Raw genomic sequence first — 230,686 nt, forward strand, 5'->3', positions numbered from 1 at the left:
GTTCGACCTCAATGTGCCGGTGGTCTACCGCGAATCCACCTACCAGTCAGGCGGCGCGAACAACGGTGCGGCCGGGGTCACCAGCGAAGAAACCGTGACCCGCGACCCGACCATCGGCGACGTCAATTTCGGCATCGCCTACAAGTTCATGGATGAGTCGATCAACTCTCCGGACGCGGTGGTCACCCTGCGGGTCAAGGCCCCCACCGGCAAGGATCCGTTTGGTATCAAGCTGCGCCAATCCCAGGCCAACACCAACCTTTTCGTGCCTGACGACTTGCCCACCGGCAACGGCGTCTGGTCGATCACGCCCGGGCTCTCGCTGGTCAAGACCTTCGACCCGGCCGTCTTGTTCGGCAGCCTTTCCTATACCCATAACCTCGAAGAGTCATTCGACGACATCAGCTCCACGGTCAACCAGAAGACCCCGGGCAAGGTGCGGATCGGCGACAGCTTCCAGATCGGCGCAGGCGTTGCCTTTGCGTTGAACGAGAAGATGAGCATGTCGTTCTCCGTCTCCGACCTGATCCAGAAGAAAAGCAAGCTCAAGCAGGACGGCGGCGACTGGGAATCGGTGACCTCCAGCGACGCCAACGCCGGTTACTTCAATATCGGCATGACCGTCGCCGCGTCCGACAACCTGACCATCGTGCCCAACCTGTCCATCGGGCTGACCGACGATGCGCCGGACTTCACCTTTAGCCTGAAGTTGCCGTATTACTTCTGATGTCCTGAGGGATATGTGATCGGCACATAGCCCAAAGACACTGCAAAACCACTGTGGGAGCGGGCTTGCTCGCGAAGGCGGAGTGTCAGGTTAATCAATATCACTGACACACCGCCTTCGCGAGCAAGCCCGCTCCCACAATGAGTTGTGTGTAGGCAGTTCTAGCGAATCTGGTGTTTGTGCAGCAGACGATAGAACGTCGGCCGCGACACGCCCAATACCCGCGCCGCCACGCTCAAGTTGTCGCTGTGACGGTTGAGCACATCGCTCAGGGCCTGGCGCTCGGCGCGGGTCTTGTAATCTTCCAGCGTACCCATCGGCGCCGCGATACCCTGCTGGCTGGCCAGGCCGAGGTCCCGGGCTTCGATCTGGCGCCCTTCGGCCAGCACCAACCCGCGACGGACGCGATTGGCCAACTCCCGCACGTTGCCGGGCCAGTCGTGCATACCCATCGCCACCAGAGCATCGTCACTGAAGCTACGGGGACGACGGCCGGTCTCCCGGCTGTAGAAATGGGAAAAGTGACTGGCCAACATCGCCAGGTCGCCATGGCGTTCGCGCAAGGGTGCCATGACCACTTGCAACACATTCAAGCGGTAATACAAGTCCTCGCGAAATCGCTTGTGCTCGATGGCCGCCTCAAGGTCCACGTGGGTGGCCGCCAAGACCCGCACATCGACGGCGATCGGCTGGCTGCCGCCAACCCGCTCAATGTGTTTTTCCTGAAGGAAACGCAGCAAGTTGGCCTGCAACTCCAACGGCAGGTCGCCAATCTCATCGAGAAACAACGTACCCCCGTGGGCCGCCTCGATCCGTCCGATCTTGCGTTGGTGAGCGCCGGTAAATGCGCCCTTCTCATGACCGAACAATTCGGACTGGATCAAGTGCTCCGGAATGGCGCCGCAGTTGATGGCGATGAACGGCTTGTTGCGCCGATGCGACTGGCAATGCAGGGTGCGCGCCACCAGTTCCTTGCCGGTGCCGCTCTCACCGCGAATCAACACGGGCGACTCGGCCGGCGCCAACTTGCTCAACAATTTGCGCAGTTCGCGAATCGGCTTGCTGTCGCCCAGCAGTTCATGTTCGGGCTGGTCGATGTGAATCGAGCCCTGGCCACGCAAACGCGCCATGCCAAACGCCCGGCCCAGGGTCACCTGAACCCTGGACACGTCAAAGGGCAAGGTATGGAAGTCAAAAAACCATTCGCAGACAAAGTCACCGACGTTTTGCAGGCGCAAGACTTCCTGGCTGAGCACGGCGATCCACTCCGTGCCGCTACGGCTGATCAATTCCTTGACCGCTTCCGGGCGCTCCAGGTGAAACGGTTGCAAGCGCAGCAGACCGACGTCACAGGTCCGATCGCCGGCGTGTTCAAGGGCGCAACTGTCCACATCCCACCCAATGCTGCGCAGCCCCGGCAACAGGCGATGACAATCGTCGCAGGGATCAACCACGAGCAGACGACGTGACGTACTGGCTTCGATCATGACTGATCCTTGGCGCCAAAATAAGGAAATATGATTAGAAACAGTCGTTTGGCAAACCTGCATGTAACAGTAGCAAGAAGTTGACGCGCCCTTGTATCAATTGATTATCGAGATCACGTTAAAGTGGTTATAAGCGAGCGTTTCGTTAGTTGTCACAGGCGTTTTTCTTTCAGGGTGCTTTCAAACAAAAGAGCAAAAGCCTGGTCTGAAAGAAAATCGAAATTTATTTAAATAATGTGTGACCCGCCTACGGGTTCGGGACATCAGTACAAGTAACCAGCCGCACGGTACGCCCAACCGACGGCACATCATTTGTTTGGGCACACTGAAGAGAAAACGCCATGAACGCCCCGCTCCGTATCAACGAAGCTCTTTTGATTGCCGACCGCGCATTCCGTCCATTCCAATGCGTGGCCTGGGCTCCACAAGACGGTAACGGTGAACTTAGCCTGACCGTCATCGACCGCACCAATACCCATATTGGCCGCACTCAGATTCCAAGCAGCGCCTATACCGACCCGGTCCAACTGGCCGATCTGTTGAAACAGGCCCGTGCCGAATTAAGCCAGGAAGGCTACACCTTGCAATCCTGGTCGATGCCGGAATAAACCTCGATACAGCCTGCTATCGATTGCAGGCTTGGCATTGGGTTGTAAAGCCATTGTTATGGCACGCATCACCCCTGTAACTGTAGAACCTGACAGTTGTGCATTGGCCCGTTCAGGGATTGAATGTTGCCCTCATGCAGTCATCGCCCTTTCGGGCCGGTCGACACGCAAGGAGAGGCAGGCATGCTCAACCAGTTCGCGTTCGTGCTCCCCAAGGCCATGGCCCACCCCGGGCAACTTGATCCAGGCTTTGCCGTCAACGGCAAAGCCTGGGTTCATTTCGAAGACAGCACCTCGAGCCTGATCACCGGATTGACCCTCGACCGAGCCGGACGAATCCTGGTGGCAGCCAGGATCGAGACGGCCCACGGCAGCCGATTCGGGCTGGCGCGACTCAACCCTGACGGTTCGACCGACCCGGTTTTCGGCACCCGCGGCTGCGTGATCGACGCGTTTGACCACGGCTTCGAAGCGACGGCAGGCAAAGTGATCGAGCTGCCCGACGGGCATATCCTGCTGTCGGGCCTGCACTACGAAAACAACGAGCACACCCTGCCCGCCCTGGCGCTGTTCGATCCGCAAGGCCGTGCTGTCCAGAGCTTCGGCAACGCCGGCCGGCACATCATCCGGCTCTGCGGCAATCTCTCCCAAGGCCTGCGCGATCCCTGGCTGCCGCCCGGCGTGCCAGGTCTCGAGGCCTGCGACATGCAAGTGCAGGCCGATGGCCGGATCCTTTTGCTCGCCAACCATCATTACCAATTGTCCGACCATGTCGGCGTACTGATCCGACTCCTGCCGGACGGGTCCCTGGACACCTCATTCAACGGTCGCGGTTTCGTGATGGTCCGACGCTTGTTGAAAAATACCTGGCTCGGCTGCCTGACGCTCCAGGCTGACGGCCATATTGTCGTCGGTGGCGCCATCGACCTGCCCCAGCATGGCTTGATAGCCCGCTATGACAGCAGCGGCAGGCTCGATGACAGCTTCGGCGAAGAGGGCTTCCTGTCCATCCTGGCCCAGGGTCACAGCGCGATGATCAGCCAGATCGTCGAGGATGCGAACGGTGATCTGCAGGCGTTCGGCAGCAGTCGCGATCCGATGCATAGCCTGTCCCTGAAAGTGCGTCCAGACGGCAAGCCGGACCGTCATTGCAATCAGGGCCAGTGCCGGCTCATGGCGATCGGGCGCAACGCCAGCCAGTGGACCGCCGCCCAGCTTCAAGCGGACGGAAAGCTGGTCACCGCCGGCGCCACCATCGGCGGTATCGAGGCCGACTTCGTGCTTGCCCGGCATTTGCCGGATGCGAGCCTCGACCCGGATTTCGGCCACGGCAAAGGCTGGGTACGCACGCGACTCGGCTACAGTCTGGACACCGCCACCGCCGTGGCGGTGCAGGCCGACGGCAAAATCCTGGTGGGCGGCTACTCACTCCAGGGTCATTATCGAGCGGTGGTTGCGCGTTATTGGGCCTGAGTCAGATTGTCGCGGGCGAACGGTATTCATCCTACGCTTGATATTCCTCATTTCTTACGGCAAGTTGCGCGCTTCTAATTAAAAGGAGCAGCCAATGTCCGGTCCAATGGCTAAGGCTTTCGCGCATAACTTTCTGGGGAATTCCCCGCGTTGGTACAAGGCGTGCATCATCACCTTCCTGGTCCTCAATGCCGTCGTGCTGTGGACACTGGGCCCAGTCGTTGCAGGCTGGATGATCGTGCTGGAGTTCATCTTCACCCTGGCCATGGCCCTTAAATGCTACCCGCTGATGCCCGGCGGCCTGCTGATGGTCGAAGCCCTGGCGCTGGGCATGACCACTCCCAAGGCACTTTACGACGAATTGCTGCATAACTTCCCGGTCATCCTGCTGCTGATGTTCATGGTGGCGGGGATCTATTTCATGAAGGACTTGCTGCTGTTCCTGTTCTCGCGCCTGCTCCTGGGTGTGCGCTCCAAGGCCATCCTGGCCTTGATGTTCTGCTTTCTCTCGGCGTTCCTGTCGGCCTTCCTCGATGCCTTGACCGTCACGGCAGTGATCATCAGCGCCGCCGTGGGCTTTTTTTCGGTGTACCACCGCGTGGCGTCGGGTAACGACCCGCGCCAGGACAGCAGCGTCGACGAAGACCACGATTTGCCTTCGCTGCACCAAGGCGACCTGGAGCAGTTCCGAGCCTTCCTGCGCAGTCTGCTGATGCATGGCGCCGTCGGCACCGCGCTGGGCGGCGTCTGCACCTTGGTGGGCGAACCGCAGAACCTGCTGATCGGCCATGAGATGGGCTGGCATTTCGCCGAATTTTTCTTGCAAGTCGCGCCGGTGTCGCTGCCAGTACTGGTGGCCGGGCTGGTGACCTGTGTGGCGCTGGAAAAGCTGCGCTGGTTCGGTTATGGCACGCTGTTGCCGGACAATGTGCGCGCCGTGCTCGCCGATTATGCCGAGCAGGACAATCTGGAGCGCACGGCTCGTCAACGCGCGGCCCTGATCGTCCAGGGCCTTGCCGCACTGCTCCTGATCGTCTGCCTGGCCCTGCACATTGCCGAAGTCGGCCTGATCGGCCTGATGATCATCGTGTTGATTACTGCCTTCACCGGCATCACCGACGAACATCGGCTGGGCAATGCGTTCAAGGACGCGATGCCGTTCACGTCGCTGCTGGTGGTGTTCTTTGCGGTGGTGGCGGTCATTCACGACCAGCAACTGTTCACGCCGCTGATCCAATGGGTCCTGGCCCTGCCCGCCGACCAGCAGCCTGGCATGCTGTTCATTGCCAACGGCCTGCTCTCGGCCATCAGCGACAACGTGTTCGTGGCGACCATCTACATCACCGAGGTCAAGCAGGCCTTCGTCTCCGGTCACATGAGCCGCGAACAGTTCGAGACCCTGGCGGTGGCTATCAACACCGGCACCAACCTGCCGAGCGTCGCCACACCCAACGGCCAGGCGGCTTTCCTGTTCCTGCTGACCTCGGCGATTGCGCCGCTGATTCGCCTGTCCTATGGCCGGATGGTCTGGATGGCCCTGCCCTACACCGTGGTGATGGGTGGCTTGGGGTGGTATGGGGTGACGTACTGGTTGTAGAAATACTGCTGAGCAGAAGGAAAACCTGTGGTGAGCCCCTGTGGGAGCAAGGCTTGCCCGCGATGAAGGCGATGCGGTCTCTCAAGAACCGAGGCGCCTGTTTCGCGAGCAAGCTTTGCTCCCACAGTGGGAATAAATTCCCCTTCTACCCAAAGGCCTGGGCGGTCTATCGCGGCAGGATGTAGCGCTCGATCGCCAAGGCCGCGCCGTCTTCGGTCACGGCGGCGGTCACGACATCGGCCTGGCGCCTGATCGCCTCTTCCGCCTGCCCCATGGCAATCGACAATCCCGCCCGGTGAAACATCGCCGGGTCATTGCCACCGTCGCCCATGGCGGCGGTCTGCTCCAGCGGCACACCCAGGAACTCGGCCAGCGTCGACAACGCCTCACCTTTATTTGCCTTCATCGCCGTCACGTCCAGGTAGATCGGTTGCGAACGCGACACCTCGGCCTGGCCCTTGAGCAGCGGGTGCAGCCGAGCCTCCAGTTCCACCAGCAGGTCGGTGTTGGCGCTGGTGGCGACGATCTTGTCGATCCGCTCCAGATACGGCTCGAAACTTTCGACCTCTACCGGCGGATAGCCCAGGCCCCGGGTCTCCACCGGCACCATCGGGCCGTTGGCGTCGCGCACCAGCCAATCACCATCGGCGAAGACCCAGACTTCGATGCCCGGCTGATCGGCGTACAGCGCCAGCGTGGCCAGCGCAGCCTCGGGCGGCAGGTAATGAACCGCAAGGAAGCTGCCGTCGGGATGAACCAGCGTGCCGCCATTGAACGCCGCCGTAGGCAGGTCGACGCCCAGGGCCTCGATCTGCTGCAACATGGCCCGCGGCGGTCGCCCGGTGGCGAGGCTGAACAGCACACCGGCCTCACGCAACGAGCGAACCGCTTCAATGGTGCGCTGGTTGAGACTGTGATCAGGCAGCAGCAGCGTGCCGTCCATGTCGCTGAGTAAAAATCGGATGGGATGCTTCACCAGATCACTCATCCGAGGCCATGCCAGACGCGACTGTCGCGGGTCAGCAAATCATCGGCGGCCGCCGGGCCATCTTCCCCGGCCTTGTAGGGCTGGACCGTCGCGTCCTGCTGCCAGGCATCGAGGAACGGCTGCACGGCGCGCCAGCCGTTCTCGATGTTGTCGGCGCGCTGGAACAGGGTCTGGTCGCCAGTCAGGCAATCGTAGATCAGGGTCTCATAACCCGTGGATGGCTGCATTTCGAAGAAATCCTTGTAGGCAAAGCCCAATTCGATATTGGCCATGTCGAGGGCCGGCCCCGGCCGCTTGGCCAGCAGGTCGAACCACATGCCTTCATTGGGCTGAATCTGGATTCTCAAGTACGTCGGTTGCAGTTCGTCGACTTCGGTGTCGCGAAACTGCGCGTAAGGCGCCGGCTTGAAGCAGATGACGATCTCCGTGTCCCGCACGCTCATGCGCTTGCCGGTGCGCAGGTAAAACGGCACGCCCACCCAGCGCCAGTTATCGATCATGACCTTGAGGGCGACGTAGGTCTCGGTGTTGCTGTCGGCAGCGACGTTGGCTTCCTGGCGATAACCGGTCACAGCCTTGCCGCCGATTTCACCAGCGGTGTACTGGCCGCGGATCGAGTTGGCGCGGGCCTGTTCCACCGACCAGGGCCGGATCGCCCCGACGACCTTGGCCTTTTCCCCACGTACCGCGTCAGCACCAAACGCCGCTGGCGGCTCCATGGCCACCATCGCCAGCAATTGGAAAAGATGGTTCGGCACCATGTCCCGCAGGGCGCCGGTGTGTTCATAAAAACTGCCACGGGTTTCCACGCCGACGGTTTCGGCGGCGGTGATTTGTACGTGGTCAATGTAGTGATTGTTCCAGAACGCCTCGAACAGGCTGTTGGAAAAGCGGCTGACCAGAATGTTCTGCACCGTCTCCTTGCCCAGGTAATGGTCGATGCGATAGATCTGTTTCTCGCTCATGACCTTGAGCAGGCAGGCGTTCAGCGCTTCGGCCGTTTGCAAGTCGGAACCGAAGGGTTTTTCGATCACCACCCGCCGGAAAGCCCCCTCCTGCTCCTGAAGCAGCCCGGCCGCACCGAGGCGGCTGACCACTTCACTGAAAAAGCGCGGCGCGGTCGCCAGGTAGAAGACCGCGTTGCCGGTACCGCTGGCGGCGATTTTTGCCGCCAGCGCCTGGTAGGTACCGTCATCGAGGAAATCACCCTGGACGTAGCTGATGCCCTGGGCCAACTTGGCCCACAGCACCGGGTCGAGCGCGCGGGCGGCATCACCGCCCTTGCTCGCCGCTTCGTTGCGGATGAAATCCTCGAGTTTCTTGGCAAAATCCACATCGCTGATGGCGTTGTGGTCAACCCCGATGATGCGCAGCCCATCGCCCAGCAGACCGTCGCGACTGAGGTGGTAGAGCGCCGGCATCAGCAGGCGCTTGACCAGATCACCATGGGCGCCGAACAAAAACAACGTGGTCGGCGGCGCGGGTTCTGCCTTGGATTTGCTGGCGATCGAGGTCATTTTTTCGGCGTCTCCACGTGGCCGCCAAAGCCGAAGCGCATCGCCGAGAGCATTTTGTCGCCGTAGGTGCTTTGCTGGCGCGAGCGGAAACGGGCGAACAGCGAACTGGACAGGACCGGCACCGGCACCGCTTGCTCGATGGCGGCCTCGATGGTCCACCGCCCTTCACCGCTGTCGGCGACTTCACCGGAAAAACCCTCCAGTTTCGGATCGCTGGCCAAGGCGTCGGCGGTCAAGTCCAGCAGCCAGGACGAGACCACGCTGCCACGGCGCCAGACTTCGGCGATATCGGCCACGTTCAGGTCAAAACGCTGCTCCGGTGGCAGGCTTTCGCTGGATTTGGTCTTGAGGATGTCGAAGCCTTCGGCGAAGGCCTGCATCATGCCGTACTCGATGCCATTGTGGATCATCTTCACGAAATGCCCTGCACCGGCCGGGCCTGCGTGGATGTAGCCGCGTTCGGCGCGGTCATCGTCGGATGTGCGGTCACGGGTGCGCGGAATGTCGCCCATGCCCGGTGCCAGGCTGTCGAACAGCGGGTCCAGGCGCTTCACCACCTCGGCCTCACCGCCAATCATCATGCAGTAGCCGCGCTCCAGGCCCCAGACACCGCCGGAAGTACCGACATCGATGTAGCTCAGGCCTTTTACCGACAGGGCCTGGGCGCGACGGATGTCGTCCTTGTAGTACGTGTTGCCACCATCAATGATCACGTCGCCCGGCTCGAGCAGCTCGCTGAGGACGTTGATGGTGTCTTCGGTGGGTGCGCCGGCCGGCAGCATGACCCAGACCGCTCGTGGCTTGTCCAGGCCGGCGACCAGTGCCGGCAGGTCCGCGACGCCCGTTGCGCCTTCCTGGCTCAGGTTTTCGACAAAAGCGGTATTGCGGTCATAGACGACGGTGGTGTGCCCATTGAGCATCAGGCGCCGCGCAATATTGCCGCCCATGCGGCCCAGTCCAATGATCCCGAGTTGCATGTGCTGATGCTCCCTACTACAAATAAAGGTGTGTCAAAGGTTTAGCTCAAGGGGACTTGTGGAGGTTAGTCCAGAGCATTGCTGCATAGTTTCCGGGTAAATCGCCCGATCACAAAGGATAACGTTCAAAAACCGGCCGAAGACACGGCGACCATGAAAAATAAAAAAGTTCCATTCACGAGCAAAAGTATTCAGAATCGGCGCCGATAAAGAGGTGTCGACCAAAAAAACTGGCGACATCTCTCTAGTTGATGTACGCCATTTGCGAGGTGAGCAATGGGCCCAGTCGTTACCGCACGTCCTCCCCAAACCCTTTATGTGACCATTCGTCGCGATGAATTGCGCCTACTCAAGGAAGAACGCGATCTACTGCTTGATGAAGTGACGCAACTGCGCATGCAGCTGCAACACGCACAGCTGTCCCACCAGAGCCAGTCCCTGGCTCGGTAATCGCCACAGAGGCATAACGTCGGGAAAGTGGCACCAGCCCCAAGCCGGTGTCACCCATACACCCTCTATATAACGGCGCTAGCTGTGGCGGGGGAGCATGCTCCCGCTCGGTTGTGCAGCAACCGCCGAACCTTTGGGGTCGCTACGCGACCCAGCGGGAGCAAGCTCCCTCGCCACAGGATGGGGCGCCTCTCGCCTGTCTTGATTGCCTGATTCACTCCCACCTGCGTTTTGTAACCGAAAAACTAACAAAGTTTTCACAACCGGCTCGTAATACTCCCCGCCTTTAAGATTGCTCGGCGTATGCCTGCGGCCACCAGTCCGGTGCCAGCAGCTTCGTCGACAGAGGCTGGAGCGCTTGATGAGCTTGTTCAAACGCAGCAAAACGACTGCGAAAGGTTTCGACTGGGCCGGATTCGGCTGGCTGTTTCTGTTCTTCTGGTACTTCTCGGGTATCACCCAACTACTCATTCTGCTCAGTGACACCTCGGGTTTCGCCGGCTTTCGCCAAGCGTTCGTGATGAGTGCGGTGTGGCTGGCGCCCCTGCTGCTTTTCCCTGCCCGTACGCGCTTACTGGCGGCATTGATCGGCGTGGTGCTGTGGGCTTGCTCCATGGCCAGCCTGGGCTACTTCTTCATTTACCAACAAGAATTTTCCCAAAGCGTCATCTTCATCATGTTCGAATCGAACGTGTCTGAAGCCGGCGAGTACATGACCCAGTATTTTGCCTGGTGGATGGTGGCGGCGTTCCTGGCCCATACCGCCGTGGGCTATTGGCTCTGGACCCGCCTGCGCCCGGTGTACCTGCCCCGGGGCCAGGCCGTCGTTGTCGCAACCGTCATCGTGCTCGCCGTGGTCGGTTATCCGCTGGTCAAGCAGACCCTGCGCACCGGCAGCTTCGCCCGTGGCCTGGAGAAGTTCGAAAACCGGATCGAGCCGGCGGTGCCCTGGCAGATGCTGGTGGCCTACCGTCGCTATGGTGAGCAGTTGGAGAACATGCAAGGCATGCTCCACAGCGCCAGCAAGATCCCTCCCCTGAGCAACCTCAAGGACGGCATGGCAGAACAGCCGGCCACCCTGGTGCTGGTGATCGGGGAATCCACCAACCGCCAGCGCATGAGCCTCTACGGTTACCCGCGGGAAACCACACCGGAGCTGGATAAGCTCAAGGACCAGCTGTCGGTGTTCGATAATGTCATCACCCCGCGCCCCTATACCATCGAAGCGCTGCAACAGGTGCTGACCTTCGCCGACGAACAGAACCCGGACCTGTACCTCAGCACGCCTTCGCTGGTGAGCATGATGAAGCAGGCCGGCTACAAGACTTTCTGGATCACCAATCAGCAGACAATGACCAAGCGCAACACCATGCTCACGACCTTTTCCCAACAGGCCGATGAACAGGTGTACCTGAACAACAACCGCAACCAGAACTCCGCGCAGTACGATGGCGACGTGATCGAGCCGTTCAACAAGGCCCTGGCCGACAGCGCCCCGCGCAAGCTGATCGTGGTGCACTTGCTCGGCACCCACATGAGTTATCAATACCGGTATCCGCCGACGTTCAACAAGTTCACTGATCGCCAGGGCGTACCGGCGAGCCTGCGTGATGATCAGGTCCCGACCTACAACAGCTACGATAACGCGGTGTTGTACAACGACTTCGTCGTCTCCAGCCTGATCAAGGATTACGCCAGGACCGACCCCAACGGTTTCCTGCTGTACCTCTCGGACCATGGTGAAGACGTGTTCGATTCGCAGGGTCACGGCACGCTGGGCCGTAACGAAGCCAAGCCGACAGCGCCGATGTATACCATTCCCTTCATGGCCTGGGCTTCGCCCAAGTGGCGCGAAAACCATGACTGGAACTTTGCCGGCGATCTGTCACGGCCCTACAGCAGCTCGCACCTGATTCACACCTGGGCAGACCTGGCCGGCCTGAGCTTCGATGAACTTGACCGCAGCAAGAGTCTGGTCAGCGATGACTTCAAGGCCCGTCCGCTGCTGATCGGCAATCCATATGAAGCCCCGCGCAGGGCTCTGATCGACTTCAGCCTGATGCAGCCCAAGGCGCCCTTGGCTGAAGTGGTGCAAAAATAATCGCACCCCACCAGAAGCCCGCTTTTACAGGGGCTTGATCCAGAACTGCATAATGCCGTGGGCCGGGTCGAACATGCCGGCGGCAAAGCCGAACTTGGCGTAGCTGCCCTGGGCGACGGCATTGCCTTCAAGCACTTCCAGGGTGATCTTGCAGCAACCGCGCTGACGGGCAATGTCCTCGACCTTCTGCAGCATCTTCTGGCTCAACCCGAGGCCGCGAAATTCCGGCATGACCGCCACGTCGTGGATATTCACCAGAGGCCGGCAGGCAAAGGTTGAAAAACCTTCGAAGCAATTGACCAGCCCCGCCGGTTCTCCATTGACGAACGCCAGCACGCTGAAGGCATGGGGCCGCTTGGCCAGTTCCTCCGGCAAGTGCAGCAGTACCTCGGCCGGCAACGGATGCCCCCCACCCATCGGATCCTGCGCATAACCGTTGAGCACATGACAGATCGCTTCGGCGTGGACCGGGTTGGTGTAGCTGGCTTGCAGAACAAGGATGTCCTTGGCTTCTTCCATGACCTTCCATCTCACTTCAGTAGTACCGCGGCACAATGCCGTCGGCGGGATACAGGTCAGGCGTACTGACCAAAACGTTGCATTTGCATTTCCTGGAGGCGACTGAGCGTACGGCGAAACGGGAATTGCAGATAGCCCTCGGTGTACAACTCATCCATCGGCACCGCGGCCGAAAGACACAGCGGCACCTTGCGGTCATAACATTCATCGACCAGGGCGATGAATCGCCGCACGCCGTCGTCGTGGACCGACAACTGCGGCAACTCACGATCACCGGCCACGACCCGTTCGACGCCGTCCTCGGTGCCACGAGCAATACGCCCTTCGCGCTGTTCAGCGCTCAGACAGGGCACGTCACTGAGCAGGATGACATTGAAGCGGTCGCACAGCGCCATGAAATCCAACGCTGAAAACGGTTGCTCGCACAAGTCGGCGTAACGGCTCCACAGCACGGCATCGCTGGCCTGGACCGGTTCCAGCAGACGATGGCCCACTTCAATCGGCGCTCGGCTCGACACCTGCCCGGCGGTCAACAGGTCGAAGACATCGCCCAGCGGGTCGGGTTGCCCTGGATCGCGCAACCAGTAACGCTGCTGCAATTGGCCTGGGTGTTGGCGATGGTCTTGCCAGCCGTTCACCGGCACGATCTGCATGTGCTGCTTGATCGCGGTGATGGTCGGCAGGAAGCGCTCGCGGTTGTGGCCGTTGGCATAAAGCTCTTGCGGCGGCAGGTTGGAGGTACTCACCATCACCATGCCCAGCTCGAACATCACCTGGAACAAACGCCCGAGGATGATCGCGTCACCAATGTCGTTGACGAACAGCTCGTCAAAACACAGCACCCGTACTTCCGCGCTCAACTCCCTGGCCAGCGCTTGCAAAGGGTCCGGCGTGCCGGTGAGCTGGAACGAACGCTGGTGCACCCACGCCATGAAATGATGGAAGTGCTGACGGCGTGCCGGCACCTTGAGGCTTTCATAAAAGCGGTCCATCAGCCAGGTCTTGCCACGCCCCACCGGCCCCCAGAGATAAACGCCCTGGATCGACTTGCGCCCTTCGTGCAACGCCTGGTGGCATTGCTCCAGTGCCATGATGGCCAATTCCTGGGCCTCATCCTGGACGAAACCGCGGTGTTCGATGGCGTGCTGCCAAGCACTCAGGGGGGAGTCGAAAGTCATACGGCCCGGGTCCGAAAAACGAAGGTGGGGAGTATGCCATGACAGCATGGGGTGATGAGTCATTCACCTGCTTGTGGACTCAACGCGAACCCCTGTGGCGAGGGAGCTTGCTCCCGCTCGGTTGCGCAGCAACCGCAAAAACTTGGGGCCGCTGCGCAGCCCAGCGGGAGCAAGCTCCCTCGCCACAACAGCGTTCACCTCCTGGCACAACAGCAATCATTTCAGGGGGCAGGACGCTAGATTGAAATATCCAACCGACTGATCTTGCCCTGCTCATCGAGCCGGAAGGTATAGCGCAGCTCCAACGGGCTGCCGGGGAATGTGCCGGAGATCAGGTTGTGCACCAGCACCTTGCCTGTGCGTTGCTGCACATCGAGAACCTCGACTCGCGGCTGGAAGCGCTGGGCGGTGTCTTCCATCCATTGGGCGATGGCCTGGGTGCCGACACGGTGCTGGCCTTCATCGAACACATTGGCGTCCTCGGCGAAGAAACGCGTCACCGCCGAACTGTCACGGGCATTGGCAGCCGCGATGTAGCCGGCGATGGCCGGGGCCAGGGAAGAGACGGGGTTGGACATGGCATGGCTCCTTGTTTTATCGATCTGGCACCATGCTAGAACAACGCTGTGTCAGTTTTTGTCAGGAGTGAAACGCCCGGTTTCGTCCAGCTTCATCAACGCAAACCAGTCCCGCAGCAAATCGCTGCGCCGGCCTGGATAGCGCTCGCCCTGCTCGGTGGCCGAGGCAATCCGGTCGGTGCGAAAGGTCCGATAGGCGCCGCGCAATTCGCACCAGGCCACCACTACCCGCGCCTCATTGAAAAAGCCCAGGGCCAGCGGCCAGATCAGCCGTTGGCTCGGGGTCTTGTTCACGTCGGCGTAGTCGATGTGCAGCTTGGCCTGGGCGCGAATGGCCTGGCGGTAGACATTCAGTTCCACGGTGTTCTGCGGATAGCCATAACCCGGCGGGCCAGGCAGCACTGTGGGGTTGCGCAACGCGTCCCGCACATCCGGGGCCAGCACCGCGGCGACCTTTGCCAACGCGTCGGCGGCCGCCTTGCCCAATACTTCGTCGGCACGCTGATCCACGTAGCGCAAGCCCAGCACAATGGCCTCGATTTCATCGGCGGTGAACATCAGTGGCGGCAGGAACAGGCCGCTGCGCAATACATAACCTATGCCCGCCTCGCCCTGGATCGGCGCGCCAAGGGCCGTGAGTTCGGCAATGTCGCGGTACAAGGTGCGCTCGGAGACGTTCAGTTCCCTCGCCAATGTCGCGGCGGTGACGGGGCAACGCTTGCCCCGCAGGACTTGCAACAAAGTGAGCAGCCGAGTGGTACGCGACACGATGGACTGTCCGCAAAGAAAAGATGACGCAGATTAGCAGAGGCTGGTGTCAGAAACTGTCAGGAGCCCTTTGACGGATGAGTCAGTGTGGTATGAATCTGTGGAATGAGTCTTTGTGGTGTGTGAGCTTTTGTGGCGAGGGAGCTTGCTCCCGCTGGGCTGCGCAGCGGCCCAAGCTGTTGCGGTTGCTGCGCAACCGAGCGGGAGCAAGCTCCCTCGCCACAAAAGCGCTCTCGCCAGGGTATCGTGCTCAATCGCTTCCGAGTTTTTTCATTCACTGAGAGTCTATCCATGCGCAGAATCCTCGGCCTTTCCGTATTCCTGATCACGCTCAGCTTGAGCGCCTGCGCCCTCTTCCCGCACCGTGACCCGTTGAACATCAACGTGGTGGGCATCGAGCCATTGCCCAACCAGGGCTTGGAAGTGCGGTTCGCGGTGAAACTGCGTGTGCAAAACCCCAACGAAACCGCCATCGACTACAACGGCATGGCCTTGGACCTGGAGGTCAATGGTCGTACGCTGGCGACCGGGGTCAGTGACCAGGCCGGTTCGATCCCGCGCTTTTCCGAAGCGATCCTGAGTGTGCCGGTGAGCATTTCGGCGTTTTCCGTGCTGCGCCAGACCCTGGGCCTGAGCCAGACCCAAAGCCTGGACAACCTGCCCTATGTACTCAAGGGCAAGCTCGCCGGCGGCGTGTTCGGCACGATGCGCTTCGTCGACCGCGGGAACCTCGAGCTGCCGGGTTCCGCGGCGACGTGGTGAATCACCCTGTGAAGCGCACGCCGGGCTTGGCGCGTTCGTCCACCACCAGTTCGAACACGTCCGGCCTGGCGTAGTGTCCGACCACATCATAGTCATAGCGCGCCCGCACCAGATCATCGGTGTCGATTTCGGCGGTCAATAACCCTGCGGTGTCTTTCAGCGGCCCGGCGAGCACATCCCCCATGGGCCCGACTATCACACTGCCACCGGCGATCAGCGGCCGTTCGGCCGGCCAGTGCGCGACGTCAATGCCCAGGGACTGCGGCGACGCCTGGACCTGACAGGCACTGACCACAAAACAGCGCCCTTCGTGAGCAATATGGCGCATGGTCACCTGCCACATCTCCCGCTCGTCAACCGTTGGCGCACACCAGACTTCCACGCCCTTGGCGTACATCGCGGTGCGCAGCAGCGGCATCATGTTCTCCCAGCACACCGCGGCGCCGACCCGGCCGACCTGGCTGTCGATCACCGGCAAGGTCGAACCATCGCCCTTGCCCCAGATCAGTCGCTCGGTGCCGGTGGGCATCAACTTGCGGTGCCGGGCCACGAGGCCTGCATCGGGTTCGAAATACAGTGCGGTGCAGTACAGGGTGCTACCGACGCGCTCGATGACGCCCAGCACCAGGCTCGCCCCGGTGCGCGCCGACAGCCCGGCCAGCGCTTCGGTTTCCACGCCGGGCACGTCGATGGCGTTGGCAAAGTAGCGGGCAAACGCCTCGCGCCCCTCCGGCAATCGGTAACCCAGTTGCGTCCCGAACCCCTCGCCCTTGGGATAGCCACCCAACAGCGCTTCAGGCATGACTACCAGGCGTGCACCGGCTTGGCGAATGGCGTCTTCGTAGGAAAGGATCTGCGCCAGGGTCTCGCCCTTGCCACCCGGCAAAGAACCGATCTGCAGGGCAGCCACAATGGATTTGGGCATGGTTTTTCAACTCCTTGATCATCAGGTGTTGCTGATTCTCAAGCAGCGGCCGATCATGAATAAAGCCCCGAATGCTGCTAAATGATATGAACCTCATGAATATCGCCGACATCGACCTCAACCTGCTCAAGACCTTCGAAGCCCTGCATGACGAATCCAGCGCCAGCCGCGCCGCCGTGCGCCTGGGCGTGACGCAATCGGCCATCAGCGCCGCATTGCGCAGGCTTCGCGATGTGTATGGCGATCAGTTGTTCGTGCGTACGGGACGGGGGTTGGCGCCGACGTTGCGGGCCAATCAATTGAAACCGGTGATCAGCGAAGCCCTGGACAAATGTCGCCAGAGCCTGGCGATGATCGACCCGGACGCCAGTCATTATGACGGTCGTTCGGTCATCGTCGGCCTATCGGACGATTTCGAGATTGCCCATGGACGCCGCCTGATCGAGGAAGTGGCCCGCCGCGCGCCGGGCCTGCGCTTGATTTTCCGCCAGACCCACAGCCAGATCGTCGGCCGGGCCTTGATGGAGCGCGACTTTGACCTGGCGATCACGGCGGGCGGTTTCGCCCAACGGTTGCTCAGCCGCCAGGTGTTGGGCGAAGGCGACTACGCCTGCCTCCTGGACGCGGCGAGCCTGGCCCAAGGCCAACGAACCCTCAGCCTGGAGGCGTTCGTGGCCCGTGAACATCTGCTGGTGTCTTCGGGGGGCTTCATCGGCATCACCGACGAAGGGCTGGCCGGGCTTGGCCTGAGTCGGCGGGTCTGTGCCTCGACCACGCATTTTGCCGGGTTGCCGTTCCTGCTCAAGGGCAGCCAGGCCGTGGCGACGATTCCGACCCACGCCGCCCGGGCCATCGCCGACCTCAGCGGCCTGGCCTTGCTGCCCTGCCCCCTGGCCTTGCCCCGCTACCCCATCGAACTGGGCTGGCGAACCCACACGCAAATGGACCCAGCGGTGATCACGGTGCGCGAGGCCATTACCGCGACGTTCGCCTGAGGCTTACTTGTTGGCGGCCATCAGGCGATTGACTTCACTGCGCACCATATTGGCGTACTCCGGCGGCGACATGCCGTCCAGCTCAGCACGCACCCACTCGGCCCACTTGCCCTTGCGCTTGGAGCGCTCGCCGAACAGGCGGGCGGCATCGCCCTTGGCCTTGCCCAAATTGTTTTGCCACAGTTCAAAGAGTCGGGATTTTTCGTCTTCCAGCGCGGCGCGCTCGGCCAGGGGCTTGTCAGCCAGATTGAAGCTCATGGGAATTACCTGTTGCGTAAATAGGCGCCATCTTACACCTTGCAGGGAAACGTCTTAACCACGATTTGCGATGGAATGCCCTGCCAGGGCCGCGCGCTGCAACTTTTGTGCAAGCGCAACACTCCATTGTTCAATGCCATCATCCACAAGGAGCATTTCCATGGCCCGTAAAGGCACCGTGCAAACGAACGGAGAGCAAATCAAGGATCAAGCCTTCAGCGAACTGAAGGCATTGATTGAAGAATCGGAGAAGCTGCTCAAAAGCAGTGCCTCGCTGGTGGGCGAAGAAGCCGAAAACCTGCGCGGCCAGGTCTCCCAGAAACTGCAACAGGCCCTCGATTCGGTCGCCAGCGCCCGGGAGCGCACCCGTCCGATGGTCGATGCCACCGAGGTCTACATTGGCGGCCACCCCTGGCAGACCGTGGCGATTTCCGCTGGGTTCGGGCTGGTGGTGGGCTTGCTGTTGGGGCGGCGTTAAACATCACCACCTGTGTGCGGGCAAGCCCGGCTCCCTCAGGGACCGGTGGCGCACACAAATATTGCCTACACCACAGAGCCACTGTGGGAGCGGGCTTGCTCGCGAAGGCGGTGTGTCAGTTAAAGATAATGTTTACTGACACACCGCCTTCGCGAGCAAGCCCGCTCCCACATAGTTTTGTGTTTAGCCCACCGCACCGGCCCGCAGGATCGACGCATCCTCCCCGCGATACAACGCCTCCACCTTCCCTGCCCGCCACTGCAACACCGCCCGCTGGTTGATCGAGCCCTTGTCGGTGATTTCACCGCGGTCGATGGAGGCCGGCTCATCGAGCAAGGCAATCCACTCCACTCGACTGGCGTTGCCACTGGCCTCGCGGTTCAGGCGTTGCAGCCACTCGGCGAACCATCGGCGTACCGGCGGGCTGCCAAGGACCTGGGCATCGCTGGCCGCAGCCCCCAGGCCTGACAGGCGTCGGCATTCCGCAAGGCGTGGAAACACCAGTGCGCCCAGGCACTCGCGATCCGGCGCGGTGATCACCAGGTCCTGGACATAGGGCGTGCCTTCCAGCACCGCTCGGTTGCGCAACGGGCCGACGCTGACGAATACCCCGGAGGACAATTTGAAATCCTCGGCGATCCGTCCATCGAACATCAGCCCCAGTTGCGGATTGCTGGCATCGGCCAGCTTGATCGCATCCCCGGAACAATAAAAACCGTCCTCGTCGAACACGTCAGCGGTCTGCTGCGGCGAGCGCCAGTAGCCAGGCATGATGTGCGGCCCGCGAAAGCGCCCTTCGAACTTGCCGTCCACCGGCACCAGCCGGACTTCGCAACCAGGCGCCGGTAGGCCAATGTAGCCGGCCATGGACAAGGGCCCGGTGGTGAAGGTGCAGGACGGCGACGCCTCGGTCATGCCCAGGCCGGCCATCATGCGGATACGTTCGCCGCAATGCTGCTCGGCGACCTTGTCGAGCCGGTCCCAGGTCGTTTGCGACAGGCCCGCCGCGGCAAAGAAGAACAGGCTGATACGCTTGAAGAAACGCTCGCGCAATTCACCGTCCTGCTCCAGGGCGCTGACCAATTCCTCCCAGCCCTTGGGCACGGTCAGGTAGGCCGTCGGCGAGATTTCCTTGAGGTTGCGCAGGGTCTCGGCGAAGCCTTGGGCGGTGGGTTTACCGTCGTCCAGGTAGAACGTGCCGCCGTTGTACAGCACGATGCCGAGGTTGTGGCTGCCACCGAATGTGTGGTTCCACGGCAGCCAGTCCACCAGCACCGGCGGCGTCTCGCCGAATACTGGAAAGGTCTGCAGCAGCATCTGCTGATTGGCGCAAAGCATGCGTTGGGTGGTGATCACCGCCTTGGGCAGCTTGGTGGAGCCCGAGGTAAACAGGAACTTGGCAATGCTGTGCGGCCCGGTGGCGGCGAACGCCTGCTCGGCTTCGATACCACCAGGTTGGGCCAGCAGGCTGGCGAAACGGGCCCCAGGCCGGCCCGCCATCTCGCCACGCACGGTGATCAAGGGGACGTCCGCCGGCAATACGGCATTGATCGCCCGTTCGAAAGGTGCGGCTTCGCTGACAAACACCAGACCCGGCTGCAACAGATCGCAGACGTGGCGCAGCTTGGCGAAATCCTGGGACAGCAATGAATAGGCCGGTGAAACCGGGCAATAGGGAATGCCGGCGTACATCGCGCCGAGGGCCATTTGCAGGTGCTCGATGTCGTTGCCGGAGAGCAACGCCAGGGGTTTTTCCGCCGACAATCCGTAACTCAGCAGGCTTTGGGCGATGGCCCGGACGCTGTCGAGCATCTGCGCATAGCTGACTCGACGCCAGTCGCCACCCGCTTCACGGGCCGCGATAAATGTCTGCTGTGGGCGCACCTCGGCCCAGTGCACCAGGCGCTCGAGCAAACGCGCCGGCAAGGGGGCCAGGGGTTCCAGGGAACGCATGTGCAAGATGCCACGCTCTTCCCGGACTTCGACGGCAGGGTGACCAATCGACACCTGGCGATAACGCCCGGCCTCGGGTCGGGAGGACGATCTGGACTCGGAACTCACGTACATTTCCTCCACCAAGGCACACTCGGGTCGCGATGCGAGCGGAGCGTGGCAACACAGGGCTGCGGCCTTGTCATTATTATTCTGGCCTGCATCCGGGCGGCGGCCTTCATGGCCGGGCCGCCCGCGATGCGGCGGGTTTCAGATCGGGTAATGCCGCGGACCGTTCTGCAAGGTCACCCAACGCAACTGGGTGAAATGCTCGATGGACGCCTTGCCGCCAAAGCTGCCGTAACCGCTGGATTTGACCCCACCAAAAGGCATTTGCGCCTCGTCGTGCACGGTCGGGCCGTTGATGTGGCAAATGCCCGACTCGACCCGCTGGGCCAAGGCCAGCGCGCGGCTGGTGTCGCGACTGAAGATGGCGGCCGACAGGCCGAACTCGGAATCGTTGGCCAGGCGCAGCAGTTCTTCATCGCCGTCACCGCGCAGCAGCACCGCCACCGGCCCGAAGGACTCTTCGCGGTACAGGCGCATGTGTGCGGTGACGCCGTCGAGCAAGGTCGGCTGCAGGATGCTGCCTTCCAACTGCCCACCGCTGACCAGCGTCGCGCCTTTGGCCAAGGCATCGTCGATCAGCCCCTTGATGCGCTGGCCGGCACTGGCATCGACCAACGAGCCCAGCACCGAATCGCCAGCCGCCGGATCGCCGGCACGCAAGGTGGCGATCTTGGCGGTCAACTTGGCGACGAACGCATCCGCCACGCGGGCATCGACGATCAATCGCTCGGTGGACATGCAGATCTGGCCCTGGTTGAAGTAGGCCCCGAAGGCAGCCGCTTGCACCGCTGCATCCAGGTCAGCGTCGTCCAACACCAGCAGCGGCGCCTTGCCGCCGAGTTCCAGCAACGCTGGCTTGAGATGGCGCGCCGACAGTTCGCCGACGATGCGCCCGACATGGGTCGAGCCGGTGAAGTTCACTCGGCGCACCGCCGGGTTGGCGATCAACCGTTCAACAATGGCTGGCGCATCCGCCGGGGCATTGCAGATCACGTTGACCACACCGTCGCCCAGCCCGGCGTCTTGGAGCACCTGGCCAATCAAGCGGTGCACCGCCGGGCTGATCTCGGAAGCCTTGAGTACCACGGTGTTACCGCAGGCCAGGGGCATGGCGATGGCGCGGGTCGCAAGAATCACCGGGGCGTTCCAGGGGGCGATGCCCAGCACCACGCCACAAGGCTGACGCAGGGCCATGGCGAAACTGCCGGGCACGTCCGAAGGAATGATTTCGCCGTTGATCTGGGTGGTCATGGACGCGGCTTCGCGCAGCATGTTCGCCGCCAGGTGCACATTGAAGCCGTACCAGTTGGCCATGGCGCCGGTCTCGCCGGCGGCGGCGATAAACTCGCCACTGCGGGCCTGCAATTGCTCGGCCGCACGCAACAGACGTGTACGGCGCTCGTTGGGCGCCAGCGCGGCCCAGGCGGGAAACGCCGCTTGGGCGGCGGCCACGGCGGCATCGGCGTCTTCCAGGGTGGCGGCAGCCACGCGAGACACCACCTCACCCGTCACCGGGTTGCAGCGTTCGAAGGTCCGGCCATCGCGGGCCGGGCACGACTGGCCGCCAATCAACAGGGGCACGTCCAGCATGGTGATTCCTCTTTAATTGTCTTTATCGGGAACACATTGCAGCGATGTAACAGTAGCGTCAGGGCGATGCAGCGAACAGCGGGATGCGGCCCACCGCTCGCCGGTCGACTCAGCGCTTATAGGTTTGCAGGCCCGGCTTGATGCTCTTGTCGTCCAGGAACTGTTTCATGCCCTGCTCGCGGCCACCCTCGGTGTCGAGCAGGCGCGACTGGTCGAGCTTGGCGTACAGGTAATCCTCGTTCTGCTCCCAGGTCAGTTCGCGGCAGCGCTTGAAGCCATGCTTGGCAGCGCGCAGCACCACCGGGTTTTTCTCCAGCAGGTTGCGCGCCAGTTCCACGGTGACTTCGCGCAGTTGCGCCAGGGGCACGCTTTCATTGACCAAGCCCATCTCGGCGGCTTTCTGCCCGCCGAAGGTCTTGCCGGTCATGATGTAGTACAGCGATTGGCGATGGCCCACCGTATCGGCCATGGCCTTGCTGACCAGGTTGCCCGGCGGGATACCCCAGTTGATTTCCGAGAGACCGAAGGTCGCTTCGTCGGCGCAGATCGCCAGGTCGCACGCCACCAGCGGGCTGAAACCGCCACCGAAGCACCAGCCATTGACCATGGCGATGGTCGGCTTGGCGTACATGCGCAGCAGTTTCCATTGCCACTGCGACGCTTCGCGACGGATCTTCTCCTGGAGGATTTCCGGCCCGGCATCCACTTCGCGGAAGTATTCCTTGAGGTCCATGCCAGCAGTCCACGCATCACCGGCCCCAGTCAGCACCAATACGCCGGCGGCGGGGTCCTGCTCCAGGGTCTCGAGCACGTCGATCATCTCGCGATTGAGGGTCGGGCTCATGGCGTTGCGTTTTTCCGGGCGGTTGAGGGTGACCCAAGCGATGCCCTCTTCGATATCGACCTTGACCGTTGTCCAGCGACCTTCGTAATTGCTCATGATGCGGGCTCTCTTGTTCTTGGCTGAAGATGATCAAAAACTAAACCGGAAAAATAGTTATGTCAATTAACTATTAATCGATTTACCTGTATTTTTCAGAGGCTGGGTTGAAGATTTAAAAAACTGAATGTACCCAAGCCCATAGCCAGCGCGCCGCAACCTCGGCAAACTGGATAGCCTTATTAATCACTTACTTTGAGGAAGCTCATTTCGATGGCCAAGTCTTCCAAGCTTGCCGAACCCGCCGAGCCCCTGGTCGCCGGTACCGACGCGCAGGCACCGCTGGACTCCGCGCTGGACGACCTGATCGGCTATGCCCTGCGTCGCGCCCAGTTGAAACTGTTCCAGAACCTGATCGGCCGGCTCGCCGTCCACGACCTGCGCCCCGCCCAGTTCTCCGCCCTGGCGATCATCGACCAGAATCCCGGCCTGATGCAGGCCGACCTAGCCAAGGCCCTGGCGATCGAACCGCCGCAGGTGGTGCCACTGCTGAACAAGCTGGAAAGCCGCGCCCTGGCCGTGCGTGTGCGCTGCAAACCGGACAAGCGCTCCTATGGCATTTTCCTGAGCAAGACCGGCGAAACCCTGCTCAAGGAACTCAAGCACATCGCCGTCCAGAGCGACCTTGATTCCACCACGGCCCTCTCAGCGGCTGAGCGTGAGGAATTGCTGCGGTTGTTGAAGAAGGTTTATCAATAAGGAACACCGCTCCCCCTGTGGCGAGGGAGCAAGCTCGCGCAGGGTCGCGTCCGCAGGAGCGGTGTAGGAGCTGTCGAGTGCAACGAGGCTGCGATCTTTCCCCACACACTTGAATCTCAAGCGAAAGTCAAAAGATCGCAGGCTTCGCCAGCTCCTACAGAGCCCAGCGGGAGCAAGCTCCCTCGCCACGAAAGCACTGCGTCGCACCTCAATGCATCACCAGATCGGCACGCTGTACGTCACCAGGAATCGGGTCTGGTTTTCATCGCGAAACGCCGCCGTACCCGGGAAGTCGTTGCGGTAGATCGATTTGCGCGCCAGCAGCCCGACGTTTTTCAGTGGGCCGCTCTGGACCACATACCCCAGCTCCATCTGGAACTCGCGCTCCTTGCGATCCTCGGCATTGAGGGCCGCCAGCTCGATGTGGTCACCACGCACATAACGCAATCGGCTCCTCAGGCCCGGCACGCCCACGGCAGCGAAATCGTAGTCATGAATGGCCTGCCAGGTGCGTTCCTTGGCATTGAGGAAATCCGAGCTCATGGTCATTTCGCTCAAGCCCATCAGCTCGGTGCCGGACACATACGGCGTGGCCGTATCGCCACTGGCGTGCATGTAGCCCAGGCTGACGCGATGCCCCCACAGGCGATAACCGACCAGCGCCGAAACGTTGCGGTTATCCACCTTGCCTGCCTTGGCCGCGCCGTCTTCATCACTGAAAAAGCTGCGCAGGTCGGTGGTTAGCACACCGTCGCCCAATGGCAGGTTGTGCAGCAATGCCAGGGTATTCTGTTGGTACAGATCCGCGACTTCGGCGTGGTAGGCCCGCAAGCTGAGGTCTTTGTTGACCTGGTAGTCGCCGCCCACATAGGCCATATGGGATGAAGTCGCCGCACCGTTGAAACGGCGATTGGGCGAGGCGATGCTCATGGGCTGGTAATCGGTGGAATCGCGCCGGGCGATGCGGTCGATGTAACCCGTGTTCAACACCAAACCGTCGAAATCCTTGGAGCTGAGGGTCGTACCGCGAAAGGTCTGAGGCAACAGCCGCGACGGGCTGGCGAAGGCAAACGGCAGGAAAATCGACACGTCGCCGGTCTTCACTGTGGTTTGCGCGAAACGCAGCTTGCCGGTCACGCCCAGGCGCGAATATTCATCCGCCGCGCGCTTGTCGCTGCTCGACACAGGCAGTAGTTCAGTCCCGCTTCGGTCCGGCGACGAGTCGAGCTTGATGCCCAGCAATCCCCTCACGTCGAGGCCGAACCCGACGGTGCCTGGGGTAAATCCCGACTCGACGTTCATGAACACGCCTTGGGCCCATTCCCTGGCTGCGGTCTTGGCGCCGTCGTCCTTGTAGTCGCGGTCCATGTAGTAGTTGCGCAAGGTCAGGGTGCCGTGGCTGTCGTCGATGACGCCTTCCGCCCACGAGACCGGAGAACCCAGGCTCAATCCGAGACAGGCCAGCAGAGGGACAAGGGATGAAACAGGGCGCGCCTTCAGCGCATCCCGGGCAAGGTTTGGCATGTTTGGTGTCCATTTATTGTTGTTGTTTTGATCGGCCCAACCTTGGCGATGGGGGCCGCGCGAACAAAGAATGGAAACGGTACGGGCGCTTCGTCAATCCAGAATGTCCGATAATCGAACATTAATGTAATTAACTAATTTACTATCTCGCTCGAGGATTCTGCCCAAGCCTCTGATTTACATCATGAACTGGTCGATTGTTGACGTCCTGTCCGCACCCTTCATTTTTTAGTTAGCTTTGTTAATCTTAAATGCACCCACCGGTTTTCCTTCGAGCCGGTGTTCCCTCACAAAAACAATAAGAGGATTTGCCATGGACCGTCCGGCGCGTCGTGCGACGCTGACCATCGCCTTGTGTTTCATCGTTGCGTTGATCGAGGGTTTCGACCTGCAGTCAGCCGGCACCGCCGCCGCAGGGTTGCGACAGACGTTTGCCCTCGACCCGAAAATGATGGGCTGGGTGTTCAGCGCCGGCATCATCGGGTTGTTGCCGGGAGCTTTCTTCGGTGGCTGGATCGCTGACCGCATCGGTCGCAAGAAAATCCTCATCGCGGCAGTCTTGCTGTTCGGCGTGTTTTCCCTCAGCACCGCTTATGTCGAACATTTCTCCAGCCTGTTGCTGGTGCGCTTCATGACCGGCCTGGGTCTTGGGGCCGCCCTGCCCAACCTCATTGCCCTGTGCGCCGAAGCCGTGGGCGAGCAGCGCCGGGGCACGGCCATCAGCGTGATGTACGCGGGGGTGCCGTTGGGTGGTGCGTTGGCCGCCGTGGTCGCCATGCTGTTTGGCGAGCACTGGCAGATGACGTTTTTTATCGGTGGGTTGGCACCCTTGCTAGTGGTCCCGTTGATGCTCCTGTGGCTTCCCGAATCCAGCGCCTTTCGCCAGGCACAGGGTGACAGCGGCTCCTCGCGCGGTTCCACCGCACAGGCGCTGTTCGGTGAAGGTCGCGGTCGTACTACCTTGGCGCTGTGGCTGAGCTACTTCTTCACCCTGACGGTGATGTACATGTTGCTCAACTGGCTGCCATCGTTGTTGCTGGAACAAGGCTTCAGCAAACCCCAGGCCGGCCTGGTGCAGATGCTCTTCAACATTGGCGGAGCCCTTGGCTCGTTGCTGGGCGGCCTGTTGCTGGACCGTTGCAATGGGGTCAAGGTGGTGCTGTTTGTCTACGCTGGTCTGCTGAGCGCCCTGGCCGGGGTCGGGTTGTCCGTTGGTATCGTGCCTATGGCCATCGCCGGGTTTGCCGCCGGGTTGTTTGTCATGGCTGCGCAGTTGGTTCTCTATGCGTTGGCACCGCCCTCCTATCCTACGGCGGTGCGTGCGACGGGGGTGGGTGCCGCGGTGGCCATCGGGCGCCTGGGGTCGGTGGCTGGGCCGCTAGCCGCTGGGCAGATCCTGGCGGCCGGGGGTGGGACCACGGCTGTATTACTGGCGACTTCGCCTGGGTTGGTGGTTGCGACGTTGGCTGTTCTTGGTGTGATTCGTTATTCGGCTGGGCCGGGGTTGAGGGCTAGGAATCCGATGCCGGAGAACTCCTGACTGGGTGTGAGTATCCGTTATTTTGGCTGAACCACCGCCTTCGCGAGCAAGCCCGCTCCCACATTAATCTCCGCCGGGCGCAAAATTTACATCCAACACAGAAACCACTGTGGGAGCGAGCCTGCTCGCGAAGAGGCCAGCCAGCACAACATTCATGTGACTGAACCACCGCTATCGCGAGCAAGCTTTGCTCCCACAGATCTGATGGGTGTACGAGCGGGAGAGCCAGGTCGGCTTTAAGGCCGCCTCGGCTTGGCTTTTGATCTTGAGGCCCCGTTAACCACGCTGGCCGAGCGCAGGTATTGCGCAGTGGGCATCCCGGCATGGATGCCGGGATAGCCGCGCTGGGCCATGGCATGGTCAGATCCTCGAAAACCGACCCTGCCAGTTAAAAACTGTTACCTATGTGCGTGAACTGATTTGTAACCTATGTGGGTGAGTCATACCGGCGGAACCCTAAGTAGCCGTTACCCAAATAACGGATATTCACCCTGAGAAAACATCACCCCCGAACCCACCGCTCCCGCCGACTAAGCACAGGCTTTTTTACAAACACCCTCTGCGGCAACAGTAACCAAGCCAAGGCCGGCAGCAGAATCAAGGCCCCAAGCATGTTCACCAGGAACATAAAGGCCAGCAACACCCCCATGTCAGCCTGAAACTTGATCGGTGAAAACGCCCAGGTCGACACCGCCACCGCCAATGTCATGCCCGTCAGCAACACCACTTTTCCGGTAAACAGCAGCGCCTGGTAATACGCCTGGGCCAAGGTGTCGCCAGCACGCATCCGCGCCAGGATCACGCTCAACACATAGAGCGCATAATCGACGCCAATGCCCACGCCCAAGGCAATGACCGGCAATGTCGCGACTTTCACCCCCATGCCCAGCCCCACCATCAGCGCCTCGCACAGGATCGAGGTGAGCATCAGCGGCAGCATCGCGCACAGGGTCGCCCGCCAGCTGCGGAAGGTCAGCAAACACAGCAGGCTGACCGCACCGTAGACCCAGAACAGCATCTCGCGCATGGACTTCTTCACCACGATATTGGTCGCCGCTTCGATCCCCGCGCTGCCGGCCGCCAGCATGAACTTGACCTCCGGCATCTGATGCCCGGCAATGAATCGCTCGCTGGCCTCCACCACCCGGTTCAAGGTGTCTGCCTTGTGGTCGGCCAGGTAGACGTACAACGACAGCATCGAACACCCCTGGTTGAACAACTCCCGCGGTGCGCGGGTTTGCACGGCACCCAGCGCGCCGTCGTTGGGGATCAGTTCATACCATTTGAAGTTGCCTTCGTTATAACCGGCTGTGGCGATCTTGCTCAGTGCCGCCATCGAGGTGGTCGACTCCACACCGGGCAATTGCTCCAGTTGCCAGGCCAGCGCGTCTACCGCGGACAGGCTGGCGTAACGGGTGCACTGATCCTCCGGCGTCTTGATCATGACCACGAAGATGTCCGAGCTGGCCGCGTAGTTTTGCGTCATGAACAGCGCATCGCGGTTGTAGCGCGAGTCGGCCCGCAGCTCCGGAGCGCCGGGGTCCAGGTCGCCGATTTTCAGGTGCAGGCTCACGGCAAAACCAAACGCGGCCAACAGCAAGCCAACCAGCATGGCGCCCATGGCCCAGCGCCGTTGGGTGAACAGATCGAGCACGCGCCACAGCGGATGCTTGATCTGCGCCTGTTGCTCATGGGTTTCCGCACTCAAGCTGCGTTGCGCCGCTGCCGGGCTGACGCCGATGTAGCTGAGCAGGATCGGCAGCAGAATAAGGTTGGTGAAAATCAGCACCGCCACACCGAGGCTGGCGGTGATCGCCAGGTCCTGGATCACCCGGATGTTGATCAGCAGCAACACCGCAAAACCGACCGCATCACAGAGCAACGCGGTGATCCCGGCAGCGAACAGCCGGCGGAAGGTATAACGCGCGGCGACCACCCGGTGAGTGCCACGGCCGATGTCCTGCATGATGCCGTTCATCTTCTGCGCGCCATGGCTCATGCCGATGGCGAAGACCAGGAACGGCACCAGTGCCGAGTACGGGTCCAACTCATAACCGAGCAAGGCAAGCAGTCCCAGTTGCCAAAGCACCGCGGCCAGTGAACACGTCACCACCACCAGGGTGCTGCGCGCGCAACGGGTGTAGCCGAACAGCACCAGCACCGTCACCAGGACCGCCACCACGAAGAACAGCAGGACTTGGGTCATCCCCTCGATCAGGTCGCCGACGATTTTGGTAAAGCCGGTGATGTGAATCCGCAGGTCGTCGGTCTGGTACTTGTCCCGTAGCGCCTCCAGTTGCCGGGAGAATTCGCCGTAATCCAGCGCCTTGCCCGTCTGCGGATTGATTTCCAGCAACGGCACGAAGATCACGCTGGACTTGAAGTTGCCCGCGACCAATTGCCCGACTTCCCCGGAGCGGCCCACGTTGGTCCGCACCTGCTCGATGCTGGCGGCCGAGCCGTCGTAGTCGTCGGGGATCACCGTGCCGCCGTCCAGACCTTCTTCGGTCACGGCGGTCCAGCGCGTGGTCGGGGTCCATAGCGACTTCATGTAGGGACGGTCGACGCCCGGCAACAGATAAAGCTCGTCGTTGAGCTTGGCCAGGGTGTCGAGATAGTCCTTGGTGAAAATACTCCCCTGCTTGACCTCCACCGCAATGCGCAGCGAGTTGCCCAGGCCGCTCAACTCGCTGCGGTTCTCGAGGAAATTGGCGACATAGGGATGCCCGGTGGGAATGGTCTTCTCGTAGCTGGCATTGATGCCGATGCGGGTGGCTTGCCAACCAAGCACCAAGGTCACCAGCAGGCACAGCAGGACCACCACCGGACGATGGTTGAAGATCGCCCGCTCGGCGAAGTTGCCCGACGCCCGGTCGAAGTCTTCCTGGCGGCCGATCACGGTTTGGGTTCTGTCGTCTTTCAAGTTTGACTCCTGTTGCACGAGCCGTGGCCCGATAGCGCTACACCGTGAAGTTTCAAGGTTTACCCGAGGCGCGCGGATCCTGGTCAGCGGCCACGCCGCTCAAGCCGACGCTGGCCAGGCTGCCATCGACCGCCTGTTGCACGGCAGCGACGGTCCCGCCACTGCGACTCTGACGTTTGTCGAAGCTGCGTCCCTGGTCATGACTGAAGAGAAGCTCGCCACTCTGGCTGGCCAACAGCAGGCCGCCGTCGCGCAGTTCGAGGGCGCTTGCCAAGGTTGATTCGATGCCGGTTTCCAGACGTCGCCAACTGCCGCCACGGTCATCGGACCACCAGGCGTTGCCGCGCAAGCCATAGACAATCAGGGCCCCATCGCGGGTGCCGAGCAGGCCGAAAAAGCTGCCTTCATAAGGCGACTTCAAGGCCTGGAATGACTGCCCGGCATCGGTCGAACGCAACAACAGGCCGCGCTCCCCCACCAGCAGCAAATCCTTGCCCAAGGCACGGATGCCATACAGGTTCAAGCCCTGGGGATTGTCCACATGCTGCATCCACGGTTGCCAGCTTCGCCCGCCATCGTCGGTGCGGTAGATCTGGTTGTAGGCGCCCACGACGTAGCCGTGCAGACGGTCGCTGAAGTACAGGTCAAGAAACGGCTTGTCCGGCCCGTCATCGAGCATGTGCCGTGCCTGCGCCAAGTGGCTGGCACCGCCAGGTTGGTTGGCATCGCGCTCAGCGACTTGCACCGCCAGGGCGATGGCACGCTCGCCGTCGAGTTGTTTTTGCCAGGTTTCGCCGCCGTCCTGGGTGTGCAGCACCACGCCCAGATGACCGACCGCCCAGCCCTGCTCGGCATCGACGAACTGCACTGCCGTCAGGCTGACGCTGACCGGCACCTTGGCCTGGCGCCAACTCACGCCTGCGTCATCGGAAAGCAGCACGATCCCGCGCTCGCCCACTGCCACCAGGCGTTCGCCGGCCCGGCCCAGCCCGAGCAAGACCGCGCGCGGCGCCTTGGCCGTCGGCAGTGCCGGTTGCTGCAGCACCGCCAGGGTCGTGGCCTGTACGACCCAGGGCACGCTCGCCAACAGGCATCCGAACAAGGCGCAAGCCCCCCATAACGGACCGCGGCGCGCAAAGATTTTTTCAACGTTCATATCGTTATTCCGCCTGGAAAATCGTAAGCGACCGCGACGAACCGCCTCCTCGCCACGGCCGCCACCGGTTCAACGCATGTTTTCGTTGGCCATGGCATCCGGGGTGAAATAGGACGCCGAAGGCTTCGCGACTTTCTGGTACTGAACCGTCAGGTCGTTGCTTGATGAGTTGAGGAAGTAGGCCCCCGTGTCGAGGTTGTAGCTGCCCCACATGACCTGGGCGGTCAGGGCCGGGAGGTCCGGTGCCAGCAGCGTCAGCGAATACATCTGCCGGCCGAGCTTGCCCTGGGCGTCATAACCGTCGGCCATCAGGATCTGCCAGGAGTCCTCATCGACGTAGTAAGTGCGATGTGGCACGACATGGCGCTTACCAGATTTGAGCGTGGCCTCGACCACCCAGACCCGATGTTTCTCCCAACGCACCAGATCGGGGTTGAGGAAGTTCGCCTTGACCAGGTCGTCGCTCTTGGCCAGCGCAGCGCGGTTATTGTTGTAGGCGACGATCAGCTCTTTCTTGCCCACCAGCTTGAGGTCATAACGATCGGTCGGCCCGAACAGCATGAATGCTTCGTCGAACAAGCCGACGCCGGAGGTCACGAAGTCCGGCGTGTCATAGGCAATGTTCGGCGCCCGACGAACCCGGCGCTGACCAACCAGGTACTGCCAGGCCGCCCGATTGGCCGGGTCCAGGTCCCAATGGGTCATCAGGCCTTCGCCGGCCTTGGACGACGGCAGCTCGGTGAACAGCTTGCCCAGCAGGTACTTGCCCGAATAGTTTTCCAGGCTGCCGCCTTCGACGTAGTAGGGAAACTGGTAGGTGTATTGGGCCCGGGTCGCCTGGACTTTCTTGCCACCGGCGGTCATCAGCCAGGTATCGAATGGCGAGCTGATGGTGTCACCGCCCTGCCAGGACAGCCGATAATTCCACAGCACCTGCGCACCGTTTTCCGGGATCGGGAACGGGATGCCGCCGTACGCACTGGAGACCTTCTCACTGTCCACGTCCAGCGTGGCGCGGGTGGCGTTCTTGCTGGTGTTGTCATAGACCCATTGCGGCGCGGCAGCCGAGCGATGGGTCGGGTACACGTCCAGGCGGTAGTCCGGGTACTTTTTCAGCAGCAACTTGGTGCCTTCGGCCAATTCGCCGGCGTACTGCTCCATGTTCGCGGCCTTGATCGAATACAGCGGTTTCTCGCTGGCGAACGGATCGGCGCGCTTGTCGCCCGGTTTATAGCCGGGCGTGACCTGGGTGTAACCGCCCTGCCATGCCGGGATGCTGCCATCGGCGTTGCCGGCACGCTCGCCGCCCAGGGGGGTCAGATCGGTTTTCAAACGGGCGGCCTGTTCAGGCGATACCGCCGCCTGCGCCAGCCCCATGCCGGCGAGGGCCAGGGTCAGGACGCAGGTGTTCAGGAAAGCTGTGTTCTGCATGGCGAATCCACCTTATTAGAATGAGGTTTTCACGTAGAGCGAGACGAAGTCGCGGTCGGCCAACGACTGTCCGTAACTGAAATTGCCGTCCTCGCGCAGCCCGGCTTTCGGGGCACCGAAGAAGTTCACGTAATTGAGGCCGACGTCCCAGCGTTGCAGGTAGGTGGCTTTGAGCCCGACACTCCAGTCACCGGAATGGGTGTTGCCGAAGCCGGATTTGTTGACGGCCGATGAGCGCCCATCGAGCACGATCCCCATGCCGATCGGCACCGTCAGGTCGATCCCGTCGATAATCTGAAAGTACGCGGGCTCCAGCAGCACGCGCAGCGCCGTGGCATCGCGAGTGGTGTTGGAATCCAGGGCGGCCGGGTTCTTGGTCACGCTCAGGGTGCGGTTCCAGGCCAGTTCGGCCAGGGCCGAGCCGCCGTCCCAGAACGCATTGGGCGATAACAGGTAAATCGCCGACAGGTTGGCGTGGGCGGTCTTGCCCCTGGCGAACAGCTCATTGTCGCCACCATCGGCTTCCACGCCGGGGGCCACCACTTGCAGGTTGCTCACCAACGGCGCGTTCCAGCGCAACGACGTTTCACCGGCAAAGTTGAACGGGCCATAGGCGGTGGAGAAACTGACGCCGGCCGTCTTGATGTCTTCGGCGTAGACCTGACGATAGGAACCCAGGATCGGCAACCCGCTGGCCGCTGCCGCCGGACCGTCCAGGTAGGCATACAACCCGATCGGCGCTTTATCGTGATACTGGGCCGCGTAGAAACCCAGCTCCAGCTCAGTGCCGCTCGGTTTGAAGCGGATCTGCATGCCGCCCTGCCCTGAATTGCGCGGTTTCAGGTCGCCGCCATTCACCGTGTCATTGCCAAAGACTTCGCGCAGCGGACCGCTGCCATAACCGATGGCATCGACGTCGCTCAGGTAGCTGCCGGCACCGGGCAGGTTGGAACGCTCCCACTCGAACTGATAGTAAGCGCCCACGGACAATTGCGGGTTGATCTGCAACTGCCCGGAGATCTGATTGACCGGGCGCAGGATCTCCTTGAACTGCGTACCCGGCACGCTGAGCAACTTGACGACGTCGGTCGGCCCCTGGGCATTGGCGATGCCGTTGCCACCGTAGAATAGGCTTTCGCCGTAGATCAGGCTGTGGCGGCCCAGGCGCGCCACGCCCTGGGAGTCTTCACCCAGATCACCGCGCACGAACACGAAGGCATCGAGAATTTCCGCGTCGCGACCGTGGAGCTCGCGGGTTTCGCTGAGAAAATGCGGTTGCTCGCTGCTGTCGGTGTCCTGGTTGTAGATATCGTCGTACCAGGCCGCGCCGCTCACCCGCAGGCCATAGTTTTGCCGGCTGAGGTCCATTTCGGAGAACAGGTCCAGGCGGTTGGAGACCAGGCCGCGACTGAAGTTCTTGTCACCCTGGCTCTGGATCGAGGGGTACAGGCCGTTGGCGGTCGGCGCGTTGACCAAGCGGCTGTCCTGCCCTTGCAGGCGCCAGGCCTGGCTGTACTTGATGGTATTGTCCCAGCGCAGTTTCCAGTCGGAGTCACCCAGGTCCATTTGCATGGCTTCGACCCGATCGACCATCACACCGGTGCTGCATAACGCCAGGAACAGCGCGCAATGCTTGAAACGAAAGCTCTCTTTGACGTTATCCATGGACGCTTCTCATTATTGTTATTTTTGGGCATGGCTTTGGCAGCCAACACGCTCAGGTCGCGGCTTGCGCCGCTTTCCACAGGTGCGCATTTCAGATGTAGGTAGAGGCCAATCCCCCATCGACCGGCAGGTTCACACCGTTGATCCAGCGCGACTCGTCGGCACACAGGAACGCGATCACCGCCGCCACCTCATCGGCGTAGGCGGGACGTTTCATGCGGTGGGCATCGGCCTGGGTCCGCGCCTCGCCGAGCATGCTCACGAAGTCGTCGAGGATGGGCGTGAACACCGGGCCTGGGGCGACACTGTTCATGCGCACCGAATGCTCGAGGAACCAGGGCTGGGCCTGCAGGTAGTTCCAGACGATCAAGGCTTCCTTGAAGTACTGGTAGCAGGTCTGGTCCGGCACCGGGTGGTCGGCCAGCCAGGCTTGCGCGGCGGCGAAATCCTCGATGCGCGCCAGCGCCTTGTGCTGTTCCAGACGCAGCGGCCATTCGGCGCCAAGGATCGAGGCGATATTGACGATGCTGCCGCCCGCACTGATGCGCGGCAGCAGCGCACGGCTCAGGTGGCGCAGCCCAAGGTAGTTGACCCGCGCCAGCAGTCGCGGATTGGCGGTGCCCGGCACACCGGCAATGTTGCACAGGCTGTCGAGCCGTGCGGGCAGCTGTGGCAGCAGGCGGTCGATGTTCTCGGCGCTGCTCAAGTCGCCCTGTACAAAACCGTCCAGGGTCATGTGCGGCGCCTTGAGGTCCACGCCAATCACCTGGGCGCCGTGGGCACGCAGCAAGCTCGCCGTGGCAGCACCGATACCCGACGAGACACCCGTCACCAGCACAATCTTGTTGTCGAGTTTCATGTTGAGTCCTCTTCTTATTGTTGTGTACTCGCCGGGCCCAGCTCATCGGGCCCGGTAAAAACGGCCGGTCAGAACGGGTAGACCGGCGCCGTGTCCTTGATCGTGACCCACTGCCATTGGGTGTATTCGTCCCAGTCCGCCGGGCCGCCGACACTGCCGCCATTGCCCGAGGCGCCGCGTCCGCCGAACGGGTTGACGCACTCATCGGCGACGGTCTGGTCATTGATGTGCAACATGCCGCACTGCAACCGCTCACCGATGGCCATGGCCCGGCCCACCGACGGTGAAATGATCGCTGCGGCCAAGCCGTACTCGGTGCGATTGGCCAACTCGATGGCTTCGTCGTCGGTGGCGAAGCTGACCACCGTGGCCACGGGCCCGAAGATCTCTTCGTCGAAAGCACGCATGCCCGGCTTCACGCCGCTGAGCACAGTGGCCTCGTAGAACAGCCGATCGTGGTCGCCGCCCGCTTCCAGCCGAGCCCCGGCAAGCACGGTGTCGCTGACGATGTCGTGGACCCGTTGCAACTGCCGCTGATTGATCAGCGGCCCCATCGCGGCTTCTTCCCGGGCAGCGTTGCCAGTCGTCATGGCCTGGGCCTTTTCCACCAGTTTGCGGGTCAGCTCGGCGGCGATGGATTCATGGGCGAGGATCAAGCCGGTGGCCATGCAAATCTGCCCTTGGTGCAGCCAGGCGCCCCAGGCCGCGTTCCGGGCCGCGAGGTCGAGGTCGGCATCTTCGAGAATGATCAGCGGGTTCTTGCCACCCAACTCCAGGGCGACCTTCTTCAGGTTGCGCCCGGCCACTTCAGCGACCTTGCGCCCGGCGCCGGTGGAACCGGTGAAGGCGATCATGCGCACGTTAGGATCGCGGCACAGCGCCTCACCGGCATCCGCCGCGCCGGGCAACACTTGCAACAAGCCCTTGGGCAGGCCTGCCGCCTCGAACAAGCAGGCAATGAGGAAACCGCCACTCACCGGGGTCTGCGGATCCGGCTTGAGCACCACCGCGTTGCCCGCCGCCAGGGCCGGCGCGACAGAGCGCATGGACAGCACCAAGGGAAAGTTGAAGGGTGAAATTACCCCGACCACGCCGTGGGGCTGACGCCGCGCATAGGACAGGCGCCCCGCCTCGCTGGGCAAGACCACCCCATGGGCCTGGGACAGCAAGCCGGCGGCCTGGTGCAACAGCACGATGGCTTCGCGTACCTCGTGCTGTCCCTTGAACAGTGCAGCGCCGGTCTCCCGGGCCACGTACAACGCCAGTTCGTCGAAGGACTGCTCGGCTACATCGGCGGCCTTGCGGAAGATCGCCGCCCGTTGCCGCGGGCCCAGGGCCGCCCATGCCGGCTGAGCGAGGGCTGCGTCGCGACTGGCCTTGGCGATGTCGGCGGTGTCGGCCGTGGCACAGCGCATCAGCCGCTCACCGGTGGCCGGTTCGATGATCGTTTGCAGCGGGCCCGAGGCAGGCACCCAGTCACCGTTGAAGACACATTCCGACTCGATCACCTGGGACAACAGGTGGCTCTTGGATGCAGACATTTAACACTCCCGGCTCTTTGTTGTTGTCATCGTTTGCCGCACCTGGACGGTGTCGACGCAAACGCCGTGCAAGTGCTTGAGCAAGCGCTGTGCCGGTTTTGCCCGCAGGCCTTGATAAACCTGGCGCAGGGCTCTGGCCCAGGGTTCTTCGCCGGACACGACGGGGCGGGAGCCGTCGCTATCCTGGCCGTTGGCCAGCTGCCGCTTGTTCATTTGATAAAGTTATGCTTAATAACTATCTCGCCAGGTGATCATTTCGATCACTCCGCCATCAGGGGCATAACAATGAATAATCCCCACTGCCAGTTGCCGGACCGGATCGCCACCGAGCATTTCCATCCACGGGGCGACAGCAAAGAGCTGAGCGACAGCAGTTCGCCCACCACGGCAGAGCTCACCGCGTGCCTGTTTTTCTCCCCCGACGATGGCCGTATCTGGCTCAACGACCAGCGCATGTTGCTGCTGCACAGTTCCTCCTTCGGTGCGTTGCGCCGGGAAATCATCGAGCGCCAGGGGCTGGAGCAGGCCCGCGGCATGCTCACCCGCACCGGCTATTCCTCCGGCGCCCGCGACGCCCGGCTGATTCGTGAACGCTGGCCCCATGCCGATGCCGCGGCGGTGTTCCGCGCCGGCACGCACCTGCATACCCTCGAAGGCATGACCAAGGTCGAGCCGCTGCATTTCAAATTCGACGCCGACTCGGGATTCTATGAAGGGGAATTTCTCTGGCATCACTCCTGCGAGGCCGATGAGCATGTCGCCGCCTATGGCACCGGGCAGGATCCGGTGTGCTGGACCGAACTGGGCTACGCCATCGGATTCGTCAGCGGGCTGTTCGGGCAACTGGTGGTCTTTCGAGAAGTGGAATGCCGGGGCATGGGTCATGAACGCTGCCGAGTCGTCGGCAAGACTGCCGAGCAATGGGGTGACATCGAGCAGGACCTGAACTACCTCAATGCATCACCGACGACGGTCGTTCCGCGCGCCGATACTCAGTCCGACAACGTCGCCGGAACCGCCCCGCTGCCGGACAGCGAACAGCCGCTGATCGGTGCCAGCGCCGCCTTCAACGCCGCGACCCAGGCCTTGCAACGGGTGGCCTTGACCCCCGCCACCGTGCTGGTCAGCGGCGAGTCCGGCGTCGGCAAGGAGATGTTCGCCCGCCAGTTGCACCAACTGAGTCGCCGCCGTGACGGTCCGTTCATCGCCCTCAACTGCGCGGCCATCCCCGACAACCTGATCGAGGCCGAACTGTTCGGCGTCGAGCGCGGTGCCTACACCGGCGCCACCCATTCACGCCCCGGACGTTTCGAACGCGCCCATGGCGGTACGTTGTTCCTGGACGAGATCACCTGCCTGAGCCTGGCCGGGCAAAGCAAGCTGCTGCGCGCCTTGCAGGAGCGGGAAATCGAACGGGTTGGCGGCGGCCATGGCATCAAAGTCGATGTGCGAGTCGTGGCGGCCACCAACATCGACCTGCGCAAGGCCGTGGCGGACGGCGCGTTCCGTGAAGACCTGTTCTACCGGCTCAACGTCTACCCCATCGCCCTGCCGCCCCTGCGCGAGCGTCGCGACGACATACCGTTGCTGATCAATGCCTTTCTCAAGCGCTTCTGCCAGGAATACGGCCGCACGCCGATGGGGCTGACCATGCGCGCCTTGAAGGTGCTGTTGCGCTATGACTTTCCGGGCAACGTGCGGGAATTGCAGAACCTCATCGAACGCGGCCTGATCGCCAGCGAAGAGGGTCAGGCGATCGATCTGGTCCACCTGTTTCGCAATGAGCAATTGCCGGTGGATGCGTACTCCGTGGACCACCTCGGCGGCCTCTCGACCATGGGCCTGGTCGGCAACGACGTGGCAGAAAAACCGGCGCTGCTCCGGTCACTCAGCCAACTGGACGCGGACTTCTCCATTGACGGGCTGGAATCGCGGCTGATCAACGAAGCCCTGCAACTGAGCAGCGGAAACCTGGCGGCGGCCGCACGCTCGCTGGGGCTGAGCCGGGCGCAATTCGCCTATCGGTTGAAGAAGCATCAGAAAGGTGTCCAAGACTAAACACCGAACTAATGTGGGGGGCTTGCTCGCGAAAGCGGTGGGCCAGCTTGCATGTATGTCGAATGTGCTGACGCCTTCGCGAGCAAGCTCGCTCCCACACTGGTTTCTGGGTGGCCGCACGATCTGTATCCACCCCAGATCTCCTGTGGGAGCGAGCCTGCTCGCGATGGCGGTGGGTCAGGTGGCGTTGATGTGGGCTGGGCTGACGCTTTCGCGAGCAAGCTCGCTCCCACATGGGTTCCGGGTGGTTTCGAGGCCTGTGTTCAGGCTGATCAATCCGTCGTACTTGCAGCCAGCACAGCGAGCGTGCGGCGCTTGGGGTTCCAGAAGCTCAGGCACCAGACGCCCCACCACTCCAGGCCATCGTCGAAATAATCGCTCCAGGGCTCACGGGCCGGATCGGGTTCGTCGCTGGCGGTCCAGTTGAAGTTGAAGTTGTCGACCCAACTCAACACCACGACATCGATCCCTTCTTCGAGCCCGAGCAAATCGAGCCATGCCTTGAACAGCGCTTGCGGCGTTTCGTCGCTGAAACGGGTGCCATAGGGCGGTTCGCAGAAGTCCGCGTACAAGGCGTAGGGCTGCTGATTGTGTTCGCCCACGTCGGTGCGCATGAGTCGGGTCACCTCCTCGTGGGTCAGCGGCTTGGCGACAGCCTTGTCCAGATCCCAACTCATGATGGGCGACGCAACCTCGGCATCGCGCGGATCGAGGGTCAGTTGGCGGTGACGTTCCAGCCATATGGCCTTGATCTGCTGGAACAACAGATCCACGGCCTGGCGATGGAGCGCCTCGTCAACCGCCTCATTCGCCTCAGGCGCGAGTATCAGGAATTCGAAGGCGCAACCGGCCCTCTCCATTCGTTGGCGCAACGATGCGCTGGTTGACTGTTCAACGACGTTCAACATGACAGTCTCCGTCAGACAGGGGAAAAGCGCCCCGCCGATACTCGCTGGGGGTCTGGTTCATTTCGATGCGGAAATGCCGGTTGAAGTTGGACAGATTGTTATAGCCCACTTCAAAACAGATGTCGGTCACCGGCATTTCGCTTTGCAACAACAAACGGCAGGCGCGCTGGACCCGCAACTTGCGCATCAGGTCGATGAAACCGTGCCCGGTGATGCGCTTGAAGAATCGCGAGAAACCTGGCTCGCTCATGTCCAATTGGCGGGCGATCACCGACAGTCTCAGGTCGCCGGTGAGTTCGGCTTGCAGGTACTCGAAGGCTTTGTGGATACGCTCGGAACTGCGGGCATCAAGGGCCGGTGCGTAACATGGGCTCGCCAGGCTCAGGACCTCGTCACCGGGAGCCTGGTTGAGGGTGTGGAGCAACTCCAGGAACAGCGTCAATCGCGCCAGCCCCTGGGCCGGGCCGATGGTTTCCAGCAGGTGCGCAGCCCTCAGTGCGGTGTCTCCTGCGAAGGCCAGCCCACGGCGGGCTCGTTCGAACAGCCCCTGCAGATCCCCCAGTTCAGGCAGGGTGCGACGCAAGGTCAGCAGCGTGGCGCCGTCGAATTGCAACACCACGTCACGTCCGATCAAGTATTCCCCCGACGCCAGATCGCCCATCCAGTCGTGGGGTAAATCCGGGCCGATCATCGCCACATGACCGGGGCCAAACGGGCCGATGTAGTCGCCCGCCAACAGTTTGCCGCTGCCCTGGCGGATCAGGTGGATCTCGAATTCAGGATGATGGTTCCAGCGCGCCAGCGGGTACGGGTAATCGTGCTCGTACCAGCGAAAACTGTGTTCGGGTTCGGGCAGGATGACTTCCAGTTCGGCCGGTCGCTGCTCGAACAGGGGCGTTCGGTGATCAGGCATGTCGCGCCTCTTTTAGCGTTATAGCGGGCACCTTACGCCGAGTGCGCAGCGCTTAGCCAGCCTCGGCCAGACCGACCGCTGGTACTTTTTTAACCCGCGCCTGTCACGTTCAGCGACGTTAAAAAAATATCAGCCCACGATTCTCCCCGCGTTTGTCCTCCTCCACGGGCGCTGCTGTAATCGGCTTATCCATGACCGCAATGCTGTTCACTTAAGGCAATCGGCAAACCCGTGGCGAGGGAGCTTGCTCCCGCTGGGCCGCAAAGCGGCCCCAAAACCTGCCAAGTGCGGCGTATCAGACACACCGCACCCGCCGGTTTACGACTGCTTCGCAGTCGAGCGGGAGCAAGCTCCCTCGCCACAAGGGCTGTGTGCACCGCCTACTCCCTAGACTGACAGGAAAACCCCATGAAACGACTCGAAGGAAAAAGTGCCCTGGTGACCGGCGCCGCCCGTGGCATCGGCAAGGCATTCGCCCAGGCCTATATCAACGAAGGCGCCACCGTGGCGATCGCTGATATCGACCTTGACCAAGCCCAGGCCACCGCCATCGAACTGGGCGGCTGCGCCTACGCCGTCAAAATGGACGTGACCGACCAGGCGTCGATCGACCAGGCCATCGAGGCCGTGGTGGCCCGGGCGGGCAAGCTGGATATCCTGATCAACAACGCCGCGCTGTTCGACCTGGCGCCCATCATCGACATCCCCCGACAAAGCTACGAGCGGCTGTTTTCCATCAACGTCGCCGGCACGCTGTTCACGCTGCAGGCGGCGGCGCGGCAGATGATTCGCCAGGGCCATGGCGGCCGGATCATCAACATGGCCAGCCAGGCCGGCCGGCGTGGCGAGCCCCTGGTGGCGATCTATTGCGCCACCAAGGCCGCGGTGATCAGCCTGACCCAGTCCGCCGGGCTGGACCTGATCAAGCATCGGATCAACGTCAACGCCATCGCCCCCGGCGTGGTGGATGGCGAGCACTGGGATGGCGTGGACGCGCTGTTCGCCCGTCACGAAAACCTGCCGCTGGGGGAAAAGAAGCGCCAGGTTGCGGAGCAAGTACCCTATGGCCGGATGGGCACCGCCGAGGACCTCACCGGAATGGCGATTTTCCTGGCCTCGGCGGAGAGCGAATACGTGGTGGCACAGACGTATAACGTCGATGGGGGTAACTGGATGAGCTGATAATCGAGGTTTTTATGGCCTTGAAACGACGGAAATGGACTTATTCGCTTGAAAACTGATCCCACTACTTGAGGATTGTCCCGAACGGTGCCCAACGGTACCGTTCCAAGGGATTTCAAGAGAGCGTGAATACCGTTGCCCCGGCGGGGCAAAAATTGCGCATCATAGGCGCCGTCCGCTCAAGGGAGATTTACATGCGTGCCATTTCATCCGTCATGGGTCTTGTCGTGCTGTCGCTGGGCCTGGCGTTCACCACCAGCGCCACGGCCACCGAAGAGACGCAACTGGTCGAGTCCATCAACCTTTACCGCAGCCAATCCCAAAGCTGTGCCGGCCAGGCCTCGTTGGAGCTGCCGCCGCTGGCGATGGACTCCCGGCTGATCCTGTCGGCCAATGGCATCGGCGACCTGCAACAGGCGCTGGCGCGGGCGGCCTATCCCATGGTCAACGTGCAAGCCATCAGCCTGTCCGGGCCGCGGGATGCGCAATCGGCCATGAAAGCCGTGCAGGAAAGCTTCTGCCAGGTGGTGCTCGACCCACAGTTCGTCGACATCGGCGTCAGCCGCCTGGATCGCGAATGGCGCATCGTGCTGGCGCGCCCGTTGCTGTCAGCGCGCCTGGGTGATTGGCAAGCGGAGGGCCAGAAACTGCTGAAGCTGATCAACAGCGCCCGCGCCCAGCCGCGTCGCTGCGGCACCGAAGCCTTCGCCGCCACCACGCCGCTGGGCTGGAACGCCACCCTGGCCCTGGCCGCCGTCACGCACACCCGGGCCATGGCCAACAACAATTTCTTCGACCACAAAGACCGCGACAACCGCACGCCCGGCGACCGCGCCGAACTGGCCGGCTACCTGGGCCAATTGATCGGCGAGAACATTGCCGCCGGACAAGACACCGCGCTCAAGGTGGTGGATGGCTGGCTGGCCAGCCCAGGGCACTGCGCCAACCTGATGAACCCGCAGTTCCGCGAATTGGGCGCCGGGTATGCGACCGATCCGAAAAGCGATGCGGGGATCTATTGGACGGCGATGTTTGGCACGCCGCAGTAGCGGTGCCATCGCGAGCAAGCTCGCTTCCACAGTGGGATTTTTTGGCGGCCATGCGATCAAGTCCCAGCGCCAGCCAGTGTGGGAGCGAGCCTGCTCGCGAAGGCGGCGGCATATTCAACATCGATGCAGTCTGAACCACCGTTTTCGCGAGCAGGCTCGCTCCCACAGGGGATTTATGGCGGTCATGCGCTCAAGTTCCACCACCCGCCAATGTGGGAGCGAGCCTGCTCGCGAAGGCGGTGGCATATTCAACATCGATGCAAACTGAACAACCGTTTTCGCGAGCAGGCTCGCTCCCACAGGGGATTTATGGCGGTCATGCGCTCAAGTTCCACCACCCGCCAATGTGGGAGCGAGCCTGCTCGCGAAGGCGGTGGCATATTCAACATCGATGCAAACTGAACAACCGTTTTCGCGAGCAGGCTCGCTCCCACAGGGGATTTATGGCGGTCATGCGCTCAAGTTCCACCACCCGCCAGTGTGGGGGCGAGCCTGCTCGCGAAGGCGGTGGCATATTCAACATCGATGCAAGCTGAACAACCGTTTTCGCGAGCAGGCTCGCTCCCACAGGGGATTTATGGCGGCCATGCGATCAAGTCCCAGCGCCAGCCAGTGTGGGAGCGAGCCTGCTCGCGAAGGCGGCGGCATATTCAACATCGATGCAGTCTGAACCACCGTTTTCGCGAGCAGGCTCGCTCCCACAGGGGATTTATGGCGGTCATGCGCTCAAGTTCCACCACCCGCCAATGTGGGAGCGAGCCTGCTCGCGAAGGCGGTGGCATATTCAACATCGATGCAAACTGAACAACCGTTTTCGCGAGCAGGCTCGCTCCCACAGGGGATTTGGTGGTGTTCAGGAATAGCGTTTCCAACGCCCTCTCCCTGTGGGAGCGAGCTTGCTCGCGATAGCCAGTGCCTGATCAACCTCAGCGCCCATGGCTGACCTCATCCTGCCGCAGCACCTGCCGCACATGCCCCATGAACTGGCTCAACGAAGGTGATGGGGCCACCGGCTTGCGCTGCAACAGGCCGATCGAGCGTTTCGCCGGCTGGTCGATGGCAGTAACCGTGCACTGCTCGCCAATGTTGAACACGGCCGTGCAACTGGCCGGCAGCAGGGAGAATCCCAATCCTTCGCGCACCAACGCCGTGGCGGTGCTCATGTGCGCGACCTCCCACGCCGGAACCGCATCGACGTTCAGATAGCGCAACGCAGCGTCAGCCAGGGGACGGATGCTGGTGTCGGGCGTAAGCGCGATGTAGGGCTGCCGCTTCCAGTCGTCCAGGGCTTCGCGCAGGTGATCCTTGTGGCTCAATAGCACAAGGTTGTCATCCAGCAGTCGCTCGAAACTCAATCCGGAAAGATCGTCAGGCAGCGAACTGATGCCGGCGTCCACCTCGCCTCGCTGCACCCAGCCCATGATTTCCCCCGCACGGCCATCCAGCAAGCTCACCGTCACGCCCGGGTTCTCACGCTGGAAAGCAGCAATGGCGATCGGCAGGAACGACGCGGCGGCGGTAGGCAGGGCCGCCAGCCGGAGCGTACCCCGGCTCAGGTTGAGGGTGTCACGAGCATCGCGCACGGCATCGTCCATGTCCCGGAGCATGCGCCGGGCCTGGGGCAGGAAGTGCTCACCGGCGGGCGTCAGTTCGACGCTGCGGGTGTTACGCGCGAGCAATTGCAAGCCCATGCTCTCTTCCAATTTGCGAATGCTGTAGCTCAACGCCGGTTGGGAAAGGTGCAGTTGTTCTGCCGTGCGGGTAAAGCTCGACGTCTCGGCGATCAGGATGAAGGCACGAAGCTGACGAAAAGAAACGTTCATGGCCCACTCATAAAATTACTGAATCAATTGATTCTATCTTTAAAATTCACAGAATAATCCAGCCCCTTCACTATGGAGTCACCCTTCAGTGGAACTCGGACATGACAAAAACAATTCTCGTCGGGTGTGGCGCCGGTTTCGCCAATGATCGACCCGACGCCGCCCTGCGCCTGGCCCAGGACCTGGCGCAACGCAACGGCCAGCGCTACATCATGCTGGAGCTACTGGCTGAGCGGACCCTGGCCGAGGCCCAGCTACGCAAACGACTTGATCCAGAGACAGGCTACTCCGCCCGCCTGTTCGACTTCCTCGAACCCATGCTCGACCTGTGCATCGAGGCCGGCATCCCGATCATCACCAACGGCGGCGCCGCCAATCCCCGAGCGGCCGCGCGACGACTGAGACACGGGTTGGCGGGTCGCTTCCCTGGACTGAAAATCGCCTGTGTACTGGGCGATGACCTGTTGGAAGAAACGCCGCCCCGCTACGAACGATGGTTGTCATCGGCCCCCTTGGAGCACCCCGTTTCGGTGAACGTCTACACCGGGGCCGACGGTATCGCCCAGGCGTTGGCCGAGGGCGCCGGCATCGTGCTGTGTGGTCGGGTCGCGGATCCGTCGCTGGCGGTGGGGGCGATCCGCCATGGGCTGGGTTGGGCGGCTGACGATTGGCAGAAAATGGCCGTCGCCACCACGGCCGGGCATCTGCTGGAATGTTGCACCCAGGTCACTGGCGGCTACTTTGCCCATCCTGGGATGAAGGACATTCCGGACCCGGCCAACCTCGGCTGTCCGATAGCCGAGGTCCACCAGGACGGCCGCCTGATCATCGGCAAGACTCGCAACAGCGGTGGCCGGGTCAGCGAACAGACCGTCAAGGAACAACTCCTCTACGAAGTACATGACCCTCGACGCTATCTCACGCCGGACGTGGTGCTGGACCTGGGCCAGGCCCGCGTCCAGGATTTGGGTGGGGACCGTGTCGAGATCAGTGGCCTGCTTGGTCATCCACGTCCCTACACGCTCAAGGGCCTGGCGGGGGTGCGCGGCCTGTGGTTCGGCGAGGCGGAAATCTCCTACGCAGGCCCCGGTGCCGTGGCGCGTGCCGCGCTGGCGCGGGAGATCCTGCTGCAACGTTTTGACCAATTGGCACCGGGAATACAGCCCTGGATCGACCTGTCCGGGGTTGCCAGCCTTTTCAACGACCACGGCGGTCGTTATCTGCAAAAGCAACTGGCCCAGGCGCCTTCCCTGGAGGATGTGCGCGTGCGCATCGGCTTGACCCACACCGACCGATTGCTGGTGGAAGCGCTGCTGGCAGAGGTTGAGTCGCTCTATACCAACGGGCCCGCGGGCGGCGGTGGCGTGCGCCGGCACCTCGCCGAGACCGTCACCACTCGCAGCTTCCTGCTGCCGCGAAATGAAATCCACACAACCCTGGAGTGGTATTGATGAACCTGGTCACCCTCGCTGACTATGCCCATGCCCGTGCCGGCGACAAAGGCAATATTCTCAGCATCGCCCTGTTTCCCAACGATCCTGCCCACTACCCCTGGCTGCTACGGGAACTGACCTGCGCCCGGGTGGCCGAGCAATTCGAGACGCGCCAGCCCACCAAGGTGCATCGCTATGAGCTGCCGAACCTGAACGCATTGAATTTCGTACTTGAGGACGCCCTGGAGGGTGGGGTGAACCGCAGTTGCGGTCTTGACCGCCACGGCAAAAGCCTGAGTTACCTGCTGCTGGCCTTGCGTTTGCCTGGCCCGCAAGGCTGACCGAGCCACCGCCCGCGCACCATCCGACAACAATAAAAAGAGAGGCTGCAACATGATTACAACCCTGGGTTTCCTGATGATGTTCGCCATCATCGGCTTGATATTGCTGCGCAGGATCAGTCCGGTCGTGGCGTTCACCACCCTTCCCGTGGTCGTTTGCCTGCTGGCCGGTTTCAATCTCGGACAGATCGGCGAGTTCATCAAGGCCGGCCTGATTACAGTGGCCCCGACCGCCGCACTGTTTCTGTTCGCCATCCTGTTTTTCGGCATCATGCGTGACCGCGGACTGTTCGATCCGTTGGTCAATCTGCTGATCCGCAGCACGGGCGGCAAGCCGTTGGCCGTGGCGTTGGTAACGGTATTGGTGACGTCGGTGGTTCACCTCGACGGCGTCGGCGCCGCCACGTTCTTGCTGACCATCCCGGCCCTGCTGCCCTTGTACAAACGCCTGAACATGAGCCCAGCGATGCTGTTGTGCCTGGTCGGCACTACCGCCGGTGTCATCAATATGGTCCCTTGGGGCGGCACGACCGCACGGGCCGCCGCGGTGTCGGGGCTGGATGCCACGCAGTTGTGGCTAGGATTGCTGCCGGTGCAGATGGTGGGCCTGGCGTGCATGCTGCTGGTCGCGACCGTATTGGGCCTACGCGCCCAGCGTCGCCAACCGATGTCCCTCGGGGCGGCGGCGACGTGCGACCTCGACGGCCTGCAACCCCAGGACCGGGAATTCAGCCTCTCGCCCCGAGAGCTGCGCTACTGGCTGAACGTGGCGCTGACCGCTGGGATCCTGGTGTGCCTGTTCACCGGTATTTTCCCCCTGTACGCCTGTTTCATGGTGGGACTGGGCATCGCCCTGCCCTTGAACTTCCCGTCCCTGGACGCCCAGGCCGAACGCCTCAAGGCCCATGCGGCCGACGCGCTGCAAATGGTCCTGGTGATGATGGCCGCTGCCGTCCTGTTGGGCGTGCTCTCCGGTGCGAAGATGTCCGACGGGATGGCCTTGGCACTGATCGATATCCTGCCGGCGGGATCCGCCCAATACCTGCATGTGATCGTCGGTTTCTTCGGCGTGCCCCTGGGCATGATCTTTTCACCGGACGCCTATTATTTCGCCCTGCTTCCGGTGATCAAGGACGTGGCCGCCGCCGCGGGTGTTCCTCTCGAAGCCGTGGCCCGGGCCATGCTGATCGGGGAGAACACCGGCTTTTCCATCAGCCCGGTGGTGCCCAGCGTCTATCTAGCACTGGCGTTGTCCGGGGTGGAGCTGCGCAAGCACATCACCTATACGTTCTTCTGGGCCTGGGGCGTCAGCCTGGTGATGCTTGCCTTTGCCGTGGCAACCGGCGCGGTACAGGTATAACGCTCAAGGGCCGGCTTCAATGCGCATCGAAGATCAGCGAACGATGCACCCCGGAGCCCGCCCTCACCCCATCGCCGACCGCCAACGCGACTGACCCGAACGGCATCGCCGCATCGCCACAGACATAAACACCCGGGACGCTGGTTGCACGCGTCATCGGGTCGGCCTGGATGAACGCCCCGAGCGGGCCGTCTTCAAAAGCACAGCCCAAGGACGCCGCGAGTGAACCGGCCACCTGGATGCGTGGCAAGACAAACAAGCCGTCAATGGCGATCACCCGTCCGTCCGCCAGCACCACGTCGGCCCGGTCGCCTTCAATACGTTCGACACGCTCCGGCACCAGGGTTACGCCGCGTCGGGCCAGGCTGTCCTGTTGCTCAAGGTCGGGCTCGAACACGCCATTGGTGAAGAATGTCGTCGGCCCCCAATCAGGCAGCATCAAGGCATGGTGGAGCGACATCGGCGAGGTCGCCAACACCCCGATGGGACCTTGTTCCAGTTCATAGCCGTGGCAATACGGACAATGGAAGACGCTTTTGCCCCAGCGCTGCGCCAGCCCTTCCACGTCGGGCAACTCATCGATGACCCCGGAGGCCAACAACAGCCGCTGGGTGCTGTAGCGTTGCCCGTCATGGCTCTCCACGATGAAGCCACCCGCCTCCTGGCTGGCCTTGCTCGCGGTACCCGATACCCATTCCACCGTTGGGTAGGCCAACAGCTGGCGGCGGGCCTCTTCGGCGATGTCCCCGGGCGCGCGGCCATCCTGGCCGAGAAAACCATGGGCGCTGGCCGCGAACCGGTTGCGCCGCTGGCCGGCATCGATGACCAGCACTTTGCGGCGGGCACGGGCCAATTGAAGGGCTGCGGACATCCCGGCGTAGCTGCCGCCTGCGATGATGACGTCGTAGTGCATGATCAATCTCCTGGGTGGTCCGGCGGAATTGATGAAGTCTCGACACATCGTAAGTTCCTTGAAAAGCGCCTGTCAACGATCTCGTAACTTTTGCAATTACAGGCGATACTCAGGCCGGTCTTCGCCACGGAACGCTGCAACGCTCATGAGAACCGACACCCGCCTGTCCCGCATGCTCCACGTTTTGATCCACATGGATCGCCACCAGCAATCGGCCACGTCCGACACCCTCGCGCAAATGCTGGGCACCAACCCGGTGGTGGTGCGCCGGACCATGGCGCTGCTCAAGGAACAGGGGTATGTCACGTCGGAAAAAGGCCATCGTGGCGGCTGGACCTTGAGCAAGCCGCTGTCGGAGATGACCTTGCTGGACATCCACCAGGCCTTGGGCAGCACGTCGATCTTTGCCATTGGCCTGTCCACGGATCATCCGCAATGCCTGGTGGAACAGGCGGTGAACGGCGCGCTGACGGATGCGTTCGATGAGGCCCAGGCGTTGCTGCTCAAGCGTTTGGGAGCAATTACCCTGGCGCAGTTGGCGGAGGATTTTGACGCGCGGTTTCGACAGGTGTGCGCAGAGGATGGGGCAGACCTTTCGCAGATCGGGCATTGATGTTGGCGGGCCCGCCGATATCGCGAGCACGCCCGCTCCCACATTAGGGGTTAACCGAGCGCCCAATATAAAAACGCCGCTCATTTGAGCGGCGTTTTTAGTACGACTTCAGACAGCGTCCGGCTTACAGCGCCATGTCAGCCGCTGGGTTGGCTTGCGGGGCGGCGCCCGGCTTGGCCGGTGCCACGGGGGCGCCAGGCTTGCCAATCACCGGCGGTGTGTCCAGTTGCAGGACTTCGCTGGTGTACGCCCATTCCTGGGCTACGCGCTCAGGGCTATCGTTGAGCTTGGTGCCGTAGCTCGGCACGATCTGGCGCAATTTTTCCTGCCAGGCCGGGCTGGCGACCTTGTCCTTGAAGACCTTCTCAAGCACGGTCAGCATGATCGGTGCGGCAGTCGAGGCGCCTGGGGAGGCGCCCAGCAGGCCGGCGATGCTGCCGTCCTGGGACGCGACCACTTCGGTGCCGAGTTTCAGCACGCCGCCCTTCTCTTCGTCACGCTTGATGATCTGCACGCGCTGGCCGGCCTGCCACAGGCGCCAGTCTTCTTGCTTGGCGTCCGGGAAGTACTCTTTCAAAGCGTTGAAGCGGTCTTCATCCGACAGCATCAGCTGGCCGGCCAGGTATTCGACCAGTGGGTACTGTTCGATACCGACCTTGGTCATCGGCCACACGTTGTGGGTGGTGGTGCTGGTCAGCAGGTCGAAGTACGAACCGTTCTTCAGGAACTTGGTGGAGAACGTTGCGAACGGGCCAAACAGGATCACCCGCTTGCCATCGAGCACACGGGTGTCCAAATGCGGAACCGACATCGGCGGTGCGCCCACCGAAGCCTTGCCATACGCCTTCGCCAGGTGCAGTTGGGCGACGGTCGGGTTTTCGGTGACCAGGAACGAACCACCTACTGGGAAACCGGCGTATTCACGCGCTTCCGGGATGTCGGACTTCTGCAGCAGGTGCAACGCACCGCCACCAGCACCGATGAACACGAACTTGGCGTCGGTCTCGGTTTCGGTACCGTCTTTCAGGTTCGTGTACGAAACGCGCCAGGTGCCGTCTTCGTTGCGGGTGATTTCTTCCACTTCGCTGGACAGCTTGAGGGAGAAGTTCGGCTTGGTTTGCAGGTAAGTCGCGAACTGGCGGGTGATTTCGCCGAAATTCACGTCAGTACCCAACGGGCTCCAGGTGGCCGCGACTTTCTGGCTAGGGTCACGCCCTTGCATCATCAGCGGAACCCACTTGCTGATCTGTGCAGGGTCTTCGGAATACTGCATGCCGGCGAACAACGGGCTGGCCTGGAGCGCTTCGTAGCGCTTCTTCAGGAACGCGATGTTGTCATCACCCCAGACGAAGCTCATGTGCGGCGTGGAGTTAATGAACGAGCGCGGGTTCTTCAGCACACCGTTCTTGACCTGCCAGGACCAGAACTGACGGGAGATCTGGAACGCTTCGTTGATCTCGATGGCCTTGACGATCTCGACCTTGCCATTCTTGTCTTCCGGCGTGTAGTTCAGCTCGGCCAGTGCAGAGTGACCAGTACCGGCATTGTTCCAACCGTTGGAACTCTCTTCGGCAACACCGTCCAGGCGCTCGACCATTTCCATGGTCCAGCCCGGCTCCAGCTCATTGAGCCAGACGCCGAGAGTCGAGCTCATGATGCCCCCACCAATGAGCAAGACATCCACTTTTTTTGGCTCGGCGGCGTGCGTGGTCGCAAGACCCATCGCCATCGCCAGGCCCAGTAGCGCCGTGTGTGTTTTCTTCAACATGTGTGTATCCCTAGGATGAACGCCATTCCGTCCACCGGTCCTGATCAAGGATAGATCACATCCACGGCCAGCAATGCTGGGGGATGGATCGAGACGGACTGGAGGATGGACCTACAGGGCCGAGCATATTCGTCGGCCTCTCGTTTATGTCTCTCCGGCGCTGACTTCTTGTAGGTCTTGGCTTCAGCTGGGTGAGGGACGCTGCAAACGGTGTTCATCGGGCCTGGCGTGGCCGTGCCCGATTGTCGCAGCGGGGGGAGTTTACATAAGGAAATAAACAGACCGAAGCGCATTTTTACATTCTTGGCAAAAACGCCGACCAAATGACGGCATTTTAATAGCCCTGGTAACCATTCGCGTAGGAACTGTGCGTGACCCGTGTAGGAGCTGACGAGTGCAACGAGGCTGCGATCTTGCCCTGGCCGCTTGAGTTTCAAGCGGATGAATCAAAAGATCGCAGCCTCGTTGCACTCGACAGCTCCTACGCAACTCCTACAGCGCCAACCTATCCGAGGATCTGACTCAACACCGCCCGCAACTTGCCAGGCTTGACCGGTTTGTTGAGCAGCGGAGCATCCAGCTTGCGCAGGGCGCGGCGGCACTGGTCGCTGCGGTCGGCGGTGATGATGACCGCCGGGATTGCCTGGTGGAAATGCTCACGCAGGTGCTTGACCACTTCACAGCCGACGACCCCATGATCCAGGTGAAAATCCGCCAGGATCAACTCCGGCGCGCGGTTTTGCAGCACGTCAAGGGCGCCCGCCTCGTCGGTGGCGGTCAACACCTCGCAACCCCATTGCCCCAACAGCGCGGCCATGCTTTGCAAGATGCTCAGTTCGTTGTCGATCACCAACAAACGCCGCCCCGGCAGTGGGTTGCCGACGACCGCCTGGGCCGGGGCCTGGGACACGGGTTGCGGTTTTTCACTGGACAGCGGCACCTCGATGCTGAACACCGAACCCCGTCCCGGGCGCGAACGCACCTGTACTCGGTAACCGAGGATATGGGCGATGCGTTCGACGATCGCCAACCCCAGGCCCACGCCTTTGCGATCCGCCGCCCGGCCGACGTCCAGTTGGTTGAACTCGAGGAAAATCGACTCCAGGCAATCGGCGGCAATGCCCCGTCCCGTGTCCCAGACTTCCAGGCTCAGGCGCCCTCCCCGGCGTCGGGCCGCCAGGAGAATGCCGCCCTGGTTGGTGTAGCGGCAGGCATTGCTCAGCAGGTTGCGCAGGATACGGCTGATCAATCGCAGGTCGGTCAGCACCGCTTCGTCGCCAAAACGTACCCGCAGCTCCAACCCGGCGGCACCGGCCACCGATTGAAACTCCGACACCAGCGGCCCCAGCAACTCATCCAGCCGATACGGCGCCAGGTCGGGCTTGACGGCGGCCTGGTCGAGCCGGGAAATGTCCAGCAGGTCAGTGAGCAGGTCTTCGGCCCCTTCGAGCGCTTGCTGAGTGCGTTCCACCAGCACGTGCTCGGCGGCAGGCAACTGGCGTTCACGCAAGGTGGCGATCAGCAGGCGGGCCGCGTTGAGGGGCTGCAACAGATCATGGCTGGCGGCGGCCAGGTACTTGTCCTTGCTGCGGTTGGCGGCCTGGGCGACATCCCGGGCATCGCGCAATTGCTGCTCTATCTGCTCGCGCTGGGCAATCTGCTGCTGCAGGTTGTGGTTGGCTTCCAGCAACGCATCGGTGCGCTCGGCCACCCGTTGCTCGAGTTGGTCATTGAGTTGTTGCAGGTGTCGGCGGGCCTGCTCCAGCTCATCGAGACGGGCCGTCAGTTCCGGGTAGTGACTCTTGCGCGTCGAGTGATTGCCCAGTCCCAGCAGCCCGGCCAGGGCTTTTTGCTGCTCGTCAGAGGGCTTCGCCATAGACGACCTCGACATCCCGCTGGCTCGACTCCCGAGGGTTGGTGAGGATGCACGGGTCGTGCATCGCATGTTGCGACAGGAACGGAATGTCCGAAGTGCTGACACCGTGCAGGCCCAGGGTCTCGTGGAAACCGATGGTGCGCTTGAGGGCAATCAGGTGCTCCACCAGCCGGCCGCGGATCTGCCGGTGATTGAGCCCCCGGCAATCGATGCCCAGGGTCTCGGCAATCACCTTGAAACGCTCCGGTGCCGAGTTGTAGTTGAACGCCACCACATGCTCCACCAGTACCGCGTTGCACAAGCCATGGGGCAAGTCGAGGAAACCGCCCAGGCTGTGGGACATCGCATGCACCGCCCCGAGGATCGCGTTGGAGAACGCCAACCCGGCCTGCATGCTGCCCAACATGATTTTTTCCCGCAGGGCGACGTCCGCCGGGTTGGCGATCATCTGCACCAGGTGGTTGTTGATCAGGCGCATGGCTTCCAGCGCATGGGGGTCGGTCAACGGACCGTGGCCGGTGGACACGAAGGCCTCGATGGCATGCACCAGGGCGTCGATGCCGGTACAGGCGGACAGGAACGGGTCCATGCTCAGGGTGGTTTCCGGGTCGATCAACGACACGTCCGGCACCGCCGCCTTGCTGACGATGGAAAACTTCATGCGTTCTTGCTGGTTGGAGATGATCACGAACTGCGACACGTCCGCCGACGTCCCCGCCGTGGTGGGAATCAAGATCAGTGGCGGGCTGGGCACGTGCAGGGTATCGACGCCTTCGAACTCGAGGATGTTGCGGCCGTGGGCGACGACAATGCCGATGCCTTTGCCGCAATCCATCGGGCTGCCACCACCCACCGCGACGATGACATCGCAATGGTTTTCCCGGTACAGGTCAGCGCCGAGCATCACTTCCTCGACCCGGGGATTGGGCGAGACCGCGCTGTAGATGCAGTAATCGATACCTTGGGCCTGGAGGCTGGCTTCGACGTCCGCCACCCAACCGGCGGCGATGACCCCGGGATCGGTGACGATCAGCACTTTGCGCGCGCCGAAGGTCTTGGCGTAGTTGCCGACATTGTGCCGACAACCGGCACCGAACATGATTTCAGGGGACACGAACTTGCGCAGCGGGCTGAGGCTCATCTTTTCAGTGACGTGGCTCATCGGTAAGCCTGTTGTTATTGTCTGGAATACCTTGAGCCTAAAGCATCCCACCGTGATTGCAATCAGACCAATGGGGTAGCCCGGCCTGAACGCCTCAGGCCGGGCCGGCACTCATCGGTTGGCGAAGTACATCGTCACTTCAAAGCCGATACGCAGGTCGGTGTACGCGGGTTTAGTCCACATGGGTCTTTCCTCTTCTTGTACCGGGCGATTCCGGCAAGGTCATTAATGCACGCCACGCCTGGGGCTCGAATGCTACTTTCGAAGCGGTGGGTGGGGTGCGTTGGTACTACTGGAGCAGCGAGCACTTGTGGCGAGGGAGCTTGCTCCCGCTGGGCTGCGCAGCAGCCCCAAAAATAGCAGCCACACAATCAATATGTGCATCAAGGAAAGGGCCGCTTCGCGGCCCAGCGGGAGCAAGCTCCCTCGCCACAGGGTCCCTGCAACTGCCTTGTTATCTCCCAGGGTTAGAAGAACCCCAGCGGATTGATGTCATAGCTCACCAGCAGGTTCTTGGTCTGCTGGTAGTGGTCGAGCATCATCTTATGGGTTTCACGACCCACGCCGGACTTCTTGTAGCCACCGAACGCGGCATGGGCCGGGTACAGGTGGTAGCAGTTGGTCCACACGCGACCGGCCTTGATCGCCCGGCCCATGCGGTAGGCGCGGTTGATGTCGCGGGTCCACAGGCCGGCGCCGAGGCCAAACTCGGTGTCGTTGGCGATGGCCAGGGCTTCGGCTTCGTCCTTGAAGGTGGTCACGCCCACCACCGGGCCGAAGATTTCCTCTTGGAACACGCGCATTTTGTTGTGGCCCTTGAGCAGGGTTGGCTGGATGTAATAGCCGCTCGACAAATCCCCCTCGAGTCGCTCGGCAGCGCCGCCGGTGAGCAGCTCGGCGCCTTCTTGCTGGGCAATGTCAAGGTACGACAGGATCTTGTCGAATTGCTGCTCGGACGCCTGGGCGCCGACCATGGTCTCGGTGTCCAGCGGGTTGCCGCGCTTGATCTTGGCGATCTTTTTCATCACCTCGGCCATGAACGGCACGTAGATCGACTCTTGCACCAAGGCGCGCGATGGGCAGGTGCAGACTTCGCCCTGGTTGAAAAACGCCAGCACCAGGCCTTCAGCCGCCTTTTCGATAAAGGCCGGCTCGGCTTGCATGATGTCTTCGAAGAAGATGTTTGGCGACTTGCCGCCCAGTTCCACGGTGGACGGGATGATGTTCTCGGCGGCGCACTTCATGATGTGCGAGCCCACCGGGGTGGAGCCGGTGAAGGCGATCTTGGCGATGCGCTTGCTGGTGGCCAGGGCTTCACCGGCTTCGCGGCCGAAACCATGGACGATGTTCAACACCCCGGGTGGCAGCAGGTCGGCGATCAGTTCCGCGAAGACCATGATCGACAGCGGCGTCTGTTCGGCCGGCTTGAGTACGATGCAGTTACCAGCGGCCAGGGCCGGGGCGAGTTTCCAGGCGGCCATCAGCAGCGGGAAGTTCCACGGGATGATCTGCCCGACCACGCCCAGCGGCTCGTGGAAATGATAGGCCGTGGTCAATTCGTTGATCTCGGCCGCCCCACCCTCTTGGGCGCGGATGCAGCCAGCGAAGTACCGGAAATGGTCGGCCGCCAGCGGCACGTCGGCATTGAGGGTTTCGCGCACGGCCTTGCCGTTGTCCCAGGTCTCGCTGACGGCGAGGATTTCCAGGTTCTGCTCGATGCGGTCGGCGATTTTCAGCAACACCCGCGAGCGGTCCTGCACCGAGGTCTTGCCCCAGGCGTCGGCGGCGGCATGGGCGGCATCCAGTGCCTTGTCGATGTCGGCGGCGTTGGAGCGTGGGAATTGGGCAATGACTTCGCCGTTGACCGGGGACGTGTTGGTGAAGTACTCGCCGTTGACCGGCGCGACGAATTCGCCGCCGATGAAATTGCCATAGCGCGGTTTGAAGGAAACGACGGCGCCTGGGGTTCCGGGTTGTGCGTAGATCATGATGGGGCCTCTGCCTGGTCGATGCCTGTCACGGGACAGGCGATAGGCCGATGGTAGAGAGCCCCGTGCCGTGGACGAATGCGTCATTGGCAGGGGGCTCTCTCGTTATTTGGTCGTAGGTTTCAAGCGATTGGCGCAAGTTCAAGGCCAGCGCAGGCCCTTGTGGCGAGGGAGCTTGCTCCCGCTCGGCTGCGAAGCAGTCGCCAAGAATCGGGAGCGCTTCGCACTCCAGCGGGAGCAAGCTCCCTCGCCACGGGTCCTGGCAGGTTTTAGCGCTTGGCGACAAGCTCTTTCGGCAACTTGAAGGTCCAGAGCATGCCGCCCTGGTTGAAGTCCTTCACGCGCTTGGCCACCTCGCCGCCCCACAGCGGCACCGCACCGCCCCAGCCGGAAACCACGGAGACGTATTGCTCACCGTCCATTTCCCAAGTGATGGGCGAGCCAAGCACGCCGGAGCCGGTCTGGAATTCCCAGACCTTTTCCCCGGTCTTGGCGTTGAACGCCTGCAGGAACCCTTCAGGCGTGCCGGTGAACACCAGGTTGCCCTTGGTGGTCAGGACCCCGCCCCACAGCGGCGCGAAGTTCTTGTGGCGCCAGACTTCCTTGCCGGTCTTGGGGTCGATGGCCCGCAGCACGCCGATGTAATCCTCGTTCAGCGGCTTGATGGTGAACCCGGCCCCGAGGAACGCCGCGCCTTTCTTGTAGGCGATGCCTTCGTTCCAGATGTCCATGCCCCATTCGTTGGACGGCACGTAGAACAGGCCGGTGTCCTGGTTGTAGGCCATGGGCATCCAGTTTTTCGCACCGAGGAAGGCCGGGGCGACGAACACCGAACTGCCCTTGGCTTCGCTGCCCGGCGCGCCCGGACGGCTGGCCTCGTTATAGATCGGCCGCCCGTCCTTGTCCAAGCCAGTGGCCCAGGTGATCTTGTCGACAAACGGGAAGCCGCGGATGAACTTGCCGTTGGTGCGGTCGAGCACGTAGAAGAAGCCGTTACGGTCAGCAGTCGCTGCCGCCTTGATGTCCTTGCCGCCTTCCTTGTAGTTGAACGAAATCAGTTCATTGACGCCGTCATAGTCCCAGCCGTCGTGGGGCGTACTCTGGAAATGCCACTTGATGGTGCCGTCGTCCGGGTTCAGGGCCAGTCGCGACGACGAATAGAGGTTGTCGCCAGGTCGCAGGTGGGAATTCCAAGGGGCCGGGTTGCCGGTGCCGAACAGCAGCAGGTTGGTTTCCGGGTCGTAGTAGCCGCCCAGCCAAGGCGCCGCGCCGCCGGTTTTCCAAAGATCGCCCGGCCAGGTCTTGCCCGCCTCGCCACCGGAGATACCGTTCTCGACCGCCTTGCCATCCTTGTAGACGTAACCCATGTGGCCTTCCACCGTCGGGCGGGTCCACAGCAGCTCGCCATTCTTCGGATCGTAGGCACTGATCTGGCCGACCACGCCGAACTCGCCACCGGCCACACCGGTGATCAGCTTGCCGTTCACCACCATGGGCGCGGCGCTGATGGAATAACCTTCCTTGTGGTCGGCCACCTTCTTGCTCCACACCACTTTGCCGGTGTCCTTGTTCAAGGCCACCAGCTTGGCGTCGAGGGTGCCGAAGAACACCAGGTCGCCATACAGCGCCACGCCGCGGTTGATCACGTCGCAGCAAGGGCGGATGTCATCGGGCAGGCGCGCATCGTACTGCCACAGTTTCTTGCCGGTGCGCGCATCCACCGCGAACACCCGCGAATAGGAACCGGTAAGGTACATCACCCCGTCCTTGATCATCGGCTGGGCCTGCTGGCCGCGCTGCTTTTCGCCACCGAAGGAGAACGCCCAGACCGGTCGCAAATCCTTGATGTTATTGACATTGAGGCTGTCGAGCGGGCTGTAGCGATGGCCCTGGACGCCCAGGCCGTTGGTCACGACCTGCTGCGGGTTCTTCGGGTCCTGGAGAATTTCCTGATCGGTCACGGCGGCCAAGGCCGAACCTGACAGCAGCATGGCACTGAGCAGCAGGCTCACGGCGAAGGGTTGGCGACGTGCGGGATGAGTCATGACGGCTACCTCTGCGGTTATTGTTATACCCGGGAAATTTTCCCGGTCTGCCACAGATTCTTGGGCTCGGGGCCCTCGCCAACAATTGCCCGCTGTGTTGAGTTTTCTAGTTCCTTGGTATACATGAGGCGCCGTCGCATCCAACTTCTTTGCCGGTGCCTCCCCCCGTGGCGAGGGAGCTTGCTCCCGCTGGGGCGCGCAGCGGCCCCAAAAATAGCCCAGCCAACATTGATAGCCAGGTTGACCGACAGGGGGCTGCTGCGCAGCCCAGCGGGAGCAAGCTCCCTCGCCACAGGGGTATGTGTTCAGTCGGGATCATGGGTATCCACTCGCTTCATCCCCGCCCGCTCATAACGCGGATAGAGATGACTGACGCTACGAATCAACTCATACCGACTCAAGCTGATCCCGGCAAAGCGCTCGGGAATGGGGCTGCGGATCATCTCGGCCATGTCGTCGCCTCGGGTAGCACCATCGCGCATCAGTTGGTCGAGCCAGCCCAGGTAATCACGCATCTGCGCAAAAGGCTGGGTGTCACGCGCGACCGGGCCGTGACCAGGCACAATCTGCTTCCAGGGCAAGGCCTGCAGGGTGTCCAGGTCCTTGAGCCAGACTTCCAGACCGGGGCTGTTGGGGGTGGTCAGGGCCCGTTCGTAGAACACCAGGTCGCCGGCGAACAACACGCCAGTGGTTTCATCCAGGATCGCCAGGTCCGCGCCGGTGTGCCCGGCCAATGCCAGCAGACGCAACGAATGATCGCCCACCGTCAGCGTCTCGGCCGCCAGCACTTGGGTTGGCAGTACCACCTCGGTGCCGCGCATCCAGTCGCCCACCAGCCGGTACATGTTCTCCGCCAGCGCATCACCCTGTTGTCGCAGCAGGTCGGTGGTGCCCGCCAAGGCACCGATAGGCACGTCGCTGAACGCCTGGTTGCCCAATACGTGGTCAGGGTGATGATGGGTCAGCAAGACCTGGATGACCGGCTTGTCGGTGGTCGCGGCAATGGCCTGGCGCAGCGCCTCGCCGTAGCGTTTCGACGGCCCGGTGTCGATCACCACCACGCCGGCCTCGGTGACGATGAACGCCGTATTGACGATGTTGCCGCCGTTGGCCTTGGCAAAATTCTCGGTGCTGCCTTCCAGCAACCAGGTGCCTGCGGCGATCTGCCGGGGCTTGAGTGAATAATCGGTGGCGGACCATGCCGGCAGGCACAGGCCAAGACAGAGCAGTAACAGCCAGCGCATGGCGCGCTCCTTCTGGTCAGGGAATGGCCGCCTCGAACGCGTTGCCGCTGTTGTCGCGCAGCACCAGGCGGGTCTGTCCCGGGCCTTGGATATCGAAGCCCAGGTTGGGGTTTTCGCTGACCGCCGGGAACAGCTCCAGGCGCGCCAACACCTGACCGTCGGCGTCCAGCAGTTGCGCCTGGTTGAGGAAAAACTCCGGGATGCCGCTCACCAGGCCGTTGTCCATTGGATGGTTGACTTGCAGGCGCAGGCGACTCGAATCCCCTCGCGGATAACGGCCGCCCAGTACCTCGCCCAAGTGTTCCTCCCAGCCCGGCTGGGTGCGCACCACGCTGGGGGCAGTGCAGCCGCCACCGGCTGCATCGATCAGGGTCGAACCGACGTGCCACAGGCCATCGCGGGTCTGCACGGCGGCGCGCAACGGCGTGGCTTGCTCGATGCGAATACGGACCGACAGCCAAGGCAGCACCCGCTCCCCGGGTTGGAAGTCGACGATTTTCGGCAAGGGGTTCAGCTCGGCCCAGGCCAGCACCCGTACGACGTCGCCGGCAAAGGCCCGGGCATCGATTTCCAGTGGCACCTGGCGCGCATCTTCGGCAAACGGTGGCGCCAGCAGCCGCACTCGGTCGTCGAACACGAACGGCGCCTCCCCCAGCAACTGCTTGTGATAAAAGGCCCACATCACCGACGGCACCGGATCCTTCCCCGGCTCGACCGCCATCGCCAGCCACGGCAGGCACCCTAACAGCAGGCCATACGCTCGCCAGTTCATCCCTGCGCTCCTATTGGTACATTTCGGGTACGTCGTAGCGCAGGCCATAGCGGGCATACATCGCCTTGAGGCTGCCGTCGCGGATCAAGCCTTCCAGCGCCTCTTCCACCGCGTAGGCCAACTGACGGTTGCTTTCGTGCACCGCCATGCCGATTTCCCAGCGTTGCTTGCCCATGTTCGGATAGGCGTTCTCCGCCAGCGCCAACTGCCGATCGGCCGCCTCATGCACCTGCCAGTCAACTTCCCCGCGCATGGCCATGACGGCGTCGACCTCTCCGGCCTGCATGGCCCCGAAGGCCTTGGCGACGCTGGGGTAATGGCGAGTCTTGGCGCTGAGCATGCCGTTGAACACCGAGGTCAGGTAGAACGACGGCACACTGTCGACCTCCACCCCGATGGAGTGTTGCTGGAACACGGCGACACTGCCCACCGACTCCAGCCGGCGACGGTCATACGCCACCTGCCAGCATTCCTGCTGATAGGGACCGAACATCACCACCTGGGCGTTTTCCAGTTCCCCAATGTCGTTGCGCCTTTGCACGTAGTCGTGATCGTATGGCACCCGCATCATCAAGTCGGCCAGTTGCCGGTCGTGCAGCGGGCTGCTGCGCCAGATGTAATCGCGCAGATCGTCGTCGAGCTTCTCGCCGGGCGGTGCCCACATCAGTTTCAGACGCACGCCCATGGCCTTGGCCAAGGCTTGCGCCAATTCAACATCGACACCCCGGGGCTGGCCCTGATCCTCAAAACTGTAGGGCGCGAAATCCTTGTAGACCGCCACCTTCAACTCCCCGGCGGCGATCATCTGATCGTAGCTGCGCACCTGCGCCTGCACCGCCTGGCCACACAGCAGCACGCTGCACATCACCCACGCGAACAGGCGCATGGCGATCACTCCTCGACGTGCACGCTGTCGAGGTAAGTGCGCACCGCCCACAGGGCCTCCTGGCTCAGGTAATCGGCCATCTTCGGCATGTAGACCCGGCCGTCGCGCACCGCACCGTGGCGCACGCGTTCGACGAACCACTCATCGCCGGCTTCGGCGGCGTCGAGCATGCGCAGGTCCGGGGCGATCCCGCCGGACTTGGCCTCCAGGCCATGGCAGGCCGCGCAGTTCTGGTTGTAGGCCGAGGCGCCGATCTCCACGGCTTTTTCACGCTCGGGAGCATTGCGATACGGGTTCTGGGCAGCCCACCCATCGGCGTCCAACGGCAAGTTGGTATCCTTGATCGGGGTCAATCCCTTGGTTTCCACTGCTTGGGGCACTACGTTGCCATGGGCCCATGCGGAGCCTGCGCCGGTCAGCCCCATCAATAATGCGGTAGCGATGATGGCGTTGCGTTTTGTTGTCATTGTTATGCCCTCTGGATTGCACGCAAGACCTCTTGGCAGAGGCCGTGCCGTCATCTTAGGAACCCTGTGCCGCCGGCCGAATGCTGCTTTGGTGGCCGAGGTCTAGTTCCTTGGTAGCAGGCCATCCGACGCAAGTCGCAAAGACAGGCGGTTTGGGAAATCTTCCCGGCAAAGGCGGGACTTTTTCCGTATCGGCAGACCCCGGCACGACCCAACCTAGTCAGGCCAAAACCTTTCACTGGGAACTGCCACCATGAGAATAAAAACGCTACCCGCCCTCTCCTCCCTGACGGTTGCCTTGCTGCTGGCCGGCAGTCTGTCGCTAAGCCCCTTGGCCAGCGCCGCGGCGCCAGGGGTCAGTTGGGAAGACATCGCCAACGACCACCTGACCACCCAGGACGTGTTGCAATACGGCATGGGCACCAACGCCCAGCGCTGGAGCCCGCTGGCCCAGGTCAACGACAAGAACGTGTTCAAGCTTACCCCGGCCTGGTCCTACTCATTCGGCGACGAGAAGCAGCGCGGCCAGGAATCCCAGGCCATCGTCAGCGACGGCGTGGTGTACGTCACCGGTTCGTACTCGCGGGTGTTCGCCCTCGACGCCAAGACCGGCAAGCGCCTGTGGACCTACAACCACCGGCTGCCGGACAACATTCGTCCGTGCTGCGACGTGGTCAATCGGGGTGCGGCCATCTATGGCGACAAGATCTACTTCGGCACCCTGGATGCGCGCGTGGTCGCCCTGGATAAGAACACCGGCAAAGTGGTGTGGAACAAGAAGTTCGGTGATCACGCCGGCGGCTACACCATGACCGGCGCCCCGGTGCTGATCAAGGACAAGACCAGCGGCAAGGTCCTGCTGATCCACGGCAGTTCCGGTGATGAGTTCGGTGTGGTCGGGCAATTGTTCGCCCGCGACCCGGACACGGGTGAGGAAGTCTGGATGCGCCCGTTCGTCGAAGGTCACATGGGCCGCCTCAACGGCAAGGACAGCACGCCGACCGGCGACGTCAAGGCGCCCTCCTGGCCCGACGACAAGACCACCGAGACCGGCAAGGTCGAGGCCTGGAGCCATGGCGGCGGCGCACCTTGGCAGAGCGCCAGTTTCGATCCCGAGACCAACACCATCATCGTCGGCGCGGGCAACCCCGGCCCATGGAACACCTGGGCGCGCACGTCCAAGGACGGCAACCCCCATGATTACGACAGCCTCTACACCTCCGGCCAGGTCGGCGTCGACCCAAGCACCGGCGAGGTGAAGTGGTTCTACCAACACACGCCCAACGACGCCTGGGATTTCTCCGGCAACAACGAGCTGGTGCTGTTCGACTACAAGGACAAGGACGGCAAGGTGGTCAAGGCCACCGCCCACGCCGACCGCAACGGTTTCTTCTACGTGGTGGATCGCAACAACGGCAAGCTGCAGAACGCGTTCCCCTTCGTCGACAACATCACCTGGGCCAGCCACATCGACCTGAAGACCGGCCGCCCGGTGGAAAACCCTGGCCAGCGCCCGGCCAAGCCATTGCCGGGTGAAACCAAGGGCAAGCCGGTGGAAGTCTCGCCGCCCTTCCTCGGCGGCAAGAACTGGAACCCCATGGCCTACAGCCAGGACACCGGCCTGTTCTACGTCCCCGGCAACCAGTGGAAGGAGGAGTACTGGACCGAGGAAGTGAACTACAAGAAAGGCTCGGCCTACCTGGGCATGGGCTTTCGCATCAAGCGCATGTACGACGATCACGTCGGCAGCCTGCGAGCGATGAACCCCACCACCGGCAAAGTGGTCTGGGAACACAAGGAACCGCTACCGCTGTGGGCCGGCGTGCTGGCGACCAAGGGCAACCTGGTGTTCACGGGCACCGGCGACGGCTTCTTCAAGGCCTTCGACGCGAAGACCGGCAAGGAACTGTGGAAATTCCAGACCGGCAGCGGCATCGTCTCCCCGCCCATCACCTGGGAGCAGGACGGCGAGCAGTTCATCGGCGTGACCGTCGGCTACGGCGGCGCCGTGCCGCTGTGGGGCGGCGACATGGCCGAACTGACCAAGCCCGTGGCCCAGGGCGGGTCGTTCTGGGTATTCAAGATCCCGAGTTGGGATAAGGCGACGGCGCAGAAATAACCCTGACCTGTACCCCATCCCCTGTGGGAGCGGGCTTGCTCGCGAAAGCGGTGGTTCAACCAGCATTGATATTGACTGGCACTACGCCTTCGCGAGCAAGCCCGCTCCCACACTTGCCCGAGTTCATGCCATGAAATCATTGCCACTGCTGCTTCTGTTCATCGGCACCTTTGCCCATGCCGACGACCCCAACACCCCACTGGCCATCAACGGCTGCATCATCGCCGAATCCAGCCAATGCCCCGGCGCCAACCTGCGCGGCGCACAACTGGCGAACCAGGACCTGCGCAAGATGAACCTCAGCGGCGCCGACCTGCGCGATGCCGACCTGCGGCACGCGCGGCTGGACTTGGCCAACCTTGAGAAAGCCCAGCTACAAGGCGCCAACCTGACCCGTGCCAGCCTGCAACAAAGCAACCTGCGCCTGGCGGACTTCAGCGGTGCCACGCTCAAGGCGATCCAGGGTTGGGGCCTGTTCGCCCAGGGCGCGCAGTTCCAGCGTGCCGACCTGACGGCGGCCTACCTGCAATTCGCTCGCCTGTCCGGTGCCCGCCTGCACGAGGCCAATCTGCAAGCCGCGGACCTGGAAATGGCCTGGCTGAGCAAGGCCGACCTCAAGGGCGCCAACCTGCGCGACGCCAACCTGCAAGAAGCCAAGCTCGGCGAAAGCAACCTGGAACAGGCCAACTTGAGCGGTTCTCGCCAGCATTATGGGAATTTCCAGGATGCGAATATGCAGGGCTGTACCGGGTGCCCAACGTCCTGGGATAGATGAGCCTGTCGCGCCCCTGTGGCGAGGGAGCTTGCTCCCGCTGGGGTGCGAAACAGCCCCCAATAGGGTCAACTCAATGAGCCTGACATACCGAGGTGCCGGGTTTTGGGGGCGCTCCGCACCCCAGCGGGAGCAAGCTCCCTCGCCACAGGTGATCGCATTTCAAATCAAACATTAACCGGCCACCCGCACCACGCCCATATCGATCCCCAAATGCACCAGTTCGGCATGGGAACTGACCTGCAGCTTGCTCTTGAGCAGCGTCAGGTGGTTGGACACGGTCTTGGCGCTGATGCACAGCTGCTCGGCGATGGTCCGGGCCGGGGTGCCCTTGGCGAGCATGACGAAAATCTCCAATTCCCGTTGGGTCATGCATTGCAGGCGCGGGTCGGCATCGTGTCGGGAGCTGGCGCAGGCCAGTTGCGTGGCCAGGGATTGTTCGATGTAGGCATGCCCGGCCAGCACCCGGCGCACCGCCTCCACCAGCACCGGGGGCGCCGAGTTCTTGGTCAGGTAGCCCGCCGCACCCGCATCCAGCGCCTGGCGCACCAGCGGCAGTTCGTCGTGCATGCTGAAGAACAACACCCGCAGTTGCGGCAGTCGCTGGCGCAGCCGCCGGGTGGTTTCCAAGCCACTGATCCCGGGCAAGCCGAAGTCCATGATCACCAGATGAGGCACCTGCTCCTGCACCTGGCTCAGCGCCTCTTCACCCGTGGCTGCTTCGCGGACCCGCAGGTCCGGCATCAGTACCTGCAACAAGCTGGCATAGCCCTGCCGCACCACCGCATGGTCATCCACCAACAAAATGTTCATCACGCCTCCCAGGCAATATTCAAGGCCAGCGCCCAACCGGCACCGGGCTGGCTGATGACGCGCAACTCACCGCCAAGGCTGCGTGCCCGTTCGGCCATCGAGTGCAGGCCCACCCCCGCACGCGGTGGTTGCGGCGCGCCCTGACCGTTGTCGCGCACCAGCAAGCGCAAGCGTCCGGCGCGATGTTGCAGGCGAATCCGTACCTGCGTGGCACCGGCATGTCGGGCAACGTTGGTCAACGCTTCCTGCAACAACCGATACAGATGGGTCTTGTCGGGCCCCGACATGGGCGGCAGGGCTGTATCGATCCGCAACTGGCAGGCGATGCCCTGGGTTGCCTGCCATCGCCCGGCCAACACCTCGATGGCTTCACATAACGGCAGGTGCTGCAACACCACCGGGTACAAGTCATGCACCAGCGCCCGGAACCCCTGCTGCAAATGCTCGCAATGGTCTTCAAGCTGGCTGACGGTCTGTTCCAGCGTCGGCGGTTGATCCATCACCAGCCGCAGCAGGCAGGCACGGGCACGAATACCGGCCACGTATTGGCCCAGGTCGTCGTGCAGGGTCTGGGCCAGCCGGGTGCGCTCCTGCTCCTGCACCGCCAGCAAGGCCTGGGTGAGCCGGGCGTTATCGGCCTGGGCCTCGGCCAAGGCAGCGGTCATGCGATTGAAATGCCCCGCCAGTTGCTGCGTCTCCGGCACACCTTCAGTGCCCAGGCGCACCTGCAGGTTTCCCGCAGACACCTGGCGCAGCGCTTGCAGTAGCTCGTCGAGCAAACGCATGCCACGGCGTACGGCCCAGCGGATCACCAACAGGCTGAGCAACAGCGCCAAGGCGCAGACGTACAACAATTGCACCAATGAATCGAGGATTTCGTCGATTTCATCCCGTGGATCGACGGCAATCCACGCCCGTCGACCGTCAGGCAAATCCACCACCTGGGCCGCCGGGCCGTCGTCCAGCAGCCGGCGGCCGAGCCAGGCCTTCACCCCTTCCTCATCCGCCGGGAACAACTCGCCGGGAACCAACCAACGGACCCGCACATGACGCAGACTGCCGGTCAACCGTGGCTGGAGACTGGCCGGGTCGCGCTCGGCGGTTTCGCGCAGGTAATGCACCACCGACTCGGCCGATTGCAATTCGCGTTTCACATCGGCCGTGGCCTGGTGCAGCAGCAGGACGGCACAGGCCAGGGTTACCAGGGCGAAGAAGGCGCAAACCCAGAGGTTGATTCGCCAGAGGGCTGACATGTTCAGTGGCCCATTTCCGGAATGAACTCGCAATTCATATGCACGCCACAGATCCCTTGTGGGAGCGGGCTTGCTCGCGAAAGCGGTGGATCAGTTAGCATAGGTGTCGACAGTACGGCCCCCTTCGCGAGCAAGCCCGCTCCCACAGGGGGTTGTGGGTGTTTATAGGGTTCAGGCAACCGATCCACCCCGACCAAACTCAGGATCAACAGGAACGGCAGCAGCAGCGCTTTGAGAATCCGCATGGTCTGTCCACTCCTGGTCAATGACGATTGCCTTGCATCCTAAAACCCCGGCCGCCAAGGTGAGTTACTACCTTGGTACTGCCCCGGCGGTACTTTCTGCATATTTCCCCTTGGCCGTGGCCTTCCTATGCTGGCGCTACCCGCAATGGAGGACGTCATGCGCCGGCTCGTCAGTTACGCCCTGGTTTTTCTGCTGGCAGCGACAACCGCTCACGCCGGCGATGCCGCGCCGTTGCAAGTGCGTATCGGCTACCTGGGTTATCGCCCCGACCCGGGCCCGCTGCTCTCCAATGTCATCGCCGAACCGGCCGATGCCGGCTTGCGCGGCGCTGAGCTGGCGATCGTCGACAGCAACAGCACCGGGCGCTTCCTCAAGCACGACTACCGGCTGGAAAGCGCAAGCGTCGACACGCCCGAAGCCCTGCTCCAAGCCGCCCGAACCCAACACGACCAGGGCCTGCGGTTGTTCGTGGTCAACGCACCGGCCAGCAGCATGCGCGATCTCAGCGCCGCCCTGCCCGACAGCCTGCTGTTCAATGCTGGCAGCCCCGACGACAGCCTGCGCACCACCGACTGCCTGGGCAACGTGCTGCACAGCCTGCCCGACCGCGCCATGCTCGCCGATGCCCTCGTGCAGTTCAGCGTCGTGCGCAAATGGCAGCGGGCCTTGCTGGTCGTCGGCCAGATGCCCGAGGACCAGGCGTACGCCGCCGCATTGCGCCGGGCCATGAAACGCTTCGGCATGAAGACCGTCGCCGAGAAGGCCTGGCAGTTCGACAACGACCAGCGCCGCAGCGCCCAGGCCGACATGCCGCTGTTCACCCAGACCGCCGAGTACGACGTGGTGCTGGTGGCCGACGAACGCGGCGACTTCGGTGAATACCTGCCCTACCAGACCTGGTACCCGCGCCCGGTGGCCGGCACCCAAGGGCTGACGCCCACCGGCTGGCACAAGACCGTGGAAACCTACGGCGCGGCGCAGTTGCAAAAACGCTTCGAAGCCCTGGCCGGGCGCTGGATGAACGACCGCGACTTCGCCGCCTGGATCGCCGTGCGCAGCATCGCCGCCGCCGTGAGCAAACTGCGCCAGGACGACCCGTTCGCCATCCGCCAACTGGCCCTCAGCGACCAATTGCCGCTGGACGGTTTCAAGGGTCGCAAGCTCAGCTACCGGCCGTGGAACGGCCAACTGCGCCAGCCGATTCCCCTGGTCCAGCCCCGGGCCCTGGTCAGCACTTCGCCCCAGGACGGCTTCCTGCACCCTTCCAATGAAATGGACAGCCTGGGCTATGACCAGCCCGAAGTGAGCTGCCGTTACCCCTGATCGATAACAACAATAAGGAAACCGCCATGCACCGCGCCTTGATTTACCCGGCCCAGCTCCGCCCGACACGGCTATGCAAAGCCCTCGCCCTGGGCGCTGCGTTGCTCGCCGCCGGCCCCGCCGCCGCCAGCATCGCCTGGGTCTCCAACGAAAAAGACAACAGCCTGAGCCTGATCGACCTGCAGCGCCTGGAAGTCATCGAAACCCTGCCGGTAGGCCAGCGTCCCCGGGGCCTGCTGCTGTCCCATGACAATCGCCTACTGTACATCTGCGCCAGCGACTCGGACCGGGTCCAGGTGATGGACGTCGCCACCCGCAAGATCATCAAGGAACTGCCGTCCGGCAAGGACCCGGAGCAGTTCGCCCTGCACCCCAACGACCGCTGGCTCTACGTGTCCAACGAGGACGATGCCCTGGTCACGGTGATCGACACCCAGACCTCCGAAGTCCTGGGCCAGATCGGCGTGGGGGTCGAGCCCGAAGGCATGGCTGTCAGCCCCGACGGCAAGTGGGCGGTCAACACCAGTGAAACCACGAACATGCTGCACTGGATCGACACCAGTACCCAGACCCTGGCCGACAACACCCTGGTGGACCAGCGCCCGCGTTTCGTCGAATTCAATCGCGACGGCACGCAGCTCTGGGCCTCGGCGGAGATCGGCGGCACCTTGACCATCCTCGACGTCGCCACGCGCCAGGTACTCAAGACCTTGACCTTCCAGATCAAAGGCGTGCACCCGGACAAGGTCCAGCCGGTGGGCATCAAGCTCAGTGCCGACGGCACGCTGGCGTTCGTCGCCCTGGGTCCGGCCAACCATGTGGCGGTGATCGACGCCAAGACCTTCGAAGTGCTGGACTACCTGTTGGTGGGCCGGCGGGTCTGGCAACTGGCGTTCACCCCAGACCAGAAGCAACTGCTGGCGACCAATGGCGTCAGCGGCGATGTCTCGGTAATCGATGTAGAACGCCGCAAAGTCCTGAAGTCGGTGAAAGTCGGACGCTATCCATGGGGTGTGGTGGTGACGCCATGAACGCCCTGGAGGTCAGCGACCTGAGCTTCGCCTATGGCGCACGGGAAGCCCTCAAGCAGATGAGTTTCCGCCTGCCCGCTGGACGTTTCGCCGCGCTGCTGGGACCCAACGGTGCTGGTAAGTCGACGCTGATCGCCCTGCTCACCCGCCTGTACGACCTGCAGCGTGGCGAGATCCGCATCGGCGGTCATTCTCTGCAAAAATCTCCGCATCCGGCCTTGCGCCAGTTGGGTGTGGTGTTCCAACAAAGTACCCTGGACCTGGACCTGAGCATCGAACAGAACCTGCGCTACCACCTGGCGCTGCATGGTTTTTCCCGACGCCAGGGCAGCGTCCGCCTCGACGCCGAACTGACTCGCCAGCACCTGATCGAGCGGCGCCATGAACGGGTGCGCGACCTCAACGGCGGCCATCGGCGCCGGGTGGAAATCGCCCGGGCCCTGCTCCACGAACCGCGCTTGTTGCTGCTGGACGAACCCAGCGTCGGCCTCGATCCGACCAGCCGCCTCGCCCTCGGCCTGCACATCCGGCAACTGTGCCGCGAGCAAGGCATCAGCGTGCTCTGGACCACTCACCTGCTGGACGAAGTGCAGCCCAGCGATGACCTGTTGATCGTGCACCAGGGCCGCGTGGTCGCCAGCGGCCAGGCCGACGCGGTAAGCCAGGAACACGGCGGCACCCTCAGTTCGGCCTTCACCCATTTGACCGCTTCGGGAGCCCGGCCATGAGCGCGTATTGGCACTGTTTCAGCGGCATCGTCATGCGCGAATGGCTGCGCTTCGTGCTGCAACGCACCCGGCTGCTCAGCGCCCTGGTCCGGCCACTGCTGTGGCTGCTGGTGTTCGCCGCCGGCTTTCGCGCGGCACTGGGCATCGCCATCATCGCCCCCTACGACACCTACATCCCCTACGAGGTATACATCGTGCCGGGGCTGGCCTGCATGATCCTGTTGTTCAACGGCATGCAGGGCTCGCTGTCGATGGTCTACGATCGGGAAATGGGCAGCATGCGCGTGCTGCTTACCAGTCCCCTGCCCCGGGCGTTCCTGCTGGCGAGCAAGTTGCTGGCGACCTCGCTGATCTCGCTGTTGCAGGTCTATGCCTTTCTCGCCATCGCCTGGCTGTACGGCATCCAACCGCCGGCCATGGGCCTGCTGCTGGCCTTGCCGGCCCTGCTGTTGGTAGCGCTGATGCTCAGTGCCCTGGGCCTGTTGTTGTCCAATGCCATCCGGCAACTGGAGAACTTCGCCGGGGTGATGAATTTCGTGATCTTCCCGATGTTCTTCCTGTCCTCGGCGCTGTACCCGCTGTGGAAAATGCAGGAAGCCAGCCCGTGGCTGTACTGGCTCTGCGCGGTCAGCCCGTTCACCCATGGCGTGGAGTTGGTGCGTTATGCGCTGTATGAGCAGTTCAACCTGCTGGCGATGGCGGTGTGCGTGGGCTTGACCCTGGTGTTCGCGCTGTTGGCGGTGTGGACGTTCAATCCGCAGCATGCGGCGTTGCGCAAGGCCAGCTGAACTGCTCCGCACAAATCCCCCTGTGGGTGAACCTCCCTGTGGGAGCGAGCCTGCTCGCGATTGCGGTGGTTCAGCAAGTAAAAATGTGACTGGGGGACCGCTATCGCGAGCAGGCTCGCTCCCACAGAGACCGTGCATGACTTCAGGATCACACTTGTCTTAAAGACCGAAATTACTACTTTAGTACCGGTTTTCCTGTCTATGGTCGCATTCACAAGACCTCGACCCTGGCATGTAATGGGCGCATAACAAAAAGGATAAATCCTATGCCCCGTTTGCTGGCGATCCTCCTGCTGGGCCTGGCGCTGAATATCGCGCAGGCCGAGACCGCGCTGTTTTCAGCCCAGGGCTATCGCATCGCCCAATACCGCAGCCCGACGCCCACCACCGTCGACGGAGCCCAGACCCTCGACACCCAAACCCTGCAACGCCTGCTCGATCAAGCCCAGCCCCCGCTGCTGATCGACGTCTACCGTCGTCCATGGGTCCAGGGACGTTTCATCGACAACGAACCTCATGCCAACCTCCCCGGCAGTCTGTGGCTGGCCAATACCGGGGATGGCGATCTCGACCCGACCTGGCAGGACTACTTCAGCCATCACCTGCGCACGGCCACCGGCGGGCGGCTGGAGCGACCGCTGGTCTTTTATTGCCGCTCGGATTGCTGGCTGAGCTGGAACGCGGTAAAACGCGCCGCTGCCATGGGCTATAAGCATTTGTATTGGTACCGCGATGGCCTGGACGCCTGGGAGGCGGCGAACCTGCCCCTGCAAGCGGCGCGGCCCGAACCCTTTCCCTGAACGCAAGAAATGCGTGCAACTGCCCTGCCCCACACGACAATAACGAGGTGAATGGCCATGTATAAAATCCTGATAGCCGACGATCACCCACTGTTTCGCGAAGCCATCCACAACGTCATCAGCGACGGTTTTCCTGGCAGCAAGGTCATGGAGACCGCCGACCTCGACAGTGCCCTGGCGTTGACCGCCGAGCACGACGACCTGGACCTGATCCTGCTGGACCTGAACATGCCCGGCATGCACGGGCTCAATGGCCTGATCAACCTGCGCAACGAAGCACCAACGATCCCCGTGGTGATCGTTTCTGCCGAGCAGGACAAGCAAGTGGTGTTGCAGGCCATCACCTATGGCGCGGTGGGTTTCATCACCAAATCCTCGCCACGCTCGCAAATGACCGACGCCATCGAACAGATCCTCAACGGCAACGTGTACCTGCCGCCCGACATCATCCGCACGCAAAAAAGCCCGACGGGCCGCCGCCTGAACGAAACCCCGGCATTCCCACCGGAGCTGCTCCAGGCCCTGACCCGCAAGCAACTGCTGGTGCTCGAACGCATGACCAAGGGCGAGTCGAACAAGCAGATCGCCTACACCCTGGACATCGCCGAAACCACGGTCAAGGCCCACGTCTCGGCGATCCTGCGCAAGCTCAATGTGCACAACCGGGTGCAGGCGATCCTCAGTGCCGGGGATATTGATTTCGGGGCTTATTTGCGGCGTTGATCAGCTGAACACTATAGGGACAGGTGTACACCCCCGTGGCGAGGGAGCTTGCTCCCGCTGGGCTGAAGCAGCCCCATTCTGAACAAGCCTGACACACCGAGGTGTCTGGATTTTGGGGCCGCTTCGCGCCCCAGCGGGAGCAAGCTCCCTCGCCACAAAAGCCGTTCGGTTCAATGGCCCTGGGATTGGCCTAGCAGATGACTCATCGCAATCTTGAGTTTCATCGGCCGCACCGGCTTGTGCATCAGGGTGTGGCCGCGCTCGCGGATCTGCTGCTTGAGTTCGTTGCTGTAGTTGGCGGTGATCATCATGGCCGGGATCGGTGAGGCCCGGCGGGCGTTGATCCGGGCCACGGCGTCCACACCGTTCTGATCGTGGTCCAGGTGATAATCGGCGATCAGCAGGTCGGCCTCGGCGTGGTAGTTGTCCACTTGGCGGGCCAGGTCCTGCTCCGACAACGCCGTCACCACCTGGCAACCCCAGCCCTCCAGCAAGGTGCGCATGCCGGCGCAGATCGCCGCATCGTTATCCAGCACCCAGACCCGTGCCCCCCGCAGTTTTTCCAGCATCGGCTCACTCATGTCCAGGCACGGCAACGGCTTGGGTGCGGTGGCGCTCAGTGGCACGTCGATGGCGAACATCGAGCCCTTGCCCGGCCAGGAGCGCACCTGGATCCGGTGTCCGAGGATCCCGGCGATTTTCTCGACAATCGCCAGGCCCAGGCCCAACCCACGGTCCTGGTTCGGGCGCTGGACGTCGCCGCGCTTGAATTCCTGGAATATTTCCTCCAAGCGATTCTCGGCAATGCCGATGCCGCTGTCCCAGACTTGGATCGACACGCGCTGGCGATACCTCCGGCAGCCCAGCACCACCCGACCGCTGGGGGTGTAGCGAATGGCATTGCTCAGCAGGTTGCGCAGGATCCGCGCGAGCAATTGCATGTCGCTGCGCACCAGCACCGAACAGCCGACATAGTGCAGCTCCAGCCCTTCGCTGCGGGCGATCTGGGCGTATTCGGCGGCCAGGTTGTCCAGCAACTCGCTAAGGCCGAACGGCGCGACATCGGCCTTGATCACCCCGGCGTCCAGCTTGGAAATGTCCACCAGGGTGCCCAGCAGGTTCTCGACGTCCTGCAGCGAATTGCTGACGTTGCGCACCAATTGCGCGTTGGCCACCGGCTCGCGACGTTCGAGCAGGGCACTGGTGAACAAGCGTGCGGCGTTGAGCGGTTGCAGCAGGTCATGGCTGACCGCTGCGAGAAACTTGGTCTTCGACAGGTTGGCTTGCTCAGCCTCGCGCTTGGCCTCCCGCAGGCGCAATTCCACTCGGCTGCGCTCGTCGATCTCCCGCAGCAACTGGTCGTTGAGGGTGGTCAGTTCGGCCGTGCGCTCCTGGACTCGCTGTTCCAGGTTCTGGTAAGCCTGGTGCAATGCCTCGGCGGTGCGGCGGCGTTCGGTGATGTCGCGGATCAGCACGAAGATCCCGACCACTTCGCCGTTGGCCAGGCGGTTCGGCACGTAGGAGCGCAGCATGTAGCGCTCCTGGTTGTTGATGTTGGTCTCGGCGAATTCGAAGGTGACGCTCTCGCCCGCCAATGCCCGGGCCACGTAGGCTTCCAGGCGCTGGTAATGCTGCTCGCTGTGGGCTTCACGCAGGCTCTGGCCGAGCATCACGCCACGGGGCCAGCAATACCACTGCTCATAGACCTTGTTGGTGAATTCGTAGACCAGGTCGGCGTTGAGGTAGGCGATCAGCGCCGGCACATGGTCGGTGATCAGGCGGATCCAGCGCTCGCTTTCGCTCAGTGCCTCGGCGTGCTGGTAGCGCTCGGTGATGTCAGTAAACGTGTTGACGTAGCCGCCGGTGGGCAATGGATGCGTGCGGATTTCCAAGACGCGGCCATCGGACAGGCGCTGCTCGCATTCATGGATCAACCGGCCGTTGCTGTCGCGACTGGCCGGGGTCAGCAGCTGCAGTTCACTGTCGCCGATCACTTCGTTGAAGGGCCGGTGGGCCGCCACCGGGGCCAGGCCACTGAGTTCAAGGAAGCGCCGGTTCCACAGCTCCAGCACACCTTGGGCATTGACCATCGCCACACCCTGGGACAGGTTGTCCACCGCCCGCTGCAACAGGTGGGACTTCTGCGCGATGGCCTGCTCGCGGAGCACGGTTTCGCTGAGCTTGACGTCGGTGATGTCAGTAAACAGGATCACTCGCCCGCCTTCCTGGGTCGGCCGCTCGCTGACTTGCAGCCAGCGTCCGTCCTGCAAGCGATACAACACATGCTCGTCGGCCTGGCCGCGGGGCTCTTCGCTGAACAAGCCGTTGGCGGTCATCAAGCGCTTGACCTCGGAAAGACGCATCCCGGCGATGATGCGCACCCGACTGTTGGCCCAGAAGGCCTTGAAGCGGCTGTTGAACAGGACGATGCGTTGCTGCTCGTCGAACAGCACAAACGCATCGGAGATGCTCTCGATGGCGTCGATCAGGTGCCGGTGGGCAGTTTCCGCCCGCAGTCGCGCCTCGCCCAGCAAGTGATTGCCGGCCTTGAGCTCGGCCATGGCCTGGTTCAGCGCGTCGGTGCGCTCACGCACCTGCTCGGCCAGCACCACCGAGTGCTGGAACGCCGCATAGGGGTCGTTGCCGCGGGTCACGCCGGACTCCACCCGCTCGATCAGCGCCGCGTTGATGCGCCGCAACTTGCGGTTTTCGTGTTGCAGGCTGGCGAGCTGGACCTGCAGGTCAGCGATGGCCGGGAACGCGATGTCGGGCAATGGCAACTCCGGTGAACGTCTGGTTGATGTGCATGCCATTGAACTGTTCTCCATAGGTGTTGAACCCCATCACCCGTTGTTCGCGCAGGAATTCGCCGATCTGTTCCAGGCCGCCGCGGTCTTCCAGCTCCAGGCGCCGCAGGAAGCAATCGCAGCCGATGGTCAGCAGCAAGTCGCCGAGGCGTGCCTGCAAACCGTCGAACAGTGTTTGCAGGTTGTGCAGCAAGGGACCGGGCGTCATCGCGGTGAGGACGATGCCGTTCTCCACCGCACAGTAGAAACTCAGGCTCAGGTCCGGGTGCACCTGCTGGATCGCCCGCACGTAGTACTGGTCGTTGATCCGCACCGCCAGGGGATGGGCGGCGAAGACTCGGTAGTCGAGGGCGCTCACTGGGACGCCGATGTGCCGGGCGTATTCCTCGGCGGCGGGTTCGGCGTTGAGCTCATAGACCCGGCGCGAAGCACTGTCGGCGCCGGTCACCACCAGTTTCTCGTCCCGGGGCAGGATGTGGTGGGTGGTGAAGACCTCGAACTCCAGCCAGGTGTTGATCAGCACCACCACGGCCGCGCCACTGTGGAACTGGCCTTCGAAGTAGACGTGGGTGTGGGTCAGGTAGTTGTCATCGCCGGCCGAGCCGCCGAAATGCGGGATATCCCCCAACGCGGCGCTCAAGGCCGCCAGCACCATTTCCTCGCGGCTGGACAGGCCGTCGAGCAGGGTCAGGGCGAAACTGTGGCCCTTGATCGGCGCCAAGGCGTTGCTGCGACAGCCGCTGGCCAGGCGCTCGACCATTTGCTGGGCGTCGATCAGGCTGAAGTGCTCCATTTCACCGATCAGCTCGGCGGCAATGGAAAAGTGTCGATGATCGAACCCCACCGCCGTCACGCAGTTGCGACCGTAGCCCTGGGCGGTGATTTCCCCGGCGCTGGTGCAGCCCACCAGGCGAATCCCGCCGAAACTCTGGGACAGCGCCTGGCCCAGGGCCGGCAAGTCGTATTCGGCGGAACAGAAAAACAGCACGAAACCCAGGTGCGGGTGCAACAACTGCCGCGCCAGCGCCTGGGCCACCTGCTGGACGTCGGTCGCCTGGGACATGGCGCTCACCACACCTTCGCTCTGCTGCATCATCGCCTCCGGCGGGTGCGTGATAGGAGCCCTGAGTGTACGAAGCCGCGCCGGGGCGACGAATGCTACTTGGGTAGTGGGTGGACACTTCCATGGGATGAGAAGGTGATGCGCACCGCGCGCCCTCCTCCTGGTTTGGAATACCTTTGTGGCGAGGGAGCTTGCTCCCGCTGGGGCGCGAAGCGCCCCCATGAGGCTGACGACACCAGCCCGACACACCGCGGCGCCTGGCCTTGGGGCTGCTGCGCATCCCAGCGGGAGCAAGCTCCCTCGCCACAACAGCCGTTCAGCCGTGTTTCAGGGGCTGTCGATCGTTCCCTCGCTCCTGCGTGGGAATGTCGCCAGGGACGCTCCGCGTTCCACTTCTTCAAAAACTAAACTCCCCATCCGTGAGCACACCCGGACGTCCAGCAAGATGAAGGCCGCTTTTGTGGCGAGGGAGCTTGCTCCCGCTGGGGTGCGAAGCGCCCCCATGAGGCTGACGACACCAGCCCGACACACCGCGGCGCCTGGCCTTGGGGCTGCTGCGCATCCCAACGGGAGCAAGCTCCCTCGCCACAACAGCCGTTCAGCCGTGTTTCAGGGGCTGTCGATCGTTCCCTCGCTCCTGCGTGGGAATGTCGCCAGGGACGCTCCGCGTTCCACTTCTTCAAAAACTAAACTCCCCATCCGTGAGCACACCCCGACGTCCAGCAAGATGAAGGCCGCTTTTGTGGCGAGGGAGCTTGCTCCCGCTGGGGCGCGAAGCGCCCCCATGAGGCTGACGACACCAGCCCGACACACCGCGGCGCCTGGCCTTGGGGCTGCTGCGCATCCCAGCGGGAGCAAGCTCCCTCGCCACAACAGCCGTTCAGCCGTGTTTCAGGGGCTGTCGATCGTTCCCTCGCTCCTGCGTGGGAATGTCGCCAGGGACGCTCCGCGTTCCACTTCTTCAAAAACTAAACTCCCCATCCGTGAGCACACCCCGACGTCCAGCAAGATGAAGGCCGCTTTTGTGGCGAGGGAGCTTGCTCCCGCTGGGGCGCGAAGCGCCCCCATGAGACTGACGACACCAGCCTGACACACCGCGGCGCCTGGCCTTGGGGCTGCTGCGCATCCCAGCGGGAGCAAGCTCCCTCGCCACAACAGCCGTTCAGCCGTGTTTCAGGGGCTGTCGATCGTTCCCTCGCTCCTGCGTTGGAATGTCGCCAGGGACGCTCCGCGTTCCACTTCTTCAAAAACTAAACTCCCCATCCGTGAGCACACCCGGACGTCCAGCAAGATGAAGGCCGCTTTTGTGGCGAGGGAGCTTGCTCCCGCTGGGGCGCGAAGCGCCCCCATGAGGCTGACGACACCAGCCCGACACACCGCGGCGCCTGGCCTTGGGGCTGCTGCGCATCCCAGCGGGAGCAAGCTCCCTCGCCACAACAGCCGTTCAGCCGTGTTTCAGGGGCTGTCGATCGTTCCCTCGCTCCTGCGTGGGAATGTCGCCAGGGACGCTCCGCGTTCCACTTCTTCAAAAACTAAACTCCCCATCCGTGAGCACACCCGGACGTCCAGCAAGATGAAGGCCGCTTTTGTGGCGAGGGAGCTTGCTCCCGCTGGGGCGCGAAGCGCCCCCATGAGGCTGACGACACCAGCCCGACACACCGCGGCGCCTGGCCTTGGGGCTGCTGCGCATCCCAGCGGGAGCAAGCTCCCTCGCCACAAAAAGCGGTTCGGTGCTGGCAATAGAGCGGTTCGGTACGCGGGCAATATCAGTGGTTCATCGGCGCCATGGCGCTCACCTGCCCCAGCAGTTTCTGGTCGATGTCTTCCAGGCGCAGCACCCGGCCGCCGGTATCGCTCGCCAGTTTTTCTGCCGCCTGGGGATCGGAGTACGAAGCCAATACCACGCCCATGGCGCCTTTGAGCCCGCTGCCAATGACGAAGTACGCAGTACGGGCGTCGATCAGATGGGCATCATCCGGCGCATCCCAATGGCTGCGCCCCATGTCGTGGACATACAGCTTGACGTCGGCCCGATGGTTTTCCGGCTGCAACCACCAACCCAGCATTTCCGCCGGCGAGCAGAACTTCTTCACGCCTCCTGTCCCGACCGCCGCGCCCTTGGGCCCGGGAAAGTCAGTGATGACCATGCCGCACACATGGCACTCATCACTGGAATGGAACGCCAGCGCCGCCTCGCTGGCCGCAAGTGGCTCGGCCTTGTCGCACGCCGCCAACGCCAGGCACATCAATAACCCGGCCAAGAGGCGGCCCGTCTTCAAAGACACTCTATTCATCGTTGCATGCTCCCTTGATCAAGATCAGACATTCACGGGCACCGGCGATTGAACAACCGATAGGCCAGCCACAACGGGATTGCCATCCACAGGCCCAGGCACAACCAGAGCAAAGGCGCCGACACCGGCAAATCGCTGCCCAGGGTCAACACCGCGGCACCGCTGGAAGCCGCATCGAACCCAGTTAGGTTGATCAGCCGATACACGTCCGTAGGATTGAACAGCAGCAACCATGGCAGCAGCTCCGGGCTGAACCGCCCCTCGCTCAGCACCAGCAGCGCCAGCAAGGCCAGGTCGAACACCAGCACGAAGAAAAACCACACCCCGAGCGCCAATCCGGCGGCGGTGGATTTCTCTGCCGACACGCTGCTCAGCACATAGGCCAGCCCGAGGAACACCCAGCCCAGCAGCGTGCTGGACAACATGAACCGGCCGAAGGCCCAGAGCAGCAGGCTCAACTGAACATCGTCCACCAACAGAGCGATGGCCAGCATCGCGCAGCCAAAGCCGATGAAGGTGGCCAGGGCCAGGATCAAGCCGTGCCCGACAAACTTGCCCAGCAGCAATTGACCGCGCCCCAACGGGTAGGTCAGCAACAGCAGCAGCGTGCCGTTCTCGTCCTCGCCGACAATCGCGTCGTAGGCCAGCAGCAAGGCAATCAGCGGCATCAGGAACGTCGCCAGGCTGGACAGGCTCGCCACCGTGGCGGGCACCGAGGTAAACCCCAACTGACCGGATGCCGCCGCGCCGAGCCAGGCGATGCCGATCGCCAACACCGCGAACAACAGGCTGATCGCCAACAACCAGCGATTGCGCAGGCCATCGCTGAATTCCTTGCGGGCCATGTTCCAGACCGGGTTCATAGGCTGGCCTCCTCGGCGGCGGCACAGACCATGTAATGACGGTACAGATCCTCCAGGGACGGCGGCTTGATCTCGACATCCGTCGGGTCGTCCTGGGCCAGCAACTGGCGCAGCAATTTCAGTTTGCTGCCGTCCGGCGCGGACACCTGCACCCCTTCCGCGCCCCAGCCCTGGGTGGCATGCCCTTCGCTGCGCCAATGCTGGCGAAGCCAGTCGGCCCGTGACAGGCCCGAGGCGCGGATCAGCGTCGGCAGCCCGGCGTCCTCCCGCAGCCGGGCCAGGCTGCCCAGGGCCAACAGCCGACCCCGGGTAAGAATCGCGGCGCGGTTGATGTGCGCTTCCACCCCCGGCAACACGTGCGAGCAGAGAATGATGCTGGTGCCCTGCCAACGCAGGCGGTCGAGCAGTTGATAGAGGTCCTGGGTGGCGATGGGGTCCAGGCCCACGGTCGGTTCGTCCAGCAATAACAAACGCGGCTGGCCGAGCAGCGCCTGGGCCAGGCCGAGGCGCTGGCGCATGCCCTTGGAATAGGTCCTCACGCGCCGCCTGGCGGCGCTCGCCAGCCCCACTTCCTCCAGCAGACGCTCCACCTGCTCCGGTGCCGCGCCTTTGAGCCGGGCGAAATGGCGCAAGGTTTCCAGCCCGCTCAACTGCGGGTAGAACATCACGTTCTCGGGCAGATAACCGAGCATCTGCCGCACACTCGGGTCGCTGGGTGCGCGACCGAAGACACGCACCTCCCCCTCGCTGGCCCGCAGCAAACCGAGGATCAACTTCATGGTGGTGGTCTTGCCCGCACCGTTGTGCCCGAACAACCCGAGCACCTCGCCTTGGGCCAGGGTCAAGTCCAGCCCGCGCAGCACGGCGACATTGCCATAACGCTGGCTGACCCCTTCGATCTCGACGACGTTCAAGACGCGTTCTCCTGGGCACTGTTGCGTGGTGGGGGCTGGACAGGGGTTTCCATCAGCGGATGGCTGTCCATCACCCCGGGAGATTTCATCACCGGGAAGGCCCGCTGCACCCAGCGCAGCAGTTCGATCCCCGGACTGTTCATCAACAACCGCACCTGGGGATACAGCCACAGCAGGCGATCGACGTTGTCGTTGGGTTCATAGGCCACATCCCCCAGGCCGTCGCCGTTGCGATCCCAACCCAGGTAATCGCTCCAATAATTGCCGCGCCCGTCCGCCGACCACTCCTGCAACCGCGTGGCCACGTATTTGACCTGGCGCTGGTTGTGGACGAAGGCATTGCCGGCGATGCGGTTGTCCTCCGAGCCGGCCGTCAGGTGGATGCCCACGGCGCTGCGCTCGAAATGGTTGCCTTCGATGCGGTTGAACAACGAGTTGTAGATGAACAGGGCCTTGCCCTCGGCGCCGCTGATCATGGTGTCGCCGGTGGACCCGTCGCGCACGTCGCTGACGAAGTTGTCGCGCAGGGTGGAATAAGTGATGTAGTTCATCAGGATCCCGTAGTTCTGGTCCTGTTCGGAGCGATTGCCGATCACCGTCAATTGGCGGCTTTGCATCAAGGCATAACCGGTGCGGGTACGCCGGGTGACGTTGTCCAGCAGGCGGTTATCGTTGGCGAACATGTAATGCACGCCGTAGCGCAGATCCTCCAGCGTATTGCCCTGGAGCAGGTTGCCATTGGAGGTGTCGATGTAGATGCCGTCACGGGTTTCGCGCACCTGATTACCGATGACCCGGGCGCCGTACACCGCATACAAATGGATGCCATTGCCTCGGTCCTGGGAGCGCAGGCTGGGGTCGCCCTGGATGCGGTTGTCGATCAGGCTGACGTCCCGCGTGCCATCGACCCAGATGCCGAAGCCCTGGCCTTGCATCCGATTACCGCGCACCACGGCGCCTGTTGCCCCGGGCTGGATGAACACGGCGGCGTTCATGGCCGTAAGGTCGTGGCCCCAGTCCAGGAAGGTGCAGCCCTGGACCTGCACGTTTGGCGCGCGAATGATCAAGCCATTGCCCTCGCCTTGCGCCTCGAATACCGCCTCTGGTGCGCAAGTGAGCGTCATCGGCTGATCGATACTGAACGAGCCTTGGTAGTGCCCCGCAGGCAGGCGCCAGTGCTGCTCGCCCTCAGCCTGCAAAGGCAGATTCGTCATCGGTTGCGGCGCGCCGAACGCACCGCCCGACAGCAGGCAGGACACCAGGGCAATGACCGGTCGACGAACGTTTGCTTGCTGCGTTTTCCCGGTCATTGCGCCTGTCTCCTTGATGAATGACTCAGGCTTTCTCAACCAGCATGCGTCCGACCATTTCCATGTGCAGCGCGTGGCAGAACCAACTGCAGTAGTACCAATGCAAGCCGGCCTTGTCGGCGGTGAAGGTGATGGATGAGGTCTGTTGCGGGCTGATCTCCATGCTGGCGCCGTGGTTGGTCATGACAAAACCGTGGGACACGTCTTCGATCTGGTCGATGTTGGTGATGGTCACGGTCACCTCGTTGCCTTGCTTGACGGTGAACTCCGTCAGGCCATAGGCCGGCGCCATCGAGGTCATGTACACCCGCACCTTATTGCCGTCGCGGATGACCTTGTTGTCGGTTTCGAGGTTGATGCCGTCCTTCTTCGCCAGGGCCACGGTGTCGGCGAAGAACGGATCGTTGCGGTTCCAGATTTTCTGGGTCTTGATCTGGTCGCGCCGCGCGAGAATGCAGTCATGGGGTTCGGCGAAGGCCGGGCCGTCGTGCACCAGCTTCATCTCTTCACCGGAAATGTCGATCAGCTGATCGTTCTCCGGGTGCAACGGGCCGGTGGGCAGGAAGCGGTCCTTGGAGAATTTGCACAACACCACCAGCCACTTGCCGTCCGCCTCGCTGGTTTCGGTGAGGGACGCATGGTTGTGGCCCGGCTGGTACTGGACGTCGAGTTTCTGCTTGATGTAGTTGACCTTCTCGCCCTTGTAGGCGCGGATGGCTTCGTCCATGTTCCACTTCACCACCTGGCTGTCGATGAACAAGGTCGTGTAGGCGTTGCCGCGCCCGTCGAACGTGGTGTGCAGCGGCCCCAGCCCCAATTCGGGCTCGGCGACGATCACTTCGCGCGGATCCTTGTAACGGTCATTGAACAAATCATCAAGACGGTCGATGGCGATCATCGAGACCGTGGGCGACAACTTGCCGTTGGCGATGAAGTACTTGCCGTCCGACGAGGTATTGAGCCCGTGGGGGTTCTTCGGCACCGGAATGTAGCGAGTGAACTCGGAGTCCTTGCCGTCGGTCTTGCGGCCATCGACCACCGGCACCTTGGAACCGTCCAGGGTGATGAATTTGCCGGCCTTGATTGCCGCCTCGATCCGCGGGATGTTGAACACCACCACCCAGTCGCGCTCGTTGCGCATCATGCCGCCCAGGTCGTAGGCCTTCTCGGAGTTGTAGCAGGTGCTGGCGGCGTATTTGCCGGTGTAGTCGGCGTCGGAGTTGTCCAGGTTGCCGTCGACGATCACCTGGAAGGCCATTTCCATTTTTTCGGCATCAATGGCGTTGAACATCGTGAAGCTGTTTTTGTCCTGCAGGTCGAAGGTATGGCCGTCGTTGGGGTGCGGGATCACGAACTCGGCGTTGGCGAACACGTACTTGGTGTACGGCACCTTCTGCAGGCGCAGGCCGTGGATGGCCTGGACGTTGGGCACGGTGAGGATCTTGTCGCACTTCATGATGTCCAGGCGAATGCGCGCGACCCGGGAGTTGGCCTTGTCATTGATGAACAGGTATTTGCCGTCGTACTTGCCGTCGGTCATGGAGATGTGCGGGTGGTGGCAGTCGCCGTTCTGGTATTTGGCGCTGTCACCGAGGATGCGCTTGCTCTCGTTGGTTAGGCCCCAGCCGGTGGCCGAATCGACGTTGAACACCGGGATGCGCATCAGCTCGCGCATCGACGGCACACCCAGCACCCGCACCTCGCCTTGGTGGCCGCCGCTCCAGAACCCGTAGTATTCGTCCAACTCACCGGGCCCGACGTGGATCTTGGACTTGGCTTCCTTGGCCGCCGCTGCCCAGGACTCGCGGGTGAACGTCCCGGCGCCCAGCGCCGTGGCGCCGGCCAGCACCGCGCCCGTCACCGCACCGGTGCCGAGAAAACTGCGCCGGCTGACACCCCGGGGCGCTTCCACCGCGCCAGGGACTTGGTCTTTTTTGTCGCTCATGCTGTGTGCTCCATGAAGAATGAAACGGTCAAGGGACAGGCCATTGGGGTGCCTCAAGGCGCCGGGTTCACCTGCACCACGGGAATCAGTTGCGCATCGGTCACGGTCGCCTTGCCGCGCTTCTTGCGCTTGTTGATCAGCGGTGGGCATTTGTTTTCGTTGTGCCAGGTCATCTGGCAGTCGAGGCAGTAGTGGCATTCGTTGGCGTTGATCCGGCCATCGGGATGGATCGCCTGGATCTCGCATTCCTTGGCGCACAGTTGGCAGGGGTTGCCACATTCCTTGCGGCGCTTGAGCCAGTCGAACAAGCGCAGGCGGGTCGGCATCGCCAAGGCGGCGCCCAGCGGGCAGACGTAGCGGCAATAGACTTTGCGGGTAAAGACATTGATCACCAGCAGGCCCGCTGCGTATGCCACGAACCACCACTGGCGGTCGAACTTGAGGGTGATGGCGGTCTTGAACGGCTCCACTTCGGCCAGCCGTTCGGCGCTGGACATCGACTCCAGCGAGACGCCGAACAGCACCAGCAAAATGATGTACTTGATCGCCCACAGCCGCTCATGCACGGCGAACGGCAGCTCGTATTGGGGCACCTTGAGCTTGCGCGCCAGTTCGTTGATCAGCTCCTGCAACGCGCCGAACGGACACAGCCAGCCGCAGAACACCCCGCGTCCCCACAACAGAATGCTGCCGGCGGTGAACACCCAGAGGATGAAGATCAGCGGATCGGTGAGGAACAGTTCCCAGCGAAAGCCTTCGAACAGGGCGTGGACGAAGGTCAGCACGTTGACCACTGACAACTGCGCCAGCGCAAAGCCGCCCAGGAACACCACGGTGAATACCAGGTAACCGCGACGTACCCAGTGCAACAACGTGGGCCGCCGGGCCAGTGAATCCTGGAAAAACAGGATCGCGGTGAGGACCAGCAACGCCGCACCCAACACCGAAATCTCCACGTTTTTCTGGTACCAGAGTGTCAACCACATTGGCCGGCTGGCTTCTTCGGCGGCCGCCAGTTGCTCGGCGGTGGGCAATGGCCGTTCCAGGTAGGGTTCGGGCAGTTGATAGGCCAGCTCGAAACTGCTGAAGGTGCCGCTGACCGGACCGGTCTGGCGGCGCACCAGCAGCTCCAGGTTCCAGGGCGAGCCGGGGTCGAAACGGTGGGCGGCACGGATGATGAAAATCGCCATTTCATCGAAGTCCGGCATGTCATCAAGGGCCACATCATTCAGGCGCTGGAAATCCAGGTCGCGAAAACTGATGGTGTCGCCGGACTGACGCAACTGCACCCGGTCGAAAATGCCGCCGCGCACGTAACCCGAGCCCTTGAAGGAATAACGACCACTGCCCATCACTGCGATGGCTTGCTCGCCCGGCTTGAGCTCGGCCATCAGCGTGCGGTATTGCGCCTCGCCCAGCAGGTTTCGGCCAATGGAGGGTGGGTTGAGGTGGGTGGCGTAGAGGTCGATGAAGGTGTCATTCACCTGCTCGCCGCTGGCGGTCTCGACCTGTTCGGCTTCGGTGCCCTTGAAGGACGCATCGACCTGGCCACGGGTCAGGTGCAGGCGACGGACCGCGCCGTTGCCCGCCAAGGTCTTCCAGTCGGCAGCCTCGTAGATATCCGCGCGCACCCGCGCCGGTGCCACGGCCAACCCCGCATCGCCCTTGACCAGGCCGAGGGACACCGCGACATCGTGGGCGGCGCGCATGATCACTTCGTTGACCACCATGGCCGTCACCGTGGCGCCGGCGATCGCATCGACCGTCACCGCATTCGGGTCGCTGGAATGCCCTACCACCACTCGCTGGTTGACCTTGATGCCGCTGTAGCGCGCGCTGAAGCCGTGGAGTTTTTCTTCGGCGATGCCGATCAGCAGGATCGGTTCGTGGTGTTCAAGCACATAGGCGTCGAGAATCACCCCGGTAGGATCGAGAATGACCTGGACGTTGATCGGCTTGCCGGAATACGCCGGAATGTCCACCACATCCAGGCTCTGGAACACGTAGCCCGCGACCTTGCCAGCGGCGGACAGCTTGCGAACCTTGAAGGGACCGTCGGGTTCGGAGATCGAATCGACCGAGCCCAGGACGTGGTGGATGCGTTGTTGCGGGAGGTCACCGTAGTCCTTGGCCTGGACGATTCCAGCGAACATCAGCAGTAGAACGAACAGCCCGGGGAGCCAGGAGCGGGATAGGTGTAACATCACAGAGGAACGGGTCATGAGCGCCAGGGCTTGAAGACAGGATCTTGGCGATCATTGTGGGGCCCGCCCGTGGCTTGGGCCCTTGATTGAAATCAACTCGGGAAAACTAAACGCCGAATCCGAGAGCAGACACGAATGTCCAGCAAATGAAGGCCGCTTTTGTGGCGAGGGAGCTTGCTCCCGCTGGGGCGCGAAGCGCCCCCCCATGAAGCGGCCCACATCAACCTGACACACCGTGGCGCCTGGCCTTGGGGCTGCTGCGCAGCCCAGCGGGAGCAAGCTCCCTCGCCACAACAGCCGTTCAGCTGTGTGTCAGGGGCTGTCGATCGTTCCCTCGCTCCTGCGTGGGAATGTCGCCAGGGACGCTCCGCGTTCCACTTCTTCAAAAACTAAACTCCCCATCCGTGAGCACACCCGGACGTCCAGCAAATGAAGGCCGCTTTTGTGGCGAGGGAGCTTGCTCCCGCTGGGCGCGAAGCGCCCCCATGAAGCTGCCCACATCAGCCTGACACACCGTGGCGCCTGGCCTTGGGGCCGCTGCGCTGCCCAGCGGGAGCAAGCTCCCTCGCCACAACAGCCGTTCAGCTGTGTGTCAGGGGCTGTCTGGGTTCAGCGCAAGCCATAGGAATAGACACGGCCGTCATTGCTGTCGTACCAGTTGCCGTTGGCCCAGATCACCCGGTCCTGGGCCGGTTGAAAACCGAGGATACCCAGGTAACCGCCGATGGCGAGGCGTTGCCAGGAGCGGCCCCAATCCTTGGAATAAAACACCCCGTTGGCAGAGATGTTCGCGTCCGACCACCAATAGAGCCAGCGCGGTGGATGGTGCTCGCTGGTGGTGTTGATCAGCAGGGTGTCTTGTCCCATCCAGAGATTGTCACCACGCACCTGGGTCTGCGACGCCAGGGGTGAAAACACGCTGGGCAATTCCCCCATGGGCGTCCAGGTCAGCGCGGCGGTATCCAATTCGGCGACAACAGCTTGCCCGAGGTCGCCCTGGTCAATCAGCCCCATCACCCGCCCGGCGTCGTTCTGCAGCAGCTTGCTCACGAACAGGTTGTCGGCACGCTGCACCTCCACGACCTGCCACTGCCCAGCCTTGGCTAGCAGCCGCGCCCGTGTCGTGACGTTAACTGCGATGTTGTCACTGACGCCATCCGGGTGGCTACCCCAGAAGCGTTGGGAGACCCAGATAAAGGCCGTCTGCGCGTCCAATTGCAGGACACTGGTCCGGACGGTCCCATTTGCGCCTTCGCTGGTGTGCCAGCCAGTGATGTCCGGGCGTTTGCCATGGACGTATCCGGCAGATACGAGCAGCGACTCGGGTGCCATGATCGGCGAGCTGTGCGCACCGCGATCAGCCGAGTAAAAGACGCCGGTGGAAACGGCAATCGGCTTTGCTTCATCGCCGTCCTCCCTCACGCCGTCCGGCGTGCCCACGGCCCAGACTTCATTCACGCCGTGGAAATAGGGAACCAGGCTCCAGGCCAACGAATCGGCCTCGGGAAACCAACCCTGGGTCAACCACGTCCAGCGCTGGCCTTGATCGTCGCTGCGAAAGACCACGGTCTGATCGGGCTCCGGGGCATTCGCCGTCTCAGGTCGACGCAGGCCCGTGAGCAGGAACACACTGGTCCCATCGGGACTGGCCACAAGACAAGCGGCGCCGCTGACATGGGCCACAAGCTGAAACTGCCCCTTGTCATCCAGGCGGGAAATGAAGGAGGTTTCCGTTTCCCCACGAGAGAACAAACGGGAAAAGGTGCTGGGCTCCTCCGGTTCTTCAGTCTCGACGGGCTTGCCATAGACCACCGCATCCAGGTTTACAACGTCCGCGGACGGCTCGAACGTTCGGGCCTCTTCCTCCAGCCGCGCCACCAGCCAAGTCCCCTGCGGTGTCACCGTCACGCCCGTGCAATACTGGGTCATCGCCCGCAAGCGAGTATCCTTCACGGTGCCCACCGTTTGCTGATCGGGGCCGTCGCCGCCCCACTCCAGCTTGGCACTGGCAAGCATCCACATGTACCACAGCGCCGCGCCGACCAGCAGCGCGACAAATAATCTAGAGAGCAGTTTTGAACGAGACATGGGGAGGTCCGTATCCAGGGGAAAACTGCGAAGCTTTTCTCATCTCTTTTGTCCGGAGTAAATTTTTATCGCACGAGAATGGCCAAACCCGGTCGCATAAATGTCAGCGCTGTGATCCAGGTTACATTCTTCCCGTGACGCCGCCTCACCTGACCGCCCCAGTGCGACAAGCAGATGCCCACAAGGAACGCTCCATGCCCCCACGCTCCGGCCCCGCCGCCTCTTCATTGCCTCAAACCACCGGTTTCGTCCGGGTACGCGGTGCTCGAGAACACAACCTCAAGAACGTCGACGTGGACATCCCCCGTGATGCCCTGGTGGTGTTCACGGGAGTGTCGGGTTCCGGCAAGTCGTCGCTGGCATTTTCCACGCTCTATGCCGAGGCCCAACGTCGTTATTTCGAATCCGTCGCGCCCTACGCGCGGCGCCTCATCGACCAGGTGGGCGTGCCAGACGTGGACAGCATCGAGGGCCTGCCCCCGGCCGTTGCCTTGCAGCAACAGCGCGGCACACCCAGCGCGCGCTCGTCGGTGGGCAGCGTCACCACCCTGTCGAGCCTGATCCGCATGCTCTACTCCCGCGCCGGCAGCTATCCGGCCGACCAACCGATGCTCTATGCCGAGGACTTCTCGCCCAACACGCCCCAAGGCGCCTGCCAGGAATGCCACGGCCTGGGCCGAGTCTATGAAGTGACTGAAGCCTCCATGGTGCCGGACCCATCGCTGACCATCCGCGAGCGCGCCGTGGCCGCCTGGCCCATGGCCTGGCAAGGCCAGAACCTGCGGGACATCCTCGTGACCCTGGGCTATGACGTCGACATCCCCTGGCGCGACCTGCCGAAAAAGCAACGGGACTGGATTCTTTTCACCGAAGAAACCCCGACCGTTCCCGTCTACGCGGGACTGACCCCGGCCCAGACCCGCGAAGCACTCAGGCGCAAGCTCGAACCCAGCTACCAAGGCACCTTCAGCGGCGCCCGACGCTACCTGCTGCACACCTTCATGCACTCGCAAAGCGCCCAGATGCGCAAACGCGTGGCGCAATACATGCGCGCCAGCCCCTGCCCGGTGTGCGAAGGCAAGCGCCTCAAGCGCCAAGCGCTAACCGTAACCTTTGCCGGCCTGGACATCGCCGAGCTGTCGCACCTGTCCCTGCTCGAACTGGCCGAGGTGCTCAAGCGGGTCCAGGCCCCTGACTACCTTGAACAGGCCGAAGAAACAGGGGATGTCCTCAGTCACCAGCAAACCCGAAAGGCCCGGGAACAACGCGCCGCCCGGGGCGAAAACCCCCACGTCGGTGGACCGGACGCCCGCCACACACCCAACCTTTCCCTGGAAAAACGCCTGGCCGCACAGCGCATCGCCGCGGAGCTGCTGGAACGGATCGTCACCCTGATCGACCTGGGCCTCGGCTACCTCGCCCTGGAGCGCAGCACGCCGACGCTTTCCTCCGGCGAACTGCAACGCCTACGCCTGGCGACCCAACTCAATTCCCAGCTGTTCGGCGTGATCTACGTGCTGGACGAACCCTCCGCCGGCCTGCACCCGGCCGACAGCGAAGCGCTGTTTGGCGCCCTGCAACGCCTCAAGGCAGCGGGCAATTCGGTGTTTGTAGTCGAACACGACCTCGACACCATGCGCCGTGCCGACTGGCTCATCGACGTCGGCCCGGACGCTGGCGAACAAGGTGGCAAAATCCTCTACAGCGGCCCACCGGCCGGCCTTGGCCAGGTCACCGAATCACGCACCCGCGCCTACCTGTTTAGTGAAGAACACGCCACGACACGCAGCCCGCGCGCCCCCAAGGATTGGCTGCGCCTGGAAGGTATCACCCGCAACAACCTCGACAACCTGAGCGCGGCCTTCCCGTTGGGCTGCTTCACCGCCGTGACCGGTATCTCTGGCTCCGGCAAATCGAGCCTGGTCAGCCAGGCCCTGCTGGATCTGGTGGGCGCCCACCTGGGCCAGGCCAGCCCCAACGCCGAGCCCGACGAGCAAAGCCTGGAAGACGAACCCGTGCAAACCAGCGCTGGGCGCGTGACCGCCGGGCTCGACGCGGTCAAGCGGCTGGTCCAGGTAGACCAGAAACCCATCGGCCGCACCCCGCGCTCCAACCTCGCCACTTACACCGGGCTGTTCGATCACGTGCGCAAATTGTTCGCTGCCACTGAGCAGGCAAAGGCGCTGGGGTTCGATGCCGGGCGTTTCTCCTTCAACGTCGCCAAGGGTCGCTGCGAGACCTGCGAAGGTGAAGGTTTCGTCAGCGTCGAATTGTTGTTCATGCCCAGCGTGTACGCCCCCTGCCCCACCTGCCACGGCGCGCGCTACAACCCGCAGACCCTCGAGGTTCGCTGGCAGGGCCTGGACATTTCCCAGGTCTTGCAACTGACCGTGAACCAGGCGCTCGAGGTGTTTGCCGAGCAAGCGGCGGCCAGGCGTTCGTTACACGTGCTGCAGGATATCGGATTGGGTTACCTGCGCCTGGGCCAACCGGCTACGGAGCTGTCCGGCGGCGAAGCCCAGCGGATCAAGCTGGCGACGGAACTGCAGCGCAAGGCCCGGGGCACGACGTTATATGTATTGGACGAACCCACCAACGGGCTGCATCCCCAGGACGTGGACCGCTTGCTGGTGCAGTTGAATCGCCTGGTGGATGGAGGCCATACGGTGGTTGTGGTGGAACATGACATGCGGGTGGTGGCGCAGAGTGACTGGGTCATCGATATTGGCCCGGGCGCTGGAACCCAGGGCGGAAAGGTGGTCGCTTGTGGGGCTCCGAAGAGTGTGGCGAAGTCCCGGGAGAGTCGAACAGCAGGGTTCCTGAAAAGGGCTTTGCAGCATGAAAAATAGAGGTTTTTCAATGTTTCTCGCTGTTGCGGAAAAGCTGTCTATACTGTCCCCAGTTAATCGTTTCAGTCGATGTAATTAACTGCAACCTCAGGGGGCAATGGGCTGAGGTTGCACTGGCAAGGACGCAAAATGACATCACCCCAACTGAAAGAACAAACCTTACACTGCGGGATGAGGGGTTATTATCGCGCGCTGAAGCACCCCCCGATGAATTGGATGTGCCCTCCCGATATACCAATCCCCTTCGCAGCTCCGATCGCGGCCACAAAACCGCCAGTGGTGATGGGTGCTGAGGTTGTAAAACTCATCTACTCCGCTTGGCGAATATCAAGGTGACATACCTGACTGTGCAAAGGTATTCACATTAATATTTTTCGAGCGCATCCATTATGCTCAAGCCTATTCCAAGCCACCTGTTCAATTTAATTCAAGAGGTGGAGAATAATATTCCAGGGAAAAGCCACGACGAGTACACCGAGATACTCGGTTGGATGTTCTCGAAACTAGGGCTTGAAAAATTTGCTTATGTTCATCTGGAGGCCGCACCCTTCGATAATGCCAAAGTCTCCATCCACAGCAATTACCCCGCTGAATGGGTGGACACTTACCGCAGAAATTCATTGCATAAATCAGATCCGGTCATGGCCAACACAGCCATTACCGCCACGCCTTTTTTCTGGGATGAAATTCCACAAGAACTGGACAATAACCCGGAAATATTTGATCAATCCGCGTCCTATGGCATCAAGCAAGGGTTCACCATTCCGATTCATGAGCCGGGCAGATCGTTCGGCTCTATTCACTTGTCCTCGGAAGAGAATGATCCTGACTTCCCAACTATTGTCAGGGAGAATATGGTCATTATTCAGACGCTCAGCATCATCGCCAACCAGCACCGCCCGCTTGAGGTCGGTGTAGAAAGCACGCTCAAGCTATCGCCCAGGGAAATAGAATTCTTGCGCTGGCTTGCGCTTGGAAAAAACTATAAGGAAATTGGCTTGATCATGAATATCACCGAACGAACAGTGAAATTTCATGCCAAGCAAATGACTGAAAAAATGGAGTGCACCAACGTCAAGCAAGCCATGTTCAAAGCGGCGCAGTTGAACCTCATCTGACATTCGTCGCCACTCAACTTTAATACCAGAGCACACTCAGGCGAAATTCACCTGGGATGCGATATTGAAAAGCATGCCGCAGGCAAACAACCCAATCACCAGGGAAATGGCTCGATTTAAAAACCGCCCGGATACAATCGCGTGGAACTTTCGACCACAAAAAGCGCCAGCCGCAATCCACACCAACCCTACCGGAAAAATAATGGCTGAGAATAGCAGCATGAACGACAGCCAGCTATCCAGCGACAGGAATGTTCCCGCCGGCGCAACGAAGGAAACAAAAAACAAGCCTTTGGGATTTGTCAGCGTTGCCACGAATAAATCCGGAACGGTAATACCCGTCGTTGCGCCAGGCCCATGGTCTTTTACCGAGAACCAAAGTTTCAAGGAAATATAAAACAGAAAACACACAGCAAAGATTTTGGTGGCGATCACTACCCACGAGTGATCGGCTATCAGTAAGTCAATGAATACTCCCCACATCGTCATCTGAATAACGTATGCCAACCATTCTGCTGCAACGAAGCGCATCGAAAGCGAATTGAGCCCTTTACTTATACCCGCTTGCAACAACAACGAGTTCGTTGGTCCCGGAACCAACAACACGGTCAACAACGAAAGCGCAATATAATTCATAGTATCCATCCATATCAGCAGCCGGTACGGCCAGTTTCCAGGGTCAGATCGATCCATCATCCTTCCGCATGATCTCAGGCAGAGCCATGAAGTCAGCAACTCAGTCATACGAGGTCAGACAACCAACTTAAATAGAGCAATCACACTAGACCACCATCAATGTGCCACACCTCTTCAAACCGCTCGCCAATCCATAATCCTTGGACTCCCTGTCCGTGAGTCAACCCGCGATAGAAAGTCACCGTGCCCACGACTAGATGACCTTTTGTTTACAGGCACTGAAGTTTATTTTCAGCGCGTCAATTTTTTGAACAAAATAATATCAGTCTGTTATGGGTGACATTTTTAGAATCGTCAAAAAAACAAGAGGCCAGATTTATTTCATTTTCAGGCAACACCCTTTAATCAACACCAGTTTGCCACCATTTCGCGCCTATACTTTTTTGGATGCCAAGCAATACAAATCCACAACTAACGAGCACCCCTCTACTTATAAGGTGCCCCGCCAGCGCACCGCCCCCTAATTAGGCTACACACTCTATAAATCAAAGACTGTACTTTAGGACAGTTGAAATACCTTAGTGCAAAGTTAACAGTAGCTTCACCTGCAGCCAAGAAGTCGCACCGATGAACTACTCCCCGTGCACCTATGAATTTTCCGGCGTATCCACCCGCATCGTAAGCTACTCAAACATCCCCCTCGAAACCCTCGAACAAATATTGTCCATTCGAAAACTCGCCTTCATCGATCGAAAGAAATGGGACATTAAAAGTTATCAAGGCAGCGATTATGAGTGGGATGAATACGACGACCCCGACGCGCTCTATCTCTACGCCCATGAAAACGACCGCGTCACCGGCTGTGTTCGACTACGCGCCTCCAGCAAACCCACATTGATGAATGGGTCCCTGAGCTTTATTCTTCCCACCGAAAAAACCAGACCGCCTTTGAATCACTGTTGGGAAGCCACTAGATTTGCACTTTCAGCCAACAATCTTTCCACGAGAAAACTCACCCGAGCTAATGTAGACATTCGCACAGCGGCACTTTTCCTGTCAATGATTAAGTTTGCCCAACAACAAAAAATTCACACATATGAAATTATCGTTGACACCCTGATGGAAAAGATCCTGAAACGTTCTGGCTGGCCAATTGAAAGAATCAACAGCGCATTAGGCTCGAAGGGAGAGCAGATCATTTACGGCACATTGCCATGCACTTTGAAAACTTATGAGGAGGTCCTCAGCAAAAACGCCATCCACCGAGCAACTGTATTTACCCATTCGCACATGACACACCGCTCGTCAGATAGACTCCATAAATCCCTGGACACTCCCCAGCTACTCGCCGATCGAAACATTCCGGCAAAGATACCCATGCACACTGAGCTGCAGCTTTAATCAAATAATTGGATGATTTTGGAGAAAGGATGAACCTACAACGATTATTCCCGCACGTTGGTAAAGTCATTGCCAGTACAGGTAGCCGCCATTTCCCGCGCATGTTGCATGACTTGATACTTACGGAAATCCCCGTGGACGCCACACATATTACCGAGCAACGGATCGGCACAAGTAATATGTCAGAACCCAGCACTTCCAGCCTAGGCTGCGTCGGCATGGACAACGCTTGCGTCGGCGCCCTCATGGACACGCATACCGCCAAGCCATTTTTCCTGGCCGACGACATTCTCTTCGAAGACGCAACGCCGCAAAAAATACCCAACTTCTCCCGATGCTTGCTTAAATGCGAACGCTCGGAAAAAGTGCCTGCCTACAGCACAACGACCCAGTTACACCTGAGCACCCGAAAGAACGGCCGTCGTTATGTACTGTCTATTTACCGTTCGCCTCTTTCAAAAGGATTTACCGCCCAAGAACATGCACTGCTGAAAGATTTTTCCTGTCTTTTATTGCCCATGGTCGAGGAGCATGTAGCGGCGCTTGTTCCACCGGAGTCCACCCGGCAGGATCCGTTCCTGGCGTTGGACGCTTCGGAAAATGGCGGTATGGAAGCACTGCGTCAACGCTTCGCTGATCGACTGCTTCTATCGGGACTGAGTTTGTCCTCTCGTGAAACGGAAGTGTGTGTGGGGCTGCTGGCCGGGCGCACCGCCCCCGAACTTGCCGAGCAACTGAACCTGAAAGTCAATACCGTTGAAAGTTATCTGAAGCGCGCCGCCATAAAGATGGGGATTGGCGGGCGTCGTTCGCTGATCCGTTGGATGCATTCGATGGATGCCACACCGGCTCACATGGAATGGAATGGCAATAACGCGATTCAACAAGCCGTATAAAACTCCCCCCAACGGTTGCTCACTCACTGACCGAGTCGAGTATTTGTTGGGGGAATATGGTTCCCTCCCTCCGCCGTACCGTCCTCCCTTGGCGATCGAGTGCAACGCTTCACCCATTCCAACGCATCGTCCACGTAAGTGAAAATCACCGGTACCACCAGCAAGCTCAACAGTGTCGATGTCAACAAACCACCCATGACCACCACCGCCATCGGCTGTCTGAAGCTCGGGTCCTCGCCCATTCCCATTGCGGTCGGCAACATCCCGGCACCCATCGCAACGGTTGTCATCAGGATCGGGCGGGCACGTTTGTGGCAAGCATCCACCAACGCATCGTATCGACCCAGGCCGTAATCGCGGCGAGCCACGATGGCGTACTCCACCAACAGAATGGAGTTCTTGGTCACGATACCCATCAGCATCAACAAGCCAATGACCGATGGCAGGGAAAAACTGAAATTGCAGATCAGCAAGGCCAATAACGCGCCACCCAGCGAGAGCGGCAGTGCCGAAAGAATCGTGGCCGGTTGCAAGAAGGCGTGGAACAGCAACACCAGGACCGAGTAGATACAGAACACGCCAATGGCCATGGCCAGGCCGAAGCTGGCGAACAGTTCCGTCATCAACTGCAGTTCGCCCTGCTCCACCAGCTTCACTTCGGCTGGCAAGTTGCGCATCACTGGCAGTTGGCGGGCCTCGGCCATGACCTCACCCAGGTTGCGACCATTGAGTTCTACAGACAGGGTGACATTGCGCAGGCGGTCCAGCCGGCTGATTTGCGCCGGCCCGCTGCCCATGCTGATGTCCCCCAACGAGGCCAGGGCGACCTGGCCGTCTCGACCGGTTACTCGCAATTGACTGATCGCCTGCAAGTCGTCGCGCAACAGCGAATCCATGCGCACCCGCACGTCCACCTGGCGCTGGGACAAATTGATCTTGCCCAGTTGCGAGGAGTATTCGCCATAAGTCGCCATGCGCAAGGTATCGGCGATGTCTTGGCTGGTGATGCCCAGTTCCGCTGCCCGGGCAAAATCCGGTCGCATCTGGATTTCCGGTCGTTGCAGGGCGCTGCTTGACGAGACGTTGCCGATCCCGCGCAGCTCCCGTAACTGGGGCTCAAGGGCGCTCGCCGTGCGCTCCAGCAGATCGCCGTCATCACTGGCAAGGACGATATTGAGCTTCTCTCCGCTGCCATCGCCGCCAACGTTGATGCGCACGCCCGGGAGTGTGCGCAACACCTGGCGCATCTGCGCTTCCACCTCCACCTGCTTGCGCTCGCGTGCATCCCGGGGTGCAAGTTCCACCGTCAGGACCGCATCGCCAGCACCGGTGATATCGGCAGGGCTCGAGCCGGAACTGCTGGCGGTCCCCACAGAGCTGAACACATGCGTAACGTCAGGAAGCTCACGCAGCCGCTCGCTGGCCTGCAAGGCCATTGCGCTGGTGTGTTCCAGCGTCGTTCCTGGCGGCAACTCCAATGTGATTTTGCTACGGCCGGTGTCCTGGGCAGGCAGGAAACTGGTGGGCAGCAAGGGCACCAACGCCAGAGCTGCGACGAAGCACAGGCCGGCCAGAGCCATCGTTGTCTTGCGCCGAGTCAGGCTGAGGTGAATCCAGCCCAGGTAACGGGTCATCAAGGCGCTGTCATGGTCGGCTTCGTTCCTCGCCTTGAGGAAATAAGCCGCCATCATCGGCGTCAGCAGCCGCGCCACCAGCAGTGAGAACAGCAGCGCAACCGACGCCGTCACACCAAACTGGCGGAACAGCTTCCCGGCGATCCCCCCCATGAACGCCGTGGGCAGGAACACCGCGACCAGGGTGACCGTCGTGGCGAGCACCGCCAGGCCGATTTCATCCGCGGCCTCGGTGGCGGCCTGGAGCGGGGTCTTGCCCATGCGCAAGTGCCGCGCGATGTTCTCGATCTCGACGATGGCATCGTCCACCAGCACACCGATGACCAACGCCAAGGCCAACAAGGAAACGGAATTGAGGGTAAACCCGGCCAGGTACATCACGCCGAAAGTGGGGATGATCGACAGCGGCAGCGCCGTGGCGACGATGAGCGTGGCGCGCCAGTCCCGCAGGAACCACCAGACCACCAGCACCGCCAGAAGCATGCCTTCGTACAGCAAATTCATCGAGTCGTGATAGTTGGCGAGCACGGCCTTGACCGTGTCACTGACCTCAACGATTTGCACGTTGGGGTGCTGTTCCTCAAACGTGGCCATGGCCTGCCGCACGTCATTGGCGACGCCGACATCGGAGAATCCCAGGGAACGCGTGACCTGGAAACCGATCACCGGCCGGCCATCACGAAACGCCCGCGAGCTACGTTCGGCATGGGTGTCACGAATGTCGGCCAACTGCCCCAGGGCAAGCAGGCGCCCGTCGCCACTGGGAATATCGATAGCGCCGAGGGCCGCCGGATCATCAATGGCGCCCAAGGTGCGCATGGCTTGCTGACCGCTGCCCAAGTTGCCCTGTCCACCGGAGTTGTCCTTCTGCATGGCCCGCAACTGGTTGGCGACGTCCGCGACGCGAATGCCCAGGCCCGCCATCAGCGCAGGGTCGAGATCGACCTGGACTTCCCGATCGACCCCGCCCGTACGCGCGATCATGGCCACCCCGGGCACCGCCAGCAGCTGTTTGCTCAACTCATTGTCGACGAACCAGGACAAGGCTTCTTCATCCAGGTTGTCGGAGTCGATGACATAGGTCAGCAACGCCGAGGCGCTGGTGGTCAGCCGGGCAACCGACGGTGTATCCAGGCTCGCCGGCAGTTGCGCCATGGCACTGTCGACCGCGTTGCGCACTTCGTTGAGCGCCTCGTTGCCATCCTTGTCGATATCAAAGCTAACGTTGATGTTGACTGCACCGTCGGTGATGGTCGTAGTCACGTGCTTGAGCAGGCGCAGGGACGTCAGCTTGTCCTCGATCTTGCGCGCCACTTCCGTTTCCAATTGCTCCGGGGCCGCGCCTTCCAGCGAGGCGCTGATCACCACCACCGGCAGGTCCATGTCCGGAAAGTCCTGGATGGCGAGTCTTTCAAAGCCCGCCAAGCCAAAGAGCGTCAGCAGGATGAACAGCATGACGGCCGGGACCGGATGGCGGATCGACAAGGCTGAAATGTTCATGGCTGGGCGACCTGGGATTGAACGAGGGTCACGCTCGCGCCATCGTTGAGGAACGCACCGCCGGCACGCACGATGCGCGCAGGCTCATCGAGGCCGCTGAGGATCTCCACGGCCTGATGCATGCGTCGGCCGACCACCACCGGCCGCTGGACCACATGCATGTCGTCATTGAGCGTGAACACATAGGAGCGCCCGTCCCGCAGGATAACGGCTGTGTCCGGCACCGTGACGGCCTCCCGCGGCGCCAGTTCGATCTGGCCACTGGCATACATGCCGGCCTGGGCGGCGCTGTCGGTTGGCAGGGAGACATAGATCAATCCCCGGCTGGTCTTGGTATTCAACGTAGGTGATACCAACCGCACCCGCCCTTCCAGGCTCTGGCCATCGGGCAATGTCATGCGGGCGACCTGGCCAGGCTGCACTTGGGCCAGTTGACGGGCATCCAGCTCGGCCTGCCATTCGATGCGGCTGTCGCGCACCATGCGAAACAGCTCGTCGCCAGCGGAGAGCACCTTGCCGAGCAGCGCCGTGCGCGCCGAAATGACGCCATCGTCGACGGCGACGATGCGCGTCTGTCCGAGCCGGATCCGCGTGCTCTGCAGTTCGGCGCGGGCACTGGCGAGATCAGCCTCGGCGAGCGCGACTTTGATGCGATAGTCTTCGCGTTGTTGTTCCGACAGCGCCCCGCCCTGTCCGACGACCCGGGCCCGACGATCATTGGAACGGGCCTGTTCCAGGTTGGCTTCGGCCTGGGCGAGGAGCGCCTTCTGTTTGTTTTCTTCGGCGATCACCGTTTCGCTGGCAAGCGTGGCCAGCAACTGACCTTTCTTTACCCGGCTGCCTACATCGGCCTCGATGCTGGCGATGCGCAGGTTACTGGTCTCGGCATTGATCACCGCTTCCTGCCAGGGTGCGAGCGCGCCAGTGGCAAACAACAATTGCGGCCAGACCTGGCGTTGCGCCTGGACGACTTCCACGCTCAAGCTGCTGACCCGGGGCGCGGCCTCGGCCGGCTCAGTGCCGCGGCGAAAATAGATCAACGCCACCACGAGCGCGCACACAACGATTGCCAACGCGTACTTGCCCGATCTCGACCTCACGCGCCGTCTCCGCTCAATGGCCGATTCCGCGCCAGCGGCTGGTCGGCTTGCCAGCCGCCTCCCAGCGCTTTGTACAGGGCAATCCAGTAGCGCACCTGATTCTGCTGCAAGGTGATCAATTCGATCTCGGCGGTCAGCGCCTGGCGGCGTGCGGTTTCCCGGTCCAGCAGGCTGACGTTGCCAGCCTGCCAACTGCGGTCGATGGCCTCGAAAGACTCCCGGAAACCGGCGGTGGAACGCTCTACATCCGACTCCCGGCGACGGGCCGCATCGAGACGCACCAACGCCTGCTCCACTTCCATCACACTGGTGCGCAAGGTCTGGCGGTAGACCGCGAGGGCTGCGTCATAGGAGGCCTTGGCCCCCTGCGCCGCCGCGCGACGCTTGCCACCGTCGAACAGCGGAATCGACAGTACCGGGCCCAATGACCAGGAGCGGTTGCGCTGGCCGACCATGGTGCCCACGGAAATCGTCCCGGAAAGACTCAAGCTCGGCAGGCGATCAGCCTGGGCGACGCCAATCTCGGCATTCGCCGCTGCCAGCTCGCGCTCACTGGAAGCGACGTCCGGGCGCTGGCGCAGCAAGTCGGCCGGAATCTGTTGCACATTGAGTGCTGCCGGTTGCGGCAGTTGCGCCGGGGTGTGGCCGAGCACTTCCAGCAATCGACGTTCATCGCTGCCTGTCAGCGCCACCAGGCTCTTGAGCAGCACCTGGCATTCGCTCTGCTGTTGGACCAGGGTCGCGGCGCTGCTGGCGGCACTGGCATCGGCCAGCGCTGCGTCGGCGGAGGACGTGAAGCCCGCCCCGAACGACTGGTGCGTCATGCGTGCAGTGTCTTGTTGTGACTGGGCCTGGTCACGGTAGGCCAGTGCCAACTTCTGGCAGCCCCGGTATTGCACGTAGTAATCACCGACTTGGGCCGCCAGCGAAACCCGCGCGTCATGCCAGTCATCTACCCGTGCTTCGACGCGGGAGCTGGCCGCTTCATTGTTGCGGCGCAACTTGCCGAACAGATCGAGTTCCCAAGCGGCATCCATCGTGGCCGAAGAACCTGAGCCCCCCAGGCGTTCAGAACCGGTCTGCTGCCCGCCTCGACCACCGGACAACCTGCCATCGAACTTGGGCAAGGCATCGGCGGCGTCACTGTCGGCGGTCGCACGGGCCAGGGAAATATTGGCCCAGGCCTGGTCCATGGACGGGCTATCGGCTTCGGCCAGACGCAACAGTTCGGCCAACGCCGGGTCATCAAATTGCTGCCACCAGTCAGTCAACCCGGCCACGGACGCACCATGTGGCACCGGTGCCTGCCACTGGGCGGCAATCGGAACGTCTGGCACCCGATAGTCAGGGCCCAATACGCAACCACTCAAGGCCACCGCACACAGTGTCACCCACAATATTCTTCCTGGGGGCTTGATGGCAGGCATAGGGTTCTCAAAGGGCGTCAAAGGTGAAGACAGCAAGGCACCCGGCTCCGGCGCAACTCAGCGGTGTGGCAGGTATTTAACCCCGCGCCCGTTCCGATGTCTGGCGTGGAAATTGGGGACAGCTGCCGGCAGGAAAACTCGCGATAACGGCGGGGGCCTGTTGAAATGAGCTCGACTTGCCAAGTAATGGCTGCACTTGCTGTCGAGCAGCAACCGCCCCCGCTCGGTTCACTTTCCATAGCCAATGGATGATCGAATATGGAAGCACTCAATTACCTCGAAAACATCGAATCGAACGCACGTACCTATGCGCAGACTTTCCAGCGACTGTTCGTCAGCGGCAAAGGCATGCGTATCAAGGATGCCAGCGGCCAGGAGTTTCTCGATTGCCTGTCGAACGCCGGCACACTGGCCCTCGGACACAATCCACCCGAAGTCCGGGACGCGGTGATGCGCTTCCTCGCCAGCGATCATCTGCAGCAGGCATTGGACTTGGCCACGCCGGCCAAGCATGCGTTCGTGCAGGAACTGTTTTCGATGCTGCCGGCGCCAATGCGTGACACCAGCAAGATTCTCTTCTGCGGGCCCAGCGGTTCGGATGCGGTCGAGGCCGCCATCAAGTTGGCACGCCACTACACCAAGCGCTCGCCTTTGATGGCGTTCCACGGCGGCTACCATGGCATGACGGCCGGCGCATTGTCGGCGATGGGCAAGCTGTCGCCCAAATCCGGCGATGGCTTGATCGCCCAAGGCACGCACTTCCTGCCCTTTCCCTATCGGTTTCGATGCCCGTTCGGCACCCATGGCGAGCACACCGATCAACTGTCCATCGACTACATCCGCACCGTCCTCTCAGACCCCGAAGGCGGCGTCGCCAAGCCGGCGGCGGTCATCGTCGAGGTGGTGCAAGGCGAAGGCGGTTGCATCCCGGCCTCGGCCAACTGGCTGCGGGCGCTGCGGGAAATCACCTTCGAGCAGAACATCTTGCTGATCGTCGACGAAGTCCAGACCGGCCTGGGGCGCACCGGCAGCACCTTCGCCATCGAGCACGCCGGCATCGTCCCCGACATCCTGGTGCTGTCCAAAGCCATCGGCGGTGGCTACCCATTGGCGGTGATCGTGTACGCCGAACATCTGGATACCTGGGGGCCTGGCATGCATGCGGGGACCTTCCGCGGCAATCAGGTGGCGATGGTTGCCGGCGCCGCCACCATGCAGCAAATCCGCAGAGACCATCTCGTCGCCCATGCCGCGCGAATGGGCGAGCGGCTGGAGAGCGGCCTGCAGGACATCGCTCGGCGTTGTCCATTCATCGGCGACATCCGTGGGCGCGGGTTGATGATCGGCGTGGAAATCACCCAGCCGGCAGACAACCAGCGCGCCGGCCAGGCTGACGGCGCACGTGCACACGCCATCAAGCTCAACTGCTTCGACAATGGCTTGATGATGGAAACCGGCGGGCGCCATGGCGCAGTGCTCCGGTTCCTTCCGCCCCTGACCATCACCGAGACCGAGGTCGGCATGGTGCTGGACCGCTTCGAACAGGCGGTGAGGAAGGTTGGCGAAACACGCCCCCATGCAACACGCGTGGCGGTATAAGGCGCCAGGCACAATTCCTGTGGCGAGGGAGCTTGCTCCCGCTGGGTCGCGAAGCGGCCCCAACACGGTCGACTCCATCAACCAGACGGACCGAGCTGCCAGGGTTTAGGGCCGCTTCGCAGCCCAGCGGGAGCAAGCTCCCTCGCCACAGGTTCCATGTCTGGCCTCAGGTTCCATGTCTGGCCTCAGGTTCCATGTCTGGCCTCAGGTTCCATGTCTGGCTTCAGGTTCCATGTCTGGCTTCAAGCTTGACCATCACCGAGACCGAGGTCGGCATGGTACTTGACCGCTTCAAACAGGCGGTGAGGAAGGTTGGCGAAACACGCCCCCATGCAACACGCGTGGCGGTATAAGGCGCCAGGCACAATTCCTGTGGCGAGGGAGCTTGCTCCCGCTGGGTCGCGAAGCGGCCCCCAACACGGTCGACTCCATCAACCAGACGGACCGAGCTGCCAGGGTTTAGGGCCGCTTCGCAGCCCAGCGGGAGCAAGCTCCCTCGCCACAGGTTCAATGTTTGGCCTCAGGTTCCATGTCTGGCTTCAGGTTCCATGTCTGGCCTCAGGCTCCATGTCTGGCCACAGGTTCTATGTCTGGCCTCAGGCTCCATGTCTGGCCACAGGTTCTATGTCTGGCCTCAGGCTCCATGTCTGGCCACAGGTTCTATGTCTGGCCTCAGGTTCCATGTCTGGCCACAGGTTCCACGTCTGGCCACAGGTTCCATGCCTGGGTTCGAGCCCGGCAGCCCGGCTCAATCCCGCGCCAATGCATTAATCGGATCGAGCCGCGCGGCGTTACGCGCGGGCACGAAGCCGAACACGATGCCGATCAGGGTCGAACAGACGACCGCGGTGACGATCGATCCCATCGAGAACACCATCTGCCATTCCTTGACGAAGATCGAAAAGACATAGCCGATACCAAACGACAGCGCGATGCCAATGGTGCCGCCTATCAGGCACACCATCACCGCCTCCACCAGGAACTGCTGGCGGATGTCGGACTGGCGCGCGCCAACGGCCATGCGGATACCAATCTCACGGGTTCGTTCGGTCACCGAGACCAGCATGATGTTCATCACACCGATGCCACCGACCACCAGCGAGATGATCGCAATCAGCGAGAGCAGCAGCGCCAGGGACTGGCTGGTCTTCTGCACCGTCTGCAGCACGCTGTCGAGGTTGTAGGTGAAGAAGTCCTTGAGGCCATGGCGTTGGGTCAGGAGCTTGACCACATTGTCTTCCACGACTTTGCTCGGTTGCCCGTCCTTTATTCGCACCGTGATGCTGTCCAGGAACCGCTGGCCCAGTAACCGGCCGGCCGCCGTTTCATAGGGCATCCATACGTTCAGGCTCTTGGAGGTGTTGAAGACGCTCTTGCGGTCTTCGGTCACGCCGATGACCGTGCAAGGCAGGTTATCGATGAGGATCACCTTGCCCAGCGGATCGGTGTTCGGGCCAAACAATCGCTGGCTGGCGGGTATTGTGGTCGATCACCACCACTTGTGACTGTCGCCGGGCATCGTCCTTGCTGAACGCGACACCGGAGCCGATCTTGATCCCGCGAACCTGGAAATAGCTATCGCTGACACCGTTGACGGTCGCGTTGACGTCGATGTTTTCATAGCGCAATAGCAGATTACGACCAACGTTGGGGGTCGCGCTGTCGATGTAATACTGGTCGCCCAGGGCCGTGACGTCGGACAGCACCAGGGTTTCGATCGCGGTTGAGCGACTGTCCCCCCAATCGGCCCCGGGCATGATCTCGATCGTATTGCTGCCAATCGCCTGGATGTCCTTCAGGACATACGCCTTGACCCCTTCGCCGATGGCCACGATCGAGACCACCGAGGTGATGCCGATGATGATGCCCAACATCGTCAGCAGGGTGCGCATGCGATGGGACACCAGCGCCACCCAGGCCATGTTGAACGCTTCGCTGAACAGCCCGAAGCGGGCGAGCAGGCCGTTCGCCGGCTTGACCTTGGCCGGGCGTGTGCCTTGTGGCGACAGGTCCTCCAGCGGTTGCTGCGGATTGGGTCGATCGCTGACGATCTCGCCGTCGCGGATCTCGATGATGCGCTGGGCATGGGCGGCCACCTTTTCATCGTGGGTCACGATGATGACCGTGTGCCCCGCCCGGTTGAGCTCCAGCAGGATCTTCATCACCTCCTTGCCGCTGGTGGTGTCCAACGCACCGGTGGGTTCGTCCGCCAGGATGATGTCACCGCCGTTCATCAGGGCCCTGGCGATACTCACCCGTTGCTGCTGGCCACCCGAGAGCTGGCTGGGCCGATTGCTCAGGTGCCCCACCAGCCCCAGGCGTTTCAACAGTTCCCCGGCACGGCTGTGCCGTTGCGATTCGCCCGCGCCGGCATAAATCGCCGGCATCTCGACGTTGTGCAAGGCACTCAGGTGCGGCAGCAAATGGTAGCGCTGGAAAATGAAACCGAAGTGATCCCGACGCAACACCGCCAGTTCACGGTCGTTCATCGAACCGGTTTCGCGCCCATCCACCTTGTAGCTTCCGGCGCTCGGATGGTCGAGGCAGCCAAGCACGTTCATCAAGGTCGACTTGCCGGAGCCGGACGCCCCGGTGATCGCAACCACCTCGCCGGCATTGATCGTCAGGTTGATGTCCTTGAGGGCGATGAAGGCCTTTTCGCCGGCCTGGAAGCTGCGGGTGATGCCCTTGAGTTCCAGCAATGGTTGGGTCATGGTCAGGCTCCCGCCACGGCCGGGGTCGGCTCGCCGATAACGACCTTGTCACCTTCGGCCAGGCCATCCTTGATCTCGGCCCGGACGTTGTTGTTGATGCCCATGCGCACGTTACGCGGCTGGGCCTTGCCTTCGGCATCCAGCACACGGACCACGAAGCTGCCGTCCTGGTTTTTCGCACCCAGGGCAGCGACGGGAACCGTCAACACGTCCTTGGCCTTGTCGAGGACGATACGGACCTGGGCCGTCATGGAAATGCGCAGGCGATGGTCAGGGTTCGGCACATCGAAGAGGCTGTTGTAGAACACCGCGGTATTTTGCTTCGGCGTCCCGGCGTTCTGGGTTTCGAGGAAGTTCTGCGGCGCCGGCTCAGTGCCGCGCAGCTTGGCGTAATAACGCTTTTCCGACTCGCCCAGGATGGTGAAATACACCTCTTGGCCAGGCACGATGTGGATCACGTCGGCTTCCGACACCTGCGCCTTGACCGTCATGGTGTCGAGGTCGGCGAGCTTGAGCAGGACCGGCGCCAGTTGCTCGGCAATCACGGTCTGGCCTTCCTGCGTGACGATCCCCACCACGTAGCCATCGATCGGCGCAACGATATGGGTGTAGGCCAGGTTGACCCGCGCGGTTTCCACTTGGATGCGGGCGTCCTTGATCTGCGCATTGAGGGAAAGCAGGTTCGCCTCTTCCACCCTGTAGTTGGACTCGGCGGTCTCGTATTCCTGCTTGGAGATCGCGTCGTCCGGCTGCAGTTTCTTGTAGCGATCATAAGTGGCCTTGGCGTCCTTGAGTTGCGCCGCCGTGGCCTGCCGCTTGGCCACCAGGTTCTCCTCGTTGACCAGGGCCTGGCGCAAGGAGTTCTGCGCCAGCATCGGGTCGATTTCCGCCAGCCATTGGCCCTTCTTGACCTTGTCGCCCAACTTGACCTTGAGCGACTTCAGTTGGCCCGACACCTGGGCACCGACATCGACTTGCTTGACGCCCTGGAGCGTGCCGGAGGCCAGCACCGCGTTTTCGATGTCCGTGCGTTCGACCATGGCGGTCAGGTACTCCGGCGGTTTGCCCGGCGATTGCGCGCTGTAGAAAACCAGACCGGCCACCACGACCAGGACGAGCACGATAGCGATTTTGCGAAACTTCGACTTTTCCATAAATAACCATGAGTGCGTTGATTTCAGGCCCGGCCAGCGTGGCGCCGGGTTCCATGGATGTGCGTCAAGGAAGAGCCGTCATACGTAATCACTGGCGGCCTCCTCGTCGAGCATGGGCAGGCCGTCGTGCCACCAGGCTGCCAGGTTGTGTACGTGGGGGGCCTTGAGGATCGTGAAGTGGTTGCCCGGACCGTACCAGATGCTGAGGTCAGGGATATGCTTGCGCCATCCTTCGATCATTTGCTCCTGTTCGCGTTTATTGCCGGCTGTGTCCAGGGTTGGATCATTGGCCAGCACCAACCGCACAGGCCCGGTGTAGCGGTGTTGCGGTTGATAGACCGTGCGCAGTGCCGTACCGAAGGCCCGCGCCGGACCGCGCATGGCATCCACCGCCGAGCGCTGCGGCAACATGCCGGCCCGAACCATGCCGGCATGCAGCAAGCGCATCTGCGCGGTATCGTCCTGGGTACCGAAGACCGTGGCATCGATGCCCAAGGACTTGCCAGACGCCAACTGCATCGCCTCGATCAGCCGATTCAGCACCCCCGTCGCGGTGTAGGGCTTGCCCACCACGCCGTTGCCGCCCGGCGATTCACTGTCGATCAGCGTCAACGAGGCCACCTTGCGACCCCGGGCATTAAGGCGGGCCGCCATCTCGAACACGATCCACCCACCGAAGGAATGGCCGAGCAGATGCACCGGCCCCTCCGGTTGTACCTTGTCGATCGCGTCGAGGTACGCCTGGGCGGCGGTTTCCACGAGACTGAAAGGCTCGGTGCTGCCGTCCAGCCCACGGTGTTGCAACCCATGGATAGGCCATTCCGGACCGAACGCGTCGGTCAGCCCGATAAAACCGGTCACGCTGTCGCCAGCCCCCGGCACGCAGAAGATCGGCGCCCGGTCGGCACGTCCGCCCTGGATCGTCAGCAGCGGCTGGTAACGGCTCCTCGGCGCAGGCGTTGGTCGTGCCGCGACGGTGCCCAGCGCGTCGCTGATGGCGAGGCCCAATGCCTTGACCTGGGGGGCTTGCATCATCGTCTGGTGGTTGCCCGGGACCTTGACGCAGTGCATTTGCGTCGTGGGCAGGACAGCGTCCCAGCCCAGGTAGCCGGAATGCTCGGGCGCATCGTCCTTGCGTTCCTCGGCTATCAACAGGTGCACCGGTACGGAGATCGGATACACCAGATAATGGGCCAGGGCATGACCGTGGGCGACCTCGCGATCCAGGTACTGCCAGAGCTGGGCCGCGCTGTAGCCGGCCAGCTCAGGGGGCAGCAGGCCTTCGTCGCCACACAGTTGCACCAGGTCTTCAAGTGCGAAATCGTTCAATCGGGTCTGCAGATGGGCCAGTTTTTCGAGCACCGACGCCAGGTCAGCCTCAGCCAATATGCCGGTCTTCCAGAACACTTCGCAGCGGTCCAGTAAATGCCGAGCGTGGGCTTCACCCAATGACCAGCGCTCCCGGCCCTGATCCACCAATCGTGGCAGGTAGCTGTCGATCAGGCCGACAAACTCGACCTCTTCGTCCAGGCCAATGAGCTGGATGGCGATCTCGTAGGCCAACACGCCACCGAACGACCAACCGGCCAAGCGATAAGGGCCCTGGGGCTGGACCGAGCGGATGACCCCCACCAGCCGCGAGGCCAGGCATTCCATCGTCTGCAACTGCGGCTCGCCCCACGGGATGGCCGGCAGGCCATAGACCGGAATATCTGGATCGATGTGCTTGCCCAGCATCGGGAAGTAAAGATCCAGGCCGCTGAACTCGTGCACCAGGAACAGCGGGTTCTGCTGGCCGGTGGTGCGCACCGGTACAAAAGCCTCCTGCACCTGGACTTCGGTGCTGCGGGTCTGCAGCAACAATGCCATGGACGCGACGCTTTCGTGCTGGAACAGCTCGGCCAGCGATACCGTCAGGTTGGCTTGGGCCAGCAGCCCCAGCAAACGGACCGCCAGCAACGAATGCCCGCCCAGTTCGAAGAAATTGTCGTGGCGGCCGACCTGTTGCAGGCCCAGCACGTCTTGCCAGATCTGCGCGAGCACGGTTTCGATCTCACCTTGCGGGGCCTCGTAGACACGGCTGAAGACAGAGGCCTGGTCCGGTGTTGGCAAGGCCTTGCGGTCGAGCTTGCCGTTGGCGGTCAACGGCAAGGCATCGAGGCATACGTAGGCCGCCGGCACCATGTAATCCGGCAATTGCCCCTGCAAATGAGTACGCAGGGTCTCGATGTGCGGCGCAACGTCCAGGGCCCGTGGCGTGAAGTAAGCCACCAGGCGTTTCTCGCCCGGGACGTCTTCGCGCACCAGCACCACGGCGTCCTTGACCGCGTCATACTGGGCCAACCGGGCTTCGATCTCGCCCAGTTCGATACGGAAACCACGGATCTTCACTTGGTCGTCGTTACGACCGAGGTAATCCACCGTGCCGTCCGCGCGCCAGCGGGCCAGGTCGCCGGTGCGGTACAACAACGCATCCGGATCGGCACTGAACGGATCGGTGACGAACTTCTCAGCGGTCAGCTCAGGGCGATTCAAATACCCTTTCGCCACGCCGTCACCGCCAATGTACAACTCGCCGGTCACGCCGATGGGCACTGGCTGACGATTAACGTCCAGCACATAGACGCGGGTGTTACCAATCGGACGGCCAATCGGGATACCGCCCTCGCCCACCTGTTCGATTTCGTAGGTGGTGGTGAAGGTGGTGGCTTCGGTCGGGCCGTAGCCGTTGAGCAGGTGCAGCGGCGCACCTTCTTTCAGGACGCGGCCGATCACTGTCGGGTCGAGTACATCGCCACCGACAATCAGGTAGCGCAGTTGAGCGAACACTGACAGCAGTCCGGCGGCGTATTGATGGAACAGACCGGCGGTCATCCACAGCACGCTCACCGCTTGCTCAAGCAACAACGCTTGGAAATCCGCCTGGGACAACAGCACGTCCTGGTCAACCACCACCACGCAACCGCCATTGAGCAATGGCGCCCAGACGTCGAGAGTACTGGCGTCGAAGGCCGGGTTTGAGGCGAAAGCGACCCGATCCTCGGCGTTGAAATCGGCGTAACCGTTATTGATCACCAGTCGGCTGATCGCCCGATGTGGCACCAGCACGCCTTTCGGTGTGCCAGTGGAACCGGAGGTGTACATGATGTAGGCCACCGATTCGCTGCTTTGCACCAGGTCGAGGTTATCAGCGGCCTCGTCGAAGACCAGCGTATCCAGATCCACCCGTAGCGATGCTTCAGGCGCTAGCACGGTGCTCGACGTCAGCACGACTTGCGCCCCGCTGTCCTGCACCATGAATTGCTGACGCTCCAACGGCGCGCTGACATCCAGCGGTACATAGGCGCTGGCACACTTGAGGATCGCCAATTGGCTGACCAGCAGCTCAATGGAACGCTCCAGGGCAATCGCCACCCGATCGCCCGGTTGCACACCCAGGCCGACCAGGTGACGGGCCAGGCCATTGGCCCGGTGGTTCAACTCGGCGTAGCTCAGGCTGTGGGCGTCATGCACGACCGCAATGGCTTGCGGACGCTCCTTGGCCTGCGCCTCGAACAGGCCATGGACGGTCCTGTCCTGGGGATAGCGGCGAGTGGTGGCGTTGAAATCCACCAGTAAGTGGCGACGCTCGGCCGACGGAAGGATCGACACGCGGTTCAACGGTGTCTGCGGCATCTGTTCCAGCGCCTCGACCAGATGCTCCAAGGCGATGTTCATGTAGACACACATCCGTTGCGCACCGATCCGAGGCACCGCCAGTGCCGACACATAAAAACCTTCGCCCAGGTCATCCACCGACAAGGTCAGCGGGTAGTTGGTGCGCTCTTCACTGCCCAGGGCCTCGATGCCCTCCCAGGCGGCAAACGCTTCGCTCGACGCCGTGCCCATTGCGCTGTGCCGGTAATTGAGCAAGGCGCTGAACAACGGCAGCGGCGCGGCGACACCGCTGCAACGCTGGGCCAGGGACAGCGAGGCGTGCTCGTGCCCCAGCAGACCGGTCAAACGCCCGTGGGTGGCTTTCACCCCGTCACGCACGCCTCGGGTATCGACATCCACCCGCAATGGCAGGGTGTTGATGAACATGCCCAGTGCCCGGTCGGCGCCCTCGCCGCCCTGCATCCGGCCCATCAACACCGTGCCAAAGACCACATCCTGTCTTCCGGACACTTTGCTCAGGACTTGCGCCCACGCCAAGTGATGCAGGCTCGCGGCGCTCACCCCCAACTGACGGGCCTGGGCCCGCAGGCGCCGGCTGAGGTCGGCGGCGAGGTTGAGTCCGGCCGCTTCGATATCGCTGCCGTCGCCACGGACATCCAGCAAGCCGAACGGTAACGTGGGTTCCTCGATGTCGCCGAGCATGTCGCGGAAGAACCCTTCATGTTCCTCACGGCTCACGCCCAAGCGGGCCTGGGCCACGTAGTTGCGGAACGGCACCGCTGCGCCCAATTGGCCAGCATGGCCTAGCAGGTGCGCTTGCATCTCGTGTTGCACCACTTCCAGCGCCGTGTGGTCAAGGGCCATGTGGTGGAACAACAGCATGGCGATCCACCGCTGGTTGGCGGCGTCATGGCTGAACACCAGGCGCATCAACGGAGCCTGGCGTACATCGAGGCGCAGGTGCCGCCGGTCGAAGCGTTCGAGCAATTGCGCGGTGACGTCATGGCCCGGTTGGAAAACACACTCCTCCAGAATCAGTTGTGCCTGGCGAGCGACCACTTGCACGGGCTCGCGCAGACCTTCCCAGAGCACGGCAGTGCGCAAGATGTCGTGGCGGTCGATGACGCCTTGCAACGCGTCGACAAAGGCATCCAGCCGGGCGCGGTCCTTGAACTTGAAGGTGGCTTGCTGCACATAGAGATCACCCTGCTGCGAAGCCAGGTGGTGATACAGGATGCCTTCCTGCAGCGGCGCCAGGGCATAGATGTCCTGGACATTGCTCACGCCGCCCGGCACCGCCGCGACAACCTGTTCGATCTCCTCTTGAGTCAGATCGACCAGCGGCAGCATGTCCGGCGTAATGCGTGCGCAACCGTGGGTAATGCCGTTGACCGGCACCACAATCTCCGTGGTCCCCCCTACGGCCGCCGCCAATGCCGCCAACGTCGGCTGACCGAAGAGCACGCGCACATCGGCGCTCAGGCCCACCTGACGCATGCGTTCAATCAGCGTGACCGCCAACAGCGAGTGACCGCCCAGTTCGAAGAAGTGGTCGTGACGCCCCACCCGCGCGACCTGGAGCAACTCGGCCCACAGCTGCGCCAGCGTCGTTTCGACGCTGCCCTGCGGTGCCTCGTAGTCGCGGGTAATCACCGCGTCCAGGTCCGGTGCCGGCAGCGCCTTGCGGTCGAGTTTGCCGTTGGGGGTCAGCGGCAGTGCGTCGAGCCGGATGTAGGCGGTTGGCACCATGTATTCCGGCAGTTGCGCTTGCAGATGGGTACGCAGGGCTTCGATATCGGCGAAAGCTTCTGGCGCATGCGGGGTGAAATAAGCCACCAGGCGTTTCTCGCCCGGTACATCTTCACGGGCCAGCACCACGGTTTCCTTCACCGCCTCGTGTTGCGCCAGCCGCGCTTCGATCTCGCCCAACTCGATGCGGAAACCACGGATCTTCACTTGGTCATCGTTGCGCCCCAAATACTCGATATTGCCGTCCGCCAGGTAACGACCCAGGTCGCCGGTGCGGTACATCCGGGCATTCGTCGCGGTGCTGAACGGATCCCCCAGGAAACGCTCGACGGTCAATTCCGGACGGTTCAGGTAACCCCGTGCCACCTGCACGCCACCGATGTAGATCTCCCCGGCCACGCCCAGGGGCGCCGGTTGTCGATGGACGTCGAGCAGGTAGATCCGCGTGTTGGCAATCGGCTTGCCGATGGGCGTGCTGTCCGGGGTGTCTGCACCCGCGCAGTCCCACGCCGTCACGTCCACCGCCGCTTCGGTCGGGCCGTACAGGTTGTACAGGCCGGTGCGGGGCAGTTGCGCCTTGAAGCGCCGCACCAGGTGCCCCGGCAACGCCTCGCCGCTGCACATCACCCGCACCAGCCCCGCGCAGGCGCTTGCCTCGCCATGGGCCAGGAACACATCGAGCATCGACGGCACGAAGTGCAGCGTGGTGATGCCCTGGGCCTGGATCACTTCGCGCAGGTACGCCGGGTCGCGATGCCCGCCCGGACGGGCCATCACCAGCCGCGCGCCGCTGAACAGCGGCCAGAAGAATTCCCACACCGACACGTCGAAGCTGAACGGGGTCTTTTGCAGCACTGCGTCCGCGGCGCTCAAGCTGTATTCGTCCTGCATCCACAGCAGGCGGTTGACCACCCCGCCGTGTTCGTTCATCACGCCTTTGGGCAGGCCGGTCGAACCCGAGGTGTAGATGACATAGGCCAGGTGATGGGCATGCAAGCCTTCAACCTGCGGATTATGGGTGGGCTGCGTCGAGAACCCTTGCGCCTCATCCAGCAGCAGGGTCCGCGCCTGGGTAGCCGGCAGGCTGACCTGCAACGCGCGCTGGGTCAGCACCACCATGGGCGCGCTGTTTTCCAGCATATAGGCAAGGCGCTCATGCGGATAATCCGGGTCCAGCGGCACATACGCCGCACCGGCCTTGAGAATCCCCAGCAGGCCCGCGACCATGTCCAGGCTGCGATCGGCACAGATCGCCACGCGGTCATCCGGGCGAATGCCCAGTTCCAGCAGGCGATGGGCAATCTGGTTGGCGCGTGCATTGAGTTGCGCGTAGCTCAGCTGCGCCTCGCCAGCCACCACCGCCACAGCGTCCGGGCAGGCGGCGGCCCGCGCCTCGAACAGGCCGTGCAGGGTCAGGCCCTGCGGATAATCGACCGCCGTGCTGTTGAGCGTTTCCAGCAGATGCTGGCGTTCGGTGTCAGCCAGCAGCGGAATCTGCGCCACCAGGGTCTGCTCATCAGCCACCATGGCCCGCAGCACGCCCTCCAGGTAACCGAGGTAGCGCTCCGCCGTGGCAGGGTCGAACAGCGCCGTGGCGTATTCCAGCGAACCAAACAGGCGCCCATCGATCAGGGCCATGTCCAGCAACACGTCGAACTTCGCGGTGCGGCTGGTCACGCCCAGCCCTTGCAGTGACATATCGCTCAGTTCCAACCCCGTGGCTTCGCTGTTCTGCCAGGACAGCATGGCCTGGAACACCGGGCTATGGGACAGGCTGCGCAAGGGCCGGACCACTTCCACCACCTGCTCGAACGGCAGGTCCTGGTGCGCCTGGGCGTCCAGGGTCCGAGCCTTCACGTGTTGCAACAAGGCTTGCACTGTCAGTCCGTCCGCCACATCGACGCGCAGCGCCAGCGTGTTGACGAACAGGCCGATCAAACTCTCGACTTCCGCTTGCATGCGGTTCGCCACCGGCGTGCCGATGACCACGTCGTGCTGGCCGGACAGGCGACTGAGCACCGTGGCCCAGGCGGCCATGACTGTCATGAACAAGGTGGCGCCATGGCGTTGGCTCAACGCCTGGAGGCCTTGGGTCAGGGTTTCGTCGAGGACGATCCCCACCGCCGCGCCGGCGTGATCTTGCTGCGCGGGCCGTGGCCGATCGGTGGGCAACGTCAACAAGGCCGGTGCGTCGGCCAGGGTCTGCCGCCAGAAATGTTCCTGTTCGGCCAGGACCTCCCCGGTGAGCCAGCGCCGCTGCCAAAGGGCATAGTCGGCGTACTGAATCGGCAACACCGGCAATGGATCGTCCTGCCCCTGACGGAACGCTTCGTACAGCACGCCCAATTCATGGGTCAGCAGATCGGCGGACCAGCCATCGGAGACGATATGGTGCAGGGTCACCAACAGCGCGTGATCATCCTCTGCCATCCGCACCAGTCGGCCGCGTACCAGCGGGCCGTGGGCCAGGTCGAAGGCCTGGCGAGCCTCCTCCTCGGCCAGGGCCAGCAGCTCGGTTTCGGCGTCCGCGTGCCCTGCCAAGGCCTGGAACCGCAACGCAAAACCGACATCGGCCAGGGCAATGCGCTGTTCCACGTCCTGCCCCTGCGCCTGTACAAACGTGGTACGCAAGGCCTCGTGGCGGGCGACGATACGATCCAGTGCGCGGGTGAGCGCCGACGTATCCAGCGCGCCACGCAGGCGCAGGCCAGTGGGGATGTGATACGCCGCACTGGTGCCGTCCAGTTGCGCCAGGAACCAAAGGCGCTGCTGGGCGAACGACAACGGCAACGCCTGCTCGCGGGACACCGGCACGATACCGGGCCGGGTGCTGCGCGCCGCCTGGGAAAGCACCTGGGCCAGCGCGCTCAATTGGGGTTGGGCAAAGACATCGCTCAGGTTCAGCTCCATGCCCAATTGCGCGCGTACCTGGGCGATCAAGCGCATGACCAACAAGGAATGCCCCCCCAGTTCGAAGAAGTGATCGTGACGGCCCACCGACTCGACCTTGAGCAGGGTCTGCCAGATCTGCGCCAGGACGATTTCCGTGTGGCCTTGCGGCGCTTCATGGGTGCGGCTGGCGTACGCCTCGGCATCGGGCATCGGCAAGGCCTGGCGGTCGAGCTTGCGGTTCGGCGTCAGCGGCAGCGCCGCCAGGCTGACGAACGCGCCGGGCAGCATGTATTCGGCCAATTGCGTCGACAACTGCGCACGCAAGGTCGCCGCGTCCAGGCGCGTCCCGGCCTGCGGCACCACATAGGCCACCAAGCGTTTGTCGCCCGGGGTGTCTTCGCGCACGATCACCGCCGCCTCCCTGACCCCGGCACAGTCGCCCAGCCGGGCCTCGATCTCGCCCAGTTCGATACGGAAACCCCGCACCTTGACCTGGAAGTCGTTGCGCCCCAGGTATTCAAGGCGTCCGTCCGGACGATAACGGGCCAGGTCACCGGTCTTGTACATGCGCGCATCGGGCTGGTCGCTGAACGGGTCGGCCAGGAAGCGTTCGGCGTTGATGGCGTCCAGGTTCAGGTAACCACGCGCCACACCGTCGCCACCGATGAAGATTTCCCCCGCGACCCCGAACGGCACCGGCTGGCGGTGCCCATCGAGCAGGTAGATGCGGGTGTTGGCCATCGGCCTGCCGATGCTGGCATTGCCGAGGATGCCATCGACCGCGTCATGCTCCATGTAGGCGGCCGTGCAGGACACCGTGGCCTCGGTCGGGCCATAGGTATTGACCAATCGGGTATGGGCGGGACGCACCGCGTCCCACATCTGCAATTTCTGCGTCGACAAGGCGTCACCGGTAACGTTGATCAGCCGCACGTCGCGCAGAGGGTCCCGAGCCTGGGCCGGCGTGCCGTGCCACTCGGCCACGAGGGTGTGCCAATGGGCCGCCGTCAGGTGCAGGAAGGTCGGGCGAATATCGCCGTTCTGTTGTAACTCGGCACTGCCGAACAGCTGCCGGGTGGGCGCCAGGGTGGCGCCGGCCAACAACGCCGGGAAGATCTCCTCCACCGACAGGTCGAAGTTCAGGGTGTTCTGCTGCAGTACCGTGTCTGCCGGTGTCAGGCCGAACAAACGGATCGCATCGAGGCAATAGTTGACCAGGCCCCGGTGTTCGATCATCACCCCTTTGGGATGGCCAGTGGAACCGGAGGTGTAGATGACGTAGGCCAGGTGGCGCACGCCCAGGGAGGCAACGAGCGGATTGTCGTCACGACCGCCGGCAATCTCGCAACGCACGCGCTCGGCACGGTCGAGCAGCACCACCGGCACCGTCAACGCCGGCAGACGACCAAGCAGCTCACCTTGGCCCAGCAACGCCACCGGGGCGCTGTCGGCGAGCATGTAGGCCAAGCGTTCGGCCGGAAACGCTGGGTCGAGCGGCACGTAACCGGCACCGGCCTTGAGAATGGCCAACAGGCCGATGAGCATCTCGACGCCGCGTTCGACACAGATCGCCACCCGGTCATCCGGGCGGATGCCCTGCTCGATCAGGTGGTGGGCGACCTGGTTGGCCTGGCGGTTCAGTTCAGCGTAGCTCAGGCGTTCATCACCGAACACAACGGCGATAGCGTCTGGCTGAGCCGCGACTTGGGCCTCGAACAACTGGTGGGTCGTCTGCTCACGTGGGTACGCGGCCTGGGTAGCGTTCAGGCCCACCAGCAAATGCTCGCGTTCGAAGTTGTCCAACAGCGCGATCCGTTCGACCGGGGCCTGGTCACTGATGACCATGGCCCGCAACAAGCGCTCGAAGTAGCCGAGGTAACGTTGCACCGTGGGCTCGTCGAACAACGCCGTGGCGTATTCGAGGGCGCCAAACAGCTGCCCTTGGACCTCGCCCAGTTCCAGGGACAGGTCGAATTTGGCGACGGTGCTCGCCGCCCCCAGGCCTTCGAGTTTCAAGTCCCCCAGCACCAGTTCGGTGTTGTCATGGGTCTGCCACGACAGCATGGCCTGGAACAACGGGCTGTGAGCCAGGCTGCGCACCGGCTTGACCACTTCCACCACTTGTTCGAATGGCAAGTCCTGATGCGCCTGGGCACCCAGGGCCTGGGTCTTGACCCGGGCCAGCAAGGTGGCCACGGTCGGCGCCCCCGAGAGATCGATGCGCACGGCCAAGGTGTTGACGAAGAAGCCGATCAATCCTTCGACTTCCGAGCGCGTGCGGTTGGCCACCGGCGAGCCGATGACCACTTCATCCTGGCCTGAAAGCCGGCTCAACAACGCGCCCCAGGCAGCCATCATTGTCATGTACAGCGTGACGCCATGGCGCTGGCTCAGGGCCTTGAGGCTCGCGGTGAGGTCAGCGTCGAACACCACCGGCAACGCCGCCCCGGCATAGTCTTGTTGCCCAGGACGTGCACGGTCGGTGGGCAGCATCAGCAACGCCGGCGCATCGGCCAGGGTTTGCCGCCAGTAATCGCTCTGGGCTTGCAGCACCTCGCCACTCAACCAGCGACGTTGCCAGACCGCGTAGTCGCCGTACTGCACCGCCAAGTCTGGCAGCGGATCGTCCAAGCCATGACGGAACGCCTCATAGAGCGCCGCCAGTTCCTTGATCAATACGCCAATGGACCAGCCATCCGAAACGATGTGGTGCATGGTCACCAGCAGCACATGATCTTCGCTGTCGAGACGGATCAGGCGGCCGCGGATCAATGGGCCCTGTTCCAGGCTAAAGGTGTCGGCGGCTTCCTGGGCCGCCAGCGCGTGCAGTTGGCCCTCGGCGTCGGCCTGGCCGCCAAGGTCATGGTGCAGCAGCGCGAAACCAACGTCGGCGGGCGCGATGCACTGCCGAGGTTCCTGGCCCTGGGCCTGAACGAAGGTGGTCCGCAGGGCCTCGTGACGGGCCACGATGCGGTCCAGTGCCCGTTGCAAGGCGGGGCGATCCAGCACACCGCGCAGGCGCAGCCCGGCGGGCATGTGGTAGGCGGCGCTGGCCCCTTCCATCTGCGCCAAGAACCACAGGCGCTGCTGGGCGAACGACAGGGGCAGGTCGTCTCCACGAGAAACCCGGACGATCTCCGGCAACGTACTGCGCCCGGCCCGCGCCACGGCTTGTGCCAAGCCCATGAGCTGGGGCTGGGCGAACAGTTCCGTCAGGCCCAACTCCACACCCAGGCGCAGGCGCACCTGGGAAATCAATTGAATCGCCAACAACGAGTGGCCACCCAGCTCGAAGAACTGGTCAGGGCGCCCGACCTGTTGCAGGCCCAGCAGGTCTTGCCAGATCTGCGCCAGGGTGGTTTCGACCTCGCCTTGCGGGGCTTCGTAGCCTCGGGTGATCAGCGCGTCGAGGTCTGGTGTCGGCAGGGCCTTGCGATCAAGTTTGCCGTTCGGTGTCAGCGGCAGTGCGTCGAGGCGAACGTAGGCAGCAGGCACCATATAGGCCGGCAACTGCGCTTGAAGGTGCGTGCGCAGGGCTTCGATGTCGATTGGCGAATGCTGGGTGAAATAGGCCACCAGGCGCTTGTCGCCTGGCATGTCTTCACGGGCCAGGACCACGGCTTCGTTCAAGGCATCGTGTTGAGCGAGCTTGGCTTCGACCTCTCCCAACTCGATGCGGAAACCACGAATCTTCACCTGATCGTCGTTGCGGCCCAGGTATTCGATGTTGCCGTCCGGCAGGTAGCGACCCAAGTCGCCAGTGCGATACATGCGGGCATTGGGAACCTTGCTGAATGGATCGTTCAGGAAGCGTTCAGCCGTGAGGTCGTCGCGGTTCAAATAACCCCGCGCTACCCCGGCGCCACCGATGTAGATTTCACCCGGCACGCCCAGCGGCACCGGTTGTTTGTGTTCGTCCAGCAGGTAGAACTGGGTATTCGCCACCGGTTTGCCGATGTGCGCGGCAAACCCTTCCTCACGGGCCATCGACACCCAACTCGAATAGGTCGTGGTTTCCGAAGGGCCGTAGAGGTTGCACAGGCGCTTGACCTGGGTCTGCTCGAACAACGTCTCCACCAGGCTGCGCTTCAAGGCTTCACCGGCCACGTTCACCGTGTCGACGCCCTCGCCCAATCCGCCCGATTCCAGCAACGCCTTGAGCGCCGAGGGCACGGTATTGATCAGGGTGATGTCGTGCTCACCCTGTTGCAGTTCCAGCACATTAGTGACCACGTCGATGCTGCCGCCAGACGTCAGCGGCGCGAAGCACTCGTAGACGGCCAAGTCGAAGTTCAGCGAAGTCGAGAACAGGGTTTTAGCCAAGGTCTGCGAATCGAACGAACGATGGGCCCAGGTCAGGAAATTCACCGTGTTGCGGTGCTCGATCATCACGCCTTTAGGCTGACCAGTCGAACCCGAGGTGTAGATCACGTAGGCCAGGTGCGACGAGCTCAGGCCCGGCACCTGCGGATTGGGCGCTGCCTCGTCCTGCCAGACACCCTTGTCGAGGTCGATCACTGGCACCGACGTCTCGCCCAACAGGTGGCGAGTGCTGCCTTGAACCAGGATCGCCGCCGGGGCACTGTCTTGCAGCATGTAGGCGATCCGATCCAGCGGATACGCCGGGTCCAACGGCACATAGCCGCCGCCGGCCTTGAGGATCGCCAGCAAGCCCACCACCATATCGACGCCGCGCTCGACACAGATCGCCACCCGCGCATCGGGCTGCACGCCCTGCTTGCGCAGGTAATGGGCCAAGCGATTGGCGAGGCCGTTGAGCTCGCGATAATTGAGCTGTTGCCGGCCGTGACGCACCGCCACGGCATCCGGCGTGCGCTGCACCTGTTCCTCGAACAACCCGTGGAGGGTCTGCTCCCGGGGGTATTCGGCCTGGGTGGCATTGAAGTCCACCAGCAACCGTTCGCGCTCGGCCGCCGGCACGATCGACAGTTCCCGCAACGCCAGGTCTGGCGTGTGCTCCAACGCGGCCACCAGGCTGTCCAGTGCCGTGTGCATATACCCGCAGACACGCTGGGCTCCCACTTCGGCCACGGCCTGGGCGGTGAGCCGGAAACCTTCGCCCAAGTCGTCCACGTTAAGGCACAACGGATAGTTGGTGCGCTCTTCCATGCTCAGGGTCTGGATCCCGTGCCAGGCCGAGATGGCCGTACCGGATACGGCTTCAACGGCACTGTGGCGATAGTTCAGCAATGTGCTGAACAACGGCAGCGAGGCCGGTACGCCGCTGCAACGCTGCGCCAGGGACAACGAGGCGTGCTCGTGTCCGAGCAAGGCCGACAACCGGCCATGGGTCGCCCTGACTCCGGCGCGGGCGCCTTGGACGCCGACACTGACGCGCAATGGCAGCGTGTTGATGAACATGCCCAGGGCCCGATCGGCCCCGTCACCGCCCTGCATCCGCCCCATCAGCACGGTGCCGAACACGACCTCTTCACGGCCCGAAACCCGCCCGACCACATGCCCCCAGGCCAAATGGACCAGGCTTGCCGCACTCACGCCGAGTTGACGGGCCTGGGTCCGCAGGCGCCGGGCCAGCGTGGCATCCACGTCCTGATGGGCTTCTTCGATGCCGCTGCCGTCGCCCTGCACATCCTGTAGACCGAACGGCAGCGCCGGTTCATCGATATCGCCGAGCATCTCGCGGAAAAACCCTTCGTGCTGCTCACGACTGACCCCAAGCCGCGCCTGGGCCACATGGTTGCGATACGGCACGGCGGGCGAAAGCAAGTGCGCCTGGTCCAAGAGGCTGGCTTGCATCTCATGCACCACGACTTCCAGCGCCGTGTGGTCCAGCGCCATGTGATGGAACAACAGCATGCCGACCCAGCGCTGATTCGCCACGTCCTGGGCATAGGCCAGGCGCATCAACGGAGCCTGGGCGATGTCGAGGCGGTAATGCCGCGGATCGAATCGCCCGTGCAGTTGCTGCACCACATCGCCCCCCGCCGGGTCCACCTCGACCTCTTCCAGGCCCAGGGTCGCGTGGCGCCAGACCACTTGCACCGGTGCCGCCAGACCTTGCCAGACCATGCTGGTACGCAGGATATCGTTACGCGACACCACGCTCTGCAAGGCGTGGGCAAAGGCTTGCAGCCGTTCGCGGGTGTCAAAGCCGAACAGCACCTGCAACACGTAGGGATCGCCCTGCTCCGCGGCGAGGTGGTGGTAGAGAATCCCTTCCTGCAACGGCGCCAGGGCGTAGATGTCTTGCACATTCGCCACGCCACCCGGCACGGTGGCCACGATCCGGTCGATGGCGTCCTGGTCCAGATCGGCCAGGGGCAGCATGTCCGGGGTGATGCGGGTACAGCCATCCGCAATCGTGTTGGCCGGCACCACAATGTCCCTGACGCCGCCAACCGCGGCGGCCAACGCGCTCAACGTCGGTTGCCCGAACAGCACCCGCACATCGGCGGCCAGGTCGACCTGGCGCATGCGCTCGATCAGTTTCACCGCCAACAGCGAATGGCCGCCCAACTCGAAGAAGTTATCGTGACGGCCGACCTGTTCGAGTTTGAGCAAGTCCTGCCAGATGCGGGCGATGGCTGTCTCGACCTCGCCTTGCGGGGCTTCGTATCCACGGCTGATCACGGCCGACTGATCCGGTGCCGGCAAGGCCTTGCGGTCGAGCTTGCCGTTGGTGGTCAGCGGGAACGCCTCGAGGACCATGAAGGCGCTGGGCACCATGTAGTCCGCCAGCGAAACCAGCAACTGCTTGCGCAGGTCGACAGCCGAGAGCGAGGCACTTTGCGCGGCAATCAGGTAAGCCACCAGGCGCTTGTCGCCTGGCTCGTCTTCACGGGCAATCACCACCGCCTCGCTGACCCCTTCGCAGGCCGCCAGCGTCGCTTCGATCTCGCCCAATTCGATACGGAAACCGCGGATCTTCACCTGGTCGTCATTGCGGCCCAGGTACTCGATGCTGCCGTCCGCCAGCCAGCGACCGAGGTCGCCCGTCTTGTACATTCGCGCGTTCGCCTCGGGGCTGAACGGGTTGTCGAGGAAACGCTCGGCGGTCAGTTCGTCACGGTTCAAGTAACCGCGACTGACACCCGCGCCGCCCACGTACATTTCGCCGACCACCCCCACCGGTACCGGCTCGCGCTGGGCGTCGAGCACGTACAGTTGCAGGTCGGGGATGCGTTTGCCGATCGGGCTAACGCCGGCCAACTGGGCGTCAGCCGCTTCAAGGGGGCGATAGGTCACGTGCACCGTCGTTTCGGTGATGCCGTACATGTTCACCAATTGCGTCCCAGCATTGGCGACACGGGCATACCAGGGCTTGAGCATCCCGGTTTCCAACGCTTCACCGCCAAAGATTACCTGGCGCAGGCTGTGGCGCAGCTCGCTTTCGCCCTGGGCCGCGATCAACTGCCGGAAGGCGCTTGGCGTCTGGTTCAGCACGGTCACACCGGCCTCGCACAACAACGCATAACAGTCTTGCGGAGAACGACTGACCAGTTGCGGCACCACCAACAGGCGACCGCCATGGGTCAAGGCGCCCCAGATTTCCCAGACCGAGAAGTCGAAGGCAAAGGAATGAAACAGCGCCCACACGTCCTGCGGGCCAAACTCGAACCACGGTTGGGTCGCCGAAAACAGCCGGGCGACATTGCGGTGCTCGACCATCACGCCCTTGGGCAAGCCAGTCGAACCCGAGGTATAGATCACATAGGCCAGGTGATGGGCGCCCAGGCCAGGCACTTGCGGGTTGGCGACGGATTCGTCCTGCCAGCCGCCGTCATCGAGTTGCAGCACCGGCACCGAGACGCCAGCCAACAACGGGTGCGTAGCGGCTTGGGCCAACAGCGCAACCGGCGTACTGTCACGCAGCATGTAGCCGATGCGTTCCGCCGGATAGGCCGGGTCCACCGGCACATAACCAGCGCCGGACTTCAAGATGCCCAGCAGGCCGACGATCATGTCCAGGCCGCGCTCGACACAGATCGCCACCCGGTCATCCGGACGAATACCCAGCGCCAGCAGGCGATGAGCGACCTGGTTGGCCCGGGCGTTGAGCTCGCCGTAAGTCAGTGCCTGATCCTCGAACATCACCGCCAACGCGTCGGGTTGCGTCGCGACCTGGGCCTCGAACTGGCGATGGATCAGCGCGTCATGGGCATACGTCGCCTCTGTTGTATTCCAGCCTTCGAGCATTGCTCGGCGCTCGGCCGCTGGCAGAATCTTCAACCCGCTCAATGGGGCCAAGGGAGACTGCTCCAGCGCCTGCACCAGGTTCTCCACGACGCATTGCACGTAGCCGCACACACGCTCGGCGCCAATCGGCGCCTGAGCCATGACCGTCAGGTTGAAGCCCTCGCCAAAGTCATCCACCGACAACGTCAGCGGATAGTTGGTGCGTTCTTCACCTTCCAAGGTCTGGATACCGTCCCAGGCGGCAATGGCCTCGCTGGAAGCCGTCTGCGCACCGAGGTGGCGATAGTTGAGCAGCGCGCTGAACAGCGGCGCCGGCGCGGCCACCCCACTGCAGCGTTGCGCCAATACCAGCGAGGCATGCTCGTGCCCCAGCAACGCGGTCAAGCGCGCATGGGTCGCCTTGACGGCGGCGCGCACACCGTATGCGCCCAGGCTCACCCGCAGCGGCAAGGTGTTGATGAACATCCCCAGCGCCCGGTCGGCCCCTTCACCGCCCTGCATGCGCCCCAGCAACACGGTGCCGAAGACCACGTCGTCCTGGCCCGAGACTTTGCCCAGCACCTGCGCCCACGCCAGGTGATACAAGCTTGCCGCGCTGACGCCGAGCTGGCGCGCCTGTGTCCGCAGGCGCTCACCCAGCCGGGCATCGACCCGTTGGCGGACTTCCTCGATACCGTGCCCGTCACCTTGCACGTCCTGCAGGCCGAAGGGCAGCGTCGGTTCGGTCACATCCCCCAGCATCTCGTGGAAGAAGGCCTCGTGCTCCTCGCGACTAACCCCCAGCCGCGCCTGTGCCACGTAGTTTCGATACGGCACCGATGCCGCCAATTGCTGCCCCCGCCCGGCCATGTGCGCACCTATTTCCGCGGTGAGCATGCCCAGGGAGGTCGCGTCGTCGACCATGTGGTGGAACAGCAGCATGCCGACCCAGCGATTGTTCGCCACGTCCTGGGCATAACCGATCCGCATCATCGGCGCCTGGCGAATGTCCAGGCGATGGTGACGCGGATCCAGGTGTTCGCGCAGTTGCTCGGCGATATCTCCCGCCGCCGCGTCCAGGGCGATTTCATCGAGGCCCAGTTGCGCCTCGCGCCAGACCACCTGGACCGGTTCCTCCAGGCCTTCCCAGACCACCCCGGTGCGCAGGATGTCATGCCGGGACACCACGCTTTGCAGGGCCTCGGCGAAAAGGTCCAAGTGAGCGCGGCTGTCGAAAGCGAACAGCACGTATTGCAAATAGGGGTCGCCTTTGGCGGCGGCAAGGTGGTGATACAAGATCCCCTCTTGCAGCGGCGCCAGGGCGTAGATGTCCTGCACATTGCCCACGCCACCCGGCACTGTCGCCACGACGCGGTCGATCTCGTCCTGGCTCAACGCGGCCAGGGGCAACAGGTCCGGCGTGATCCGCGAACAGTCGTCCGGGATCAGGTTGGCCGGCACCTGGACTTCCTGGCTGCCACCCACCGCACTGGCCAGCGCCGCCAGCGTCGGCTGGCCGAACAGCACGCGTACGTCAGCGGCCAGGCCGAGCTGACGCATGCGCTCGATCAATTTCACTGCCAGTAACGAGTGACCACCCATTTCAAAGAAATGATCGTGGCGGCCGACCCGCTCCACGTGTAGCAGGTCCTGCCAGACAGCGGCAATCGCGATCTCGACCTCGCCCTGAGGGGCCTCGTATTCACGGGTCACTACCGACGACTGGTCCGGCACCGGCAAGGCCTTGCGGTCCAGCTTGCCATTGGTGGTCAACGGGAACACCGTCAACATCACGAATGCGCTGGGCACCATGTATTCGGCCAGCGAACCGAGCAATTCATCGCGCAGTTCGGCGGCCGACGGCGACTCGCCCTCCTCGGCAATCACATAGGCCACCAGGCGCTGGTCGCCCGGCGTATCCTGGCGCGCCACCACCACGGCTTCTCGCACACCGTTGCACGCGGCCAACTTGGCTTCGATCTCGCCCAATTCAATACGGAAACCGCGGATCTTCACCTGGTCATCGTTGCGGCCCAAGTACTCAATGCTGCCGTCGGCCAACCAGCGGCCAAGGTCGCCCGTCTTGTACATCCGCGCGTTCGCCTCTGGGCTGAACGGGTTATCGAGGAAACGCTCGGCGGTCAGTTCGTCACGGTTCAAGTAACCGCGACTGACACCCGCACCGCCCACATACATTTCGCCGACCACCCCCACCGGTACCGGCTCGCGCTGGGCGTCGAGCACGTACAGTTGCAGGTCGGGAATACGCTTGCCGATCGGGCTGACACCGGCCAACTGCGCGTCGGCCGCTTCGAGCGGACGGTACGTCACGTGCACCGTCGTTTCGGTGATGCCGTACATGTTGACTAGTTGCGTCCGGGCATTGCCCTCGCGGGCATACCACGGTTTGAGAATGCCGGTTTCCAGGGCCTCGCCGCCAAAGATCACCTGCCGTAGGTGGTGGTTCAGGTCGCTTTCACCTTGGGCGGCAATCAACTGGCGGAAGGCACTCGGCGTCTGGTTGAGAATGGTCACGCCTGCTTCGCACAGCAAGGCATAGCAGTACTGCGGGGAACGGCTGACCAGCTGTGGCACCACCAGCAAGCGACCGCCGTGGGTCAAGGCGCCCCAGATTTCCCAGACCGAGAAGTCGAAGGCAAAGGAATGGAACAGCGCCCACACGTCCTGCGGACCAAACTCGAACCACGGTTGGGTCGCCGAAAACAGCCGTGCGACGTTGCGATGCTCGACCATCACGCCCTTGGGCAGGCCGGTGGAACCCGAGGTGTAGATCACGTAGGCCAGGTGGCTGGCGTCCAGGCCCGCCACGTCGGGATTGTGCCGCGGCTGCTGGCTCATTTCGCCGGCATTGGCCGGGTCGAGCAGCAAGGTGGGCACCGGCAATACCGGCAGGCTGTCGCGCCATTGCGGCTGGGTCACCATCGCCACGGGGCCGCTGTCATCCAGCATGTAGGCGATGCGCTCGGGTGGATAAGCCGGGTCCAGCGGTACATAGCCCGCACCGGCCTTGAGGATGCCCAGCAGGCCAACGATCATGTCCAGACCGCGCTCGACACAAATCGCCACGCGGTCATCCGGACGAACACCCTCGGCCACCAGGCAGTGGGCCAGTTGGTTGGCGCGGGCATTGAGCTCGCCGTAGGTCAGTGCCTGGTCTTCATGCACGACGGCCACGGCGTCGGGTTGAGCCGCGGCCCAGCCCTCGACTTGCCGATGGATCAGGGCATCGTCGGCATACGCGGCATCGGTGGCGTTCCAGGTTTCCAGCAACTGCCGGCGCTCGGCCGGTGGCAGGATCGCCAAGGCGTGCAGCGGAGTTTGCGGTGCCTGCTCCAGGGCCACGACCAGGTTTTCCAAAGCCACCTGCATGTAATCGCAAATACGTTGCGCACCGATGGCCGTGTCGACCATCGCGGTGAGGAAGAAGCCGTCACCCAGGTCATCGACATTGAGGGTCAACGGATAGTTGGTCCGCTCGTCACCACCCAGTGCGTTGATCCCGCTCCACGCCGACAGGGCGTCCTGGGTCACCTGGACCGCACTGTGGCGGTAGTTGAGCAAGGCGCTGAACAGCGGCGTCGGCGCGACCACGCCACTGCATCGTTGCGCCAGGGCCAGCGACGCATGTTCGTGGCCGAGCAACGCACTCAGTCGCCCATGAGTGGCCTTGACGCCGCTGCGCACGTCCTGGGCGCCCACGTCCACCCGCAACGGCAGGGTGTTGATGAACATGCCCAAGGCACGGTCGGCGCCGTCGCCGCCCTGCATCCGGCCTAGCAGGACCGTACCGAACACCACCTCCTGCTTGCCGGAGACCTTGCCCAACACCTGGGCCCAGGCCAAGTGCACCAGGCTGGCGGCACTCACTCCCAGGTGGCGTGCCTGTGACCGCAGGCGCCGGGACAACGCCAGGTCCACCGACTGGCGGACTTCATCGATGCCCTGCCCCTCACCTTTCACGTCCTGCAAACCAAAGGGCAGCGTCGGCTCGTCGATATCGCCGAGCATGTCGCGGAAGAATGTTTCGTGCTCCTCTTCGCTGGCCCCCAGGCGGGCCTGGGCCACGTAGTTGCGATAAGGCATCGCTGCGCCCAACTGGCCGTCCTCGCCCAGCAGGTGCAGTTGCATCTCGTGCTGCATCACGTCCAGGGCGGTGTGGTCCAGGGCCAGGTGATGGAACAACAAAATCGCGACCCAACGATCCTGGGCCTCGTCCCGTGCGTAAGCCAGGTGCAACAGCGGCGCCCGGCCCAAATCCAGGCGACTGTGCCGCGCATCGAAACGGCTGGCCAGCTGCGTGACAACGTCGCCAGCCGTGGCATCGACAACAATGCACTGCGGTTCCAGCATCACCTGGCGCCAGACCACTTGCACGGGCTCATCCAACCCTTCCCAGACCACGCTGGTGCGCAAGATGTCGTGGCGATCGATCACCACTTGCAGCGCGCCGATGAACGCGTCGAGGCGTTCACGGTTGTCGAAGGCGAACTGGGTTTGCAGCACATAGGGGTCGCCCTGTTCGGCGGCCAAGTGGTGGTACAGAATCCCTTCCTGCAACGGTGCCAGGGGGTAGATGTCCTGCACGTTGCGCGCGCCGCCGGGCACGCTGGCAACGACTTGGTCGATGGCGTCCTGGGACAGATTGACCAGCGGCAACAGCTCGGGGGTGATGCGCTCGCAATCCGAGGGAATCAGGTTCGCCGGCACGCTGACTTCCCTGCCGCTGCCAACCGCCGCGGCCAGCGCGGCCAGGGTCGGCTGGCTGAACAGCACGCGCACGTCGGCACTCAAGCCTGCCTGGCGCATGCGTTCGATCAGCGTCACCGCCAGCAGCGAATGGCCGCCCAGTTCGAAGAAGTGATCGTTACGCCCCACCTGCTCGACCTTGAGTACCTCGGCCCAGATCCGCGCCAACGTCTGCTCCACCTCGCCCTGCGGCGCTTCATATTCGCGAGAGGCATAGGCCTCGGCATCCGGCGCCGGGAGCTCACGGCGATCCAGCTTGCCGTTGGCGGTCAGCGGGAAGGCTGGCAGCACCATGAAGGCGCTGGGCAGCATGTAGTCGGCCAGCACGCTCGACAACTGTTCGCGCAAGTCACGCACCGACAAGGTCACGCCCGGTTCGGCAATCACATAACCGACCAGGCGCTTGGGACCGGCATCGTCTTGCCGCGCCAGCACCACCGCGTCTTTCACACCCGGGCATTGGCCCAAGCGGGCTTCGATCTCGCCCAGTTCGATACGGAAACCACGGATCTTCACCTGGTCGTCGTTACGACCCAGGTAATCCACCGCGCCATCCGCGCGCCAGCGGGCCAGGTCACCGGTGCGGTACAGCAACGCATCGGGATCGGCACTGAACGGGTCGGTGACGAATTTTTCGGCGGTCAGCTCAGGGCGATTCAGATACCCTTTCGCCACGCCGTCGCCGCCGATGTACAACTCGCCGGCCACGCCGATGGGCACCGGTTGTTGATTGGCGTCCAGCACATAGACGCGGGTGTTGCCAATCGGACGACCAATCGGGATACCGCCCTCGCCCACCTGCTTGATTTCGTAGGTGGTGGTGAAGGTGGTGGCTTCGGTCGGGCCGTAGCCGTTGAGCAGATGAGCCGGTGCGCCTTCCTTCAGGACACGGCCGATCACGGCCGGGTCGAGCACATCGCCACCGACGATCAGGTAGCGCAGTTGGGCGAATACCGGCATCAGTCCGGCGGCGTATTGATGGAACAGGCCAGCGGTCATCCACAGCACGCTGACCGATTGCTCTTGCAGCAAGGCCGCAAAACGTTCTTGCGTCAGCAACACGTCCTGGTCGACCACCACCACGCAACCGCCATTGAGCAACGGCGCCCAGACGTCGAGAGTGCTGGCATCGAACGCCGGATTGGAAGCGAAAGCGACCCGATCCTCAGCGTTGAACCCGGCGTAACCGTTGTTGATCACCAGGCGGTTGATCGCCCGGTGCGGCACCAACACGCCTTTCGGCGTACCGGTGGAACCGGAGGTGTACATGATGTAGGCCGCCGATTCGCTGCTTTGTATCAGCCTCAGGTCGTGATCCGCCTCGTTATCCAGGGCCACGGTGTCCAGGTCCACACGGGCCGTCCCCTCCGGTGCGGTCATCGTGCTCAGCGTGAGAAGCGTCCGGGCACCGCTGTCACGCACCATGAAGTCCTGCCGTTCCAGCGGTGCGCTGACGTCCAGCGGCACGTAGACCGCGGCGCACTTGAGGACCGCCAGTTGGCTGACCAGCAGCTCGATGGAGCGTTCCAGCACAATCGCTACCCGGTCACCCGGTTGAATTCCCTGGCCAATCAAATGGCGGGTCAGGCAATTGGCCCGGCGGTTCAGCTCGGCGTACGTCAGGCCGTGCCCGTTGTGCACGACCGCCGTTGCCTCCGGACGCGCCTTGGCCTGGGCTTCGAACAGGCCATGGACGGTCCTGTCCTGGGGATAGCTGCGGGTGGTGGCGTTGAAATCCACCAGCAATTGCCGACGCTCGGCCGATGGCAGGATCGACAGGCTGTGCAACGGCGCCTGCGGGGCCTGTTCCAGCGCCTCGACCAGATGCTCCAGAGCGATATTCATGTAGACACATATGCGCTGCGCACCGATTTGCGGCACCGCCAGCGCCGACAAGCGAAAATCTTCGCCCAGGTCGTCCACCGACAAGGTCAGCGGGTAGTTGGTGCGTTCTTCGTTGTTCAGCAGTTGGATGCCGTCCCAAGCCACCAAGGCTTCGCTCGAGGCAACCCCTGCGGCGCCGTGCCGGTAATTGAGCAAGGCGCTGAACAATGGCAGCGGCGCGGCCACGGCGCTGCAACGCTGGGCCAGGGCCAGCGAGGCGTGTTCGTGCCCCAGAAGACCGGTGAGGCGCGCGTGGGTGGCTTTCACCCCATCACGCACACCTTGGGCCCCAACCCCCACCCGCAACGGCAAGGTGTTGATGAACATGCCCAGTGCCCGGTCAGCGCCGTCGCCGCCCTGCATCCGTCCCATCAGCACGGTGCCAAACACCACGTCCTGTTTGCCGGACACCTGCCCTAGCACCTGCGCCCAGGCCAAGTGATGCAAGCTCGCGGCGCTCACGCCCAACTGCCGGGCCTGGGCCCGCAAACGGCGGCTCAACTCGGCAGGCAGGCTCAGCCCGGCCTCTTCGATATCGCTGCCATCGCCACGGACGTCCAGTAGACCGAACGGCAATGTCGGTTCGTCGACATCACTCAACATGTCACGGAAGAACCCTTCGTGCTCCGCGCGACTCACGCCCAAGCGGGCCTGGGCCACGTAATTGCGGAACGGCACCGCTTCGCCCAACTGCTCGGCCTGGCCCAGCAGGTGCGCCTGCATCTCGTGCTGTACCACTTCCAGCGCCGTGTGATCGAGGGCCATGTGATGGAACAGCAGCATCGCCACCCAGCGCTGATTGGCCGGATCGTGGGCATATGCGATGCGCATCAACGGCGCCTGTTGCATGTCCAGGCGGTAATGCAATGTGTCGAATCGCTCGCGCAACTGCTCGGCGACATCGCCCGCCGCCGCGCTCAGCACCAGTTCCTCCACCGCCAGTTGCGCTTTACGCCAGACCACTTGCACCGGCTCGTCCAGGCCTTCCCAGACCACCGAGGTGCGCAGGATGTCATGGCGGTCGATGACGCCTTGCAGGGCCAGGGCAAACGCCTCCAGCCGCTCGCGATCGGCGACGATGAACGTGGCCTGCAACACATAGGGATCGCCCGTGTGCGCAGCGATGTGGTGATAAAGAATGCCCTCCTGCAACGGCGCCAACGGATAGATGTCCTGCACGTTGCGCGCACCACCGGGCACCGTTTCCACGATGCGATCGATGTCCAGCTGGTCCAGCGCCACCAAGGGCAGCATCGACGGCGTGATCCGGGTACATCCCAGCAAAATGCCGTTGTCCGGCACCACGATCTCGCCGCCACTGCCGACCGCGGCGGCCAGTGCGGCGAGGGTTGGTTGGCTGAACAGCACGCGCACGTCCGCCGACAAGCCGAGTTGGCGCATCCGGCCAATCAGGCTGACGGCCAGCAGCGAATGCCCACCCAGTTCGAAGAAATGGTCGTGCCGACCCACGCGCTCGACCTTGAGCAGGTCTTGCCAGAGCTGCGCCAGGGTGGTTTCGACTTCGCCTTGCGGGGCTTCGTAGCCTCGGGTGATCAGCGCGTCGAGGTCTGGTGTCGGCAGGGCCTTGCGATCAAGTTTGCCGTTCGGTGTCAGCGGCAGCGCGTCCAGTCGGACGTAGGCCATGGGTACCATGTAGTCAGGCAGTTGTGTTTGCAGGTACGTGCGCAGGGTTTCGATGTCGACGGCTTCGTCCGGCGAGTGTTGGGTGAAATAGGCCACCAGGCGCTTGTCGCCCGGTATGTCTTCGCGGGCCAGGACTACGGTTTCTTTCAGCGCTTCGTGGCGGGCGAGCTTGGCTTCGATCTCGCCCAACTCGATGCGGAAACCACGGATCTTGACCTGATCGTCGTTGCGGCCCAGGTATTCGATGTTGCCGTCCGGCAGGTAACGGCCCAGGTCGCCGGTCTTGTACAGGCGGGCATTTGGCGTGGCGCTGAACGGGTCCCTGAGGAAACGTTCGGCGGTGAGGTCATCCCGATTGAGATACCCACGGGCTACGCCTGCCCCGCCGATGTAGATTTCACCCGGCACGCCCAGTGGTACCGGTTGCTTGTGTTCATCCAGCAGATAGAACTGCGTATTCGCCACCGGTTTGCCGATGTGCGCGGCAAACCCTTCCTCACGGGCCATCGACACCCAACTCGAATAGGTCGTGGTTTCCGAAGGGCCGTAGAGGTTGCACAGACGCTTGACCTGGGTCTGCTCGAACAACGCTTCCACCAGGCTGCGCTTCAAGGCTTCACCAGCGACGTTGACCGTGTCGACGCCCTCGCCTACACCACCGAACTCCAGCAACGCCTTGAGCGCTGACGGCACGGTATTGATCAGGGTGATGTCGTGCTCGCCCTGTTGCAGTTCCAGCACATTAGTGACCACATCGATGCTGCCACCCGAGGTCAGCGGCGCGAAGCACTCATAGACGGCCAGGTCGAAGTTCAGCGAAGTCGAGAACAGGGTTTTAGCCAAGGTCTGCGAATCGAACGAACGATGGGCCCAGGTCAGGAAGTTCACCGTGTTGCGGTGTTCGATCATCACGCCCTTGGGCAGGCCGGTCGAACCCGAGGTGTAGATGACATAGGCCAGGTGCGAGGACGTCAGCTCGGCGACCACGGGATTCTGGACGGATTCGTCCTGCCACAAACCGCTGTCGAGATTGATCACGGCTATCGAGGCATCGCTCAACAGCCCAACCGTAGCGTCCTGCGCCAACACCGCTGCTGGCGCACTGTCTTCCAACATGTAGGCAATCCGATCCAACGGATACGCCGGATCCAACGGCACATAACCGCCGCCGGCCTTGAGGATCGCCAGCAGTCCCACCACCATGTCGATGCCACGCTCGACACAGATCGCCACTCGCGAATCCGGCTCCACGCCGTGCTTGCGCAGGTAATGGCCCAGGCGGTTGGCCCGTTCGTTCAACTCGCGGTAGCTCAGGCGCTGCTCGCCACGGATCACCGCGACGGCATCCGGCGTACGCTGCACCTGCTCCTCGAACAACCCATGAATCGTCTGCTGCCGCGGATAGTCAGCCTCGGTGGCGTTGAACGTCACCAACAATTGCTCAAGTTCCGTCGCAGGCAAGATCGACAGACGATACAAGGCTGCCTGGGGCGTCTGTTCCAATGCCTGCACCAGTGTTTCCAGCGCCGTATACATAAAGGCGCAGATCCGTTGCGCGCCGATCTGTGGCGCAACCAGCACGGTCAGGTTGAAACCGTTGCCCAGGTCATCGACGTTCAATGTCAGCGGGTAATTGGTGCGTTCCTCACCGTCCAGTACATGGATCCCATGCCAGGCGTCCAACGCCTGGGTCGAGGCCGTACCCGTGACGCTGTGGCGATAGTTGAGCAAGGCGCTGAACAGCGGCAACGGCGCCGCCACGCTGCTGCAACGTTGCGCCAGTGCCAGCGAGGCATGTTCATGGCCAAGGAGCTCCGTCAACCGTGCATGGGTCGCCTTGACGCCGGCCCGTACGCCTTGGAGGCCGACATCCACGCGCAACGGCAAGGTGTTGATGAACATGCCCAGTGCGCGATCGGCTCCGTCGCCACCTTGCATGCGGCCCATCAGGACCGTACCGAACACCACGTCCTGCTTGCCGGACACCTTGCCCAGCACCTGTGCCCAGGCCAGGTGCACCAGGCTCGCGGCACTGACCCCAAGCTGACGCGCCTGCGCCCGCAGACGCAGGTCAAGCGCGGCATCTATCGGTTGCCTGGCCTCCTCGATGTCGAGGCCATCGTTCTTCACGTCCTGCAGGTCGAAAGGCAAGGTGGGCTCGTCGATATCGCCAAGCATTCCCCGGAAGAACACTTCATGTTCTTCGCGGCTCACCCCCAACCGCGCCTGCGCCACATAGTTGCGATACGGCACCGCGTCGCTCAGTTGCCCGGTTTCACCCAACAGGTGTGCCTGCATTTCCTGCTGCACCACCTCCATGGCCGTGTGGTCCAGGGCCATGTGATGGAACAACAGTGTCGCGACCACGCGCTGATTGCTGTCGTCCTGCCCGTAGGCCAGGCGCATCATCGGTGCCTGGGTGACATCCAGGCGGTGATGCCGTGGGTCGAAGCGCTGGCGCAGTTGCGCCGCGGCATCGCCAGCGGCAGGGTCGAGGTCGACCGCTTCCACAGGCAGCCTCGCTTTACGCCAGACCACCTGGACTGGTTCGTCCAGGCCCTCCCAGACCACGCTGGTGCGCAAGATGTCGTGTCGATCGATCACCACTTGCAGTGCCTGGATGAACGCATCGAGGCGTTCACGGTTATCGAAGGCGAACTGGGTCTGCAACACGTACGGGTCGCCCTGTTCGGCAGCCAGATGGTGATAAAGAATGCCTTCCTGCAACGGTGCCAGCGGGTAGATGTCCTGCACGTTGGGTGCGCCGCCGGGCACGCTCGCGATGAGTCGGTCCAGGGTTTGCTGGGGCAGGCTAAGCAGCGGCAAGAGGTCGGGGGTGATGCGCTCGCAGCCCAGGGGAATCAGGTTCCCAGGGACACTGACTTCCTTGCCACTGCCGATGGCCGCCGCCAGTGCGGCCAGGGTTGGTTGGCTGAACAGCACACGCACGTCGGCGCTCAAGCCAGCTTGACGCATGCGCTCGATCAGCGTGACCGCCAGCAACGAGTGGCCACCCAGTTCGAAGAAATGGTCGTGGCGACCCACCTGCCCAACCTTGAGCACTTCGGACCAGAGCTGCGCCAGTGTCTGTTCGATCTCGCCCAAGGGGGCTTCGTATTCGCGACTGGCATAGGCCTCGACGTCTGGAGCCGGCAGCGCACGGCGATCCAGCTTGCCATTGGCGGTCAGCGGGAAGGACGCCAACACCACAAACGCACTGGGTACCATGTACTCGGCCAGGGCTGCTGCCAGCTCGGCGCGCAGTTCCTGCGCTGACAAGCTGACACCTTCGTCGGCTACCACATAACCCACCAGGCGCTTTGCCCCCGGCTCGTCCTGTCGCGCCAGCACCACCGCGTCTTTCACGCCGGCGCACTGGCCAAGGCGAGCTTCAATTTCGCCCAATTCGATACGGAAACCGCGGATCTTCACCTGGTCGTCGTTACGCCCCAGGTAATCCACCGTGCCATCGGCGCGCCAGCGCGCCAGGTCGCCAGTGCGGTACAGCAGGGTTCCTGGATCGGCATTGAATGGGTCGCTGACAAACTTCTCGGCGGTCAGCTCGGGGCGGTTCAGGTAGCCTTTCGCGACGCCGTCGCCACCGATGTACAACTCGCCCACCACGCCGATGGGCACTGGCTGCTGGTTGGCGTCCAGCACGTAGACGCGGGCGTTGCCAACAGGACGGCCAATCGGGATAGCCCCTTCGCCCACTGTTTCGATTTCATGGGTGGTGGTAAAGGTGGTGCCTTCGGTCGGGCCGTAACCATTGAGCAGATGAACCGGCGCGCCCTCCTCCAAGACGCGGCTGATCACCGCCGGATCCAGCACATCGCCGCCGACGATCAGGTAACGCAGCTGCGCGAACACAGCCATAAGGCCAGCAGCGTATTGATGGAACAGACCGGCCGTCATCCACAACACGCTGACCGACTGCTCGGCCAATAGCGCGGCAAAACGTTCCTGGGACAGCAACACCTCCTGCTCGACCACCACCACGCAACCGCCGTTGAGCAACGGCGCCCAGACGTCCAGGGTACTGGCGTCGAAGGCCGGGTTGGAGGCGAAGGCGACCCGGTCCCGGGCGTTGAAATCGGCATAGCCGTTGTTGATCACCAACCGATTGATCGCCCGGTGCGGCACCAGCACGCCTTTGGGGGTACCGGTGGAACCCGAGGTGTACATGATGTAGGCGACCGATTCGGCGTTCTGCATCAAGTTCAAGTCATCAGCGGCTGCGCCAGTCAGGTCCAGCGTATCCAGGTCCACGCGCGCGGTGTCCCCAGGCGTGGCCTGGGTGCTCAGGATCAGCAGGACCCGCGCCCCGCTGTCCTGCGCCATGAAATGCTGACGTTCCAGGGGGGCACTGACGTCCAGCGGTACGTAGGCAGCGGCGCACTTGAGGATCGCCAACTGGCTGACCAGCAGCTCTATCGAACGCCCCAGAAGGACCGCTACCCGATCACCCGGCTGCACCCCAAGGCCGACCAGATACCGGGCCAGGCGGTTAGCCCGGTCATTCAACTCTGCGTAGGTCAGGCTGTATTCGTCATGCACCGCCGCCAGTGCCTGCGGGCGGGCCTGGGCCTGGGCCTCGAACAGGCCATGAACGGTCCTGTCCCGGGGATAGCGGCGAGTGGTGGCGTTGAAATCCACTAGCAATTGCCGACGTTTGTCCTTCGGCAGGATATCGAGTCGACACAGCGGTAACTCCGGCGTTTGCTCCAGTGCCTGGACCAGGCTTTCAAGCGCCATCAGCATGTAGTCGCCCGTGCGCTGCGCGCCGATCTCGGCCAAGGCCAGTACGCTCAGGCTGAAGCCTTCGCCCAAGTCGTCCACTGACAAAGTCAACGGGTAGTTGGTGCCCTCGGCACCGCCCAGCACATGCAGCCCTTCCCAAGCGGCAAAAGCCTCGGTGGTAGGCGCTTGCGCAGTGCCGCTGTGCCGGTAATTGAGCAATGAACCAAACAGCGGAGCCGGCGCTGGCACACCGCTGCAACGCTGGGCCAGGGCCAACGATGCATGCTCATGCCCGAGCAAAGCCGTCAGGCTCGCGTGGGTCGCTCTCACCCCCTCGCGCACATCCTGCCCGGTCAGTTTCACCCGCAGCGGCAGCGTATTGATGAACATGCCCAGCGCGCGGCCGGCACCGTCACCACCCTGCATTCGCCCCATCAGCACGGTGCCGAACACCACATCCTGCCGGCCGCAAACCCCGCCCACCACCCGCGCCCAGGCCAAGTGGTGCAGGCTGGCCGCACTGACACCCAACTGACGGGCCTGTATGCGCAAGCGACGGCTCAACGAGGCCTCGACCGGCAGGTGCGCTTCCTCGATCACCGGTTCACGTTCGGGGACCTCGGCAAAACCCAGTGGCAGCGTCGGTTCATCAACGTCGGCCAACATGTCGCGGAAAAACGTCTCATGGGATTCAGGGCCCTCGCCCAGCCGGACCTGTGCCACGTAGTTACGATACGGCACAGCGGCGGGCAGCCCCTCGGACTTTCCGAGCAGGAACGCCTGCATCTCATGCTGCACCAGCTCCAGTGCCGCATGGTCCAGCGCCATGTGGTGGAACAACAGGATCGCCACCCAGCGTGCGTTGACCGGGTCCTGCGCACAGACCAGGCGCATCAGCGGCGCTCGTCCCACGTCCAGGCGGTGATGCCGGGTGTCGAAGCGCTGTTGCAGTTGCCAGACAATGTCGCCATCGGCCGGATCAAGCGCGAGTGCTTCCAGCGCCAACTGCGCTTTGTGCCAGACGACTTGCAGCGGTTCGTCGAGCCCTTCCCATACCACCGAGGTGCGCAGGATGTCATGGCGGTCGATCACCCCTTGCAGCGCCTGGGTAAAGTCATCCAGCCGCGTGCGTTGATCCGCGCCGAACAAGGCTTGCAACACGTAGGGATCGCCCTGTTCTGCGACGAGGTGATGGTAAAAAATGCCTTCCTGAAGCGGTGCCAGGGGGTAAATGTCCTGCACATTGCCGGCCCCACCAGGCACGCCGTCGACAATCCGGTCGATTTCCTCCTGCGTGAGGCTGACCAGCGGCAGCATGTCCGGGGTAATACGGAATGCCGGACTCAGCCAGTCGCCACCATTTCTCTCCACCAGGTCGAGCAATTCATGCTTATGGACAATGAGGCTGTCCCACAGCGCGTTGTCCAGTCCTTCGTCGTCGCCCAGGATCACAAGGTTGTCGTCGTCCTGTTGGAGACGGATCGGGTGCTGGGACAGAGCTGTCATCAATTCGCTGAATTGCATCGAAGGACCTGCTTTTCTAGTTCGGAGTGGTTGACGATAAAAACGTGTTTTTCAGGTACGGCGCGGCGCCTGGACGGCGGTTGGGCCGACCTCGGCGCACGGGCCAAAGCGCTGGATAATCGTCACGTTCAACCGAAGGCGGCGGTGTGCGAACCGCGCCTTACAGGCCAAAAAAAATTAGAGCATTCGGTAGGTGATGTCTGTCATGGGAAGCAGGGACAAGCCCCGACGTCGGCCAGACAGGGCATACAGATGCGCGGGATCAAGGGCGAGCGCCCTGCCCGGAAGCCCGGGACAGGGCATTCATCCCTCAGGTGAAGCGACCGATTCAGATACTGCGTTTGCGCGTGAGCGCGGGAATTGTCGTCATCGGTACTTCGATAGGCCGTACCTCGCCCACGGCGGCAGCCACCAGGGCCAGGGTGGGCTGGCCGAACAGCACACGGATATCGGCCTCCATGCCGTCCTGGCGCATGCGTTCGATCAGCGTCACGGCGAGCAACGAGTGGCCACCCAGTTCGAAGAAGTGGTCATGCCGACCCACTCGTTCGACCTTGAGCAACTCCGCCCACAACGCTGCGAGCTTGATCTCCATGTCGTCCACCGGGGCTTCATACAGACGCGTGGTGTAGGCATGGCTGTCGGGGGCCGGTAGCGCCTTGCGGTCGAGCTTGCCGTTCGGCGTCAGGGGCAAGGCATCCAGGCGCACGTAGGCGGCGGGCACCATATACGCTGGTAACTGCGCTTGCAGGTGCGTGCGCAGGGTTTCGATGGCGACAGCTTCGTCCGGCGAGTGCTGGGTGAAATAGGCCACCAGGCGCTTGTCGCCCGGTATGTCTTCGCGGGCCAGGACCACGGTTTCTTTAAGCGCTTGGTGGCGGGCGAGCTTGGCTTCAATCTCGCCCAACTCGATGCGGAAACCACGGATCTTCACCTGATCGTCGTTGCGGCCCAGGTATTCGATGTTGCCGTCCGGCAGGTAGCGGCCCAGGTCGCCGGTGCGATACATGCGAGCGTTTGGAGCCGTGCTGAACGGGTCTTTCAGGAAGCGTTCAGCCGTCAGGTCATCGCGGTTCAGATAGCCGCGAGCGACCCCGGCCCCGCCGATGTAGATTTCACCCGGCACGCCCAGTGGCACCGGTTGTTTATGTTCGTCCAGCAGGTAGAACTGCGTATTCGCCACCGGTTTGCCGATGTGCGCGGCAAAGCCGTCTTCGCGGGCCATCGACACCCAACTCGAATACGTCGTGGTTTCCGAAGGGCCGTAGAGGTTGCACAGGCGCTTGACCTGGGTCTGTTCGAATAAGGTCTCCACCAGGCTTCGCTTCAAGGCCTCACCGGCGACGTTCACCGTGTCGATGCCGTCGCCTACACCACCGGACTCCAGCAACGCCTTGAGCGCTGACGGCACGGTGTTGATCAGGGTGATGTCGTGTTCGCCCTGTTGCAGTTCCAGCACATTAGTGACCACGTCGATGCTGCCGCCGGAGGTCAGCGGCGCGAAGCATTCGTAGACGGCCAGGTCGAAGTTCAGCGAAGTCGAGAACAGGGTTTTAGCCAAGGTTTCCGAATCGAACGAACGATGGGCCCAAGTGAGGAAGTTCACCGTGTTGCGGTGCTCGATCATCACGCCTTTAGGCAGGCCGGTCGAACCCGAGGTGTAGATGACATAGGCCAGGTGCGAGGAGGTCAGCTCGGCGACCTTGGGATTCTGGACGGATTCGTCCTGCCACAGTCCGCTGTCCAGATCGACCACTGGCATCGATGCGCCTGCCAGCAATTCAAGGGTCGCCGTCTGCGCCAACACCGCTGCTGGCGCGCTGTCTTCCAACATGTAGGCAATCCGATCCAGCGGATACGCCGGATCCAGCGGCACATAACCACCGCCGGCCTTGAGGATCGCCAGCAGTCCCACCACCATGTCGATGCCACGCTCGACACAGATCGCCACCCGCGAATCCGGCTCCACGCCCTGCTTGCGCAGGTGATGGGCCAGGCGGTTGGCCCGTTCGTTCAACTCGCGATAAGTCAGGCGCCGCTCGCCACGAACCACCGCCACGGCATCCGGCGTACGCTGGACCTGCGCTTCGAACAACCCATGGATCGTCTGCTGCCGCGGATAGTCGGCCTCGGTGGCGTTAAATGTCACCAGCAGTTGCTCGCGCTCCGAATCCGGCAGGATCGACAAGTGCTGCAAAAGCAAGTCCGGCTGCTGCTCAAGCATGCCGACCAGGTTCTCCAGCGTGTGTTGCACATAATTACAAAGCCGTTGCGCACCAATGCGTGCCGGGGTCATGACGGTAAAGCTGAACCCTTCGCCCTGGTCATCCACCGACAACATCAGCGGGTAATTGGTCCGCTCCTCGCCACCGAGGATCTGGATACCGTTCCAAGCCGACAAGGTCTCGCTCGACACTGTGGTGCCGGTGTGGCGATAGTTGAGCAAGGCACTGAACAACGGCGTCGGCGCCTGCACACCGCTGCAGCGTTGCGCCAGCGCCAATGCGGCGTGTTCATGGCCCAGTAACGCGGTCAGGCGAGCATGGGTTGCTTTCACCCCCGCACGAACCCCGGTTTGCCCGACACTGACCCGCAACGGCAGGGTATTGATGAACATCCCCAGCGCCCGGTCGGCCCCCTCGCCGCCCTGCATCCGCCCCACCAGCACCGTACCGAACACCACATCGTCCTTGCCCGATATCTTGCCCAGTACTTGCGCCCAAACCAGGTGGTACAAACTCGCCGCGCTCACCCCAAGCAGACGTGCCTGGGCCCGCAGCCGACGACTGAGGTCGGCCGCGACGTCCTGGCGCACCTCTTCGAGGCCGCTGCCATCGCCTTGCACATCCTGCAAATCGAACGGCAGCGTCGGCTCGTCGATGTCACCGAGCATTTCGCGGAAAAAGGTTTCGTGCGCCTCACGGCTCACACCCAAGCGAGCCTGGGCCACGAAGTTGCGGTACGGCACCGACGCCGACAGCCGCTGCGCCTGACCGAGCATGTGCGCCTCGATTTCCGCCGACAGCACCGCCAGTGACGTGACGTCGTCCACCAGGTGGTGAAACAACAGCATGCCCACCCAACGTTGGTTCGCCGGGTCTTGCGCATGGACGAGCCGCATCATTGGCGCCTGGCGAATGTCCAGGCGATAGAACCGCGGGTCGAAACGCTGGTGCAACTGCGTGGCGATGTCACCCTGGCTCGGATCCAGCGCAACCGACTCGACACTCAGTGGCGCGTCTCGCCAGACCACCTGCATGGGTTCGGGCAGGCCTTCCCAGAGTACGGCGGTGCGCAGGATATCGTGGCGGTTAATGACGGCTTGCAGCGCATGGGCGAAATCTTCCAGGCGCGTGAACTGGTCGAAACCGAATATCACCTGTTGCAGATAGGGGTCGCCTTCGGCGGCAGCCAGATGGTGATAGAGGATGCCTTCCTGCAGCGGTGCCAAGGCATAAATGTCTTGGACGTTACTGACGCCGCCCGGCACCGCCGCGACGACCTGCTCGATCTCCGCCTGGGACAGATCGGCCAGCGGCAGCATGTCCGGTGTGATGCGTGTGCAACCGGCCGGGATCCCGTTGGCCGGTACGACAACTTCCCGATAACCCCCGACGGCGGCGGCCAACGCGGCCAACGTCGGCTGGCCGAACAAGACCCGCACATCGACGCTCAGCTCGACCTGGCGCAGGCGTTCGATCATTTTCACGGCCAATAACGAGTGACCGCCCAGTTCGAAGAAGTTGTCGTGGCGACCGACCTGTTCGAGCTGGAGCAGGTCTTCCCAGATCCGGGCAATACTGGCTTCCACTTCGCCTTGTGGCGCCTCGTATTCACGAACAATCACTGCCGAATGATCCGGTGCCGGCAGCGCCTTGCGGTCGAGTTTGCCGTTGGGGGTCAGCGGCAGTGCGTCGAGCCGGATGTAGGCGGTTGGCACCATGTACTCAGGCAGTTGCTCTGATAGATGAGTACGCAGGGTTTCGATTTCCGCCATCTCATCCACCGAATGAGTGGTGAAATAAGCCACCAAGCGTTTTTCGCCCGATGCATCTTCACGGGCCAGCACCACGGTTTCCTTCACCGCGTCATGTTGCGCCAGCCGCGCTTCGATCTCGCCCAACTCGATGCGGAAACCACGGATCTTCACCTGGTCATCGTTGCGCCCCAGGTAGTCGATGTTGCCATCCGGCAGATAACGACCCAAGTCACCGGTGCGGTACATCCGGGCATTCACCAAGTCGCTGAACGGATCCCCCAGGAAACGCTCGACGGTCAACTCCGGACGGTTCAGGTAACCCCGCGCCACCTGCACGCCACCGATGTAAATCTCACCGGCCACACCCAGGGGCACCGGTTGTCGATGGGCGTCGAGCAGGTAGATCCGCGTGTTGGCAATCGGCTTGCCGATCGGTGTGCTGTCCGGGGTGTCTACCCCCGTGCAGTCCCACGCCGTCACGTCCACCGCCGCTTCGGTCGGGCCGTACAGGTTGTACAGACCGGTCTGCGGCAGTTGCGCCTTGAAGCGCCGCACCAGGTGCCCCGGCAACGCCTCGCCACTGCACATCACCCGCACCAAGCCTTCGCACTGACCCGCCTCGCCATGGGCCAGGAACACGTCCAGCATCGACGGCACGAAGTGCAACGTGGTGATGCCCTGGGCCTGGATCACTTCGCGCAGGTACGCCGGGTCGCGATGCCCGCCTGGACGGGCCATCACCAGCCGCGCACCGCTGAACAGCGGCCAGAAGAATTCCCACACCGACACGTCGAAGCTGAACGGGGTCTTTTGCAACACCGCGTCTGTGGCGGTCAAAGCGTATTCGTCCTGCATCCACAGCAGCCGGTTGACCACCGCGCCGTGCTCGTTCATCACGCCCTTGGGCAGGCCGGTCGAACCCGAGGTGTAGATGACATAGGCCAGATGATGGGCATGCAGGCCCTCGACCTGCGGATTGTCGGTTGGCTGCGTCGAGAACCCTTTTGCCTCATCCAGCAGCAGGGTCCGCGCCTGGGTAGCCGGTAGGCTCGCCTGCAAAGCGCGCTGGGTCAGCACCACCATGGGCGCGCTGTTTTCCAGCATGTAGGCCAGGCGCTCGCGGGGATAATCCGGGTCCAGCGGCACATACGCCGCGCCGGCCTTGAGAATGCCCAGCAGGCCCGCGACCATGTCCAAGCTACGATCGGCACAGATCGCCACGCGGTCATCCGGGCGAACGCCCAGTTCCAGCAGGCGATGGGCAATCTGGTTGGCGCGCTCATTCAGTTGTGCGTAGCTCAGTTGCGCCTCGCCAGCCACCACCGCCACCGCGTCCGGGCAGGCCGCGACCCGCGCCTCGAACAGGCCGTGCAAGGTCAGGCCTTGCGGGTAGTCAACCGCAGTGGCATTGAACATTTCCAACAGCTGCTGACGTTCGGCCTCTGGCAGACTCGTGAGGGCCTGCAGTGGCGTATCCGGCGCCTGCTCCAGTGCGCTGACCAGGCTTTCGAGCGTGGTCTGCACGTATTCGCCGATACGTCGCGCGCCGGTCCCCACCAACGCTTGCACCACCAGGCTGAAGCCCTCGCCTTCATCGTCCACGGCCAGCGCCAAGGGGTAATTGGTCCGTTCTTCACCGCCAATCGACTCGATGCCTTGCCACGCCGTCAGCGCCTGCGCGGTCACCTCGACCCCGCAATGACGATAGTTGAGCATCGAACTGAACAAGGGTGTTGGCGCAACCACGCCACTGCAACGCTGGGCCAGTGCCAACGGAGCATGCTCATGGCCCAGCAGGCCGGTGAGTCGCTTGTGGGTGGCCTTCACCGCTGCGTATACGCCTTGCCCAGCCAGGCTCACCCGCAATGGCAGGGTGTTGATGAACATGCCCAAGGCCCGGTCGGCCCCATCGCCGGCCTGCATGCGACCCAACAGCACGGTGCCGAAGACCACGTCGTCGCGACCGCTGACACGGCCCAGGACGTGCGCCCAGGCCAAGTGCATCAAGCTGGCCGCGCTGACGCCCAACTGTCGGGCCTGGGCGCGAAGCCGACGGCACAGGCCCGCCTCCACGGTCAGTTTCACCTCTTCCACGCCAGTGCCATCGCCTTGCACGTCCCGCAGGCCGAACGGCAGCGTCGGCTCGTCGATGTCGCCGAGCATCTCGCGGAAAAACGCTTCATGGGCCTGTTGGTCGACACCCAGGCGCGCCTGGGCCACATAGTTGCGATAAGGCACCGACTCTCCCAGTTCATGCACCTTGCCCAGCAACTGCGCCTGCATTTCACGTTCAAGCACTTCCAGGCCGGTATGGTCCAGGACCATGTGGTGGAACAGCAGCATGGCGACCCAGCGCCGGTTCGCGACGTCTTCGGCGATGGCCAGGCGCAACATCGGTGCCTTCCGCACGTCCAGCCGATAATGCCGGGCATCGAAACGCTCATACAGCCGGGCAACGGCATCGCCGCCGCTCGGGTCCGCGTCCAACTCGTCTACGCTGAGCCGAGCCTGTCGCCACACCACTTGCATCGGTTCGTCGAGGTGTTCCCAGACCATCGAAGTCCTGAGAATGTCGTGCCGGTCGATCACCCCCTGCAAAGCCTGGGCAAAGTCATCCAGGCGGGCCTGAGTGTCAAAACCGAACAACGTTTGCAACACGTACGGATCGCCCATTTTTGCCGTCAAATGGTGATACAGGATGCCTTCCTGCAGCGGCGCCAGCGGGTAGATGTCCTGCACGTTGCGCGCCCCTCCCGGCACGCTCGCCACGATCCGATCGATGGCCTCCTGGCTCAACGCCGCCAGCGGCAACATGGCCGGCGTGATGCGCTCACAGCCTTCGACGATGGCGCAGGCCGGCACCACAACGTCCCGGTGCCCGCCCACCGCAGCGGCCAGTGCCTGCAGCGTTGGCTGACTGAACAGCACCCGCACATCCACCGACAGTTCGGCCTGGCGCATGCGCTCGATCAGCCTCATCGCCAGCAGCGAATGCCCGCCCAATTCGAAGAAGTTGTCGTAGCGACCAACCCGTTCCACTTTCAACAGCTCGGCCCACAGGTCGGCCAAGACCTGCTCGATCTCGCCCTGCGGCGCTTCGTAGGCCTGGCTGGCGTAGGCCTCGGCATCCGGTGCCGGCAGCGCCTTGCGGTCGACCTTGCCGTTGAGGGTCAATGGGAACGCCGGCAACACCACGAACGCCGCGGGCACCATGTAGTCCGACAGGGTCGCGGACAATTGCTCGCGCAACCCGGCCACGCTCAGCTCGACCTGCGGCTGGGCGATGACATAGGCCACCAGGCGCTTCTCGCCCGATTCATCGGCCCGCACCAGTACCACCGCGTCCTTCACACCCACGCAAGCCACCAGCTTGGCTTCGATCTCGCCCAGTTCGATGCGGAAACCGCGGATTTTCACTTGGTCGTCGTTGCGCCCCAGGCATTCCAGGCTGCCTTCGGGCAACCAGCGGCCGAGGTCGCCGGTGCGATACAGCAGCGCGTCGGGTTCATGGCTGAACGGGTCGGCGATGAATTTTTCCGCGGTCAGGTCCGGCCGGTTCAGGTAACCCTTCGCCACCCCTTTGCCGCCGATGTACATCTCGCCGACGACACCCAACGGCGCCAACCGCTGGCGTGCATCGAGCACATAGACCTGGGTGTTGCCAATGGGGCCGCCGATCGGTACGCACTCGGCATCCGCCGCCACGGCCTTCACCTCAAGGGTGGTGGCGTAGGTGGTGGTTTCGGTCGGGCCATAGCAGTGCACCAGGCGCAGGTCCGGCGCCAGGTCCAGCAAGCGCCGGAACGACGCCACGTCGGCCCGTTCGCCGCCGCACAACAGGATGCGCAGGCCGCCGATAGCCCGGGGAATCAGTTGCACGTACCGGTTGAAGATCGCCGTGGTCACGAACAGCACGGTGATGCCCGCATCCTCCAGCACCTGGGCAAACCTCGAAGGTTCAAGCAGGGTGTCATGGTCGATCACCACCACTTGCCCGCCATTGAGCAAGGCGCCCCAGACGTCCATGGTGCTGGCGTCGAACGCCGGGTTGGAGGCGAAGGCAATGCGATCGTTGGCGTTGAAATCGGCGTAACCGTTGTTGATCACCAGGCGGTTGATCGCCCGGTGCGGCACCAGCACGCCTTTCGGAGTGCCGGTGGAGCCCGAGGTGTACATGATGTAGGCAATCGATTCGCTGGACTGCGCCAATGCCGGGTTGTGCAGCGGCCCCTCGTGGTCCAGCGTGTCCAGGTCGATGCGCGAAACGTCCTCGGGCACGGTCTCGGTACTGAACGTCAGCAGGCACTTGGCCTGGCAGTCGTCGAGCATGAAGCCTTGGCGCTCCAGGGAGGCGTTACGGTCCAGCGGCACATAGGCCGCCGCGCACTTGAGGATCGCCAGTTGACTGGCCAGCAGCTCGATGGAGCGTGGCAGCAGGATCGCCACGCAGTCATCCGGCTGCACGCCGAGGCCGATCAGGTGATGGGCCAGGCGGTTGGCGCGCTCGTTCAGCTCCGCGTAAGTCACTTGCCGCTGCCCGTGCACCGCCGCAATCGCCTGCGGCAGGTACGCGGCCTGGGCTTCGAACAGCGCCAGGACCGTCTGCTCGTGGGGATAGGCGCGCTGGGTGGCGTTGAAGTCCACCAGCAGTTGGTTACGTTCGCTTTCCGGCAGGATCTCCAAGCGGTTGAGGGGCGTCTGGGGTGCTTGCTCAAGGGCTTGCACCAGGCTTTCCAGGGCCGTGTGCATGTAGGCGCAAATGCGCGCCGCACCGATGCCTTGCGACACCAGGGCACTCAGCATGAAACCGTCGCCCAGGTCGTCCACCGACAGGGTCAGCGGGTAGTTGGTCCGCTCTTCGTTGCTGAGGATTTCCATGCCCTGCCAGGCGCTTACGGCCTCGGCTGAAACGGTGCCGGTCGCGCTGTGCCGGTAGTTCAGCAGCGCACTGAACAACGGAGCCGGTGCGGCCACGCGGCTGCACCGTTGCGCCAGGGCCAGCGAAGCGTGTTCGTGACCGAGCAAGGCGGTCAGCCGTTCATGGGCAGTCTTGACCCCGGCGCGGGCGCCCTGCTCGTCCAGCTTGACCCGCAGCGGCAAGGTGTTGATGAACATGCCCAGGACCCGGTCGGCGCCCTCGCCGGCCTGCATCCGTCCCATCAGCACCGTGCCGAACACCACGTCCTCCCGCGCGGACAAACGTCCCAGTACCTGCGCCCAAGCCAAATGGTGCAGGCTGGCCGCACTCACCCCGAGCTGCCGCGCCTGGGCCCGCAAGCGATGGCTCAAGGCAGCGTCCACTTCCAGCTTGGCCTCCTCGATGCCGCGACCGTCACCCTGCACCTGTTGCAACCCCAGCGGCAGGGTCGGCTCGTCGACATCACCCAGCATCTCGCGGAAAAACGCCTCGTGCGCTTGCTCGCTGACACCCAGGCGCGCCTGGGCCACATAGTTGCGGTACGGCAGCGCAGCGGCCAATTGGCCGGCCTGGCCCAGCAGGTGCGCCTGCATTTCCTGCTGCACCACCTCCAGCGCGGTATGGTCCAGGGCAATGTGGTGGAACAGCAACATCGCCACCCAGCGCTGGTTGGTCGAGTCATAGGCATAACGCAGGCACATCAGCGGCGCCTGGCGAATGTCCAGGCGATGATGACGGGAGTCGTAACGGGCATGCAGTTGGGTCACGGCATCGACGTCCGCCGCGTCCAGTTGCAGTTGCTCGACGCTCAACAGTGCCTTGCGCCAGACCACCTGTACCGGTTGCTCCAACCCCTCCCACATGATCGAGGTGCGCAGGATGTCGTGCCGATCGATGACACCTTGCAATGCCTGGGCAAAGGCCTCGAGGCGCGCCTCGTCCTGGAAGGCGAACAGCGCCTGCAGCACGTAGGGATCGCCCTGCTGCGCCGAGACATGGTGATAGAGGATACCTTCCTGCAACGGCGCCAGCGGGTAGATGTCCTGCACGTTGGGCGCCCCGCCCGGCACCGTAGCGACGATCCGGTCGATCGCCTCCTGGGTCAATGTCGCCAGCGGCAGCATGGCCGGGGTGATCCGCGCACAATCGGGAGTGATGCCATTGGCCGGCACCTCGATCTCATGGCCGCCCCCCACCGCCGCGGCCAGTGCCGCGAGGGTCGGCTGGCCGAACAGCACGCGGACATCGGCACTCAAGCCGACCTGGCGCATCTGCTCGATCAGGTTGACGGCGAGCAAGGAATGGCCGCCCAGCTCGAAGAAATGATCGTGACGCCCCACCCGCTCGACATTCAGGACTTGCTGCCACAGTCGGGCCAGGGTGATTTCGGTTTCACCTACCGGGGCTTCGTAGCCCCGGGTGATGATCGACGCCTGGTCCGGTGCCGGCAAGGCCTTGCGGTCGAGCTTGCCGTTGGGCGTCAGCGGCAAGGCATCCAGGCGCACGTAGGCGGCCGGCACCATGTAGTCCGGCAAGCGGCTTTGCAGGTGCGCGCGCAGGGCTTCGATGTCCGCGCGGTCATCCGTTGAATGCAAGGTGAAATAGGCCACCAGGCGTTTTTCGCCGGGAACGTCTTCACGCACCAGCACCGTCGCCTCTTTCACCGCAGCGTATTGAGCCAGGCGGGCTTCAATCTCCCCCGGTTCGATGCGGAAGCCACGGATCTTCACTTGGCCGTCGTTGCGGCCCAGGTATTCGATATTGCCGTCCTCCCGGAAGCGCCCGAGGTCGCCGGTGCGGTACATCAGCGCCTGGGCGTCCTGGCTGAACGGGTCGAGGAGGAACTTCTCGGCGGTCAGGTCCGGGCGGTTCAAGTAGCCGTTGGCGACCCCCAGGCCGCCGATGTAGAGCTCGCCGGCCACACCTTGGGGCACGGGTCGCTGTTGCGCATCGAGGAGGTAGACCCGGGTGTTGCCCAAGGGCCGGCCAATCGGGACGCTGCCATCGCCGACGGCCTTGATTTCATAGGTGGTCGAAAACGTCGTCGCTTCCGTCGGGCCGTAGCCGTTGAGCAAATGGGCCGGCGCGCCCTCTTTGAGGACGCGGGCGATTACCGCCGGATCCAGCACGTCGCCGCCGACAATCAAGTAGCGCAACTGGGCGAACACGTCCATCAGGCGGTCGGCGTATTGGTGAAACAGCCCCGCCGTCATCCACAACACATTCACCGCTTGCTCGAGCAACAGCCTGTGCAAGCGTTCCTGGGACAACAGCACGTCCTGGTCGACCACCACCACGCAACCGCCGTTGAGCAACGGTGCCCAGACTTCCAGGGTGCTGGCGTCGAAAGCCGGGTTGGAGGCGAAGGCCACCCGGTCCTGCTCGTTGAAATCGGCGTAACCGTTATTGATCACCAGTCGGCTGATGGCCCGATGCGGCACCAGCACGCCTTTGGGCGTCCCCGTGGACCCTGAGGTGTACATGATGTAGGCCGGCGCTTCGCTCGATGCCGGTTGCTGGCGGCAATGGGCCGCCAGCTCGGGAAGCTCGACACTGTCCAGGTCCACCCGACGCATGCCCGGCGCCAAGGCTTCGCGGCTGTGGGTCAAGGCCAGCACGGCGTGGCTGTCCTCGATCATGAACTGCTGGCGCTCGGCGGGCGCGTTGACGTCCAGCGGCAGGTACACCGCCGCGCACTTGAGGACGGCCAACTGGCTGACCAGTAGATCGAGCGAACGTGGCAGCAGGATCGCCACGGTTTGACCCGCGTGCAGGCCAAGGTCGAGCAGATGCCTGGCCAAGCGCTCGGCCTTGCTGTCCAGTTCGCGGTAAGTCAGGACTTGCCCACCCTGCACCGCTGCCGGTGCGTCCGGACGTGCCTCGGCCTGGGCCTCGAACAAGGCATGAATCGATTGTTGCCGCGGATAGTCACGGTCGGTGTCATTGAACGACACCAGCACCCGTTCGCGCTCCGATTCCGGCAGGAACGACAGGCTGTTGAGCCTCGCGCCAGGCGCAGACTCCAAGGCGCAAACCAGGCTTTCAACGGCGGCCTGCATGTAGTCGCCGATGCGTTGCGCGCCAATCAACGCAGTGGCTTGCACCGACAAGGCGAAGTCATCGGAAAAATCGTCCACCGAAAGAATCAGCGGATAGTTGGTGCGTTCTTCCGCGCCCAGGGCTTGCATACCGTCCCAGGCCAGGCTGACCTCGGCCGGGAGCGCTTGGGCGCTGCTGGCGCTGTGGCGGTAGTTCAGCAACGCGCTGAACAGCGGTGCCGGTGCCGCCACGCCGCTGCAACGTTGCGCCAGGGCCAGGGATGCGTATTCGTGACTGAGCAGGCTGCTCAACCTGGCGTGGGCGCTTTTCACCCCATCGCGCACGTTCTGTGCACCTACCCCCACGCGCAACGGCAAGGTGTTGATAAACATGCCCAGGGCCCGGGTCATGCTTTCGCCGGCCTGCATGCGGCCGAGCATCACCGTGCCGAACACGACGTCCTCACGACCCGAGACGCCGCCGAGCACCTGTGCCCAGGCCAGGTGAAAAATGCTCGCCGCGCTCACGCCGAGCTGACGTGCCTGCGCGCGCAGCCGGCAACTGAGGTCTGGTGCCAGGGTCAGATGACTTTCTTCGATGGCACTGCCGTCGCCCAGCACATCCTGTTGGCCAAAGGGCAGGGTCGGCTCCTCGACGTCACCCAGCATCTCGCGGAAGAACCTCTCGTCAGCCTGGCGCTGGCCGGCCTGGCGGGTCCGAACGACATAGTCGCGGTAAGGCGCGGCGGGCTGCAATTGCCCGGCCTGCCCCATCAGGTAGGCTTGCATTTCACTCTGCACAACCGCCAGGGCCGCGTGGTCAAGGGCCATGTGATGGAACAGCAGCATGGCGGCCCAGCGCTGGTTGGCCGGGTCCTCGGCGACCACCAGCAGCAACAGCGGTGCCTGGCTGATGTCCAGGCGATAGTGACGAGGATCGAAGCGTGCCTGCAATTGCGCCATGACGTCGCCCTCGGCGAGGTCGGCGCTGATGTCCTTGACCCCCAGCCGGGCCTCGCGCCAGACCACCTGCACCGCCTCTTGCAACCCCTCGCGGACGATGGCGGTGCGCAGGATGTCGTGGCGGTCGATCACGCTTTGCAAGGCGTCGACAAAATCCGTCAGGCGCTCCTGCCGGGCGATGCTGAAGTGTGCCTGCAACACATAGGGATCGCCCTGGGTGGCGGTCAGGTGGTGATAAAGAATCCCCTCCTGCAACGGCGCCAGCGGGTAGATGTCCTGCACATTGGCCGCGCCGCCCGGCACGGTGGCCACGATGCGGTCGATGGCCGGCTGGTCGAGGGTCACCAGTGGCAGCATGTCCGGCGTGATCTGCCCACAGCCGACGGGGATGGCGTTGGCTGGGATGTCGACTTCGCCAGCCTTGCTGTCATCGTATTGCCCGGCCTGGATCAACTCGATCAGCGCGGCTTTGTGCTCACGCAGCAAGGCCAGCACCGCCGGCTCGCCCAGGGACTGTTTACGGCCGCGTACCACGAGCTGATCGCCCTTGACCGAAAGCTGTACGTCTTTTTCTTTTAGTGTCGCCAACAGTTCGATCACACTCACAGGACAATCTCCATTTTTTCTGTCGTTGCCGCGTATTCCGAGAGCGTGGGCTGCTCGAACAACGCCCGCACATCCGCTTCCATGCCTTCCTGGCGCATCCGCTCCATCAGGCTGACGGCGAGCAAGGAATGCCCGCCCAGTTCAAAGAAATGATCGTGACGGCCAACGCGTTCCACGTTGAGGACTTCAGCCCACAGTTGGGCCAGTGTGATTTCGGTTTCGCCGATGGGGGCTTCGTAGCCTCGGGTGATGAACGCCTCCAGGGCCGGTGCCGGCAGCACCTTGCGATTGAGCTTGCCGTTGGGTGTCAGCGGCATGGCGTCGAGGCGTACATAGGCCGCCGGCACCATGAAGGCCGGCAAGTGAGCTTGCAGGTAGGCACGCAGCGCCTCGATGTCCAGCACATCGTCTGACGGATATTGGGTGAAATAGGCCACCAGGCGTTTTTCCCCGGGTGCGTCTTCACGGGCCAGCACCGCGGCCTTCTTCACCGCCTCGTGCCGGGCGAGCCGGGCTTCGATCTCCCCCAGTTCTATACGGAAACCGCGGATCTTTACCTGATCGTCGTTACGCCCCAGGTACTGCAACGTGCCGTCAGGCAGCCAGCGACCGATGTCGCCAGTCTTGTACAGCCGCGCATCACTTTTGCCGTAGAACGGGTCGGCAATGAAGCGTTCGGCGCTGAGTTGCGGCAGGTTGAGGTAACCGCGGGCCACCCCCACGCCGCCGATGTGAATCTCGCCCGGAACGCCCACCGGCAACAATTGCCCGTGGCTGTCGAGCACATGCAATTGCATGTGGCGGATCGGCCGGCCGATGGGAATCGACTGATGGCGGTAGGTTTCCAGGTCGCTGTCCACCGTGTGCCAGGCGACGATGTCGCTGCACTCGGTCGGTCCGTAGCTGTTGATGATCGCGGGCCTTGGCAGTGGGAGTTTTTCCAGCATGGCGAGCTGGATCGGCTCGCCGCCCAACACCACTCGCTTCAGGCAGGCCAGGGCCTGCTGATGATCGGCGTCCACCAGCGCATGGAAGGCGCTGGGGGACATGCACAGGAGAGTGATGCCGGCCTCGACGATCTGGGCAACGATGGCGCCGGGGTTGAAGGGTTCTTCGGCCAGGTGCAGCGTGGCACCGACCATCAGCGGCGCCAGGATGTTTTTCTGGGTCAGGTCGAAGCTATAGGAGGACGCGAGCAACACCGCGTCGCCGGCATGGAACGTCACGTCGTAGAGGTACCAGTCCAACAGGTTGCGCAGGCCGCGATGCTCGACCATCACGCCCTTGGGCAGTCCGGTGGAGCCGGAGGTGTAGATCACGTAGGCCAGGTGGGCCGGGGTCAGGCCCGTGATATCCGGGGTGTGCTCCGGCTCGTCTTGCCATGGACCGCCATCCAGGTCGATCAATGGCACCTGGACGTTGGCCAACAGCCCTCGGGTGCCCGCCTGGACCAATACCGCAGCCGGCTCGCTGTCGGCCAGCATGTAGGCAAGGCGGTCCGCCGGGTAAGCCGGGTCCAGCGGCACATAACCGCCACCGGCCTTGAGGACCGCCAGCAGCCCGATCACCATCTCGGCACTGCGCCAGACGCAGATGGCCACGCGCGAATCCGGTTGCACACCTTGCTTGCGCAGATAATGCGCCAGCCGATTGGCTCGCGCATTCAACTGGCGATAGCTCAGCGGTTGTCCGCCGTCCAGCACCGCCACGGCGTCCGGTGTGCGTTGAACCTGGGCTTCGAAGAGGCCGAGGATAGTCTGCTCCCGCAGGTCATCGGTGTCGTCGGTATTGAACTCGGCCAGCAGTTTTTGCCGCTCGCCGGGTGGCAGTATCGACAGCTGATGCAGCGGAGCGTCAGGCGTCTGCTCAAGCATCCGGACCAGATTTTCCAGAGCCTGTCGAACATAGCCGCAAAGGCGCTGCGCACCAATGCGCGCAGGGGTCATAATGCTGAAGCTGAACGCCTCGCCCTGGTCGTCCACCGACAGCGTCAGCGGATAGTTTGTGCGTTCTTCGCCGCTGAGCAGCTGTATACCGTCCCAGGCCGACAGCGCCTCGCTTGAGTTCAGCGCGGCGGTGTGGCGATAGTTGAGCAAGGCACTGAACAATGGCGTTGGCGACTCCACACCGCTGCAGCGTTGCGCCAGCACCAGCGAGGCATGTTCGTGGCCGAGCAACGCGGTCAGGCGTGCATGGGTCGCTTTCACGCCGGCACCGACCGCGGTTTGCCCCACACTCACCCGCAACGGCAAGGTATTGATGAACATCCCCAATGCGCGGTCGGCGCCCTCGCCGCCTTGCATCCGGCCAACCAGCACGGTGCCGAACACCACGTCGTCCTTGCCCGACACCTTGCCCAGCACCTGAGCCCAGACCAAGTGATACAGGCTTGCCGTGCTCACGCCGAGCTGACGGGCCTGGGCCCGCAGCCGAAGGCTGAGCTCAGCATCGACGTCCTGGCGAACCTCCTCGATGCCGCTGCCATCGCCCTGCACATCCTGCAAGCCGAACGGCAGCGTCGGCTCGTCAATGTCGCCGAGCATGTCGCGGAAAAACTGTTCGTGGGCCTCACGACTCACCCCCAACCGGGCCTGGGCCACGTAGTTGCGGTACGGCACCGAGGCCGGCAAGCGTTGTGCCTGGCCCAGCATGTGCGCTTCGATCTCCGCCGACAGTGCCGCCAGCGACGTGGCGTCGTCCACCAAGTGATGGAACAGCAGCATGCCCACCCAACGCTGGTTCGCCGCATCTTGCGCATAAGCGACCCGCATCAGCGGTGCCTGGCGGATGTCCAGGCGATAGTGCCGGGGGTCGAAACACTCATGCAGTTGCGTGGCGATATCGCCGGCCGCCGGGTCCAGCGTCACCGCCTCGACTGCCAGCCGGGCTTCACGCCAGACCACCTGCATGGGCTCGGCCAGGCCTTCCCAGAGCACGCCCGTGCGCAGGATGTCATGGCGGGCGACAACGGATTGCAACGCCTGGGTGAAAGACTCCAGGCGTGTGAAGCTGTCGAACGCGAACATCATATATTGCAGATAGGGATCGCCTTTGGCCGCCGCGAGGTGATGGTAAAGAATTCCCTCCTGCAACGGCGCCAGTGCATAAATATCCTGCACGTTGGCCACGCCGCCCGGCACCTTCGAAACGATCCCATCGATTGCCCATTGGTCCAGCTCAGCCAATGGCAGCATGTCCGGGGTAATCCGCGTGCAGCCATCCGGGATGCCATTGGCCGGTACCACGACTTCCGAATACCCACCGACCGCAGCGGCCAGCGCCGCGAGCGTCGGCTGGCCGAACAGCACCCTCACGTCGGCGCTCAAACCAGCGTGACGCATGCGTTCGATCAGTTTCACCGCCAGCAGCGAGTGACCGCCCAGTTCGAAGAAGTTGTCGTGACGACCGACTTGCTCAAGGTCCAGCAAGTCTTGCCAGATCGCGGCGATGACGGTCTCGGCCTCGCCTTGCGGGGCTTCGTATTCGCGAGTCGCCACCGACGACTGATCCGGTACCGGCAGCGCCTTGCGGTCGAGCTTGCCGTTGGTGGTCAGCGGGAACGCGCCAAGGACCACGAACGCGCCCGGTACCATGTACTCCGCCAGCGACCCCAGCAATTGAGCACGCAGGTCGGCAGCCGATAGCGATGCACCGTTGGCAGCGATCACATAGGCCACCAGGCGCTTGTCGCCCGGTTCGTCCTCGCGAGCGATGACCACCGCGTCGCTGACGCCCTCGCAGGCCGCCAGGGTCGCTTCGATCTCGCCCAGTTCGATACGGAAACCGCGGATCTTCACCTGGTCGTCGTTGCGGCCCAGGTACTCGACGCTGCCGTCCGCCAACCAGCGGCCGAGGTCGCCGGTCCGGTACAGGCGCGCGCCTTCGCACCCGCTGAAGGTGTCGTCGATAAAGCGTTCCCGGGTCAATTCGGGACGGTTCAGGTAACCCCGCGCCACACCCGCCCCGCCCACATACATCTCACCCACCACACCCACCGGCACCGGCTCGCGCCGGGCATCGAGCACGTACAGTTGCAAGTCGGGAATGCGCTTGCCGATCGGGCTGACACCGGCCAACTGCGCGTCGGCCGCTTCCAGGGGGCGATAGGTCACGTGCACCGTTGTTTCGGTGATGCCGTACATGTTCACCAGTTGTGTCCCGGCATTGGCTGCACGGGCGAACCAAGGCTTGAGGATCCCGGTTTCCAATGCTTCACCGCCAAAGATCACCTGGCGCAGGCTGTGGCGCAGATCGCTCTCGCCTTGCGCGGCAATCAATTGGCGGAAAGCACTTGGCGTCTGGTTGAGGACAGTGACCCCGGCCTCGCACAACAGCGCATAGCACTCTTGCGGAGAACGGCTGACCAGTTGCGGCACCACCAGCAAGCGGCCGCCATGGGTCAACGCGCCCCAGATTTCCCAAACCGAGAAATCGAAGGCAAAGGAATGGAACAACGCCCAGACGTCTTGCGGACCAAAATCGAACCAGGGCTGGGTCGCCGAGAACAGCCGGGCGACGTTGCGGTGCTCGACCATCACGCCCTTGGGCAAGCCGGTCGAACCCGAGGTGTAGATCACGTAGGCCAACTGCGACGACGTCAGGCCCGGCACTTGCGGGTTGACGGTGGACTGGTTGCGCAACGCCGGGCTATCGAGTTCGATCACCCGTACGGACTCTTCGGCCAGCAGCCCATGGGTGGCGGCATGTACCACGATGGCCACGGGGGAACTGTCCTCGAGCATGTAGGCGATACGTTCCGCCGGAGAAGCCGGATCCAGCGGTACGTAGCCAGCGCCCGCCTTCAAGATGCCCAACAGGCCGACAATCATGTCCAGGCCACGTTCGACACAGATCGCCACCCGGTCATCCGGGTTAACGCCCAGCGACAGCAGGCGATGGGCGAGTTGGTTGGCATGGGCGTTGAGTTCGCCGTAGGTCAGTGCCTGATCCTCGAACACCACCGCCACCGCGTCGGGTTGCGTCGCGACCTGGGCCTCGAACTGGCGATGGATCAGCGCGTCATGGGCATAGGTCGCCTCTGGCGCATTCCAGGTTTCCAACAGTTGCGTGCGTTCGGCCGACGGCAGCACCGTGAGGTTGCGCACCGCCGTTTGCGGCGCATGTTCCAAGGTATCGACCAGGCTCTGCAGGGCCACCTGCACATAATCACAGATACGTTGCGCACCGATCCGGGACTCGACCTGCACCGTCAGGCTGAAGCCTTCACCCAGGTCATCGACGTTCAACGTCAGCGGATAGTTGGTGCGTTCCTCGCTGGACAATATTTGCATGCCGTTCCAGGCCGACAGGCCCTCATCGGTCACCTGCAATGAACTGTGACGGAAATTCAGCAACGCGCTGAACAGCGGCGCTGGCGAGGCCACGTCGCTGCAGCGTTGGGCCAAGGCCAGGGAAGCATGCTCATGCCCCAGCAGCCCGGTCAGGCGCGCGTGGGTGGTCTTCACCGCGTCCCGCACGCTTTGCCCATTCACCGGCACGCAGATCGGCAAGGTATTGATGAACATGCCCAAGGCCCGGTCAGCCCCCTCACCGCCCTGCATCCGCCCCATCAGCACCGTACCGAAGACCACGTTTTCCTGGCCCGAAGCCACTGCCAGGACCCTGGCCCAGGCCAGATGGATCAGGCTCGCGGCACCCACGCCCAGTTGGCGAGCCTGAGCCCGTAGACGCAGGCTCAGGTCCTCATCGACCGGCGCCGAGACTTCCTCGATGTCGCGCCCGTCGCCCTGGACCTGGGTCAAGCCGAATGGCAGCGTCGGCACATCGACGTCGCCAAGCATCTCGCGGAAGAACCCTTCGTGCTCCTGCGCGCCGACCCCCAGGCGCGCCTGGGCCACATAGTTGCGATACGGCACCGCGGCGCCCAACTGGTCGGCCTGCCCCAGCAAATAGGCCTGCATCTCGTGTCGTACCACCTCCAGCGCCGTATGATCGAGCGCCATGTGGTGGAACAACAGGGTGGCCACCCAACGCTGGTTGACTGCATCTTGCGCAAAGCGGATACACATCAGCGGCGCCTGGCGGATATCCAGGCGATGGTGCCGAGCGTCGAAACGCGCCTGCAGTTGGCGAGCGATGTCTCCGTCCTCAAGCCGCAGACTCACTTGCTCGATACCCAGCACGGCCTCACGCCAGACCACTTGCACCGGCGCCTCCAGTCCTTCCCAGGCCATGGACGTTCTCAGGATGTCGTGGCGGTCGATCACGCCTTGCAAGGCCTGGGTGAAATCATCGAGGCGCTCGCGACTGTCGAAAGCGAACTGCGTTTGCAGCACATAAGGATCGCCCTGTTCAGACGAGAGGTGATGGTAAAGGATGCCCTCCTGCAACGGTGCCAGCGGATAAATGTCCTGCACGTTGCGCCCCCCACCCGGTACCGTCGACACGATCCGGTCGATGGTTTGCTGGTCCAGCGTGACCAATGGCAGCATGGCCGGGGTGATGTGTTCGCAGCACGAGGGAATCCGGTTCTGCGGAACACTCACCTCATTACCACCGCCGACGGCTGCCGCCAGCGCGGCCAGGGTGGGTTGACTGAACAACGCACGCACATCGGCACTCAATCCGGCCTGACGCATCCGCTCGATCAGCGTCACGGCCAACAGCGAATGCCCGCCCAGTTCGAAAAAGTGGTCATGACGCCCGACGCGTTCAACCTTGAGCAGCTCAGACCAGACTTGTGCCAGAGTGGTTTCGATTTCGCCTTGCGGCGCTTCGTAGCCACGGGTGATCAGCGCGTCGAGGTCTGGTGTCGGCAGGGCCTTGCGATCAAGTTTGCCGTTCGGTGTCAGCGGCAGTGCGTCGAGGCGAACGTAGGCAGCGGGCACCATGTAGGCCGGTAACTGCGCTTGAAGGTGCGTGCGCAGGGCTTCGATGTCGACTGGTGAATTCTGGGTGAAATAGGCCACCAGGCGCTTGTCACCCGGCACGTCTTCACGAGCCAGGACCACGGCTTCGTTCAAGGCATCGTGTTGAGCGAGCTTGGCTTCGATCTCTCCCAACTCGATGCGGAAACCACGAATCTTCACCTGATCGTCGTTGCGGCCCAGGTATTCGATGTTGCCATCCGGCAGGTACCGGCCCAAGTCGCCAGTACGATACATGCGGGCGTTTGGAGCCGTGCTAAACGGGTCTTTCAGGAAACGCTCGGCCGTGAGGTCGTCACGATTGAGATAACCACGAGCAACCCCAGCGCCACCGATGTAGATTTCCCCCAGTACGCCCAATGGCACCGGTTGTTTGTGTTCATCCAGCAGATAGAACTGAGTGTTGGCCACCGGTTTGCCGATATGCGCGGTAAACCCGTCTTCACGGGCCATCGACACCCAACTTGAATAGGTCGTGGTTTCCGAAGGACCGTAGAGGTTGCACAGGCGCTTGACCTGGGTCTGCTCGAACAACGCTTCCACCAGGCTGCGCTTGAGCGCTTCACCGGCGACGTTCACCGTGTCGACGCCCTCGCCCAGCCCTCCGGACTCCAACAAGGCCTTGAGGGCAGACGGCACGGTGTTGATCAGCGTGATGTCGTGCTCGCCCTGTTGCAGTTCCAGCACATTAGTGACCACGTCGATGCTGCCGCCGGAGGTCAGCGGCGCGAAGCACTCGTAGACCGCCAGGTCGAAGTTCAACGAAGTCGAGAACAGGGTTTTAGCCAAGGTCTGCGAATCAGACGAACGATGGGCCCAGGTCAGGAAGTTCACCGTGTTGCGGTGCTCGATCATCACGCCTTTAGGCAGGCCGGTCGAACCCGAGGTGTAAATCACGTAAGCCAGGTGCGAGGACGTCAGCTCGGCGACCTCGGGATTCTGGACGGACTCGTCCTGCCACAGCCCGCTGTCCAGATCGACCACTGGCATCGATGCGCCTGCCAGCAATTCAAGGGTCGCCGTCTGCGCTAACACCGCCGCCGGGGCACTGTCTTCCAACATGTAGGCAATCCGATCCAGCGGATACGCCGGATCCAGCGGCACATAACCGCCGCCGGCCTTGAGGATCGCCAACAGTCCCACCACCATGTCGATACCGCGCTCGACACAGATCGCCACCCGCGAGTCCGGCTCTACGCCCTGCTTGCGCAGGTAATGGGCCAGGCGGTTGGCCCGTTCGTTCAACTCGCGATAGCTCAGGCGTTGCTCGCCGCGAATCACCGCCACGGCATCCGGCGTGCGCTGCACCTGATCTTCGAACAGCCCATGGATCGTCTGTTGCCGCGGGTAATCGGCTTCGGTGGCGTTGAACGCCACCAGCAGTTGTTCGCGCTCCGCTGCCGGCACAATCGACAGCTCACGCAATGCCGAGTCAGGCGCCTGTTCCAACGCATCCGCCAGACGTTCCAACGCCGTGTGCATATAGGCACACACCCGTTGCGCGCCGACCGGTGATGTCACCAACACAGACAAGGTAAAACCTTCGCCCAAGTCATCGACGTTCAATGTCAGCGGGTAGTTGGTGCGCTCTTCGCCACCAAGCCCCTCGATACCGGACCATGCGGCTTGATACTGCGCCGATGAGTCGGCCACAACGCTATGGCGGTAGTTCAACAGCCCACTGAATAGCGGCAGGGGAGCCTCCACGCCACTGCAGCGTTGTGCCAGCACCAGCGGTGCATGTTCATGCCCCAACAATGCGGTCAACCGTGCGTGGGTTGTTTTCACTCCCGTGCGTACCGTTTGCTCACCCACATCAACGCGCAGAGGCAAGGTGTTGATGAACATGCCCAGTGCCCGGTCAGCACCATCACCACCCTGCATCCGGCCCATCAGTACCGTGCCGAACACCACGTCCTGCTTGCCGGACACCTTGCCCAACACCTGCGCCCAGGCCAGGTGCACCAGGCTCGCGGCACTCACGCCGAGCTGACGCGCCAGGGCTCGCAGACGCAAGCTCAACGCCGCATCCAACGGTTGCGAGGCGTGTTCGATATCCCGTCCATCGCCCTGCACATCCTGCAAACCGAACGGCAGTGTTGGCTCATCCATGTCGCCAAGCATCTCGCGGAAAAACGCTTCGTGCGCCTGTTGGCCCGCTCCCAACCGGGCCTGGGCCACGTAGTTGCGATACGGCACCGCGGCACTCAATTGATCCGCCTCACCCAGCAGGTGTGCCTGCATTTCGTGCTGCACCACCTCCATGGCGGTGTGATCCAGCGCCATATGGTGAAACAACAGCACCGCCACCCAGCGCTGGTTGGACACATCTTCGGCGAAGGCCAGCCGCATCATCGGCGCCTGAGTGATATCCAGGCGGTAATGCCGCGGGTCGAAACGGCTCTGCAACCAGGCGGCGACATCGCCTGCGGCGCCGTCAAGGGCGACCTCCTCCAGGTGCAGTTTCGCCTCGCGCCACACCACTTGTATCGGCGAGTCGAAGCCTTGCCACACCACGCTGGTGCGCAGGATGTCATGCCGGTCGATGACGTGTTGCAAGGCATCCACGAACGCCGTCAGCCGCTCTCGACTCTGCAACTCGAACGACGCCTGCAAGACATAGGGATCGCCCTGCCCGGCGACCAAGTGATGATAGAGAATGCCTTCCTGCAAGGGCGCCAGCGGATAGATGTCCTGCACGTTGCCAACACCGCCCGGTACCGTCGCCACGATCCGGTCAATCGCCTCCTGATCGAGATCCATCAATGGCAACATGGCCGGGGTGATCCGTGCGCAGCCCGCGACAATCAGGTTCGCCGGGACGTGCACCTCGCTACCGCCGCCCACCGCCGCGGCCAGCGCCGCGAGGGTCGGCTGGCTGAACAGCACCCGCACATCGGCGCTCAAGCCGAGCTGACGCATCTTCTCGATCAGCTTGACCGCCAACAGCGAATGGCCGCCCAGTTCGAAGAAGTGATCGTGGCGACCGACCCGCGCCACATCGAGCAGCTCTGCCCACAGCAACGCCAGCGTCGCTTCGACTTCGCCTTGCGGGGCTTCATAGTCACGGGTAACGAGCGCATGCACATCCGGTGCAGGCAGTACCTTGCGATCCACTTTGCCGTTCGCGGTCAACGGCAATACATCAAGGCGCACATAAGCCGCCGGGACCATGTAGTCCGGCAACTGCGCTTGCAGATGCGCGCGCAGGGCCTGGATATCCGTAGCCTCGCTCTGCTCGCGCAGCGTGAAGTATGCCACCAGGGTCTTCTCGCCCGGGACGTCTTCGCGCACCAGGACCACAGCATCCTTGACGTCGTCATGCTTGGCGAGCCTGGCTTCGATTTCGCCCGGCTCGATGCGGAAACCACGGATCTTCACCTGGTCGTCGTTACGCCCCAGGTACTCGACCGTACCCTCCGGCAACCAGCGCGCCAGGTCGCCGGTGCGGTACAGCAAGGCATCCGGATCGGCACTGAACGGATCGGCGACGAACTTCTCAACGGTCAGTTCGGGGCGGTTCAGATAACCTTTTGCGATGCCATCGCCACCAATGTACAACTCGCCCGCCACGCCGATGGGCACTGGCTGCTGGTATGCATCCAATATGTAGACCCGGGTGTTGCCGAGCGGCCGACCGATCGGGATGCTGCCCGCGCCCACGGTCTTGATTTCGTGGGTGGTGGAGAACGTCGTGGCTTCCGTCGGGCCGTAGCCATTGAGCAGATGAGCCGGTGCCCCTTCTTTCAGGACATGATCGATGACCGCCGGGTCGAGTACATCGCCACCTACGATCAGATAGCGCAATTCCCGGAAAACATCCGTCAGTCCCGAAGCGTATTGATGGAACAGACCGGCCGTCATCCACAACACGCTGACCGACTGCTCGGCCAATAGCGCGGCAAAACGTTCCTGGGACAGCAACACCTCCTGCTCGACCACCACCACGCAACCGCCGTTGAGCAACGGCGCCCAGACATCCAGGGTACTGGCGTCGAAGGCCGGGTTGGAGGCGAAGGCGACCCGGTCCCGGGCGTTGAAATCGGCATAGCCGTTGTTGATCACCAACCGATTGATCGCCCGGTGTGGCACCAGCACGCCTTTCGGCGTGCCGGTGGAGCCAGAGGTGTACATGATGTAGGCCGGCATTTCGCTCGACTGTGGCAGTTGCGGGTCATGGGCTGGCAGGCTGTCGAGGGCGACCCTGTCCAAGTCCACACGCCGAGTGCCAGGCTCCAGCGTTTTGCCACTGACGGTCAGTACCACGCCCGCGCCGCTGTCGCGCACCATAAACTGCTGACGTTCCGTTGGCGCGTTGATGTCCAGTGGCACATAGACCGCCGCGCACTTGAGGACAGCCAACTGGCTGACCAGCAGGTCAAGCGAACGCTCCAACAGGATCGCTATGTGCTGGCCCGGTTGTACGCCCAGTTCGATCAAATGATGAGCCAGGCGGTTCGCCCTGGCATTGAGTTCGCGGTAAGTCAGGCCTTGCGCGCCCTGTACCGCGGCCGTGGCATCTGGACGGGCGAGGACCTGCGCCTGGAACACGGCGTGAACGGTGCTATCGCGCGGATAGCCGCAAGTGGTCGTGTTGAAGCCTGTCAGCAGTTGCTGGCGCTCGGCTGACGGCAATATATCCAGACTGTACAGTGGTGATGCGTAGCTGGATTCCAATGCCGTGGCAAGGCTTTGCAGCGCGGCATTCATGTAGCCGCAGACCCGCCCGGCGCCAACGCCGGCGACGGCAAGAACGGTCAGGGCGAAATCTTCACCCAAATCGTCTACCGACAGCGTCAGCGGGTAATTGGTGCGCTCTTCGCTGCCCAGGGTCTCGATGCCCTGCCAAGCCGACAGGGCATCTTCCGACCCGGGCTGTTCGCTGGAGTGACGGTAGTTCAACAAGGCACTGAACAAGGGTGTGGGTGCACTGACCGCGCTGCAGCGCTGGGCCAATGCCAACGAGGCATGCTCATGCCCCAGCAATGCAGTCAATCGCCCGTGGACCGCCTTCAAGCCGGCCTTGACGTCCCGGTCATCGACAGCGACGCGCAGCGGCAAGGTGTTGATGAACATGCCCAAGGCATGGTCGGCACCTTCGCCGCCCTGCATCCGGCCCATCAGCACCGTACCGAACACCACATCGTTCTTACCCGAGACACGCCCCAACACCTGAGCCCAAGCCAAATGGTGCAAGCTGGCAGCGCCCACGCCCGACTGACGCGCCAGGCGACGCAGGCGACGGCTCAGACCGCTGTCGAGGACCAGCCTGGCTTCCTCGATATCAGAGCCATCGCCCTGGACATCCTGCAAGCCGAACGGCAGCGTCGGCTCGTCGATGTCACCGAGCATATCGCGGAAAAACGCCTCGTGCTCTTCACGGCTGACGCCCAGGCAGGCTTGGGCCACATAGTTGCGATACGGCACCGCCTCGCCCAACTGATCGGCCTGGCCCAGCAGGTTCGCCTGCATTTCGTTTCGCACCACTTCCAGCGCCGTGTGATCGAGGGCCATGTGGTGAAACAGCAACATCGCGACCCAGCGCTGGTTGGGTTTGTCCTCCGCAAATGCCAGACGGATCAGCGGCGCCTGGGTAATGTCCAGGGCATAGCGCCTGGCGTCGAAACGGCTATGTAGCTGCTGAATGATATCCCCGGCTTGCGGATCCAGGACGAGTTCCTCCAGCCCCAGCCGGGCTTCACGCCAGACCACTTGCAGAGGCGCGTCGAGGCCTTGCCACAGCATGGCGGTACGCAGGATGTCATGGCGGTCGATGACACCTTGCAGGGCCTGGACGAAATCGTCGAGACGCTGCCTGCCCTGCAAGGCAAACCGAGCCTGCAACACATAGGGATCGCCCTGTTCGGCTGAAAGGTGGTGATAGAGGATGCCTTCCTGCGACGGTGCCAGCGGATAGATATCCTGCACGTTGCGCACACCACCCGGTACCGTCGACACGATGCGGTCGATGGTTTCCTGGTCAAGGATAACCAGTGGCAGCATATCGGGGGTGATCGTCGCGCAGTCGCGCGGGATCCGGTTGGCCGGCACGACGACTTCGCGCCCCTTGCCCACTGCTGCGGCCAACGCCGCGAGGGTGGGTTGGCCGAATAGTACGCGCACGTCGGCGCTCAGCCCGGCCTGGCGCATCCGCTCGATCAGGCTGACGGCCAGTAGCGAATGCCCGCCCAGTTCGAAGAAATGGTCGTGGCGACCGACTTGCTCCAGGCCCAGCAGGTCCTGCCAGATTTGCGCCAGGACGGTTTCGGTTTCGCCTTGTGGGGCTTCGTAGCCTCGGGAGATGACGGCATCGAGGTCCGGTGCCGGCAGGACCTTGCGGTCGAGTTTGCCGTTCGGTGTCAGGGGCAGTGCGTCCAGTCGGACGTAGGCCATGGGTACCATGTAGTCAGGCAGTTGTGTTTGCAGGTGCGTGCGCAGGGTTTCGATGTCGACGGCTTCGTCCGGCGACTGTTGGGTGAAATAGGCCACCAGGCGCTTGTCGCCCGGTATGTCTTCGCGGGCCAGGACTACGGTTTCTTTCAGCGCTTCGTGGCGGGCGAGCTTGGCTTCGATCTCCCCCAACTCGATGCGGAAACCACGGATCTTCACTTGGTCGTCGTTGCGGCCCAGGTATTCGATGTTGCCGTCCGGCAGGTAGCGACCCAAGTCGCCAGTGCGATACATGCGGGCGTTTGGAGCCGTGCTGAACGGGTCTTTCAGGAAACGCTCGGCCGTGAGGTCGTCACGATTGAGATAACCGCGAGCGACCCCAGCGCCACCGATGTAGATTTCCCCCAGTACGCCCAATGGCACCGGTTGTTTGTGTTCATCCAGCAGATAGAACTGGGTGTTCGCCACCGGTTTGCCGATGTGCGCGGCAAAGCCGTCTTCGCGGGCCATCGACACCCAACTCGAATACGTCGTGGTCTCCGACGGGCCGTAGAGGTTGCACAGGCGCTTGACCTGGGTCTGCTCGAACAACGTTTCCACCAGGCTGCGCTTCAAGGCTTCACCGGCCACGTTCACCGTGTCGACGCCCTCGCCCAATCCGCCCGATTCCAGCAGCGCCTTGAGCGCCGAGGGCACGGTATTGACTAGGGTAATGTCGTGCTCGCCCTGTTGCAGTTCCAGCACATTAGTGACTACGTCGATGCTGCCGCCGGAGGTCAGCGGCGCGAAGCACTCATAGACGGCCAGGTCGAAGTTCAGCGAGGTCGAGAACAAGGTTTTCGACAATATCTTTGAGTCGAACGAACGATGGGCCCAAGTGAGGAAGTTCACCGTGTTGCGGTGTTCGATCATCACGCCCTTGGGCAGGCCGGTCGAACCCGAGGTGTAGATGACATAGGCCAGGTGCGAGGAGGTCAGCTCGGCAACCTCCGGATTCCGGACGGACTCGTCCTGCCACAGCTCGCTGTCCAAATCGATCACTGGCATCGAAGCACCGGCCAACAACCCGACCGTTGCAGCCTGCGCCAACACCGCTGCTGGCGCACTGTCTTCCAACATGTAGGCAATCCGATCCAACGGATACGCCGGGTCCAGCGGCACATAACCACCACCGGCCTTGAGGATCGCCAACAGCCCCACGACCATGTCGATACCGCGCTCGACGCAGATCGCCACTCGCGAATCCGGTTGTACACCCTGCTTGCGCAGGTAATGGGCCAGGCGGTTAGCCCGCTCGTTCAACTCGCGATAAGTCAGGCGCTGCTCGCCGCGAATCACCGCCACCGCATCCGGCGTACGCTGCACCTGCGCCTCGAACAACCCATGAATCGTCTGTTCCAGCGGGTAATCCGACTGCGTGACGTTGAACGCCACCAGTAGTTGCTCATACTCCGAAGCGGGCAGGATCGACAGCCGATGCAGCGGCGCCTCCGGCGTCTGCTCCAACATCTGGATCAGCCCCTCCAGCGTTCGCTGCACGTAACCACAAAGGCGCTGGGCGCCGATCCGTGCCGGGGTCATGACGGTGAAGCTGAATGCTTCGCCCAGGTCATCCACCGACAATGTCAACGGGTAGTTGGTCCGCTCTTCGCCACCGAGCACCTGGATACCGTTCCAGGCCGACAATGCCTCGGTCGAGGTCGTCGAGCCAATGTGGCGATAGTTGAGCAAGGCACTGAACAACGGCGTCGGCGCCTCCACGCCACTGCAGCGTTGCGCCAGCACCAACGAGGCGTGCTCGTGGCCCAGCAACTCAGTCAGCCGTGCATGGGTTGCTTTCACAGCGGCATGAACACTGGTTTGTCCCAGGCTCACTCGCAACGGCAAGGTATTGATGAACATCCCCAGCGCACGGTCGGCCCCCTCGCCGCCCTGCATCCGGCCCATGAGCACCGTGCCGAACACCACGTCTTCGCGACCGGCTACCTGACCCAGCACCTGCGCCCAGACCAGGTGGTACAGGCTCGCCGCGCTCACACCGAGTTGACGCGCCTGGGCCCGCAACCGGCGACTCAGGTCCACCTCGACGTCCTGGCGGATCTCCTCGATGCCGCTACCATCGCCTTGCACATCCTGCAAGCCGAACGGCAGCGTCGGCTCGTCAATGTCGCCGAGCATGTCGCGGAAAAACTGTTCGTGGGCCTCACGACTCACCCCCAACCGGGCCTGGGCCACGTAGTTGCGGTACGGCACCGAGGCCGGCAAGCGTTGCGCCTGACCGAGCATGTGCGCCTCGATTTCGGCCGACAGCACCGCCAGCGACGTGGCATCGTCCACCAGGTGGTGGAACAGCAGGATGCCCACCCAGCGCTGGTTCACCGTGTCTTGCGTATAAGCGACCCGCATCAACGGTGCCTGACGGATGTCCAGGCGATAGTGCCGGGGGTCGAAACACTCATGCAGTTGCGTGGCGATATCGCCGGCCACCGGGTCCAGCGTCACCGCCTCGACTGCCAGCCGGGCTTCACGCCAGACCACCTGAACGGGTTCGGCCAGGCCTTCCCAGAGCACGCCCGTGCGCAGAATATCGTGACGGGCGATGACAGCCTGCAACGCCTGGGTGAAATCGTCCAGACGGCTGAAGCTGTCGAAGGCGAACATCACATACTGCAGGTAGGGGTCGCCCTGGGCAGCGGCGAGGTGATGGTACAAAATCCCTTCTTGAAGAGGCGCCAGGGCGTAGATGTCCTGAACGTTCGCCGCGCCACCGGGCACTGTCGCGACAATGTGCTCAATCTCATCCTGAGACAGCTCGGCCAGCGGCAACATGCCCGGGGTAATCCGTGTGCAGCCATCCGGGATGCCATTGGCCGGTACCACGACTTCGGTGTGCCCGCCGACCGAAGCAGCCAGCGCGGCCAGCGTTGGCTGACTGAACAGCACCCGCACGTCAGCACTCAAGCCAGCGTGGCGCATGCGCTCGATCATTTTTACGGCCAACAGCGAGTGGCCGCCCAGCTCGAAAAAGTTGTCGTGACGACCGATTCGTTCCAGGTCCAGCAGGTCTTGCCAGATCGCGGCGATGACGGTCTCGGCCTCGCCTTGCGGGGCTTCGTATTCGCGAGTCGCTACCGACGACTGATCCGGTGCCGGCAGCGCCTTGCGGTCGAGCTTGCCGTTGGTGGTCAGCGGGAACGAGGCCAATGTCACGAAGGCGCTCGGTACCATGTATTCCGCGAGCGAACCCAACAATTCAGTGCGCAGCTTGGCGGCCGACAGTTGCACGTCTTCGTTGGCAATCACGTAAGCGACCAGACGCTTGTCGCCCGGCTCGTCTTCACGGGCAATCACCACCGCCTCGCTGACCCCCTCGCAAGCCGCCAACGCCGCTTCGATCTCGCCCAACTCGATACGGAAACCACGAATCTTCATCTGGTCGTCATTGCGGCCCAGGTATTCGATGCTGCCGTCCGCCAGCCAGCGCCCCAGGTCACCGGTCTTGTACATCCGCGCGTTCGGCTCGGCGCTGAACGGGTTGGCGAGGAAACGCTCGGCAGTCAGTTCGTCACGGTTCAAGTAGCCGCGACTGACACCCGCGCCGCCCACATACATTTCGCCGACCACGCCCACCGGTACCGGCTCGCGCTGGGCGTCGAGGACGTACAGTTGCAGGTCGGGAATGCGCTTGCCGATCGGGCTGACACCGGCCAACTGCGCGTCGGCCGCTTCGAGCGGACGGTACGTCACGTGCACCGTCGTTTCGGTGATGCCGTACATATTGACCAGTTGCGTCCGGGCATTGCCCTCGCGGGCATACCACGGCTTGAGGATGCCGGTTTCCAGGGCTTCGCCACCGAAGATCACCTGGCGCAGGCTGTGCTGCAGGTCGCTTTCACCCTGGGCCGCGATCAACTGGCGGAAGGCGCTCGGCGTCTGGTTGAGAACGCTCACCCCTGCTTCGCACAACAAGGCATAGCAGTCTTGCGGTGAACGGCTGACCAGTTGCGGCACCACCAGCAAGCGGCCGCCATGGGTCAATGCGCCCCAGATTTCCCAGACCGAGAAATCGAAGGCGAAGGAATGGAACAGCGCCCACACATCCTGCGGGCCAAACTCGAACCATGGCTGGGTCGCGGAAAACAGCCGTGCGACGTTGCGGTGCTCGACCATCACGCCCTTGGGCAATCCGGTGGAGCCGGAGGTGTAGATCACGTAGGCCAGGTGCGACGAAGTCAGGCCTGGTACTTGAGGATTGGCCACGGCCTGGCTGTGTAGCGTCGGGCTGTCGAGGTCGATGACGCGCACCGCCTCCTCGGCCAGCAGGTCCCGGGTTGCGGCGTGTACCACGATTGCCACGGGAGCGCTGTCCTCGAGCATGTAGGCGATGCGTTCGGCCGGATAGGCCGGGTCCAACGGCACATACCCTGCACCGGCCTTGAGGATGCCCAGCAGGCCAACGATCATGTCCAGGCCACGTTCGACGCAAATCGCCACCCGGTCATCCGGGCGAATACCCAGGGACAACAGACGATGGGCGACCTGGTTCGCTCGAGCGTTGAGTTCGCCGTAGGTCAGCGTCCGATCTTCGAATGTCACTGCCACCGCGTCAGGCTGCGCCGAGGCCTTGGCCTCGAACTGCCCATGAATCAAGGCGTCATGGGCATACACCGCCTCCGTCTCATTCCAGCTTTCAAGTAATTGCTCGCGTTCGACCGACGGCAATATTGCCAGGCTGTGCAATGGCGCCTGCGGCGCATGCTCCAACGCATCAACCAGGTTTTCCAACGCCACCTGCAGATAGCCACAGACGCGTTGCGCACCGATCCGGGGCTCGACTTGCGCCGTCAGGCTGAAATCTTCCCCCAGGTCATCGACGCTCATCGTCAGCGGATAATTGGTGCGTTCTTCGCCGCCCAGGGTCTCGATCCCTTGCCAGGCTGACGACGCTTGCAACGCAATGGGCTCGGCGACCGAATGGCGGTAGTTGAGCAACGCACTGAACAGCGGCGTCGGTGCCATGACGCCACTGCAACGCTGGGCCAACGCCAGGGAGGCGTGTTCATGGCCCAACAGGCCGGACAGCCGTGCGTGGGTCGCCAGGACACCGTCGCGCACGCTTTGCCCACCGACCTGCACGCCAATCGGCAAGGTGTTGATGAACATCCCCAAGGCCCGGTCGGCGCCTTCGCCGCCCTGCATTCGTCCCATCAGCACCGTGCCAAACACCACCTCGTCGCGCCCCGAGACCCGGCCCAATACCTGGGCCCAGGCCAAGTGATGCAAGGCCGCCGCGCTCACCCCCAGGCGGCGGGCCTGGGTGCGCAGGCGTCGGCTCAAATCAGTCGCGAGACCCTGCCGGGCTTCCTCGACATGGCTGCCATCGCCGCGTACATCCTGCAGGCCGAACGGCAGCGTCGGCTCGTCGATGGCACCGAGCATGTCGCGGAAAAAAGCCTCGTGCGCTTCACGGCTCACGCCCAGGCAGGCCTGGGCCACGTAGTTGCGATACGGCACCGCCTCGCCCAACTGGCCGGCCTGGCCCAGCAGGTGCGCCTGCATCTCGTGTCGCACCACGTCCAGCGCCGTATGGTCCAGCGCCATGTGGTGGAACAGCAAGCTCGCCACCCAACGCTGGTTGAGCACATCCTCGGCAAACCGGATGCACATCAACGGCGCCTCACGGATATCCAGGCGATGCTGGCTGGCGTCAAAACGCGCCTTCAATTGACCGGCGATGTCGCCACCCCCGGTACCGAGGAGCACTTGCTCCACGCCCAGCGATGCCTTGCGCCAGACCACCTGCACTGGCGCGTCCAGGCCTTCCCAGGCCATGGCGGTGCGCAGGATGTCATGGCGGTCGATCACCCCCTGCAGGGCCTGGGTGAAAGCGTCGAGGCGGTCACGACTGTCAAAGGCAAACTGTGCCTGCAAGACATAGGGATCGCCCTGCCCGGCCGACAGGTGATGGTAGAGAATGCCCTCCTGCAATGGCGCCAACGGATAAATATCCTGCACATTGCGCGCACCACCCGGTACGGCCGCCACGATGCGGTCGATGGCCTCCTGGCTCAACGCGGCCAGCGGCAGCATCGCCGGAGTAATGTGGGTGCAACCCAGTGGAATCAGGTTGGCCGGGACGTCGACTTCATCACCGTCATCACCCACCGCGGCGGCCAGCGCAGCCAGGGTCGGTTGATTGAACAGCACGCGCACGTCGGCGCTCAGCCCGGCCTGGCGCATCCGCTCGATCAGGCTGACGGCCAGTAGCGAATGCCCGCCCAGTTCGAAGAAATGGTCGTGGCGACCGACTTGCTCCAGGCCCAGCAGGTCCTGCCAGATTTGCGCCAGGACGGTTTCGGTTTCGCCTTGTGGGGCTTCGTAGCCTCGGGAGATGACGGCATCGAGGTCCGGTGCCGGCAGGACCTTGCGGTCGAGTTTGCCGTTCGGTGTCAGGGGCAGTGCGTCCAGTCGGACGTAGGCCATGGGTACCATGTAGTCAGGCAGTTGTGTTTGCAGGTGAGCGCGCAGGGTTTCGATGTCGACGGCTTCGTCCGGCGAGTGTTGGGTGAAATAGGCCACCAGGCGCTTGTCCCCCGGTATGTCTTCGCGGGCCAGGACCACGGTTTCTTTAAGCGCTTCGTGGCGGGCGAGCTTGGCTTCAATCTCGCCCAACTCGATGCGGAAACCACGGATCTTGACCTGATCGTCGTTGCGGCCCAGGTATTCGATGTTGCCGTCCGGCAGGTAGCGGCCCAGGTCGCCGGTGCGATACATGCGAGCGTTTGGAGCCGTGCTGAACGGGTCTTTCAGGAAACGCTCGGCCGTGAGGTCGTCACGATTGAGATAACCGCGAGCGACCCCAGCGCCACCGATGTAGATTTCGCCCGGAACGCCCAGTGGCACCGGTTGTTTGTGTTCATCCAGCAGATAGAACTGGGTATTGGCCACCGGTTTGCCGATGTGCGCGGCAAACCCGTCTTCGCGGGCCATCGACACCCAACTCGAATACGTCGTGGTTTCCGAAGGGCCGTAGAGGTTGCACAGGCGCTTGACCTGGGTCTGCTCGAACAACGTCTCCACCAGGCTACGCTTCAAGGCTTCACCGGCCACGTTCACCGTGTCGACGCCCTCGCCCAATCCGCCCGATTCCAGCAGCGCCTTGAGCGCCGAGGGCACGGTATTGACCAGGGTAATGTCGTGTTCGCCCTGTTGCAGTTCCAGCACATTAGTGACCACGTCGATGCTGCCGCCGGAGGTCAGCGGCGCGAAGCACTCGTAGACGGCCAAGTCGAAGTTCAGCGAGGTCGAGAACAAGGTTTTCGACAATATCTTTGAGTCGAACGAACGATGGGCCCAAGTGAGGAAGTTCACCGTGTTGCGGTGTTCGATCATCACGCCTTTAGGCAGGCCGGTCGAACCCGAGGTGTAAATCACGTAAGCCAGGTGCGAGGACGTCAGCTCGGCGACCTCGGGATTCTGGACGGACTCGTCCTGCCACAGCCCGCTGTCCAGATCGACCACTGGCATCGATGCGCCTGCCAGCAATTCAAGGGTCGCCGTCTGCGCCAACACCGCTGCTGGCGCGCTGTCTTCCAACATGTAGGCAATCCGATCCAGCGGATACGCCGGATCCAGCGGCACATAACCACCGCCGGCCTTGAGGATCGCCAGCAGTCCCACCACCATGTCGATGCCACGCTCGACACAGATCGCCACCCGCGAATCCGGCTCCACGCCCTGCTTGCGCAGGTGATGGGCCAGGCGGTTGGCCCGTTCGTTCAACTCGCGATAAGTCAGGCGCCGCTCGCCACGAACCACCGCCACGGCATCCGGCGTACGCTGGACCTGCGCTTCGAACAACCCATGGATCGTCTGCTTGCGCGGATAGTCAGCCTCGGTGGCGTTGAAATCCCGCAACAACTGCCAACGCTCGTCACCCGGCAGGATATCCAGCCCGTTGACCGGTGCCCGAGGCGCGAATTCCAGCGCCTCCACCAGGCTCGCCAGGGCTGTCTCCATGTAGGCGCCGACCTGCCGGGCATCGACGGCGCCAGCGGTCTGCACAGTCAACAAGAAGCCTTCGCCCTGGTCATCGACCGACAACATGCACGGATAATTGGTCCGTTCCATGACCGCCAGCACCTGCGCCCCCGCCCAACGCTCGATGCCGTCGTTGTCCTGGAGCGGGCTGTGGCGGTAGTTCAGCAAGGCGCTGAACAACGGCAACGCAGCCGGCACGCCGCTGCAGCGCTGGGCCAGCGCCAGCGAGGCGTGTTCATGACCGAGCAACGCGGTCAGGCGCTCATGGGTCGCCTTGACGCCCGTGCGTACGTCCTCGGCGCCCACTTTCACCCGCAGCGGCAAGGTATTGATGAACATGCCCAGCGCACGGTCAGAGCCCTCGCCGCTCTGCATGCGGCCCAACAACACGGTGCCGAAGACCACATCTTCGCGCCCGGACAAGCATCCAAGAACCCTGGCCCACGCCAGGTGATGCAGGGCCGCCGGGCTCACGCCCAACTGGCGCGCCTGCTGGCGCAGGCGCAGGCTCAATGCGCTATCGAGGTTCAGCTTGGCCTCGTCGACGCCGCGGCCGTCGCCCTGTACTTCACGCAGCCCGAACGGCAACGTCGGCTCCTCGACATCACCGAGCATGTCGCGGAAGAAACCTTCGTGTTGCTCGCGGCTGACGCCCAGCAGGGTCTGCGCCACATAATTGCGGTACGGCATGGCGGCGTCCAGGCGTTCGCCCTCACCGTTGAGGCACGCCAGCATTTCGTCCTGCATCACGTCCAGGGCCGTATGGTCCAGGGCGATGTGATGGAACAGCAGGATCGCCACCCAGCGCTGCTGGGCACTGTCCCAGGCACACGCCAGGCGCATCAGCGGCGCCTTGCCTAAATCCAGGCGACAATGCCGAGGGTCGAAAAGCGCTTGTAGTTGCGTGGCGATGTCGCCCTGGGCCGGGTCCAGCAGCGGTTCTTCGAGCAGCAGCTCGGTACGGCGCAAAACCACTTGCAAGGGCTGGTCGAAGCCTTCCCAAAGCACGGCGGTCCGGAGGATGTCGTGCCGATCGATCACCGCCTGCAACGCTTGGACGAACCCATCGAGCCGGGCACGGCTGTCCAGGGCAAACGTGGCTTGCAGCAAGTACGGGTCGCCCGCTTGCGCGGCAATGTGGTGGTAGAGAATCCCCTCTTGCAGCGGGGCCAGCGGATAGATGTCCTGTACGTTGGCGACTCCGCCGGGCACCGTGGCGACAATCCGGTCGATGGCGGGCTGGTCCAGCGACACCAGCGGCAGCATGGCCGGCGTGATCCGCTGGCAACCGGCGACGATGCCATTGGCCGGCACCACGATGTCAGCGCGACCGCCGACCGCCGCGGCCAGGGCCGCCAGGGTCGGCTGACCGAACAAGACGCGCACATCGGCGCTCAGGCCGGCCTGGCGCATGCCTTCGATCAGCTTCACGGCCAACAGTGAATGCCCGCCCAGCTCGAAGAAGTGGTCATGGCGGCCCACCCGCTCCACGCCGAGGACCTCGGTCCACAGCCGCGCCAACACGGTCTCCACCTCACCCAGCGGTGCTTCATAGGCCCGACTGGCAAAGGCGTCCGCCTCGGGTGCCGGCAGCGCCCGTCGGTCCAGTTTGCCGTTGGGCGACAGGGGTAGTTTTTCCAGGCGCACATAGGCCGCCGGGACCATATAGTCCGGCAACAGTGCTTGCAGATGGGCGCGCAGCGAATCGGCGTCGGGCCAAAGATCCGCGACCGCAGGCGTGAAATACGCCACCAGGCGTTTGTCGCCAGGGCTGTCTTCACGGGCGATGACCGCCGCCTCCTTGATCCCGGCCTGCTGGCAAAGCCTGGCCTCGACTTCTCCCAGTTCGACACGGAAACCGCGGATCTTGATCTGATCGTCGTTGCGCCCCAGGTATTCAATGCAACCGTCGGGCTGGTAGCGTCCCAGGTCACCGGTCTTGTACAGGCGCGCCTGGCCACCCACCGCAAACGGATCGCGGATGAAACGCTCGCCGCTGAGGTCGTCGCGGTTCAGGTAGCCACGGGCAACGCACACGCCGCCGATGTGGATCTCGCCCGCCACGCCGGCCGGAACCGGACGCAGGTGTTCGTCCAGCAGATAGATGCGCGTGTTGGCCACCGGGTGCCCGATGGCCGGCAGCGTAGGCCAGGCGCCGACATCGTCCGGCAAGGTCAGCGCGGTGGCGACGTGGGACTCGGTCGGCCCGTAGTGGTTGTGCAGGCGGCAGCCCTCCAGGCGGGCGAAAAACTCACGGATCTGTGGCGTGATGCGCAGTTGCTCGCCCGCGGTGATGACATCCAGCAGTGGACAGGCCAGCGGCCCGCGCTCACCGTCGCCCACCACCGCTTCGGCCAACGCCTGCAAGGCGACACAGGGCAGGTAGAGGCGCTCGATGCGCTGTTCGCCGATGTGCTGGAACAAACGGTGGAAATTCAGCCGGACATCGGCATGGATCAACGACAATTCGCCACCGGCGCACAGGGTGCTGAACATCTCCTGGAAGGCAACGTCAAAGCCCAGGGCCGCGAACTGCAAGGTGCGGGCGCTCGCGCGTCCCTGCTGGCGGGCCTGTTCGATTTGCCACTGCATCAGGTTGACCAGGGCCCGGTGCGGCATGGCAACGCCTTTGGGCTGACCGGTAGAACCCGAGGTATAAATGACATACGCCAGGTTGTCGGGGCCCAGGCCGCTCACATGCGGATCGGTTTGCGGCTGGGCGCTGATGCCGGCACCATCGCGCTCCTCGGCGTCGAGCAGCAACACCGGCACGCTCGGTTGCGCGAAGCGCGCCTGCAAATCGCGCTGGGTCAGCAGTGCCTTGGGCGCACTGTCCTCCAGCATGTAGGCCAGGCGTTCGCTCGGATAGGCCGGGTCCAGGGGCACATAAGCGGCGCCGGCCTTGAGAATACCCACCAGCCCCGCGACCATTTCCAGGCTGCGGTCCACGCAGATCGCCACACGATCATCGGCACCGATTCCCTGTTCGATCAGGCGATGGGCAATCTGGTTCGCCAGCCGATTCAGCTCACCGTAGCTCAGGCACGCGTCCTGATAGGTCAGCGCCACAGCATCCGGCCGGGCCTGGACCTGGGCTTCGAACAACTGATGGATCAGCAAACCCGCCGGGTAGGCAGTATCAAAGGCATTGAAGTCCTCGACCAACTGCCGACGCTCGTGAGCGGGGACAATATCCAGGTCATGCAGTGGCGTGTCCACAGTCTGATCGAGGGCATCGGCCAGCGCTTCGAGTACCGTATTCATGTAGGCGCAAATACGCTGCGCGCCGATGCCGGCCACGGCTTGCACCGTCAACCCGAACGACTCGCCCAGATCGTCTATCGACAGCGACAGTGGGTAGTTGGTCCGCTCTTCGCCGCCGAGGATCTCGACCCCGGCCCAGGTTCGCGCCTGACCGGCGTCCTTGGGTGCCTGCGCGGCCACCGCGGTCTGCCGGTAATTGAGCAATGCGCTGAACAGTGGCGTCGGTGCGGCGACCCCGCTGCAACGCTGCGCCAGGGACAATGGCGCATGCTCGTGGCCGAGCAACGCCGCCAGGCGCTCGTGGGTGGTTTTCAGCGCAGCCAGTACCCCCTGCCCTCCGGCCTCGACACGCAACGGCAGCGTGTTCACGAACATGCCCAAGGCATGCCCGTCATCCTGGCTGCTGTGCAGGCGCCCCATCAACACCGTCCCGAACACCACATCCTGTCGACCGGACAAACGCCCCACCACCTGGCCCCAGGCCAAATGGTGCAGGCTCGCCGTGCTAACCCCCAGGCGTCGTGCCTGGGTGCGCAGGCGCTGGGTCAAGTCGGCAGCCAGGGCCAGCGAAGCTTCTTCGATACCGGTGCCGTCGCCCTGCACATCCTGCAAGCCGAACGGCAGCGTCGGCTCGTCCACGTCACCGAGCATTTCACTGAAGAACGCTTCATGTTGGCCAGGATCACTGCCCAAGCGCACCTGCGCCACATAGTTGCGATAAGGCACGGACCTGGGCAGCTCACCCGCACGGTTTTCCAGGTGTGCCTCGATTTCCTTGCCCAGCATGCCCAGGGACGTGGCATCGTCGATCAGATGATGAAACAGCAACACCGCGACCCAACCGCCATTGGCGAGGTCTTCGGCCACGTGGATGCGCATCATCGGCGCCTGGCGCAGGTCGAAGCGGGTATGACGAGGATCGAAGCGGACCCGCAACTGCTCGGCGATGTCGCCATCGGCGGCATTCAAGGCGAGTTCTTCCACCCTCAGCCGAGCCTGGCGCCAGACTACCTGCACCGGCTCACCGAGGTCTTCCCACATCACCGACGTACGCAGGATGTCGTGCCGTTCGATCACCGCCTGCAAGGCCTGGACGAACGCATCCAACTGTTCGCGACTGCCCACGCGCAACAGCGCTTGCAGCAGATAGGGGTCGCCCTGGGTGGTCGCCAGGTGATGATAAAGAATGCCCTCCTGCAACGGCACCAACGCGTAGATGTCCTGGACGTTGCTCACCCCGCCCGGCACCGCCGCGACAATACGATCGATCTCGCCCTGGGTCAGCGTTGCCAGTGACAGCATGTCCGGTGTGATGCGCTGGGCATCGTGGGCAATGGCGTTGTCCGGTACGACGATGCCGCCGCGGGTCCCCGTGACGGCCGCCAGTGTCGCCAGGGTTGGCTGGCCGAACAGCACCCGCACATCGGTGTCCAGATTGACCTGGCGCATGCGCTCGATCAGCTTGACCGCCAGCAGCGAGTGGCCGCCCAGTTCGAAGAAGCGGTCATGGCGCCCCACCTGTTCGACGCCGAGCAGTTCAGTCCAGAGCCCGGCCAGGGTGATTTCCACGTCGCCTACCGGCGCTTCGAAAATGCGATGGACATACGCCTGCGCATCGGGCGCCGGCAGGGCCTTGCGATCGAGCTTGCCGTTGGTGGTCAACGGGAATGCCTCAAGAACCACGAAGGCACTGGGCACCATGTAGTCCGTCAACGAGCCCAGCAGCTGCGAACGCAGTTCGACCGCCGACAGTTGTGCGCCTTCGTTGGCGATCAGATAGGCCACCAGGCGTTGGTCGCCCGGCGTGTCTTCACGGGCGATGACCACCGCTTCGCGTACACCCTCGCATGCCGCCAGCTTCGTCTCGATCTCGCCGAGCTCGATACGGAAGCCACGGATTTTCACCTGTTCGTCGTTGCGGCCCACGTAATGCAGCTCACCGTTCTCCTGCCAGCGACCGAGATCGCCGGTGCGATACATCCGGGCCCCGGCAGTGCTGTCGAACGGATCGGCGATGAAACGGCTGTCATTGAGTTCGGGCCTGTTCAGGTAACCCCGCGCCACCCCCGCGCCAGCGACATACAACTCGCCTTCCACGCCCACCGGCACGGGCTGGCCGTACGGGTCGAGCAGGTACAGGCGCAGATCAGGGATACGCTTGCCGATCGGGCTGACCCCTCCCCACTGAGCGTCCGCCGCTTCAAGGGGACGATACGTCACGTGCACCGTCGTTTCGGTGATGCCATACATGTTCACCAACTGCGTCCCGGCATTGGTTGCACGGGCATACCACGGCTTGAGAATGCGAGTGTCCAGCGCTTCCCCGCCAAAAATCACCTGGCGCAAGTTGTGGCGCAGGTCGCTTTCGCCCTGGGCCGCGATCAATTGCCGGAAGGCGCTTGGCGTCTGGTTCAGTACCGTCACACCGGCCTCGCACAACAGTGCGTAGCAGTCTTGCGGGGAACGGCTGACCCATTGCGGCACCACCAACAACCGGCCGCCGCGGATCAACGCCCCCCAGATTTCCCAGACCGAAAAATCGAAAGCGAAGGAATGGAACAGCGCCCACACATCCTGCGGGCCAAAATCAAACCAGGGCTGGGTCGCCGAGAACAGCCGCGCGACGTTGCGGTGCTCGACCATCACGCCCTTGGGCAAGCCGGTGGAGCCCGAGGTATAGATCACGTAGGCCAGGTGGTGCGACGTCAGCGCCGCGACGTCGGGGTTATGCAACGATTGCTCGGCGATCCCCGCGCTGGCGGGCTGATCGAGCCATAACACCGGGGCAGACAGCGCCGGCAGTTGCGCCTCCAGCGCCGACTGGGCGAGCAACGCCACCGGGGTGCTGTCCTCGAGCATGAAGGCCAGGCGCTCCGCTGGATAGGCAGGGTCCAGCGGCACGTAACCGGCGCCGGACTTCAGGATCCCCAACAAGCCGACGATCATGTCCAGGCCACGCTCGACACAGATCGCCACCCGATCATCCGGGCGAACGCCCAGCGCCAGCAGGCGATGGGCAACCTGGTTCGCCCGGGTATTGAGCTCGCCGTAGGTCAATGCCTGGTCTTCATGCACCACCGCCACCGCATCGGGCTGCGCGGTTGCTTGCGCTTCGAACAGGCCGTGGATCGTGCGGTCATGCGCATAGTGCTGCCCATCGTCGGCGTTCCAAGCCTGTAGCTGGCGGGCTTCGGCCGGCGTCGGCAGCACAAACCCACGGATCGGCAATGCGTCATTGCTCAAGCCTTGCTCCAGCACCTGCATGAAGCGCTCGGCCATTGCCTCGATTTCACCGTCCTGGAAAAATGCCGCGTTGTAGATCCAGTGCAACCAATCGTTATCGTCGTGCGGGTTGCTCCGGATGTGAATGGCCAACGGCATCTGTTCGTGACCGTTCGAGTACTTCACCGAACGGGCCGGGGCTTGCCCGAACATGAATTGGTGGTCGTCCAGTTCATAAGAGAACGATATGTCGAACAACTGCCCGCGGTTACCCTGCAGCAGCTCCAGTGATCGGTTCATGTCGCTCAGGGGGAAGCGCTGGTGGCGATAGTCTTGCTTGAGCGTGCGCGCCACCTCGTGGACCAGCTCGCCGAATGACAGGTCGGCGCCAAAGCGCAACCGCACGGCGCTCACCTGGGTGAACATGCCCATGGTTTTCTTGAAGGACGCGTTGGACCGGTTCAGGATCGGCAAGCCGATCACCAGCTCTTCACGGCCAGTGGTGCGAGCAAAATAAACATACAGCGCAGCCAGCAACACAGCCGAGCGGGACGACTGGTGCAGTTGCGCCAAGGCATCGATTCGCTCGTTCAGCGCCTGGGTGTAGGGCCATACGGCATGGCGACTGGGGGCCATGCGACCAGGGTAGCGATCACGGTGGCGGGCCACGAACAAGGGCGGTGGGACTTCCTGATATTTTTCCAGCCAGTACGCTCGTTCACGGGCAAACCGTGGAGAGTCGCGATAGCGGGCATCGTCCTCGATGAACGCCACGTAGGACGGCGCCGATACGTCTGGCGCCTGGTTGCTTTCCAGCGCGCTGTAGAGCTCGCCGAGTTCCTTGAACATCAAGCCGATGCTCCAGCCATCCAGGACAATGTGATGCACCTGGATGACGAAATAAAACGAAGCGTCATTGAGCTTGAGCAGCGCCAGGCGCAACAGCGGCCCCCCGTCCAGCGGGAACGCCATCGCCATCCGCTGCTGGACCCAGGCCTGTGCCGATGCCTGCGGATCGGGCTGATCAGACAAATCATGCACGGGCACCTGCACCACCAGCGTATCGACCAGCGTCTGCATCGGCACGCCACCTGCGTCAGCTTCACAGAGCAATACCGTGCGCAGGGCATCATGTTTTTGCACCAGCAAGTCGATCGCCTGCTGGAACCGCTCGGGGTCAACCGCGCCCTCGATGTGCAGGTAACCGCCGATGTTGTACAACGGGGAATCGCCCTGGACCATTTGCTCCAGCCAGATGTCTCGCTGGGCGGCCGTCAACGGGTAGGTTTGCGAAAATGACAGGGACTGGTTCATACCCGCCCCTCCGACACCCGAACGCTGGCCGACAGCAGACGGCCCTGTTGCTGCTCATGGCAGCGCTTGGCCGGACGGCCGGTTGCAACAACGTCACCCACCACACGCGCAAAGATAAATTTCATACGATCCTTCTCAGAGATTTGTCAGTGCTGCCCGGTTGAATGCAACAGGCACGCCTGGCGTTGATGCAATCCGCGCAGGTAGCCGGCGCGGCATGGGGTCGGTCGAACGGTCAGACGTTCGTGCATGGCATCGCCACCCGGCGGCGGATACGCGCCTGCCGGGTGGGTTGATGCCAAGCGTTTTCACAGGGGTCCGGCAGTGCTGTCGCGACACCGCAAGCCGAACGACAGGGCCTGGAGGGTCATTCAGGCTCGCTTGTCGCGCAGGGCGCAGTTGATGTCGGAAATGATCTGGCCATCCGACAACTTGATGATGCGATCCGCCAGTTGGAAGTACTGGTCGTCGTGAGTAATGATCAGCACCGTCTTGCCACGACGCTTGAGGTCGGGCAGCAGCTCCTCGTAGAAGAACTTCTTGAACGGCGGATCCTGGTCCGCGGCCCACTCGTCAAGTACGTAGACCGAGCGGTCCTCCATGTAGGCGCACACCAGCGCCAGGCGTTTTTGCTGGCCATAGGACAAGGCCTTCAGAGTGGAATACCCCTGCCCTTCGATCTTGATCTTGTCGGCCAGCCCCAGGGTTTCCAAGTACTTGCGCGCCAGCGTCGGGCTGCCGTCCTCTTCGTCGGGGCCGATGAGGCGGTTGAACAGGTGGAAATCGGAAAACACCGCGGAGAACAGGTCGCGATAGTCGTTGCGACTTTCATCCGTGACCGGCTTGCCATCGAGCAGGATCTCACCCTCCTGGGGGATGTAGAGCCCGCAGAGAAGTTTGGCCAAGGTGCTTTTGCCGCAACCGTTGCCACCGACGATGTAGATCAACTCGCCGGCCTGCACCGTCAGGTCGATGGGCCCCAGGGAGAAACCGCTCTCGGCGTGCAACTCCTGGTAGTGCATGCGCACGGCCTTCAGTTCGATGCGATTCCACGGTTTCTTGTGCTCCAGCAGATGCACCTTGGGCGCGTCGGTCTCGATGGGTTCCGGGTGCGGGCCGTTGATTGAGAAACCGAATTCCGCAAGACGGGTAGAAGCCACCCGGCCCGCCGCCAGCAAGGGCATCGCCCCGACCAGCAACGACAGCGGGCCCATGATGTACAACACGGCCAGGACGCTGGCGGTCATGATTTTCGGATCGACGGCACCGACCAGGGGGGCGGCGAACAGCAGGCAACCGATCAGCAACGACAGCGTGAATTGCCCGACGTTGTCGGCGGCGGTGTACCAAAGGCGCTCAACGAAGTTGTAGCGCGCCACGCGGGTGGAAGACGCCTCGATGGCCGAGCGACCGAACCAGCGGCGCCGCACGCCATTGAGCTTGAGTTCCTTGAGGCCGAACACCAGGGCGTGGGTGTATTCATTGAACGCGGTGTATTCATCCCGTACCCGGGACGTGTTCCTGACGCCACAGGAGAAGAAGAACAGATACAGACCCACCCCCAGGATCATCAGTGAAACCGTCAAGGCCAGCACGACCCACGACAGGTAGGCCAGGTAGCCGATGCCGAACAGAAAGACCGTCGTCTCCACCAGGATCGTGGGCATGATGATCAGCGTCGTATTCAATTGCGGGATGTCGTTGGTCAACATCGTCAGCACATTGGGCGGGCCGCGCCGGTCCACTTCTTCCAGCGGCGTGGCGAGAATCTTGCGACACAGCGCAATGCGCAAGCGCGTCATGATCCGCATGCTGGCGTAGGCCGGAAACAATGCCGCACCGTTGCGCAAGATCAGCGCCGTGGCACTGAGCCCGATGAACCAGTACAGCGCCTGCAGGCGAGAGCCGTCATTGTGGATAGCCTCGTTGATCACGCTCACCACCGCGATGGACGCCACCCCGCTGATGACCCCGCAGATCAACGTAAAGAGCGTGAGCCAGGGATGGTTACGCCACAACAGGCGCATGACCGAGCCCGGTTTTGGCTTCTTCTCTTTCTTCGCGTTCTGCTCGTTTTTCATGGGTTGCTATCCTCGAATGGAGTCACGAAAGGGCTCACGCCGGTCGCCATACGTCGCCCTGGGCGGTCATTTCGCCCATCGCCACAACGATGAGGCGTGGCTCCTCGTAAGGGTCGCGAGCGTGGGCGACCAACATGTTGTCGAGCATCACCACATCGCCCTTGCGCCAGGCGAACCTGACCGCACAGGCCTCATAGGCCTCGCCGAGCAACGCCATGACGTCGTCTTCTATCGGCGTTCCATCGCCGTAACTGACCATGCGCGGCAGACGATCGGCGCCGAACATATCGAGCAGGTCTTCGCGCATTTCCTCGCCGAGACAAAACGGATGGTGCAGCTGTACCTGGTTGAAAAAAGCCCGCTCCCCGGTTACCGGATGCTGGATAACCGCCGGACAAAGGGTGCGCACTTGCAGGGTTTCGTCGTCGAGCCATTCGAACTCGGTGCCCTCTTCCCGGCAACGCTGTTCGACGACGGCGCGCTCGGTGGTGCCGAAGAACGACGCCCAGCTCGGCTCGACACCGGCGGTGAAGGTGCGGCTGTAGCTCAGGCCTTTTTGTTCGAACCGGGCGACCACCTGCAGCGGCAGGCATTGCAGGACTTGGCGGATGTCGGCCAGCGGCGTCGCACCGCCCATCCGTGAGGGCTGCTCGCAATAGAACCATTGCTTGCGCGGCCAGCTTTGCAGATGTGAGCTCTCGTTGTGATACAGGATCATTTCGCGTTCGGGATACGGCGTGGAACGGTAGACGTTGCGTCCGCCCTCTTTCTTCGGCAGGTCGCCGTAGCTGCCGTGCAGCCCGGGCGACAAGGCTTCAGCGAACGCCTCGAAGGCTGGCACCGAGCCGAGATCGAAACCGCGAAACAGCACCGCACCATGGCGACACAGCAACGCCTCGATGGCTTCGCGATGGGTGCTGGCCCACAGCGAAGGATTCAACGCCGGTTCAACCGGCTCGATCACCACCGGCAAACTCAAACCGTCGGCGAGCAATGACAGCCTGATCGATTCGCCAGTTCCAGGACCTGGCCAGGCAAGCGAATCCGCGATCCCGTCAGCGGGCATGACGGGCGAAGCGTCAGTTTGAAGACTCATCAATAACTCCTGAACCACGGATCGTCGGATCCACGTCGCAGGGCCGGACCAATGCGACCCACCATCGGGCAAGGATAAAAACATTGATCGGGGGGGATGTCTGGCACCGCAAACCGGGACAGAGGTTGCAACAGCTTCGTTCAGCCAGCGTGGTTAACGGGGCGTCACCAGATCAAGATCAAGATCAAAAGCCAAAGCGAGGCGGCCTGATAGCCGACCTGGCTCTCCCGGTCGTACATCCATCAGATCTGTGGGAGCAAAGCTTGCTCGCGATAGCGGTGGTTCAGTCAATGTTGGTGTCGGATGTGCCGGCCTCTTCGCGAGCAGGCTCGCTCCCACAGGTGATCTTGGGGGTTCATGGGTCTTGTGTTCACCGCAGACCCATTGTGGGAGCGAGCCTGCTCGCGAAAGCGGCGGGTCAGTTTGCAGTGATGCTGGATGGGCCGACCTCATCGCGAGCAGGCTCGCTCCCACAGGAGATCTTGGGGGTTCATGGGTCTTGTGTTCACCGCAGATCCATTGTGGGAGCGGGCTTGCTCGCGAAGGCGGTGGGTCAGTTTGCAGTGATGTTGGATGGGCCGGCCTCTTCGCGAGCAAGCCCGCTCCCACAGGTGATCTTGGGGGTTCATGGGTCTTGTGTTCACCGCAGACCCATTGTGGGAGCGAGCCTGCTCGCGAAAGCGGCGGGCCAGTTTGCAGTGATGCTGGATGGGCCGGCCTCTTCGCGAGCAGGCTCGCTCCCACAGGTGACCTTGGGTGCTCATGAGTCTTGTGTTCACCGCAGACCCATTGTGGGAGCGAGCCTGCTCGCGATAGCGGTAGCACAGCTACTTGGATGCTGAGTGCATATCCTGCTGTTGCTCTGCCTTTGACTTTGATCTGTGGCGCCCCGTACCCACCACCGGCCATTGCACCGACACACGTCGACCCAAACCAGCCTCGCTTGTCCCCATTTCCCGCGACAGACGCCGACACAAAGTCGGTGCTGAAATGCGCGGGCTGCGAAATGCACAGGTACCGCAAACGATGCCGTGGGTCGCAGTGACGTCTCGAGCACCTCGGTTTGCGCAACACGCAAACACGTTGTGCCTGGCATTTAACAGGAGCGTTAGTCATGCCGATTAAGAACACTGGCGGATCGGTCAACCCCGCGCCAGCCCCCCTCACGCACGGTGCATTCCTGCATGAAACATTCGTCGCCCGGGCCCGTGAATTCCCTGAGCGAACCGCGGTGTCCGACGCCTCTCGCTCATTGAGCTACGCGCAACTCGACACTGTCTCGTCGCAACTGGCGGCCCGGCTTCGCCAGGAAGGCGTCCGGGACGGCATGCTGGTGGGGATGTGCCTGCCACGTGGCGTCGACCTGGTCATCAGCCTGCTGGGCATTCTCAAGGCCGGCGGCGCCTACGTCCCGGTCGACCCGCAATACCCGGGCAAGCGGGTCGAACACATCGTGCGCGACAGCGGCCTGGGCCTGATGATCGGGGAACTCGCCGACCTGCCGCAAAGCGCGTCCGTGCGCGTCCTGTCCCTGGCCGAGCTGCTGGCCGGCCCGGCCCTGCAACCGCTGCCCGCCGACGACCAGCGCAACCCCGACGAGGCCGCGGCCTACGTCATCTACACCTCCGGCTCCACCGGTGAGCCCAAGGGCGTATTGGTGGCGCACGGTAACGTCAGTCGCCTGCTGGAAAGCACCCAACGCTCGTTCGCCTTCACCGAAAACGACGTCTGGTCAATGTTCCACTCCATCGGTTTCGACTTTTCGGTATGGGAAATCTGGGGCGCCCTCGCCCACGGTGGCCACGTTGCCGTGGTGCCCTACGATGTGTCGCGCTCGCCAAGTGGCACGCGTCAATGGCTGGCCGACCAGGGCGTCACCGTGCTGAGCCAGACGCCATCGGCGTTCCGTGGCCTGGATGAAGCGGACCGTTCTGCCAGTGCGCCATTGGCCCTGCGTTATGTGGTGTTCGGCGGCGAGGCGCTGCCCGCCACGGTGCTGCGACCGTGGGTCGAACGCCATGGCGACCAGACGCCAGCCTTGATCAACATGTACGGCATCACCGAAGCCACCGTCCACACCACCTTCAAACGGGTGCTCGGCCAGGACCTGGAAAGCGCCGCGATGGTGTCCATCGGTGCACCGTTGGATGGCTGGCGCCTGCACCTGCTCGACGCCGATCAACAACCGGTGCCTCACGGCAATGCCGGTGAGCTGTACATTGAAGGTGCCGGTGTAGCGCTGGGCTACCTGAATCGTCCCGCCCTGAATGCAGCGCGCTTCGTCCGGTTGCCGGGTACCTCAAGCCCTGCCTATCGCACGGGCGACCTGCTGGTGCTGGGCGACGATGGCGAATACCGCTACGCCGGTCGTTGCGACGAACAACTTAAAATCCGCGGATTCCGCATCGAGCCGGGCGAAGTCGAAGCGTGCCTGCAAGCCAGCGCCGCCGTAGCCGCTGCCCATGTGGCCGGTCACGATTACGGCGATGGCGACTGGCGCCTGGTGACCTATGTGGTACCGACCCATGGCGTGACGGCCTGGACCGAACAGGTCCGCAGCGAAGTGGCCGCACAGGTGGCCGCGAGCCTGCCGGACTACATGCGCCCTTCGGCCTACATCCCACTGGCGGCATTGCCGGTCACCGACCACGGCAAGATCGACAAGAGCCGCCTGCCCTCGCCCGACTCGATCCCATCGACCGAGCTCCACGCCAGCGAGCCGAACCTCACTGAACAAGAGCAGTTCGTGCTCAAGGTCTGGTCGGACGACATCGGCCTGAAGAACATCGGCCTGAACGATGACTTCTTCGATTTCGGCGGCACCTCCCTGGCCCTGATCCGCTCGTTGAGCACGCTCAAGGCCCATTACCGGGTCAACCTCGACCCAGGTGTGCTGGCCGATGGCGCCACCGCCAAAGTGTTGGCCGGCTGTATCCAGCGTTCCCTTGTTCAAGCCCATTGATCGAAAAGGAAAAGCCCATGAGCAAAAAATTCGCCTTGACCCCGGAAGAACGAGCGGCGTTTGAAAAGAACGGTTTCATCGGACCATTCGACGCCTATTCGCCAGAAGAAATGAAAGAGACCTGGAAGCGCACCCGCCTGCGTTTGCTCGACCGCAGTGCCGCGGCCTACCAGGATCTGGATGCGATCTCCGGCGGCACCAATATTGCCAATTACGATCGCCACCTGGACGACGAATTCCTCGCCAGCCACATCTGCCGTCCGCAAATCTGCGACCGCGTCGAGAGCATCCTCGGCCCGGACGTACTGTGCTGGCGCACCGAGTTTTTCCCGAAATACCCTGGCGACGAAGGCACCGACTGGCACCAGGCCGACACTTTCGCCAACGCCTCGGGCAAGCCGCAAATCCTTTGGCCGGAAAACGAAGACTTCGGCGGCACCATCACCGTCTGGACCGCCTTCACCGACGCCAACATCGCCAATGGTTGCCTGCAATTCATCCCCGGCACCCAGAACAGCATGAACTACGACGAAACCAAGCGCATGGCCTACGACCCCGATGCCAACAACAGCTCGGTGGTCAAGGACGGCGTGCGGCGCGGTTTCTTCGGCTATGACTATCGCCAGCTGCAGATCGACGAGAACTGGAAGCCCGACGAAGCCTCCGCCGTGCCCATGCAGATGAAGGCCGGCCAATTCATCATTTTCTGGTCGACGCTGATGCACGCCTCCTACCCCCACAGCGGTGAATCCCAGGACATGCGCATGGGCTTCGCCTCGCGTTATGTGCCGTCGTTCGTGAAGATCTACCCCGACTCCGACCACATCGAGGAATACGGTGGACGGATCAGCCTTGAAAAATACGGCGCGGTGCAAGTCATCGGCGACACGACACCTGAATACAATCGCCTTGTCACCCACACTACCCGAGGCAAGAAATTCGAAGCCGTCTGACCTTTTCACTGCCACATGACAGTTGGCATGCGCAACGTGCCTGACAGGAGTCCCCAATCCATGACTATTTCCACCGACGCAGCGACGCGCCTGTGTGAGACCGTGAGGATGCTTAGGCACCTTGCCATCCATTTGCCCGATCCGATCTGCCTGAGCTTTCTGGCCCAGGGCAGTGACGTGGCGCCCGACCAGGCTTGCTCCAGCGTGAGAGCCACGGAACGGGCGGTTAGCACCGCGTTCGCCAGGATCGGCGTCAAAGCCGTGCAGTACGTGCATGACGGCGAGGCGCAACTGTCGTCTTTCGAGATGTTCATCAGCAAGAAAATCTGCCAGGCCCTCGAGTTTGCCTATGATCACTTCGACGACGTCGACAGTGCCAAGGACTTCGGGCGCCTGGTCAGACACTTCGATTTCAGCGGTGCCGTGCCCGAGGTCGAGACACTGCACCTGATTACTCGCGACAACGTGGCGCTGTCGGTGCATGCCAGCACCGAGCGAGACCGCCCGGCCATCGTCCTGGCCCTGCCCTGCGGCATGCCATTCGATCTGTGCCGCGACTGGTTCAATGCACTGAGCGAAAGATTTTTCGTGGTCACCTGGGAAACCCGCGGGCTGTTCGGTTCATGCACTTCGTTCGACCAGTTGTCCGTGGACACTGACGCCCAGGTGGGCGATCTGATCAATGTGATGAACCACTATGGCCTGGACAGCGCGCACCTGATGGGCGTTTGCGGTGGCGCGGTGATCGCCCTCAGCGCGGCGGCCACCCACACCGATCGGGTCAATTCCCTGAGCCTGTGGCACGGCGATTACAACCTGGGGGACGACAGCCTGCGCACCGCCCACCAGCAGAACTTCGAATGGCTGATGGAATCGGCCGCCGTGGACCGCAACGAAGCCAGTGACTTGCAGGCGTTATTCCTGGACCAGGCCACCCTGGCGACCATTCCGGACTCCATTGCCCACGCGGCGCTTTATCCCTACGTGAACGAAGAGCTGTTCTACCGCTATGCGCGACTCAACGATGCGTTGAACAAGACTGAGTTGAAGTCGCGACTGGAACAGATCACGGTGCCTACCCTGGTCGTCGCTGGCGACTGCGATGAAACCACTCACCTGGGTGGCTCCAAGCACATTGCCGAGTCCATCAGCGACGCCTTGCTGCATGTGGAGCGCAATGGCAGTCATCTGGCGTTCTTCGAGTCGACCCAGGTTTCGAAGCAGACGGCTTTTCGTTTTCTGGAGTCGACGGTGGGCTCGGCTCATCTGGCGTGAGGCGAGTCCTGTGGGATTGGTGGCTTCTCGCATTTCGGTCTGTGTGTAATCCATTGCTGCGGTATTGGTAGGCCTGTGGGAGTGAGCTTGCTCGCGATGGCGGAATGTCAGTCAATGAAGAGGTTGGATGTGCCGGCCCCTTCGCGAGCAAGCCCGCTCCCACAGGGGGACTGGGTGCGCATGAGTTATGTGGCTGCTGCTGAAGATCCAGTGTGGGAGCGGGCTTGCTCGCGAAGGCGGAATGTCAGTCAATGAAGAGGTTGGATATGCCGGCCCCTTCGCGAGCAAGCCCGCTCCCACAGGGGGCTGGATGCGCATGAGTTATGTGGCTGCTGCTGAAGATCCAGTGTGGGAGCGGGCTTGCTCGCGAAGGCGGAATGTCAGTCAATGAAGAGGTTGGATATGCCGGCCCCTTCGCGAGCAAGCCCGCTCCCACAGGGGGGCTGGATGCGCATGAGTTATGTGGCTGCTGCTGAAGATCCAGTGTGGGAGCGGGCTTGCTCGCGAAGGCGGAATGTCAGTCAATGAAGAGGTTGGATGTGCAGGCCCCTTCGCGAGCAGGCTCGCTCCCACAGGGGGCTGGATGCGCATGAGTTATGTGGCTGCTGCTGAAGATCCAGTGTGGGAGCGGGCTTGCTCGCGAAGGCGAATGTCAGTCAATGAAGGGGTTGGATATGCCGGCCCCTTCGCGAGCAAGCCCGCTCCCACAGGGGGCTGGATGCGCATGAGTTATGTGGCTGCTGCTGAAGATCCAGTGTGGGAGCGGGCTTGCTCGCGAAGGCGGAATGTCAGTCAATGAAGAGGTTGGATATGCCGGCCCCTTCGCGAGCAAGCCCGCTCCCACAGGGGGGCTGGATGCGCATGAGTTATGTGGCTGCTGCTGAAGATCCAGTGTGGGAGCGGGCTTGCTCGCGAAGGCGGAATGTCAGTCAATGAAGAGGTTGGATATGCCGGCCCCTTCGCGAGCAAGCCCGCTCCCACAGGGGACTGGATGCGCATGAGTTATGTGGCTGCTGCTGAAGATCCAGTGTGGGAGCGGGCTTGCTCGCGAAGGCGGAGTGTCAGTCAATGAAGAGGTTGGATGTGCCGGCCCCTTCGCGAGCAAGCCCGCTCCCACAGGGGACTGGGTGTACATGAATTTTTGTGCCTACCGAAAATCCAGCGTGGGAGCAAAGCTTGCTCGCGATAGCCGTGGCTCGGTCAATGAAGATGTTGGATATGCCGGCCTCTTCGCGAGCAGGCTCGCTCCCACAGGCCTATGGATAACCATCAATCCCGTGGGCACCGCAAGCGAGCTCGGTCCGTATCAAGCCACCATATGTTTCTCACGATGAAACTCAAGATACAACACCGTCCGGTGAGCCCTGGACGCATTCACCGCAAAGTGGTCCAGCGACCCATCAAAGATCACCAGGTTGCCATTGGTGCTTTGGTTAAAGCTCCCGTTGACGTTGAGGTAGGCATAGTTCTGCGTAGTAGGCGCATCGATGGTCAATTGCATATGCAGCAGCCCCTCCTCCCAAGTGCCGGTATGAGAGTGAGTACCGAGGAACACGTTGGGCTCCATGCGCAACAAGGCGCAGAGCTTGATGCCAGGAATCTTGCTCAGCAGCTCGATAGTCCCGGGCATGGCGTCGCGGGCGTAGGGGATCGGGGTGTCGTAGGCCACCAGGCCGTACTGGGTCCACTCCGGCATGATATCCATGTCGTCACCCCACCCCCAGAGCCAGCCGTACTCTCCTCCCGCCGCCATGTGTGCATCGATCTCCTCGACGATTTCGGCGATCTGCTTGCCCACGCGGTTGATCGTCAGGGTCGGCGCATTGAGGGCCAGAAATTCCTCGCGGATCACTTCCCAGTTGTCGGCCAGGTTCTTCAGTTGCGGAAAACGGCTGGGATCATAAAACGACGGGCGCATAGGTACTCCTTTTATTGAGGTTGTCGATTCCGCTGGCAATGCCAGATTGTCCTGTCCGCCGGATGCCTTGGGGCGTAGCAGGAGAGCCTGCCAAGGGTGACCCACCGGGCGCGGCCTGTCTGTCACGGGAATCAGGTACACCGGGGCCGACTGGCATTACAGGGGCTCGGCCTGGGGGTTCTCGATCATTCGCGCGACAGTCGTCGGCACTGGCGGTTCGTCCAGTCGACGCATCGGTCCGTAGAGCAAGACGCTCAACGGCAGCAGCGCGAACAACACGCCGGCCACCACGAACAGCAGCCCCACGCCCCGCCCCGGGCCCACGCCCAGCCAGCGTCCGATCGAGTCGGCGTAAAGACCACCGGGTACCAACGCCGGCTGAAACCAGTGGTCCACCAGGAAACCGCCGACGATCACCGCCAGGCTGGTGGTGGCGATGGTCAACATGCTGATCAAGGCAAACACACTGGCACGGCTGTCGGCGGGAATCCTGCGCATCCACAGCGAGTTCACGCTGGCGTCGGCGATGCTCGCCATGGTGATCGCGACAAAGGCCAGCGCGCAGTAGGCGAAAACCTGCGAGACCAGCCCCAAGGCGACGACACAGGCCGCCAGCAACAGATCGGCCACCGCCACCAACGCCATCAACCGGCGTGGGTTGCCCATGGAGATCAGCAGCCCCGCGCCAGCCAGTCCACCCAGGGCCGCCCAGGTGTAGGCCATCCCCAAGGCCTGGCTGCCCAGGGTCGACAGCAGCAACGGCGTCATCATCAGCGTGGCCAGTGACAACAGCGCCGTGCGCATCATGGTGTAGACCAGCAACCCGGCCATCAGCCGCTCGGCGACAAAGAACTTCAGCGCGGCGGCGACATTCCCCAGCGCCCCGCCGAACACCGTGCCTTTGGGCGCGCTGTCCTGGCGCCCCGGCGCGCCTCGCACATGGGAGAACGCCTTGATCACCAGCAAGGTGCCGGAGCAGAAGGTCATCAGGTCCACCGCCAGGATCGTCACCAGCCCGGCACTGGCCATGATCGCCCCCGCCAGCAGCGGTGCCACCAGGGCCGAAGCGTTCTTGCTGATGCTGATCAACCCCGAGGCCCGGGTGAACTTGTCAGGGGCGACAATCGTACTGACAGCCGCTTGATAGGCGGGCTTGCGAAAGGCGCCAACAATCGACGCCAGGCAATTGAAAACGTACAAGTGCAGCGGCTCCAGCCGTTCGAACCAGAGCAGCGCCATGCCCCCCAGGAGCAGCACCGCCAGGGTCACGTCGCAACAGACAATGATCACCCGATGGCTGATCCGGTCGGCCAGCCCACCTGCCAAGGGCAAGAACAACACGGCCGGCAGTGTTGCCGCCAGTACCACGTTGGCGAACGCCACCGCCGAGCCGGTATGGTTGTACACCCAGACGCCCAGGGCGAATTCCATCAGCGCCGTGCCCACCACCGCCAGCGACTCGCCGCACCAGAGGAAATAGAAACCGCGCCCCAAATCGAAACCCCGGCGGCCGCTCCCTACGCTCATGGGCGCACATCGCGAGGCGTGACGGCACCGATGAATTTGTCCAACAGCCGATAGGCCAGGGAATAGAGCACCGCGCCAAATACCAACGGCGCAAAACGGGAGAATAGATAAGTGCGCAACACCCGCCTGGCGATGGGCGAGCTGATGTTGCCGCTGACATGCAAAGGCGTCGGGAACGTCGCCGCGACGGTCGCGCCGAATTCATCATCCAGCGATTGCACCGCGTGCCACCAGTAGACCGGGATGTACAACGCATCCCCCGGCTCCACCACCGTGCGCAGCGCCCGCAAGGCTAGCGTCCCCGGGAAGCGCCCGGTGTCGATGTCGTACAGGTAGCCCGCTTGCTCGATCACCGGGCGCAAGGCTCGCCAACTGGCTTCGTCTGGCGGTAACAGCAACACTTCCTTGGCGCCGACGACCTGGGCCATGAAGGTTTCGTCGACGACATGGAAGTGCCAATCGGTATAGGAATTGCGGTACAGGAAGCTGCGATGGGGCGGATAGTGCCGGGACTTGCCCAACTGCGGCATGAACGGCAATCCACCAACATCTTCCTTCATCTGTTCGATGGCCGAGCCTTCGGAGAACCGGCAACTGTCGGCCACCAACGGCGAATCACCCACGCTCAGGTCGTCGAGAAACTGGTGGAACGGCACCTCCCGGTAGACCGTCTTGGCGTATTCGGTCAACTCGGCCTTGACCTGTGGATTGGACCAGCCGATGACCTCGGAAACAATCTGCGAGCGCACCACCACCGCACTGTTGCGCGAATGCGCCTTGAGGTAGTCCAGGCGCTGCCATTTATGGAAAGCCGGCCAATGCCGTACCGCATTCTTGACCAGGCAGGGACGGTTGCGATTGACGTAGCGGCGAGTGAATTCCTCTTTGGAAATCGCCAGCGCATCGATCACTTCGACGGCGCCCGCCTGCGGGTGATTGGGGAAGCGGGACAAGCTCCAGAACTTCGTCGCTGGGTGATCCGATTCGGCGGTTAATGGCATTTTCGACCCTCGCAAGCACACACTCAGGGCCGTTGGTATAACAGACTCGCACGACCACGCCCAAGCACCGCAAAGCCCCACTCCGCGCTGTTGTCCCTGCTTCCCATGACAGACATCCCAAGGCGGATGCTCTAGTTTTTTCTCACTTTGTGAAGGGATATCAGGCGCAGCCGAACGGCAGGACGGGGACTCTCGAAGGCTCGCAACGCAGCCCTCGCCACGCCGTCACCTCCAACGCTTTGCGCCGCCTGCGATGTCCTTCTCCACGGCTATTGATTCCGCCGACTGGCAGTCGTCCAGGTCTCCACCACTGCCATTCGAACGGAGAAAAACCTCAATCGATTCTGCAAGCAGGTGCTCCGAAATGGATTCGTCGACCGATATGTTGCCTACCCAAGACTCCGCGTCCCACGAGCTGGCCTCCGTCCAGCAGGGTATCTGGCTGGATCAGCTCGCACACCCGGACCTGCCCTACTACAACATCGGCATGTCCCTGGAGATCAAGGGCGAGATCGACATTGCACTGTTCGAGAAAGCCATCGAGCTGGTCGCCAACCGTCACGACACCCTGCGCCTGAGCTTCAGCCATGAAGGCGGCACCGGCCGCCAACGCGTCCTGCCCGAGGTCAAGGTGAACCTGGAGGTGGTGGAGTTCTCCGAGGCCGACGCCGACGCCGGCCTGGCCATGGACTATCTGCGCAACGCCTTTCGCCAACCCTTTGAATCGTTGACGGGCCAGCTCTGGGACGCGCGTATGGTCCGTTGCGGTCCGAACCGCCATTACTGGCTCGCCCGCTATCATCACTTGGTCACCGACGGCATTGGCGTGGCCCTGATCGGCCATGCCGTGGGTTCAGCCTACAACGCGCTGCTGGCCGGCAACGATGAAGTCGCCCAAGGACATTCCTACCTGTCGTTCCTGGAAGATGACCGGGCTTACCTCGCCTCGTCCCGCTATGAGCGCGACCGCCAGTTCTGGCAGGACACCTACGCCCAGATGCCGCCATCGCTGCTGCAGCGCCGGGCCGATTTCAAGACCGGCCAGGCCAATGAATTGGCGCCCAGCGCCCAGGTCCAGGCGATGTTGCCGCGGGCGCTGTACAACGCCTTGACCCAATTTGCCAGCGAACGCAGCCTCTCGGTCGCTCATGTGCTGATCAGCGTGGTCGCCACTTATTTCTGCCGCACGGTCGGCGTCGATGAAATCGTCATCGGCATGCCCGTGCATAACCGGACCACGGCCCGGGCGAAAGAAACCGCAGGCATGTTTTCCTCGGTCAGCCCCATCCGCCTGCCCGTCGACTTCGACGCCTCGCTGCTGGACCTGATGCACGCCGCTGGCGGGCAATTGCGCCGCTGCTACCGTCACCAGCGTTTCCCCATCGCCGAACTCAATCGCACCTTGCGCCTGGCCCAGACCGGGCGTCGACAACTGTTCGACGTGTCACTGTCGTTCGAAAGCCTGGACGGCGACGATCAGTTCGGCGGCACCTCGTCCACGGTCATCACCATGGACAACGGCTACGAACAGACGCCCATGGCGATCTTCGTGCGCGACTACCATCCGTTCGAAGACGTCCATCTGGATTTCAACTTCAACACCGCCTACTTCAACCTGGAAGAGGCCCGGTACCTGCAACAACGCATCGTCTCGATGCTCGAGGCGGTGCTGGAGCAACATGACACCCCCGTGGGGCATTACCCGCTCATGAGCGAGGCTGAGCGGCAACGCCTGCTGGTCGAATTCAACGCCACGGCCCGGGAATATCCACGGGACGTGTTGATCCACCAGTTGTTCGAACAGCAAGCCCAGCAGCGTCCCCACGCCTGCGCCGTACGCGGCGATGCCGGGCCGTTGCTCAGCTATGAACAACTCAACCGCCAGGCCAATCGGCTGGCCCATCGCCTGATCGCCCTGGGCGTGAAACCGGACGACCGAGTCGCCGTGAGCCTGCGGCGTGGACCGGAAATGGTCATTGCCCTGCTGGGGACGCTCAAGGCCGGGGCCGCCTACGTGCCCATCGATCCGGACCTGCCGCGCGCCCGTCAGGCGTTCATGCTCGACGACAGCAGCCCCCGGGCCGTGCTGACCAGCCAGGCGCTGCAAGACCAGTTGCCAGCGTTGGATGCGCCGCTGCTGGTCCTCGATAACCCCGCACAATTGGCCGCTCAACCCGAACACAACCCGGACCCGCAGGCCCTCGGCCTGGCCCCCACTCACCTGGCCTACGTGCTCTACACCTCCGGCTCCACCGGTACCCCCAAAGGGGTGATGAATGAACACCTCGGCGTGGTCAACCGCCTGTTATGGGCTCGGGACGAATACCGTGTCGATGCCAACGACCGGGTGCTGCAAAAGACCCCGTTCGGTTTCGACGTGTCGGTCTGGGAGTTTTTCCTGCCGCTGCTGGCCGGCGCCGAGCTGGTCATGGCGCGCCCAGGCGGCCATCAGGAGCCGGACTACCTGGCCCGGCTGATGCGCCAGGCCGGCATCACGCTGCTGCACTTTGTGCCGTCGATGCTCGACCTGTTCCTCGAACACCACGACGGACAGGCCTTCCCTGAACTGCGGCGCGTGCTGTGCAGCGGCGAAGCCCTGCCCCGCAGCCTGCAACGGCGTTTCGAACAGCAGTTACAAGCGGTCGAACTGCATAACCTCTACGGCCCGACCGAGGCGGCCATCGACGTGACGGCCTGGCAGTGCCGCGCCAGTGACCCCGGCGAAAGCGTGCCCATCGGCCGGCCGATCGCCAACATTCAAATGCACGTGCTCGATGGCCGTGGCGCACCACAACCCTTGGGCGTCTCGGGAGAAATCCACATTGGTGGTATCGGCGTGGCCAGGGGTTACCTGAACCAACCGCAATTGAGCGCCGAACGCTTTATCGCCGACCCGTTCAGCACTGAGCCGAACGCGCGCCTGTACAAGACCGGCGACCTTGGTCGCTGGCTCGCCAACGGTGCCCTGGAGTATCTGGGCCGCAATGACTTCCAGGTGAAGATCCGTGGCTTGCGCATCGAGATCGGCGAAGTCGAAGCAGCCCTGGCGTTGTGCCCGGGTGTTCGCGAGGTGGTGGTCATTGCCCGGGAAGACTTTCCAGGGCAGCCGGACAGCAAGCGTCTGGTCGCCTATGTCTGCGGTGAACCGATCCCGGCCGAACAACTGCGTAGCGCCTTGCTCAAGCATCTACCCGAATACATGGTGCCCAGCGCCTTCGTCCACCTCGATGCCTTGCCCCTGACCGCCAACGGCAAGCTCGACCGCCGCGCCCTGCCGGCCCCCGGCCTGGAATCCCTGGCCAGCAAATCCTACGAAGCGCCCCTGGGCGACACCGAAATCGCCCTCGCCGGTATCTGGAAAGACCTGCTGCAACTGGATCAGGTCGGCCGCCACGACGGCTTCCTCGAACTCGGCGGCCACTCCCTGCTGACCGTGCAGTTGCAGGCCCGCTTGCATCAGGACCTCGGTGTCGAGATCGACCTGCGTACCCTCTTCGCCCAGGCCTCGTTGAGCGAACTGGCCCAACGCGTGGATCAGGCCGGCCAATCCCAGGTCCAGCCCATCGAAGTCGTGTCCCGCGACCAGGCGTTGCCGCTGTCCTTGGCCCAGCAACGCCTGTGGTTCCTCGATCAACTGGACCACACCGCCAGCGTCGCCTATCACATGCCCGCCGCGCTGCACCTGCGCGGCAACCTGGATCGCAAGGCCCTGCAACGGGCCCTGGATCGCATCGTCGCCCGTCACGAAAGCCTGCGCACCACCTTCGAACGCCGTGACGGCGAAGTCCGCCAGCGCTTCGCCGCCGACATCGGCTTCGCCTTGCAGGAGCACGACCTGCAAGCCCTGGACGCCGACGCCCGCCAAGCGGCCGTGAGCCAACTGACCCAGGCCGAAGCCCGGGACGCCTTCGACCTCAGCCAGGGCCCGCTGATTCGCGGCCGCCTGCTGTGCCTGGCTGAAGACGAACACATCCTGCTGGTGACCCAGCACCACATCGTCTCCGATGGTTGGTCGGTGGCGGTATTGATCGGTGAGTTCAACGCCCTCTACGCCGCGTTCAGCCAGCAGCTCGACGACCCGCTGCCGCCCCTGGCGCTGCAATACGCCGACTACGCCAGCTGGCAACAGCAGCACCTGCAAGGCGAACGCTTGCACGCCCAGGTCGATTTCTGGAAAGCACACCTGGACGGCGCCCCGGCGCTGCTGGAACTGCCCAGCGACCACCCACGGCCGCAAGTGCAAAGCTACCAAGGCGCCGCGCTGGCCCTGCAACTGCCCGCGCCACTCAGCGCCCGCTTGCGCCGCTTCAGCCAGCAACAAGGCCTGACCCCGTTCATGACCTTGCTCGGTGCCTGGTCGATCCTGCTCTCACGCCTGAGCAACCAGCCGCAGGTGGTGGTCGGCACGCCGGTGGCCAACCGTCCACGGCGGGAAACCGAGGCCTTGATCGGCTTCTTCGTCAACACCCTGGCCCTGCGCATCGACGTCCAGGCCCACAGCCGTGTCGAGCAGTTGCTGGCGCACATCAAGGCCTCCACCCTCGACGCCTACAGCCATCAGGACCTGCCGTTCGAGCAAGTGGTCGAAGCCCTGCAACCGGAACGCAGCCTCGGCCACAGCCCGTTGTTCCAAGCCATGTTGGTGCTGGGTAACACGCCACGGGACCAGGCCCTGGAACTGCCGGGCCTGAGTTTGACACCGCTGCCCCAGCCCACCGGCACCACCCAGTTCGACGTGAGCCTGTCCCTCAACGACGACGGCGAGCACATCAGCGGCCAGTTCGAATACGCCACCGACTTGTTCGATGAAAGCACCATCGCCCGTTGGGGCCAGCATTTGCTGCACCTGCTCGATGCCATGCTCGACGATGCCACGCAGCCGCTGGCGACCTTGCCGTTGCTGGACAACCTGCAACGTCGCCAATTGCTCGGCGTTTTCAACCAGACCCACGCCCCCTTCCCCGAAGGCCGGCTGGTGCATGAATGGTTCGAGGAGCATGCACAAGCCCAGCCTCAGGCCCTCGCGGTCCAGGCGCAGGGCTCCTCGCTCAGCTATGCCGAACTCAATGCCCGGGCCAACCGCATCGCTCACCGCTTGATCGCCGCCGGCCTGCGCCCGGATGAACGCGTGGCGCTGCTGGTGGAACGCAGCCCCGAGATGATCATCGGCATCCTGGCCATCCTCAAGGCCGGTGGTGCCTACGTGCCGCTGGACCCGAACTATCCGCAGGATCGCTTGCAGCACATGCTCAGTGACAGCTCGCCTCGGGTACTGCTCAGCCAAGGCCGGCTGGCGGAACAATTGCCACCGCTGGGAATCGCGCAACTGTCGCTGGACGACTCGGCCGAAGGCGACGACCACAACCCAAGGGTCGAAGGCTTGACCTCCCGGCACCTGGCCTACGTCATGTACACCTCCGGCTCCACGGGCAAACCGAAAGGGGTGATGCTCGAGCACCGTTCGGTGTGCAACCAGATCGGTGCCCTGCAAGAACGCTATGGCCTCAACCCTCGCGATCGCGTCCTGCAATTCGCCACCATGACGTTCGACATGTCGGTGGAAGAAATTTTTGGTGCACTGCTGTCCGGCGCTACCCTGGTGCTGCGCAGCGATGCCTGGGTCGCCGGCACCGCAGCCTTCGCCACATTGTGCGAACAGCATGGGATCACCGTCGCGAACCTGCCGACAGTGTTCTGGCAACAGCTCAGCCGTGATCGACATGTGCCGCTGCCGACCTCGTTGCGCCAGTTCATGATCGGTGGCGAAGCGGTGGGCAAGCAGGCCGTGAGCCAATGGTTCGCCCGTGCCGGCCATCGCCCGGCGCTGTTCAATGCCTACGGCCCGACCGAGGCCACCGTGAACGCCTCGATCCGCCTGATGGAAAGCGACCACGACGATTTCCGCTCCATCGGCAAACCGGTGCGCAACACCCAGCTGCATGTGCTCGATGCCAGCGGCAACCTCGTCCCGCTCGGCGTTGCTGGCGAGATTCACATTGGTGGCGTCGGTGTCGCTCGCGGTTACCTCAATCGCCAGGCATTGACGGCCGAGCGTTTCATCGTCGACCCGTTCAGCACCGACCCGGACGCCCGCCTGTACAAGACCGGCGACCTCGGCCGCTGGCTGCCTGACGGTACCCTGCAGTACCTGGGCCGCAATGACGACCAGGTGAAGATCCGCGGTTTCCGCGTGGAACTGGGTGAGATCGAAGCGCTCCTCGCCGGCTGCGCCGGTGTGCGTGAAGCGGTGGTGGTGGCCCAGGAGAGCCAACCGGGTCAATCGGACAGCAAGCGCTTGATCGCGTACCTGTGCGGTGAACCGGTGCCGGTGGAGCAGTTGCGCAGCGTATTGCTGGCGGCCTTGCCTGACTACATGGTGCCCAGCGCCTTCGTCCAACTCGAAGCCCTGCCGTTGACCCCCAACGGCAAGCTCGACCGCCGCGCCCTGCCCGCACCAGGCCAGGAAGCGTTCGCCAGCCGAGCCTACGAGGCCCCACGGGGCGAGGTCGAACAAAGCGTCGCGACAGTCTGGCAAGACCTGCTGGGCATCGAGAAAGTCGGTCGGCATGACCGTTTCTTCGAACTCGGCGGACATTCGCTGCTGGCCGTGAGCTTGATCGATCGCTTGCGCCAACAGGGCCTGAGCGCCACGGTGCGCACCGTGTTCACCGCCCCCAGCCTGCGGGAGATGGCCCAGGCCTTGAATCGCAGCGATGAGCCCTTGTTCCTGGCCCCGGCCAACCGCATCCCGGCCGATTGCACGGCGCTGACACCGGACATGCTGCCCCTGGTGGAACTGACCCCGGCGCAACTGGAACGGATCGTCAGCGCCGTACCTGGCGGCGCCGCCAACGTACAGGACATCTACCCCCTGGCCCCGTTGCAACAGGGCATCCTGTTCCATCATTTGCTCGGGCACGAAGGCGACGCCTACCTGGTGCGCTCGATGATCGAGTTCGACAACCGCCAGCGCCTCGATGCCTTCACCGCAGCCTTGCAACAGGTGATCGACCGCCACGACATCCTGCGCAGTGCCGTCCATTGGGTCGGCCAGCCACAGGCGGTCCAGGTGGTGCAGCGCCAGGCCGCGCTGCCGATCCAACCCCTCACCCTGGCGGCCGATGAGGACCCGCGCGCGCAACTGGAGCGCTTGAGCGATCCACGCCACCTGCGCCTGGATCTGCAACAGGCCCCGTTGATGCGCGCCTGCATCGCCCAGGATCCGCATTCCGAACGCTGGTGGCTGGCCCTGCTGGACCACCACATGATCAGCGACCACGTGTCCCTGGGCATCGTCCTCGAAGAAATCCAGCAACTGATGCAGGGCCAGGGCGCCCAGCTGCCGGCGCCGATGCCTTATCGGGAGTTTGTCGCCCAGGTGCTCGCCACGCCGCCCCAGGCCCATGAGGCCTATTTCACCCGGCGCCTGGCCAGTGTCGAGGAACCCACCGCACCGTTCGGTGTGCTGGACGTCCAGGGCGATGGCGCCCAGGTGGTCGAAACCAGCGTGCGTCTGGACCGCGACTTGAACCTGCGGATCCGCGCTCAAGCGCGCCTGGCCGGCGTGACACCGGCGGTGCTGTTTCATATCGCCTGGGCCCAGGTGCTCGGGCGCTGCACCGGCCGCGACGACGTGGTGTTCGGCACGGTGGTCGCCGGCCGTCTGCAAGGCTCGCTGGGCGCCGACCGGGCCCTTGGTGTATTCATCAACACCTTGCCGGTGCGGGTACGACTGGCCGGGTTTGGCGTCAGTGCGCTGGTGGACGAAACCTACCGCGACCTCAGCGAACTGCTCGCCCACGAACAGGCCTCCCTGGCCCTGGCCCAACGTTGCAGCGGTGTCGGCACGGGCCTGCCGCTGTTCACCACGTTGCTCAACTACCGCCATCAGACCGACGGCGGCTCGCTGGCCAACGAAGACCAGGTCTTGGCCTGGGACGGCGTGCGCTTCCTGAGCAACGAAGCCCGCACCAACTACCCGATCGAAGTGGCCGTGGCGGATGAAGGCGACGATTTCTCCGTGACCGCGCAGTCCATCACCGGCATCGACCCGCAACGCATCGCCGCCTACCTCGCCCAGGCCGTGGGCGCATTGGTCGACGCCCTTGAACAGGCCCCGGAACGCCTCGCCGGCCAATTGGACGTGCTGCCCGCCAGCGAGCGGCAATTGCTGCTGACGGACTTCAACCGCACCACCAGCGATTTCGGCGCCGCGCAACCGATCCATCACCTGTTCGAAGCCCAGGTCCAGGCCAACCCCGACGCCGTGGCCCTGGTCTGCGAAGAGCAGCAACTGACCTACCGCCAGCTCAATCGCCGCGCCAACCACCTGGCCCGGCAGTTGCTCGCCCTCGGTGTCGAGCCCGATCAGCGTGTCGCCGTCTGTGCCGAGCGCAGCCTGGACATGATCGTCGGCCTGCTCGGCGTGCTCAAGGCTGGCGCCGCCTATGTGCCCATCGACCCGGCCCATCCCGCCGAGCGCATGGCCTTCATGCTCAACGACAGCCAACCACGGGCGCTGTTGACCCAGTCAGCCCTGTCGTTGCCAGCGGGCGAGCTCCCGCTGCTGTTGCTTGATACCCATGAGTCGCTGCAAGCGGCGGATGACGCTGATTGCGATGCGAATCCGCAGGTAGCGGGCCTGACCGCCGAACACCTGGCCTATGTTATCTACACCTCCGGTTCCACCGGCCAGTCCAAGGGCGTGATGGTCGAGCACCGCTCGGTGTTCAACTTCTGGCACGTGCTCGGCCGCACCACCCACCAGCACTGCCCGAGCCCGGCCACCGTGGCGCTGAATGCCGGGTTCTTCTTCGACATGTCGATCAAGGGCATCTCGCAGCTGTTCTCCGGCCACCGGCTGGTGATCATCCCGCAGCTGATCCGTGCCAGCGGCCATGAACTACTGGACTTCCTCGAACAGCACCAGGTGCACGCCTTCGACTCCACGCCGTCACAACTGGACACCCTGCTCGCCGCTGGCCTGCTGGAACGCAGCAGCTACCAACCGGTGAGCGTGCTGCTCGGCGGCGAGGCGATCAATGCCGCGACCTGGACGAAGTTGCGCGACTGCCCGAGCATCCGTTTCTACAACATGTACGGCCCGACCGAATGCACGGTGGACGCCACCATCGACCTGATCCGCGACCTCGGCGAACGCCCGAGCATTGGCCGGCCGATTGCCAACGTCCAGGTGCATGTGCTCGATGCCCTTGGTGAACCGACACCGTTGGGTGTGGCCGGTGAACTGCACATCGGCGGCGCCGGCGTGGCCCGGGGTTACCTGAACCGGCCCGAGCTGAGCGCCGAGCGTTTCGTCGCCGACCCGTTCAGCACCGCGCCGAACGCGCGCCTGTACAAGACCGGCGACCTCGGTCGCTGGTTGGCCGACGGCACGTTGGAATACCTGGGGCGCAATGACTTCCAGGTGAAAATCCGTGGTTTCCGCATCGAGTTGGGGGAGATCGAGAACGTCTTGCTCGGCTGTGCCGGTGTCACCGATGCCGTGGTGATCGCTCGCGAGGACAATCGCCTGGTGGCGTACCTGTGCGGTGAGCCGGCCAATGCCGAACAACTGCGCAGCACCCTGCTCAAGCACCTGCCCGAATACATGGTGCCCAACGCCTTCGTCCACCTCGATGCCCTGCCCCTGACTGCCAACGGCAAGCTCGACCGCCGCGCCCTGCCGGCCCCCGGCCTGGAGTCCCTGGCCAGCAAAACCTACGAAGCGCCCCTGGGCGATACCGAAATCGCCCTCGCCGAGATCTGGAAAGACCTGCTGCAATTGGATCAGGTCGGCCGCCACGACGGCTTCCTCGAACTCGGCGGTCATTCCCTGCTGACCGTGCAGTTGCAGGCCCGCCTGCATCAGGACCTCGGTGTCGAGATCGACCTGCGTACCCTCTTCGCCCAGGCCTCGTTGAGCGAACTGGCCCAACGCGTGGATCAGGCCGGCCAATCCCAGGTCCAGCCCATCGAAGTCGTGTCCCGCGACCAGGCGTTGCCGCTGTCCTTGGCCCAGCAACGCCTGTGGTTCCTCGATCAACTGGACCACGCCGCCAGCGTCGCCTATCACATGCCCGCCGCGCTGCACCTGCGCGGCAACCTGGATCGCAAGGCCCTGCAACGGGCCCTGGATCGCATCGTCGCCCGTCACGAAAGCCTGCGCACCACCTTCGAACGCCGTGACGGCGAAGTCCGCCAGCGCTTCGCCGCCGCCGACATCGGCTTTGCCTTGCAGGAGCACAACCTGCAAACCCTGGACGCCGATGCCCGCCAAGCGGCCGTGACGCAACTGACCCAGGCCGAAGCCCGGGACGCCTTCGACCTCAGCCAAGGCCCGCTGATTCGCGGCCGCCTGCTGTGCCTGGCCGAAGACGAACACATCCTGCTGGTGACCCAGCACCACATCGTCTCCGACGGTTGGTCGGTGGCGGTATTGATCGGTGAGTTCAACGCCCTCTACGCCGCGTTCAGCCAGCAGCTCGACGACCCGCTGCCGCCCCTGGCCCTGCAATACGCCGACTACGCCAGCTGGCAACAGCAGCACCTGCAAGGCGAACGCTTGCACGCCCAGGTCGATTTCTGGAAAGCACACCTGGACGGCGCCCCGGCGCTGCTGGAACTGCCCAGCGACCACCCACGGCCGCAAGTGCAAAGCTACCAAGGCGCCGCGCTGGCCCTGCAACTGCCCGCGCCACTCAGCGCCCGCTTGCGCCGCTTCAGCCAGCAACAAGGCCTGACCCCGTTCATGACCTTGCTCGGTGCCTGGTCGATCCTGCTCTCACGCCTGAGCAACCAGCCGCAGGTGGTGGTCGGCACGCCGGTGGCCAACCGTCCACGGCGGGAAACCGAGGCCTTGATCGGCTTCTTCGTCAACACCCTGGCCCTGCGCATCGACGTCCAGGCCCACAGCCGTGTCGAGCAGTTGCTGGCGCACATCAAGGCCTCCACCCTCGACGCCTACAGCCATCAGGACCTGCCGTTCGAGCAAGTGGTCGAAGCCCTGCAACCGGAACGCAGCCTCGGCCACAGTCCGCTGTTCCAGGCCATGTTGGTGCTGGGTAACACGCCACGGGACCAGGCCCTGGAACTGCCGGGCCTGAGTTTGACACCGCTGCCGCAGCCCACCGGCACCACCCAGTTTGACGTGAGCCTGTCCCTCAACGACGACGGCGAGCACATCAGCGGCCAGTTCGAATACGCCACCGACTTGTTCGATGAAAGCACCATCGCCCGATGGGGCCAGCATTTGCTGCACCTGCTCGATGCCATGCTCGACGATGCCACGCAGCCGCTGGCGACCTTGCCGTTGCTGGATAATGCGCAGCGCCGGCAACTGCTGGAAACCTTCAACCCGGCCAGCGTTGCCTTGGACGAAAGCCCGAGTCGCTTCCCTCACGCCGTGTTCGAGGCCCAGGCGAGCCTGACCCCGGATGCCGTGGCGCTGGTCTGCGCCGGCGAGTCCTTGAGCTACGCCGACCTCAACGCCCAGGCCAACCGCGTCGCCCACCGCTTGATCGCACTGGGTGTGCAGCCCGACGACATCGTCGGCCTGTGCGCGCGCCGCAGTCCGCACATGCTGATCGGCCTGTTGGGCATCCTCAAAGCCGGCGCGGCCTATCTGCCGCTCGACCCACAGTACCCAGCCCAACGCCTGGCCCACATGCTGGCCGACAGCAAGCCGCGGGCCCTGGTCCACCCATCCGGCCTGGACGAACTGCCGGTGCCCCAAGGCCTGGCGACGCTGGAACTGGGCAGCGCGGCGTTGGCCCAAGCCCCGACTCACAACCCTCAAGTGAAAGGGCTGAATTTCAGTCACCTGGCCTACGTGATCTACACCTCCGGCTCCACCGGCTTGCCCAAAGGCGTGATGGTCGAACATCGCGGCTTGCGCAACCTGCTGGACTGGTACCTCGAAGACTTGGCCTTCCATGCCGGCGACGCGGTGTTGTTGGCGTCCTCCTACAACTTCGACCTGACCCAGAAGAACATCCTCGCGCCGCTGATGGTCGGGGCCACGCTGCACCTGGCCGCCGAACCCTTCAACCCCGGCGCCATCGTCGCCCAGGTCGCCGAGGCCGGGATCAGCCACCTCAACATGTCGCCCAGCGCCTTCCACGCCTTGGTGGACGCCGATCAACAGCAAGGCCTCGCCTGCCTGAAACGGGTAGTGCTCGGCGGAGAGCCGATCCAGGTCGCCATGCTGGAAAAACTCCCCCAGCCACGGCCGACGGTGATCAACAGCTACGGACCGACCGAATGCAGTGACGTGGTCGCCTGGTACACCGCCGACAGCGACCTGGCGACCTACCGGCACCAATCGATCCCGATTGGCCGGCCGATTCGCAACCTGCAATTGCATGTGCTGGACGCCCACGGGCAACTGCTGCCGATGGGCGTACCCGGCGAGATCCACATCGGCGGCATCGGTGTGGCCCGCGGTTACCTCAACCTGCCGCAACTGAGCAGTGAGCGCTTCATCGCCGACCCGTTCTATGGCAAGGCCGACGCGCGTTTGTACAAGACCGGTGACATCGGTCGCTGGTTGCCGGACGGCACGTTGCAGTACCTGGGACGCAATGATGACCAAGTGAAGATCCGTGGCCTGCGGGTCGAGTTGGGGGAAATCGAAGCTGCCCTCGCCGCATTGGCGGGTGTGCGCGAAGCCGCAGTCGTCGCCCGCGATCATCAATCTGGCCAGCGCCTGGTGGCCTACTTGTGTGGCGAACCGGCCGCCGCCGGGCAACTGCGTGACGAACTGCTCAAGCGCCTGCCCCAACACATGGTGCCCAGCGCCTTCGTCGTGCTGGACGCCTTGCCGCTCACGCCCAATGGCAAGCTCGACCGCCGTGCCCTGCCCGAACCGGACCAGGACGCCTACGCCAGCCGGGCCTTTGAGGCGCCCGAGGGCCGCGTTGAATTGATCATTGCCGGGATCTGGCAAGCCCTGCTGGGCGTCGAGCGCATCGGTCGGCATGACGGCTTTTTCGAACTGGGTGGGCATTCGCTGATGGCCGTGAGCCTGATCGAACGCCTGCGCGAACAAGGCTTGAACGCGGACGTTCGCGCAATCTTCAGCACCGCGTCCCTGGCCGAGCTGGCCCAGGCCTTGACGCATGCCCCAAGCCCGGCGTTCCAGGCACCGGCCAACCGCATTCCCCCTGACTGCACAGCCCTGACCCCGGACATGCTGCCGTTGGTGGTCCTGACCCCGGATCACCTCGAACGTATCGTCGACGCCATCCCTGGCGGTGCCGCGAACATCCAGGACATCTACCCCCTGGCACCGCTGCAACAGGGCATCCTGTTCCATCATCTGCTCGGGCACGAAGGCGACGCCTACCTGCTGCGCTCGATGCTCGAGTTCGATGACCGCCAGCGCCTCGATGCCTTCACCAACGCCTTGCAACAGGTGATCGATCGCCACGACATTCTGCGCACCTGCGTGCATTGGGACGGTTTGCCCCAACCGGTGCAGGTGGTACAGCGCCAGGCACGCTTGCCGGTGCACAGCGTTTCCCTCGACAGCCACCAGGACCCGCTCAGCCAGCTCGAAGCCCTCAGCGACCCACGGCAACTGCGCCTGGATCTGCGCCAGGCGCCGCTGATGCGTGCCTGCATTGCCCAGGATCCGCATTCCGAACGCTGGCTGCTGGCGCTGCTCAACCATCACATGGCCAGCGACCACGTGACCCTGGAGTTTGTCCTGGAAGAAATCCACGCGATCCTCCATGACCAAGGCGAGGGCCTGGCGGCGCCACAACCCTATCGCGACTTCATTGCCCAGGCCCAGGCCATCCCGGCCGACATCCATGAAGCCTATTTCAGCCGCCGCTTGGCGGAGGTGGATGCACCCACCGCGCCCTTCGATCTGTTGGAGGTACAAGGCGACGGCCGCCACATCGAAGAAGCCAGCATGACGTTGAGCGTCGAGCTCAACCTGCGCCTGCGGGCACAGGCCCGGGAGCGCGGCATCACCCCGGCGACGCTGTTCCATGTCGCCTGGGCGCAGGTACTGGCCCGCTGCACCGGACGCGACGACGTGGTGTTCGGGACCGTGGTCGCCGGTCGCCTGCAAGGCTCGGCCGGTGCCGAGCGGGCGTTAGGTGTATTCATCAACACCCTGCCGGTGCGCGTGCCATTGACCGTCGGCGCCCACGAACAGGTGCTGGCCACTCACCGCGACCTGGTCGAGCTGCTGGCCCACGAACAAGCCTCCCTGGCCCTGGCGCAACGTTGCAGCGGCGTGCCCAGCGCCTTGCCGCTGTTCACCACGTTGCTCAACTACAGACACCAGCGCGACGACAGTCAATTGCAATGGCCGGGCATGCGCATCCTCGACAGTGCCGAGCGGACCAATTACCCGCTGACCTTGTCCGTCAATGACTACGGCGATGCCCTCGGCCTGACCGTGCAAAGCGTGCGGGCGGTGGACCCGCAGCGTATCTGCGCGCTGATGCAACGGGCCCTGGAGCAACTGACCCAGGCCCTAATGTACACGCCACGGATCCCGCTCGTGCAACTGGACGTGCTGCCGGCCCAGGAGCGCACCCTGCTGCTGGACACCTTTAACCAGACCGAGGTGGATTACCCGACTGGCCTGTGCATTCAGCAACTGTTCGAAGAGCAGGTCCGCCGCACGCCGGATACCTGCGCGTTGCTCGACAGCCGCCAATCCCTCAGTTATGCCGAGCTCAACGCCCAGGCCAACGGCCTGGCCCAGCAGTTGATCGCCGCTGGCGTCCTGCCGGGGGATCTGGTGGCCATCTGCGTCGAACGCGGCGTGGCGATGATCACGGGCCTGCTGGGGATTCTCAAGGCCGGTGGCGCCTACGTGCCGCTGGACCCGACCTACCCCGCCGAGCGCCTGGCCGCGATCATCGAGGACGCCAGGCCGCGCCTGTTGCTGGCCGACCCGGTCGGTCGCGCGGCCGTGGGCACCTTGCAGGAAGGCACTCGCTACCTGGCCATCGAGCGGGCACTGGCAACGTCATCGAGCAACCGTGATCCGCAACCCGACAGCGTCGGCCTGACGCCAGAGCACCTGGCCTATGTGATTTACACCTCGGGCTCCACCGGCAAGCCCAAGGGCGTGATGATCGAACACCGCAACCTGGTGAGCTCGACTCTGGCCCGAGGCACGGTGTACGGACCGGCGACCGGCAAGCGCTTCCTGCTGTTGTCGTCGATTGCCTTCGACAGCTCCGTGGCCGGGGTCTTCGGTACGCTGGTCAGTGGCGGCACCTTGTGCATCGCGGATGCCGACACTGCTCGCGATCCCGACGCCATCGCCCGTTTCATTGGCGAACAGGGCGTCACCTCGCTGCTGTGCGTACCGTCCCTGGGCCGCCTGGTGCTGGCAAGCCTTGGCAGCGGCAACGGCCATGGCAGCCTGCAAGAAATGATCGTCGCCGGCGAAGCCTGCCCCGCGCATTTGGTGCAGGCCTGTACCGCGCTGGAACCAGCGATCGCCTTGTACAACGAATACGGCCCCACCGAAGCCACCGTCTGGACCACGGTGCATCGCTGCACCGCCGAGGACCTGGGCACGGTGCCCATCGGGCGAGCGATTCCCAACAGTCGCTTGTATGTGCTCGACGAACAGCGCCAACCGGTGCCGCTCGGCGTGCCGGGCGAGCTCTACGTGGGCGGCGCCGGGGTTGCCCGTGGCTACCTGGACCGGGCGGCACTGAACGCCGAACACTTCCTCAGCGACCCGTTCGCCCCGGGCGACGAACCGCGGATGTACCGCACCGGCGACTTGGTGCGCCTGCGCGCCAACGGGGTGGTCGAGTTCCTCGGGCGTAACGACCAGCAGGTCAAGATCCGTGGTTTCCGTATCGAACCCGGTGAAATCGAGGCCCTGATGCTGACCCTGCCAGGGGTGCGCGAGGCGGCGGTCATCGCCCGCGAAGACACACCGGGGGCCACGCGCCTGGTGGCTTACCTGAGCGTCGAACCGCACCTGGCCGGCCGCAATGCCAGCAGCACGCTACGACCCTACCTGACCTCGCAATTGCCGGACTACATGGTCCCGGCGGCGTTCGTAGTCGTCGAGCATCTGCCACTGGGCCCCAACGGCAAGCTGGAACGCCGCGCCCTGCCCGCGCCCGGCAACGACGATTTCGCCCGCCGTCAGTACGAAGCGCCCAACGGCGAAACCGAGACGCTGCTGGCACAGATCTGGACCGATCTGCTGGGCCTGGAACGGATCGGCCGGCACGACGACTTCTTCGAACTCGGCGGTCACTCGCTGCTGGCGGTGCAAGTCACGCTCCGGGCGCGAGAGACCTTCGGCGTCGAAGTCCCCCTCAGGGGGCTGTTCGAACACCCGTCGCTGCTGGCCCTGGCCGACCTGATCAACACCTTGCAACTGGCGCAGTACGAGTCGGATGAATTGCTCGACCTGCAACAAGAAATGGCTTCGCTGTCAGAAAGCGAACTGCTCGCTATCGTCTCCAAGGATGCTTAATAAATTGAACGAACATAACGATAGTCTCGACCAGTTGAAACGTGCCGCACTGCTGCGACTGCTCAAGCAACGCGGCGCGACGCGGGTCATCGAAACCGTTGCCGAGGACCTGCCCCGCGTCGACCGCGACGCTCCGCTGGCGCTGTCGTTCGCCCAGCAGCGGCTGTGGTTTCTCGACCAACTGGACCCGACCGCCAGCGCCGCCTATCACATGCCCGCCTCGCTGTCGCTGCAGGGTGCCCTCGACCAAGACGCCCTCAAGGCTGCCCTCGATCGCCTGGTGGCGCGACACGAAAGCCTGCGCACCACCTTCCGCCGGGAGGGCGAACAGCCGGTGCAAGTCATCGCCCCGGTCGATTGCGGCTTCAGCCTCGTGACCCATGACCTGCGCCACCTGTCCCGGGAGCAGGCCGACACCGAGGCCGCGCACCTGAGCGAAAACGCCGCCACGGCGCCGTTCGATCTGCTGCGCGGGCCGCTGATCCGCGGCACCCTGCTGCGCCTGGCCGACGACGAGCACCGGCTGCTGATCACCCAGCACCACATCATCTCGGACGGCTGGTCCATCGGCATCCTGGTCAAGGAATTTGCGGCCTTGTATCAGGCGTTCAGCGCCGGGCAGCCTGATCCGCTGCCGCCGCTGACCCGGCAATACGCCGACTATGCGGCCTGGCAACGCCAGCACCTGGACGGCGAACGCCTGCCCCAACAGGTGGAGTTCTGGCGAGCGCACCTGGCTGGCGCCCCGGCCCTGCTTTCGCTGCCGACCGACCGGGCCCGCCCGGCGGTGCAGAGCTATCGCGGCGAAACCCTGGGCTTCGACCTGCCGGCATCGCTGTCCGCCGCCATCGCCCAGTTCGCCCAGTCCCGCGCGGCGACCCCGTTCATGACCTTGATGGCCGCCTGGGCGGTCTTGCTGGCGCGCATCAGCGGCCAACAGGACCTGGTGATCGGCACCGTCGCCGCCAACCGCGACCGCCACGACGTACAGGCGCTGATCGGCTTCTTCGTCAACACCCTGGCCCTGCGCGTACGCCTGGACGCCAACCCCACCCTTGACCAGGTATTGCAGCAGGTCAAGGAACTGATGCTGGACTCCTCGACCCGCCAGGACACCCCGTTCGAACTGGTGGTCGAGGCCCTCAAGCCGCCGCGCAGCGCCAGCTACAGCCCCGTCTTCCAGACCATGCTCTACACCAATGCCGGAGGCGCCGGCGGCCAGTTGCAATTGCCCGGGCTGAACCTGGCATTCCTGCCCTCGCGCAAGGACAACACCCAGCACGACCTGTCCTTGCACATCGACGAAGGCGGCCCGAACCTGTCCTGCAGCCTGTCGTATTCCACCGCGTTGTTCGACGCCGCCACCGTCGAACGCCTCGCTGCGCGTTTCGAGCGCCTGTTGCGCTGCTTCACCGAAGCCCCGGACACCCGGATCGGCGCCCTGGAGCTGGACCCGACCCAGGCCTTGCCCGAGGTCAAGGCCCTTGTGCCTGTGCCGGAACGGCTGCCGCTGTCCTTTCACCAGGAGCGGATGTGGTTCGTCGACACCTTCGAAACCGGTTACCTGTACGACGCCAACCCGGTGTACCACAACATTGCGTTGCTGCTGGAACTGACCGGCGAGCTCAATCAACCGGCCCTGCAAACCGCCCTCGACGGCTTGCTGGCCCGCCACGACATCCTGCGCTGCCGAGTGTTGAGCGACGGTAGCCGTGCCTGGCAGCAATTCGACGGCCCGGCCAGCCTGGCGCTCGAACGGATCCAGGGTAACCCTGACGATCTGGCAGCCCAGGCCTTGGCCGAAACGCGCCGCCCATTGACCATGGACGGCGGCAGCCTGGTGCGCGCAACCCTGGTACGGGGGGACGAACACAACGCCATCCTGGCCATTGCCGTGCACCACTTGCTGGCCGACCGCAATTCCATGCAGTTGCTCAAGCGCGACCTGCTGGCCCTCTACGAAGCCGCCTGCGCCGACAGCAGCGCCGAGTTGCCAGCATTGCCATTGAGCTATGGCGACTTTGCCGCCTGGCAACGCAACCTGCCGGCCACCGTGCTGGAAAACCTGCGTGCCTACTGGGCCTATCAACTGCGCGGCAAGCTGCAAGCCCTGGAACTGCCACTGAATCGTCCCCGGGCGGCGGTGCATGTGTTTGCCGAAGCCACCCACGGCTTCACCCTCGAACCGGCACTGGCAAGGCGTCTCGAAGCGCTGGCCCGAGAGGTCGGCGTCAGCAGCGACAGCCTGGCCCTGAGCGCATTCACCGCGCTGTTGCGCCGCTACGCCGGCCACGATGAACTGGTGATCGGCACCACGGCCGCCTGCCGTGAACCGGCCTTGCGGGATGTCGTCGGGCCGCTGGACAACCTGCTGGTCATGCGCGGCCAGTGCGACAGCAACACGACCTTGCAACAGCTCTGGGAACAGACCGCCAACAACCTGACCCAGGGCCAGCGGCACCGGCACATGCAGTTCGACCAACTGGTGCTGGCCCTCAACCCGGCCAAGGACATGAGCCGTACCGCGCTGTTCGACGTGCTTTTCAATTTCCAGCGCGGCGCCGACCGCAACACGCTGGTGGCGGGCCTGGCAGTCACGACCTTGGAAACCAACCTGGGTTACGGCAAGAACGACCTGCACCTGCTGATCACGGCCGATGAGTCACATTGGGCCGGGCACTTGGTGTACAACGCGGAGTTCTTCGACGCGGCGTTCATCCAGCAACTGATGCGCCATTACGTGCGCCTGCTGGAAGCCTTCGTCGAGGATTCGCAGCAGCGTGTCGATGAAGTCCCGCTGCTGGATGCCGCCGAACGCCAACGGCAGATCCTCGACTTCAACGACAGCGAAGCGGCCTGGCCCGACACCCTGACCTTGCATCAGATTTTCGAGGAACAGGCGCGCCAATACCCGGACCGCATCGCCGTCAACCTGGGCGAGGAGCGGTTGAGCTATCGACAGCTCAACGAACAGGCCAACCGCCTCGCCCGTCGCCTGCGGGCCGCCGGCGTGCAGCCCCAGGAGCTGGTGGCCATCGCCCTGGAGCGCTCGGTGCAGATGATCGTCGCCACCCTGGCGGTGCTCAAGGCCGGTGGTGCCTACGTGCCTATCGACCCGAGTTCGCCCCAGGAGCGCATCGCCTATGTGCTGCGCGACAGCGGCGCAGGCAAGGCCATCGCCCGCCAGGACATGGGCCTGGCGCTGCGGGAACTCGGCATTGAAGTCTTCGATGTCGCCACGGACAGCACCGTCAGCGCGGCCAACCTGCCGAACGCCAGCGCGGCGGACCACCTCTGCTATGTGATCTACACCTCGGGTTCCACCGGAGAACCCAAGGGTGCCCTGCTCGAACACCGCAACGTCGTGCGCCTGCTGCACAACAATCGGCTGGACTTCCAGTTCAGCGCCGACGATGTCTGGTCGTTGTTCCACTCCAACGCCTTCGATTTCTCGGTCTGGGAAATCTTCGGTGCCCTGCTCTACGGCGCGCGCCTGAGCCTGGTGCCCGAGGCCCTGCGCCGCGATCCGGTGGAGCTGCTGGGTTTCCTTGAAAGCGAGCAGGTCACGGTGCTGAACCAGACGCCGTCGGCGTTCCTGCAACTCAGCGCCGCCGCCCTCTCGACGCCACAGGTGCGCCTGGAACGCTTGCGCTATGTGATCTTCGGTGGCGAGAGCCTGGAACCGGGCAAGCTCGACGCCTTCCACCGTGCCTTCGGGCATGTGGCACTGGTGAACATGTACGGCATCACCGAAACCTGTGTGCACGTGACCTACAAGGCCATTGGCGCGGCGGACATTGCCGCCGGCATCTCGAATGTCGGGCGGCCGATCCCGACCACCGTGGCCTACGTGCTCGATGCCCATCAACGGCTGCTGCCGGTGGGCGTGGCGGGTGAAATCTGTGTCGGCGGGCTGGGGGTGGGTCGTGGTTACCTGAACCGTCCGGCCTTGAGCGCCGAACGTTTCATTGCCGACCCGTTCCGGCCCGGCGAACGCCTGTATCGCTCCGGGGACCTGGGCAAGCTGTTGGACAATGGCGAAATCGTTCACCTGGGCCGAATCGACGCCCAGGTGAAGATTCGCGGTTTCCGCATCGAATTGGGTGAGATCGAAGCCAAGCTGCTGGCCTGTGACGGTGTGCGGGAAGCGCGGGTATTGGCCCGTGAAGATGCGAGCCAGGGCAAGCGCCTGATCGCCTACTTGATCCCTGGAACGGGTTCGGTGCTGCAAGTTGCGGCATTGCGCAAGCAGTTGGGCGCCACACTGCCTGATTACATGATCCCCAGTGCCTTCGTCAGCCTGCAGGCCTACCCGCTCACCGCCAACGGCAAGCTGGACCAGGACGCACTGCCGGCACCGAGCCTGGACGCCATGTCCGAGCGCGGTTATGCCGCGCCGCAAGGGGCCGCCGAGACGGCCCTGGCACAGATCTTCCAAGAATTGCTGGGCCTCGAACGCGTAGGACGCAGCGACAGTTTCTTTGAATTGGGCGGCCACTCGCTGCTGGCCGCGCAACTGGTTTCCCGGGTCCGCCAGCAGTTGGGCGGCGAACTGATGCTGCGCGAACTGTTCAGCCATCCCACCGTGGAGGAATTGGCAAGGGTCGTGGGCGGACTGCACAGCCCCGGCACCGAGACCATCGGCCAGGCAGACCGCAACGAGCCTCTGGTGCTGTCGTTTGCCCAGCAACGCTTGTGGTTCCTCGACCAGCTCGACGCTGGCGCGGGCAGCGCGTATCACATGCCCGCCGCCCTGCTGCTGCGCGGCGAACTCGATAAAGCCGCGCTCAAGTCGGCCCTGGATCGCCTGGTGGCACGTCACGAGAGCCTGCGCACCACCTTCGAACGCCGTGGCGAGCATCCGGTGCAAATCATCGCCGCGCCAAACTGCGGCTTTGCCCTCGGCGAACAGGACTTGCGCACGCTGCCTTATGAGCAGGCCAGCCTCAGCGCGGCCCGTATCGGCAACAGCGAAGCCCTGGCGCCGTTCGACCTGGCCCGGGGCCCGCTGATTCGCGGCCGCCTGCTGCGCCTGGCCGACGATGAGCACATCCTGCTGATCACCCAACACCACATCATCTCCGACGGCTGGTCGGTCGGTGTCCTGGTCAAGGAGCTGGCCGCTCTCTACCAGGCCTTCAGCCAAGACCAGGCCGACCCGTTGCCCGCCCTGCCGATCCAATACGCCGACTACGCGGCCTGGCAACACCAGGCCCTGAACGGTGAACGCCTCAACCGCCAGGCGGATTTCTGGCGCGAGCACCTCGGCGGCGCCCCGGCCTTGCTGTCCTTGCCCACCGACCGCCCGCGTCCGGCGATGCAAAGTTATCGCGGCGGCGATGTCCCGGTGGTGATCGCCCCGGCCTTGCGCGAACGCCTGGAACGCTTCTGCCAACAGCACAACGTCACCTTGTTCATGGCGTTGCTCAGCGCCTGGTCGGTGCTCATGGCGCGCCTGGGTAACGAGCGCGACGTGGTCATCGGTGTGCCGACCGCCAACCGCGGGCGCACCGAAACCGAAAACCTCATCGGTTTCTTCGTCAACACCCTGGCCCTGCGGGTGAACCTGACGGAGAACCCGAGCGTGCTAGCGCTGCTCGAACAGATCAAACAAACGACGCTGGCGGCCTACGAAAACCAGGACATTCCCTTCGAACAAGTCATCGAAGCCGTGCAGCCGCCGCGTTCGCTGAGCCACAACCCGCTGTGCCAGGTCGCCCTGTCACTGGACAACACCCCGGGCGGCGGTGAACTGAGCCTGCCCGGGCTGACCCTGATGCCTGTGGCCCAGGCCCATGAAACCGCGCAATTCGACTTGATGCTGACCCTGGGCAACGACGGCGGCACCCTGGCTGGGGTAATCGAATACGCCAGCGACCTGTTCGACCGCTCCACCGTGGAGCGTTTTGCCCAGCATTTCCAAACGCTGCTGGAGGCGCTGGTCGAAGCGGACGAACAACCGGTGCTCAGCCTGCCGTTGCTCAGCCCGGCACAGCGCCAGGCCTCGCCGGCGACGCTGCCGCCCAAGGCAACATGCGCTCCCGGGTGGCTGATCCACCAGCGCTTCGAACAATTGGCCGCCGCTCACCCCCAGGCCATCGCCTTGGTGCTTGGCGAACAGCAACTGAGCTATCAAGACCTCAACCGCCGGGCCAACCGCATCGCCCAGGCGTTGCTCGCCCAGGGCGTACGCCCTGACGACCGAGTCGCGATCCTGGCCCGGCGCGGGGTGGAAATGGTCTGCGCGGTATTGGCCGTGCTCAAGGCCGGCGGTGCGTACGTGCCGCTGGACCCGGCCTACCCCAGCGAACGCCTCGGCTATCTGCTGGCGGACAGCGCGCCGGTGGCCTTGTTGGCGCAATCGGCCTGCCTCGACGCCTTGCCTGAACATCAAGTGCCGGTGGTGGACCTGGTCGATTACGTTGCCGCCGATGATCGAGCCGATGCATCCCTGGACCACAACCCCGATGCCGATACCCTGGGCCTGACGTCGCGGCACCTGGCCTACGTCATCTACACCTCGGGTTCCACCGGACTGCCCAAGGGCGTGCTGGTGGAACACGGCAATGTCGCGCGGCTGTTCGACACCACCGCCGGGCTGTTCGATTTCGGTCGCGACGATGTCTGGACCCTGTTCCATTCCTTTGCCTTCGATTTCTCGGTCTGGGAAATCTGGGGCGCGCTGAGCTACGGCGGCAAGCTGGTGATCGTGCCCAGCGAGGTGGCGCGTTCGCCCGACGATTTCTACGGGCTGATCTGCCAGCAGCAGGTCACGGTCCTGAACCAGACGCCAAGCGCCTTCCGCCAGTTCATCGAAGCCCGCGAGCGCAGCGACCAGGAACATGCCCTGCGGGAGGTGATCTTCGGCGGCGAGGCCTTGGATTTCCGCAGCCTGCGACCCTGGGCCTCGCGCACCGTCCTGTCACGCACCCGTCTAGTGAACATGTACGGCATCACCGAAATCACCGTGCATGCCACGTATTACCCAATCAGCCAAATCGAAATCGACAGCGGCGCGCCCAGCCTGATCGGCCCGCCGCTGCCCGACCTGTGCCTGCGCATCCTCGACGAGTACCAGCAACCGGTGCCGGTGGGCGTCAATGGCGAGATCTACATCGGCGGCGCGGGGGTGGCCCGGCATTACCTGAACCGTGACGCCCTCAATGCCGAGCGGTTCATCAACGATCCCTATGCCGCAACGCCCGGCGCACGCTTGTATCGCACCGGTGACATCGCCCGCTACCGCGCCGACGGCGGTGTCGTCTACGTGGGCCGCAACGATTCGCAGATCAAGATCCGTGGTTTCCGCATCGAACTGGGGGAAATCGAAGCCCAACTGCTGGCCCTGCCACACGTGCGCGAAGCCCTGGTGATCGTGCGCGAGGACTCGCCTGGCGACAAACGCCTGGTGGCGTACCTGATCGCCCATGACGGCGGCGTCCTTGAGTCTTCGGCGCTGCGTAGCCAACTGGCCGACGTGCTGGCCGAACACATGCTGCCCAGCGCCTTCGTGATCCTGGACGCCTGGCCGTTGACCACCAACGGCAAGCTCGACCGCAATGCCTTGCCGGCGCCGGACTTGTCCGCCGCCGCGAGCCAGCACTACGAAGCGCCCCTGGGCGACATCGAACGCACCCTGGCCAACGCCTGGCAGGAACTGCTCGGGGTTGAACGGGTGGGTCGCCAGGATCACTTCTTCGAACTGGGGGGCCACTCGTTCCTGGTCATCAGCCTGATCGAGCGCCTGCGCCAGGCCGACCTGCAATTGGATGTTCGCACGGTGTTTGCCGCGCCGACCCTCAAGGCCATGGCCACGGTCCTGGCCGGTGGCAGCAACGCCCAACGGGTCGTCCCGGCCAACCTGATCCCGGCCGACTGCACGGCCATCGAACCGCAGATGCTGCCGCTGGTGACCCTCACCCAGGGGGAAATCGAGCAGATCGTCGCCGACGTGCCGGGCGGGGCCGCCAACGTGCAGGACATCTACCCGCTGTCGTCGCTGCAGGAAGGCATCCTGTTCCACCACTTGTTGCAGTCCGAAGGCGACGCCTACCTGATGCGCACCGTGGTGACGTTCAGCCGTCGCCAGGTGCTCGACGACTTCCTTGCCGCCGTGCAGGTGGTCATCGACCGTCATGACATCCTGCGCACTGCCCTGCGCTGGCACGGCTTGCCGCAGCCGGTGCAAGTGGTGCATCGCCAGGCGCAACTGCCGATGGTGACCCTGGACTGCGTCCCTGGCGAAGACGCCTTGCAGACCCTGCGCGAGCATACCGATACCCATCACCTGCGACTCGACTTGCAGCGAGCACCGCTGATCGCGGCGTACATCATCTACGACGAGCCCCAGGCCCAATGGTTGCTGGCGTTGCTCGACCATCACCTGGTCAGCGATAACGTCACCTTGCGCCTGATCATGCTGGAAATTCAGGCGATCCTGGCCGGTCAGGCCGACAGCCTGCCGCCCTCCCAGCCTTATCGTAACTTCATCGCCCAGGCCGCCAGCGTGTCCCAGGCCGATCACGAAGCCTATTTCCGTCGCTTGCTGGCCGATGTCGACGCCACCACCGCGCCTTACGGCGTGCTGGATGTACGAGGCAACGGCGCCGGGATCAAGCGCGCCGTGAAACACCTGGGCGACGCGCTCAGCGCCCAGGTGCATCGCATGGCACGCCAGCAAGGCGTGCCCACCTCCGTGCTGTTCCATGCGGCCTGGGGCCTGGTGGTGGCGGCAACCAGCGGACGTGACGACGGGATCTTCGGCACGGTGCTGTCGGGCCGCTCCCAAGGCACCGCCGGTGCCGACCACGCATTGGGAATGTTCATCAACACCCTGCCGATGCGCATTCGCCTGCAGCAAAACACCGTCGGCGACATTGTCCGCGACGCCTACCAGCAACTGAGTGAATTACTGACCCACGAACAGGCGTCCCTGGCCCTGGCCCAGCGTTGCAGTGCGGTGGATGCCTCGTTGCCTTTGTTCACGGTGATCCTCAACTGCCGCCATGGCGACCTGGTGAACGCGTCCGGGGAAAACGTCGAGGACATGGGCGACCACGAAGGCATGCATTTCATCGCCTCCGAAACCCGCACCAACTACCCCATCGAAATTGCCGTGGCGAATGTGGGCGACGGGTTCTCCCTGACCGCCCAATCCATCACCGGCATCGACCCGCAACGTATCGCCGCGTACCTGGCACAGGCCGTGGCCGCGCTGGTCGACGCCCTGGAACAGGCCCCGGAACGCCTCGCCAGCCAATTGGACGTGCTGCCCGCCAGCGAGCGGCAATTGCTGCTGACGGACTTCAACCGCACCACCAGCGATTTCGGCGCCGCGCAACCGATCCATCACCTGTTCGAAGCCCAGGTCCAGGCCAACCCCGACGCCGTGGCCCTGGTCTGCGAAGAGCAGCAACTGACCTACCGCCAGCTCAATCGCCGCGCCAACCACCTGGCCCGGCAGTTGCTCGCCCTCGGTGTCGAGCCCGATCAGCGTGTCGCCGTCTGTGCCGAGCGCAGCCTGGACATGATCGTCGGCCTGCTCGGCGTGCTCAAGGCTGGCGCCGCCTATGTGCCCATCGACCCGGCCCATCCCGCCGAGCGCATGGCCTTCATGCTCAACGACAGCCAGCCACGGGCCTTGCTGACCCAGTCGACTTTGTCGTTGCCGTCTGGCGATCTACCGCTGTTGTTGCTCGATACCCGCGACTCGCTGCAAGCGGCGGATGACGCTGATTGCGATGCGAATCCGCAGGTAGCCGGCCTCACCGCCGAGCACCTGGCCTATGTGATCTACACCTCCGGTTCCACCGGCCAGTCCAAGGGGGTGATGGTCGAGCACCGTTCGGTGTTCAACTTCTGGCAGGTACTGCGCCGCACCACCCACCAGCATTGCCCGAGCCCAGCCACCGTGGCGCTGAACGCCGGGTTCTTCTTCGACATGTCGATCAAGGGCATCTCGCAGCTGTTCTCCGGCCACCGGCTGGTGATCATCCCGCAGCTGATCCGTGCCAGCGGCCATGAACTACTGGACTTCCTCGAACAGCACCAGGTGCACGCCTTCGACTCCACGCCATCGCAGCTCGATACCCTGCTCGCCGCCGGCCTGCTGGAACGCAGCCGCTACCAACCGGTGAGCGTGCTCCTCGGCGGCGAGGCGATCAATGCCGCGACCTGGACGAAGTTGCGCGACTGCCCGAGCATCCGTTTCTACAACATGTACGGCCCGACCGAATGCACGGTGGACGCCACCATCGACTTGATCCGCGACCTCGGCGAACGCCCGAGCATTGGCCGGCCGATTGCCAACGTCCAAGTGCATGTGCTCGATGCCCGTGGGGAACCGACGCCGTTGGGCGTGGCTGGCGAGCTGCACATTGGCGGCGCCGGCGTGGCCCGGGGTTACCTGAACCGGCCCGAGCTGAGCGCCGAGCGTTTCGTCGCCGACCCGTTCAGCACCGCGCCGAACGCGCGGCTGTACAAGACCGGCGACCTCGGTCGCTGGTTGGCCGACGGCACGTTGGAATACCTGGGGCGCAATGATTTCCAGGTGAAGATCCGTGGCTTCCGCATCGAGTTGGGGGAGATCGAGAACGCCCTGGTGGCCTATCCAGGTATCCGCGAGGCCGTGGTCATCGCTCGGGAGGACAGCCAAGGCGATGGGGACAGCAAGCGGCTGGTCGCCTATGTCTGCGGTGAACCGGTCCCGGCCGAGCAACTGCGTAGCGCGTTGCTGAGCGGCCTGCCGGAGTACATGGTACCCAGCGCCTTCGTCCACCTCGATGCCCTGCCCCTGACCGCCAACGGCAAGCTCGATCGCCGCGCCTTGCCGGCCCCCGGCCAGGACTCCCTGGCCAGCAAAACCTACGAGGCGCCCCAGGGCGACACCGAAATCGCCATTGCCGAGATCTGGAAAGGTTTGCTGCACCTGGACCAGGTCGGTCGTCACGACGGTTTCCTTGAACTCGGTGGCCATTCGCTGCTCGCCGTGCAACTGCTGTCGCGGCTGCGGCGCAAGCTGGGCGCACGGCTGACGCTGCGCGAACTGTTCGACGCGCCGACCGTGCGTGGCCTCGCCGCCCTGGTACACGCGGCCTCGCCCACCGAGGCCGTGTCGATTCCCTTGGCCAATCGCGCCGGGCGCCTGCCGTTGTCCTTCTCGCAACAGCGGTTGTGGTTCCTCGATCATTTGGACCACGCGGCGGGCGCGGCCTATCACCTGCCACTGGCCTTGAGCCTGAAGGGAACGCTGGACAAACCGGCGTTGCAAGCGACCCTCGACCGCCTGGTGGCGCGTCACGAAACCTTGCGCACGCGGTTCGAGCTGGTGGAAGACGAGCCCTTGCAAAAAATCGCGCCGGCCGACTATGGCTTTCGGTTGGAGCAGCAGGACCTGCGCACCATCGCCCCCGCTGAACGCCAGGCCACCCTTGAGCACCTCGGCCAGGTCAACGCCACGCAACTGTTCGACTTGCACAGCGGACCACTGCTGCGCGGCCACCTGGTGCAATTGGCCGATGACGAACATGTGCTGTTCATCACCTTGCACCACATCGTTTCCGACGGTTGGTCCAACAGCGTGCTGGCCCGTGAGGTCAGCGTGCTCTACAACGCCTTCACCCAAGGCCAGAAAGACCCGTTGCCGCCCCTGGCGTTGCAGTACGTGGACTATGCCGCCTGGCAACGACAATCCCTTGAAGGCCCGGCGCTGCAAGCGCAGATCGACTTCTGGCGGCAACACCTGGAAGGCGCACCCGTGCTGCTGAACCTGCCGCTGGACCGTCCGCGCCCGGCGATCCAGCGCTATACCGGCGGCATCATCGAGTGCGGCTTTTCACCCGCCCTCAGCGCCGACCTGCGTACGTTCAGCCAGGCCCGGGGCACCACGTTGTTCATGGTCTTGCTAGCGGGCTGGTCGGTGCTGATGAGTCATCTGAGCGGCCAACACGATGTGGTGGTCGGCACACCGGTGGCCAACCGTCAGCGTCCGGAGCTGGAGGCATTGATCGGTTTCTTCGCCAACACCCTGGCGTTGCGAGTCACCACCGAGCGCGACACCCGCGTCGACGAACTGCTGGGGCGAATCAAGGACCTGACCCTGGCTGCGTACAATCACCAGGACCTGCCTTTCGAGCAGGTGGTGAGCGCCCTGCAACCGACGCGCAGCATGAGCCACAGCCCGTTGTTCCAGGTGATGTTGAGCCTGGACAACACGCCACCGGCGCCGCTGCAACTGCCAGGGCTTGAGGTGCAAACCCTGGCCAGCCCGCACAACACCACGCAGTTCGACCTGTCACTGTCGCTGATCGACAATGGCGAGCGCATCGGTGGCAGCCTGCAATACGCCAACGATCTGTTCGACATCGCCACCGTGCAGAACATCGCCGGACTCTTTGCCAGCGTCTTGGAAAACCTGGTGAGCGATCCACAGCAGTCCATCGGCCAGTTGTTGCAAAACACGCCGCCGCTGGTGCGCTCGGCCAATGCCATCGTCCAACCCGCCACTGTCGAAGACGGCCCTGCGCCGTTGCCTTATGAAGCGCCTCAAGGCGACACCGAGACCGCCATCGCGGCCCTCTGGCAGGACCTGTTCAAACAGGAGCGGATCAGTCGCCATGACGACTTCTTCAGCCTCGGCGGCATTTCGCTGATGGCGGTGCAAATGGCCTCTCGCCTGCGCAAAGTCCTCGGTAAACCGATCGCCGTGCGTGACCTGTTCGTCGAGCCGACCATCGCCGGCTTCGCCAGGACCCTCGACGGCCAATCCCGGCCAGGTGCCCTGCGCAATCTGGTGCCGATCCGCCGTACGGGTTCCCAGCGGCCCTTGTATCTGGTCCATCCCTTGGGCGGCGAAGTGCAATATGCGCGGGACCTGGCGCCAGCGCTCGATCCCCAGATACCGGTCTATGGCTTGGCCGCCAGTGGGTTGGTGGCGGGTGAGGCACCGCTGTCCGATGTACCGGCCATGGCAACGCGTTACCTGACGGCCATCCGTCAGGTCCAGCCGCAAGGGCCGTACCGGATCGCCGGTTGGTCGGCCGGTGGCCTGATCGCCTATGAAATGGCCCGTCAACTGCAAGCCGGTGGTGAGGCCGTGGAGTTCCTCGGCATCATCGATGCGTCGGCCCGCCCGGATCCGGTGCCTGAACAATCGATCAGTGAAGCGCAGTTCCTGATGGCCTGGTTGCCCGAGCAGATCGATCCAGGATCGTTCCAGCAACTGACCGCGCTGGCGGAACACTCGGACATCAACGCCATGCTGGCGCTGTGCATCAGCCACCGCCTGCTACCGGAGGAGTTGCCACACGACATCGACGCTGCCCTGCTGCGCACGCATCTGCAAGTGGCTTATCGGATGCGACTCGCCATCGGCGCCTACGTCAGCCCACCCAGCCCGCTCAAGGTGTCGCTGTTCACCGCGAGCGAACAGCAACGCAGCGACCCGACCCTGGGCTGGCGTGCGTTGCTGGACGACCAGGTCAGCGTGACGCCACTGCCCGGCACTCACAACACGTTGGTCAAGGCGCCCCATGTGGCCAAGCTGGGCGAGGCGATGTCCCTGGCCATGAAAGCAGTCGCCACGTCATAACCGGTTTGGGCTGTCCTGCGAGCGATTCGCTGGGCAGCCCAGAATGTGAGAGACGGCCCACCGCTTTCGCGAGCAAGCCCGCTCCCACAGGGAATTTGGGTGTTGATGGAATTTGGTAATTCACCACAAGCCCCTTGTGGGAGCGAGCCTGCTCGCGAAGGCGGCGGCACAGTCAATGCTGATGCAAGCTGACCCACCGCTTTCGCGAGCAGGCTCGCTCCCACAGGGAATCTGGGGTGTGATGAGTTTTGCATTCACCACAAGGTTTCACCCCCTGATCTGCGGGCTGGAATGTCCCCGTTTTCCGCTACAGACGCTTCCTACCTGCAACCGCTTAAATAACCCCTCAAGCTGAATCGTTTCTGTGGACGGAATCCACAGGCGATGTCCGATCGCCCGCCGGTCAGGACTGTCATCCATCGCACGATCACTCTAAAAGGGAGCCTTATGCATGTGATCATTACGGCCATCGGCTCAGCCGGTGACGTTCACCCATTTATCGGGATCGGCCGTACCCTCGCCGCGCGCGGGCATCGGATAACCTTTTGCGCCAGCGCGGTGTTCGCGCCGGTGATCGAGCGCTGCGGCTTCAAGTTCCTGCCCCTGGGCACCCGCGAGGAATATCGAGCCGTCATGGCTGACCCGGCGCTGTGGCATCCGCGCACGTCACTGCCCACCCTATGGAAAACCGTCGGCGGCACGTTGCGCGAACAGTATCGGCTACTGGAACAGGCGTGCGACGACGACACCGTCATGCTGGGTTCGTTGTGGGCGTTTTCCGCCCGCCTGCTTCAGGAACGGCACGGCATCCCACTGGTCACAGGCCAGGTCACACCGTTCGCCATCTGGTCGCCCCTTGCGCGCCCCGTCCATCCACCGGGAACGAACCTGCCAACCTTCGTACCGTATCCCTTGAGGCGCCTGCTACTGGGGGTCATCGAACATGCCTTCCTCGATCGGCTCATGAAGCCTGAGCTCAACAGCTTCCGCCGCGAATTGGGCTTACCCCCGGTCAAGCGCATCATCAGTCGGTGGATTTCCTCGCCTGACCGGGTGTTGGGATTGTTTGCGGACTGGTTCGCCCCGATCCAACAAGACTGGCCTGCCCAGACGGTACTGACCGGGTTCCCGTTATTCGATGAGTCCGGCTTCGAGGCGCCAGACGCCGAACTGGAGGACTTTTTGAGCGTGGCCCCGCCGGTGGTGTTTACCCCGGGTTCGACGACGGTCAATGCCGCACAGTATTTCTCCGCTGCGGCCCAAGCGCTGAAGTCGATCGACCGCCGCGGCGTGTTCCTGACCAGCCAGGCGGTAGACCCCTCGTTGTCCAGCGACGGCAGGATCCTGGTCAGGCCTTATGTCCCCATGAGCCGCATCCTGCCCCACACAGCGGCCCTGGTGCATCACGGCGGCGTCGGGACCACGGCCTTGGCAATCGCCGCCGGGGTGCCACAGATCGTCACGCCATTTGCCCATGACCATTTCGACAATGCAGCGCGAATGCAGCGCCTGGGGTGCGGCTTGCAAGTCTTCGCACCGGCCTGCGCCGAGTCATTGGCGACGGCCCTGGACACGGTGCTCAACAGTCATGAGGTACGCGCCAGTTGCGACCGCTACAGCCAACTGATGCCTCCTGGCGACAGCGCCCGCGAAGCGGCAGCGCTGCAAGTGGAGGCCGTCGCCCGCAGAGCCGCCACGTATCGCGTCGCGTAATCACGAGTCGATGAGTGGAGGCCGTCGACAGACCTGTGGCGAGGGAGCTTTTGTGGCGAGGGAGCTTGCTCCCGCTGGGCTGCGCAGCAGCCCCAAGGAAGCTGCCCACAATCAACCTGAAACACCGCGATGGTCGTTTTGGGGGCTGCTGCGCAGCCCAGCGGGAGCAAGCTCCCTCGCCATAGGACTAGCACTTTTCTCGAGTGAACAGCATCACGGCCTGACGGCATTTTTTTTCATTCGTTTCATCGGGCCACCGGATCGGCCCACGGAGAGCACCATGCCCCAGACCCTGCCCGCGTCGAACGCAGAGCGCGTACTGTATCCCCTCACCACTCCGCAACTGGACATCTGGCTGGACCAGGTGCTACACGCCGATAGCCCGCTGTACAACATCGGCGGTTATGCCCGTATCAACGGGGCGGTCGACGCCGCGCTGTTGCAGACGGCCTTCAACCAGGTCGTCAACGGCCACGATGCCCTGCGGATCCAACTCGTGCCTGGCTCGGCCGAGCACCCTCTGCCGCGCCAACGCTTCCTTGGGCCGGTAGACGTCCCGCTGGGGCTGCACGACGTTTCGGGCCATGCCAACCCGGAGGCCAGCGCATTGGCCTTGCTGCAGGCCAAGCTGCAGACCCCGTTTTCCTTTGACGATGGGCTGCTGGTGCGCGCGGACCTGGTCAAGGTCCGTGAAGGCCTCCACTACTGCTTCGTCAATTGCCACCACTTGATCATCGATGGCTGGTCCTTCGCCATGATTGGCCGAACACTCAGCCAGGCCTATACCGCCCTGCACGACCAGGCGCAAAACACGACGACGGCACCGACCTATCAAGCCTATGTCGAGCAGCAAGTCGCCAGCAAAGACTCGGTTTCGTTCCAGCGCCAGCGCCAATACTGGCTGGAGAAATACCGCACGTTGCCCGAGCCCCTGCTCGCGCCCCGTCAGCCGGGTCAGTTCGGCCAGCGCCTGGCGCCCAGCCAGAACCATGCCTGGCGATTGCCGCGGGCGCTTTATAACCGCCTCGGCGAAAACGCCAAGGCCACGGGCCAGGCGACGGTCTTCCACGTCATGCTGGGGGTGTTGTACAGCTACTTTGCGCGCACCGAGCAACGGGATGAAATCGTCATCGGCCTGCCCATCCTCAACCGCGCCAATGCCGCCCACAAGGCCACGATGGGCTTGTTCGTCGGCATGAGCCCGGTCCGCCTGAGCCTGGGCACCGACCTGAGTTTCAGCGACCTGGTCGGCAAGATTGCCCTGACGCTCAAGCAGGATTATCGCTACCAGCGCTTTCCGTTGAGCGAGCTCAACCGCGAACTCGGCTTGCAGAACCAGGGCCGGCGCCAGTTGTTCGACGTGGTGGTGTCGTACGAACAGGACCAGGACACCTGGTACGGGCCAGCGCCGGCACAACCGGTCAAGCTCAGCAATGGCTACGAACAGATCCCGCTGGCGATGCACGTGCGCGAGTCCGCGCCGGAAGACGATGTGTGGATGCACTTCATCTACAACGAGGGGTATTTCGACGCGCCGCAGATCGAAGCCTTGCAGCAACGCTTCATGAACATCCTGGAAAGCGTGGCCGCTGATTTCGACGTGTCGGTCATGGCCCTCGATACGCTGTCGCCCGCCGAGCGACAACTGCTCAAGGAATGGAATCGCACCGGCATCGACTACTCCAAGGATGTGCTGCTCCATCAATTGATCGAAGCCCAGGTCGCCGCTCGCCCCGACGCGATCGCGGTGCGCTTCGCGGACCAGGCGCTGACCTATGACGCGTTGAATCGCCAGGCCAACCGCCTGGCCCATGCCCTGCTGGAAACCGGTGTTGGCCGCGACGATCGCGTGGCCATCTGCATGGAGCGCAGCCTGGAGATGGTGGTCGGCCTGTTGGGCATTCTCAAGGCGGGTGCCGCCTACGTGCCGCTGGACCCAGGTTATCCTGCCGACCGCTTGAGCCATATGCTCAGCGACAGCGCGCCCTGTGCGCTGATCACCAGCCAAGGCCTATTGGCCAGCCTGCCCGCCGTGACGGTGCCGGTGTTGTGCCTGGATGCCGAGCCTGAAGCACTGTCCCGACAACCGACGCACAACCCGGACGCCGCCGCGCTCGGGCTGACGCCTCGGCACCTGGCCTATGTCATCTACACCTCCGGCTCCACCGGTTTGCCCAAGGGCGTGATGAACCAGCATGACGGGGTGGTCAATCGCTTGCTCTGGGCCCGCGATGCCTATGGCGTCGATGAACACAGCCGGATCCTGCAAAAGACCCCGTTCAGTTTCGATGTGTCGGTCTGGGAGTTTTTCCTGCCATTGCTCAGCGGTGCGCAACTGATCGTCGCCGCCCCCGACGGGCACAAGGACCCGCGCTACTTGATGGACATCATGGCGAGCGCCGGCATCACACTGCTGCATTTTGTCCCATCGATGTTGCAGGTTTTTCTCGATCAGGTGGAGCCCCGGCGCCTATCCGCGCTCCAGAAAGTCCTGTGCAGCGGCGAGGCCTTGCCCCATGCCTTGCAGAAGCGCTTTTTCGAATATTTGCCGAGGGTGCAGTTGCACAATCTCTATGGCCCCACCGAAGCGGCCATCGACGTGACCGCATGGCATTGCCGGCACGATGCGCACGACGGCATCGTACCGATCGGCCGCCCCATCGCGAATATCCAGATGCATGTCCTTGATGGGAACCTGCAACAGCTGCCGCCGGGGGTGGCCGGCGAGTTGCACATCGGTGGCATCGGCGTCGCCCGGGGCTACCTGAACCGTCCCGAACTGACGGCCGAACGGTTCATCCACGACCCCTTCCGCAGCGAGTCCCAGGCCCGGCTGTACAAGACCGGTGACCTCGGGCGTTGGTTGCCCGATGGCAGCCTCGAATACTTGGGACGCAACGATTTCCAGGTGAAAATTCGCGGCCTGCGCATCGAATTGGGCGAGATCGAAGCCCACCTGCTTGCGTGCGAAGGGGTCAAGGATGTGGTCGTGATCGCCCGCCAGGAGACCGGTGATGCGTACCTCAACGCCTATTGGGTGAGCGAGCCTGGATGCTCGCCATCCCCGCAAGCGCTGCAGGAAACCTTGCGCCAACGGGTCCCCGACTACATGGTGCCCCGGCATCTGATGGCGCTCGAGCAGTTCCCGCTGAGTGTCAACGGCAAGCTGGACCGCAAGGCCCTCCCCGAGCCTTCCGCCACCCAGGGCTGCGATACGACAGCGCCACGCACCGCCTTGGAGCAGCTGCTCGCCGAGCTATGGCGGGACAACCTCAAGCGCTCGACGCTGGGCATCCATGACAACTACTTCACGCTCGGTGGCGATTCCCTGAAAGTCATTCACTTGCAAATCAACGCCCGTGAACGAGGCATTGCGTTGACCCTGGCGCAGGTTTACCAGTCCCCGACCATCGCCCAGTTGGCCGAGGTCCTGCAGGCTGGGCAAACATCAGCCAGCGGGCTCGAACCCTTGACCCACGTGAAGCCTTTCGCCCAGGTCCCGGCAGCGATCCGCCTGGCCAGTGAAGGCGTGTTCGATGACGTGTTTGCCGCTTCGCAGTTGCAAGTCGGGATGATTTATCACTCGATGATGCACCCGGACTCGGCGATCTATCACGACATCTTCCGCTACCGCTTGCGCCTGCCTTGGGATGCGTCGGCTTGGGAACGGGCCTGCGCCGCCTTGATCCGCCGTCATCCGGCCTTGCGCATGTCGTTCGATATCGGTCACGCCGAGGTGCCCATGGCCCGGGTGCACGCGACGGTCGAGCCTCCCGTGCAGGTCATCGATGTACGCCCGCTGAGTCCCGATGCCCGGGCCCAGGCCATTGCCGCCTACGTGGAGGAACGCAAGCGCTGCCGCGAAGACTGGCATCGGGCACCGCTGTATCAATTCTGTGTGTTCGTCGCGCAGGACGAGATCGATCTGGTCTTCAGCTTCCACCATGCGATTCTCGACGGTTGGAGCGTCGCCACCTTGATGCGCGACCTGATCACGCTCTACACCGCGGCGCCTGGCGCCGACGCACTGCCTGCCCTGACCACCACGCCGGCAGACTTCGTGGTCCTGGAGCAAGAGGCCACGGCAACGCAGACCCACCGCCGGTTCTGGCGCGAATACTTGCATGAGGCCCCCGCCGCCGCCATGACCAGCTGGATTCATGCCGTGGCGCCAGACTCGACGCCGCACCGCTCGGCCTACCGTGAGTTGCCCGCCGCGGACCTGGCCCGCCTCGAAGCGTTCTGCCAGGCCCACGACCTGCCCTTGCGCGCGGTCCTGCTGACGGCCCACGGTTTCGCCCAGGCGATCATGTCCAATCAAAAGGAAGTGCTGTGTGGCGTGATCAGCCATGGCCGGCCGGAATTCGAAGATGCCGCCTCGGTCCTGGGCCTGTTCCTCAATACCCTGCCGGTACGTTTCAGCAGCCAGGGCCCGAGCTGGCTGGCGTTGATCCGGGCAACGATTGCCCAGGAACGACAGGTATTCCCCCACCGGCGCTACCCGTTCGCGTTGATCCATCGCGAGACCGACGTCGCCTTGAACGTGGTGTTCAACTACGTCGACTTCTATGTGCTCAAGAACCTGCTGGCCCAAGGCGAAGAGATCCTCACCGATTGGGAAACGACGGAAGCGAGCAACTACGACCTGCTGACCACCCTGGGTCGCCATCCGGCCAACGGTTCGCTGATGTTGAAGATGGACTACCGCACCGCCCGTGTCGCCACGAGCCAGGTCGAAGCCTATGCCGATTACCTGCTGCGCACGCTGGAACTGATGATCGCCATCCCTGAGGCCAAACCAACCATTGCAGCCTGGCTGCCGCCCATCGAACGAACCACGCCGAGGGCCACGACGGCCTTGCCCCACGACAACCTGTCGAGCCTCTTGCTGGACAGTTTCGCCCGGCATGGCGAGCAGACTGCCGTGAGCCTTGGCCAGGCCCGCCTGTCCTATCGTCAATTGCAGGACGCTTGCGCCCAACTGGCGGGCTGGCTGCACCGGCACGGTATCGGCCAGGGTGATCGGGTCGCGATCATGATGCCGCGCTCGCCCGACCTGATCGTCGCCTTGCTCGGTGTCGTGCAGGCCGGCGCCGCGTACGTGCCGATCGACCTGAGCTATCCGGACGAACGCATCCAACTGATTCTCGAAGACTCGCAACCGCGACTGGTGCTGTTCGCCGATGCCTCCGCGAGCCTGGCGATGTCCCTGGCCGGCCAGGCCGATACGCGCCATTGGGACAGCGTGGTCGCCGGCTTCGACGACAACCTGGCCGGCAGTCATCAACGGGTGGCCGCCATTGCCGCAGGCGTCATGGCTGAAGACAACGCCTACGTGCTCTATACCTCCGGCTCGACCGGCCGCCCGAAAGGCGTGGCCATGCCGCACCGGGCCTTGACCAACATGATTCTCTGGCAAAACCGCCAGCAGCCACGGGATGTCGATACGCTGAAGACGCTGCAGTACGCGCCCATTTCGTTCGACGTTTCGTTCCAGGAAATTTTCTCGACCCTGTCCAGCGGGCATGAGCTGGTGATGATTGACGAAGGGCTGCGCTATGACTTCATCCGCTTGCTGAGGTTTATTGACGCGCAACAGGTCAATCGCCTGTTCCTGCCGTACGTCGCCTTCCAGGGCTTGGCCGAGATCGCCCTGCAGCTCGGTATCCACCCGGCATCGCTACGCCAGATCAATGTGGCTGGCGAGCAGCTGAAAATCACCGCCGAAATCCGTGACCTGATCGATCGCCTCGGCGACTGCCATGTCGAGAACCACTATGGCCCGACCGAGGCCCACGTGGTGACGCGCTTGCGACTTGAAGGCGCGACCGCGACCTGGCCGAGCATGCCGCCGATCGGCACGCCCATCGACGGCGTGCGCATGCATGTCCTCGACGGGGCCGGCAACCCCTGCCCGGTCGGCGTGGTGGGCGATCTGTTCATCGAAGGGGCCAGCCTTGCCAATGGCTACTGGAATCGCCCCGACCTGACCGACGAACGCTTTATCTATCGCCAGCTCGAAGGCCAGACCCGACGCTTGTATGAAACCGGCGACATCGGTTTCTACCTGCCCGACGGTGATCTGGTGTACCAGGGACGCAGCGACGCCCAGGTCAAGATTCGTGGCTACCGCGTCGAGCTCGGCGAGATCGAAGTGGCCATGCTCGGCTCGGCACGGTTCAGGGCCGACATCGAGCAGGTGGCGGTCATCGACAAGCTGGCAACCGATGGCAGCCGTTACCTGGTGGGGTTCGTCCAGGCCCTGCCGGGCTGCGAGCCGGACCTGGATCAGCTCAAAGCAGAAATGCGCCTGGCACTGCCCGACTACATGGTGCCGAACACACTGGTCAAGATCACGAAACTGCCCCTCGGGCCCACGGGCAAGATCGACCGGCAGCGTTTGCAGAAGATCGACGTCCAGACCACCTTGCAGCGTCCGTTCATCGGCCCGCGCAATGCCATGGAGGATTTGCTGCAAGCCTACTGGCAGGAAACGTTGGACCTGGACAGCATCAGCATCCACGACAACTTCTTCGAGCTGGGCGGCAATTCGCTCAAGGCGGTACAACTGGTGGCCATGCTCGCCAGGCATCAAGGCCTGGAGCCTTCGCTGTCCGACTTCATCCAGGCGCCGACCATCGCCGAATTCGCCCAGGTGCTGCAACAGACCGCAACCGGACACCCTGGCGCCGGCGCGCTGGTGGACTTCAAGAATGCCACGCGCCGTCCGACGTTGTTCCTCGTCCACCCCATCGGCGGACATGTGCTGTGCTATGCCGCACTGGCGCGGGTGCTCAAGGACCAGGTCCACCTGTATGCCCTGCAAGCGCCGGGTACCTGGGATGCCCGTGAGCCCTTGCAATCGGTACAGGCCCAGGCGGTGTACTACGCGGACGCCATTGAGCAGGTCGCGCCCCAAGGCCCCCTGAACATTGGCGGCTGGTCCTATGGCGGCGTCGTGGCGTATGAACTGGCGAGCGAGTTGCAGCGCCGCGGACGGCGCCTGCATAACGTGTTCCTGCTGGACACCATCGTGCGCGTCAGCCAGGGCGAGGTGCAGATTGAACGCAGCGAGTTCATGAACTGGTTCATGTGGGAACTGCTCAGCGGCGACGGCCAGAAGGAATACGCCTATCAAGCGTTGGACTTCGCCGCCCTGGACGATCCTCAGGCCTTCGCGGCGATCCGGCAACACGGCATCGACCAGGGCATTTTCGACGCGAGCATCACCCTGG

At 63.2% G+C, this 230,686-nt stretch carries 100 protein-coding genes (2 of these 100 only partly in view); 38 read left to right on the forward strand and 62 right to left on the reverse strand.

Annotation, left to right across the window (positions count from 1 at the left end):
- Positions 1–727: the 3' portion of a hypothetical protein gene (locus tag J3P88_RS17775; RefSeq protein WP_434570648.1), read on the forward strand. The gene continues 554 nt to the left of window position 1, outside the view; the window shows 727 of its 1,281 coding nt (coding positions 555–1,281); the start codon falls outside the window, past its left edge; it ends in the stop codon at positions 725–727.
- Between the two features lie 161 nt (positions 728–888).
- On the opposite strand, the gene J3P88_RS17780 is transcribed toward J3P88_RS17775, so the two are convergent.
- Entirely contained in the window at positions 889–2,214 is a 1,326-nt protein-coding gene (locus J3P88_RS17780) for a sigma-54 dependent transcriptional regulator (RefSeq protein ID WP_186707656.1), read from the reverse strand.
- A gap of 341 nt (positions 2,215–2,555) precedes the next feature.
- Between J3P88_RS17780 and J3P88_RS17785 the strand changes: the two genes are divergently transcribed.
- The 3 genes from J3P88_RS17785 to nhaB all read left to right on the forward strand — a co-directional run bounded on the left by J3P88_RS17785 (position 2,556) and on the right by nhaB (position 5,892).
- Positions 2,556–2,822 (forward strand): hypothetical protein, encoded by a 267-nt coding sequence (locus J3P88_RS17785; RefSeq protein ID WP_013693488.1) that lies wholly within the window; start codon positions 2,556–2,558, stop codon positions 2,820–2,822.
- Positions 2,823–3,005: 183 nt separating this feature from the next.
- A complete protein-coding gene (locus J3P88_RS17790) occupies positions 3,006–4,295 on the forward strand; it encodes a hypothetical protein (protein WP_434570651.1) in 1,290 nt (429 codons plus the stop codon).
- Positions 4,296–4,389: 94 nt separating this feature from the next.
- On the forward strand, positions 4,390–5,892 hold the full coding sequence (nhaB, locus tag J3P88_RS17795; protein WP_434570653.1) for a sodium/proton antiporter NhaB: 1,503 nt from the start codon (positions 4,390–4,392) through the stop codon (positions 5,890–5,892).
- A 166-nt stretch (positions 5,893–6,058) separates the two neighbouring features.
- On the opposite strand, the gene J3P88_RS17800 is transcribed toward nhaB, so the two are convergent.
- The 3 genes from J3P88_RS17800 to gnd are packed head-to-tail and all read right to left on the reverse strand — an operon-like array spanning position 6,059 to position 9,374.
- Positions 6,059–6,880, reverse strand: coding sequence for an HAD family hydrolase (locus J3P88_RS17800; protein ID WP_434570655.1), 822 nt, complete (start codon positions 6,878–6,880; stop codon positions 6,059–6,061).
- The gene (gene zwf / locus J3P88_RS17805; protein ID WP_186707652.1) at positions 6,877–8,397 is read right to left on the reverse strand and encodes a glucose-6-phosphate dehydrogenase; all 1,521 of its coding nucleotides are present in this window, start codon (positions 8,395–8,397) and stop codon (positions 6,877–6,879) included. Before zwf ends, J3P88_RS17800 begins: the two co-directional genes overlap by 4 nt.
- On the reverse strand, positions 8,394–9,374 hold the full coding sequence (gene gnd, locus J3P88_RS17810; protein WP_434570657.1) for a phosphogluconate dehydrogenase (NAD(+)-dependent, decarboxylating): 981 nt from the start codon (positions 9,372–9,374) through the stop codon (positions 8,394–8,396). The genes zwf and gnd overlap by 4 nt, the downstream gene beginning before the upstream one ends.
- 276 nt (positions 9,375–9,650) lie before the next feature.
- Here gnd and J3P88_RS17815 point away from each other — a divergent pair, with 276 nt between their 5' ends.
- Positions 9,651–9,824 carry a DUF6026 family protein gene (locus J3P88_RS17815; RefSeq protein ID WP_013693491.1) on the forward strand — a complete coding sequence of 58 codons (174 nt, stop codon included), beginning with the start codon at positions 9,651–9,653 and terminating at the stop codon, positions 9,822–9,824.
- A 361-nt stretch (positions 9,825–10,185) separates the two neighbouring features.
- The gene (locus J3P88_RS17820) at positions 10,186–11,925 is read left to right on the forward strand and encodes a phosphoethanolamine transferase CptA (RefSeq protein WP_434570659.1); all 1,740 of its coding nucleotides are present in this window, start codon (positions 10,186–10,188) and stop codon (positions 11,923–11,925) included.
- 24 nt (positions 11,926–11,949) lie between these two features.
- Here the strand turns inward: J3P88_RS17820 and J3P88_RS17825 are convergent, their stop codons facing one another.
- From J3P88_RS17825 to J3P88_RS17840, 4 genes are all read right to left on the reverse strand, one after another.
- A complete protein-coding gene (locus tag J3P88_RS17825) occupies positions 11,950–12,444 on the reverse strand; it encodes a GNAT family N-acetyltransferase (protein ID WP_186707649.1) in 495 nt (164 codons plus the stop codon).
- 56 nt (positions 12,445–12,500) lie between these two features.
- On the reverse strand, positions 12,501–13,622 hold the full coding sequence (gene zapE, locus J3P88_RS17830; protein WP_434570662.1) for a cell division protein ZapE: 1,122 nt from the start codon (positions 13,620–13,622) through the stop codon (positions 12,501–12,503).
- 236 nt (positions 13,623–13,858) lie between these two features.
- Positions 13,859–14,200 (reverse strand): nuclear transport factor 2 family protein, encoded by a 342-nt coding sequence (locus J3P88_RS17835; RefSeq protein WP_186707647.1) that lies wholly within the window; start codon positions 14,198–14,200, stop codon positions 13,859–13,861.
- Between the two features lie 51 nt (positions 14,201–14,251).
- Positions 14,252–14,968: a helix-turn-helix transcriptional regulator gene (locus J3P88_RS17840; RefSeq protein ID WP_434570664.1), complete on the reverse strand. Its 717-nt coding sequence runs from the start codon at positions 14,966–14,968 to the stop codon at positions 14,252–14,254.
- Between the two features lie 291 nt (positions 14,969–15,259).
- Between J3P88_RS17840 and J3P88_RS17845 the strand changes: the two genes are divergently transcribed.
- On the forward strand, positions 15,260–15,730 hold the full coding sequence (locus J3P88_RS17845; RefSeq protein WP_434570666.1) for an LEA type 2 family protein: 471 nt from the start codon (positions 15,260–15,262) through the stop codon (positions 15,728–15,730).
- A gap of 1 nt (position 15,731) precedes the next feature.
- Here the strand turns inward: J3P88_RS17845 and J3P88_RS17850 are convergent, their stop codons facing one another.
- A complete protein-coding gene (locus J3P88_RS17850; protein WP_434570668.1) occupies positions 15,732–16,655 on the reverse strand; it encodes a carbon-nitrogen hydrolase family protein in 924 nt (307 codons plus the stop codon).
- 86 nt (positions 16,656–16,741) lie between these two features.
- Between J3P88_RS17850 and J3P88_RS17855 the strand changes: the two genes are divergently transcribed.
- Complete coding sequence (locus tag J3P88_RS17855; protein ID WP_434576527.1) at positions 16,742–17,650, forward strand: LysR substrate-binding domain-containing protein; 909 nt, start codon at positions 16,742–16,744, stop codon at positions 17,648–17,650.
- A gap of 3 nt (positions 17,651–17,653) precedes the next feature.
- Here J3P88_RS17855 and J3P88_RS17860 read toward each other — a convergent pair whose 3' ends face one another.
- On the reverse strand, positions 17,654–17,908 hold the full coding sequence (locus J3P88_RS17860; RefSeq protein WP_003181187.1) for a hypothetical protein: 255 nt from the start codon (positions 17,906–17,908) through the stop codon (positions 17,654–17,656).
- Positions 17,909–18,068: 160 nt separating this feature from the next.
- On the opposite strand from J3P88_RS17860, the gene J3P88_RS17865 reads away from it, so the two are divergent.
- Complete coding sequence (locus J3P88_RS17865) at positions 18,069–18,386, forward strand: DUF883 family protein (RefSeq protein WP_186707644.1); 318 nt, start codon at positions 18,069–18,071, stop codon at positions 18,384–18,386.
- Between the two features lie 183 nt (positions 18,387–18,569).
- Here the strand turns inward: J3P88_RS17865 and J3P88_RS17870 are convergent, their stop codons facing one another.
- The 3 genes from J3P88_RS17870 to J3P88_RS17880 all read right to left on the reverse strand — a co-directional run bounded on the left by J3P88_RS17870 (position 18,570) and on the right by J3P88_RS17880 (position 22,977).
- Positions 18,570–20,447 (reverse strand): feruloyl-CoA synthase, encoded by a 1,878-nt coding sequence (locus tag J3P88_RS17870; RefSeq protein ID WP_434570671.1) that lies wholly within the window; start codon positions 20,445–20,447, stop codon positions 18,570–18,572.
- 141 nt (positions 20,448–20,588) lie between these two features.
- Complete coding sequence (locus J3P88_RS17875) at positions 20,589–22,037, reverse strand: aldehyde dehydrogenase (RefSeq protein WP_186729847.1); 1,449 nt, start codon at positions 22,035–22,037, stop codon at positions 20,589–20,591.
- Positions 22,038–22,146: 109 nt separating this feature from the next.
- On the reverse strand, positions 22,147–22,977 hold the full coding sequence (locus tag J3P88_RS17880; protein ID WP_207966573.1) for a p-hydroxycinnamoyl CoA hydratase/lyase: 831 nt from the start codon (positions 22,975–22,977) through the stop codon (positions 22,147–22,149).
- A 213-nt stretch (positions 22,978–23,190) separates the two neighbouring features.
- Here J3P88_RS17880 and J3P88_RS17885 point away from each other — a divergent pair, with 213 nt between their 5' ends.
- Complete coding sequence (locus J3P88_RS17885; RefSeq protein ID WP_434570673.1) at positions 23,191–23,676, forward strand: MarR family winged helix-turn-helix transcriptional regulator; 486 nt, start codon at positions 23,191–23,193, stop codon at positions 23,674–23,676.
- 216 nt (positions 23,677–23,892) lie between these two features.
- On the opposite strand, the gene J3P88_RS17890 is transcribed toward J3P88_RS17885, so the two are convergent.
- Positions 23,893–25,200: an OprD family porin gene (locus tag J3P88_RS17890; protein ID WP_434570675.1), complete on the reverse strand. Its 1,308-nt coding sequence runs from the start codon at positions 25,198–25,200 to the stop codon at positions 23,893–23,895.
- Positions 25,201–25,513: 313 nt separating this feature from the next.
- On the opposite strand from J3P88_RS17890, the gene mhpT reads away from it, so the two are divergent.
- Positions 25,514–26,740, forward strand: a complete 1,227-nt coding sequence (gene mhpT / locus J3P88_RS17895) for a 3-(3-hydroxy-phenyl)propionate transporter MhpT (protein WP_434570677.1) — start codon at positions 25,514–25,516, stop codon at positions 26,738–26,740.
- 502 nt (positions 26,741–27,242) lie between these two features.
- Here the strand turns inward: mhpT and J3P88_RS17900 are convergent.
- The 7 genes from J3P88_RS17900 to J3P88_RS17930 form a co-directional block, all read right to left on the reverse strand.
- Entirely contained in the window at positions 27,243–29,663 is a 2,421-nt protein-coding gene (locus J3P88_RS17900) for an efflux RND transporter permease subunit (RefSeq protein ID WP_434570679.1), read from the reverse strand.
- Between the two features lie 52 nt (positions 29,664–29,715).
- Positions 29,716–30,819 (reverse strand): WD40/YVTN/BNR-like repeat-containing protein, encoded by a 1,104-nt coding sequence (locus tag J3P88_RS17905; protein ID WP_434570681.1) that lies wholly within the window; start codon positions 30,817–30,819, stop codon positions 29,716–29,718.
- 69 nt (positions 30,820–30,888) lie between these two features.
- Positions 30,889–32,250, reverse strand: a complete 1,362-nt coding sequence (locus J3P88_RS17910) for a DUF1329 domain-containing protein (protein ID WP_434570683.1) — start codon at positions 32,248–32,250, stop codon at positions 30,889–30,891.
- Positions 32,251–32,265: 15 nt separating this feature from the next.
- Positions 32,266–33,915, reverse strand: coding sequence for a DUF1302 domain-containing protein (locus J3P88_RS17915; RefSeq protein ID WP_207966580.1), 1,650 nt, complete (start codon positions 33,913–33,915; stop codon positions 32,266–32,268).
- 91 nt (positions 33,916–34,006) lie between these two features.
- Positions 34,007–34,774, reverse strand: coding sequence for a coniferyl-alcohol dehydrogenase (locus tag J3P88_RS17920; protein WP_186729843.1), 768 nt, complete (start codon positions 34,772–34,774; stop codon positions 34,007–34,009).
- Between the two features lie 68 nt (positions 34,775–34,842).
- Complete coding sequence (locus J3P88_RS17925) at positions 34,843–36,315, reverse strand: benzaldehyde dehydrogenase (protein WP_186707632.1); 1,473 nt, start codon at positions 36,313–36,315, stop codon at positions 34,843–34,845.
- On the reverse strand, positions 36,316–36,528 hold the full coding sequence (locus tag J3P88_RS17930; RefSeq protein WP_434570686.1) for a hypothetical protein: 213 nt from the start codon (positions 36,526–36,528) through the stop codon (positions 36,316–36,318).
- A gap of 72 nt (positions 36,529–36,600) precedes the next feature.
- Here J3P88_RS17930 and J3P88_RS17935 point away from each other — a divergent pair, with 72 nt between their 5' ends.
- Positions 36,601–38,373 (forward strand): sigma 54-interacting transcriptional regulator, encoded by a 1,773-nt coding sequence (locus tag J3P88_RS17935; RefSeq protein ID WP_434570688.1) that lies wholly within the window; start codon positions 36,601–36,603, stop codon positions 38,371–38,373.
- A gap of 272 nt (positions 38,374–38,645) precedes the next feature.
- Here the strand turns inward: J3P88_RS17935 and J3P88_RS17940 are convergent, their stop codons facing one another.
- Positions 38,646–39,281 (reverse strand): hypothetical protein, encoded by a 636-nt coding sequence (locus J3P88_RS17940; RefSeq protein WP_434570690.1) that lies wholly within the window; start codon positions 39,279–39,281, stop codon positions 38,646–38,648.
- Positions 39,265–40,194, reverse strand: a complete 930-nt coding sequence (locus tag J3P88_RS17945) for a helix-turn-helix domain-containing protein (protein WP_434570692.1) — start codon at positions 40,192–40,194, stop codon at positions 39,265–39,267. The genes J3P88_RS17940 and J3P88_RS17945 overlap by 17 nt, the downstream gene beginning before the upstream one ends.
- A 408-nt stretch (positions 40,195–40,602) precedes the next feature.
- Between J3P88_RS17945 and J3P88_RS17950 the strand changes: the two genes are divergently transcribed.
- Together J3P88_RS17950 and J3P88_RS17955 are read left to right on the forward strand one after the other, a co-directional pair.
- A complete protein-coding gene (locus tag J3P88_RS17950) occupies positions 40,603–41,376 on the forward strand; it encodes an L-iditol 2-dehydrogenase (protein ID WP_434570694.1) in 774 nt (257 codons plus the stop codon).
- A gap of 194 nt (positions 41,377–41,570) precedes the next feature.
- Complete coding sequence (locus tag J3P88_RS17955; protein ID WP_434570696.1) at positions 41,571–42,425, forward strand: CAP domain-containing protein; 855 nt, start codon at positions 41,571–41,573, stop codon at positions 42,423–42,425.
- A gap of 926 nt (positions 42,426–43,351) precedes the next feature.
- Here J3P88_RS17955 and J3P88_RS17960 read toward each other — a convergent pair.
- Positions 43,352–44,248 (reverse strand): LysR family transcriptional regulator, encoded by an 897-nt coding sequence (locus J3P88_RS17960; protein WP_434570697.1) that lies wholly within the window; start codon positions 44,246–44,248, stop codon positions 43,352–43,354.
- 101 nt (positions 44,249–44,349) lie between these two features.
- Here J3P88_RS17960 and J3P88_RS17965 point away from each other — a divergent pair, with 101 nt between their 5' ends.
- From J3P88_RS17965 to J3P88_RS17975, 3 genes are read left to right on the forward strand one after another with little or no spacing between them, the layout of a single operon-like run.
- Positions 44,350–45,699, forward strand: coding sequence for an acyclic terpene utilization AtuA family protein (locus J3P88_RS17965; protein WP_434570699.1), 1,350 nt, complete (start codon positions 44,350–44,352; stop codon positions 45,697–45,699).
- Positions 45,699–46,022 (forward strand): AtuA-related protein, encoded by a 324-nt coding sequence (locus J3P88_RS17970; protein ID WP_434570700.1) that lies wholly within the window; start codon positions 45,699–45,701, stop codon positions 46,020–46,022. The genes J3P88_RS17965 and J3P88_RS17970 overlap by 1 nt, the downstream gene beginning before the upstream one ends.
- Before the next feature lie 52 nt (positions 46,023–46,074).
- Positions 46,075–47,382, forward strand: a complete 1,308-nt coding sequence (locus J3P88_RS17975; RefSeq protein WP_186707624.1) for a CitMHS family transporter — start codon at positions 46,075–46,077, stop codon at positions 47,380–47,382.
- A 16-nt stretch (positions 47,383–47,398) separates the two neighbouring features.
- On the opposite strand, the gene J3P88_RS17980 is transcribed toward J3P88_RS17975, so the two are convergent.
- The gene (locus tag J3P88_RS17980; protein WP_434570702.1) at positions 47,399–48,295 is read right to left on the reverse strand and encodes an NAD(P)/FAD-dependent oxidoreductase; all 897 of its coding nucleotides are present in this window, start codon (positions 48,293–48,295) and stop codon (positions 47,399–47,401) included.
- A 145-nt stretch (positions 48,296–48,440) separates the two neighbouring features.
- On the opposite strand from J3P88_RS17980, the gene J3P88_RS17985 reads away from it, so the two are divergent.
- Positions 48,441–48,908, forward strand: coding sequence for an Rrf2 family transcriptional regulator (locus tag J3P88_RS17985; RefSeq protein ID WP_186707622.1), 468 nt, complete (start codon positions 48,441–48,443; stop codon positions 48,906–48,908).
- Positions 48,909–49,032: 124 nt separating this feature from the next.
- Here J3P88_RS17985 and mqo read toward each other — a convergent pair whose 3' ends face one another.
- The 10 genes from mqo to pedF all read right to left on the reverse strand — a co-directional run bounded on the left by mqo (position 49,033) and on the right by pedF (position 61,116).
- Positions 49,033–50,676, reverse strand: a complete 1,644-nt coding sequence (mqo, locus tag J3P88_RS17990) for a malate dehydrogenase (quinone) (protein WP_434570704.1) — start codon at positions 50,674–50,676, stop codon at positions 49,033–49,035.
- A gap of 505 nt (positions 50,677–51,181) precedes the next feature.
- The gene (locus J3P88_RS17995) at positions 51,182–52,552 is read right to left on the reverse strand and encodes a NahK/ErcS family hybrid sensor histidine kinase/response regulator (RefSeq protein ID WP_434570706.1); all 1,371 of its coding nucleotides are present in this window, start codon (positions 52,550–52,552) and stop codon (positions 51,182–51,184) included.
- Positions 52,536–53,693, reverse strand: coding sequence for an alcohol dehydrogenase-like regulatory protein ErcA (ercA, locus tag J3P88_RS18000; RefSeq protein ID WP_186707672.1), 1,158 nt, complete (start codon positions 53,691–53,693; stop codon positions 52,536–52,538). The genes J3P88_RS17995 and ercA overlap by 17 nt, the downstream gene beginning before the upstream one ends.
- 132 nt (positions 53,694–53,825) lie before the next feature.
- Complete coding sequence (gene pqqA, locus J3P88_RS18005) at positions 53,826–53,897, reverse strand: pyrroloquinoline quinone precursor peptide PqqA (RefSeq protein ID WP_003243383.1); 72 nt, start codon at positions 53,895–53,897, stop codon at positions 53,826–53,828.
- A 284-nt stretch (positions 53,898–54,181) separates the two neighbouring features.
- Positions 54,182–55,702, reverse strand: coding sequence for an acetaldehyde dehydrogenase ExaC (gene exaC, locus J3P88_RS18010; RefSeq protein WP_434570708.1), 1,521 nt, complete (start codon positions 55,700–55,702; stop codon positions 54,182–54,184).
- A gap of 269 nt (positions 55,703–55,971) precedes the next feature.
- Positions 55,972–57,747, reverse strand: a complete 1,776-nt coding sequence (locus J3P88_RS18015) for a PQQ-dependent methanol/ethanol family dehydrogenase (protein WP_434570709.1) — start codon at positions 57,745–57,747, stop codon at positions 55,972–55,974.
- A gap of 305 nt (positions 57,748–58,052) precedes the next feature.
- The gene (locus tag J3P88_RS18020) at positions 58,053–58,991 is read right to left on the reverse strand and encodes a quinoprotein relay system zinc metallohydrolase 1 (RefSeq protein WP_434570711.1); all 939 of its coding nucleotides are present in this window, start codon (positions 58,989–58,991) and stop codon (positions 58,053–58,055) included.
- A 16-nt stretch (positions 58,992–59,007) separates the two neighbouring features.
- A complete protein-coding gene (locus tag J3P88_RS18025) occupies positions 59,008–59,763 on the reverse strand; it encodes a quinoprotein dehydrogenase-associated SoxYZ-like carrier (protein WP_186707616.1) in 756 nt (251 codons plus the stop codon).
- A 10-nt stretch (positions 59,764–59,773) separates the two neighbouring features.
- Entirely contained in the window at positions 59,774–60,649 is an 876-nt protein-coding gene (locus J3P88_RS18030) for a substrate-binding periplasmic protein (protein WP_434570713.1), read from the reverse strand.
- A 5-nt stretch (positions 60,650–60,654) separates the two neighbouring features.
- Positions 60,655–61,116 (reverse strand): cytochrome c-550 PedF, encoded by a 462-nt coding sequence (gene pedF, locus J3P88_RS18035; protein ID WP_207967210.1) that lies wholly within the window; start codon positions 61,114–61,116, stop codon positions 60,655–60,657.
- A 253-nt stretch (positions 61,117–61,369) separates the two neighbouring features.
- Between pedF and exaA the strand changes: the two genes are divergently transcribed.
- Positions 61,370–63,235 (forward strand): quinoprotein ethanol dehydrogenase, encoded by a 1,866-nt coding sequence (gene exaA, locus J3P88_RS18040; protein WP_186707613.1) that lies wholly within the window; start codon positions 61,370–61,372, stop codon positions 63,233–63,235.
- 130 nt (positions 63,236–63,365) lie between these two features.
- Positions 63,366–64,010, forward strand: a complete 645-nt coding sequence (locus J3P88_RS18045; RefSeq protein ID WP_434570716.1) for a pentapeptide repeat-containing protein — start codon at positions 63,366–63,368, stop codon at positions 64,008–64,010.
- Positions 64,011–64,181: 171 nt separating this feature from the next.
- Here J3P88_RS18045 and J3P88_RS18050 read toward each other — a convergent pair whose 3' ends face one another.
- Together J3P88_RS18050 and J3P88_RS18055 are read right to left on the reverse strand one after the other, a co-directional pair.
- Positions 64,182–64,820: a response regulator gene (locus J3P88_RS18050; protein ID WP_434570718.1), complete on the reverse strand. Its 639-nt coding sequence runs from the start codon at positions 64,818–64,820 to the stop codon at positions 64,182–64,184.
- A complete protein-coding gene (locus J3P88_RS18055) occupies positions 64,820–66,073 on the reverse strand; it encodes a HAMP domain-containing sensor histidine kinase (protein WP_434570719.1) in 1,254 nt (417 codons plus the stop codon). The genes J3P88_RS18050 and J3P88_RS18055 overlap by 1 nt, the downstream gene beginning before the upstream one ends.
- 402 nt (positions 66,074–66,475) lie before the next feature.
- On the opposite strand from J3P88_RS18055, the gene J3P88_RS18060 reads away from it, so the two are divergent.
- From J3P88_RS18060 to J3P88_RS18085, 6 genes are all read left to right on the forward strand, one after another.
- The gene (locus J3P88_RS18060; protein WP_434570721.1) at positions 66,476–67,642 is read left to right on the forward strand and encodes a branched-chain amino acid ABC transporter substrate-binding protein; all 1,167 of its coding nucleotides are present in this window, start codon (positions 66,476–66,478) and stop codon (positions 67,640–67,642) included.
- Positions 67,643–67,668: 26 nt separating this feature from the next.
- On the forward strand, positions 67,669–68,673 hold the full coding sequence (locus tag J3P88_RS18065; RefSeq protein ID WP_434570723.1) for a YVTN family beta-propeller repeat protein: 1,005 nt from the start codon (positions 67,669–67,671) through the stop codon (positions 68,671–68,673).
- Entirely contained in the window at positions 68,670–69,401 is a 732-nt protein-coding gene (locus J3P88_RS18070; RefSeq protein WP_434570725.1) for an ABC transporter ATP-binding protein, read from the forward strand. The genes J3P88_RS18065 and J3P88_RS18070 overlap by 4 nt, the downstream gene beginning before the upstream one ends.
- Positions 69,398–70,189, forward strand: a complete 792-nt coding sequence (locus J3P88_RS18075; protein ID WP_186731028.1) for an ABC transporter permease — start codon at positions 69,398–69,400, stop codon at positions 70,187–70,189. The genes J3P88_RS18070 and J3P88_RS18075 overlap by 4 nt, the downstream gene beginning before the upstream one ends.
- Before the next feature lie 266 nt (positions 70,190–70,455).
- Complete coding sequence (locus tag J3P88_RS18080) at positions 70,456–70,989, forward strand: PQQ-dependent catabolism-associated CXXCW motif protein (protein WP_434570727.1); 534 nt, start codon at positions 70,456–70,458, stop codon at positions 70,987–70,989.
- A gap of 57 nt (positions 70,990–71,046) precedes the next feature.
- Positions 71,047–71,712, forward strand: a complete 666-nt coding sequence (locus J3P88_RS18085; RefSeq protein WP_434570729.1) for a response regulator — start codon at positions 71,047–71,049, stop codon at positions 71,710–71,712.
- A gap of 170 nt (positions 71,713–71,882) precedes the next feature.
- Here the strand turns inward: J3P88_RS18085 and nahK are convergent, their stop codons facing one another.
- From nahK to J3P88_RS18130, 9 genes are all read right to left on the reverse strand, one after another.
- On the reverse strand, positions 71,883–74,525 hold the full coding sequence (nahK, locus tag J3P88_RS18090; RefSeq protein WP_434570731.1) for a hybrid sensor histidine kinase/response regulator NahK/ErcS': 2,643 nt from the start codon (positions 74,523–74,525) through the stop codon (positions 71,883–71,885).
- On the reverse strand, positions 74,455–75,612 hold the full coding sequence (gene nosP / locus J3P88_RS18095; RefSeq protein WP_411384821.1) for a nitric oxide-sensing protein NosP: 1,158 nt from the start codon (positions 75,610–75,612) through the stop codon (positions 74,455–74,457). Before nosP ends, nahK begins: the two co-directional genes overlap by 71 nt.
- Positions 75,613–77,348: 1,736 nt before the next feature.
- The gene (locus J3P88_RS18100) at positions 77,349–77,876 is read right to left on the reverse strand and encodes a nitrous oxide reductase accessory protein NosL (protein ID WP_434570733.1); all 528 of its coding nucleotides are present in this window, start codon (positions 77,874–77,876) and stop codon (positions 77,349–77,351) included.
- A 32-nt stretch (positions 77,877–77,908) separates the two neighbouring features.
- Positions 77,909–78,739, reverse strand: coding sequence for an ABC transporter permease (locus J3P88_RS18105; RefSeq protein ID WP_434570735.1), 831 nt, complete (start codon positions 78,737–78,739; stop codon positions 77,909–77,911).
- Positions 78,736–79,653: an ABC transporter ATP-binding protein gene (locus J3P88_RS18110; protein ID WP_434570737.1), complete on the reverse strand. Its 918-nt coding sequence runs from the start codon at positions 79,651–79,653 to the stop codon at positions 78,736–78,738. Before J3P88_RS18110 ends, J3P88_RS18105 begins: the two co-directional genes overlap by 4 nt.
- Entirely contained in the window at positions 79,650–80,963 is a 1,314-nt protein-coding gene (locus tag J3P88_RS18115) for a nitrous oxide reductase family maturation protein NosD (protein ID WP_434570739.1), read from the reverse strand. Before J3P88_RS18115 ends, J3P88_RS18110 begins: the two co-directional genes overlap by 4 nt.
- Before the next feature lie 25 nt (positions 80,964–80,988).
- Complete coding sequence (gene nosZ / locus J3P88_RS18120) at positions 80,989–82,908, reverse strand: TAT-dependent nitrous-oxide reductase (protein WP_186710342.1); 1,920 nt, start codon at positions 82,906–82,908, stop codon at positions 80,989–80,991.
- Positions 82,909–82,961: 53 nt separating this feature from the next.
- The gene (gene nosR / locus J3P88_RS18125) at positions 82,962–85,112 is read right to left on the reverse strand and encodes a transcriptional regulator NosR (protein WP_434576531.1); all 2,151 of its coding nucleotides are present in this window, start codon (positions 85,110–85,112) and stop codon (positions 82,962–82,964) included.
- 609 nt (positions 85,113–85,721) lie between these two features.
- Positions 85,722–87,200: a hypothetical protein gene (locus tag J3P88_RS18130; protein WP_434570741.1), complete on the reverse strand. Its 1,479-nt coding sequence runs from the start codon at positions 87,198–87,200 to the stop codon at positions 85,722–85,724.
- 194 nt (positions 87,201–87,394) lie between these two features.
- Between J3P88_RS18130 and J3P88_RS18135 the strand changes: the two genes are divergently transcribed.
- Complete coding sequence (locus tag J3P88_RS18135) at positions 87,395–90,049, forward strand: excinuclease ABC subunit A (RefSeq protein ID WP_434570742.1); 2,655 nt, start codon at positions 87,395–87,397, stop codon at positions 90,047–90,049.
- 389 nt (positions 90,050–90,438) lie between these two features.
- Positions 90,439–91,167: a helix-turn-helix transcriptional regulator gene (locus J3P88_RS18140; RefSeq protein ID WP_186730805.1), complete on the forward strand. Its 729-nt coding sequence runs from the start codon at positions 90,439–90,441 to the stop codon at positions 91,165–91,167.
- 36 nt (positions 91,168–91,203) lie between these two features.
- On the opposite strand, the gene J3P88_RS18145 is transcribed toward J3P88_RS18140, so the two are convergent.
- Positions 91,204–91,803 (reverse strand): LysE family translocator, encoded by a 600-nt coding sequence (locus J3P88_RS18145; RefSeq protein ID WP_434570745.1) that lies wholly within the window; start codon positions 91,801–91,803, stop codon positions 91,204–91,206.
- 627 nt (positions 91,804–92,430) lie between these two features.
- Here J3P88_RS18145 and J3P88_RS18150 point away from each other — a divergent pair.
- Together J3P88_RS18150 and J3P88_RS18155 are read left to right on the forward strand one after the other, a co-directional pair.
- Positions 92,431–93,204 carry an acyl-homoserine-lactone synthase gene (locus J3P88_RS18150; RefSeq protein ID WP_434570747.1) on the forward strand — a complete coding sequence of 258 codons (774 nt, stop codon included), beginning with the start codon at positions 92,431–92,433 and terminating at the stop codon, positions 93,202–93,204.
- 29 nt (positions 93,205–93,233) lie between these two features.
- A complete protein-coding gene (locus J3P88_RS18155; protein ID WP_186710335.1) occupies positions 93,234–94,100 on the forward strand; it encodes a helix-turn-helix domain-containing protein in 867 nt (288 codons plus the stop codon).
- 23 nt (positions 94,101–94,123) lie between these two features.
- On the opposite strand, the gene J3P88_RS18160 is transcribed toward J3P88_RS18155, so the two are convergent.
- The 3 genes from J3P88_RS18160 to J3P88_RS18170 are packed head-to-tail and all read right to left on the reverse strand — an operon-like array spanning position 94,124 to position 99,761.
- Entirely contained in the window at positions 94,124–97,234 is a 3,111-nt protein-coding gene (locus J3P88_RS18160; protein WP_434570749.1) for an efflux RND transporter permease subunit, read from the reverse strand.
- Positions 97,231–98,334 (reverse strand): efflux RND transporter periplasmic adaptor subunit, encoded by a 1,104-nt coding sequence (locus J3P88_RS18165; RefSeq protein ID WP_434570750.1) that lies wholly within the window; start codon positions 98,332–98,334, stop codon positions 97,231–97,233. The genes J3P88_RS18160 and J3P88_RS18165 overlap by 4 nt, the downstream gene beginning before the upstream one ends.
- Positions 98,331–99,761, reverse strand: coding sequence for an efflux transporter outer membrane subunit (locus tag J3P88_RS18170; protein ID WP_434570752.1), 1,431 nt, complete (start codon positions 99,759–99,761; stop codon positions 98,331–98,333). Before J3P88_RS18170 ends, J3P88_RS18165 begins: the two co-directional genes overlap by 4 nt.
- Before the next feature lie 258 nt (positions 99,762–100,019).
- Here J3P88_RS18170 and J3P88_RS18175 point away from each other — a divergent pair, with 258 nt between their 5' ends.
- A complete protein-coding gene (locus J3P88_RS18175) occupies positions 100,020–101,360 on the forward strand; it encodes a diaminobutyrate--2-oxoglutarate transaminase family protein (protein ID WP_434570754.1) in 1,341 nt (446 codons plus the stop codon).
- Positions 101,361–102,108: 748 nt separating this feature from the next.
- Here J3P88_RS18175 and J3P88_RS18180 read toward each other — a convergent pair.
- The 9 genes from J3P88_RS18180 to J3P88_RS18220 all read right to left on the reverse strand — a co-directional run bounded on the left by J3P88_RS18180 (position 102,109) and on the right by J3P88_RS18220 (position 182,040).
- Positions 102,109–102,822 carry an FtsX-like permease family protein gene (locus J3P88_RS18180; RefSeq protein WP_434570756.1) on the reverse strand — a complete coding sequence of 238 codons (714 nt, stop codon included), beginning with the start codon at positions 102,820–102,822 and terminating at the stop codon, positions 102,109–102,111.
- Positions 102,773–104,074 (reverse strand): ATP-binding cassette domain-containing protein, encoded by a 1,302-nt coding sequence (locus tag J3P88_RS18185; protein WP_434570758.1) that lies wholly within the window; start codon positions 104,072–104,074, stop codon positions 102,773–102,775. The genes J3P88_RS18180 and J3P88_RS18185 overlap by 50 nt, the downstream gene beginning before the upstream one ends.
- Positions 104,075–104,076: 2 nt before the next feature.
- The gene (gene macA / locus J3P88_RS18190) at positions 104,077–105,228 is read right to left on the reverse strand and encodes a macrolide transporter subunit MacA (protein WP_186710323.1); all 1,152 of its coding nucleotides are present in this window, start codon (positions 105,226–105,228) and stop codon (positions 104,077–104,079) included.
- 78 nt (positions 105,229–105,306) lie between these two features.
- Complete coding sequence (locus tag J3P88_RS18195) at positions 105,307–136,242, reverse strand: non-ribosomal peptide synthase/polyketide synthase (protein ID WP_434570761.1); 30,936 nt, start codon at positions 136,240–136,242, stop codon at positions 105,307–105,309.
- Positions 136,243–136,570: 328 nt separating this feature from the next.
- The gene (locus J3P88_RS18200; protein ID WP_434570763.1) at positions 136,571–149,746 is read right to left on the reverse strand and encodes an amino acid adenylation domain-containing protein; all 13,176 of its coding nucleotides are present in this window, start codon (positions 149,744–149,746) and stop codon (positions 136,571–136,573) included.
- Entirely contained in the window at positions 149,743–178,863 is a 29,121-nt protein-coding gene (locus J3P88_RS18205) for a non-ribosomal peptide synthase/polyketide synthase (protein ID WP_434570766.1), read from the reverse strand. The genes J3P88_RS18200 and J3P88_RS18205 overlap by 4 nt, the downstream gene beginning before the upstream one ends.
- Positions 178,860–178,988, reverse strand: coding sequence for a hypothetical protein (locus tag J3P88_RS18210; RefSeq protein WP_434570767.1), 129 nt, complete (start codon positions 178,986–178,988; stop codon positions 178,860–178,862). The genes J3P88_RS18205 and J3P88_RS18210 overlap by 4 nt, the downstream gene beginning before the upstream one ends.
- A 246-nt stretch (positions 178,989–179,234) precedes the next feature.
- Positions 179,235–180,944 (reverse strand): cyclic peptide export ABC transporter, encoded by a 1,710-nt coding sequence (locus J3P88_RS18215; RefSeq protein WP_186710154.1) that lies wholly within the window; start codon positions 180,942–180,944, stop codon positions 179,235–179,237.
- A gap of 34 nt (positions 180,945–180,978) precedes the next feature.
- Positions 180,979–182,040, reverse strand: coding sequence for a TauD/TfdA family dioxygenase (locus tag J3P88_RS18220; protein WP_434570769.1), 1,062 nt, complete (start codon positions 182,038–182,040; stop codon positions 180,979–180,981).
- Between the two features lie 1,114 nt (positions 182,041–183,154).
- On the opposite strand from J3P88_RS18220, the gene syrB1 reads away from it, so the two are divergent.
- Genes syrB1 through syrC form a run of 3 tightly spaced genes read left to right on the forward strand, consistent with a single transcriptional unit; the run spans position 183,155 to position 187,230 of the window.
- The gene (gene syrB1, locus J3P88_RS18225; RefSeq protein ID WP_434570771.1) at positions 183,155–185,002 is read left to right on the forward strand and encodes a syringomycin E biosynthesis L-threonine--[L-threonyl-carrier protein] ligase SyrB1; all 1,848 of its coding nucleotides are present in this window, start codon (positions 183,155–183,157) and stop codon (positions 185,000–185,002) included.
- A gap of 17 nt (positions 185,003–185,019) precedes the next feature.
- Positions 185,020–185,955 carry a syringomycin E biosynthesis L-threonyl-[L-threonyl-carrier protein] 4-chlorinase SyrB2 gene (gene syrB2 / locus J3P88_RS18230; protein ID WP_186710746.1) on the forward strand — a complete coding sequence of 312 codons (936 nt, stop codon included), beginning with the start codon at positions 185,020–185,022 and terminating at the stop codon, positions 185,953–185,955.
- A 60-nt stretch (positions 185,956–186,015) separates the two neighbouring features.
- Entirely contained in the window at positions 186,016–187,230 is a 1,215-nt protein-coding gene (syrC, locus tag J3P88_RS18235) for a syringomycin E biosynthesis aminoacyltransferase SyrC (RefSeq protein ID WP_434570773.1), read from the forward strand.
- A 1,306-nt stretch (positions 187,231–188,536) separates the two neighbouring features.
- Here syrC and J3P88_RS18240 read toward each other — a convergent pair.
- The 3 genes from J3P88_RS18240 to J3P88_RS18250 form a co-directional block, all read right to left on the reverse strand.
- Positions 188,537–189,148: an aspartyl/asparaginyl beta-hydroxylase domain-containing protein gene (locus J3P88_RS18240; protein ID WP_072412270.1), complete on the reverse strand. Its 612-nt coding sequence runs from the start codon at positions 189,146–189,148 to the stop codon at positions 188,537–188,539.
- Positions 189,149–189,304: 156 nt separating this feature from the next.
- Positions 189,305–190,675, reverse strand: coding sequence for an MFS transporter (locus tag J3P88_RS18245; protein WP_434570775.1), 1,371 nt, complete (start codon positions 190,673–190,675; stop codon positions 189,305–189,307).
- Positions 190,672–191,676 carry a cupin-like domain-containing protein gene (locus J3P88_RS18250; protein ID WP_434570777.1) on the reverse strand — a complete coding sequence of 335 codons (1,005 nt, stop codon included), beginning with the start codon at positions 191,674–191,676 and terminating at the stop codon, positions 190,672–190,674. Before J3P88_RS18250 ends, J3P88_RS18245 begins: the two co-directional genes overlap by 4 nt.
- 364 nt (positions 191,677–192,040) lie before the next feature.
- On the opposite strand from J3P88_RS18250, the gene J3P88_RS18255 reads away from it, so the two are divergent.
- The 4 genes from J3P88_RS18255 to J3P88_RS18270 all read left to right on the forward strand — a co-directional run.
- Positions 192,041–208,150 carry an amino acid adenylation domain-containing protein gene (locus J3P88_RS18255; protein ID WP_434570779.1) on the forward strand — a complete coding sequence of 5,370 codons (16,110 nt, stop codon included), beginning with the start codon at positions 192,041–192,043 and terminating at the stop codon, positions 208,148–208,150.
- A gap of 4 nt (positions 208,151–208,154) precedes the next feature.
- The gene (locus tag J3P88_RS18260; protein ID WP_434570781.1) at positions 208,155–221,738 is read left to right on the forward strand and encodes an amino acid adenylation domain-containing protein; all 13,584 of its coding nucleotides are present in this window, start codon (positions 208,155–208,157) and stop codon (positions 221,736–221,738) included.
- A gap of 447 nt (positions 221,739–222,185) precedes the next feature.
- Positions 222,186–223,451 carry a glycosyltransferase gene (locus J3P88_RS18265; protein WP_434570783.1) on the forward strand — a complete coding sequence of 422 codons (1,266 nt, stop codon included), beginning with the start codon at positions 222,186–222,188 and terminating at the stop codon, positions 223,449–223,451.
- Between the two features lie 280 nt (positions 223,452–223,731).
- On the forward strand, positions 223,732–230,686 hold the 5' portion of the coding sequence (locus tag J3P88_RS18270) for an amino acid adenylation domain-containing protein (RefSeq protein ID WP_434570784.1). Its footprint extends 335 nt past the window's final position; the window shows 6,955 of its 7,290 coding nt (coding positions 1–6,955); it begins with the start codon at positions 223,732–223,734; its stop codon lies beyond the right edge, outside the window.

It is taken from the genome of Pseudomonas sp. Z3-6, from assembly GCF_051131985.1.
Classification (GTDB): Bacteria; Pseudomonadota; Gammaproteobacteria; order Pseudomonadales; family Pseudomonadaceae; genus Aquipseudomonas; species Aquipseudomonas zanjanensis.

What these genes read in the sequence shown, in the direction of transcription:
- J3P88_RS17780 (WP_186707656.1), bottom strand. Translation starts at nt 2,214, where the DNA reads ATGATCGAAGCCAGTACGTCACGTCGTCTGCTCGTGGTTGATCCCTGC.
- J3P88_RS17785 (WP_013693488.1), top strand. Translation starts at nt 2,556, where the DNA reads ATGAACGCCCCGCTCCGTATCAACGAAGCTCTTTTGATTGCCGACCGC.
- J3P88_RS17790 (WP_434570651.1), top strand. Translation starts at nt 3,006, where the DNA reads ATGCTCAACCAGTTCGCGTTCGTGCTCCCCAAGGCCATGGCCCACCCC.
- nhaB (WP_434570653.1), top strand. Translation starts at nt 4,390, where the DNA reads ATGTCCGGTCCAATGGCTAAGGCTTTCGCGCATAACTTTCTGGGGAAT.
- J3P88_RS17800 (WP_434570655.1), bottom strand. Translation starts at nt 6,880, where the DNA reads ATGAGTGATCTGGTGAAGCATCCCATCCGATTTTTACTCAGCGACATG.
- zwf (WP_186707652.1), bottom strand. Translation starts at nt 8,397, where the DNA reads ATGACCTCGATCGCCAGCAAATCCAAGGCAGAACCCGCGCCGCCGACC.
- gnd (WP_434570657.1), bottom strand. Translation starts at nt 9,374, where the DNA reads ATGCAACTCGGGATCATTGGACTGGGCCGCATGGGCGGCAATATTGCG.
- J3P88_RS17815 (WP_013693491.1), top strand. Translation starts at nt 9,651, where the DNA reads ATGGGCCCAGTCGTTACCGCACGTCCTCCCCAAACCCTTTATGTGACC.
- J3P88_RS17820 (WP_434570659.1), top strand. Translation starts at nt 10,186, where the DNA reads ATGAGCTTGTTCAAACGCAGCAAAACGACTGCGAAAGGTTTCGACTGG.
- J3P88_RS17825 (WP_186707649.1), bottom strand. Translation starts at nt 12,444, where the DNA reads ATGGAAGAAGCCAAGGACATCCTTGTTCTGCAAGCCAGCTACACCAAC.
- zapE (WP_434570662.1), bottom strand. Translation starts at nt 13,622, where the DNA reads ATGACTTTCGACTCCCCCCTGAGTGCTTGGCAGCACGCCATCGAACAC.
- J3P88_RS17835 (WP_186707647.1), bottom strand. Translation starts at nt 14,200, where the DNA reads ATGTCCAACCCCGTCTCTTCCCTGGCCCCGGCCATCGCCGGCTACATC.
- J3P88_RS17845 (WP_434570666.1), top strand. Translation starts at nt 15,260, where the DNA reads ATGCGCAGAATCCTCGGCCTTTCCGTATTCCTGATCACGCTCAGCTTG.
- J3P88_RS17850 (WP_434570668.1), bottom strand. Translation starts at nt 16,655, where the DNA reads ATGCCCAAATCCATTGTGGCTGCCCTGCAGATCGGTTCTTTGCCGGGT.
- J3P88_RS17855 (WP_434576527.1), top strand. Translation starts at nt 16,742, where the DNA reads ATGAACCTCATGAATATCGCCGACATCGACCTCAACCTGCTCAAGACC.
- J3P88_RS17860 (WP_003181187.1), bottom strand. Translation starts at nt 17,908, where the DNA reads ATGAGCTTCAATCTGGCTGACAAGCCCCTGGCCGAGCGCGCCGCGCTG.
- J3P88_RS17865 (WP_186707644.1), top strand. Translation starts at nt 18,069, where the DNA reads ATGGCCCGTAAAGGCACCGTGCAAACGAACGGAGAGCAAATCAAGGAT.
- J3P88_RS17875 (WP_186729847.1), bottom strand. Translation starts at nt 22,037, where the DNA reads ATGCTGGACGTGCCCCTGTTGATTGGCGGCCAGTCGTGCCCGGCCCGC.
- J3P88_RS17880 (WP_207966573.1), bottom strand. Translation starts at nt 22,977, where the DNA reads ATGAGCAATTACGAAGGTCGCTGGACAACGGTCAAGGTCGATATCGAA.
- J3P88_RS17885 (WP_434570673.1), top strand. Translation starts at nt 23,191, where the DNA reads ATGGCCAAGTCTTCCAAGCTTGCCGAACCCGCCGAGCCCCTGGTCGCC.
- J3P88_RS17890 (WP_434570675.1), bottom strand. Translation starts at nt 25,200, where the DNA reads ATGCCAAACCTTGCCCGGGATGCGCTGAAGGCGCGCCCTGTTTCATCC.
- mhpT (WP_434570677.1), top strand. Translation starts at nt 25,514, where the DNA reads ATGGACCGTCCGGCGCGTCGTGCGACGCTGACCATCGCCTTGTGTTTC.
- J3P88_RS17905 (WP_434570681.1), bottom strand. Translation starts at nt 30,819, where the DNA reads ATGAACGTTGAAAAAATCTTTGCGCGCCGCGGTCCGTTATGGGGGGCT.
- J3P88_RS17910 (WP_434570683.1), bottom strand. Translation starts at nt 32,250, where the DNA reads ATGCAGAACACAGCTTTCCTGAACACCTGCGTCCTGACCCTGGCCCTC.
- J3P88_RS17915 (WP_207966580.1), bottom strand. Translation starts at nt 33,915, where the DNA reads ATGGATAACGTCAAAGAGAGCTTTCGTTTCAAGCATTGCGCGCTGTTC.
- J3P88_RS17920 (WP_186729843.1), bottom strand. Translation starts at nt 34,774, where the DNA reads ATGAAACTCGACAACAAGATTGTGCTGGTGACGGGTGTCTCGTCGGGT.
- J3P88_RS17925 (WP_186707632.1), bottom strand. Translation starts at nt 36,315, where the DNA reads ATGTCTGCATCCAAGAGCCACCTGTTGTCCCAGGTGATCGAGTCGGAA.
- J3P88_RS17930 (WP_434570686.1), bottom strand. Translation starts at nt 36,528, where the DNA reads ATGAACAAGCGGCAGCTGGCCAACGGCCAGGATAGCGACGGCTCCCGC.
- J3P88_RS17935 (WP_434570688.1), top strand. Translation starts at nt 36,601, where the DNA reads ATGAATAATCCCCACTGCCAGTTGCCGGACCGGATCGCCACCGAGCAT.
- J3P88_RS17940 (WP_434570690.1), bottom strand. Translation starts at nt 39,281, where the DNA reads ATGTTGAACGTCGTTGAACAGTCAACCAGCGCATCGTTGCGCCAACGA.
- J3P88_RS17945 (WP_434570692.1), bottom strand. Translation starts at nt 40,194, where the DNA reads ATGCCTGATCACCGAACGCCCCTGTTCGAGCAGCGACCGGCCGAACTG.
- J3P88_RS17950 (WP_434570694.1), top strand. Translation starts at nt 40,603, where the DNA reads ATGAAACGACTCGAAGGAAAAAGTGCCCTGGTGACCGGCGCCGCCCGT.
- J3P88_RS17955 (WP_434570696.1), top strand. Translation starts at nt 41,571, where the DNA reads ATGCGTGCCATTTCATCCGTCATGGGTCTTGTCGTGCTGTCGCTGGGC.
- J3P88_RS17960 (WP_434570697.1), bottom strand. Translation starts at nt 44,248, where the DNA reads ATGAACGTTTCTTTTCGTCAGCTTCGTGCCTTCATCCTGATCGCCGAG.
- J3P88_RS17965 (WP_434570699.1), top strand. Translation starts at nt 44,350, where the DNA reads ATGACAAAAACAATTCTCGTCGGGTGTGGCGCCGGTTTCGCCAATGAT.
- J3P88_RS17970 (WP_434570700.1), top strand. Translation starts at nt 45,699, where the DNA reads ATGAACCTGGTCACCCTCGCTGACTATGCCCATGCCCGTGCCGGCGAC.
- J3P88_RS17975 (WP_186707624.1), top strand. Translation starts at nt 46,075, where the DNA reads ATGATTACAACCCTGGGTTTCCTGATGATGTTCGCCATCATCGGCTTG.
- J3P88_RS17980 (WP_434570702.1), bottom strand. Translation starts at nt 48,295, where the DNA reads ATGCACTACGACGTCATCATCGCAGGCGGCAGCTACGCCGGGATGTCC.
- J3P88_RS17985 (WP_186707622.1), top strand. Translation starts at nt 48,441, where the DNA reads ATGAGAACCGACACCCGCCTGTCCCGCATGCTCCACGTTTTGATCCAC.
- mqo (WP_434570704.1), bottom strand. Translation starts at nt 50,676, where the DNA reads ATGTTGAAGAAAACACACACGGCGCTACTGGGCCTGGCGATGGCGATG.
- J3P88_RS17995 (WP_434570706.1), bottom strand. Translation starts at nt 52,552, where the DNA reads ATGGCGAAGCCCTCTGACGAGCAGCAAAAAGCCCTGGCCGGGCTGCTG.
- ercA (WP_186707672.1), bottom strand. Translation starts at nt 53,693, where the DNA reads ATGAGCCTCAGCCCGCTGCGCAAGTTCGTGTCCCCTGAAATCATGTTC.
- exaC (WP_434570708.1), bottom strand. Translation starts at nt 55,702, where the DNA reads ATGATCTACGCACAACCCGGAACCCCAGGCGCCGTCGTTTCCTTCAAA.
- J3P88_RS18015 (WP_434570709.1), bottom strand. Translation starts at nt 57,747, where the DNA reads ATGACTCATCCCGCACGTCGCCAACCCTTCGCCGTGAGCCTGCTGCTC.
- J3P88_RS18020 (WP_434570711.1), bottom strand. Translation starts at nt 58,991, where the DNA reads ATGCGCTGGCTGTTACTGCTCTGTCTTGGCCTGTGCCTGCCGGCATGG.
- J3P88_RS18025 (WP_186707616.1), bottom strand. Translation starts at nt 59,763, where the DNA reads ATGAACTGGCGAGCGTATGGCCTGCTGTTAGGGTGCCTGCCGTGGCTG.
- J3P88_RS18030 (WP_434570713.1), bottom strand. Translation starts at nt 60,649, where the DNA reads ATGCGCCTGTTCGCGTGGGTGATGTGCAGCGTGCTGCTGTGTGGCCAG.
- pedF (WP_207967210.1), bottom strand. Translation starts at nt 61,116, where the DNA reads ATGACAACAAAACGCAACGCCATCATCGCTACCGCATTATTGATGGGG.
- exaA (WP_186707613.1), top strand. Translation starts at nt 61,370, where the DNA reads ATGAGAATAAAAACGCTACCCGCCCTCTCCTCCCTGACGGTTGCCTTG.
- J3P88_RS18045 (WP_434570716.1), top strand. Translation starts at nt 63,366, where the DNA reads ATGAAATCATTGCCACTGCTGCTTCTGTTCATCGGCACCTTTGCCCAT.
- J3P88_RS18050 (WP_434570718.1), bottom strand. Translation starts at nt 64,820, where the DNA reads ATGAACATTTTGTTGGTGGATGACCATGCGGTGGTGCGGCAGGGCTAT.
- J3P88_RS18055 (WP_434570719.1), bottom strand. Translation starts at nt 66,073, where the DNA reads ATGTCAGCCCTCTGGCGAATCAACCTCTGGGTTTGCGCCTTCTTCGCC.
- J3P88_RS18060 (WP_434570721.1), top strand. Translation starts at nt 66,476, where the DNA reads ATGCGCCGGCTCGTCAGTTACGCCCTGGTTTTTCTGCTGGCAGCGACA.
- J3P88_RS18065 (WP_434570723.1), top strand. Translation starts at nt 67,669, where the DNA reads ATGCACCGCGCCTTGATTTACCCGGCCCAGCTCCGCCCGACACGGCTA.
- J3P88_RS18070 (WP_434570725.1), top strand. Translation starts at nt 68,670, where the DNA reads ATGAACGCCCTGGAGGTCAGCGACCTGAGCTTCGCCTATGGCGCACGG.
- J3P88_RS18075 (WP_186731028.1), top strand. Translation starts at nt 69,398, where the DNA reads ATGAGCGCGTATTGGCACTGTTTCAGCGGCATCGTCATGCGCGAATGG.
- J3P88_RS18080 (WP_434570727.1), top strand. Translation starts at nt 70,456, where the DNA reads ATGCCCCGTTTGCTGGCGATCCTCCTGCTGGGCCTGGCGCTGAATATC.
- J3P88_RS18085 (WP_434570729.1), top strand. Translation starts at nt 71,047, where the DNA reads ATGTATAAAATCCTGATAGCCGACGATCACCCACTGTTTCGCGAAGCC.
- nahK (WP_434570731.1), bottom strand. Translation starts at nt 74,525, where the DNA reads ATGGCATGCACATCAACCAGACGTTCACCGGAGTTGCCATTGCCCGAC.
- nosP (WP_411384821.1), bottom strand. Translation starts at nt 75,612, where the DNA reads ATGCAGCAGAGCGAAGGTGTGGTGAGCGCCATGTCCCAGGCGACCGAC.
- J3P88_RS18100 (WP_434570733.1), bottom strand. Translation starts at nt 77,876, where the DNA reads ATGAATAGAGTGTCTTTGAAGACGGGCCGCCTCTTGGCCGGGTTATTG.
- J3P88_RS18105 (WP_434570735.1), bottom strand. Translation starts at nt 78,739, where the DNA reads ATGAACCCGGTCTGGAACATGGCCCGCAAGGAATTCAGCGATGGCCTG.
- J3P88_RS18115 (WP_434570739.1), bottom strand. Translation starts at nt 80,963, where the DNA reads ATGACCGGGAAAACGCAGCAAGCAAACGTTCGTCGACCGGTCATTGCC.
- nosZ (WP_186710342.1), bottom strand. Translation starts at nt 82,908, where the DNA reads ATGAGCGACAAAAAAGACCAAGTCCCTGGCGCGGTGGAAGCGCCCCGG.
- nosR (WP_434576531.1), bottom strand. Translation starts at nt 85,112, where the DNA reads ATGTTACACCTATCCCGCTCCTGGCTCCCCGGGCTGTTCGTTCTACTG.
- J3P88_RS18130 (WP_434570741.1), bottom strand. Translation starts at nt 87,200, where the DNA reads ATGTCTCGTTCAAAACTGCTCTCTAGATTATTTGTCGCGCTGCTGGTC.
- J3P88_RS18135 (WP_434570742.1), top strand. Translation starts at nt 87,395, where the DNA reads ATGCCCCCACGCTCCGGCCCCGCCGCCTCTTCATTGCCTCAAACCACC.
- J3P88_RS18140 (WP_186730805.1), top strand. Translation starts at nt 90,439, where the DNA reads ATGCTCAAGCCTATTCCAAGCCACCTGTTCAATTTAATTCAAGAGGTG.
- J3P88_RS18145 (WP_434570745.1), bottom strand. Translation starts at nt 91,803, where the DNA reads ATGAATTATATTGCGCTTTCGTTGTTGACCGTGTTGTTGGTTCCGGGA.
- J3P88_RS18150 (WP_434570747.1), top strand. Translation starts at nt 92,431, where the DNA reads ATGAACTACTCCCCGTGCACCTATGAATTTTCCGGCGTATCCACCCGC.
- J3P88_RS18155 (WP_186710335.1), top strand. Translation starts at nt 93,234, where the DNA reads ATGAACCTACAACGATTATTCCCGCACGTTGGTAAAGTCATTGCCAGT.
- J3P88_RS18160 (WP_434570749.1), bottom strand. Translation starts at nt 97,234, where the DNA reads ATGAACATTTCAGCCTTGTCGATCCGCCATCCGGTCCCGGCCGTCATG.
- J3P88_RS18170 (WP_434570752.1), bottom strand. Translation starts at nt 99,761, where the DNA reads ATGCCTGCCATCAAGCCCCCAGGAAGAATATTGTGGGTGACACTGTGT.
- J3P88_RS18175 (WP_434570754.1), top strand. Translation starts at nt 100,020, where the DNA reads ATGGAAGCACTCAATTACCTCGAAAACATCGAATCGAACGCACGTACC.
- J3P88_RS18185 (WP_434570758.1), bottom strand. Translation starts at nt 104,074, where the DNA reads ATGACCCAACCATTGCTGGAACTCAAGGGCATCACCCGCAGCTTCCAG.
- macA (WP_186710323.1), bottom strand. Translation starts at nt 105,228, where the DNA reads ATGGAAAAGTCGAAGTTTCGCAAAATCGCTATCGTGCTCGTCCTGGTC.
- J3P88_RS18195 (WP_434570761.1), bottom strand. Translation starts at nt 136,242, where the DNA reads ATGCAATTCAGCGAATTGATGACAGCTCTGTCCCAGCACCCGATCCGT.
- J3P88_RS18205 (WP_434570766.1), bottom strand. Translation starts at nt 178,863, where the DNA reads ATGAACCAGTCCCTGTCATTTTCGCAAACCTACCCGTTGACGGCCGCC.
- J3P88_RS18210 (WP_434570767.1), bottom strand. Translation starts at nt 178,988, where the DNA reads ATGAAATTTATCTTTGCGCGTGTGGTGGGTGACGTTGTTGCAACCGGC.
- J3P88_RS18215 (WP_186710154.1), bottom strand. Translation starts at nt 180,944, where the DNA reads ATGAAAAACGAGCAGAACGCGAAGAAAGAGAAGAAGCCAAAACCGGGC.
- J3P88_RS18220 (WP_434570769.1), bottom strand. Translation starts at nt 182,040, where the DNA reads ATGAGTCTTCAAACTGACGCTTCGCCCGTCATGCCCGCTGACGGGATC.
- syrB1 (WP_434570771.1), top strand. Translation starts at nt 183,155, where the DNA reads ATGCCGATTAAGAACACTGGCGGATCGGTCAACCCCGCGCCAGCCCCC.
- syrB2 (WP_186710746.1), top strand. Translation starts at nt 185,020, where the DNA reads ATGAGCAAAAAATTCGCCTTGACCCCGGAAGAACGAGCGGCGTTTGAA.
- syrC (WP_434570773.1), top strand. Translation starts at nt 186,016, where the DNA reads ATGACTATTTCCACCGACGCAGCGACGCGCCTGTGTGAGACCGTGAGG.
- J3P88_RS18240 (WP_072412270.1), bottom strand. Translation starts at nt 189,148, where the DNA reads ATGCGCCCGTCGTTTTATGATCCCAGCCGTTTTCCGCAACTGAAGAAC.
- J3P88_RS18245 (WP_434570775.1), bottom strand. Translation starts at nt 190,675, where the DNA reads ATGAGCGTAGGGAGCGGCCGCCGGGGTTTCGATTTGGGGCGCGGTTTC.
- J3P88_RS18250 (WP_434570777.1), bottom strand. Translation starts at nt 191,676, where the DNA reads ATGCCATTAACCGCCGAATCGGATCACCCAGCGACGAAGTTCTGGAGC.
- J3P88_RS18255 (WP_434570779.1), top strand. Translation starts at nt 192,041, where the DNA reads ATGGATTCGTCGACCGATATGTTGCCTACCCAAGACTCCGCGTCCCAC.
- J3P88_RS18265 (WP_434570783.1), top strand. Translation starts at nt 222,186, where the DNA reads ATGCATGTGATCATTACGGCCATCGGCTCAGCCGGTGACGTTCACCCA.